The organism is Thioclava sp. DLFJ4-1 (genome assembly GCF_002020145.1).
GTDB classification, from domain to species: domain Bacteria; phylum Pseudomonadota; class Alphaproteobacteria; order Rhodobacterales; family Rhodobacteraceae; genus Thioclava; species Thioclava sediminum.
Genome location: NZ_MPZT01000002.1, coordinates 447,911 through 669,870, shown reverse-complemented (window position 1 = coordinate 669,870; position 221,960 = coordinate 447,911). Strand labels below are relative to the sequence as shown.

Annotated in this window: 222 protein-coding genes, 1 tRNA gene, 1 other RNA gene and 8 pseudogenes; 137 read left to right on the top strand and 95 right to left on the bottom strand. The window is 62.6% G+C overall.

From position 1 onward, the window contains the following. Nucleotides 1–18 precede the first annotated feature (18 nt). From BMI85_RS08385 to BMI85_RS08370, 4 genes are all read right to left on the bottom strand, one after another. Nucleotides 19–993: a TRAP transporter substrate-binding protein gene (locus BMI85_RS08385; protein WP_078571293.1), complete on the bottom strand. Its 975-nt coding sequence runs from the start codon at nt 991–993 to the stop codon at nt 19–21. Between the two features lie 143 nt (nt 994–1,136). Beyond that, entirely contained in the window at nt 1,137–1,892 is a 756-nt protein-coding gene (locus tag BMI85_RS08380) for a glucose 1-dehydrogenase (RefSeq protein ID WP_078600703.1), read from the bottom strand. A 33-nt stretch (nt 1,893–1,925) separates the two neighbouring features. Next, the gene (locus tag BMI85_RS08375; protein WP_078600701.1) at nt 1,926–2,954 is read right to left on the bottom strand and encodes a transketolase family protein; all 1,029 of its coding nucleotides are present in this window, start codon (nt 2,952–2,954) and stop codon (nt 1,926–1,928) included. Then, nucleotides 2,951–3,802, bottom strand: coding sequence for a transketolase (locus tag BMI85_RS08370; RefSeq protein WP_078600699.1), 852 nt, complete (start codon nt 3,800–3,802; stop codon nt 2,951–2,953). The genes BMI85_RS08375 and BMI85_RS08370 overlap by 4 nt, the downstream gene beginning before the upstream one ends. Nucleotides 3,803–4,029: 227 nt before the next feature. Between BMI85_RS08370 and BMI85_RS08365 the strand changes: the two genes are divergently transcribed. Both BMI85_RS08365 and dhaL read left to right on the top strand, forming a co-directional pair. Continuing rightward, nucleotides 4,030–4,848 carry a TIM barrel protein gene (locus tag BMI85_RS08365; protein WP_078521205.1) on the top strand — a complete coding sequence of 273 codons (819 nt, stop codon included), beginning with the start codon at nt 4,030–4,032 and terminating at the stop codon, nt 4,846–4,848. Between the two features lies 1 nt (nt 4,849). Continuing rightward, the gene (gene dhaL, locus BMI85_RS08360; RefSeq protein ID WP_078600697.1) at nt 4,850–6,592 is read left to right on the top strand and encodes a dihydroxyacetone kinase subunit DhaL; all 1,743 of its coding nucleotides are present in this window, start codon (nt 4,850–4,852) and stop codon (nt 6,590–6,592) included. Between the two features lie 698 nt (nt 6,593–7,290). On the opposite strand, the gene BMI85_RS08355 is transcribed toward dhaL, so the two are convergent. Continuing rightward, nucleotides 7,291–7,704, bottom strand: a complete 414-nt coding sequence (locus BMI85_RS08355; RefSeq protein ID WP_078600695.1) for an Rrf2 family transcriptional regulator — start codon at nt 7,702–7,704, stop codon at nt 7,291–7,293. A gap of 296 nt (nt 7,705–8,000) precedes the next feature. On the opposite strand from BMI85_RS08355, the gene BMI85_RS08350 reads away from it, so the two are divergent. The 3 genes from BMI85_RS08350 to BMI85_RS08340 are packed head-to-tail and all read left to right on the top strand — an operon-like array spanning nt 8,001 to nt 10,442. Next, nucleotides 8,001–8,507: an SCP2 sterol-binding domain-containing protein gene (locus BMI85_RS08350; protein WP_078549224.1), complete on the top strand. Its 507-nt coding sequence runs from the start codon at nt 8,001–8,003 to the stop codon at nt 8,505–8,507. 19 nt (nt 8,508–8,526) lie between these two features. Next, a complete protein-coding gene (locus tag BMI85_RS08345) occupies nt 8,527–9,525 on the top strand; it encodes a peptidase U32 family protein (RefSeq protein ID WP_078549222.1) in 999 nt (332 codons plus the stop codon). Then, entirely contained in the window at nt 9,516–10,442 is a 927-nt protein-coding gene (locus BMI85_RS08340) for a U32 family peptidase (protein ID WP_078600693.1), read from the top strand. The genes BMI85_RS08345 and BMI85_RS08340 overlap by 10 nt, the downstream gene beginning before the upstream one ends. A gap of 117 nt (nt 10,443–10,559) precedes the next feature. On the opposite strand, the gene BMI85_RS08335 is transcribed toward BMI85_RS08340, so the two are convergent. After that, the gene (locus BMI85_RS08335) at nt 10,560–11,909 is read right to left on the bottom strand and encodes a hypothetical protein (RefSeq protein WP_078549217.1); all 1,350 of its coding nucleotides are present in this window, start codon (nt 11,907–11,909) and stop codon (nt 10,560–10,562) included. A gap of 1,142 nt (nt 11,910–13,051) precedes the next feature. On the opposite strand from BMI85_RS08335, the gene BMI85_RS08325 reads away from it, so the two are divergent. The 3 genes from BMI85_RS08325 (at nt 13,052) to BMI85_RS08315 (ending at nt 15,287) form a co-directional block, all read left to right on the top strand. Further along, nucleotides 13,052–14,017 (top strand): calcium/sodium antiporter, encoded by a 966-nt coding sequence (locus BMI85_RS08325; protein ID WP_078549208.1) that lies wholly within the window; start codon nt 13,052–13,054, stop codon nt 14,015–14,017. 538 nt (nt 14,018–14,555) lie between these two features. Beyond that, entirely contained in the window at nt 14,556–14,975 is a 420-nt protein-coding gene (locus tag BMI85_RS08320) for an Rrf2 family transcriptional regulator (protein WP_078523320.1), read from the top strand. 12 nt (nt 14,976–14,987) lie between these two features. After that, a complete protein-coding gene (locus tag BMI85_RS08315; protein ID WP_078549204.1) occupies nt 14,988–15,287 on the top strand; it encodes a DUF6522 family protein in 300 nt (99 codons plus the stop codon). Nucleotides 15,288–15,423: 136 nt separating this feature from the next. Here BMI85_RS08315 and hemN read toward each other — a convergent pair whose 3' ends face one another. Then, entirely contained in the window at nt 15,424–16,779 is a 1,356-nt protein-coding gene (gene hemN / locus BMI85_RS08310; protein WP_078549202.1) for an oxygen-independent coproporphyrinogen III oxidase, read from the bottom strand. 250 nt (nt 16,780–17,029) lie between these two features. Here hemN and BMI85_RS08305 point away from each other — a divergent pair, with 250 nt between their 5' ends. The 7 genes from BMI85_RS08305 to BMI85_RS08280 all read left to right on the top strand — a co-directional run bounded on the left by BMI85_RS08305 (nt 17,030) and on the right by BMI85_RS08280 (nt 21,175). Next, nucleotides 17,030–17,584 (top strand): cytochrome c oxidase subunit 3, encoded by a 555-nt coding sequence (locus tag BMI85_RS08305; protein WP_078549200.1) that lies wholly within the window; start codon nt 17,030–17,032, stop codon nt 17,582–17,584. Next, the gene (locus BMI85_RS21540; RefSeq protein ID WP_146684066.1) at nt 17,581–17,850 is read left to right on the top strand and encodes a nitric oxide reductase F protein; all 270 of its coding nucleotides are present in this window, start codon (nt 17,581–17,583) and stop codon (nt 17,848–17,850) included. Before BMI85_RS08305 ends, BMI85_RS21540 begins: the two co-directional genes overlap by 4 nt. Before the next feature lie 591 nt (nt 17,851–18,441). Then, nucleotides 18,442–18,918: a group III truncated hemoglobin gene (locus BMI85_RS08300; RefSeq protein ID WP_240497849.1), complete on the top strand. Its 477-nt coding sequence runs from the start codon at nt 18,442–18,444 to the stop codon at nt 18,916–18,918. A gap of 15 nt (nt 18,919–18,933) precedes the next feature. Next, entirely contained in the window at nt 18,934–19,419 is a 486-nt protein-coding gene (locus BMI85_RS08295; RefSeq protein ID WP_078600691.1) for a hemerythrin domain-containing protein, read from the top strand. After that, nucleotides 19,412–19,756 carry a carboxymuconolactone decarboxylase family protein gene (locus BMI85_RS08290; RefSeq protein WP_078523315.1) on the top strand — a complete coding sequence of 115 codons (345 nt, stop codon included), beginning with the start codon at nt 19,412–19,414 and terminating at the stop codon, nt 19,754–19,756. The genes BMI85_RS08295 and BMI85_RS08290 overlap by 8 nt, the downstream gene beginning before the upstream one ends. Next, nucleotides 19,756–20,145 (top strand): DUF488 family protein, encoded by a 390-nt coding sequence (locus BMI85_RS08285; RefSeq protein WP_078523314.1) that lies wholly within the window; start codon nt 19,756–19,758, stop codon nt 20,143–20,145. The genes BMI85_RS08290 and BMI85_RS08285 overlap by 1 nt, the downstream gene beginning before the upstream one ends. 16 nt (nt 20,146–20,161) lie before the next feature. Then, nucleotides 20,162–21,175, top strand: coding sequence for a nitronate monooxygenase (locus BMI85_RS08280; protein WP_075777504.1), 1,014 nt, complete (start codon nt 20,162–20,164; stop codon nt 21,173–21,175). Between the two features lie 358 nt (nt 21,176–21,533). Here BMI85_RS08280 and BMI85_RS08275 read toward each other — a convergent pair whose 3' ends face one another. Next, nucleotides 21,534–22,376, bottom strand: a complete 843-nt coding sequence (locus BMI85_RS08275) for a LysR family transcriptional regulator (RefSeq protein ID WP_078523313.1) — start codon at nt 22,374–22,376, stop codon at nt 21,534–21,536. A gap of 404 nt (nt 22,377–22,780) precedes the next feature. Between BMI85_RS08275 and BMI85_RS08270 the strand changes: the two genes are divergently transcribed. Beyond that, complete coding sequence (locus BMI85_RS08270; RefSeq protein WP_078571306.1) at nt 22,781–23,056, top strand: hypothetical protein; 276 nt, start codon at nt 22,781–22,783, stop codon at nt 23,054–23,056. Nucleotides 23,057–23,487: 431 nt separating this feature from the next. On the opposite strand, the pseudogene BMI85_RS08260 reads toward BMI85_RS08270, so the two are convergent. Further along, nucleotides 23,488–23,640, bottom strand: a pseudogene (locus tag BMI85_RS08260) (transposase); the annotation flags it as partial. A gap of 168 nt (nt 23,641–23,808) precedes the next feature. Between BMI85_RS08260 and BMI85_RS08255 the strand changes: the two are divergent. The 5 genes and pseudogenes from BMI85_RS08255 to BMI85_RS08235 all read left to right on the top strand — a co-directional run. After that, on the top strand, nt 23,809–24,237 hold the full coding sequence (locus BMI85_RS08255; RefSeq protein ID WP_078549189.1) for a PACE efflux transporter: 429 nt from the start codon (nt 23,809–23,811) through the stop codon (nt 24,235–24,237). 2 nt (nt 24,238–24,239) lie between these two features. Then, nucleotides 24,240–24,887: a 5-formyltetrahydrofolate cyclo-ligase gene (locus tag BMI85_RS08250; protein WP_078523308.1), complete on the top strand. Its 648-nt coding sequence runs from the start codon at nt 24,240–24,242 to the stop codon at nt 24,885–24,887. An 80-nt stretch (nt 24,888–24,967) separates the two neighbouring features. Then, the gene (locus BMI85_RS21120) at nt 24,968–25,351 is read left to right on the top strand and encodes a hypothetical protein (RefSeq protein WP_078542318.1); all 384 of its coding nucleotides are present in this window, start codon (nt 24,968–24,970) and stop codon (nt 25,349–25,351) included. A 557-nt stretch (nt 25,352–25,908) separates the two neighbouring features. Next, nucleotides 25,909–26,934, top strand: coding sequence for a CBS domain-containing protein (locus BMI85_RS08240; RefSeq protein ID WP_078549184.1), 1,026 nt, complete (start codon nt 25,909–25,911; stop codon nt 26,932–26,934). Between the two features lie 212 nt (nt 26,935–27,146). Next, nucleotides 27,147–27,335: pseudogene (locus BMI85_RS08235) on the top strand (IS5/IS1182 family transposase); the annotation flags it as partial. A 73-nt stretch (nt 27,336–27,408) separates the two neighbouring features. Here the strand turns inward: BMI85_RS08235 and BMI85_RS08230 are convergent. The 5 genes and pseudogenes from BMI85_RS08230 to BMI85_RS08215 form a co-directional block, all read right to left on the bottom strand. Beyond that, a pseudogene (locus tag BMI85_RS08230) lies at nt 27,409–28,053 on the bottom strand (DDE-type integrase/transposase/recombinase); the annotation flags it as partial. A gap of 207 nt (nt 28,054–28,260) precedes the next feature. Then, on the bottom strand, nt 28,261–29,940 hold the full coding sequence (locus BMI85_RS08225; RefSeq protein WP_246832518.1) for a serine hydrolase: 1,680 nt from the start codon (nt 29,938–29,940) through the stop codon (nt 28,261–28,263). A gap of 441 nt (nt 29,941–30,381) precedes the next feature. Next, on the bottom strand, nt 30,382–30,567 hold the full coding sequence (locus BMI85_RS21400; protein WP_146684062.1) for a hypothetical protein: 186 nt from the start codon (nt 30,565–30,567) through the stop codon (nt 30,382–30,384). Between the two features lie 158 nt (nt 30,568–30,725). Next, a pseudogene (locus tag BMI85_RS08220) lies at nt 30,726–31,187 on the bottom strand (transposase); the annotation flags it as partial. 301 nt (nt 31,188–31,488) lie between these two features. Next, complete coding sequence (locus tag BMI85_RS08215; protein WP_244176608.1) at nt 31,489–33,696, bottom strand: heavy metal translocating P-type ATPase; 2,208 nt, start codon at nt 33,694–33,696, stop codon at nt 31,489–31,491. Between the two features lie 110 nt (nt 33,697–33,806). Here BMI85_RS08215 and BMI85_RS08210 point away from each other — a divergent pair, with 110 nt between their 5' ends. Beyond that, nucleotides 33,807–34,235 carry a helix-turn-helix domain-containing protein gene (locus BMI85_RS08210; protein ID WP_078549180.1) on the top strand — a complete coding sequence of 143 codons (429 nt, stop codon included), beginning with the start codon at nt 33,807–33,809 and terminating at the stop codon, nt 34,233–34,235. A gap of 20 nt (nt 34,236–34,255) precedes the next feature. On the opposite strand, the gene BMI85_RS08205 is transcribed toward BMI85_RS08210, so the two are convergent. From BMI85_RS08205 to BMI85_RS21660, 4 genes are all read right to left on the bottom strand, one after another. Then, the gene (locus tag BMI85_RS08205; protein ID WP_078523302.1) at nt 34,256–34,876 is read right to left on the bottom strand and encodes a class I SAM-dependent methyltransferase; all 621 of its coding nucleotides are present in this window, start codon (nt 34,874–34,876) and stop codon (nt 34,256–34,258) included. 139 nt (nt 34,877–35,015) lie between these two features. Then, nucleotides 35,016–35,990 (bottom strand): calcium/sodium antiporter, encoded by a 975-nt coding sequence (locus BMI85_RS08200; protein WP_078549176.1) that lies wholly within the window; start codon nt 35,988–35,990, stop codon nt 35,016–35,018. A 306-nt stretch (nt 35,991–36,296) separates the two neighbouring features. Further along, nucleotides 36,297–36,941: a metalloregulator ArsR/SmtB family transcription factor gene (locus tag BMI85_RS08195; protein ID WP_246832517.1), complete on the bottom strand. Its 645-nt coding sequence runs from the start codon at nt 36,939–36,941 to the stop codon at nt 36,297–36,299. Between the two features lie 39 nt (nt 36,942–36,980). Further along, the gene (locus BMI85_RS21660; RefSeq protein WP_246832516.1) at nt 36,981–37,193 is read right to left on the bottom strand and encodes a hypothetical protein; all 213 of its coding nucleotides are present in this window, start codon (nt 37,191–37,193) and stop codon (nt 36,981–36,983) included. Here BMI85_RS21660 and BMI85_RS08190 point away from each other — a divergent pair. The 8 genes and pseudogenes from BMI85_RS08190 to BMI85_RS21655 all read left to right on the top strand — a co-directional run bounded on the left by BMI85_RS08190 (nt 37,192) and on the right by BMI85_RS21655 (nt 43,718). Then, nucleotides 37,192–37,896 carry a sterol desaturase family protein gene (locus tag BMI85_RS08190; protein WP_246832515.1) on the top strand — a complete coding sequence of 235 codons (705 nt, stop codon included), beginning with the start codon at nt 37,192–37,194 and terminating at the stop codon, nt 37,894–37,896. The two genes, BMI85_RS21660 and BMI85_RS08190, sit on opposite strands and share 2 nt — an antisense overlap. After that, nucleotides 37,893–38,045: a hypothetical protein gene (locus BMI85_RS21395; protein WP_168174754.1), complete on the top strand. Its 153-nt coding sequence runs from the start codon at nt 37,893–37,895 to the stop codon at nt 38,043–38,045. Before BMI85_RS08190 ends, BMI85_RS21395 begins: the two co-directional genes overlap by 4 nt. 25 nt (nt 38,046–38,070) lie before the next feature. Beyond that, nucleotides 38,071–38,754, top strand: coding sequence for a DUF1499 domain-containing protein (locus tag BMI85_RS08185; RefSeq protein ID WP_210402327.1), 684 nt, complete (start codon nt 38,071–38,073; stop codon nt 38,752–38,754). Nucleotides 38,755–38,778: 24 nt separating this feature from the next. Continuing rightward, nucleotides 38,779–39,204, top strand: a complete 426-nt coding sequence (locus BMI85_RS08180) for a rhodanese-like domain-containing protein (protein ID WP_078600683.1) — start codon at nt 38,779–38,781, stop codon at nt 39,202–39,204. 515 nt (nt 39,205–39,719) lie between these two features. Then, nucleotides 39,720–40,596: pseudogene (locus BMI85_RS08175) on the top strand (site-specific integrase). Between the two features lie 24 nt (nt 40,597–40,620). Beyond that, nucleotides 40,621–41,819 (top strand): annotated as a pseudogene (locus BMI85_RS08170) (IS91 family transposase). Nucleotides 41,820–42,785: 966 nt separating this feature from the next. Continuing rightward, nucleotides 42,786–43,075 (top strand): annotated as a pseudogene (locus tag BMI85_RS08165) (transposase); the annotation flags it as partial. Between the two features lie 280 nt (nt 43,076–43,355). Next, a complete protein-coding gene (locus BMI85_RS21655; protein ID WP_341853198.1) occupies nt 43,356–43,718 on the top strand; it encodes a 5-formyltetrahydrofolate cyclo-ligase in 363 nt (120 codons plus the stop codon). Nucleotides 43,719–43,745: 27 nt separating this feature from the next. Here the strand turns inward: BMI85_RS21655 and BMI85_RS08155 are convergent, their stop codons facing one another. After that, nucleotides 43,746–44,897, bottom strand: a complete 1,152-nt coding sequence (locus BMI85_RS08155) for an HPP family protein (protein ID WP_078549162.1) — start codon at nt 44,895–44,897, stop codon at nt 43,746–43,748. A gap of 53 nt (nt 44,898–44,950) precedes the next feature. Next, a complete protein-coding gene (locus BMI85_RS08150; protein WP_078600681.1) occupies nt 44,951–45,706 on the bottom strand; it encodes a sulfite exporter TauE/SafE family protein in 756 nt (251 codons plus the stop codon). Nucleotides 45,707–45,782: 76 nt separating this feature from the next. Here BMI85_RS08150 and BMI85_RS08145 point away from each other — a divergent pair, with 76 nt between their 5' ends. The 10 genes and pseudogenes from BMI85_RS08145 to BMI85_RS08100 all read left to right on the top strand — a co-directional run bounded on the left by BMI85_RS08145 (nt 45,783) and on the right by BMI85_RS08100 (nt 54,581). Continuing rightward, on the top strand, nt 45,783–46,478 hold the full coding sequence (locus BMI85_RS08145) for an FCD domain-containing protein (protein WP_078572436.1): 696 nt from the start codon (nt 45,783–45,785) through the stop codon (nt 46,476–46,478). 500 nt (nt 46,479–46,978) lie between these two features. Further along, the gene (locus tag BMI85_RS08140; protein ID WP_348638893.1) at nt 46,979–47,335 is read left to right on the top strand and encodes a metalloregulator ArsR/SmtB family transcription factor; all 357 of its coding nucleotides are present in this window, start codon (nt 46,979–46,981) and stop codon (nt 47,333–47,335) included. After that, a complete protein-coding gene (locus BMI85_RS08135) occupies nt 47,328–47,846 on the top strand; it encodes an SRPBCC family protein (protein WP_078549158.1) in 519 nt (172 codons plus the stop codon). The genes BMI85_RS08140 and BMI85_RS08135 overlap by 8 nt, the downstream gene beginning before the upstream one ends. Before the next feature lie 34 nt (nt 47,847–47,880). Beyond that, nucleotides 47,881–48,273: pseudogene (locus tag BMI85_RS08130) on the top strand (GFA family protein). 291 nt (nt 48,274–48,564) lie between these two features. Then, nucleotides 48,565–48,975: a GFA family protein gene (locus tag BMI85_RS08125; RefSeq protein WP_078549154.1), complete on the top strand. Its 411-nt coding sequence runs from the start codon at nt 48,565–48,567 to the stop codon at nt 48,973–48,975. Between the two features lie 290 nt (nt 48,976–49,265). Next, nucleotides 49,266–49,508, top strand: coding sequence for a hypothetical protein (locus BMI85_RS21650; RefSeq protein ID WP_244176604.1), 243 nt, complete (start codon nt 49,266–49,268; stop codon nt 49,506–49,508). A gap of 368 nt (nt 49,509–49,876) precedes the next feature. Beyond that, entirely contained in the window at nt 49,877–50,203 is a 327-nt protein-coding gene (locus BMI85_RS21645; RefSeq protein WP_244176603.1) for a hypothetical protein, read from the top strand. 613 nt (nt 50,204–50,816) lie between these two features. After that, a complete protein-coding gene (locus tag BMI85_RS08110; protein ID WP_078549150.1) occupies nt 50,817–51,329 on the top strand; it encodes a hypothetical protein in 513 nt (170 codons plus the stop codon). A 100-nt stretch (nt 51,330–51,429) separates the two neighbouring features. Continuing rightward, nucleotides 51,430–53,181 (top strand): tyrosine-type recombinase/integrase, encoded by a 1,752-nt coding sequence (locus BMI85_RS21115; RefSeq protein WP_143595028.1) that lies wholly within the window; start codon nt 51,430–51,432, stop codon nt 53,179–53,181. Continuing rightward, on the top strand, nt 53,178–54,581 hold the full coding sequence (locus BMI85_RS08100; protein WP_133051969.1) for a hypothetical protein: 1,404 nt from the start codon (nt 53,178–53,180) through the stop codon (nt 54,579–54,581). Before BMI85_RS21115 ends, BMI85_RS08100 begins: the two co-directional genes overlap by 4 nt. A gap of 598 nt (nt 54,582–55,179) precedes the next feature. Here BMI85_RS08100 and BMI85_RS08095 read toward each other — a convergent pair. Continuing rightward, nucleotides 55,180–55,890 carry a cyclic nucleotide-binding domain-containing protein gene (locus BMI85_RS08095; RefSeq protein WP_093477004.1) on the bottom strand — a complete coding sequence of 237 codons (711 nt, stop codon included), beginning with the start codon at nt 55,888–55,890 and terminating at the stop codon, nt 55,180–55,182. Nucleotides 55,891–56,130: 240 nt separating this feature from the next. Between BMI85_RS08095 and BMI85_RS08090 the strand changes: the two genes are divergently transcribed. The 15 genes from BMI85_RS08090 (at nt 56,131) to BMI85_RS08020 (ending at nt 73,300) form a co-directional block, all read left to right on the top strand. Further along, on the top strand, nt 56,131–57,453 hold the full coding sequence (locus BMI85_RS08090) for a nitrate/nitrite transporter (protein WP_078522419.1): 1,323 nt from the start codon (nt 56,131–56,133) through the stop codon (nt 57,451–57,453). A gap of 67 nt (nt 57,454–57,520) precedes the next feature. Then, complete coding sequence (locus BMI85_RS08085; RefSeq protein ID WP_078522420.1) at nt 57,521–58,915, top strand: NarK family nitrate/nitrite MFS transporter; 1,395 nt, start codon at nt 57,521–57,523, stop codon at nt 58,913–58,915. Between the two features lie 68 nt (nt 58,916–58,983). Continuing rightward, entirely contained in the window at nt 58,984–62,712 is a 3,729-nt protein-coding gene (locus tag BMI85_RS08080; RefSeq protein ID WP_078522421.1) for a nitrate reductase subunit alpha, read from the top strand. Then, the gene (narH, locus tag BMI85_RS08075) at nt 62,709–64,232 is read left to right on the top strand and encodes a nitrate reductase subunit beta (RefSeq protein WP_078549144.1); all 1,524 of its coding nucleotides are present in this window, start codon (nt 62,709–62,711) and stop codon (nt 64,230–64,232) included. Before BMI85_RS08080 ends, narH begins: the two co-directional genes overlap by 4 nt. Continuing rightward, nucleotides 64,232–64,951, top strand: coding sequence for a nitrate reductase molybdenum cofactor assembly chaperone (narJ, locus tag BMI85_RS08070; RefSeq protein WP_078549142.1), 720 nt, complete (start codon nt 64,232–64,234; stop codon nt 64,949–64,951). Before narH ends, narJ begins: the two co-directional genes overlap by 1 nt. 11 nt (nt 64,952–64,962) lie before the next feature. Further along, a complete protein-coding gene (gene narI / locus BMI85_RS08065; protein ID WP_078522424.1) occupies nt 64,963–65,730 on the top strand; it encodes a respiratory nitrate reductase subunit gamma in 768 nt (255 codons plus the stop codon). Nucleotides 65,731–65,735: 5 nt separating this feature from the next. Further along, nucleotides 65,736–66,530 (top strand): peptidylprolyl isomerase, encoded by a 795-nt coding sequence (locus BMI85_RS08060; protein ID WP_078600676.1) that lies wholly within the window; start codon nt 65,736–65,738, stop codon nt 66,528–66,530. 11 nt (nt 66,531–66,541) lie between these two features. After that, complete coding sequence (locus BMI85_RS08055) at nt 66,542–67,162, top strand: carbonic anhydrase (protein ID WP_078522426.1); 621 nt, start codon at nt 66,542–66,544, stop codon at nt 67,160–67,162. A 10-nt stretch (nt 67,163–67,172) separates the two neighbouring features. After that, nucleotides 67,173–67,715, top strand: coding sequence for a DUF2478 domain-containing protein (locus BMI85_RS08050; RefSeq protein ID WP_078549140.1), 543 nt, complete (start codon nt 67,173–67,175; stop codon nt 67,713–67,715). A 199-nt stretch (nt 67,716–67,914) separates the two neighbouring features. Beyond that, nucleotides 67,915–68,460 carry a TetR family transcriptional regulator gene (locus BMI85_RS08045; RefSeq protein ID WP_246832514.1) on the top strand — a complete coding sequence of 182 codons (546 nt, stop codon included), beginning with the start codon at nt 67,915–67,917 and terminating at the stop codon, nt 68,458–68,460. Nucleotides 68,461–68,463: 3 nt separating this feature from the next. After that, the gene (locus BMI85_RS08040; protein WP_078549136.1) at nt 68,464–69,609 is read left to right on the top strand and encodes an efflux RND transporter periplasmic adaptor subunit; all 1,146 of its coding nucleotides are present in this window, start codon (nt 68,464–68,466) and stop codon (nt 69,607–69,609) included. Continuing rightward, complete coding sequence (locus BMI85_RS08035) at nt 69,606–70,739, top strand: ABC transporter permease (RefSeq protein ID WP_078600674.1); 1,134 nt, start codon at nt 69,606–69,608, stop codon at nt 70,737–70,739. The genes BMI85_RS08040 and BMI85_RS08035 overlap by 4 nt, the downstream gene beginning before the upstream one ends. A 1-nt stretch (nt 70,740) precedes the next feature. After that, nucleotides 70,741–71,433 carry an ABC transporter ATP-binding protein gene (locus tag BMI85_RS08030; RefSeq protein WP_078549132.1) on the top strand — a complete coding sequence of 231 codons (693 nt, stop codon included), beginning with the start codon at nt 70,741–70,743 and terminating at the stop codon, nt 71,431–71,433. 647 nt (nt 71,434–72,080) lie between these two features. Continuing rightward, nucleotides 72,081–72,272 (top strand): hypothetical protein, encoded by a 192-nt coding sequence (locus BMI85_RS08025; RefSeq protein ID WP_078549130.1) that lies wholly within the window; start codon nt 72,081–72,083, stop codon nt 72,270–72,272. Continuing rightward, nucleotides 72,269–73,300: a tyrosine-type recombinase/integrase gene (locus BMI85_RS08020; RefSeq protein WP_078522433.1), complete on the top strand. Its 1,032-nt coding sequence runs from the start codon at nt 72,269–72,271 to the stop codon at nt 73,298–73,300. Before BMI85_RS08025 ends, BMI85_RS08020 begins: the two co-directional genes overlap by 4 nt. Nucleotides 73,301–73,368: 68 nt before the next feature. On the opposite strand, the gene BMI85_RS08015 is transcribed toward BMI85_RS08020, so the two are convergent. Beyond that, nucleotides 73,369–73,442, bottom strand: a tRNA-Cys gene (locus BMI85_RS08015). A 194-nt stretch (nt 73,443–73,636) separates the two neighbouring features. Between BMI85_RS08015 and BMI85_RS08010 the strand changes: the two genes are divergently transcribed. From BMI85_RS08010 to BMI85_RS08000, 3 genes are all read left to right on the top strand, one after another. Further along, nucleotides 73,637–74,287: a protein-L-isoaspartate O-methyltransferase gene (locus BMI85_RS08010; protein ID WP_078549127.1), complete on the top strand. Its 651-nt coding sequence runs from the start codon at nt 73,637–73,639 to the stop codon at nt 74,285–74,287. A gap of 136 nt (nt 74,288–74,423) precedes the next feature. Further along, nucleotides 74,424–75,785: a TolC family outer membrane protein gene (locus BMI85_RS08005; RefSeq protein ID WP_078542289.1), complete on the top strand. Its 1,362-nt coding sequence runs from the start codon at nt 74,424–74,426 to the stop codon at nt 75,783–75,785. Nucleotides 75,786–75,928: 143 nt separating this feature from the next. After that, a complete protein-coding gene (locus BMI85_RS08000) occupies nt 75,929–77,227 on the top strand; it encodes a hypothetical protein (protein WP_078600672.1) in 1,299 nt (432 codons plus the stop codon). 214 nt (nt 77,228–77,441) lie between these two features. Here BMI85_RS08000 and BMI85_RS07995 read toward each other — a convergent pair whose 3' ends face one another. The 3 genes from BMI85_RS07995 to BMI85_RS07985 all read right to left on the bottom strand — a co-directional run bounded on the left by BMI85_RS07995 (nt 77,442) and on the right by BMI85_RS07985 (nt 80,656). Then, a complete protein-coding gene (locus BMI85_RS07995; RefSeq protein WP_075773874.1) occupies nt 77,442–77,774 on the bottom strand; it encodes a DUF6280 family protein in 333 nt (110 codons plus the stop codon). A gap of 399 nt (nt 77,775–78,173) precedes the next feature. Further along, a complete protein-coding gene (locus BMI85_RS07990; protein ID WP_078600671.1) occupies nt 78,174–78,905 on the bottom strand; it encodes a folate-binding protein YgfZ in 732 nt (243 codons plus the stop codon). A 50-nt stretch (nt 78,906–78,955) separates the two neighbouring features. Further along, entirely contained in the window at nt 78,956–80,656 is a 1,701-nt protein-coding gene (locus BMI85_RS07985; protein WP_078600669.1) for an ABC transporter ATP-binding protein, read from the bottom strand. Between the two features lie 196 nt (nt 80,657–80,852). Between BMI85_RS07985 and BMI85_RS07980 the strand changes: the two genes are divergently transcribed. Then, nucleotides 80,853–82,064 (top strand): aminotransferase class V-fold PLP-dependent enzyme, encoded by a 1,212-nt coding sequence (locus BMI85_RS07980; protein ID WP_078600667.1) that lies wholly within the window; start codon nt 80,853–80,855, stop codon nt 82,062–82,064. Here the strand turns inward: BMI85_RS07980 and BMI85_RS07975 are convergent. Both BMI85_RS07975 and BMI85_RS07970 read right to left on the bottom strand, forming a co-directional pair. Beyond that, nucleotides 82,055–82,261: a hypothetical protein gene (locus BMI85_RS07975; protein WP_078522440.1), complete on the bottom strand. Its 207-nt coding sequence runs from the start codon at nt 82,259–82,261 to the stop codon at nt 82,055–82,057. The two genes, BMI85_RS07980 and BMI85_RS07975, sit on opposite strands and share 10 nt — an antisense overlap. A gap of 135 nt (nt 82,262–82,396) precedes the next feature. Beyond that, complete coding sequence (locus BMI85_RS07970; protein ID WP_078600665.1) at nt 82,397–83,506, bottom strand: pyridoxal phosphate-dependent aminotransferase; 1,110 nt, start codon at nt 83,504–83,506, stop codon at nt 82,397–82,399. Between the two features lie 138 nt (nt 83,507–83,644). Here BMI85_RS07970 and BMI85_RS07965 point away from each other — a divergent pair, with 138 nt between their 5' ends. Continuing rightward, nucleotides 83,645–84,940: an MFS transporter gene (locus BMI85_RS07965; RefSeq protein ID WP_078600663.1), complete on the top strand. Its 1,296-nt coding sequence runs from the start codon at nt 83,645–83,647 to the stop codon at nt 84,938–84,940. A gap of 200 nt (nt 84,941–85,140) precedes the next feature. On the opposite strand, the gene BMI85_RS07960 is transcribed toward BMI85_RS07965, so the two are convergent. Beyond that, complete coding sequence (locus BMI85_RS07960; RefSeq protein WP_078600661.1) at nt 85,141–88,260, bottom strand: valine--tRNA ligase; 3,120 nt, start codon at nt 88,258–88,260, stop codon at nt 85,141–85,143. Between the two features lie 190 nt (nt 88,261–88,450). On the opposite strand from BMI85_RS07960, the gene BMI85_RS07955 reads away from it, so the two are divergent. Further along, a complete protein-coding gene (locus tag BMI85_RS07955; protein WP_078549108.1) occupies nt 88,451–89,671 on the top strand; it encodes a DUF2235 domain-containing protein in 1,221 nt (406 codons plus the stop codon). Here the strand turns inward: BMI85_RS07955 and BMI85_RS07950 are convergent. Then, nucleotides 89,573–90,064 carry a PaaI family thioesterase gene (locus tag BMI85_RS07950; protein WP_078600659.1) on the bottom strand — a complete coding sequence of 164 codons (492 nt, stop codon included), beginning with the start codon at nt 90,062–90,064 and terminating at the stop codon, nt 89,573–89,575. The two genes, BMI85_RS07955 and BMI85_RS07950, sit on opposite strands and share 99 nt — an antisense overlap. Before the next feature lie 211 nt (nt 90,065–90,275). Here BMI85_RS07950 and BMI85_RS07945 point away from each other — a divergent pair, with 211 nt between their 5' ends. Next, entirely contained in the window at nt 90,276–91,265 is a 990-nt protein-coding gene (locus BMI85_RS07945; RefSeq protein WP_246832513.1) for a carbon-nitrogen hydrolase family protein, read from the top strand. Between the two features lie 75 nt (nt 91,266–91,340). On the opposite strand, the gene metF is transcribed toward BMI85_RS07945, so the two are convergent. Further along, the gene (gene metF / locus BMI85_RS07940; protein ID WP_078542277.1) at nt 91,341–92,207 is read right to left on the bottom strand and encodes a methylenetetrahydrofolate reductase [NAD(P)H]; all 867 of its coding nucleotides are present in this window, start codon (nt 92,205–92,207) and stop codon (nt 91,341–91,343) included. Nucleotides 92,208–92,300: 93 nt separating this feature from the next. Between metF and BMI85_RS07935 the strand changes: the two genes are divergently transcribed. From BMI85_RS07935 to mscL, 4 genes are all read left to right on the top strand, one after another. Then, the gene (locus BMI85_RS07935) at nt 92,301–93,206 is read left to right on the top strand and encodes a LysR family transcriptional regulator (protein ID WP_075773886.1); all 906 of its coding nucleotides are present in this window, start codon (nt 92,301–92,303) and stop codon (nt 93,204–93,206) included. 211 nt (nt 93,207–93,417) lie between these two features. Continuing rightward, the gene (locus BMI85_RS07930) at nt 93,418–94,209 is read left to right on the top strand and encodes an inositol monophosphatase family protein (RefSeq protein ID WP_078522447.1); all 792 of its coding nucleotides are present in this window, start codon (nt 93,418–93,420) and stop codon (nt 94,207–94,209) included. Nucleotides 94,210–94,313: 104 nt separating this feature from the next. Beyond that, on the top strand, nt 94,314–94,976 hold the full coding sequence (locus BMI85_RS07925; RefSeq protein ID WP_143595027.1) for a hypothetical protein: 663 nt from the start codon (nt 94,314–94,316) through the stop codon (nt 94,974–94,976). Nucleotides 94,977–95,089: 113 nt separating this feature from the next. Further along, entirely contained in the window at nt 95,090–95,518 is a 429-nt protein-coding gene (gene mscL, locus BMI85_RS07920) for a large conductance mechanosensitive channel protein MscL (protein ID WP_078522449.1), read from the top strand. Nucleotides 95,519–95,612: 94 nt separating this feature from the next. Here the strand turns inward: mscL and ald are convergent, their stop codons facing one another. Further along, the gene (gene ald / locus BMI85_RS07915; protein WP_078522450.1) at nt 95,613–96,737 is read right to left on the bottom strand and encodes an alanine dehydrogenase; all 1,125 of its coding nucleotides are present in this window, start codon (nt 96,735–96,737) and stop codon (nt 95,613–95,615) included. 144 nt (nt 96,738–96,881) lie between these two features. Here ald and BMI85_RS07910 point away from each other — a divergent pair, with 144 nt between their 5' ends. After that, nucleotides 96,882–97,346 carry an Lrp/AsnC family transcriptional regulator gene (locus BMI85_RS07910; RefSeq protein WP_078522451.1) on the top strand — a complete coding sequence of 155 codons (465 nt, stop codon included), beginning with the start codon at nt 96,882–96,884 and terminating at the stop codon, nt 97,344–97,346. Here the strand turns inward: BMI85_RS07910 and BMI85_RS07905 are convergent. Together BMI85_RS07905 and rpsU are read right to left on the bottom strand one after the other, a co-directional pair. Then, on the bottom strand, nt 97,343–98,710 hold the full coding sequence (locus BMI85_RS07905; protein ID WP_246832512.1) for a TrkH family potassium uptake protein: 1,368 nt from the start codon (nt 98,708–98,710) through the stop codon (nt 97,343–97,345). The genes BMI85_RS07910 and BMI85_RS07905 overlap by 4 nt on opposite strands. 287 nt (nt 98,711–98,997) lie before the next feature. Beyond that, nucleotides 98,998–99,204: a 30S ribosomal protein S21 gene (rpsU, locus tag BMI85_RS07900; RefSeq protein ID WP_011748553.1), complete on the bottom strand. Its 207-nt coding sequence runs from the start codon at nt 99,202–99,204 to the stop codon at nt 98,998–99,000. A gap of 107 nt (nt 99,205–99,311) precedes the next feature. On the opposite strand from rpsU, the gene BMI85_RS07895 reads away from it, so the two are divergent. The 3 genes from BMI85_RS07895 (at nt 99,312) to BMI85_RS07885 (ending at nt 101,511) form a co-directional block, all read left to right on the top strand. Next, entirely contained in the window at nt 99,312–99,980 is a 669-nt protein-coding gene (locus BMI85_RS07895; RefSeq protein WP_078569777.1) for a COQ9 family protein, read from the top strand. Nucleotides 99,981–99,994: 14 nt separating this feature from the next. Next, the gene (locus tag BMI85_RS07890; RefSeq protein ID WP_078601112.1) at nt 99,995–100,981 is read left to right on the top strand and encodes an NAD(P)H-quinone oxidoreductase; all 987 of its coding nucleotides are present in this window, start codon (nt 99,995–99,997) and stop codon (nt 100,979–100,981) included. A gap of 65 nt (nt 100,982–101,046) precedes the next feature. Continuing rightward, the gene (locus BMI85_RS07885) at nt 101,047–101,511 is read left to right on the top strand and encodes an STAS/SEC14 domain-containing protein (protein ID WP_078600655.1); all 465 of its coding nucleotides are present in this window, start codon (nt 101,047–101,049) and stop codon (nt 101,509–101,511) included. Between the two features lie 4 nt (nt 101,512–101,515). On the opposite strand, the gene BMI85_RS07880 is transcribed toward BMI85_RS07885, so the two are convergent. Then, a complete protein-coding gene (locus BMI85_RS07880; protein WP_078600653.1) occupies nt 101,516–102,166 on the bottom strand; it encodes a ribonuclease T2 in 651 nt (216 codons plus the stop codon). A 132-nt stretch (nt 102,167–102,298) separates the two neighbouring features. On the opposite strand from BMI85_RS07880, the gene BMI85_RS07875 reads away from it, so the two are divergent. Continuing rightward, entirely contained in the window at nt 102,299–103,075 is a 777-nt protein-coding gene (locus BMI85_RS07875; protein WP_078542268.1) for a cell cycle transcriptional regulator TrcR, read from the top strand. A 180-nt stretch (nt 103,076–103,255) separates the two neighbouring features. Here BMI85_RS07875 and BMI85_RS07870 read toward each other — a convergent pair whose 3' ends face one another. Next, nucleotides 103,256–104,317 carry a hypothetical protein gene (locus BMI85_RS07870; RefSeq protein WP_078549089.1) on the bottom strand — a complete coding sequence of 354 codons (1,062 nt, stop codon included), beginning with the start codon at nt 104,315–104,317 and terminating at the stop codon, nt 103,256–103,258. Nucleotides 104,318–104,535: 218 nt separating this feature from the next. Between BMI85_RS07870 and BMI85_RS07865 the strand changes: the two genes are divergently transcribed. Continuing rightward, nucleotides 104,536–105,285: an SDR family oxidoreductase gene (locus BMI85_RS07865; RefSeq protein WP_078549087.1), complete on the top strand. Its 750-nt coding sequence runs from the start codon at nt 104,536–104,538 to the stop codon at nt 105,283–105,285. On the opposite strand, the gene BMI85_RS07860 is transcribed toward BMI85_RS07865, so the two are convergent. Then, nucleotides 105,282–105,698 carry a metalloregulator ArsR/SmtB family transcription factor gene (locus BMI85_RS07860; RefSeq protein ID WP_078600651.1) on the bottom strand — a complete coding sequence of 139 codons (417 nt, stop codon included), beginning with the start codon at nt 105,696–105,698 and terminating at the stop codon, nt 105,282–105,284. The genes BMI85_RS07865 and BMI85_RS07860 overlap by 4 nt on opposite strands. Before the next feature lie 215 nt (nt 105,699–105,913). On the opposite strand from BMI85_RS07860, the gene BMI85_RS07850 reads away from it, so the two are divergent. The 5 genes from BMI85_RS07850 (at nt 105,914) to BMI85_RS07830 (ending at nt 108,551) form a co-directional block, all read left to right on the top strand. After that, on the top strand, nt 105,914–106,270 hold the full coding sequence (locus BMI85_RS07850; protein ID WP_078522460.1) for an AtpZ/AtpI family protein: 357 nt from the start codon (nt 105,914–105,916) through the stop codon (nt 106,268–106,270). Between the two features lie 7 nt (nt 106,271–106,277). Then, entirely contained in the window at nt 106,278–107,033 is a 756-nt protein-coding gene (locus BMI85_RS07845; RefSeq protein WP_246832533.1) for a F0F1 ATP synthase subunit A, read from the top strand. A gap of 64 nt (nt 107,034–107,097) precedes the next feature. Continuing rightward, nucleotides 107,098–107,334 carry a F0F1 ATP synthase subunit C gene (locus tag BMI85_RS07840; protein ID WP_038144344.1) on the top strand — a complete coding sequence of 79 codons (237 nt, stop codon included), beginning with the start codon at nt 107,098–107,100 and terminating at the stop codon, nt 107,332–107,334. Nucleotides 107,335–107,425: 91 nt separating this feature from the next. Continuing rightward, complete coding sequence (locus BMI85_RS07835; RefSeq protein ID WP_078522462.1) at nt 107,426–107,989, top strand: F0F1 ATP synthase subunit B'; 564 nt, start codon at nt 107,426–107,428, stop codon at nt 107,987–107,989. A 4-nt stretch (nt 107,990–107,993) separates the two neighbouring features. After that, complete coding sequence (locus tag BMI85_RS07830; RefSeq protein WP_078522463.1) at nt 107,994–108,551, top strand: F0F1 ATP synthase subunit B; 558 nt, start codon at nt 107,994–107,996, stop codon at nt 108,549–108,551. Nucleotides 108,552–108,633: 82 nt separating this feature from the next. On the opposite strand, the gene BMI85_RS07825 is transcribed toward BMI85_RS07830, so the two are convergent. The 3 genes from BMI85_RS07825 to BMI85_RS07815 form a co-directional block, all read right to left on the bottom strand. Continuing rightward, nucleotides 108,634–109,395 (bottom strand): FCD domain-containing protein, encoded by a 762-nt coding sequence (locus BMI85_RS07825; protein WP_078522464.1) that lies wholly within the window; start codon nt 109,393–109,395, stop codon nt 108,634–108,636. A 98-nt stretch (nt 109,396–109,493) separates the two neighbouring features. Beyond that, nucleotides 109,494–110,174: an OmpA family protein gene (locus BMI85_RS07820; RefSeq protein ID WP_075773903.1), complete on the bottom strand. Its 681-nt coding sequence runs from the start codon at nt 110,172–110,174 to the stop codon at nt 109,494–109,496. 141 nt (nt 110,175–110,315) lie between these two features. Then, nucleotides 110,316–111,170, bottom strand: coding sequence for a methylated-DNA--[protein]-cysteine S-methyltransferase (locus tag BMI85_RS07815; protein ID WP_078600647.1), 855 nt, complete (start codon nt 111,168–111,170; stop codon nt 110,316–110,318). 114 nt (nt 111,171–111,284) lie between these two features. Between BMI85_RS07815 and nth the strand changes: the two genes are divergently transcribed. Both nth and BMI85_RS07805 read left to right on the top strand, forming a co-directional pair. Continuing rightward, a complete protein-coding gene (gene nth / locus BMI85_RS07810; RefSeq protein WP_075773905.1) occupies nt 111,285–111,929 on the top strand; it encodes an endonuclease III in 645 nt (214 codons plus the stop codon). Next, nucleotides 111,926–112,912 (top strand): adenosine kinase, encoded by a 987-nt coding sequence (locus BMI85_RS07805; protein WP_078600645.1) that lies wholly within the window; start codon nt 111,926–111,928, stop codon nt 112,910–112,912. Before nth ends, BMI85_RS07805 begins: the two co-directional genes overlap by 4 nt. Nucleotides 112,913–112,952: 40 nt before the next feature. Here BMI85_RS07805 and BMI85_RS07800 read toward each other — a convergent pair whose 3' ends face one another. Further along, on the bottom strand, nt 112,953–113,333 hold the full coding sequence (locus tag BMI85_RS07800) for an HIT domain-containing protein (RefSeq protein ID WP_075773907.1): 381 nt from the start codon (nt 113,331–113,333) through the stop codon (nt 112,953–112,955). 11 nt (nt 113,334–113,344) lie between these two features. Continuing rightward, entirely contained in the window at nt 113,345–114,919 is a 1,575-nt protein-coding gene (locus tag BMI85_RS07795) for a DUF5928 domain-containing protein (protein ID WP_078600643.1), read from the bottom strand. Nucleotides 114,920–115,069: 150 nt separating this feature from the next. Here BMI85_RS07795 and BMI85_RS07790 point away from each other — a divergent pair, with 150 nt between their 5' ends. After that, on the top strand, nt 115,070–115,888 hold the full coding sequence (locus BMI85_RS07790) for a sulfotransferase family protein (RefSeq protein ID WP_078600640.1): 819 nt from the start codon (nt 115,070–115,072) through the stop codon (nt 115,886–115,888). On the opposite strand, the gene BMI85_RS07785 is transcribed toward BMI85_RS07790, so the two are convergent. From BMI85_RS07785 to BMI85_RS07745, 9 genes are all read right to left on the bottom strand, one after another. After that, nucleotides 115,889–116,329 carry a molybdenum cofactor biosynthesis protein MoaE gene (locus BMI85_RS07785; protein ID WP_078600638.1) on the bottom strand — a complete coding sequence of 147 codons (441 nt, stop codon included), beginning with the start codon at nt 116,327–116,329 and terminating at the stop codon, nt 115,889–115,891. It abuts the gene before it with no gap. Nucleotide 116,330: 1 nt separating this feature from the next. Continuing rightward, the gene (gene moaD, locus BMI85_RS07780; RefSeq protein ID WP_075773911.1) at nt 116,331–116,579 is read right to left on the bottom strand and encodes a molybdopterin converting factor subunit 1; all 249 of its coding nucleotides are present in this window, start codon (nt 116,577–116,579) and stop codon (nt 116,331–116,333) included. Beyond that, nucleotides 116,572–117,201, bottom strand: coding sequence for a CDP-diacylglycerol--glycerol-3-phosphate 3-phosphatidyltransferase (gene pgsA, locus BMI85_RS07775; RefSeq protein ID WP_078542255.1), 630 nt, complete (start codon nt 117,199–117,201; stop codon nt 116,572–116,574). Before pgsA ends, moaD begins: the two co-directional genes overlap by 8 nt. A 45-nt stretch (nt 117,202–117,246) precedes the next feature. After that, nucleotides 117,247–118,305: a lysine-2,3-aminomutase-like protein gene (locus tag BMI85_RS07770; protein ID WP_078600636.1), complete on the bottom strand. Its 1,059-nt coding sequence runs from the start codon at nt 118,303–118,305 to the stop codon at nt 117,247–117,249. 1 nt (nt 118,306) lies between these two features. After that, nucleotides 118,307–120,148 (bottom strand): excinuclease ABC subunit UvrC, encoded by a 1,842-nt coding sequence (gene uvrC, locus BMI85_RS07765; protein ID WP_143595041.1) that lies wholly within the window; start codon nt 120,146–120,148, stop codon nt 118,307–118,309. A 364-nt stretch (nt 120,149–120,512) separates the two neighbouring features. After that, complete coding sequence (locus tag BMI85_RS07760) at nt 120,513–121,289, bottom strand: SDR family oxidoreductase (RefSeq protein WP_078600632.1); 777 nt, start codon at nt 121,287–121,289, stop codon at nt 120,513–120,515. Continuing rightward, entirely contained in the window at nt 121,286–122,266 is a 981-nt protein-coding gene (locus BMI85_RS07755; protein ID WP_078522475.1) for a calcium/sodium antiporter, read from the bottom strand. Before BMI85_RS07755 ends, BMI85_RS07760 begins: the two co-directional genes overlap by 4 nt. Next, a complete protein-coding gene (locus tag BMI85_RS21640) occupies nt 122,263–122,478 on the bottom strand; it encodes a hypothetical protein (RefSeq protein WP_078542250.1) in 216 nt (71 codons plus the stop codon). The genes BMI85_RS07755 and BMI85_RS21640 overlap by 4 nt, the downstream gene beginning before the upstream one ends. A 4-nt stretch (nt 122,479–122,482) precedes the next feature. Continuing rightward, the gene (locus BMI85_RS07745; protein ID WP_348638972.1) at nt 122,483–123,316 is read right to left on the bottom strand and encodes a S49 family peptidase; all 834 of its coding nucleotides are present in this window, start codon (nt 123,314–123,316) and stop codon (nt 122,483–122,485) included. Nucleotides 123,317–123,460: 144 nt separating this feature from the next. Between BMI85_RS07745 and BMI85_RS07740 the strand changes: the two genes are divergently transcribed. From BMI85_RS07740 to BMI85_RS07720, 5 genes are read left to right on the top strand one after another with little or no spacing between them, the layout of a single operon-like run. Then, the gene (locus BMI85_RS07740) at nt 123,461–123,913 is read left to right on the top strand and encodes a formate dehydrogenase subunit gamma (protein WP_078600629.1); all 453 of its coding nucleotides are present in this window, start codon (nt 123,461–123,463) and stop codon (nt 123,911–123,913) included. After that, entirely contained in the window at nt 123,910–125,433 is a 1,524-nt protein-coding gene (locus tag BMI85_RS07735; protein ID WP_078600626.1) for a formate dehydrogenase beta subunit, read from the top strand. Before BMI85_RS07740 ends, BMI85_RS07735 begins: the two co-directional genes overlap by 4 nt. After that, nucleotides 125,430–128,315 carry a formate dehydrogenase subunit alpha gene (fdhF, locus tag BMI85_RS07730; RefSeq protein WP_078600623.1) on the top strand — a complete coding sequence of 962 codons (2,886 nt, stop codon included), beginning with the start codon at nt 125,430–125,432 and terminating at the stop codon, nt 128,313–128,315. The genes BMI85_RS07735 and fdhF overlap by 4 nt, the downstream gene beginning before the upstream one ends. Continuing rightward, entirely contained in the window at nt 128,312–129,082 is a 771-nt protein-coding gene (gene fdhD / locus BMI85_RS07725) for a formate dehydrogenase accessory sulfurtransferase FdhD (RefSeq protein ID WP_078600622.1), read from the top strand. Before fdhF ends, fdhD begins: the two co-directional genes overlap by 4 nt. Continuing rightward, on the top strand, nt 129,079–129,291 hold the full coding sequence (locus BMI85_RS07720; protein WP_078522482.1) for a formate dehydrogenase subunit delta: 213 nt from the start codon (nt 129,079–129,081) through the stop codon (nt 129,289–129,291). Before fdhD ends, BMI85_RS07720 begins: the two co-directional genes overlap by 4 nt. Here the strand turns inward: BMI85_RS07720 and BMI85_RS07715 are convergent. The 4 genes from BMI85_RS07715 to ubiA all read right to left on the bottom strand — a co-directional run bounded on the left by BMI85_RS07715 (nt 129,279) and on the right by ubiA (nt 134,436). Further along, nucleotides 129,279–130,754: a glycosyltransferase family 39 protein gene (locus tag BMI85_RS07715; RefSeq protein WP_078600620.1), complete on the bottom strand. Its 1,476-nt coding sequence runs from the start codon at nt 130,752–130,754 to the stop codon at nt 129,279–129,281. The two genes, BMI85_RS07720 and BMI85_RS07715, sit on opposite strands and share 13 nt — an antisense overlap. A gap of 191 nt (nt 130,755–130,945) precedes the next feature. Next, the gene (locus tag BMI85_RS07710; RefSeq protein WP_078522484.1) at nt 130,946–131,272 is read right to left on the bottom strand and encodes a hypothetical protein; all 327 of its coding nucleotides are present in this window, start codon (nt 131,270–131,272) and stop codon (nt 130,946–130,948) included. Nucleotides 131,273–131,283: 11 nt separating this feature from the next. Next, on the bottom strand, nt 131,284–133,353 hold the full coding sequence (locus tag BMI85_RS07705; protein WP_078600617.1) for an OmpA family protein: 2,070 nt from the start codon (nt 133,351–133,353) through the stop codon (nt 131,284–131,286). Nucleotides 133,354–133,431: 78 nt separating this feature from the next. After that, complete coding sequence (gene ubiA / locus BMI85_RS07700; RefSeq protein WP_078600615.1) at nt 133,432–134,436, bottom strand: 4-hydroxybenzoate octaprenyltransferase; 1,005 nt, start codon at nt 134,434–134,436, stop codon at nt 133,432–133,434. 12 nt (nt 134,437–134,448) lie between these two features. Between ubiA and BMI85_RS07695 the strand changes: the two genes are divergently transcribed. From BMI85_RS07695 to BMI85_RS07685, 3 genes are read left to right on the top strand one after another with little or no spacing between them, the layout of a single operon-like run. Then, nucleotides 134,449–135,174: a 16S rRNA (uracil(1498)-N(3))-methyltransferase gene (locus tag BMI85_RS07695; RefSeq protein WP_078569801.1), complete on the top strand. Its 726-nt coding sequence runs from the start codon at nt 134,449–134,451 to the stop codon at nt 135,172–135,174. Continuing rightward, nucleotides 135,171–135,725 carry a hypothetical protein gene (locus tag BMI85_RS07690; protein WP_078600612.1) on the top strand — a complete coding sequence of 185 codons (555 nt, stop codon included), beginning with the start codon at nt 135,171–135,173 and terminating at the stop codon, nt 135,723–135,725. Before BMI85_RS07695 ends, BMI85_RS07690 begins: the two co-directional genes overlap by 4 nt. Before the next feature lie 51 nt (nt 135,726–135,776). Further along, nucleotides 135,777–137,147, top strand: coding sequence for a glutamate--cysteine ligase (locus BMI85_RS07685; RefSeq protein ID WP_078600610.1), 1,371 nt, complete (start codon nt 135,777–135,779; stop codon nt 137,145–137,147). A 37-nt stretch (nt 137,148–137,184) separates the two neighbouring features. Here the strand turns inward: BMI85_RS07685 and BMI85_RS07680 are convergent, their stop codons facing one another. Beyond that, nucleotides 137,185–137,880, bottom strand: coding sequence for an NAD-dependent deacylase (locus BMI85_RS07680; RefSeq protein ID WP_078600608.1), 696 nt, complete (start codon nt 137,878–137,880; stop codon nt 137,185–137,187). A 29-nt stretch (nt 137,881–137,909) separates the two neighbouring features. Here BMI85_RS07680 and BMI85_RS07675 point away from each other — a divergent pair, with 29 nt between their 5' ends. After that, nucleotides 137,910–138,380, top strand: coding sequence for a low molecular weight protein-tyrosine-phosphatase (locus BMI85_RS07675; protein ID WP_078542237.1), 471 nt, complete (start codon nt 137,910–137,912; stop codon nt 138,378–138,380). Between the two features lie 23 nt (nt 138,381–138,403). On the opposite strand, the gene BMI85_RS07670 is transcribed toward BMI85_RS07675, so the two are convergent. After that, nucleotides 138,404–138,712, bottom strand: coding sequence for a hypothetical protein (locus tag BMI85_RS07670; protein WP_078522492.1), 309 nt, complete (start codon nt 138,710–138,712; stop codon nt 138,404–138,406). A 203-nt stretch (nt 138,713–138,915) separates the two neighbouring features. Then, complete coding sequence (locus BMI85_RS07665; protein ID WP_075773932.1) at nt 138,916–139,107, bottom strand: heavy metal-associated domain-containing protein; 192 nt, start codon at nt 139,105–139,107, stop codon at nt 138,916–138,918. 119 nt (nt 139,108–139,226) lie between these two features. Between BMI85_RS07665 and lepA the strand changes: the two genes are divergently transcribed. Next, a complete protein-coding gene (gene lepA / locus BMI85_RS07660) occupies nt 139,227–141,026 on the top strand; it encodes a translation elongation factor 4 (RefSeq protein WP_078522493.1) in 1,800 nt (599 codons plus the stop codon). Between the two features lie 140 nt (nt 141,027–141,166). Beyond that, nucleotides 141,167–141,646, top strand: coding sequence for a pyridoxamine 5'-phosphate oxidase family protein (locus BMI85_RS07655; RefSeq protein ID WP_078600606.1), 480 nt, complete (start codon nt 141,167–141,169; stop codon nt 141,644–141,646). A 91-nt stretch (nt 141,647–141,737) separates the two neighbouring features. Here BMI85_RS07655 and BMI85_RS21110 read toward each other — a convergent pair whose 3' ends face one another. Continuing rightward, nucleotides 141,738–141,875, bottom strand: coding sequence for an entericidin A/B family lipoprotein (locus BMI85_RS21110; protein ID WP_108722389.1), 138 nt, complete (start codon nt 141,873–141,875; stop codon nt 141,738–141,740). Between the two features lie 115 nt (nt 141,876–141,990). Between BMI85_RS21110 and BMI85_RS07650 the strand changes: the two genes are divergently transcribed. From BMI85_RS07650 to BMI85_RS07635, 4 genes are all read left to right on the top strand, one after another. Further along, a complete protein-coding gene (locus BMI85_RS07650; protein ID WP_078600604.1) occupies nt 141,991–142,203 on the top strand; it encodes a hypothetical protein in 213 nt (70 codons plus the stop codon). 129 nt (nt 142,204–142,332) lie between these two features. Then, nucleotides 142,333–142,650 (top strand): hypothetical protein, encoded by a 318-nt coding sequence (locus BMI85_RS07645; RefSeq protein WP_078600601.1) that lies wholly within the window; start codon nt 142,333–142,335, stop codon nt 142,648–142,650. A 112-nt stretch (nt 142,651–142,762) separates the two neighbouring features. Then, nucleotides 142,763–142,945: a hypothetical protein gene (locus BMI85_RS07640; RefSeq protein ID WP_078522498.1), complete on the top strand. Its 183-nt coding sequence runs from the start codon at nt 142,763–142,765 to the stop codon at nt 142,943–142,945. 119 nt (nt 142,946–143,064) lie between these two features. Continuing rightward, nucleotides 143,065–143,556, top strand: coding sequence for a cytochrome b/b6 domain-containing protein (locus tag BMI85_RS07635; RefSeq protein ID WP_078600599.1), 492 nt, complete (start codon nt 143,065–143,067; stop codon nt 143,554–143,556). Between the two features lie 19 nt (nt 143,557–143,575). On the opposite strand, the gene BMI85_RS07630 is transcribed toward BMI85_RS07635, so the two are convergent. Beyond that, nucleotides 143,576–144,364 carry an alpha/beta fold hydrolase gene (locus tag BMI85_RS07630; protein ID WP_078600597.1) on the bottom strand — a complete coding sequence of 263 codons (789 nt, stop codon included), beginning with the start codon at nt 144,362–144,364 and terminating at the stop codon, nt 143,576–143,578. A 143-nt stretch (nt 144,365–144,507) separates the two neighbouring features. Between BMI85_RS07630 and BMI85_RS07625 the strand changes: the two genes are divergently transcribed. After that, nucleotides 144,508–144,879: a hypothetical protein gene (locus BMI85_RS07625; protein ID WP_078522501.1), complete on the top strand. Its 372-nt coding sequence runs from the start codon at nt 144,508–144,510 to the stop codon at nt 144,877–144,879. A gap of 71 nt (nt 144,880–144,950) precedes the next feature. Here the strand turns inward: BMI85_RS07625 and glyA are convergent, their stop codons facing one another. Next, nucleotides 144,951–146,243, bottom strand: coding sequence for a serine hydroxymethyltransferase (gene glyA, locus BMI85_RS07620; RefSeq protein WP_078542230.1), 1,293 nt, complete (start codon nt 146,241–146,243; stop codon nt 144,951–144,953). 157 nt (nt 146,244–146,400) lie between these two features. On the opposite strand from glyA, the gene BMI85_RS07615 reads away from it, so the two are divergent. Then, entirely contained in the window at nt 146,401–147,165 is a 765-nt protein-coding gene (locus BMI85_RS07615; RefSeq protein ID WP_246832511.1) for an NAD kinase, read from the top strand. 3 nt (nt 147,166–147,168) lie between these two features. On the opposite strand, the gene BMI85_RS07610 is transcribed toward BMI85_RS07615, so the two are convergent. The 4 genes from BMI85_RS07610 to BMI85_RS07595 form a co-directional block, all read right to left on the bottom strand. Next, nucleotides 147,169–148,629 carry a sigma-54 dependent transcriptional regulator gene (locus tag BMI85_RS07610; RefSeq protein ID WP_078600593.1) on the bottom strand — a complete coding sequence of 487 codons (1,461 nt, stop codon included), beginning with the start codon at nt 148,627–148,629 and terminating at the stop codon, nt 147,169–147,171. Further along, complete coding sequence (locus tag BMI85_RS07605) at nt 148,619–150,145, bottom strand: ATP-binding protein (protein ID WP_168174753.1); 1,527 nt, start codon at nt 150,143–150,145, stop codon at nt 148,619–148,621. Before BMI85_RS07605 ends, BMI85_RS07610 begins: the two co-directional genes overlap by 11 nt. A gap of 189 nt (nt 150,146–150,334) precedes the next feature. Continuing rightward, nucleotides 150,335–152,227 (bottom strand): propionyl-CoA synthetase, encoded by a 1,893-nt coding sequence (locus BMI85_RS07600; protein WP_078600589.1) that lies wholly within the window; start codon nt 152,225–152,227, stop codon nt 150,335–150,337. 206 nt (nt 152,228–152,433) lie between these two features. Next, complete coding sequence (locus tag BMI85_RS07595; RefSeq protein ID WP_078600587.1) at nt 152,434–154,710, bottom strand: NADP-dependent malic enzyme; 2,277 nt, start codon at nt 154,708–154,710, stop codon at nt 152,434–152,436. Between the two features lie 241 nt (nt 154,711–154,951). Here BMI85_RS07595 and BMI85_RS07590 point away from each other — a divergent pair, with 241 nt between their 5' ends. From BMI85_RS07590 to BMI85_RS07570, 5 genes are all read left to right on the top strand, one after another. Continuing rightward, nucleotides 154,952–155,344, top strand: a complete 393-nt coding sequence (locus tag BMI85_RS07590; RefSeq protein ID WP_075773944.1) for a cytidine deaminase — start codon at nt 154,952–154,954, stop codon at nt 155,342–155,344. Then, nucleotides 155,344–156,666 (top strand): thymidine phosphorylase, encoded by a 1,323-nt coding sequence (locus tag BMI85_RS07585; protein ID WP_078600585.1) that lies wholly within the window; start codon nt 155,344–155,346, stop codon nt 156,664–156,666. Before BMI85_RS07590 ends, BMI85_RS07585 begins: the two co-directional genes overlap by 1 nt. Continuing rightward, nucleotides 156,663–157,880, top strand: coding sequence for a phosphopentomutase (locus BMI85_RS07580; RefSeq protein WP_078600583.1), 1,218 nt, complete (start codon nt 156,663–156,665; stop codon nt 157,878–157,880). The genes BMI85_RS07585 and BMI85_RS07580 overlap by 4 nt, the downstream gene beginning before the upstream one ends. A gap of 11 nt (nt 157,881–157,891) precedes the next feature. Continuing rightward, the gene (upp, locus tag BMI85_RS07575; RefSeq protein WP_078522510.1) at nt 157,892–158,524 is read left to right on the top strand and encodes a uracil phosphoribosyltransferase; all 633 of its coding nucleotides are present in this window, start codon (nt 157,892–157,894) and stop codon (nt 158,522–158,524) included. 65 nt (nt 158,525–158,589) lie between these two features. Further along, nucleotides 158,590–159,483, top strand: a complete 894-nt coding sequence (locus BMI85_RS07570) for an SPOR domain-containing protein (protein ID WP_078600581.1) — start codon at nt 158,590–158,592, stop codon at nt 159,481–159,483. Nucleotides 159,484–159,532: 49 nt separating this feature from the next. Here the strand turns inward: BMI85_RS07570 and BMI85_RS07565 are convergent, their stop codons facing one another. Further along, nucleotides 159,533–160,552 carry a hypothetical protein gene (locus BMI85_RS07565; protein ID WP_078600579.1) on the bottom strand — a complete coding sequence of 340 codons (1,020 nt, stop codon included), beginning with the start codon at nt 160,550–160,552 and terminating at the stop codon, nt 159,533–159,535. 175 nt (nt 160,553–160,727) lie between these two features. After that, nucleotides 160,728–161,162, bottom strand: coding sequence for a DsrE family protein (locus tag BMI85_RS07560; RefSeq protein ID WP_078600577.1), 435 nt, complete (start codon nt 161,160–161,162; stop codon nt 160,728–160,730). A gap of 198 nt (nt 161,163–161,360) precedes the next feature. Here BMI85_RS07560 and rnpB point away from each other — a divergent pair. The 4 genes from rnpB to rpmG all read left to right on the top strand — a co-directional run bounded on the left by rnpB (nt 161,361) and on the right by rpmG (nt 163,467). Further along, an RNA gene (gene rnpB / locus BMI85_RS07555) (RNase P RNA component class A) lies at nt 161,361–161,774 on the top strand. A gap of 191 nt (nt 161,775–161,965) precedes the next feature. Beyond that, complete coding sequence (locus BMI85_RS07550) at nt 161,966–162,349, top strand: DUF302 domain-containing protein (RefSeq protein ID WP_078600575.1); 384 nt, start codon at nt 161,966–161,968, stop codon at nt 162,347–162,349. A gap of 80 nt (nt 162,350–162,429) precedes the next feature. Then, nucleotides 162,430–163,140 carry a tellurite resistance TerB family protein gene (locus BMI85_RS07545; RefSeq protein ID WP_078600573.1) on the top strand — a complete coding sequence of 237 codons (711 nt, stop codon included), beginning with the start codon at nt 162,430–162,432 and terminating at the stop codon, nt 163,138–163,140. Between the two features lie 159 nt (nt 163,141–163,299). Continuing rightward, complete coding sequence (rpmG, locus tag BMI85_RS07540; RefSeq protein WP_011750518.1) at nt 163,300–163,467, top strand: 50S ribosomal protein L33; 168 nt, start codon at nt 163,300–163,302, stop codon at nt 163,465–163,467. Nucleotides 163,468–163,820: 353 nt separating this feature from the next. Here the strand turns inward: rpmG and BMI85_RS07535 are convergent, their stop codons facing one another. Continuing rightward, nucleotides 163,821–164,153, bottom strand: coding sequence for an AzlD domain-containing protein (locus tag BMI85_RS07535; RefSeq protein ID WP_078548989.1), 333 nt, complete (start codon nt 164,151–164,153; stop codon nt 163,821–163,823). After that, nucleotides 164,150–164,887, bottom strand: coding sequence for an AzlC family ABC transporter permease (locus tag BMI85_RS07530; RefSeq protein ID WP_078601109.1), 738 nt, complete (start codon nt 164,885–164,887; stop codon nt 164,150–164,152). Before BMI85_RS07530 ends, BMI85_RS07535 begins: the two co-directional genes overlap by 4 nt. Nucleotides 164,888–164,984: 97 nt before the next feature. On the opposite strand from BMI85_RS07530, the gene mobA reads away from it, so the two are divergent. Continuing rightward, on the top strand, nt 164,985–165,587 hold the full coding sequence (mobA, locus tag BMI85_RS07525; protein WP_281480554.1) for a molybdenum cofactor guanylyltransferase MobA: 603 nt from the start codon (nt 164,985–164,987) through the stop codon (nt 165,585–165,587). Next, nucleotides 165,584–166,171 (top strand): GNAT family N-acetyltransferase, encoded by a 588-nt coding sequence (locus BMI85_RS07520; protein ID WP_232621655.1) that lies wholly within the window; start codon nt 165,584–165,586, stop codon nt 166,169–166,171. The genes mobA and BMI85_RS07520 overlap by 4 nt, the downstream gene beginning before the upstream one ends. 80 nt (nt 166,172–166,251) lie before the next feature. Here BMI85_RS07520 and BMI85_RS07515 read toward each other — a convergent pair whose 3' ends face one another. Both BMI85_RS07515 and greA read right to left on the bottom strand, forming a co-directional pair. Next, on the bottom strand, nt 166,252–167,298 hold the full coding sequence (locus BMI85_RS07515; protein WP_246832510.1) for a hypothetical protein: 1,047 nt from the start codon (nt 167,296–167,298) through the stop codon (nt 166,252–166,254). A 64-nt stretch (nt 167,299–167,362) separates the two neighbouring features. After that, a complete protein-coding gene (gene greA, locus BMI85_RS07510) occupies nt 167,363–167,833 on the bottom strand; it encodes a transcription elongation factor GreA (RefSeq protein WP_078548983.1) in 471 nt (156 codons plus the stop codon). A 237-nt stretch (nt 167,834–168,070) separates the two neighbouring features. Here greA and BMI85_RS07505 point away from each other — a divergent pair, with 237 nt between their 5' ends. Genes BMI85_RS07505 through BMI85_RS07495 form a run of 3 tightly spaced genes read left to right on the top strand, consistent with a single transcriptional unit; the run spans nt 168,071 to nt 171,375 of the window. After that, nucleotides 168,071–169,717, top strand: a complete 1,647-nt coding sequence (locus tag BMI85_RS07505; RefSeq protein ID WP_078600569.1) for an electron transfer flavoprotein-ubiquinone oxidoreductase — start codon at nt 168,071–168,073, stop codon at nt 169,715–169,717. 54 nt (nt 169,718–169,771) lie between these two features. Continuing rightward, complete coding sequence (locus BMI85_RS07500) at nt 169,772–170,692, top strand: hypothetical protein (protein WP_078600568.1); 921 nt, start codon at nt 169,772–169,774, stop codon at nt 170,690–170,692. 32 nt (nt 170,693–170,724) lie between these two features. Next, nucleotides 170,725–171,375, top strand: a complete 651-nt coding sequence (locus tag BMI85_RS07495; RefSeq protein WP_078600566.1) for an acetyltransferase — start codon at nt 170,725–170,727, stop codon at nt 171,373–171,375. A 2-nt stretch (nt 171,376–171,377) separates the two neighbouring features. On the opposite strand, the gene BMI85_RS07490 is transcribed toward BMI85_RS07495, so the two are convergent. After that, nucleotides 171,378–172,364 (bottom strand): DegT/DnrJ/EryC1/StrS family aminotransferase, encoded by a 987-nt coding sequence (locus BMI85_RS07490; protein WP_210402326.1) that lies wholly within the window; start codon nt 172,362–172,364, stop codon nt 171,378–171,380. Between the two features lie 329 nt (nt 172,365–172,693). Between BMI85_RS07490 and BMI85_RS07485 the strand changes: the two genes are divergently transcribed. Together BMI85_RS07485 and BMI85_RS07480 are read left to right on the top strand one after the other, a co-directional pair. Further along, nucleotides 172,694–174,568 carry a tetratricopeptide repeat protein gene (locus BMI85_RS07485; protein ID WP_143595024.1) on the top strand — a complete coding sequence of 625 codons (1,875 nt, stop codon included), beginning with the start codon at nt 172,694–172,696 and terminating at the stop codon, nt 174,566–174,568. Next, entirely contained in the window at nt 174,555–175,436 is an 882-nt protein-coding gene (locus BMI85_RS07480; RefSeq protein ID WP_078600560.1) for a 4-(cytidine 5'-diphospho)-2-C-methyl-D-erythritol kinase, read from the top strand. Before BMI85_RS07485 ends, BMI85_RS07480 begins: the two co-directional genes overlap by 14 nt. 45 nt (nt 175,437–175,481) lie before the next feature. Here BMI85_RS07480 and BMI85_RS07475 read toward each other — a convergent pair whose 3' ends face one another. Then, nucleotides 175,482–176,516 (bottom strand): polyprenyl synthetase family protein, encoded by a 1,035-nt coding sequence (locus tag BMI85_RS07475; protein ID WP_244176598.1) that lies wholly within the window; start codon nt 176,514–176,516, stop codon nt 175,482–175,484. Between the two features lie 36 nt (nt 176,517–176,552). Here BMI85_RS07475 and BMI85_RS07470 point away from each other — a divergent pair, with 36 nt between their 5' ends. The 3 genes from BMI85_RS07470 (at nt 176,553) to BMI85_RS07460 (ending at nt 177,824) form a co-directional block, all read left to right on the top strand. Next, a complete protein-coding gene (locus BMI85_RS07470) occupies nt 176,553–176,765 on the top strand; it encodes a DUF2007 domain-containing protein (RefSeq protein ID WP_075773958.1) in 213 nt (70 codons plus the stop codon). Beyond that, a complete protein-coding gene (locus BMI85_RS07465) occupies nt 176,765–177,538 on the top strand; it encodes a methyltransferase (RefSeq protein ID WP_143595040.1) in 774 nt (257 codons plus the stop codon). Before BMI85_RS07470 ends, BMI85_RS07465 begins: the two co-directional genes overlap by 1 nt. A 118-nt stretch (nt 177,539–177,656) precedes the next feature. After that, nucleotides 177,657–177,824 (top strand): DUF465 domain-containing protein, encoded by a 168-nt coding sequence (locus BMI85_RS07460; protein ID WP_078548964.1) that lies wholly within the window; start codon nt 177,657–177,659, stop codon nt 177,822–177,824. An 82-nt stretch (nt 177,825–177,906) separates the two neighbouring features. Here the strand turns inward: BMI85_RS07460 and BMI85_RS07455 are convergent, their stop codons facing one another. From BMI85_RS07455 to BMI85_RS07440, 4 genes are all read right to left on the bottom strand, one after another. Beyond that, nucleotides 177,907–178,827, bottom strand: a complete 921-nt coding sequence (locus BMI85_RS07455; protein ID WP_078600558.1) for a DMT family transporter — start codon at nt 178,825–178,827, stop codon at nt 177,907–177,909. Between the two features lie 68 nt (nt 178,828–178,895). Further along, nucleotides 178,896–179,618 carry an acetoacetyl-CoA reductase gene (gene phbB, locus BMI85_RS07450; protein WP_078600556.1) on the bottom strand — a complete coding sequence of 241 codons (723 nt, stop codon included), beginning with the start codon at nt 179,616–179,618 and terminating at the stop codon, nt 178,896–178,898. 105 nt (nt 179,619–179,723) lie between these two features. Then, nucleotides 179,724–180,899: an acetyl-CoA C-acetyltransferase gene (locus tag BMI85_RS07445; protein WP_078600554.1), complete on the bottom strand. Its 1,176-nt coding sequence runs from the start codon at nt 180,897–180,899 to the stop codon at nt 179,724–179,726. Nucleotides 180,900–181,040: 141 nt separating this feature from the next. Beyond that, entirely contained in the window at nt 181,041–181,883 is an 843-nt protein-coding gene (locus BMI85_RS07440) for an EAL domain-containing protein (protein ID WP_246832509.1), read from the bottom strand. A 174-nt stretch (nt 181,884–182,057) separates the two neighbouring features. Here BMI85_RS07440 and BMI85_RS07435 point away from each other — a divergent pair, with 174 nt between their 5' ends. Continuing rightward, entirely contained in the window at nt 182,058–183,290 is a 1,233-nt protein-coding gene (locus BMI85_RS07435; protein WP_246832508.1) for a PAS domain-containing protein, read from the top strand. A 233-nt stretch (nt 183,291–183,523) separates the two neighbouring features. Here BMI85_RS07435 and BMI85_RS07430 read toward each other — a convergent pair whose 3' ends face one another. Then, nucleotides 183,524–184,072, bottom strand: coding sequence for a TlpA disulfide reductase family protein (locus tag BMI85_RS07430; RefSeq protein WP_078548951.1), 549 nt, complete (start codon nt 184,070–184,072; stop codon nt 183,524–183,526). Between the two features lie 27 nt (nt 184,073–184,099). On the opposite strand from BMI85_RS07430, the gene argH reads away from it, so the two are divergent. Genes argH through BMI85_RS07415 form a run of 5 tightly spaced genes read left to right on the top strand, consistent with a single transcriptional unit; the run spans nt 184,100 to nt 189,860 of the window. Further along, nucleotides 184,100–185,506, top strand: a complete 1,407-nt coding sequence (gene argH, locus BMI85_RS07425) for an argininosuccinate lyase (RefSeq protein WP_078548948.1) — start codon at nt 184,100–184,102, stop codon at nt 185,504–185,506. After that, complete coding sequence (locus tag BMI85_RS21390) at nt 185,503–185,661, top strand: hypothetical protein (RefSeq protein WP_158522131.1); 159 nt, start codon at nt 185,503–185,505, stop codon at nt 185,659–185,661. Before argH ends, BMI85_RS21390 begins: the two co-directional genes overlap by 4 nt. After that, nucleotides 185,658–185,783 carry an argininosuccinate lyase gene (locus tag BMI85_RS21105; protein ID WP_143593806.1) on the top strand — a complete coding sequence of 42 codons (126 nt, stop codon included), beginning with the start codon at nt 185,658–185,660 and terminating at the stop codon, nt 185,781–185,783. Before BMI85_RS21390 ends, BMI85_RS21105 begins: the two co-directional genes overlap by 4 nt. Nucleotides 185,784–185,795: 12 nt before the next feature. Beyond that, nucleotides 185,796–187,061: a diaminopimelate decarboxylase gene (lysA, locus tag BMI85_RS07420; RefSeq protein WP_078600548.1), complete on the top strand. Its 1,266-nt coding sequence runs from the start codon at nt 185,796–185,798 to the stop codon at nt 187,059–187,061. 39 nt (nt 187,062–187,100) lie between these two features. Continuing rightward, nucleotides 187,101–189,860, top strand: coding sequence for a DUF4175 domain-containing protein (locus BMI85_RS07415; RefSeq protein ID WP_078600546.1), 2,760 nt, complete (start codon nt 187,101–187,103; stop codon nt 189,858–189,860). Nucleotides 189,861–189,913: 53 nt separating this feature from the next. On the opposite strand, the gene BMI85_RS07410 is transcribed toward BMI85_RS07415, so the two are convergent. Continuing rightward, nucleotides 189,914–191,008 carry a zinc-ribbon domain-containing protein gene (locus BMI85_RS07410; RefSeq protein WP_078600543.1) on the bottom strand — a complete coding sequence of 365 codons (1,095 nt, stop codon included), beginning with the start codon at nt 191,006–191,008 and terminating at the stop codon, nt 189,914–189,916. A 138-nt stretch (nt 191,009–191,146) separates the two neighbouring features. On the opposite strand from BMI85_RS07410, the gene BMI85_RS07405 reads away from it, so the two are divergent. From BMI85_RS07405 to BMI85_RS07395, 3 genes are read left to right on the top strand one after another with little or no spacing between them, the layout of a single operon-like run. Beyond that, complete coding sequence (locus BMI85_RS07405) at nt 191,147–191,818, top strand: ATP-binding cassette domain-containing protein (RefSeq protein WP_078569836.1); 672 nt, start codon at nt 191,147–191,149, stop codon at nt 191,816–191,818. After that, nucleotides 191,815–192,711, top strand: a complete 897-nt coding sequence (locus BMI85_RS07400) for an FtsX-like permease family protein (RefSeq protein ID WP_078600541.1) — start codon at nt 191,815–191,817, stop codon at nt 192,709–192,711. The genes BMI85_RS07405 and BMI85_RS07400 overlap by 4 nt, the downstream gene beginning before the upstream one ends. Then, the gene (locus BMI85_RS07395; RefSeq protein ID WP_078600539.1) at nt 192,711–193,487 is read left to right on the top strand and encodes a 1-acyl-sn-glycerol-3-phosphate acyltransferase; all 777 of its coding nucleotides are present in this window, start codon (nt 192,711–192,713) and stop codon (nt 193,485–193,487) included. Before BMI85_RS07400 ends, BMI85_RS07395 begins: the two co-directional genes overlap by 1 nt. Before the next feature lie 99 nt (nt 193,488–193,586). Here the strand turns inward: BMI85_RS07395 and BMI85_RS07390 are convergent, their stop codons facing one another. Further along, complete coding sequence (locus BMI85_RS07390) at nt 193,587–193,919, bottom strand: helix-turn-helix transcriptional regulator (protein ID WP_078600537.1); 333 nt, start codon at nt 193,917–193,919, stop codon at nt 193,587–193,589. 83 nt (nt 193,920–194,002) lie between these two features. Here BMI85_RS07390 and BMI85_RS07385 point away from each other — a divergent pair, with 83 nt between their 5' ends. Continuing rightward, nucleotides 194,003–195,223: an MFS transporter gene (locus BMI85_RS07385; protein WP_078600535.1), complete on the top strand. Its 1,221-nt coding sequence runs from the start codon at nt 194,003–194,005 to the stop codon at nt 195,221–195,223. Between the two features lie 40 nt (nt 195,224–195,263). On the opposite strand, the gene BMI85_RS07380 is transcribed toward BMI85_RS07385, so the two are convergent. Further along, nucleotides 195,264–196,223, bottom strand: a complete 960-nt coding sequence (locus BMI85_RS07380) for an acetyl-CoA carboxylase carboxyltransferase subunit alpha (RefSeq protein WP_078569841.1) — start codon at nt 196,221–196,223, stop codon at nt 195,264–195,266. Between the two features lie 183 nt (nt 196,224–196,406). Here BMI85_RS07380 and BMI85_RS07375 point away from each other — a divergent pair, with 183 nt between their 5' ends. Then, complete coding sequence (locus BMI85_RS07375) at nt 196,407–196,874, top strand: GyrI-like domain-containing protein (RefSeq protein ID WP_168174752.1); 468 nt, start codon at nt 196,407–196,409, stop codon at nt 196,872–196,874. A gap of 196 nt (nt 196,875–197,070) precedes the next feature. On the opposite strand, the gene BMI85_RS07370 is transcribed toward BMI85_RS07375, so the two are convergent. Then, nucleotides 197,071–198,027 (bottom strand): L-malyl-CoA/beta-methylmalyl-CoA lyase, encoded by a 957-nt coding sequence (locus BMI85_RS07370; protein ID WP_078600531.1) that lies wholly within the window; start codon nt 198,025–198,027, stop codon nt 197,071–197,073. Between the two features lie 289 nt (nt 198,028–198,316). Between BMI85_RS07370 and dgcN the strand changes: the two genes are divergently transcribed. The 3 genes from dgcN to BMI85_RS07355 all read left to right on the top strand — a co-directional run bounded on the left by dgcN (nt 198,317) and on the right by BMI85_RS07355 (nt 201,231). Further along, on the top strand, nt 198,317–199,318 hold the full coding sequence (gene dgcN / locus BMI85_RS07365; protein ID WP_078601103.1) for an N-acetyltransferase DgcN: 1,002 nt from the start codon (nt 198,317–198,319) through the stop codon (nt 199,316–199,318). Nucleotides 199,319–199,388: 70 nt separating this feature from the next. Continuing rightward, nucleotides 199,389–200,351, top strand: a complete 963-nt coding sequence (gene dgcA / locus BMI85_RS07360; protein ID WP_078600529.1) for an N-acetyl-D-Glu racemase DgcA — start codon at nt 199,389–199,391, stop codon at nt 200,349–200,351. 19 nt (nt 200,352–200,370) lie between these two features. After that, nucleotides 200,371–201,231 (top strand): D-amino-acid transaminase, encoded by an 861-nt coding sequence (locus BMI85_RS07355; protein WP_078522545.1) that lies wholly within the window; start codon nt 200,371–200,373, stop codon nt 201,229–201,231. Between the two features lie 91 nt (nt 201,232–201,322). Here BMI85_RS07355 and BMI85_RS07350 read toward each other — a convergent pair whose 3' ends face one another. The 3 genes from BMI85_RS07350 to BMI85_RS07340 form a co-directional block, all read right to left on the bottom strand. Next, entirely contained in the window at nt 201,323–201,832 is a 510-nt protein-coding gene (locus BMI85_RS07350) for a hypothetical protein (RefSeq protein WP_078600527.1), read from the bottom strand. Nucleotides 201,833–202,047: 215 nt separating this feature from the next. Beyond that, nucleotides 202,048–202,986, bottom strand: coding sequence for a calcium-binding protein (locus BMI85_RS07345; RefSeq protein WP_078600525.1), 939 nt, complete (start codon nt 202,984–202,986; stop codon nt 202,048–202,050). Nucleotides 202,987–203,118: 132 nt separating this feature from the next. After that, nucleotides 203,119–203,865, bottom strand: a complete 747-nt coding sequence (locus tag BMI85_RS07340; protein ID WP_078600523.1) for an N-formylglutamate amidohydrolase — start codon at nt 203,863–203,865, stop codon at nt 203,119–203,121. A gap of 136 nt (nt 203,866–204,001) precedes the next feature. On the opposite strand from BMI85_RS07340, the gene pyk reads away from it, so the two are divergent. From pyk to rplT, 4 genes are all read left to right on the top strand, one after another. After that, nucleotides 204,002–205,447 (top strand): pyruvate kinase, encoded by a 1,446-nt coding sequence (gene pyk, locus BMI85_RS07335; protein ID WP_078542186.1) that lies wholly within the window; start codon nt 204,002–204,004, stop codon nt 205,445–205,447. Between the two features lie 36 nt (nt 205,448–205,483). After that, nucleotides 205,484–205,726: a hypothetical protein gene (locus BMI85_RS07330; protein WP_246832507.1), complete on the top strand. Its 243-nt coding sequence runs from the start codon at nt 205,484–205,486 to the stop codon at nt 205,724–205,726. A 143-nt stretch (nt 205,727–205,869) separates the two neighbouring features. Next, nucleotides 205,870–206,070, top strand: a complete 201-nt coding sequence (gene rpmI, locus BMI85_RS07325; RefSeq protein WP_078542184.1) for a 50S ribosomal protein L35 — start codon at nt 205,870–205,872, stop codon at nt 206,068–206,070. Nucleotides 206,071–206,088: 18 nt separating this feature from the next. Then, on the top strand, nt 206,089–206,454 hold the full coding sequence (rplT, locus tag BMI85_RS07320; RefSeq protein WP_078522551.1) for a 50S ribosomal protein L20: 366 nt from the start codon (nt 206,089–206,091) through the stop codon (nt 206,452–206,454). A 244-nt stretch (nt 206,455–206,698) separates the two neighbouring features. On the opposite strand, the gene BMI85_RS07315 is transcribed toward rplT, so the two are convergent. From BMI85_RS07315 to BMI85_RS07295, 4 genes are all read right to left on the bottom strand, one after another. Then, nucleotides 206,699–208,369: a recombinase family protein gene (locus BMI85_RS07315; protein ID WP_078600521.1), complete on the bottom strand. Its 1,671-nt coding sequence runs from the start codon at nt 208,367–208,369 to the stop codon at nt 206,699–206,701. A 478-nt stretch (nt 208,370–208,847) separates the two neighbouring features. Then, entirely contained in the window at nt 208,848–209,279 is a 432-nt protein-coding gene (locus tag BMI85_RS07305; protein ID WP_210402325.1) for a hypothetical protein, read from the bottom strand. Between the two features lie 11 nt (nt 209,280–209,290). Then, nucleotides 209,291–209,731 carry a hypothetical protein gene (locus BMI85_RS07300; RefSeq protein ID WP_078600515.1) on the bottom strand — a complete coding sequence of 147 codons (441 nt, stop codon included), beginning with the start codon at nt 209,729–209,731 and terminating at the stop codon, nt 209,291–209,293. 100 nt (nt 209,732–209,831) lie between these two features. Further along, a complete protein-coding gene (locus BMI85_RS07295; protein ID WP_078600513.1) occupies nt 209,832–210,320 on the bottom strand; it encodes a hypothetical protein in 489 nt (162 codons plus the stop codon). Nucleotides 210,321–210,881: 561 nt separating this feature from the next. Between BMI85_RS07295 and BMI85_RS07290 the strand changes: the two genes are divergently transcribed. Continuing rightward, on the top strand, nt 210,882–212,438 hold the full coding sequence (locus tag BMI85_RS07290) for a hypothetical protein (protein ID WP_078600511.1): 1,557 nt from the start codon (nt 210,882–210,884) through the stop codon (nt 212,436–212,438). 24 nt (nt 212,439–212,462) lie between these two features. Here the strand turns inward: BMI85_RS07290 and BMI85_RS07285 are convergent, their stop codons facing one another. Continuing rightward, nucleotides 212,463–213,083: a DNA-binding protein gene (locus BMI85_RS07285; protein ID WP_078600509.1), complete on the bottom strand. Its 621-nt coding sequence runs from the start codon at nt 213,081–213,083 to the stop codon at nt 212,463–212,465. Here BMI85_RS07285 and BMI85_RS21100 point away from each other — a divergent pair. Together BMI85_RS21100 and BMI85_RS07280 are read left to right on the top strand one after the other, a co-directional pair. Beyond that, the gene (locus BMI85_RS21100) at nt 213,082–213,438 is read left to right on the top strand and encodes a hypothetical protein (RefSeq protein ID WP_143595023.1); all 357 of its coding nucleotides are present in this window, start codon (nt 213,082–213,084) and stop codon (nt 213,436–213,438) included. The genes BMI85_RS07285 and BMI85_RS21100 overlap by 2 nt on opposite strands. Next, nucleotides 213,431–215,545 carry an AIPR family protein gene (locus BMI85_RS07280; protein ID WP_078600507.1) on the top strand — a complete coding sequence of 705 codons (2,115 nt, stop codon included), beginning with the start codon at nt 213,431–213,433 and terminating at the stop codon, nt 215,543–215,545. Before BMI85_RS21100 ends, BMI85_RS07280 begins: the two co-directional genes overlap by 8 nt. A 16-nt stretch (nt 215,546–215,561) precedes the next feature. On the opposite strand, the gene BMI85_RS07275 is transcribed toward BMI85_RS07280, so the two are convergent. Genes BMI85_RS07275 through dcm form a run of 6 tightly spaced genes read right to left on the bottom strand, consistent with a single transcriptional unit; the run spans nt 215,562 to nt 221,843 of the window. Continuing rightward, nucleotides 215,562–215,993, bottom strand: coding sequence for an EcoRII N-terminal effector-binding domain-containing protein (locus BMI85_RS07275; protein WP_078600505.1), 432 nt, complete (start codon nt 215,991–215,993; stop codon nt 215,562–215,564). Beyond that, on the bottom strand, nt 215,990–217,801 hold the full coding sequence (locus BMI85_RS07270) for a DEAD/DEAH box helicase (RefSeq protein ID WP_078600503.1): 1,812 nt from the start codon (nt 217,799–217,801) through the stop codon (nt 215,990–215,992). Before BMI85_RS07270 ends, BMI85_RS07275 begins: the two co-directional genes overlap by 4 nt. Then, nucleotides 217,794–218,621, bottom strand: coding sequence for an HNH endonuclease (locus tag BMI85_RS07265; RefSeq protein ID WP_078600501.1), 828 nt, complete (start codon nt 218,619–218,621; stop codon nt 217,794–217,796). The genes BMI85_RS07270 and BMI85_RS07265 overlap by 8 nt, the downstream gene beginning before the upstream one ends. Then, nucleotides 218,621–220,252 (bottom strand): ATP-binding protein, encoded by a 1,632-nt coding sequence (locus BMI85_RS07260; protein ID WP_168174751.1) that lies wholly within the window; start codon nt 220,250–220,252, stop codon nt 218,621–218,623. Before BMI85_RS07260 ends, BMI85_RS07265 begins: the two co-directional genes overlap by 1 nt. A gap of 48 nt (nt 220,253–220,300) precedes the next feature. Next, nucleotides 220,301–220,759 (bottom strand): DNA mismatch endonuclease Vsr, encoded by a 459-nt coding sequence (gene vsr / locus BMI85_RS07255; RefSeq protein WP_246832506.1) that lies wholly within the window; start codon nt 220,757–220,759, stop codon nt 220,301–220,303. Further along, a complete protein-coding gene (dcm, locus tag BMI85_RS07250) occupies nt 220,752–221,843 on the bottom strand; it encodes a DNA (cytosine-5-)-methyltransferase (RefSeq protein ID WP_273070296.1) in 1,092 nt (363 codons plus the stop codon). The genes vsr and dcm overlap by 8 nt, the downstream gene beginning before the upstream one ends. Nucleotides 221,844–221,960 lie beyond the last annotated feature (117 nt).

Below are 221,960 nucleotides of genomic sequence, written 5' to 3'. Positions count from 1 at the left end.
CGCTGCGGTCAGAGTCGATCATTCCAGCCCCGCAGCCTTTTTGAGTTCGGCGACCGTATCGGGGTAGTCCTTGGCGTATTTGTCATAGACCGACTTGGTTGCCTCGATATAGGCCGCGCGGTCCGCCTCAGCGAACTTGGCGCCGTCTGCCTCCATCTTCGGCATCAGCTCCTTGTCTGCCTTGAGCGACATGTCGCGCTCCATCGCGCCCGCTTCCGAGGTCGCCTTGAGCGCGCAATCCTGCGTCGCCTTATCAAGGCCTTCCCACCACGACAGGCTGGCTACGACCGGGGTGCTTTCATACTTGTGCCCGGTCATCGTGATGTAGGGCGTGATCTCCTGCAGCTTGGCCGAGTTGATGTTGGTCAGCGGGTTTTCCTGACCGTCGAACACGCCCGATTGCAGCGCCGAGGGCAGTTCGGACCACGCCAGCGGCGCGGGCGATGCGCCGAGCGCGTCGAAGATGTCGATCGTCATCTGATCCGGCGGGGTGCGGATCTTCAGGCCTTTGAGGTCGGCAGGCTCTTTGACGAACTTGTTGACCGTGGTGATGTTGCGAATGCCGTTATCCCAGAAGCCAAGGATCTTGAGCCCGGCTTTCTGTGCGTCCGCGTCGAGCGAGTCGCCCACCGGCCCGTCGAGCACTTTCCATGCCGTCGGCAGATCCTTGAACAGGAAGGGCAGGCCCAGCAGGCCGATCTGCGGCACGATCTGCGCCATCGGACCCTGGCTGTTGGCCGTGACCTGAATCACGCCCGCCGCGGTCGAGGTCAGCATCTCAGAGTCGTCGCCCATCGTGGCCGAGGCCGCGACGTTCACCGTATCCTTGCCGTCGGTGCATTGGGTGAAGATTTCAGCCCATTTTTCCGCCGCGATGTAGCGCGGGTTTCCAGGGTTCGCGCCATGCGCGAAGATCACTTCGTCAGCCTGCGCCGTAGAGGCCCCTGCAAGGGCCGTCGCGCCGAGAAGTGCGATGGTCAACATAGATTTCATTGGTCTCTCTCCCGATTGGTTCGGACGGTCTCCTCACCGTCCCGCCGGATTGGCTCCGGCTTCATCCGGCCCACCTCACTGCGGGCCGGAGATTAGTTGCCTTGCGGTCAGGCACAACCGCGAACAGGCGTTATTCGGTCGGCCTAGTGAATGAGCGAGCCGCCATTCACGTCGACTTCGGTGCCGGTGCAGTAGGCCGAAAGGTCAGAGGCAAGGAACAGCGCGCAGCCAGCAACATCCTCGGCCGTGCCCGCGCGTCCCATCGGAATTCCGGCGAGGACTTGCGTGCGCATCTCTTCGGTCAGCTTGCCCGCGGTGATGTCGGTGGCGATGAAGCCCGGGCACAGCGCGTTCACGCGCACGCCGTCGGGGGCAAGCTCGCGCGCCGAGGCCTTGGTCAGCCCCAGCACGCCCGCCTTCGCGGCCGAATAGTGCGGGCCACCGAAGATGCCACCGCCGCGCTGCGCGGAAACCGAGGACAGGTTCACGATCGAACCGCTCTTGCGCTCGCGGAAATGCGGCGTCAGCGCCTGCGTCATGTAGAGCGTGCCACGCAGGCTCACATCGGTCACCGCGTCGTAATTCTCCGGCATGATGTCCATGAGCTTGAGCGGCTGGGTGATGCCCGCGTTGTTCACGAGGATATCCACCGCGCCCCATTTCGCGATCAACTCGTCCGCGGCGGCCTGACAGGCAGCCTTGTCGACGACGTTGCAGGCAAGCCCGACATGCCCCTCGCCGGGCAGATCGGCGGCAGCGGCAGCGGCCTGATCCGCGTCGAGGTCGAGGATCGCCACGGTCGCGCCATGCTGCGCGAAAAGCGTCGCCGTCGCCTTGCCGAGACCGCGAGGGCTGGCCGCCCCGGTCACGATGGCAAATTTACCGTCCAGAAGTCCCATTGTGTTCCTTTCTTCGTGTCGTTGGCGCGGCGCTCAAAGCCAGCCGCGGATCTGTTGGGCGACCTTCGCGGTGCTCAGGCCATAGAGGTCATGAAGCGTGGGCAGCGCGCCCGCTTCGAGAAATTCATCGGGCAGCGCGATCTGGCGGAAAGACGGCGTCACCCCTGCGCGCAGGAGCGAGCGGGCAACCGCTTCGCCCAGCCCGCCGACTTCGGAGTGGTTCTCGGCGGTGACGAGAAGTCGGCCCTTGCCTGCCTCCGCGACGATCGTCTCGGTATCGAGTGGCTTGATCGTCGGACAGTGCAGAACCGCGACGTCGATCCCGTCCTTGGCCAGCAACTCCGCCGCGTCGAGCGCGCGCATGGTCATGATCCCCGAGGAGACCACCAGAACGTCGCGCCCCTCGCGGATCATCTGCGCGCGGCCCAGCTCGAACTGGTAGTCGGGCCGGTAGCGGGTGATCACCTCCGGCACCTTGCCCCGCAGAAGCCGGGCATAGACCGGCCCATCATGGGCGATCATCGCAGGCACCATCTGCGCGACATCGGTCGCGTCACAGGGATCGAGAATGGTCAGGTTCGGCAGCCCGCGGAAGATCGCGAGATCCTCGGTCGCCTGATGGCTCGGGCCGTAGCCCGTGGTCAGGCCCGGCAAGCCGCAGACGATCTTGACCGGCAGGTTCTCCTCCGCGATCGCCATGCAGATGAAGTCATAGGCCCGACGCGAGGCGAAGACCGAGTAGGTCGTCGCGAAAGGAATGAAGCCCTCATGCGCCATCCCTGCCGCTGCCGACATCAGAAGCTGCTCGGCCATGCCCATCTGGTAGAAACGGTCGGGATAGGCCTGCGCGAAGACATGCAGATCGGTATATTTCGCGAGATCCGCAGTCAGGCCAACGATGCGGGCGTCATCCTTCGCGGCCTCGACCAGCGCATGCCCGAAGGGGGCGGCGACGGTGTCATAGCCTTCCGCCGCCAGCGAAGCGATCATCGCGCTTGTCGCGACCTTCGTCTCGGGCACGCGGCGGGGTTCGTATTTGCGGGCGCGGGCTGCGGCGGTCATGCGGGCACCTCTGCGTCTAGAATATCCAGTGCGCGCGTCCACTCATCGGGCTCGACGCGGACGAAATGGGTGATCTCGCGCTCTTCGAGAAAGGGCACGCCCTTGCACATCTTGGTATTGCAGATGATCACGCGGGGCTTTTGCTCGGGGCAGGTGCGGGCAGCGTCAAAGGCCGCGACCAGCGCATCGAGGTCATTGCCGTCGACCTCTTGCGCGTGCCAGCCAAAGGCCTCCCATTTCGGTGCCTCGGCCCCGACGGCGAGCGCGTCACGGGTCGGGCCATCGGCCTGCTGATTGTTGAAATCGACGATGCAGATCAGGTTGCTCAGACGGTGCTGGGTGGCCGACATCACGGCCTCCCAGGTCGAGCCTTCGCCCAGTTCGCCGTCGGACATCAGGTTGTAGACGAACTGATCGCCGCACTTCGCCTTCAGCCCGAGCGCCATGCCGACCGCGATGCCCAGCCCATGCCCGAGGCTGCCGCCGGTAATCTCCATCCCCGGCGTGTAAGAGGCCATGCCCGACATCGGCATCCGCGAGTCGTCCATCCCATAGGTGCCGATCTCGTCCTCGGGCAGGATGCCCGCCTCGATCAACGCGGCATAAAGCGCGATCGCATAGTGGCCGATCGACAGCAGGAAGCGGTCGCGACCTTCCCATTCGGGATCGTCGGCGCGCAGATTCAATGCGTGGAAATAAGAGGTTGCCAGAACGTCCGCCACACCAAGCGCCTGGCCGACATAGCCCTGTCCCTGGACTTCGCCCATCTGGAGCGCTTTGCGACGGATGCCCCAGGCGCGGCGCGCCAACGAGACGTTCGACCGCGGATTTGCGGTAAGTTCTGGCATGGTTCCTCCCCTGCGGCGATCCTCCATCAGCCGCATCCTGCCCAGAACACTGCCGCGAGGAGCGCTCCAAAAAAAGAAAGGAAACTTAAACTCGTTGTTAGTATTTCTTCACAACTTCCCGGCTGGTTTTGATGTCCGAGCGGTGATTTCCCCGCTACTCCTGTTGGGGAAGCTCTGCGCGCCACACTGAGGAGGTCGTGTGCAGAGCATGACTACGGGAGGACATCATGAAACTGGGTTTGGGCAGTTACGCCTATCGCTGGTCCATCGGGATCAAGGATCAGATCCCCTCTAAGCCACTGACGGCATTCGACCTTCTGGATCGTGCGGAAGCGCTCGGACTTGAGGTCGTGCAATATGCGGACAACATGCCGCTGGATCGTTACACTGCGGACGATCATCACAAGCTCTATGAGATCGCCCAACAAAAGGGCCTTCAACTCGAGCTGGGAACGCAATGTTTCGATGCCGATGAAGTCGACCGCTATATCGAGATCGGCCAGCGCCTTCATTCGAAGATCATGCGTGTCGCGCTCGATGCCGAAGACAGCCACATGCCGGTGGCCGAGCTGGCCGAGCAGTTGCGCCCGCGGGTCGATCGTGCGCGTGCCGCAGGCATGAAAATCGCGATCGAGAACCACTTCAACTATCCCAGCCCGCGTATGGTCGAGCTGCTGGAAGCGGTCGGCGACGATCACCTCGGGGTCTGTCTCGACGTGGCTAATTCGATCTGTGCAAACGAGTGGCCCGAAGAGACGATCAGCCTCTTGGCGCCGTGGACGATCAACCTGCACCTGAAGGATTACGAGATCACGCCCGACCCCTATGGCGTCGGCTTCCGCATTCATGGCGTGCCCTTGGGCACGGGCCGCGCGCCGATCGCGTGGACCCTCGACCAGCTGGCGCATTGCCCCGCCGACATGAGCGTGATCCTCGAACATTGGCTGATGCTGGAGAGCGACGGCCTGGAAGCGGCGATCGCCAAGGAACAGCCGTGGATCGAGCAGACGACCGCAGCCGCGAAAACTTTTACCGAGGGGCGCTGAGATGACCGACGATATTCGCACCAAGAAACTGATGAACGCGCCCGAGGACATTATCCCCGAGGCGATCGAAGGAATGCTTTCCGCCCATCCCGACCTGCTAAGTGTCGAGGGCGCCACGCGCCGCGCGATTGTGGCCAAGGACGGCCCGCGCGACGGCAAGGTCGGGATCATCATCGGTGGCGGCTCCGGGCACGAACCGGCCTTCGCGGGCTATGTCGGACGCGGCCTGGCGGATGCGGCGGCGGTCGGCAACGTGTTTGCCTCGCCCTCGCCCGAGCACATCATGGATGCCGCGCGCGCGGTGGAGGGGGGCGCGGGGGTGATGTTCCTCTATGGGAATTACACCGGCGACGTCATGAATTTCGACATGGCCGCCGAGGAATGCGAGGGGATGGGTATTCCCGCCCGCTCGGTTCAGGTCACCGATGACGTGGCCTCGGCGCCCAAGGGCCGGGAGAAAGAAAGACGCGGCATCGCCGGGGATTTCTTCGTCTTCAAGATCGCGGGCGCTGCCGCCGAGGCCGGTCGCGATCTCGAAGCCTGCTATGCCGCAGCACAGCACGCCAATGACAATTGCCGCTCGATGGGCGTCGCGCTGAGCGCGTGCTCCTTGCCCCAGACCGGCAAGCTCAATTTCGACCTTGGCCCGCGCGAGATGGAAATCGGCATGGGTATTCATGGTGAACCGGGCATGCGTCGCGGTCACTTGGAAAGCGCCGATGCGGTCAGCGACGAGCTGATGCAGGCTATCCTGAACGACATGGAACTGGCAAAGGGCGACGAGGTCGCGGTGCTGGTCAACGGGCTGGGCGCAACCGGGCCGCTGGAGCTTTACATCCTGCACCGCCGGATCGCGCAGATTCTTGGCGAGCGCGACGTGAAAATTCACCACAGCTGGGTCGGGGAATACTGCACCTCTCTGGAAATGGCCGGGGCTTCGATCACGCTGCTCAAGCTGGACGACGACCTCAAGACGCTGCTCGATATGCCGTGCCGGACACCTGCGCTCACGGTCGCCGGAAGCCTTGAGCCGGTGGGTAAGCGCACCCGCCGCACTCATGCCGCCGCCTCCAGCACGAGCGGGATCGAGCGGTCTGACCTTGCTATCGACGGCCCCGTCACGCCTGTGCGTTTCCGCCAGATGATGTTGGCGATTGCAGATGCGATCCACGCGAACCGCGACTGGCTGTCGGAGCTCGACGGAGTCATCGGGGATGGCGATCACGGCGTCACTATGGACATCGGCTGGACCGCGGTGCGCAAGGAATTGAAAGACCCGACGGATGAGACCGTGTCCGAGACCTGCGCGCGCATGGCCAAGGCGTTTCTCGACGCGGTCGGGGCGTCTTCCGGACCGCTTTATGCGACGGCTTTCCGTAAGGCGGGCGAGGCTGTGTCCGATCGGCTCAACCTCGATGCCGGTGCGATGGTCGCGTGGATCGAAGGGATCTGCGCAGGCATCCAGTCGCGCGGCGGTGCACAGGTCGGCGATAAGACGATGATCGACGCATGGGTTCCGGCGGTGGCGAAAGCGCGCGAGACCCTGCAATCGGGCGGTGACGTGATCGCCTGCCTCGACGCGGCTTGCGCCGGTGCAAAAAACGGTCGCGACTACACCGCTGAAATCGAAAGCCGCCGGGGCCGGTCGGCCAAACTGGGAGAACGCTCTGTCGGGCACATGGACCCGGGCGCGGCCTCGGCCCATGTCATGCTGGTCGCGATGACCGAGGCCTTGCGCGATTGATCATGACCCGGGGCGCTCTCAAGGGCGCCCCGCCCGTCATTGCGTTGAATGTCCGAAATCCTCGATTTCGGGTAGTCCCGTTTGCGAGGGTCACATCACCACCCCGACGATTTCGTGGGCGAGGTTGTCCCAACCGGCGGCGCGGAGCGCGCTTTCCCGTAAAGACCGTCTGTGATCATGGCGAAGCCATCCGCTATGATCGCGGCGTTTTTCGCCTCATTCCAGTCCGCTGCTGCTGCGGCGCTAGGCTACGATTGGGTATCTGGAATGTCAGCCGGAAAACCCGGAAACCGGGGTTGGTTCTGGAAACCAACCTGCAATGCAGTGCTCCGAATTTCGGCTGAATAGTGGAGGCGAGTACCGGAATCGAACCGGTGTACACGGATTTGCAATCCGGGAAGAAAACGTTGCTTTTCAATGGGTAAGTGTTTCAAAAAGTCACGGACAGATCGTGAACCATTCGTGAAAGTTTCAAACGCAAAATTGGCGCCACTGACGCCTTCAGAGCGGAAGAAGACGCGCCCGTGCCGTGTTCGGAGTAGCCGCATCCAGACACTTTCTATTGCGTGTCTTTAGGCAGGACGTGGTCTTTTGCTTAGCTTCGCTTGGTTTTCTAGAACTTAAATGCTCGAGCTGCGCACAGTGGTTACGAAGACGTTGCGCTTCGCCGTCCTCGCCTTAACGACCCTGACGGCCGATTACACGTTAAGTGGCGGATAGACGCATTCCGCAAGCGAACTGCGGTTGCGATCGGCAATGAAGGCGGTCTCGGCAGCGGCCCGGCTCGCCTTGAGACGGCAGTGCGGCGTCAATGTGCAGGCGGCGCTCCCGGACAGGAAACACTCGACCAGAGCCTGGTCTGCCTCGAGATAGGCGACGACGTCGCCCAGAAGGATCTCTTCAGGCCGCCGCGCGAGCACCGCACCGCCGCCGCCGCCGCGTCGCGTTTCCAGATAGACAGCAGCCGACAGTGACGAGAACACCTTTGCCAGATGATTGCGTGAAATACGGAACTCTTCCGCCAGCTCCGCGGTGGTGAACGGTCGATCAGGGGTGCTGGCCATCCCCGTGAGGACGCGTAGTCCGAAGTCGGTGAAGGAGGTGAGACGCAAATGCAGCTTCGCGATTTGGTATTTGCAATGCGCATTAAGTGAGTGTAATGCGTAATCCAAATACTAATTACCTAGAGAATCCGCAATCTAGAAAGCCTTGCCATGATTTCCGCTCGCGGAAAATCTCGACGAAAGCAGCAGCCTCGAGAACGCGGGGCTCTTTTCACGGGTCGAGGCGGCCATGCACTCGCTGGGACAAGAAACGGCAAGACGATGATCCACTCACTCCTTTCCATCATTTTCGCCCGGCCTTCCCGGCTCGGATCGCCTGCGCGCGCCACTAGAAAGCTCCAGTCATGAGCGCGGGCGACGACACACTCCCGCGCGCTGCCGACCCAGGCACGTCCGTGCTCGCTCGCCTCTCATGCTTGATCGTGCAACCCGTCCTGACCCGCGTGGTCAGGCGCGTCGCCAAACAGCATCCGTCGCTTTTCTCGCGGCTCGGTCCACATCAGGGGACCGATTTCGTAATCGATCCGGTGGAACTGCCCTTTGCCCTGCACCTGCGACCAGATCCGCAAGCGCTGGTGTTCCGGGCCGTCGCGCGCAATGCGGCGCCCGAAGCGGGAGCCACAATTCGGGGGAAGTTCATGCTGCTTCTGGAGTTGGTCGATTCCGAAGAGGATGGAGATGCCGCTTTCTTCTCCCGCGACCTGGAAGTCACGGGCGACACCGAAGCTGTCGTGCGGCTTCGCAATGCACTCGACGATGTCGATGGATCCATCGCCGAGGAAACCGCTGGAATGTTCGGCCCTGCTGGCCGCGCCATTCTGGCAAGGCTACGCCGCGCCTATCCAACGTGAAGAAAGGACCCCTCTTCCCATGAGCCTCGCCGAACTGATCTGCCCGGCCGGCACACCCGCCGCCCTGCGCACCGCCGTCGATGCCGGCGCCGATGCGGTTTACTGCGGCTTTCAGGATGCCACCAACGCACGCAACTTTCCCGGACTGAATTTCACCCCGGACGAACTGGCCGCTTCGGTCGCCTACGCGCATGACAAGGGCACCAAGGTGTTGCTCGCTTTGAACACCTACCCGCCTGCGGGCAAGGTCGATCTGTGGCGACAAGCCGCTGATACAGGCGCGCTGCTTGGGGTCGATGCTTTCATCGTCGCGGATATGGGCGTGGCAGACTATATCGCGCGCACCCATCCCGGTGTTCGTCTACACCTGTCAGTTCAGGCCGCCGCCTCCAGTCCCGAGGCGATCCGGTATTATTGCGAGAATTTCGCGGTGAAACGCGTCGTGCTGCCGCGCATCCTGACGATCCCCGAGATCCGTGAAATCCGCAAGGAAATTCCCTGTGAGATCGAGACCTTCATCTTCGGTAATCACGGGCTGATGGTCGAAGGACGGTGCAGCCTGACCAACTACCTCACCGGGCAATCGACCAACATGGACGGGGTGTGCTCTCCGGCCTCGGACGTGGAATACAAGCGCCACACGGATGGCTCTATGTCCTCGCAACTCGCGGGTTTCACTATCGACTGCTTCGGGGCAGACGAAAAGGCAGGCTACCCGACAATCTGCAAGGGGCGCTATACGGCGCCGCACCGCTCCGAGCCATATTATGCCTTCGAGGAGCCGATCAGCCTGAACCTTTCCCGGCTGCTTCCCGACCTGATCGACGCCGGTGTTCACGCTTTTAAGATCGAAGGTCGCCAGCGATCGAAGAGCTATGTCCGAGGTGTGGTGTCGGCCTTCCGGCAGGCCGTTGATGACATCCGCGCGGGTCGAGAGGCGAATATTGCCGATCTGGTCGCCCTGACCGAGGGCCAGAAACAGACCCAGGGCGCGTTCGAGACAAAGAAATGGCGGTAAACGACATGACGAAACTGACCCTGGGCCCCATCGCCTATCACTGGTCCACCCAGACGCGGCGCGACTTCTACGCTCGTGTCGCCGACGAGGCGCCGATTGACGAGGTCTATCTGGGCGAGGTCATCTGCTCGAAGCGCGCGCCGTTTCACGAGGCCGATCTGCCTGCCACGATCGAACGGCTGGAACGCGGTGGCAAGACGGTGATCCTGTCGTCGCTGGCCGAGGTGATGTTGAAACGCGAACGCAAGGCGACAGCTGATCTGGCCGCCATGGAAGCGCCAGAGATCGAGATCAATAACGCGGCGGGCCTGTTTGCACGAGGCAAGCGCCCGCACCGCATCGGTCCGTTCATGAACGCCTATAATGAGGCGACCATCGCCTGGATGGCGGGCCGGGGTGCGACGCATGTCTGCCTGCCGACCGAAATGCCTGCCCCGGCGATTGCTGCGGCCGCTGCGGCGGCGCGCGAGCTTGGGCTGGGGGTGGAAGTGCAGGTGTTTGGCCGTGCTTCGCTTGCGGTGTCCGCACGATGCTACCATGCGCGCGCCCATGGCCGGACCAAGGATAACTGCCAATTCGTGTGCGAAGAGGACGCGGACGGCATGCCCTTACGCACCACAGACGACCGCCCGATCCTTCGCGTGAACGGTATTCAGACCCAGTCGGAAAGCTACATCGGCCTGTTGCCCGAAGCTGGACAGATGATCGTAAACGGCGTCACCCATTTTCGGCTGATGCCACAGGCGGTGGATATGGTTGCGGTGGCTACGACGTTCCGCAACGTTCTGGATGGCACCCACAGCTTGATCGACGGTGAACAAGCGTTGCGCAAACTTTGCGACGGGATTTCGTTCTCCAACGGGTTCTATCACGGTCAAGCGGGGTATCAGCGCATTGCCGCTGCCGCGGCAAACTAATCGCGACAAGGGCGCGATAGCTAATTTCGGACTTTCGAGATTCAGGGACCTGGCCGTAGACCTTTGCATTTCTAAACTCGCCGCGGCGACGAAGGGAACGCTTTCTTACGCCTTGCTTTACGGTAGTGAACCGGCATCGCCGAGATCAGTTGGTTCGAGTTCTCCCGGGTCCGGCGCAGCGCGCGACTTCACTGGTTTTGGTGGAGGCGCCTGCCATGCTTTTAGATTTGCTCCCACAAGATCGTAAAACTCTGGAACGATACGCTCAATGTCTTCGATAACAGTCCTTCGGCCTCCGAAACGCTTTCCGAGCCCTTCGATCATCAATATCTCAAATCCATGGGGAACGAGGTCCAAATTGTCGGTCTGAATTAGTTCCGGTTCTTCGCGTAGGAGCGAAATGGGCTTCATGGTTGGAGGGCAACGGCCCGGCCAAAGAGCGCGAACAAAAATCCGCTCGTCATTTTGGGGAAGCATCCTCAGCAGCCAATTGAGCCGCGCCTTTGTTGACTTTCGATCAGTCGGCGCTTTGACAGTCATCGAAACTGACACGGTTTTGCGCGCAATATCTGCACAGAGGTCGATATCTGATGCGCAATCTGGAACCCGGAGCTTCGAGGTCAGCATATGCGTTTCGACGATCGAGCTTATTTGCTCCTTCAATCTTGCTGCAGGATCTTCCCGGAGTTTGCGTTCAACGATGCTGTCAACGCGTGTCCCTACATGGCTCGACATGTGTAGGCATAGGTCGCGTTCTTCGGCGATCCAACTCGCGGCAGACGCTTCAACCTCAGAAGACGATTTCTTCAGCTTTTCGTCATTCGCGACCGATTGGACGATGTCTTTCCATTGAGCTGCCATTTGTGTGAAGCGTTCAACGCCCGTAGCTGGATGAGCCAAGAAGTCATTGAGCTGCGCCAAGAGATAGGACTGTTCAGTATCATCGACAGCGTTCTGATAGCCGAGAATTTCGCAGATCGTGGCAAGCCAGGTCCAGGACCAGTGAAAAAGTGAAACCCTGCGCAGAAGTGTCTTCGGGAGATTCACAGGGGAATGATCCGCCCGCGATACAAACTGATTTGAGACAGTAATAACCGCGTCGATCCCTTGGGCCCGAGCAATCTCGACGTAACGTTGCACCTGCTCGACATCGAGATCGTTTTTGCCGATTTTCGCCTCGATCAAAGCAGACCATCGCGTGCGTCCGGTGTCGATTACAATCAATCCGTCGGGCCGGCAGTTCGCAAAATCTTTTTCCCGAAAAACTACTTCCGTGAAGGCTTGGACCTTGGTGCGTTTCCCAACGCGCACGCCGGTTGAAGCTAAGACTTCCTGCGCCAGCGCGGGGATTTGCGTCATCACAGCGAGGAATATCGAGGCCACACGTTTTTCCTTACTCGTTTCGGCAAGGACCGGGAATAAACGTGCCTCATCACCGCTTGAGAGGAAATCAGGTAATTCTTTCATCACTAGCTCTCCGAGAAATGTATTCAAAGGCTAGCAACTCGAAATCGAACCGTCTACTTTCCTGATTTTCAGGCAGTGGGCTGGCGATTGTGGGCTTTCCAAACTGTTCTAGATTAGAATTTCGGATCGAGGAGTGGCCATCCGCTGCACACGGCAGCGATGGCGACTATCTGCTGTGAGCAGCCTCTGGGTCAATAGGGGGCGGAACGCGGTCGTTCGCTGCGCTTTACACCAATGTCTGCTACGCGAAGCAACGACGAAACGGGCTATCGAGGCGAAGATGCGGCGCACCAGCCAACTGAACGACGATATGAGGGCGCATGGCGGTGGTCCTGCAACGAGGGCACCGCCAGTATTTCTAAACGCAGCGCGGCAGCCTGTTTTCAAGCGCGCGCTGCCCTCGTTCGGCGCTGTGCAAAAGTAAAGGCCATTGAGGCTGCGACACACCCAACGGCCTTTTCAACCCAACTCTCGATGAAAGGTTATATAATCAATTTAGAACAAAAACAGTCGGGAATCAATACGTCTCTGCGCTTACCTGTGCGCGGGGGCCAGCTGACCTGCCATGGGGATTTTCCTCCACCATCGATTAGAGTCCGACCCAACTTTGATCCGCTCTCCAGTGCGCTCCCCGCGCTCGAACACATCGGACGCGCCTTCGAGCAGGGCCCGTTTCAATTGATGGGTCATCGTCAGATGCACCCCGAACCGGCTCGCCAGCTCGGCCGCTGTCTCTTCACCCTTCAGGCTTCCAGCGCGACCTTTGCACTGAACTCGGTCGCGTGCTGCGTGCGATTCGACATCTCTGCCCCCCTTCTCGGCGAAGATCAGCAGACCGCAAATCGTAGCTTATTTCAGTGTCCGAATTTCGGGGCGGCTCCGACTTGTATCAACATGTCCGAGTTACGCGTTCCGAGAACCACGATTGTCGGCCCACGTTGGGAGTGTTTTCTGAAAGAGCTGACGAGGAGGCCAAGCTCAGAAATAGTCGAAAGACAGACTGCCGGTTAAAGGCACTTTGGCGGAATACCGACCGGTCCGCGCCTGAGCGTGCGGCCTCCCTATTCTTTTCCTATATCCGGCGCACTAAGTCATGCCGATGCGTCTTCTTAGGCGAGTCCAACTATTGGACAGAAATAGAAATGTTGCATGACCTCCTCCTCGTGGCTGCCGGCCTTGTTCTCCTTTTTGTCGGCGGCGAAGGGCTCGTGCGTGGCTCGGTCGCAATTGCCGAGCGCCTCGGCATATCTAAGCTTCTAATCGGTCTGATCATTGTCGGTTTCGGCACGTCGACACCGGAACTGCTTGTTTCCGTGAACGCAGCCATAGACGGCGCGCCTGAGATTGCTTTGGGTAACGTCGTAGGCTCGAACATCGCGAACATTCTGCTCATTGTCGGCGTGGCAGCAGTTATCACACCGATCCTCGGCTGGGCGCGAACAGCTGTGCGCGAGGCGCTGGTCGCAACACTTGTTTCGCTGGCGACCTACGCTCTTGCTCAGGGTGAAATCATCACTCGGATCGAAGGCATCGCAATGCTTCTCGTCCTCACGGGTTACCTCTCTTCCAGCTACTGGTTGGAAAGACGCAACCGCCGGGCAACGGCATTTCAACATGAAGCTGAGGAGTTCGAAGACATTCCGCTACCGCGACCTTGGCTTGCGCCGCTCTTGGTTATTGCTGGCATTGCCGCTCTGGTGTTCGGAGCGGACTTACTGGTCGAAGGGGCAGTAAACATCGCCCGCGAGTTCGGGGTGCCCGACGCGGTAATCGGTCTATCGCTCGTGGCCATCGGAACGTCGCTGCCCGAACTCGCCACCAGTATCGTCGCGGCGATCCGGCGCCACCCCGATGTGGTGCTCGGCAACGTTATCGGCTCGAATATCTTCAACATCCTCGCGATCCTCGGCGTCACGGTGGTGATCCAGCCGATCGAAATCAGCACGCGCTTCCGCGAGATCGATACCCCAGTCATGCTGGCGTCGTCTCTCATACTGCTGGGCTTGCTGTTCGCTACTAAGAAGATTGGTCGCGTGTGGGGTGCGCTGATGTTGGCCGCCTATGCCGCATATATGGTGCTCTTGTTTTCCAACGGTATTGCCAGCTAGCTTTTCTAACAGCGGGGCGTTCGTTCATCCAAGGCATTGGAACAGAGAGCGCCCGGTCAACGGCCGCGCTTCAAGGCGACGACGACGGTGCTCGACGTGAGCGAGACATTGCGTCTCTTCGTCAGCTTCTAGACGGTCGAGGCGGAGGACGACGTCTGCGATCCAGACCTCGCCAGACTGGCCGCGCGGCTCGCCCTGCTGCATTTCGAGCGCGCCCTCGACACCGGCGTCCCGGCCCCACTCACGGTGCTCGGCGACCGCGAGCGCGCCGTCTGCCTCGCCATCCCCTCTGATCGCAAATCCGAGGCAATCGCGGCCGAGCTCGGCATCGCCCCCTCCAGCGTGATCACCTGCCGCAAGCGCGCCGATGGCAAGCTGGACATCTCCTGCCGCGCAGGCTTGTTCGCAATTCGCGCGGGTTAGAACTACGGAACCGAGGATCGCGCCTCAATATGACCGACCTAACGCGAAGATCATTGCGTGATCGTGGCTAAATCTATAACAAGCATTTCTGATGCTTGTTTGTTGGAGGCACCATATGCGCCTGACCAGTTTCACAGATTTCGGACTCCGAGCGCTGATGCGGATGGCCAGCGCGCCGGAGCGTGCCTTCTCGACAGCCGAGATCGCCGAAGAGTTCGGTATCTCTCGCCACCACCTGAATAAAGTCATTCAGCGCCTGGCCCGGCACGGCTTCGTGACCACGCGGCGCGGGACCGGTGGCGGCGCAATGCTCGGCCGTCCCGCCCACGAGATCGTTCTGGGAGACCTCGTGCGGCTTCTCGAGCAGGACCAGGCCATTGTCGAATGTTTCTCTCCTGACGGCGCGTGCTGCATTACCCCCGTCTGCGGCCTGAAGGGCAGACTCCGCGCCGCAGAGACCGCGTTTTTGGCAGAACTCGATCGTTCGACGCTGGCAGACATCGCCTTGCCGGCCACTGTTCCATCTGCGGTCTGAAAGGAGATAGCGATGCGTAACGTGTCTTTCACCACTGACGGTTTCACGGTCGACGCAGAACTCGTTGGACGCGTCTTCGGCCTCCCACCAGCCGATGTTCTCGCGAAACTCCGCGACGGCGAGGTCACAAGCAGATGCGAGGCCGGTGTCGACGACGACGCCGGCCGATGGCGGCTGACCTTCTACTTTGGCGGTCGCGCTCTACGCCTCGTTGTCGATGAGAACGGCACGATCCTGTCACGCGGCACCTTTCCCTCACACGCACCCGTTGCGGCTCCGCGCGACCTCGAGACGACACATTCGAAGTCCTGACCAGCAATTTCCCGCGGGAAAGAAGCACGACGATCTGCCCCTCCCTCCCCCGCAAGCTCCGCTTCTTGTTGCCGGCGGCGAGTTGTCTAGCGTGACACCTTGCTGAAGGCGCGCTCCGCCATGAGACGCGCCTTGTTCAGGACGCGCGCGAATAGCGTATCCCTTCGGGCACATGCTGATCGAGAACCGAAGCGATCATCCGTGTTAACGGTCGACCTTCCGGTGCAATGCTGATGCGCTTTCCCGTCAGTCTTGCGAATGGCGCGAAGCGCGTGGCCATTTCCGTCAGGCAAGGCAGCAGCTTCTGGGCATTGGTGCCGAACTCCTGGCTCAAATCGTCAAGATCCACTGCGAACCGACACATCAACTCCTCGATCGCCCGAGCGCGCAGCTGGTCTTCGGGGCTTAACTGGTAGCCACGAGCGCCCGGAAAAACACCGGTTGCAATCCGCTGCTGATAAGCTGCGGTCGCGGGCGCATTCTGGACATAACCTTCCGAAAAGCGCGAAATCGACGATGCCCCGAGCCCTATGAGAGTGCTGCATGTGTCGGTCGTGTATCCTTGGAAATTGCGACGCAGCCGTCCGGCCTCGAGCGCCGCCGTCAGAGTGTCGCCGGGGCGCGCGAAATGGTCGATGCCGATAGCTGTGAGCCCGGCTGCAACAAACAGTTCTCCGGCGCGGGTGGCGAGGTGGTAGCGCGCCAAATCGTCCGGCAGCGCCTCTTCGTCGATCAGCTTTTGCCGTTTTGAAACCCAAGGCACATGCGCGTAACCAAAGAGCGCAACGCGGTCCGGCGTAAAGGTGAGAACCTTTTCGATCGTGTCTTCGATGCGCGCGAGGCTCTGGTGCGGGAGGCCATAGACCAGATCGGTGTTGAGAGAGGCGATGCCGGCTGCACGCAAGTCTTCGACGCACGCGCGTGTGGTTTCGAACGGTTGCAGGCGACCGATGGCTTTTTGGACTTCGGGATCGAAATCCTGAATGCCGATCGACGCGCGGTTCATGCCTTCGGAGGCGAGAGCTTCGATCTTCGCGCGATCGACCATGGTCGGGTCGATCTCCACCGAGAACTCGAACTCCTGGGCTGGTGGAAACACACGGCGTATCGATGCCGAGAGACGATGAATCAATTCCGGCGGCAGGATGGTAGGCGTTCCGCCACCCCAGTGAAGGCGGCCCATTTTCAGGCCGTTCGGTATGATGGCGCGCACCATATCGAGCTCTGCCTCGAGCGCCTCGATATAGCTTTCCACCGGGCCAAGGGTTTTCGTGCCTTGTGTGTGACAGGCGCAGAACCAGCATAGCCGCTCGCAAAATGGGATGTGCATGTAGACTGACACAGGCTCGCTCGGGTCCAACCGTTCGAGCGCATGGCGTTGAAAGGACGCGCCTGTGTCGGGCGCAAAGGCCGCCGCAGTTGGGTAGGACGTGTAACGCGGCACGCGCGCATCGAAGAGGCCAAGCGCCCGAAGTGTTTCTGTGTGTTCCATGCCCTCTTATCAGACAGACAGAATCGGGCTTCTTTGCTGTGGCTCAAACTAAATGTGCGACGACGCAGCCGGTGACCGCACAGGTCCCCTCGTTCGACCGTGAAAGTGACAGAAGGGCATCGAGTCGCCTTGTGTGCGCCAATTGGTATTTACAATGCGCATTAAAATAGTGCAGTGAGAGATCATGGCGACGAAGGTTGAAGCCGATTGAGTCGTGACGGGCCGAAGGCTCTTGCAAAGGTCTTGTTGAATGACGGATCAAACCCGAACTGCATTGGACGATTTGCCCGGCGATCTTTTGATGTGGGTTCTCATTATCAGCGAATTGCTGGTTTTCGGTGCGGGGTTGATCGTTTTCTTTTCGGTGCGGATCACTGATCCGACGGGCTTTGCCGAAGCGCAGAATGCGCTGAACCGGACTGCCGCTGCGACGAACACGATCATCTTGCTGACGAGCGGCTTTTTCGCTGCCCTGGCACTGAATCTGAGGCAATCGCGCAGGCGTGGCGGCGCACGCGTTTCTCTTGTGTGTGCCGCTTTGCTCGGCGCGGCATTTCTCGGGATCAAGGGCGCCGAATTCGCGTCCAAGGCCGCGCAAGGCATTGTCTGGGACACGCATCCTTTCTTCAATTTCTATTTCCTGCTGACCGGATTTCACGCCGCGCATGTCGCAGCCGGCGTCATCCTGTTGCTGCTGGTGGCGTGGCGCGATCATGTGGGAAATATCGAGGATGCGACCGCGTTCTGGCACATGGTCGATCTGATCTGGGTGTTGCTCTTTCCAGTGGTCTATCTCCTGCAATGACACGCCGGTCCCTCTATATCGCCCTCGGCACGCTTGTTCTCCTCACCCTTGGCTCGTCCTTGCTTTCATTCTCGGGGGTCTGGGCCAAGTGGCCAGGGGCGGCAGCGGTGGTCGTGATGGCACTTGCCTGGCAAAAGGCGCGGATCATCCTCGGAAAATATCTGGGATTGGTGCAGGCGCCCGCTTGGCAGCGCGGCTTCGATGTGGCGCTGACAGGCGTGTGCCTCCTGTTGCTGGTGCTCTATCTCGCGCCACTGGGGCTATAGGGAACCCGCTGGTCTGTTCGGTAACGACCATCGAACCTGCATTTGCAACGCTCGCCTGATGCGCTCTGCTCCTCGAACAACCTGATGTGAGCCGGTCCGAATGGACAACCCCCGTTGCGCGAATTTCGCGACGAGAGGTGCGGGCATCAGGCCGTCGCTGCCATGGCGATCCGACGATACCCAGCTTCGCCGTGATAGAAGCCGTTACTTAGTCCGACCTCCCCGCATAGGGTGGCAAGGCGCGCAAGTAATTCAAATGTTCATTGTGAGCCGCGACAATTCGCCCCACCTCTTCCGCCGATAACGGCCTGCGCGTGTTGATGCGCCACGCAGGAAGCCCAGACCAAACCTTCGCCAGGGACGAGGTGCTGAAGGGTTTCGTGTCTTCTGGCTACGGTCCGAAAACGTAACCCCTGCACCCTCTTGAGCATCAAGGATTCAGCCGAGGGCGTGCGGTCGGGAAGACCAGATTCGCGGACGCTTGCCATCCGGCTCGAAATGCTCCGCCCGTAATTTGCGAGAATGCGAAGTTCATGGGCATCCTACACTCACCGCAATAGGTATTTACAATGCTTATTTTGTGGAGATAGCATGAGCCTCAAGTTCAAATTCTCGGGGGATCCCATGTCACCTGCTGATCGACAGATCATATCCGCGCGCCCCGAAACGACCGCTGCGATCATGGCGCAAACGGGTTTGGACGAGGATAAACTGACCCAGTTGGTGCATCGTTTCTACGACAAGGTGCGTGCTGATGCGGTTCTCGGGCCGATCTTCGCCTCCAGGATTTCCGACTGGGCGCCGCATTTGCAGCGGATGGTGGAGTTCTGGTCTTCGGTCGCACTCATGACCGGTCGTTTTCACGGCGCCCCGATGCAGGTCCATGCGTCCTTGCCAGTGGAATGGGATCATTTCGAACGGTGGCTGATGCTGTTCCGCGAGACCGCAACCGAGACCTGTCCCCCCGAGGGGGCCGCCCATCTCATCGAACGCGCCGAGCGGATCGCGCGCTCGCTGCATATGGCGGTCGAGAACGCCACGCCCCGAACCGTCCCCTCTTTGCTCTGACCAAAGGATACCAACATGACGAGACCGCTACCCCCGCAAGATTCCGCCAACCTCACCCGCTACATCGAGGCAGAGTATCACGCCAAGCATCGCACTCAATTGCTTGAACTGGCGGCGCTCTCGGAAAAGGTGGAAACCGTCCATGCCGGGCAAGCAGATGTCCCTGCAGGGCTGTCCGCGCTACTGCACCGGATGATCGGCGAGCTCGAAGTCCACATGAAGAAGGAGGAGCTGGTTTTGTTTCCCGCCATTCGCAACGCGGCACCGAGGCTGGACGGGCCGATCGCTGCGATGCGCGCGGATCACGACGACCATGAGGCGGAGGTCGGACAGATCCGGCAATTGACAAACGATCTCACATTGCCGGACGGTGCATGCCAAAGCTGGACGCGGCTCTATGCCGGGGTCGGTGAATTTCTTGAAGACCTGGCAGCCCATATTCGGCTGGAAAACGACGTGTTATTCCCGCAATTCGAAACCCAAGGCGCAGGCCATGTCTGAGATGTATCTTCCCAACCCAACTAAGGATCTCTTCGAGCGGCGTCATGCCTTGGCGCCGAAGACCGAGGACGCCTTCCGCGCATTTTCGAAAGCGGTGTTCACTGAAGGGGCGCTCGATGCGCGCAGCAAGCAGCTTATCGCCGTGGCCGTCGCGCACGTAACGCAGTGCCCATGGTGCATCGAGAGCCATGTCAAAGCCGCCCGGCGTGCGGGCGCCTCGGACGAACAGGTCATGGAAGCGATTTGGGTCGCCGCGGAAATGCGCGCCGGCGCCTCTTGGACCCATGCTCTGAAAGCAGTTGAGATGATCGGCGACACGGACAAGCCGGACAGCTGATGCCGTCAGCAAGCCCCCCCACCTCCGAAGCTCCTGGCGAGCTTATCCGCGTCAAGCGGATCTATCGCGCGGCACGCGTGTCAGATGGCAAGCGGATATTGGTCGATCGTCTCTGGCCGCGCGGCATGGCGAAGGACCGCGCCAGACTGTTTCACTGGTGCAAGGAGATCGCGCCGAGCGACGAATTGCGGCGCTGGTTCCACGAGCACCCTGATAGGTGGCAGGAGTTCACCACGCGTTATGAGGCGGAACTTGCCGCTCATGACGATTTGGTCCGCGAGCTCGCCGGATATGCACGCGAGAACGTCGTTACGCTACTTTATGCTTCAAAGGACGAGGCACATAATAACGCCGTCGTGTTACGCGATTACCTGCGCCAATGGTTATAGAACGGGAGGAGCAAGCATGACGGACCAGCCAATAAACCCGCTGCACACACCGCTTTGCGACCTGCTGGGGTGCGCCCAGCCAGTTCTGCTGGCCGGGATGGGCGGCGTTTCCCGCTGGGAACTGGCCGCCGCCGTGGCCAATGCGGGCGGTTACGGGATTTTGGGCATGGTGCGCGAAGACCCAGCCCTGATCGCCGCAGAGGTTACTGCGCTGCGGGACGCGACTGACCGACCTTTTGCCGTCAACTTGATCCCCGCGGCGACCGAACCAGCGCTGCTCGATGCGCAGATCGCCTGCTGTCTCGATCTTGGCGTGCCGGCCTTCAGCTTTTTCTGGGACGTGATGCCTGACGTGGTGGCCCGCGTGAAACGTGCCGGTTGCCTTGTTCTGCATCAGGTCGGCACGGTCGAGGCCGCGCGGATCGCCGAAGAGGCCGGAGCGGATGTGATCATCGCGCAGGGCGTCGAGGCGGGCGGTCACGTGCATGGACGACACCCGGCTTTCGGGCTGGCCGAGCAAATCCTTGCGCAGACCGACCTGCCGGTCGTCGTCTCCGGAGGGATCGCAACGGGCGAGGGCCTCGCCGCCGCGTTGACCATCGGCGCCGATGGCGTGCAATGCGGCACGGCCTTTCTGGCGACCGAGGAATCCTTCGCTCATCCCTATCACAAATCCCGAATCACGGAGGCCACCGGCGACCACACGGTTCTGACCGATGTTTTCGTTCTGAATTGGCCCAAGGGCGCTGCGGTGCGGGTGATCGCCAATAGCGTGACCGAGAGCTTGGACGGACATTACCTCGGCCACGACCCTGACAGTCTTCCGCGCGAGGCCATCGCCCGCGACGGCGAGCAGCCGCGCCTGCGCTTCAGCACGGATTCGCCGCTGCGAACCACGACCGGCGACTTGGAGGCGATGGCACTCTATGCGGGTCAGGGTGTGGGTGCGCTCAACGATGTCCCCACGGCCGCTGCACGTCTGGACGGCATGGTCGCGCAGGCCCGTCATCTCCTGGAACACCCGTTTTGACGTGCTTTTAAGTCGAAGCCGTGAACGACGAATTCAAGAGCTCAGCTGCCAAGGTTGCTTTTGCTCACCACCTCGCTTTGCGCGCCGGTCAGAGAACTGGCGCGACTGCTTCCCGCGTGGATGGTCGTCTAACGATCAGTTATGGACCCTCGGTCGCGGCATGAAGCCTCTGACAGACATACTCGGTTCGATCGACCAAAGGGCGGACGAAACCTTGCCGGAAGGAGTTTTTTCGATCCCGCGAAAGCACTACGCAGCGAGCCCGAACGCGAGGTGACCGATCGGGAATGTTCCAGCAGGATACCGAACGCGAGCGACAGGCCGCTGGGAAAGGACAAGAGCGGAAATTGATCGCAGATCAAGGCGCCACAAGGCCAACCATCAAACTCTGGACCATCGGATCAACAAGCGCTTTGTTGCGATCCTCGCGGATCACGATCCACGCCGGCAATTCGAACACTGGCGCACCGGGCACCGGGAACAGGGCGCCGCTATCGATCTGGTGTTCGACCAGACGCCGGGGAAAATAGCCGCTGCCGCCATTGAGCTTGAGATATTGAAGGCCGAGCCAGGCGATGTTGGCCGAGAGTGCAGGACCGGGAAACTCCGGAAAGCCAGCGCGGAACTGATTGTCGAATTCCGGGCCCCACTCGACATGGATATAGCCGTCAGGCTGCATGCTAGCGGTCGGTTCGGTAGAGACGAGCACCAGCTGTTCAGTAAGCAATGGCAGGAGCTCGAGCATCGGACGGCGCTGCGGGGTGAACATGACTCCGATATCCATCCGCCCGTCGACCAGCGCCTGCATCAGTTCAGGCTCGAAGCCGATTTCGGAATGAAACGAAACTCGGGGATGGGTCCGCTGGATATTGGCGAACCATTTCATCATCAGCCCTTCCCACAGGCCGAAGCGCGCACCGATGACGACACGCGCGCGGAATTGTCCAGGAAGGCCGACGTCGTGCCGCGCGCGTTCGAGGGCTCGCACCATCTGCGCTGCATGCTTCAGGAACCGGCCACCGCCCGCAGTCAGCGCCGCGCCGGCCTTGTTGCGAGTGAAAAGCCTGGTGCCCAACTGATCTTCGAGTGCTCGGATACGAGCGCTCACGGTTGACTGGGTGACGTGAAGCCTTTCGGCGGCCGCTACGAAGCTGCCGGTATCGGCGACGGCAAGGAAAGTTCGGGCATGTTCGATGTTCATGGATCCCCCATGTATCGCATTTGCGAATATCATATCGCATTTATATTTGCTTTCCCAATATTATGAATCGCGCAATACTTGAAGTCCGCGCTTCCCGCGGACGACCGGAAGATGACCGGCATATGGATTAAACGAGCTTACCGGGCCGCAGGGTTTCCGGCAGTCAACAGCGTCTCTTGGATCGCGTCTGGCCGCAAAGCGTGGCGTGGGAGAAGCTGCCGGGGTCAGAAGCTCCGAAAACCGCGGAGCCTGGAACTCCGCCGCAGGCTCCGACACGCCGCGGGCCGGTGGGCAACCTCGAAGCCGCGCATTGGGCAGAATTCGGCGCCCGCCCGACCCGCGCTATAGATCTATGCGACTGACGTTGCGCTGAAAGAGTATCTCGAAAGGAGGTTCGCAAGGCCATGAGAAACAGCGATTTGAACGGAGCGAACAGCGTGACGGGGAACGATCCCGCCGCGCCGAAGGAGGAGAGCTATGACGAGCGAAGGCCGTGCCCGACCCCGGGAGAATGTCGGCTCATGGCTGGGCTCGGGCTTTCGTTGGCCGGCATCACCCTCATCACCTTCGGCGACACGGGCATTGCGGGGCCATGGGCGCACAGCGTTGGGGTCAGCGCGCTGACCACCGGCCTGCTGCTGTGGGGAGCGGGTGCCATTCGACGCACGCTCGAACTGTGAGGCCGGCTCCCACTCGAGGCACCGCGCACATCGTCCGCTGTGCTGACCGCATCAGCAAACAGCCGTTTGAGAGATCCCAGCGTGATGGAAGACAACGATGGCCGCGGCATCGGGATGCTCTCGTCTCCGCACTCATTCGCGGTGGAGTTCGCAGTGGATTAGCTCGGCCCGCCGATGGTTAGTCGCGAATAGCCGCGTGCGTCGCGGCGCGTCGACCGAAGATCATGACAACGAAACAGTGGACCAGAGGGACATTGAAAATGGAATGAGTTTCGAAATGGTGATCGGTTGGCTTTTCGGCCTTCTTATTCTGGTGTTGGTGGTTTTGACCATAGCAGCGCTGATCAAGTGTCTACAGAAATAGCGAAAGAAGAGGCCAGTAGCCCCCAAATCAGCATCGGCACGGTCTCGGCACAGGGCAGCACGGTCTAGGTCTTGATCCGGCGGCGGAATTCCTCGTTCAGGCGTTTGATGGCGTTTGCGGTCTTGGCCGATTTCCATTGCGACGGGTCGAGCCTGCTGAAGGTGAAGAGGCGCTCGCCAGCTTCCTTGAGGCTGTCCTCCGCTGCCCTGCACTTGAGTTGCACAAGATCGGCGGGCCGCACCGAGAGGTTGGACATCGTGACCGCGCGACGTGCGCCCATGCTTGAAAAGCGGACGCACGGGTCCCACCATAAGGCTTCCCGGGGATGACCTCGCCCAATCACAAGCTCTGCACGCTGGACCGCCTGACCCACGATTGAACATTTTCCATGCGCAGCACCCCAGACCGTATCCGCCAAGCCGTGAGCTTTGAAATCATCGGCCTCCTCATCGTAACGCCGCTTTTCGCCTGGGCTTTCGATCATCCGATGGAGGAAATGGGCGTGCTGGTCGTGCTTGGCGCAACAGCGGCTACTGCCTGGAACTATCTTTTCAACCTGGCCTTCGATCATCTCCTGCTCTGGCGTCGTGGCGATGTCCGTAAGACTATGCCAATTCGGATCTCTCACGCGGTGCTTTTCGAGGTGACGCTGCTTACCCTGCTTCTGCCGGTTTTCGCATGGTGGCTCGACGCTTTCCTGCTGACCATTGTCGTGATGGAACTGTCCTTTGCAGGCTTCTACCTCGTCTACGCCTTCGTTTTCACTTGGGGATACGATACGATCTTTCCGCCTCAGAAACGTAAGCGGATGGCATAGATATGGATGACGATGCTACCGGAGGAGCCCCCGCCTGCTTTGCCCATCTTCTGGTCGATGGGCACCTGGTCGATCCCGAGGCGGCACGCGATGTGGCGCGATTCAGACGGGCGGAGCGCGCTCGGCTTGTGGCCGCGCGGGCCTTGTCCGCAGAAGATCGAGAGCGCGCGACCGTCCGGCTGATTGACGGTCTCGACCGGACAGTTCCTCTCGATGCCCGCCTCACCGTGGCTGTTTATTGGCCGATCCGGGGCGAACCGGATCTGCGGGGCTGGATGGGCAAGGCACATGAGGCCGGGGCCGAAGTCCTGTTGCCCGTCGTCATCGAACGAGATGCGCCGCTCGAATTCCATACGTGGACCCCGGATTGCCGCATGGTGCGCGGCGTCTGGAACATCCCCGTGCCAGCCGCAGGCGAACCTCGCACGCCCGACCTCGTGATCGTCCCCCTTGTCGGTGTCGACACGACGCTTCATCGCCTCGGAAACGGGGGAGGCTATTACGACCGCACGCTCGCCCGTTTTGATAAGAAGCCGCGGATCGTTGGTATCGGCTTTTCAAACTGCGTCTTGCCCACCATCTACCCGATGCCTTGGGATGTGCCGATGGACGAAATTATTCTGTCGGATGGCACCCATTTGACGAGATAGTGCAGAGAGGAACTGTGTCGCTGCCTCGTCACGCTTCTATGTAAAGGTATCCGCCCAAGTTCAGCGCCAATGGTTGGCCGATGTTTTACTTCTTGAACCAGGCGGGGGTGACGAAGGCTCAAGCGATTGAAGCATTGAATGGAACCGTAGCAGTCTACGCGAATAGCAAAGCCAACGCCTTAGAGCGATTGAGAGGCCAACGAAGCGCGCTCAACGCTGCTGGAGGGCAAGCTGTGCCAATCCTCGCAAAGATGATCGACGGGGATTTTGCTGGTCTTTTTGAAGAGGAGGATGATCGCGCGATAGCCAGAGCCATTCAGGCGCTACCGGACGGGTTCGACAATTTTGAACCGGTGTATGACCTTCTTCTCAACCTGTTTGATAGCGCCGGAACTGATAGCGCGAAAAAGGGCGGTGTCTTTAGAGCCTTAGCACCTCTAGACGAGTTGGCGTTTTTGCCGTGAATCGCCGATGAATGAGCCACCTCCCCCGAGAAGGAAAGTTAGCAGGCAGCTGGACGGCTCCCAATAACCACAATCAGACCTGACCCATTCCCGCCGCTTTACGCCCAATCAGCTAACTCCGGCGGGCTTACTGGCAATAAGCTGGCCGGCTGAACTGGCCGCTGTGGGGCCTTCGCCTGCCGGACAATGCTGGACGTCGCCGCCAAATGCTGGTTCGGAGGCATTGCGCGGCAGCAATGGCTGTCGCGCGAATGTCCACAAAAGGCCGAAACCGACGAGCCAGGTTGTTCGGGGCGGGGAGCGGTCATTCGCGGCGCAGGGATCAAGGCCCGCAATGTGCAGAAAGAAAGCTTCTGCATAGCCAGGGCCGTCAGCAATAGGGTAGGGGTGCGGCCGGTCCCTAGCTGTCATTCTTTCTTTTGGATTTAATCAAGCCGTGGCATAAATTACCGCAATGGAATATCGAGGCCTCCGCCTCGTCCTCCACGTATGGGACTGCATAGAAGCGTCCGGGCAATTCACCGCGATCGGAACGGGATGATCGGAGGGGCACCAAATTGAACAAGGAGTTCGAAGAGGTCAAAGCCGACATCGGCGAAGGAAAGGAAGCTTCGACGACGGTCCGAGAGTTGCTTCGCTGGTTCGGTGCCCGCAGGCGCCGCACCGGCGTCGTCAAGAGAATACAAACCGAGTTGGATAATGCGGGTATCATAACCAGCCCAGATTTCACTAAGGTCTGGATTGACGCAGAAATAACGTTCAAGAAAGCGCCGGTTGCAGCGGCTGCTACCAAATCTACCGGTAGCGACCAAGGCGAGGATGGTGCAGCCTATGCCCCAAAAGAGGCAAACTTCCTCATCAGCATGCTCAAGGCGGCCAACTGCGGTGTGGTTTCGGTCAACCCGCAGGATACCGTCGAGAAGGCGATTACCCTGATGCTGGCGCACGATTTCTCGCAGCTGGCGGTCATGTCGAACGAGCACACGCTGAACGGTGCGATTAGCTGGAAGACGATCGGCAAGCGCTTGAGCCACGAGAATAATCTCGTCGAAGTGAGAGACGCCATGGAGACGGCCGTCGCTCTGGAAGAAAGCGAAGCGCTGTTCAAAGCTACGAAATTGATCATCGAGCACGAATTCGTCTTCGTCCGATCCTCAACCGACAAGAAGGTTACTGGCATCGTCACCGCGACAGATCTGAGCGAGCAATTTCAGTTTCTATCAGAGCCATTTCTCCTCATCGGACAGATTGAGAACCAGATCCGAAAACTGATGAATGGAAAGTTCACTACCCAGACTTTGCAGGAGGTCTGTGGCGACACGGACTCGGCGAGAAGGGAGCGAATTCAATCTGTCGTAGACCTAACGTTTGGTGAGTATCTTCGGATAATTCAGAAGCCAGAGAACTGGAAACTGCTCGACCTTCGCGTAGACAGGGGCGTATTTTGCGCTGAGCTGGATAAGGTCCGCGAAATCCGAAACGACGTGATGCACTTCGATCCGGACGGGATCGACGAAGAGCAATACGATCAGTTGAGACGGTTCTCAGGGCTGATGGACGAACTGGATGCCTTAGCGCAATAGATATAGGCATCCACCCGGATGTGCGCGGAACTGACCCATCGCGCGTCGCCAGGGCCGATGGACGATCCGTGATAGCGCTGCGGTGGCCTGCGAGCATCTGGAAAGAGCTGGTCGGGGCCTTCGACGCGCCCTGTTCGAATGGCAGCTTCGGGCCGAGGCTGTGTGGAAACTTAAGCCCATGGTATACTTTCGCAAGGCAGCGGGAGGCACGGATGGCGGGTTTCATCGACGGCATCGACCGGGAGCAAACCACGCTTTTCCCCGAGCGCGTCGACGATTGGATTATTGAGGATCATCTGGTCCGTATCATCGACCTCCTCGTCGATGAGCTTGATCTTCGCGCGCTCGGGTTCGGACGTTGTGTGCCTGCTCGAACCGGTCGCCCGGGCTACCATCCATCCTGTCCGTCGTGAGATGATTTGGGACACGAGGGCCTGATCGAGAACGGAGGGCCTGGCTCGTTGTGGTTTCAGTTTATGCCGCGGTCTGGCGATGCAGCAAGCGGCGCTTCTCGATGGTTTTGGCTTTGATCTCCTTTCGTGTTTTCAGGATGGCTTCGGCCCTGCCGAGATAGACGTCGGCGGGCGCGAGGTTGCCCAGGCTCTCGTGGTAGCGGTGATGGTTGTAGTGGTCGATGAAGTCGCCGATCGCCTATTCCAGAGCGCCGGGCAGGTAATAGTTCTCGAGCAAGATGCGGTTCTTGAGGGTCTGGTGCCAGCGTTCGATCTTGCCCTGGGTCTGAGGGTGGCGGGGAGCACCCCGGACGTGATCCATGCCCTCGTCAGCAAGCCAGTCGGCCAGTTCCCCGGAGATGTAACTGCTGCCATTGTCGCTGAGCAGCCGGGGCCGGTTGGCAACTGTGGCCTGATTGCAGCCGGACGCGACCAGAGCATCTTCCAGTGTCGCGGTCACATCAGACGCCTTCATCGTCGTGCAGAGCCGCCAGGCGATGACGTAGCGGCTGTAGTCGTCGAGGATGGTCGAGAGGTAGAACCAGCCCCAGCCGATGACCTTCAGGTAGGTGAAGTCGGTCTGCCAGAGCTGGTTCGGTCGGACCGTCTTCTCGTGGAACTCCTCTGCCGCCTTGATCACCACGAAGGCCGGGCTGGTGATTAGGTCATCTGTTCGTTTTCTTCCGGCACCCGTTGCACCAGCCATTGGATGCAAGTTGGCATCCGATGTTTCGTGAGGCATTTGCCTATTTTGCGCCGCGTTTGATCGCTGATGACCGCTCGGTCGCGAAACTCACCCGCTGAGAAGGCCGCAAAGGGCGATGACTGAGCACTTTGGGAGGACTGAGGGGCATTTTGCGCACACCCGGCTGTGTTAGTCGGGGCGTCGAAAGATGCCGAGATGTTCTTCGTTCAGGTGTTCGATCTGCATTTCGGTGGCCGGTCCGGGGGAGGCTGCGCGAAAGGTGACGCGCGAGACCGAACCTGCGGGTTGGTTCTCGGTCACCGGATAGACAACGAAGGTGTCACCATCCCAATGGCGCATGGGCAGCGCTCGGTGGTCCGGGCCAAGCGTTAGCACAAGCGATCCGTTGGTCTCAGAGATCGAGGCGGGGCCGAAATAGGGATTGTCATAGGTGCCGACATAGGTTTGCGCGGGCGCTGCCTGGGCAGGGTCAGCGGGGGGCTTTGCACCCACCAGCTGCCCCACAGGGGCCGATAGCGGCGCCATGATCGGGGCATAGGCCGCCAGCCAGTCGCGGGTATCCCTCCCCAGTTCCGCGCGATCGAGGAAGCTCGCGGTGATGGCTTCGGCGGCCCCTGTCGGCGGTGCATTGGTCAAGACGACGATGCCCAGATCGAGCTCGGGCAGCATTGCGACACTTGTCGATGCGCCCAATGCGAAGGCCCCGGAATGGCTTAGCATCACACGGCCTGACCAGCGGGTATCGACATTGAAGCCAAACCCATAGGCGCCCGCGCGCGCAGAGACCGCCATCGGCGCGCCTCGGATCATCTGCGGGGAGGTTGCAGGCAGAAGCGCCTCTTCAGAGATCAGGCGCGTCCCGTCCGCCATACCGCCGCCCAGCACCATCGCCATCCAACGCCCCATGTCGTGCGCGTTGGAGCTGACCCCGCCCGCCGGGCTTTGCGCGTCGGGCTGGCGTTTGTCGGAGATCACATAGCCATCGCCACCCGGCACATGGCTTGCGGCCCGATTGTCCCGCGCCATGTAATCGGCATGGGTCGAGCTGGTCGCGCCCATGCCAAGAGGCGCATAGAGCGCCGTCTCCGACAGGCGCGCCCAATCCTTGCCTGCGGCCGTGGCCACCGCTTGGGCTGCAGCCGTAATGCCGAAATTGGTATAGGTGTATTGCGCCCGGAATGGGCCTTGGGGCAGCAGAGCGAGCCGCTTGAGGATTTCGCTCCGGTCGAACCCGATATCTTCCAGATCGTCTCCGGCATGATCGGGCAGGCCCGAGCGATGCGCATAGAGATCGGCGATGGTGATATGTTCGTTGATCCACGGATCGCCCAAACTGAAGGCGGCCAGAAAATCGTGGATCGGGCTGTCCCATTTGACGCGGCCTGCGGTCACTTGGGTGGCGACAACGGTGGCACCGACGGGCTTTGACAGCGAGGCGAGAAGGAAGACCGTCTCGGGATCGACGCCCTCCGGGCTTCCAACGGCGCGCTTGCCAAAGCCGCGCGCATAGACGGTGCGTCCGTTATGAACCACAGCGACCGCCAGTCCGGGAATGCCGGTTCGCTTGAGGATATCCTGACTGAGATCATCCAATGTCGAGATCGCCGCCGTGATCCGCGCGTCCGGAACGGGAAGCAGCACCGTCATGGGCGGCGCGGGCATCGGCTTGGGCAAGGCCAGCTCGGGCAGCGGCTGGGTCGTCTGTGCCGCCGCAGACAAAGGCCCGGCCATAAGACTGGCCAAGAGCAGCGCGCCGCCCAGCAGCATGTAATGCGCGTGACTACGTCTCGAACGGCCCCGTGCCTGTGGCGCGTCGGAGGGTGCGGGGCGTTCGGCTTGTTGTCTCAAAGGGTTTTGCGGCATGGCTCGGAAATGTTTTTGGACGACCTCACAGCATCTTGACAGAAGTCGCGCGAATTAAAAGGTTTGGATCTTTGTAAAGCTGGCGTGACCCGAGTTCTCGCCTCCGGCCATAGCTCTCTAAGTGCCGATCCGAGCCTTGTCGCGCGCCTCAAAGGCCCACAGGGCCTCTTGCAACTCCAGCGCCTCAATGCCGTCGCGATCCTGGCCAGGCCTCCGTCAGCCGCATCGTATGCCACGCCGCAATTCCGCCCTCGGGTGGATATTGGAACCGGGGAAAGGCAGTCCGCATTTCGCTCGATGTTCGTAGAGCGGGACCGGCGCGTCTGTCGGATTGGCGCAAGTCACGCCGACGGGGCAATAGTGGCGCTGCAGCGCGACCACGCGCTCGAAGAAGGGCAGGCCAAGCAGGGTCGGCTCTCCGCCCGGTCAGGCAAACTGCACCTCGCGCTGCCCCGCCTTGACGCTCGCCGCGATCAGATCGCGCATATAAGTTTCGAGAACTGCATCTGACATGCGGAACTTCTTTTCCTGCGGGTAGAGATGTTCCTTTTCAAGGTAATAGCAATATTTGCAGTCGATATTGCAACGAGGCCGCATTGGCTTGGTCGTCACGGCAAAGGGCCGGGAGGGGCGTCATCGGATCATCCTTGCTTGGGGCGCAGGCGACGCTAGGCCAGCGACAGGTTCGCGCCGCTTGAAGGGTCGAAAACGTGCCACGTGTCGGATTGAACGGTCAAGTCGATCAGATCGCCGATACCGGGCAGGTGGTTGTTCACGTCGGCGGAGATCAGGCTGGCATCGACGGCAAAGCCCTTTTCGGAGACCGGCCCCTCCTTCAGGCACCGCTCCACAGTGGCTTCAAACACCTGTCGCAGCAGGTTGCTTTCGCGGAACTTGGCGTGGCGATGCCGCGAGAAGGTCGAATGATCCGGGACGTTGCCCTCTAGGCCCAACCGGCAGAACCAACGATAGGCCAGGTTCAGGTGAACCTCGTTGCACAGGCGTCCTTCGGATCGGATGCCCATGACGTAGCCGATCACCAGCATCCGAATGATCAGTTCGGGGTCGATGGAGGGGCGGCCAAGGTGGCTGTAGAACGGTCGCAGCGCGTCCCGCAGGCTGTCGCCGTCAAGGAACAGATCGATCTCTCGCAGCATATGATCGGCCGGGACATGACGGTCCAGATTGAAATCATAAAACAGCTGCACTGGAGCGTCCTGCCGACCCATCATCCCGAAATCCTCCCATCCCCTCATCGACGAGTGAATCGAAAGACTTGCCGCACTGCAACAAAGACTTTTTCAATAGAATGGGCGGAAAGCTGTCGTTCGCTACAAAGACAAAGTGGTGCCTCTATCGTTTGGAAGCGGCCATTCAGGGCACGCTATCCCACAAATTACCGCGGCGGTTTCCTTCAAAGAAAGAGTAGGCACTCCAGCTCCGAGTTGCCTCAAACGTTTTCGGCTGCCCGGTTGAACGGCACGGGGTTTGTCGATTTAGGAAATCTCCAGCGCTTGAGCAGAGATTTCAGGCCTACTGCGCCTCCGCCTTGAACCGTAGGAGGCGGAGCGCGTTCATCGTGACCAGCACCGTCGCGCCGGTATCGGCCATTACCGCGATCCAGAGACCGGTGAGACCGAGCAGCGTCGTCACCAGAAACACCCCTTTCAGGCCGAGCGCGATGGCCACGTTCTGACGGATGTTGGCCATCGTCGCGCGCGCCAGCCGGATCTGCTCGACGACATCGGTAACCCGATTGCGTAGCAGCGCGCCATCAGCGGTCTCGAGCGCGACATGGGTGCCCGAGCCCATCGCGATGCCGAGATGGGCGGTGGCGAGCGCCGGGGCGTCGTTGATGCCGTCGCCCACCATCATCACATGCGCATCCCGCGCCAGATCGCGCACCGCCGTAACCTTGTCCTCTGGCAGCAGCCCGGCACGGGCCTCGATACCAAGCCCGTCGGCGATCGCCCGAGCCGTCACCGGGTTGTCGCCGGTCAGCATGACCGACGAGATACCCATTTGCTTGAGCGCGGAGACCGCCTCTGCCGCATCAGCGCGCGGCTCGTCGCGAAGAGCCATCAGGCCCAGAAGGCGCTCAGGCGTGAAGACGGCGACCACGGTCTTACCCGCGCTTTCCAGGCGGTGGGCAGTGGCGCTGTCGGCGGCGCTGAGCACGCCCGTTTCGGTCGCGAGGCGCGGTGCCCCGACATTCCAGATTTCGCCGTCGATCTCGGCGCGCGCACCGCGGCCCGGGATCGCCGTGACGGAGGTGGTCTGCGGCACCGCGATGCCACGTGCCTCCGCCCGGGCGACGATCGCCTGTGCGAGCGGATGGCTGCTGCCCGTCTCGACCGCTGCGGCGGTGGCGAGAAGGTCGGCCTCGCTCCCGTTCAGGGGCAAAAGATCGGTGATCTGCGGCCGGCCCTCGGTCAGCGTGCCGGTCTTGTCGAAGGCGACGAGGCTGGTTCTGGCCGCTGTCTCCATCACCGCGCCGCCCTTCATCAACAGCCCGTGGCGCGCCCCGGTCGAGAGCCCGGCGGCGACGGCGGCAGGCACAGAAATCACCAGCGCGCAGGGGCAGCCGATCAGCAAGAGCGCGAGGCCGCGATAGATCCACGTCTCCCAAGACGCGCCGAAGGCGAGCGGCGGCACGATCGCGGCCAGAAGCGCCACGCCCACCACTGCGGGCATGTAGACGCGGCTGAACCGGTCGATGAACCGCTCTACAGGGGCGCGGGCGCTTTCGGCTTCCTCCACGAGATGCAGGATGCGCGAGATCGTGTTGTCTTCGGCGGCTTTCTCGACGCGGATGCGCAGCTCGCCCTCGGTATTGATCGAGCCGGCGAAGACCGCGTCGCCGGGCTCTTTCAGGACTGGCACGCTCTCGCCGGTCACAGGGCTTTCATCGACACCCGAATTGCCGGAGACGATGACGCCGTCCGTTGGGATGCGGTCGCCCGGGCGGGCCTGCACGATCTGCCCGATGTCGAGGCTGTCCGCCGAAACTTCTCGGATCCGGTCTCCGCTGACGAGCCGCGCAGTCTTCGGCACAAGATCGGCCAGCGCCCGGATCGAGCCGCGGGCGCGCGACGCCGCAAGCCCTTCGAGCATCTCGCCGACAGCGAAGAGGAAGACGACGAGCGCGGCTTCCTCCGCCGCCCCGACGAAAAGCGCGCCGATCGCGGCGATGCTCATCAGCATTTCGATGGTGAAAGGCATCCGCGCCCGTGCCATCAGGGCGGCCCGCCGCGCCACGGGGGCGACGGCGATCACGGTGACGAGCACGAAGACCCAATGCGCGATCGGGCCGCCGACCAGCAGCTCCACCACCCAGGCGGCGGCCAGCAGAAGCCCGGTCGCGATCAGGTAGCGTCCCTTCGGGGTCGCATACCACGCGGGATCGGCAGGCGGCGTTGGCGCGCTCTCGACCGCAGGCGTCTCATTCGTCTCGCTCGCCCCCGGAAGGGCACCCTCGGGAAGAACAAATCCGCCCTTGGGCTTTTCCGGCTCAGCCCCTTTGGCCGAGACGCCATAGCCGAGGCGGCGGATCGCCTTCTCCACGCTTTCGCGCGAGGTGGTCGCGGTATCGAGCCGCAACCGCAGCCGCTCGTTCATCAGCGTTACCTCGACCCCCTCGACACCGGGCAGAGCCTCGACGGCACCTCGCACCTTCGCGGCGCAGGCCCCGCAATCCATACCGGTCACGCGCCACTCCTGAAGGTTTTTCGCCTCGGACATCTGTTACCATCCTCTCACTCTCGATTTCTCGACAGCGAGGAAGATAAGAGCTACAGCAACTATAGGTTCAAGGGGAAAATCCGCCCTCACGCGGCCGTGATGGGAGCGACATGCATACAATCGGAACATTGGCGCGCCGCACCGGCACCAAGGTGCAGACGATCCGCTATTACGAGCAGATAGGCCTGATGCCCGAGCCCGGACGGACCGAGGGCGGCCAGCGGCGCTACGGCGATGTCGATCTCGACCGGCTCGCCTTCATCCGTCATTCGCGCCAGCTTGGCTTCCCGCTCGAAGCGATCCGCGAATTGCTGGACCTGTCAGATCATCCAGCGCGCGATTGCGGAGCTGCGGATTCGATCGCGCGGCGACAGTTGCGCGAGGTCGAGACCCGGATCGCGCGTCTCCAAGCGCTCAGGAGCGAGCTGGAACGGATGATCGGCGAATGTCGGGGTGGGACAGCCTCGGAGTGCCGGGTGCTGGAGGTGCTGCGCGACCACTCGGAATGTCTCGCCGACGATCACGACGCGATAGGCTGACCCCGCTGCACAGGGGCCGATCAGCGGAGCTTCCGGAACAGGCTGAACTGGAAAGACTGCAGGTTGCCTGAGGGCGTCGTGTGTTTCTGGAACCGTTTCGCCACCAACTCAAAATCGGGGCCCAGCACACCGCCAAGGGCCTCCGGACTGTAGCGACGAACGGGAAGGCCGCTGCAGGTCTCCGGCCCGTCAGGAGCGAAGGTCGCGATGATCGCGTGCCCCCCAATGCGCAGAGCACGAGACAGGCGCGTCACATAGGCATCCCGGTCCGATGGGTCGACCAGAAAGTGGAACACGGCGCGATCATGCCAGAGGTCATAGACCCGCTGGGGCGACCAGCGCGTGATATCGGCGACGATCCACTCCACATCCGCGCCGCGCGGCCCAAGCCGGGCACGCTGGGCGTCGAGGGCCGTCTGGGAGAGGTCGAGAACGGAAATGTCGCGCAGGCCACGCGCGATCAAGCCGTCAACGACCCGCGAAGTGCCGGCGCCCACGTCGATCACCCGGGTGTCCGGCGTCACACCGGCGCGTTCGGCAAGTTCGAGCGAGATCTCCGGAGCGTCCTGATGCCAACTGAGGTCACTGTCACTCTTGCTGCCGTAGATCCGGTCCCAGTGATCCTTTCGCGCCTCGTTCATCCAAATCCCCTATTCGCTGGCAATAATCGCATTGCTATCAAGGCGCCTGGTGTTCGTGATCCATATGCTTTTTCAGATTTTGACGCCGCCCCGCCGAGGGTTCGACATTTCAAAGTTTTCACCTTTGGCTCCAACGTTCTCAAGGCCAAAGCTTCCAAAGATAGATACCGTAGCCCGCGATTAGCGCCAGCCCCTCCCATCGGGTGATCCGTAGCCCGGTGGTCGCGAAGACCACCAGAAGGAGTGAGACAAGAACCATCAGCGGGGCGTCAAATCGCGCGATTTCCTCGGGCACGCGCGACGGGGCGATCAGCGCCGTCGTCCCACCGATGCCGAGAATATTGTAGATGTTTGATCCGACTACATTTCCGAAAGCCACCTCGCCCTGACGCTTCAGCGCCGCCACGATCGAGGTGATCAGCTCGGGCATCGAGGTGCCAATCGCCACGATGGTCAGACCGATGACCGTTTCCGAGACGCCAAAAGCCCGCGCGAGCGATACGGCGCCACCAACCAGCAATGAGCCACCGAAAACCACGAGTCCCAATCCGGCGAACGCGAGCAACAGCGGCATGAGAATACCGTGAGGTGCATGCGGTGGCGCGAGGCCGGGATCCGCGTCAGCAAGGGCCACCGTCTTGTCGTAGATCGCGCCGCGGTCAGCGTGCTGGCGTTCCTGATGGATCACAAAGCCCAAATAGCCGACCAGCGCTGCGATCAATCCAACTCCAGCGATCCGCCCCATCGGAGCGAACGGCGCGACCCCAGCGAAGACCACGGCGACGACCAGCATCACCATCGCATCTCGTCGCAGGGCGACGCGCGCCACAACGAGGGGCGCAATAACGGCAGAAACGCCAGCGATCAGAAGGATATTCGCGATGTTTGAGCCCACGACGTTGCCGAAGGCGATGCCTGGCGATCCACTCAGACCGGCCTGAACCGATGTCACCAGTTCCGGTGTCGAGGTGCCGAACCCCACCAGTGTCAATCCGATCACAAGCGGTGAGATACCGATCCGCTCAGCGGTCTGGACCGCCCCGCGGACCAAAAGCTCGCCTCCGACCACCAGCGCGACCAGCCCCGCCAGAATGGGCCCCCAAATCTCGAACATCTCAGTCCATCCCTATGCGGTCATCGCCGCTTACCGCACGCAAAATGGCGGTGGCGCGCGCGGGTATCAAGAGAGTTGCGCGAGGTGTGTCGCGGTGTAGAGCAGCGCTCCGGCATGCGTATCAACGGCAGCAACTGGCCGTCCATGAACGGCGACCCGGTAGCAGACACTAAGCGGAGGTTGCTTCCATCATGAGATCTCATGTGAAGTCTGGGCGAATTGTCATTGCATTTTTGAAGGCCTCGCATGCAGTGCGATCACATAGTCAGGTCGACCCGTAGCGACATCGAATAAGGCCTTTGTCGATCAGGATGTTGCCTGAATGGCTCGACCGTCTTCGCGCCACTCAGGCAGACCGCCGTCAAGACGACGAGCGTTGAAGCCATTCTTGCGCAAGAACGCCACGGCTTGGTGAGCGTAGACACAGTATGGACCACGACAATAGGCCACAATCTCGGTGTTTCGGTCGAGATCCGTCAGGAACTTGCCCAGCTCCGTCACGGCCATGTTGAGCGCGCCCGGGATATGAGCATCGGCGAACTCGTCGGCGGGGCGCACGTCGAGGACGGTCACCGACCCTTCACTCAGTCGAGCGGCAAGCTCGTTGCGGTTGATCGGTTCCGGCGCGTCTTCGCCGTTCGATATTCCGCGCAGAATCTCCCCAACCTGTGCGAGGTTCCTTTCGGCCACATCGCCCAAAACCCCCAACAACGTCAGTGTCCTCGCGTCGGTCAGCCTGTAGATTATCGCCTTGCCGTCGCGCCGACTGGTGACAAGGCCAGCGCGCCGCAATTGCTGCAAATGCTGCGAACAGTTCGCGACAGTGAGCCCGGTTTTTTCCGCAAGCGCCTCTACCCTGCGCTCGTTCTGGGCGAGCTGTTCAAGAAGCATAAGGCGTGCGGGGGCCGACAAGGCCCGCGCGACAAGGGCGTATTCTTCGAGAAGGGCCATCTTCGGGCTAATTGACATGGGCTGCCTCGGAGTATTACATCATTCAATCGAATAATTGAATGATAGCGAATCCAGCCTGCGCCACAAGAGCAAAGCCGAACGCATGACCGAAACGATCCTCTCTGCCGAGCCGACGATCCGACTTGCCGCTTTCTTGGGCGTGTTGGCGGCGATGGCGTTGTGGGAGGTCGCGGCCCCCCGGCGGCGCAGAGAGATACCGCGCTTGATCCGTTGGACGAACAATATTGCCATGGTCTTTATAGATACGGTGATCCTGCGCCTGGCATTCCCGATCCTCGCAGTCGGATTGGCCGTCATGGCCGAGGACCGTGGCTGGGGGCTGTTCAACAATCTGGAGTGGCCGACTTGGGCGGCCATCCTTGTTTCGATGCTGGTGCTCGATTTGGCGATCTACCTTCAGCATGTCATGTTCCACGCGGTTCCCGGACTTTGGCGTCTGCATAGGATGCACCATGCCGATCTCGACTTCGACGCAACGACGGGCCTGCGGTTCCATCCGCTGGAAATCCTGATCTCGATGGGGATCAAACTGGCGGTGGTCGCGGCGCTCGGGCCGCCTGCGGTCGCGGTGCTGCTGTTCGAGGTGATCCTGAATGCGACCGCGCTTTTCAACCACGCTAATATCGATCTGCCGCGTCCGGTTGATAGAGTGCTGCGCCTGATCGTGGTCACGCCCGACATGCATCGCGTCCACCATTCCGTCGACCCGCGTGAGACCAATTCGAACTACGGCTTCAACCTGCCCTGGTGGGATCGGCTATTGGGCACCTATGTCGCGCAACCGGCAAAGGGGCATCAGGACATGGAGATCGGGATCGAACAGTTCCGCAAGCGTCGTGATCTTTGGATCGACAGGATGCTGATCCAGCCGCTGCGCGGCCCAGCTTCGGGTCATGCTCTCGACCCACGCATCGCGGTGGAGGAAGAGGAATGACTTACATCCTCGGCATCCGCGAGAACCCGCGCCCCTTTCCTGAACAGTTCTTGCAGGTGCTCTTTTTCGGCTGTCCGGAGGCCCGTTTATCCCTGGAAACGCACCCGCGCTTGAATCCCGCCCCCGATCAGAAAGATACAGATGCTTGAATTCATAACGCGACGCCTTGGCTATGTGGCGATCTTTCTGGGCCTTGTGTCCCTTGCGCTTCTTGCTTTGTCCGTCTGGGGGTATCGTGCGGGCGGATGGCCTTGGCCCCAAGCCTATAACATCGCCGGTTGGGGTGTCTGGGCGGCGTTAGTGGGGGTCGTCGCAGCGCTCGTGACCTTGGCGGGGGCTATCCGCAAGAGCCGCGGTGCCAGCATCGCGCTGATTGGTCTTATCCTGTCATTGCCCGTTGTAGGCCTCGGAGCGGCTTTCGAAATCGCCGCTTGGACGACACCGCCGATAAACGACATCTCGACCGATACCGAAGACCCGCCGGTCTACTGGTTCACCGCGACCCCAACGGACTACCCGGCGCAAAATGCCGAGCCACAACGCTCCGCCTATCCGGACGTGCGCCCGCTGGACCTTCCGATCCCGGTCGAGGATGCATTCGCAGAGGCGTTGACCCTTGTCGAAACGCGTGGCTGGGAGCTTCTCTCGGCCGACCCTGCGGAAAACCAGATCGAAGCCATCGCCCGAAGCCGCGTCTTCGGCTTCGAGGACGAGGTTGCAGTTCGGGTTACCGACATCGAGACAGGCAGCCGCATCGACATGCGGTCACGCTCGCGCCTTGGGCAGATCGACCGCGGCGCCAATGCCCGACGCATCGAGGCGTTCCTTACGGAGCTGCAAGCGCAAATCACCGAATAAGATCGGAAACCAAGGAGCACCCAGATGAAACTCTCCCACGTCCTTGGCGCGGCCACTGTCGCGCTTTGCCTTCATTCCACTCCCATTTTGGCGCAGGACGCCGCCATCGAGGCGATGCAGGAATACATGATGTTCTCGGAATATGAGGCCGGCATCATACTGCCGCAACAGATCGACCAGGCCGTCTTTGAAACGGCGCTCTTCGTCGACACACGCGACGCAGAACAGTTCGAGGCTGCAACGATCCCCGGTTCCGTCAATATCGAATGGCGCGAAGTGCTGGACCGGATTGACGAGATCCCCAAGGATCGAATGACAGTCCTTTTCTGCAACACCGGCAGCCTGTCCGCCCAAGCGGCATTTGCCCTGCGGGTTGCAGGTCGAACGAACGTCGTAGTTCTGCAAACCGGTTTCGCCGGTTGGGAAAAAGACGCGGCCTACAAGCCTTGATCTAAACCGTTCGTGATGGCTCCGGGCCATGGCGTTGGCCCGAACTGACCGTCGATCGAACTACTTTGAGAGAAGTCTCCGAAGCGGTGGGGTCGACAGTATAGTCGGCTCTGCACAACCTACTATCAGCCGTTCCTTTTCTTGTTCAGTCCTTCATCGATACTGCAGCAAAAATCCAATTCCAGCGCCCTTGCAAAATCCTTCGCCCTTGCGGCACAGATCGAGTGAATGCTGCGATCGGCAGGCTTGTCCCGCAGAGCTTCTATAGGAGCCGGAAAGGTGCTGCGGCGGGCCCAGAAGACCGCTTCGGAGAAGCTGCGCGGCAGCGCCGACGAGGACAACGAATGTCTGGTTAGGACCGTTTCAGTCCTCGCGGACGAAGGGCGGGAGGACTAAGCCGCTCCGCGGCAATGGCGCTCGTGGCTGGCGTTGCCCGTCATTTCCGCGTTTTTCTATGTGGCTGAGCTTTCTGGGCTGACGATGGGGGTTTTCCCACCGTCAGACAGGAGATTCCCATGGAGGAGAAGAACACCACCCCGCTGCGCCAGCGGATGATCGAGGACATGAACATCCGCGGGTTGTGCGAGAAAACGCAGAAGGCGCACATTCGGAATGTGAAGCATTTCGCGTCCTTCCTCGGGAGGCCGCCGGACACCGCCACGCCGGAGGATCTGCGGTCATACCAGCTCAAGATGACCCAAGAGGGGGTGACCGCCAGCACCTTCAACGTGCGCATCATCTCGCTGCGCTTCTTCTTCGGCGTAACGTGCAGTCGCGACGAGATGAAGCGCTTCATGCAGTTCCACCGCAATCCCCGGAAGTTGCCCATTGTCCTGAGCGTCGGGAAAGTGGCCGATCTGATGGCCGCCGTGCCCGGCCCTGGGCTCAAATATCGCGCAGCGCTCGGGATCAGCTACGGAGCGGGGCTCCGCGCATCCGAGGTCTGCAACCTGAAGGTCAAGGATATCGACAGCGACCGGATGCTGATCCATGCCGATGACGGCAAGGGCGGGCGTGACCGCAAAGCCATGCTCTCGCCCAGCCTGCTGGATCTGTTGCCGGACTATTGGCGCGAGTCCCATCCTGAGGGCTGGCTGTTCCCCGGTAAGCCCAAGATCAACCCGCTGTCGCCACGACAATTGAACCGGGCGTTCACCTCGGCCAAGCATATGGCGGGCATCAAGAAGGCCGCGACACTGCATAGTTTGCGACACAGCTTCGCCACCCATCTGCTCGAGGCCAACACTGATGTGCGGGTGATCCAGGTGCTGCTCCGGGCATGCCAAGCTGACGACGACGGCACGATACACCCATGTGGCGACGAAGACGATCCGCGGCACGGTCAGCCCTTTCGAGCAGATGAAGCTGCTTCAGGACGAGACCCTGCGATGAGGACTGGAGTAGCCCCCGGGGTCGGTGTTCCGGCCAAGGCTGGAGATCGCTGACATCTTCCGTGCCCATGGTCCTGCGTGGCGGCAGGCCAATGAAGGGCATGTCAGCCTGACCCAGCTGAAGGTCATGTCAGCGATCGAGGCCTGCCGGACCGAGGCGCTCGGCGGGATGTGGCGGGCTGTGCCAAGTGCGGCCACCACCATGTCGCCTACAACAGCTGCAAGAACCGGCATTGCCCCAAATGTCAGGGACCGGCGGCGCGCGACTGGATGGCGGCGCGGGCCGAAGACCTGCTGCCCGTGGAATATTTCCTCATCGTCTTCACCCTGCCAGCGGAGATCGCCCAGATCGCCTACTGGAACAAGAAGGCGGTCTACGGTCTCCTGTTCCGCGCCTCGGCCAAAACCGTTATGACCATCGCGGCCGACCCCAGGCGCCTCGGCGCCCGGGTTGGAATGACCAGCGTGCTCCACACCTGGGGTTCAGCGCTGACGCATCATCCCCACATCCACATGATCGCTCCGGGCGGCGGCCTGTCGCCCGACGGCACCCGGTGGGTCTCCCACCGCCCGGGCTTCTTCCTGCATGTGCGGGTGCTGTCGCGGCTGTTCCGGCGGCTGTTCATCGAGGACCTTCTCGACCTGCATCGCACGGGCGCGCTCAACTTTTTCGGTGACCTCGCCGGACTGGCTGACGCGGGAGCCTTCGCCGCCTGGCTCGCCCCGTTCCGCAAGAACGAATGGGTGGTCTATTCCAAGCCACCCTTCGGAGGACCCGAGGCTGTGCTGGCCTATCTCAGTCGCTATACCCACCGGGTGGCGATCTCGAACAATCGCCTGGTCAGCGCCGATGCCGATACCGTCGCGTTCCGCTGGAAGGACTACCGGATCAAATCCGGCGACCGGCAAAAGGTCATGCGGCTGGCCACGCCGGAGTTCATCCGCCGCTTCCTGATCCACGTCCTGCCAGACGGCTTCCACCGCATCCGGCACTACGGGCTGCTCTCCAGCTCCGCCCGCAAGGCCAACATCACCAGAATCCGCGCTTTGCTCTGCGTCCAGCGGTCTCAACAGGTCGCCGTGCCGGACCCGCAGACCAAGATCACCCCGCTCACCCTGCGTGAGCCATGCCCCTGCTGCGGCGGACCCATGCGCATCGTCGAAATCTTCCGGCGCGGCCAGAAACCGATGGCACGTGCGCCATCCAAGGAGCAGGCCGCATGAGATATCGCCCCTCATCCGACACGAAGCAGCACCGGCTACAATCCGCTGATCCGGTCCGAATAGCTTGTGCGCTCCCGTTTACAGCGCGGCCAAAGCCGGCAGGCGCTCAGAAACGCACAGCTTTGTCGGGATCACCGGCCGCGTCGTTTGCGACCGTATCAGGCATTTGGCTCGCCATCACTCGCACCCCGGATGCAGCCGCTGCCCCGACCGCCCACGCATTTTCCCCATAGGGTTATCCAAGCCCCCCGCGGCTTCCTCCTTCCGAGGTTTGTCAACGCGGGCCGCCGCCTCCCGGCCGCCCACGTCGCGCCGCGGCCCGCATCGAAAAACCTTCAGGAATGCGGTCGTTCGCTGCACTTTACACCGATGTCTGCTACGCGAAGCAACTTCTTCATATCGACCGCATTTGTGACTCGGTCTTTCCTGGCTTCGCGCGCGCTCCTAACGACGAAACGGGCTATCGAGGCAAAGATGCGCAGAGGCGGCGCACCAGCCAACTGAACGACGATATGAGGGCGCATGGCGGTGGTCCTGCAACGAGGGCACGGCCAGCATCTCTAAACGCAGTGCGGCAGCCTGTTTTCGAGCGCGCGCTGCCCTCGTTCGGCGCCGTGCAAAAGTAAAGGCCATTGAGGCTGCGACACACCCAACGGCCTTTTCAACCCAACTCTCGATGAAAGGTTACGTGATCAATTTAGAACAAAAACAGTCGGGAATCAATAGGCCTCTGCGCTTACCTGTGCGCGGGGGCCGGCTGGCCTATCATACTTAGGACCTTTCGATGAGATTATCGAGCTCCTCATCGGTGCCTTTGCTAAGTGGGCTGTCGTGGGCCACCATCGCTAGGTTGCCATCGCGTATCTACTTGAGGGCATTGGCGACAACCGGCGATACCTCTTTTCCGGTCAGCTGTTCTACCGTTTGGACGATGAAGCTTATGACCGCACGATGTGCTAGTGCCCAATTGAATACAAGCGGGTGCTGAGCGGGATTATCTTCGTCAACCGCAATGGCTTGCGCAGGTGCGACGCTCCTGCTGCTTATGGCCCCAACAAAACGCTCTACAGCCGATGGAGGCGTCGGAGCGAAAAAGGCATCTTCGCGCGGATGATGTCTGGGCTGGCGTCGGAACACGGCGGAGAAAAGGCCGTGATGATCGACGCGACATACCTCAAGGCCCATCGAACGGCGACCAGCATGGCCGCCAAAAAAGGATGCGTGGCCGTCTAATTGGTCGGACCAGAGGCGGCATTGACCTGCCTCCGAGGTCGCCCGGGCTATTTCGATTCGCTGGCCGTCGATCGCGAACAGGCCCGCGACGTGGCCCGTTGGCGAAAGGCCGACCGCGGCCGCACTGCGCGTCTGGCTCTGTCGGTTGCAGAGCGCAAGGAGATCAGCGAGCCGCTGGTCGGCATCTGCGGCAGGTATTGAAAGACCGCTTCGGCGGGGCACCAGGCAAGGTCTTTTCCGCCTACTGGCCGATCAAGAGTAAACCCGACCTGCGCCAACTGATGGCCAAGCGTCACAAGACCGATCACCGTCGCCCTGCTACTGGTCGAAACCAACGCGGACCCGCTCACCTTTCGCCGCTGGACGCCCGATACCCGCATGGCGCGCGGCGACTGGAACATTCCCGTCCCGGCTCCGCACGCTCGGATCGTCACGCACGATATCGCAATTGCGCCGCTCGTCGGCTGGACCACAGAAGGCTATCGCCTCGGATATGGCGGGGGCTATTTCGACCGAACTCGAGCCGCGCTGGAACCGAAACCCTTTGTCGTCGGTATCGGGTTTCAAGAGGCGCGCCTTCAGACGATCTTCCCGCAACCTCGTGACATCCCGCTCGATCTCATCGTGACCGAGAAAGGGATCCAGACCGTGAGAGACGTGGTCTGAGCCGCATCCAGGTCCCAGGCACCCCGGTCAGGCGGAGCCGGCGCGCGCCGCGCTCCGGGACAGCGCTGCCACGAGGTCGGTCCGGGTGACGATGCCGACGATCTTGCCGTATTCAAGGACCGGAACGGCATCTGTATCTCCCTCGGCCATCATCGGCAGCAAGGCCCCGATCGGGGTGTCGCCGGTAGCGCGGGGGCTGGCGACACTCATGATATCAGCGGCGGTCATCGGTCTTTCCCTGTCCCGATCCAACAACCTGCGGAACGCTGCCCGAAAGCCGCGATCAAGGCGCAGGGCATCGTCGCGGGCCTGGCTGATGAGATGCATCTGGAAGATCACGCCCAGAAAGGTTTGATCCACGCCAACGACCGGAAGCGATGTGAAGTGATGCTGCCGGAACAGATCCGCGATCTCGCCCAATGGGGCGTTCGACGTGACGGTGACGAGACTGCGCGACATGATGTCTTGCGCAGTCAACGGGCCCGACGAATGCGCCGCCGCCTGCAGTTCGGCGGCCCCGATCAGTCGGGCTAGGTCTTCGACGCCGAGGTTGAACGACTGACGATAGCGTTCGAGAATCCCGGTCAGCTCCTCTTCCGAAAGCCCAAGTCGCTCGATCGGATTGCGATCTGCGGTTCCATGAATATTGGGATCCTCGAATTGCCGGAAAGGATAGTGGCGTCCCGTCAGTCGCGCATAGAGGGTTGCCAGCAGAACCAGTGCGATGGTGCCGAACGCAATTGGCGTCAGGGCGAACCAAAACCCCAGATGCGCGATGGCGTCCGGGGACATGGCCGCGGTCATGGCGACGGCACCAGCGGGCGGATGGACTGCGCGGCACAGGATGGTTGCGGTGATGGCAAGCCCGACGGCGAGCGCGATGCGCAAGGCGGGGTCCGCTACAAAAAGGCACACCGCAACCCCGACAAAGGCCGCGACGGTATTGCCCACGATCGCCGACCAGGGCTGCGCCAGGGGGCTGTTCGGAACGGCGAAGAGCAGAACCGAGGACGCCCCAAAGGGCGCGACGAGATAAAGACCGAGGTCCAGATCGACGGTCGGCGACAACAGGAACAATCCGGTTAGCGCCAATCCGATCAGCGCGCCAAGCCCCGCGCGCAGCGCCTCCTTGGTTGGAACGCGGGCCACAGCCGGGCCAAGTGACTTCAGAATGTGCAACGCGACGCCTCAACATCAGCTTTCGCCGAAAGTTTCAACGGTTTGACGAAAGATCAACCTGCGGGGCGCATAAAGAAGGCAACGGTCATGATCAAGCCGATTGCGATAATGAACAGACGCAGCACGGCCGTGTTCCGAACCCGCCGCGCCAGAACCGCGCCGATGTATCCGCCCATGGCGCAGGACAGGCCGACGATCAGCAAGTTGCCCCAGTCGATCAGGCTCGCAATGGCATATGTCGCGACCGAGACCACCGATAGGATCACGGACATCAAGTTCTTCAACCCATTCATCCGGTGCAGGTCGGTCATGCCGATGACGCCGAAAGCCGCGAGCAGCATGATGCCGAGGCCACCGTTGAAATAGCCGCCATAGACCGAGACCACGAACACAAGAGCAAGTGCGGTGGGGCTGGGCGTCTCGCGCCCGGACTTCGCGAGATACCGAACGAAGGACGGTCCGGTGGCAAAGGCCAAGGTCGCCATCAACAAGAGCCAGGGCACCACGCCCGAGAACAGCTCTTCCGGCGTGACCAGCAGCAGACTAGCGCCAGCGAGCCCCCCGACGATCGCCGTGCCGAAAAGATGGGCGAGAGGAGGCTTCCCGCCGCGCTCGATATCCGTGCGATAGGCCCAGGCGCTGCCCACATAGCCCGGAAGGGCTGCAAAGGTCGCGGTCGCATTCGCCATGATGGGCGGAACACCGGCCCAGACGAGTGCCGGAAACGTCAGAAAGGTGCCACCACCCGCGATTGCATTGAGCGCACCGGCGCCCAAGCCGGCCAGCACGAGTATTATACCTGTCAGCATGTTCGTTCTCCTTCAAACCGCGCCGCTGTTGCATGATGCCGGATTGGTCTGCAAATTGGTCTGTATGGGGGTGCGAATGACCACGAAGCGAACTCGAAAGGTTGTGGAAGCGCTGCGCGACTATTGCGCGGCGGCCGCCATCGCGCCGGGCGGACAGCTGCCGCCGGAGCGGGATCTGGCGCGTCGGTTGGGGTGCAGCCGTGAGACGCTGCGCAATGCCTTGGCCGAGCTGGAGCTCGCTGGCGACCTCTGGCGGCATGTCGGGCAAGGCACGTTCCTTGGCCCCCGCCCGCGGGGCCACCCTGTGCGCGAGACCATTCTAGTGCAAGGGGCTTCACCGCTTCAGCTGATGCAGGCGCGCCTGACCCTCGAGCCCTCCGTCGCCGCCGAGGCAGCTGCGCTCGCGACCCCTGCCGAGATCGCCTATCTTTCCGATCTGGTCAACCGGGGCCGCCGTGCCGCAACCCGGGCCGACTGCGAACGGCTCGACGCCGCCTTTCACCGTGGTATCGCAGAGGTAACAGGTAATCCCATCCTGCTTGGCCTTCTCGACTATCTCGCGGGCGCGCGCCGCCATGCGGCCTGGCAGCGCGAATGGGAAGTCACTTACCGAAAACTCGGTGTCGCCGAATTCACCGAACGTCACAGCCTACAGCATGAGGAGGTGGTCGCCTGCATTCAACGGGGCGCGGCGGACGCCGCCGCGGATGCCATGCGCGGGCACCTGCAGGCGATCTTCACGGCGATGCGCGAGTCCGGTCTGCCGCCCTGATAGCGGTGCCGCTCCGCCGGAGCCCTGCGCCCTCAGACCACTGCCCCCAATCAATCTCGAAACATCCATAGGCGGGGGAGAGCCGCCGGTTGCGTGGGTAGAGGATAGAAACCGGCGAGAGTGACGGCGGAAAATCGGTCAGAACCTCGACGAACTCGCGGGCGGTCAGAGCCGCCTCGGCATGGTAACGCGGCATCTGGACAAGACCGAAGCCAAGGCGCGGCGACTTTGTCCGCAATGCGGACCTCTGCGGAACCAGTTTGCTGCGCAAGGGACGGAGGAGCGGTTCGGTGACGCTGTGCCGCAGCGGTGCGCCTTGGGATCAAGGGCCGCAATGGGCCGAAGGCCAACGTTTTCTTCCCTGCCTGAACTTCTGATCTCTGTGGACCCGCAAAGCCGCACTGAGCTGAGCATTCCCGTTGCTGTGCGTCGCACCGAAATCGGCTATGCCCCTGCAGGCTTCTCAAGGTTAGGTATTGACCTAACCTTATTGCAGCCACATGCTTAGGCGCATGCCTAACTCAAAACGCCCCATAGAACGGGTCTTCATCGCATTGTCCGATCCTACGCGGCGGGCAGTAGTTCAGAAACTTAGCGAAAGGTCGGCCGCCGTCTCACAATTGGCCCAGCCATTCGACATGGCGCTGCCGTCCTTCACACAGCATCTCGGTGTTCTGGAAGACGCTGGCCTTATCGTGTCGCAACGACAGGGGCGAAGCCGTGTCTGCACGTTGAACCCGATGGCTTTGAAAGCTGCGGAAGATTGGATGGCCTCCCACCGCAAGCAGTGGGAGAGCCGCCTGGATCGCTTTGAGAGTCACCTCGAGAAAATGAAGGAGGAGAAATCCGATGACTGATGGAGCCGCCGATATCGTCTCTGCATGGGCTGAGTGGCCTTTGGAAAAAGAAATTGTCATCTCGCGTGTCGTCGACGCTGACCGAGAAACCGCCTTCGCAGCATGGACCGATCCAGCGCAAATCGTGCAATGGTTTGGGCCTGACGGCTTCCAGATCGAGTCGCATGAAGCCGACATCCGGGCAGGCGGTGTATGGCGGTTCGACATGATTGCCCCGGACGGCACGCCGTTCTCGAACCGTATGGATTTTCTGCGGGTCGAGGCACCAAGCCTGATCGAGGCCGATCACGGTCGCGATGTCGATGATGATCCTGACCGGTTCCGGCTTCTGGTCACTTTCGACAAGCAGGATAATGGAAAGACGGTTGTCACCCTGCGCCAGATGCATCCGACGCCAGCACGCCGCGCAGTGGTTATCGGCTTTGGGGCTGTCGAATTTGGCGCTCAAACGCTTGGCAAACTGGCCGTTCATGTTGCGGGCAAGACCGGCGATGCCGCAGCGCGCGGCTGAATTTTCACAGGTTTGATCGAGGGGAAACACGATCATGAAGCGTTTCACGGGCGGTTGCATGTGCGGCGATGTTCGAATTGTGGCTTCGGGTCGCCCCTATCGGGTCGGCATATGTCACTGCCTCGACTGTCGCTAACATCATGGCGCCCTATTCTACGCGGCCGCCGTTTTCCCTGAAGACGCGGTGAAGATCGACGGCGACACGCGTGACTATGCCGGGAGGAATTTTTGTCCACGCTGCGGATCGTCCGTTTTCGCGCGAAGTGGCGATGAGGTCGAACTGCATCTCGGTTGCCTCGATGCGCCCGACCAATTGAAACCAACCTATGAGAATTGGGTCGTTCGTCGCGAAGCCTGGCTGCCGGAATTTCCGGACATGAAAAGATATGAACGTGATCGCGACGAGACCAACCACCGCAACGATTAAAGTGAGCACCATCTCTTGGCGAAGCATCATTCGTCTACAAGCCGTGAGCGACGGCTGCACGATGCGAAAATGGCGGGTTCGATCAAGCAGCATTTGCGCAGACCCGCCAACTTCAATGTCCAACTCAGGGCCGAGAGCGACGATCTTTGCTCACTGAGAGCGCCCAGCCGTGCCGCGACGCCGCAAGCCCGCTTCGAGCCCCTTTTGACCGTGATCCAACACGCGGATACAAGGAGGAAATGAAAATGCATTCGACTGGCGGCAGGAGCTTGTCTCTCGAGAGGAGTGTGAATGGACGACAATCCGGCCATAGGACAATGCCTGTGCGGCGCTGTGAAATTCCGCATATCGGGAGAGTTCGAGAGCTTTTTCCTGTGCCACTGCGCCCGCTGCCGCAAGGACAGCGGTTCGGCCCATTCGGCAAACCTGTTTTCGTCCACGGCCAAAATTAAATGGATGTCAGGTGAGGAAAACATCAAGACGTTCCGGCTCGCCGGTTCACGCCATGTTAAGGGCTTTTGCTCCGACTGCGGGGCCGCGCTGCCTGTTTCCCAACCGGAGATTGGTTTGCTTGTCGTGCCAGCAGGGTCGCTGGACAGCCGGATCGATATACGACCCAACGCGCATATCTGCTGTTCCAGTCGCGCGACCTGGGACAACGACCTGGTCGCCATCGAAAGAATCGACGGGCTTCCCGGCTGAACGGTCGCGCCGATAACGCATCTCGGGCAACAACCAGACGACGAGGGCGCGACCGTCGGCTTCGTCCGCACAGCAGACCGTCATCCTCCAAAAATGCTGCACGATGAACCAATGGCCGCTCTCGAGACGCTGCACCGCAGCGCTCGGACGCGAAGCGGACGGCAGGTAAGGGTCGGAAGCGACGAGATGCTGCTCTGTTCCTTTTGAGACCTAACGATGCTTCGACAAAGCTTGGAATGCTACCAGTGGACCGGTAAGGCTTGGGCGCTTCCTCGCTTCTGGAATCGAAAATGACAAGCAACCCCAGGTTCGGTATCTTCCTCGCCCTCTTTGGGGCGCTGGCGATCTCACCTGACACTCTGCTCATGCGGTGGTCGGAGATGAGCGGCAGCCAGATGATGGCTTGGCGCGGGCTCCTGATGGGCTCTGCGATGTTGCTGGCTTGGCTGATTTTCCGGCGACGGCAACTTCGCAAAGATTTGCGTGTCACTATCTGCTGGGCCGGTGTGCTCGTCCTGCTTTGTCAATCTTGAAACGCTTCGCTTTTCGCATTTGGCATCGCGGTTGCGCCGGTCTCGGTTGTTTTATTCAGCGTTGCCACCGTGCCGATCTTTGCTGTGCTGTTGTCCTAGATGTTTCTGGGCGAACGGGAACATTGGACGACCTGGGTCACGACCGCAGTCGTGCTGTCCTGAATCGGCATTGCAGTTTTCGGGACGGATCCCGGGCAGACCACCGGTAGTCCACTGCTTGGTGCAGCAATAGGTCTGGGCGTCGCGATGTGTTTGGCGATCAGTTTCGTTACCATCCGAGCCAATGCGCAATTGCCGATCCTGCTCCTGGTAGGTGGTGGGGCCACACTGGCGGGGCTTGCAGGTCTTGCATTGACGGGACCGGGCGCATGACTGAGTGGCACGTTTGGGCAACTGCCCTCGCAGGCGGGCTGGTGCTCCCCGTGTCGTTCTTCTCGCTCTCGCTTTCATCTCGCTACACGCACCCATCGAACGTGAGCCTGCTGATGCTTCGCGAAACCGTTCTCGGCCCAATCTGGATCTGGGCCGGAACCGGCATTCAGCCAACGCCGTCCATGCTGGTCGGCGGCGTGATCGTCATTGTCAGTCTCGCCCTTTATCTCGGGCATACTGGACGTCGTCAGGTCCCGGCGCGCCAAGCAGATCTGGTGAAGCTGCATGGTCGCATCGTCTCTATCGATGGACTTTCCGCTTAGGCTCAGGATCCAATATCCAGAATATTGCTGTCGCGGCGAGAGCAACGATGGAGGGGAAGACTTTCGCGGCAACCCTACGACTGTCCCGGATGCAGCCGGGAACGGTTGAAATCGAACGCGAGCCCCGAGAACTGGTAGGGGGCTGCCGGGAGGCCGCGCGTATGCTCGTCCCGGGCGCGGAGGATGACCGCACGCCCATCTTGCGCACCGCACGGCCACTGGCTTTGATCCTATTGGCTTGAGGAGCACAACGGTCTCCACGCCGACGAGCGCTGCAGTCAAATACAGCGATGAGTCAATTACATCCGATTGCCAGGTTGAGAACCCGTTCCAAGGCAATTGCTTTTGCCTGCCTACTCGTCGGTTTCTTTCGTCTAAAAATCGAAAAAGAAATCGTATCCGTAATGGCAATTTCCTGTGCGAAAAAATATATGTTTTTGCGCAATAGAAGGGTCGATTTCGGCTAAAATTGCGCAATTATCTCCTAATTCGCTTTGAGCCTTCTTGTTCGAGTTCGGAAATGCCTCGTAATCCACAAGTCTTTTGCTGTTTCGTGGCTTTTGACCGTCTTTGGGCGTTCCCGTTTAGAGGTGTGATGTGAAAAAATGATGGCATGAGAAAAATTGCCATCAAATATGCGAGCTATCATCCGATGACGATATCGAGGATCGCAGAGCACCTGAGCGTTACACGCAAGACCGCCACGAAAGTAGTGGGCGAGCTCTCTTGCGAGATGATGCCGGGCGGGCGCGTGAATTTCGTCGACCTGCTCCGCCGATTGTGGCGACTTCATCAGATCCCATCTTCAGAGCTGCCACAGCTCCAGCGGCCACTTCTTTCGGTGAAGCAGCTAGCGGAGATGGCGGGCGTCGAGGAACACACGATCCGCCGGGCTGGCAACGAAAGAGACCCGAAGTGGAGGTTGCCGCATCACGCGGATCTTGGCCCGCGAATTCGTCGCTACTTGCCCGCGCACGTCGATGCGTGGCGCTTGAACGAGCCATTCGAATGGTGGCTTGAGCCGCGATTTGGGAAGGCTGTGCGTCTGGTTGACACTACAGGGGGCGACACGGCGAAGGCGAGCACGATGCTCTACCTGCGTAATAAGGAACAGAGTGGGTGTTAGCGAGAAAACAACGGAACACTCTCTCTTTTTCGGTGTCTCAAAGAAATGGAGTGTTCGGTTCTCCAGTCGGTTATATCGAAGAAAAGTGGAATTAGCGAACATGTCCGGAAAGAAAGAAGATGGCGCAGTTGGCACAATGGTAGATGTGCTTCGGTGGATTGAATGCGAGGCGGGATATACGGATGGAACGAAAAAGATCTACCGAGATGCGATCCGCCGTTGCTTGAAAGTTTATCAAGTCAACAGTCTCGCTAGTATCCCTGCGGATGTGGTGGCGTTTGAGGGGCGTTTCCATCGCAAAAACTATGATCCCGATCTTTTCAAAACATTCAAATCCTACAAAGGTTGGCGCCAGAGGGTCGTTTCCATACTGAAAAAGAGCAGCGGAGCCACGACAGCGAACACCGTCGTCCCCAATGATCTCTGGAGCAAATTACTTTTCGAATGCGAAAGGCTAGTCGATGGAACCTTTGGCCGCAGGCGCCAGGAACTTATACCGATCGTGCAGCTTGCAAAAGAAGCTAGACGTTCTGGACGCCAGCCTCATGAACTTGACGGCGCATGGCTCTCTACCCTCTCTGATGCACTCGATGCAAGACGTCGTCGAACCATTTCTCAGGCGGTGCGCAGGCTGAATGAGTATCGACACCTTTCATCCGAAATCGCGGGGACTCTGCCAACATGCGACCTGGAAGTTCCGGATAGGGTGCGGAGGTCGGCGCCCGATCACATTCCCTTTCATCTGCAACAGCAAGCCCATCAGTTGATCGAAAGCGCTTCGTCCGGCGAGATGGATGAAATTAGTGGGGAAGCGGTCTTTGGGCTTTCCAAAGCTGCGCAAAATGTGCGCCAGGCGGCTCTCAATAAGTATCTTCGGACCGGATTAATGATCGGTGTCATCAGACATGAGATCCTCGCGTTTGAGAAGATTTTCGATCGCCCTGTATTTCTCGAAATTGTTCGGGCTTGGATCCAAGACCAAGATGGAAACATCCGCATTTCGGAGCGCACGATGCGTTCCTATATAACTAACATCGCCATCCTCGCAGAGTGGTTGCACCTTGATACGAGCTTTATGAGAGCATCGCTCAAGATAAACCCTACCTTAAAAAAGGGGCAACGCGACGCGCAAGAGATGTCTGAACCGGCAAAAGCGTTTTGCCAGCATCTTCTTCGAAATCGTCGTGCCGAACTTACTTTTCAAAGTTTACATCTGGCATTCATGAGGGACGCTCAGTCATTACGAGCGGAAGTCTTTAATTCTCCTTACAAGGAGCGAAGAATTATTCAGCTGGGAGTTCTTGCATGCTTTTCCGCGATCGCGTTATGGGGGGTGCCGCTGCGAGTGTCGAATATGCTTCAACTTCGACATAGGGGAGAGGATGCAAATCTCATCCTTCCCGTTGGGGCGCGGAGGCAAGCATACGTATTACTACCAGCGCATTCCGTGAAAAATAAGCGTGATATCAAGGCATCGCTCGTGGACGGTCCAACGCGAGCGCTGGAGGTATTGATCTGGTATCTTGATGAAATTCGGCCAGAGATTCATGGATCGGAAGAGTCGGATTTTCTCTTTCCTGGCTATGGGGGGGGCCAACTTTCTTCAACCGTTTTGCGGGGCTGGCTGCATCGCCACGCACGCAATCATCACCTTCAAATGTTCCCGCATAATTTTCGGCATGGACTCGCTTCTCTTTACTTACGAGCTCAGCCTGGAGACTACGCTGGCGCCGCGCGGCTTTTGTGTAATACCCCGAACGTAGTTCGTAAATATTATGCTTGGATTGATGAAGAGCGAGAGCTTCTCGAAGTTCAGGATAAGATTATTAAGATGGCGGGGTTCTCCAAATGAAGAATGGAAACGCACCGACGTATCGCGTGAAAAGGGCAAGAGAAATTATCGAGCGCGGGCGATTAACACAAATGCTGGATATTGACCAAACTCTGACTCAGATCGTTAGGCGTGAAATTTCGGTTGCACAGATTTCGATTGTAGACGAGTTTTTTTCTGCATTGAAACTGGATGCTGAGGCACACATTGATGCGGGCCTTATATCGAAAGCTACCGAATATTGGACGTGGGGTAAACTGACCTCGCTGCGAGCGGCGCTCAGGAAAATCTTTGAGCGCTCTCCTTTTGAACGTGAATTGGACATCGCCATTGCGCGATGGCACGGCCCCCCAGAAGACAGGCATAGATCTCACAAGCCGCGCGAGAAAAGGTTCTCCCTGGATATTAGTGATCTTCCGCACAGCTGGTTGGAGGCCCTTGCAGCGATGGAAGATGGCTTGCCGGGCGTTGCGGCCAATCCCCCTGCGCCTTCCATGATTGCAACGACGAAAGTGAAGTTGCGGGAGTTTGCCAAAGTCGCACGTGATCGCGGTCTGGCGATGGACCTGACATTGGAGGCAACCCGGGAGTATGAGAAGTCCCTGTTCAACCGAGAGCGCCCACTCTCACCGGTCACTATTCATTCTGCGATGCGGCAAGTGCGCGACTTCGCACGATACATCGGCGCCAAGGAGGAAGTTCTCGATTATCTTCTTGAGCGTGTTCGTTTCCACGAGCGTCGTTCCGCCAAGATTCAGCCAAAGAAGGAGGCAAAGGTCCTCTCATTGCCGACATATTCGGAGATGTTTGCGATAGCTTTCGAGATGCTTGGAGAAGCCGACCGGCTGCCAAATCCACGACATGCTCAGTATCGACGGAATGCCGCGCTTGCGATCACTCTGTTTGCAGCACTACCGTTGCGCGTCGCGGATACACGCATCTCGTTCGGCAAGGAACTTGCCTGGGACGAAGCTGGCTACAAATTCGATTTGAAGGTATCGAAGACTGGTCGTCGGTTTCAGTCCCGCATCCATCCAGTCTTCGCCTTCTTCATTGATCAAGTCGTGCTGCAAGGGTGTGCGCCGATCTACTTGTCGGAAATGCGAGAATCTTGTTTCCAGAAACGACGATTGTTGTTTGTGAACTATGACGACACAGCACCTCACAAGAATTACGTGAGCTTCCTCTGGAGCCAAGTTCTGGGGACAGGATCGCACGCGGCGCGAACGAAGCTCCATGATGAATTCGCCCGTTTCGGTTCCCGCGGCGTCGAGTTAGCCATGAAGGCCTGTGGTCACCGAAGCGAAAGAACCGCTGAGGCATATCGCACAGCTGCGTTTGAACGTCTGGCCTTGGAAAAGGTTCACGACGATCTTTCTTGCAATTTCTCCGACGATGAGTGGCGGGAGTTTTTTCAATGACGATGCTCAAAAGCGCTCCTGACAAGAGAACCGCATGTATTGACCCCGTTCGTGGAATGTCGCCGGAGTGCAGGCCCCATGAGTTCTCTCGGAGGACGGCTCGCCGCTTGTGCGAACCACGGGTGAGGTTTTCTATCGTGCATAGCCGTGAACCCTTGATTTTCTGTCGAACTGCAGGGTCGTTGGAATGACGAGACGTTCCGTCCCCACCAGGAGCGGCCCGCGTCGCTCGGTTCACTTTCGGATTGCCGATATTCGGTTCTTCCCGTCGGACACAGCAAATGACATTGAGACCCGTCTCTCTAAGACACTCTCGGAACTGCGCCGCAAGAATCTAGGGATCGATGAAGACTGGTTTCCGACCTTCCTCATTGCATCTTGGCGAATTCGCGGCCGAGGACGGAGCCCCGAGAAAGGCAACCGTCCGACCTCGCTGCATAGGGTTCCAAAGCTCACTAACGGAAAAGGCAATGATTGCTTGCTTTCCATCTTGGCGCGTAGCGCCAAGATAGGCTCCCTGAGCGCGAAACGACAGACGCGTGAGCGGGGTCAGATGCAACGCTTACTGATCGACGAGGCCGACGGAAGGCGCTGACCTTCAGGAACAGGGATCGTCGATCAGTTCAGAAGGTTTGGCAAAAGCACGAAGATCTTTTGCATCGGTGATCGTAACGCAGCTTCCGTCAACTTGCACGCCGTAGGGTTCCAGCTGACGGATCGCTCGACTCAGGTTTTCTGGTGTCATGCCCAAGTAAGAAGCCAGACGCCGTTTTTCGATCCCAAGATCAAAGACATCTGCCTTATCCTCGCATGTGTGGCGATGAACAAGGTAGTTGGCCAGGCGCTCAAGGGAAGTTCGGAGCTTTAGGTTCTTTGTGTTCCGCACAACCCCACGATATCCCTGAGCGAGCTCTGTTACGACGTTGCGTGCGAATGTCTGGTCGGCATCGAAGATTGCACGAACATCCTCTGATGGCACCAAGATGATGCGCGACTTTTCAAGCGTGCGCGCAGACATCAGGTAGGGCGCTGCTTTGACGGTAGCCGCCACGATGAAGGTTGAGACGGGCTGCAGCGTCTCCATCGTCGTTTCGCGCCCATTCCATGTTGCGAACAATTCCACCGACCCACTGATGACGACGTGAAGGAAATCACTAGTCTCGCCCTCAGTGAACAACTCGATTTGCGGCGGAAAGTTTTGGACATAGGCACCTCGGATCAACGCAGAAAAATTCTCGTCGTCGATCCCGGAAAACAGTCGTAGCGCGCGAATCTCGGAAGATTCATCGTCGCGCAAGCGGATGGCCATGCTTCACCTCTAATCGTGCCTGACGGTGATGCTTGATAAATATCAAGCGGTCAATTGTCACCGATTGGCGAGCGGGTTGATAGGTGTTTTCTGTCGGCGTGATCCTTGCCGAGCGGTGACTTATTTCGATCCTACCAGCTAATCGGTTTGATTTCGATCAACCTTTTCCAGTCTCCCTGCCTGTTGATCTGTCCGCAACCAGACCGGCGGTTCACGTCGGCCCAACTGCGGAGAGAGAACATGCATACACTCGATGGAGTCACTCGTTCGGACCAATACCGGGCATTGGGGCTCAGCACTTTCGCCTTCACCGTCTGCTTCGCGGTCTGGACGATTTTTTCGATCATTGGCGTCCGGATCAAGCAGGAGCTTGGCTTGTCCGATACGCAGTTCGGACTGTTGGTTGCCACCCCGGTTCTGACGGGTTCGATCAGCCGTATCTTCCTTGGCGTCTGGACCGAGCAGTTCGGTGGCCGGATCATGTTTCCGCTGCAGATGCTCATTACGGCAGTTGCTGTCTGGCTGCTGGCAACGGTTCACACCTACGAGGTTTTCCTGATCGCAGCACTTGGCCTTGGCCTGGCGGGGGGGTCCTTCATTGTCGGCGTCGCATACACGTCACGCTGGTTCGAGAAAGAACGTCAGGGCACCGCCTTGGGTATCTTCGGCGCGGGCAACGTCGGCGCTGCGGTGACGAACTTCGCTGCTCCCTTCCTTGTCGTCGCGCTTGGCTGGGAAGGGACTGCGAAGGTCTATGCCGTCGTTCTCGCTGCAACGGCAGTGTTCTTCTACCTGACTGCGAAGACCGATCCGGTGCAACAGGAACGCAAGAAGACTGGCGCCAAACCGGTATCTGCAGGGGACCAACTCGCACCGCTCAAGAATATCCAGGTTTGGCGTTTCGCTACCTATTACTTCTTCGTCTTCGGCGGTTTTGTTGCGCTCGCCTCGTTCTTGCCGCGCTACTATGTCGGGGCTTATGGGCTGCCGCTCACGACGGCCGGAGTCTTTGCTGGCTTCTACTCCCTGCCTGGTTCCGTTTTCCGCGCTCTTGGTGGGTGGATGTCCGACAAATGGGGCGCGCGTTTCGTCATGTATTTGACCTTCATTGTCTCGCTCGTGCTCCTGTTCGTCATGAGCTACCCCGAGACCAGCTACACAGTTGAAGGCATCCACGGCCCGATCTCGTTCACCTTCGGCCTCAACGCGACGATGTTTATGGTGATGACCGTGATCTTGGGCTTCGTGATGAGCCTCGGAAAGGCTGCCGTCTACAAGCATATCCCGGTTTATTACCCGCATCACGTCGGGGCCGTTGGCGGACTCGTCGGCATGATCGGGGGACTGGGTGGTTTCTTCCTGCCCATCAGCTTCGGCTTCTTGCTCGACCAAAGCGGTGTCTGGACTGCTCCCTTCATGTTGCTCTTCGTGCTGGTCCTCGTCTCGACGGTCTGGATGCACATCGCCATCCGCCGCATGGAACATGCACGGCATCCTGGTCTCAAAGGAGAGAAGTATCTTTCCGATGTGCCCGATGAGCCGCTCGCGAAGTCCATGCCTTGATGAATACCCAACGGGCTTCCCGCTGGGTGGCCCGCCCCCCTCGCACATTTCTGAAGGAGCCACTCCAATGGCCACCACAACAGCAACCTCCGGTCAAAGCGGCCACGTGCTGACCGACTGGCGTCCCGAGGATCCGGAGTTCTGGAAAACCCGCGGGCATGCGATCGCCACCCGCAACCTCTGGATATCGATCCCCGCGCTTCTCCTCGCCTTCTCGGTCTGGATGGTGTGGTCCGTCGTGGTCGCCAAGCTTCCCGCAATCGGCTTCGACTACTCTACCGGACAACTGTTCTGGCTGGCGGCACTGCCGGGCCTGTCGGGCGCGACACTGCGCATCTTCTACAGCTTCATGATCCCGATCTTCGGCGGCCGCAAATGGACGGCCTTCTCGACCGCCACGCTGCTTTTGCCCGCGCTCGGTATCGGCTTTGCGGTGCAGAACCCCGAGACCCCCTACGCCATCTTCCTGCTGCTCGCGCTGCTCTGCGGCTTCGGTGGTGGAAACTTCGCCTCCTCGATGGCCAACATCGCTTATTTCTACCCCAAGAAGACCAAGGGGAACGCGCTGGCTCTCAATGCAGGCCTCGGCAACGCGGGCGTCTCGGTGATGCAGTTCCTCGTGCCGATCGTGATCACCACGGGCGTCTTCGGCTCCCTCGGCGGCGCGCCCCAGCAATTGTCGGCAGGGGGTGAGCTCTTCCTGCAGAACGCTGGTTTCGTCTGGGTGCCCTTCATCGTCCTTTCGGCGATCGCCGCATGGTTCGGGATGAATGACATCGCATCGGCCAGCGCTTCGTTCAAACAGCAATCAGTGATTTTCTCGCGCTTCCACAACTGGGTGATGTGCGTCCTCTACACCGGCACGTTCGGAAGCTTCATCGGCTATTCCGCTGGCTTCCCGCTGCTCATGAAGACGCAGTTTCCTGAGGTGGACGTGCTGCAGTTCGCCTTCCTCGGGCCGCTCGTGGGCGCGCTGAGCCGGGCCGGCACGGGTTGGATTTCCGACAAGTTCGGTGGCGGTCGCGTGACCTTCTGGACCTTCGTCGGCATGATCGTCGCCGTCTGGGGGGTGCTGCAGTTTCTGCCCTCGGCCGGTGACGCCGGTAGCTTCTGGGGCTTCTTCGCCTGCTTCATGGCGCTGTTCTTCCTGACCGGCGTGGGCAATGCCTCGACCTTCCAGATGATCCCCTCGATCATGCGTCAGGAAGTGCCGCGTCTGAACCCGCATCTCGACGCGGCCGCCACGCTCAAGCAATCGGAGCTGGAGAGCTCGGCGATCATCGCCTTCACCTCGGCGATCGCGGCCTATGGTGCCTTCTTCATCCCGAAATTCTACGGCACGTCGATCAGCCTGACCGGCGCTCCCAACGCAGCTCTGTGGGGCTTCATGATCTTCTACGCGCTCTGCGTGGTGGTGACGTGGTTCTTCTACAGCCGCAAGGGCGCCTCCGTTCCCTGCTGACGCGACCGGCGCGCGCCGTGGCGTCCCGCGGCGCGCGCTTCCAATCCATTTCCGCAAGGAGACGCGACATGAGCCACTTGCTCGACAGACTTAATTTCCTGCAATCCAAGGAGTTGGAGCAGTTCTCCGACGGCCACGGGCAGGTGACCCGCGAGGACCGTAAATGGGAAGAGACCTATCGGTCCCGCTGGCGTCACGACAAGATCGTCCGCTCGACCCATGGTGTGAACTGCACCGGGTCTTGCAGCTGGAAGATTTACGTGAAGTCGGGGATCGTGACATGGGAGACCCAGCAGACCGATTACCCGCGCACGCGTCCCGGATTGCCCAACCACGAGCCGCGCGGCTGTGCCCGCGGCGCCTCCTATAGCTGGTATCTCTATTCCGCAGCGCGGATGAAGCACCCGATGGTGCGTGGCAAGCTGCTGAAAATGTGGCGCGAGATGCGCAAGACCAAGTCGCCAATCGAAGCATGGACTGCCATCCAGAGCGATCCTCTGCTGCGCGCCGAATACACCAAGGCCCGCGGGAAGGGCGGTTTTGTGCGCGCGAGCTGGGACGAAGCTACCGAGATCGCTGCGACCGCCAATGCCTATACTGCAAAGACCTACGGGCCCGATCGCGTCTTCGGCTTCTCGCCGATCCCGGCCATGTCGATGGTCAGCTACGCTGCAGGTGCGCGTTACCTGTCTCTGCTGGGCGGCACCTGTCTGTCCTTCTATGACTGGTATTGCGATCTTCCGCCTGCCTCGCCGCAGACCTGGGGCGAGCAGACCGACGTCCCGGAATCTGCGGATTGGTATAATGCGGGCTATCTGCTGATTTGGGGCTCGAACGTGCCGCAAACCCGCACGCCGGACGCTCATTTCTATACCGAGGCCCGCTACCGCGGCACCAAATCCGCCGTGATTTGCCCTGATTACTCGGAAGCCTCGAAATTCGGTGACATCTGGCTCAATCCCAAGCAGGGCACCGACTCGGCGCTGGCGATGGCGATGGGGCATGTGGTCCTGCGCGAATATCATCTCGACCGTCAGGCCGAGTATTTCGAGGATTATGCGCGTCGCTATTCGGACATGCCGATGCTCGTGCTGCTCGATGAGGAGGATGGCCGCCACATCCCCGGCAAGATGCTTCGGGCTTCGGACCTCGCAGACGGATTGGGTGAGAGCAACAACCCCGAATGGAAGACCGTTGCCTATGATGAAGCCTCCGGGGCGATGGTCGTGCCGAACGGGTCCATCGGTTTCCGTTGGGGGGAAGAGGGCAAGTGGAACCTCGAGGACCGCGCCAGCACGGGAGAGGCGAAGCTTCGGCTTAGCCAGGTTATGGAAGAGTGCCATGACGATGTCGTCGGTGTCGATTTCCCCTATTTCGGCGGCGCCGCTACGGAGAATTTCGTCAAGTGCCAACACCCTGACGTCCTGACCCGAAACGTGCCGGTTAGAAAGGTCACGCTCGCTGATGGCCGCGAGGCCATGGTCGCGACCGTGTTTGACCTCCTTTGTGCGAATTACGGTCTCGATCGTGGTCTGGGGGGCGACTGGGTCAGCCATGACTTCAATGAGGACCTGCCCTACACGCCGAAATGGGCCGAGAAGATCACCGGGGTCTCCGCCGACAAGATCATCGCGGTCGCACGCGAGTTCGCCAGCAATGCCGAAAAGACTCACGGCAAATCCATGGTGATCCTGGGGGCGGGTCTGAACCACTGGTATCATATGGACATGAACTACCGTGGCATCATCAACTTGCTGGTGATGTGCGGTTGCGTCGGTCAGGAAGGTGGTGGTTGGAGCCACTATGTCGGTCAGGAGAAACTGCGCCCGCAAACGGGTTGGCTTCCGCTCGCCTTCGCTCTGGATTGGGGGCGCCCGCCGCGTCAGATGAACGGCACCTCAGCCTTCTATGCCCATTCCGACCAATGGCGTTACGAAACGCTCGGGGTGGACGAGATCCTGTCTCCGACCGCGCCGAAGGGTGACTGGGACATCTCGCTGATCGACTACAACATACGCGCCGAGCGTATGGGGTGGTTGCCTTCGGCGCCGCAACTCAAGACGAACCCGCTTGAGGTCACCAAGGCTGCCAAGGCAGCGGGCATGGATCCCAAAGACTACGTGGCCGAAAAGCTGAAGTCCGGTGAGCTGCAGATGTCCTGCGAGGACCCTGACGCTCCTGAAAACTGGATGCGCAATCTCTATGTGTGGCGCTCGAACCTCTTGGGTTCGTCGGGCAAGGGGCACGAATATTTCATTCGTCACCTACTCGGCACCGACAGCGGGATTCTCGGAAAGGATCTCGGCGAGGAAGGTCGGGCGAAGCCGAAGGAGGCCGTTTGGCATGACGAGGCACCGGAAGGCAAACTCGACCTGCTCGTTTGCATCGACTTCCGTATGTCGACGACCGCAGTCTATTCCGACGTCGTTCTGCCGACCGCTTCGTGGTATGAGAAGAACGACCTCAACACCTCGGACATGCACCCGTTCATTCACCCGCTTCAAGCGGCTGTAGACCCAGCTTACGAGTCGAAGTCCGACTGGGAGATCTTCAAGGCGATCGCCAAGAAATTCCAAGAGGTTTCGCCGGAGGTTCTTGGTCAGGAAACCGACATTGTCCAGGCGCCGATCCTGCACGACACGGCAGGCGAATTGGCTCAGCCCGAGGTGCGCGATTGGAAGAAGGGTGAATGCGACCTGATCCCGGGTAAAACCGCGCCTAACTACGTCACTGTCGAGCGCGACTACGGTGCGATCTACGATCGGTATGTGGCGCTCGGTCCGCTGATGGACAAGCTGGGCAATGGCGGCAAGGGCATTGGCTGGGATACCAAGCACGAGGTCGAAGCGCTTCGCAAACTCAATGGCGAATGGGAGGATGGTCCCACCAAAGGTTGTCCGAAAATCGATACCGACATCGACGCAACCGAGGTGATCCTAATGCTCGCGCCCGAAACCAACGGCGAGGTTGCGGTCAAGGCTTGGGGGGCGCTCGAGAAGCCCACCGGCCGCGGGCATAAGCACCTTGCCGAAGGGCAGGAGCACACGAAGATCCGCTTCCGTGATATCGCCGCGCAACCGCGCAAGATCATCTCGTCCCCGACCTGGTCGGGTATCGAGAGCGAGGAAGTCTGCTACAACGCCGGCTACACCAACGTGCATGAGCTGATCCCATGGCGCACCCTTTCAGGTCGTCAGCAGCTCTATCAGGACCACCTCTGGATGCGCGCTTTCGGCGAGGGCTTCGTGTCCTATCGTCCGCCGGTCGACCTGAAGACTGTGACGCAAGATGTGCTCGCCGGCGACGACAAGCATGTTGTGCTGAACTTCATCACTCCGCACCAGAAGTGGGGCATCCACTCCACCTATACCGACAACCTGCTGATGCTCACGCTGAACCGCGGCGGGCCGGTGGTCTGGATTTCGGAGACCGACGCGAAGAAAGCGGGAATCGAAGATAACGACTGGGTTGAAGCCTACAACGTTAACGGCGCGCTGACCGCGCGGGCGGTTGTCTCGCAGCGGATGAAGGAAGGCACGATCTTCATGTATCACGCCCAGGAGAAGATCGTGAATACGCCCGGCTCTCAGAAGACCGGCCTGCGTGGAGGCATCCACAATTCGGTGACCCGCGCGACGCTCAAGCCCACGCATATGATCGGTGGCTACGCCCAGCTTTCCTACGGGTTCAACTACTACGGCACCGTGGGTGCGAACCGCGACGAATTCGTCGTGGTGCGCAAGATGAAGAAGATCGACTGGCTCGATGAGCCCGCTACCCAGGAGGCAGCAGAATGAGAGTCCGCGCACAAATCGGCATGGTGCTGAACCTCGACAAATGTATCGGGTGTCACACCTGCTCCGTGACTTGCAAGAACGTCTGGACCAGCCGCGACGGTGTCGAATACGCTTGGTTCAACAACGTCGAGACTAAGCCCGGCACCGGCTACCCGACCGACTGGGAAAATCAGAAACGCTGGAACGGTGGCTGGAAACGCACCCGTTCCGGTAAGCTGATCCCGCGGCAGGGTTCGAAATGGCGGATCGTGGCGAATATCTTCGCCAACCCCGACCTGCCTGCGATCGACGATTATTATGAGCCGTTCGATTTCGACTACGAGCATCTCGCCAACGCGCCCGAGATGAAGGCTTTTCCGACCGCCCGCCCGCGCTCCAAGATCACTGGCGAACGGATCGAGAAAATCGAAAAGGGGCCGAACTGGGAAGAAATCCTTGGCGGCGAATTCTCGAAACGCTCGAAGGACTACAACTTCGAGGGGGTGCAGAAGGAGATCTACGGGGAATACGAGAACACCTTCATGATGTATCTGCCGCGACTGTGCGAGCATTGCCTTAATCCGGCCTGTGCAGCGTCGTGTCCTTCGGGTGCGATCTACAAACGTGAGGAAGACGGCATCGTCCTGATCGACCAGGAAAAATGCCGCGGCTGGCGGATGTGCGTCTCGGGCTGCCCCTACAAGAAGGTCTATTACAACTGGTCGACCGGAAAATCCGAGAAATGCACCCTGTGCTACCCGCGGATCGAGAGCGGCAACCCGACCGTTTGTTCGGAAACCTGCGTGGGCCGGATTCGGTATCTCGGCGTCATGCTCTATGATGCCGACAAGATCGAGCAAGCGGCGAATGCGCCCTCCGAGCAGCAGCTCTATGACGCGCAGCTCGACGTGTTCCTCGATCCCAACGATCCGGTCGTAATCGAGGCCGCACGAGCCGATGGCGTTCCGGAGGAATGGATCAAGTCGGCGCAGCAAAGCCCGATCTGGAAGATGGCGATGGAGTGGAAGGTCGCCTTCCCGCTGCATCCCGAATACCGGACGCTGCCGATGGTCTGGTATATTCCGCCGCTCTCACCGATCCAGAACGCCGCCGAGGCGGGCGCGATCGGCATGGATGGCGCGATGCCGGACGTGAAGAGCCTGCGTATTCCGCTGCGCTACCTCGCCAACATGCTGACAGCCGGTGACGAGGCGCCGATCGCTACCGCGCTTGAGCGGATGCTTGCGATGCGTTCCTACATGCGGGCCAAGACCGTCGACGGGGTTCGCGACGAAGGGATCGCCGCACGTGTCGGTCTCTCGGGTCGTGTGATCGAGGATATGTATAAGATCATGGCGCTCGCCGATTACGAGGACCGCTTCGTGATCCCGACGACCCATCGTGAACAGGTCGAGGATGCCTATGACCTGCGCGCGGGCACCGGGTTCACCGATTGCAACGGCTGCTCGACCGGGATCTCGAAGGGCTCGCTCTTCGGGGGCTCCAAAAGACCGCTCAAGATGCCGCAGGAGGTGCAGTGATGGACCATCAACTCAACGATCGCACGCTCAAGGCCTTCTCGGTCCTGCTGAGCTATCCGACGCAGGAACTGCAACAAGCGATGCCGGAAATCGGGGGCGTTCTCGCCTCCGAGACGCGGCTCACGGCGGCGGCACGGCGGGACTTGCGCCCGCTGATCGAAGAACTCGGTGCCCGTGACATCTACGCGCTCGAAGAGGACTATGTGATGCTCTTCGACCGCTCGCGCAGCCTGTCGCTCAACCTCTTCGAACATGTCCATGGAGAAAGCCGTGATCGTGGCGGTGCCATGGTCGACCTGCTCGAGACCTATCGTGCGGCAGGTTTTGAGCCAGCAACGACCGAACTGCCCGACCATCTTCCCGTGCTGCTCGAGTTCCTTGCGGCTCGTCCGCCCGAGGAAGCGCGCGATATGCTGGCGGATGCAGCCCATATCCTCGCTGCGGTCGGGGAACGGTTGGGCAAGCGCGAGAGCGCCTATGCGGCGATCTTCACGGCGCTCGTGCAAATGTCGGGTGAGATGGCTGACGAGGAGGCTGTGGCCGAGATTCTCGCGCGACCTGATCCGTCCCCCGACGATCTCGAGGAGATCGACAAGATCTGGGAAGAAACCGAGGTTACCTTCGGTCCCGACCCGAATGCAGGCTGTCCGCAGGTGCGCGACATGCTCGCGCAGATGGATCCGCCCAAACTGCGCCACGCGAAAACCGCGGCGGAATGACGGAGGCTCAGATGAATACGTTTCTCTTTGGCATCTACCCCTACATCGCACTTTCCGTGCTCTTCCTGGGATCGATCGCGCGTTACGATCGTGATCCCTTCACTTGGAAAACCTCGTCGAGCCAGTTGCTGCGACAGCGTCATTTCGCGATCGCATCGATCCTGTTCCATGTCGGGGTTCTTGTGATCTTCGTGGGCCATGTCGTCGGCCTTCTGACGCCGATCTGGGTATTCGACATGCTCCATGTCAGCCACGGCGCCAAACAAATCCTCGCAATCGTGGCAGGCGGGATCGCGGGCGTGATGGCGACGATCGGCGGCGGGATGCTGCTCTATCGCCGCTGGACCGACCAACGTATCCGGTTGACGTCGAGCTTTGCCGATATCGCGATCCTCGTGCTCCTGCTGGCTCAGCTTCTGCTCGGTCTCGGGACGGTTCCGGTGAGCTGGCAACACTCCGACGGTCACGAGATGGTCAAGTTCATGACATGGGCGCAGATGATCTGGACGTTCCAGCCGGGTGCTGCGGACTATGTCGCGGGCGCGGCGCTTGTGTTCAAGCTGCACATCGCGCTCGGACTGACCATTTTCCTGTTGGTCCCCTTCACCCGCCTCGTTCACATAGCTTCGGGGATCTTCGCGCCGCTACGTTATTTGCTGCTGCGCCCCGGTTATCAGATCGTGCGGTCTCGCCGGAGCTCCAAGTTGCCTGAGCGCAGTGCTGCCGACATCAATAAGAGGCGTATCGCTGCGGCGAAGCGACCTTCGGCTGCGGAGTGAGAGCAATGACCAAACCGCTCTTTCCCGATGTGGTCGTGAATGGCCAGACTATCCCTTCCGCGGCGATTGCTGCGGAAGCCCAGCATCATAACGGCCCGAGTGACAAACCCGGCATTGCCTGGCGCAAGGCGGCCAATGCGCTCGCGGTTCGCGCGCTTCTTCTGCAAGAAGCGGAGCAACGTGCGATTGACGTCGACCCTCAGGAGGTCGCTCCGGGACAGATCGAGACCGAGGACGAGGCTCTGATCCGTGCGCTTCTCGAGGATGCCGTCGAGGTGACGCCTCCCTCCGAGGAGGATTTACAAGTCGAATGGAGCCGTGATCCCACGCGGTTCCGCGCCCCGCCGCTTTGGGAAGCCGCGCATATACTGATCGCCTGCGATCCGCGCAACGAGGCGCAACGCGAGACAGCTGAGGCCCGCGCGCGCGCCTTGGCGACAGAGGCGATCGAAAAACCCAAAAGCTTTGCGCGTCTAGCCAAGGAGAATAGCGACTGCTCGTCGCGCGGCGAGGGCGGCTTCCTCGGCCAGCTCGGCCCGGGCGACACCGTTCCTGAGTTCGAGAAAGCGCTGCGTGCGCTTGGCGAAGGAGAGCTTACCGCGGAGCCCGTGCTCAGTCGCTTCGGCTGGCATGTGATCCGGCTTGATGCGGTCGCCGAAGGCGCTCCACTGCCATACGAGACCGTGCGTCCGCGTATTGCCGAAGCGATGGAGAAGGCAGCCTGGACACGCGCAGTGCGCGCCTTCGTGGCGGAGCTCGCCGCACGAGCAGATATCTCTGGGGTCGATCTGGCGGCATAGGGACGAAAGCGATGCTGAGCGATCTTTTCACCCGCAACCGCACTTGGTCGGAACGCCGCAAGGCGGAGGAGCCTGGCTATTTCTCACGTCTTGCGACGCGGCAAAACCCGGAGTTCTTCTGGGTTGGTTGCGCCGATAGCCGCGTGCCTGCGAATGTTGTTGCGGGGCTTGATCCCGGCGAGGTCTTCGTCCACCGGAACGTCGCCAACGTCGTGCATTCTTCAGACATGAACTTGCTGAGTGCGCTTGAATTTGCCGTCGAAAGCCTTGGTATTCGCGAGATTATCGTTTGTGGTCATTACGGCTGCGGCGGTGTCAAAGCTGCGACCGAGGAGATGCTCGGCGGTCTCACGGACCATTGGCTTGAACCAATTCGTCGTCTTGCGCGCGCCTATGCGATTGATCTGGGGCAGCTGGCCAATATCGAGGCCCGGCGCGACCGTTTGGCCGAGCTCAACGTGATCGAGGGTGTGCGACGCATAGCTGAGACACCAATTCTTCAGCAAGCTTGGACCGCAGGAGAGCCCGTCAAGGTTCACGGATTGATCTATGGGCTCAAGGACGGGGTTCTCGCTGACCTCGACTGCACCATCACGCGCGCGAGCGTTTTCGGTGAGGATGTGCAGCGCTGAATCTTGGCGAATGATTGATTGGAAAGGACATGAAATGTTTCCTATCGCAGCTATTCAAAGCCCTGGCCGGGGCGACGTGGACTTTCTGATGGCGCGCTTTGCCCGACAGGTGATTGCGCGAGGGCATCGCGTGTGCGGCGTTGTTCAGGTCAATATTGATCGGCCCAAAAGCCATGCCTGCGATATGGATATTAAGGTTTTGCCCGACGGGCCGGTGTTATCGATCTCGCAATCACTTGGCGAGGGATCTCGCGGCTGCCGCCTTGATCCTGCAGCGCTTGAGGCTTCTGTCGCAGCGGTTTCACATAGCCTTGCATGTGGAGCCGATCTGCTTGTCGTGAATAAGTTCGGTAAGATGGAGTCCGAGGGGCGCGGGTTTCGCCCGGTGATTGCTGAAGCTATACTGCAGGGAATTCCCGTCCTCGTTGGTATCAACGGCCTGAACGAACTTGCTTATGATGAGTTTACGGGCGGATATGGTTGTCGCCTTCCTTTCTCACTCGAGGCGCTCAACGACTGGTTCGACGATGCGCGCGGTCTTGTGGGCGCCTGACGGGCCACCGAGGGTGCTTTCGATTTCGCAAATTCCGAGAGCAATGGTCGCTGGCAATGCGGGATTGGTTTCAGTTCTAAGAGCCAGTTGACGTTTCGAAAGCCACCCATTAGTAAGTAATCAATAACTTACTAATGGGCATGTGATGCGAAAATCCGCAGATCTACGAAAAGCAGAAATCGTTTCGACCGTCCTCGAGATGGCCGACCAGATCGGCCCTGATCGCGTGACTACGAATGCGGTCGCGAAACAGATCGGGCTGACACAGGCGGCTCTGTTCCGGCACTTCCCGTCCAAGGCGGAGCTTTGGGGTGCGGTCGCCGAGCATGTCACCGACACCCTGGCGGCAGCCTGGGAGGCAGCGCTCGAGGGTGTGTCAGATCCGCTGGACCGGGTGCGCGCATTGGTGGCGGCACAGCTTGGGGTGATCGCGCGCACTCCGGCGATCCCAATGCTCCTGTTCTCGCGAGAATTGACGACCGAGAACGAAGTTCTGCGCGGGGCTTTTCGGGAGCGCCTAAGCGTATTCCATGAAACGCTTGAGGCGGACATCGCCGCCGCACAAGCACAGGGGCGGGTATCGGTCGATCTCACGCCGCGTGATGCTGCTTATCTGCTGAGCTCGCTTGTCCAGGGCGCCGCGATCCGATGGGCGCTCGGGCCGCGCACGTCGTCAATGGAAGAGACCGGGCTGGCGCTGCTGGATGTGCAACTGCGCTTGCTCGAATGCAGGAAGGATGGCTGAGAGATGCGTAAGAGCTGGTTTGTCGTCGGTGTAGCCGCAGTCGCGCTGGCGGTTGGGATTTGGGTGCTGCGCCACCGTCCGCTGCCGGTAACGGTGCTTTCGCCAGAGACGGATGTCACGCTCCGGATTTATGGTTTGGGAACAGTTGAGGCACGTGTGCTGAGCGCCGTTGGCTTCGAACTGGGGGGCGCCGTGCAGAGCCTGTCAGCAGATGCTGGTGATCGTGTTATGGCTGGGCAGGAATTGGCGCGTTTGCATCCCGAAGAACAACAGGCGCGCGTTGCCCAGGCTGATGCGGGGGTGGAAGCGGCACGTGCAGCGCTCGCCAAGGCGGAAGCTGCCCTGCCACGCGCTCAGGCGGTTTTGTCACAGCGCGAGGCGGCCAATACGCGCCAGCAGGAACTTGCACGAACGGATCGCGCCTCAAAGCAGAGCGCGGAGGAAACCCAGCGCGATCTCGATGTGGCGCGCGCCGATCTCGCGGTGGCCGAAACCGAGCTGATGGTGCTGCGGGCTCAGGCGGCGGAAGCGGATGCTAATCTGCAATCGGCCCGCACGCTTCTGGAAAAACACGTTCTGGCGGCGCCCTATGATGCCTTGATCATTGCGCGCAAGGCCGAGGCCGGCACGGTGGTCAAGGCGGGTGACACGATCTTCAGCCTGATTGATCCGCAGACGATCTGGATTCAGGCCTATATCGACGAGGGGCGCGCGGGTCAGCTTGCGCTGGGGCAGGTGGGCGCCATCCGTCTTCGTTCGCGCCCGCAACAAGAGTTTCATGGCGAAATCGTGCGGATCGGGCTGGAAAGCGACCGCGTCAACGAGGAGCGCAAGGTCTGGCTCGCCTGCGCGGATTGCCCCGCCGAAATGTATCTGGGCGAACAGGCTGAGACTCTGGTCACGACGGGTCATCGCGATCGGGCGTTGATGGTGCCCGAGGTCGATATCACGGGCTTCGACGGTGCTTCGGGAACGGTCTGGATAGCGCAGGATGGTGCGCTCGCGCAGGCGACCCTGGAATTCGGTGCGCGCGACGATCTCGGCCGCGCAGAGGTGACGGACGGTCTGCCGGAAGGCGCAGAGGTTGTTTCGCCGGTTCCCAAAGGCGCTGTCGAAGGCCGAAAGGTGAGAGTCGAGGTAGACGAATGAATCTTGCGCTCAAGGATATCCGGCATAGCCTGTTTCGCTTTGTCCTGACCTGCTTCGGGTTGGGGTTGCTGATGACTGTCGTGCTGGCGATGATCGGGATTTATAACGGTCTTGTTTCGGATGCACTTGCGGCAGTCAAAGCACCGCGCGCAGATCTCTGGGTCGTTGAGGCGAATACTCAGGGGCCCTTTGCCGAGGCGTCTTCGCTACCTTCCGCGACGCGCGATGCGGTGGCGCGTCTTCCGGGGATCTCTGACGCGGGCGCGATCACTTACCAGACGATCGAGGCACAGCACGGGACGCAGACGCTTCGGCTATATGTTATAGGTTACGAGCACGGTCGTCCCGGAGGTCCCTCCACCATCACTGATGGGCGTGGGCTTGGGCGCAGCCACTACGAACTGGTGGCCGACCGAAAGTCGGCGCTTCAGGTCGGCGACACGATCCGTATCGGACGAAACCGGTTTACCGTCGTCGGGCTGACAGAAAATGCGATGAACTCCGGCGGTGACCCCGCGGTCTTCATGACGCTTTCCGACGCGATGGCCCTTCAAAGCGAACTCGATCCCGCAGCCGAGAGGGTCCGCGCGGCGCGTGGCGCAACATCGCCAGACGCCAGCAATGTCGCCGCAGTAATTGCACGGATCGAGCCCGATGCCGATGTTGAGCGGGTGGCTGCGACGATCAGGCAATGGAAACATCTGGGCGCCCTGACCCAGGCACAGCAAGAAGAACTGTTGCTCGCATCGGTCGTCGATCGCGCACGCCGCCAGATCGGTCTATTCTTGGGCATCCTGCTCACCGTCTCGGCAGTGGTGATCGCGCTGATCATCTACACGATGACGATGGAGAAGCTGAAACAGATCGCGACGCTCAAGCTGATCGGGGCACCAGATCGCACGATCCTCGGTCTCATAGTTCAGCAGGCTCTGATCCTGGGAATTTCCGGCTGGGCGATCGGGCTGTCTTTGATTTTGCTGGTGAAAGACAGTTTTCCTCGCCGTGTTGTGCTGGAGCCCACCAACGCATTGGTGCTTGCCGGGATCATCGTTGGTGTCTGCATCGTGGCCTCCGGGCTCGGTATCCGTGCCGCGCTCAAGGTTGACCCTGCGACGGCGATTGGAGGCTGATATGGCAATTGGTGACCTTCTCGTCGATGTGTCAGGCGTAGCCAAGCATTATGGCGAGGGTGAAACACGCGTCGATGCATTGCGCGTGGTCGATTTGCAGATCCATGCGGGCGAGGTGGTGGCGATGCTCGGCCCTTCGGGTTCGGGAAAGACCACACTGCTCAACATTATCGGATGCATTGTTGACCCCTCGGCAGGCCGTCTCTTGCTCGATGGCGAGACGGTGTTTGACGGCCGATGGCTGCGTGGCAACCTGCGTCAACTTCGTCTCGACAAAATCGGCTTCATCTTTCAGGCGCATAACTTGCTTCCGTTCCTCACAGCCGAAGAGAATGTCTCGGTGGTGCTGAATCTCGCGGGCTGGAAGCCTGCGGCGGCGAAAGCACGGGCACGCGAATTGCTGGATTATCTCGAGGTCGGACATCGCGCCGAGGTCAAGCCCGCGCATCTGTCAGGTGGGGAAGCGCAGCGCGTTGCCATCGCGCGCGCATTAGCGAACCGACCACGGATCATTCTTGCCGACGAGCCAACGGCTGCTCTCGATTCCGTGCGGGCTCAGCTTGTGATGGATTTGCTGCGAAAGCTCGCCGTCGAGCAGGAAGCCTGTATTCTCACCGTGACGCACGACGAGAAAATCTTCGACCGCTTCGATCGGCTGATCCATCTCCGCGACGGGGCACTGATCGAAGCGTGAGGTGTTTCCGCGAAGAAGGCGTTGCTTCGCTTGTCTTCCGAATATTGGAGCCGCGCGGCAAAGGTTCATCTTCTTCACAAACAGGAGGTGCTATTCGCTTTCGTGAAAGACGCCTCGGGGGCAGTGTCATGAAGGTGCGCTTTCTCCCGAGAATTTAGCGTTGGTCGCGCGTTTCAGCTTGTTTGCAGACGCAGAGTGATTGCGTGGCACACCAGTCGGAGTGGGGAGCGTTTCTGATGCAGCCCGACAAAGGCCGCTCGTGGCGTGATCAAGGTCGTGAAATCTTCTTTAGCAGGGGCGTTCGAATTGGATGCCGTCTGACGTCTCCATCGAGTTCCGAACACGTGATTGAAGAACGCTTCATGTGCTCGATCCGCGAAGTTTATTCAGACGAGAATGGCTGCCGATCTAGGTCGAGAGCAAAGAAAATCGAAGCTCCAGATCAATCAGGCTAATCCTCACGCCGAAGCAGAAGAGCCGCGCCCGGGCCCATGTGGCGTAGGCAACGGCTACATCCTGTCCACGATTTCCTGTGGATTGAGGAACGAAACCTCTTCGGTATTTCACCCCAAAGCACCACAATAGGGAATGCGGGGCCAAAACCTCGGAAATTCAGGCCCCAAGAGGGAATATCGCTAGGAAAGAAGATGGCCACAAGCCCCCAGGCACACTCGAAAAGACTTGTCGCCACACTTGTGCGCGAATTGTCCGACGCTGGATTGGCCGGCGCGCGGATCGAGATTAAGCCAGATGGCTGTGTCATCCTCCACATGACGAAGATTGAACAAGAACACCCTGATGACTTCCTCAGCGGTGATCTGAGGATGGGGAAGAAATGACGAGGAGAGCGCTCCCTAAATATGTCTACGAAGATCGTGAGTATGTTCGGTTTATTCGCCGGGCTCGCGGCCAGTCAGAGATGATGCACGAGGAGCCGGGGTCGCCAGAATTTTGGGATCATTATAATCGGCTTCTTAAGGCAGAAAAGTCAGCTCCTTCCAAGAGGAACTTTGAGGCCCTTATTCTAAGCTATTATGAAAGCGAGGCTTTTCAGAAACTCGCTCCCCGCACGAAAAGCGACTACCACAAGTATATTAGCCATATTCGAGATATTTGGGGCGACTATGAGCCGGCTAAGATCGAAACAACGCACATCTACGAGTTACAGCAAGCGAACAGGCATCATTGGCGCCAAGCGAACTATCTCGTTCAGGTTATGGTGGTGCTCCTCAACCATGCAAGACTGAAAGGCTTTATTAAAGGAACCGGTGACAAAACCGCGGCGCATGGCGTTCCTCTCCTGAAGCAAAAAAGTGACGGCTGGGAGCCGTGGCCGCAGGATGTGCGCGAAGAGTTCGAAGAAGTTGCAACAGCTAGAGCAAGGCTTGTTTACGAACTTTGTATCGGGACCGGCCAGCGCATTGGCGATGTGGTGAAGATCCGTTGGGGCGACCTTTCGGAGGGCGTCTATCGGGTTAAGCAAGGCAAAACTGACAAGGAGTTGTGGATCCCGCTCACCGAACGCTTGGCGGAGTATCTATCTGCGGTTCCGAAGAAGGGACTTAACGTGATCACAGATGCAAAGGGGCGGCCAGTAAGCTACCGCATGATCGCCGAGGAGATGCGTAAGGTGAAGGCAAGCATGAAGCATCCGCAAGCTAAGAAATATGTCACGCACGGTCTGCGCAAGAATGCGACGATCGAGCTCTACTTAGCTGGATGCGACGACGAAATGGTGAAGGCCGTCACAGGTCACTCGGGCGTAGAAATGCTGAAAAAATATGGTGGTGAGGTCCGACAGCGACTTTTTGCACAGCAGGCCCAAGAAGCCCGGAATCGAATGGAACAGAACAAGAAGGGAACGTGAAAGTTTCAACGCTTGTTTCAAAATCCGATTTCTGAACGAGAAAGCGCGACGTAAGTCATTGAAAAATTTGGAGGCGAGTACCGGAATCGAACCGGTGTACACGGATTTGCAATCCGCTGCGTCACCACTCCGCCAACTCGCCGCCGTGGTGTTGGCGTCAGATACGGTATCGCAAGCGCCCGCGCAAGAGGCGAGTTGTGCCTTTGGCGCATTGTGCGCAGGCGACGTCGGCTCTGAGCGCAAGGGCAGGTCCGAAGGCCCTCTCGCATAACTTGCTCAGACCCTGCTTCTGTGGCAAAACCGGGCACAAGGGTTTGCTACCGAAGAGTTCTCGACATGCAAGATTTCGCTACGCGCCGCACCATGATGGTCGACACGCAGGTCCGTCCCAGCGATGTGACCAAATTCCCGATCATCGCGGCGATGCTGCATGTGCCGCGCGAGCAATTCGTGCCCGCGGCCAAGCGCGAAGCCGCCTATATCGGGGAAAACCTCGAACTGGCGCAGGGCCGCGTGCTGCTGGAACCGCGCAATTTCGCGAAGATGCTCGATGCGCTCGACATCCAGCCCGATGATCTGGTCCTCGATGTGGGCGCGGGGCTCGGCTACTCCTCCGCCGTGATCGCTCGGATGGCCGAGGCGGTCGTCGCGCTCGAAGACGAAGAGATGGCATCGCAGGCAGAGGCTGCGCTGGCAGAGGCGGGGGCCGACAATGTCGCCGTCGTCACCGGCGCGCTGACCGAGGGCGCAGCACAGCACGGCCCCTATGACGCGATCCTCATCGAAGGGGCGGTCGAAACCGTTCCCGCGGCGCTGATCGAGCAACTCAAAGAAGGGGGCCGGATCACCGCAATTTTCATGGAAGGCGCCCTCGGGGTCGCCCGGATCGGTTACAAGATCGACGGTGCGATGAGCTGGCGCGATCTTTTCAATGGCACCGCACCTGTCCTCCAGGGGTTCGTGAAGCCGCGTGAATTCGTGCTCTGAGGAGCACATCGAATAGGCTAGCTGTTTTGCAGGATATGCAATCGGGCGCTGAGCCGATAGAATTTGAAGTAATCGCGCCCGGCGGCAGAGGGACAACACCTGCATCTGCGGCGATACAGGAAACGAGGGACATTCGATGCTGCGCAAGACTCTGACTATGACCGCTTTGGTCGCGGCTACCGCATTTGGGCCGGTCGCGGCAGGGGCGGAGACGCTCGCCGATGCGCTGGTCTCTGCATATCGCAATTCGAACCTGCTGGAGCAGAACCGGGCCGCGCTGCGGGCCGCAGATGAAGACGTCGCTCAGGCGGTCGCGAATCTGCGCCCGGTCCTGCAATGGACCGCGAGCTACGATTACCTGAATTCCGACGCCACGGGGGCGATCTCGCAGAGCGCCTCGACCTCGCTCGGTGCGTCGATGACGCTGTTCGATTTCGGTCGCAACAAGATCAATGTCTCGATGAAGAAAGAGACCGTGCTGGCCACCCGTGAGGGTCTGCGCTCGGTCGAGCAAAACGTGCTGTTGTCGGCGATCCAAGCCTATTCGGACGTGAAATCGGCCTCCGAGCAGGTTGCGATCAACCAGAATTCGGCGCGCGTCCTCAACGAAGAGCTCAAGGCTTCGAACGACCGTTTCGAAGTGGGCGAAGTCACCAAGACCGACGTGTCGCTCGCTCAGGCGCAGCTCGCGTCCGCCCGCGCCTCGCTCGCTGCGGCACAGGGCAACCTGCGCTCCGCACGCGAGGCCTACAAGGCGGCCACTGGCCACTATCCGAGCAACCTCGCGGCTTTCCCGAAGCGTCCGTCTCTGCCGGGCTCGCTCGACGCTGCACGTGACATCGCGCTGCGCACCCATCCGAGCATCAAGCAGCTGCAGCACACCGTCGCGGTCTATGACCTCGGTGTGGATTACGCCCGCGCCAATCGCCTGCCGAAAATCACCGGTTCGCTTGGCCTGCGCCAGCAAGAGCAGGGCGTGCAGACGCAATCCGCCGGGATCGAGCTGAACCAGACGCTCTATTCGGGTGGCGCGCTTCTTTCGGCGCAGCGTCAGGCCGTGGCGAACGATCAATCGGCCCGCGCGCAGCTGAGCCAGGCCGGTGTGACGGTCTCGCAAAACGTGGCCAACGCCTGGGCGGCGATCGACATCGCGAAGGCGCAGATTTCGGCTTACGACCAGCAGATCACCGCAGCCCGGACCGCCTATCAGGGCGTCAAGGAAGAGGCGCTTCTGGGCGCGCGCACCACGCTCGACGTGCTCTCGGCTGAACAGGACCTGCTGGATGCGCAGGCGGGCCGGATCGACGCGGCGGCCACTCTGCAGGTAGCTTATTATCAACTTTTGTCCGCTATGGGTCTGTTGACGGTAGAAAACCTGAAGCTTGGAATTCCGACCTATGATCCCGCGGCCTATTACAACTCGGTCCGCACCGCGCCCCTCACGCTCAGCCCGCAGGGCAAGCGTCTGGATCGTGTGCTCAAGGCCATCGGCCAGTAACGACCGAACGGTGTTTCGGCGGGCTTTCGGGCCCGCCTGCCGCGCCGCTGTGGCGCAGGCATCGCAGCCTCCGGGTGTCCCTTGCAGTTTCGGATCCGTCACGGCTGGACAGGCGCGCGTGCGCGCGGCAGGATGGAGTGATCATGGCTGATACCCGACCCAGACCTGAAATCGAAGATGTGCTGGCATCGATCCGGCGACTGGTGTCGCAGGACAGCCCGCGTGTGGCCGAGAGCTATCCGACCTCGAGAGGGGAGGGCTCGACGCCCGATCCTCTGGTTTTGACGCCTGCGCATCTCGTGTCGGACACTCAGGCGGGGTCGAAAGGCGATATCCACGATCTCGAATGGTCCGCGCCGGGTGTTTCGCCGGAAGAGGAAGCCGCAGAGGCGCAGGATGACGCCGCCGACCTGTCGGAGGCGCCCGCCGGGTCGGCGGAGCCCGCACCGCTTTCCGAGGCGCGTCGCAAGCCGCAGAATTTCGAACCCGAATTCGATGATGCAGAGGCCGAGCCCTGGCCGTCGGAGGCGGAATTGCCGCAGGGCAGCTTTGACGATGAGCTCAAGCGGCTGGAGGGCTCGCTCGCCCAGCTTGAGGCGGAAGTGGCGCGCGATGGTGCCGATTACGAATCCGAGACGGGCGACGCGTTCGAACCGGCAGGCACCGCGCCGCTGACCGAATTGCCCGAAAGTTTTACGCCGGTTTGGGATCAGGGCTCCGATCCGGAGCAGACCTTCACCAGCGCAGAGTGGGAGGACGTGGCCGGCTTTGTCGCGCCCCAAGCGCCGGAAGCCGACGCGGCGGAAGACGACACGGATATCGCCAGCGAGACGCTTGAAAGCGCCGAGGATGATCCTCTTGCGGGGCTCGATTTCGATGACGCCTCTCCTGCAGAGGCCGAGCCGGAAGACATCAGCGCGGAGGAAGAGGCCTTTGGGACCGAGGCCGTGATCGGCTTCGACGTGCCGCCGGGGGCCGAGGCAGAGCCTGACCCGCTGCAGGACGCCACCGCAGCGCAGGATTGGGAAGATCTCACGCCGGAGATGGACGGCGCTGATAGTGCTCCCGAGTTCGTGCAGGCTAGCGAGCATGCGGCTGACACACCGCCGCGTCGCCTGCATCTCAGCGATGCCGGGGCGCGTGCCCCGGAGCCGGAGCCGCGGACGTCCAGCTATGCGGAGTTGCGTGCGTCGCTCGAGGAGGATTTCGAGGCGGATGAGATCGCCGCGCTCGAGGCCGAGCTTGCGTCCACCTCGGACCAGCCCGATGCTGCCTTGCATCCGCTGGCGCAATCGATGACCGAGACCCAGCTTCGGCACCTCGTGTCGTCGCTGCTGCGCGAAGAGCTTCAAGGCGCGCTCGGTGCGAAGATCACGCGCAACCTGCGCAAGATGGTGCGTCGCGAAGTGCAGCGCGCTCTGATGAGCCGCGATCTGGACTGAGTGGAGATGCTCGGGCAGGGACGCCCGAGAGCGACTTAGCCCTGCTCTGCGCGGCCAGCAAAGCGTGCATCGACCGGGAAGCTCATGCCACCGACAAGGCACGCAAGACGTCCCCTTAGATCATCGCGAAAACACACCCAAGAAATTCAAAACGGCGCGCCCTGTGGGGCGCGCCGTTTTGTGTATCCAACTGTCGCCGTGGCGCCTGACAGGATCAGGCGGCTTCGGCCTCGTGCTCGTCCGAAATCGCGGCGAGGCGGCGTTCGCTTTCTTCGCGCGACAGAGCGACCGACGTGCGGACACCTTTGCCGACGAATTCCATCAAACCCCGGACGACGCGCTCGTTCGGATCGATGCCGGCGCAGGACAGAACTTCACGACCATCGCGCGAGCGTGCCCAGCGGGCGATCTGCTCGGGACCGTTGCCGTATTTCTTGTCGTCTGCAATCGCATCATCCAGCGCCGCGAGAACCACAGCGGCGAACAGTTTGCGGGCTCGTTGGCCCTGCTCGTAATTGAAGGCCGAGCCGTCAACGAAATCGCGCATTCTTCCGTCCTTTGTTATTGCTCTTGCGTTTCCTGGCGTGAGGGCCATCTAGGCCGTTCGGCCCCCGATTCGATATGCCTTGGGTCACATGGCAGGTATGCGCCTGGCGCATATCACCTTTGCCGTTCACCAAAAGCTAGGCCCCTCACAAGGGATCGCAATGCACGCGAAGTAAGCGTGTGCCGCTGGAATTCAAGGCCGGCTATTTGCGAAGCGCGAACGCACAAAGGCCTAGATGGTCTCCTAAGTGATTGAAATTGCGCTCTATTGATGGTCTTCAGATTACGCGAATTCGTTCGTATTACGAAGGAATTCTTGCGGTCGTTTCCTCCGCGTCACGATGTTCCGTAAAACGCATGGATGGGGCTTGCGCTTTCCGAAACATTTGATCCTTGCTGGTCATAAATAAGTGACCACCGCGTCACCCGCCGACATCTCGCCCGATGCGCGTCCGAGGCGCAGATAGGCGATCGCGCGATCGCCCGAACGGGTGAAAAGACGCCCGACGCTGCGCCCGTCCGAGGTGATCTCGGTTCCCGGCTCGGCGGGGCCTTTGACATCGACCGTGACGAAGCCTTTGCGCAGCTCGGTCTTGTGCTTCATCCGTGCGGTGACTTCCTGGCCGACATAGCAGCCTTTGCGGAAATCCACGCCGGCCAACCGATCGAACCCGGCCTCGAGGATGAACGTGTCGGGGGTCAGCTCGACACCGGTCTCAGGGATGCAATGCGCAACGCGGATCGCGTCCCAATCGGTGCCGTCATCGCCCGCTTCGTCCCCGTAGAGCCGCCAGCCCATGTCGGGATGGCGCGGATCGGTCAGCGCGCCCTCGGGCGCGGGCCCGGTGCCGCGATAGACCTTCAGATCGGAGGGGGCGATCGCGACATCCGCGCGCAGCTTGTACATGCTCAGCCGCTTGATTGTCGCCTCGGCGATGCTGGCGTCGATATCGAGTACGATCACCTCGCCCCGCGCCAGCAGGAAGAAATCGGCAAGGTATTTGCCCTGCGGCGTCAGCAAGGCGGTATAGACCAGCCCGTCTTTCACGTGGCTCACATCGTTCGTCACCAGCCCTTGCAGGAAGTGCTCGCGATCCGCACCGGTGATCTCGTAGAGAATGCGCTCGGCCATAGAGGTCTCCTTTCCCCGCCCATGTAGGCAGCCGGGACGGGAATGCCAACTCAATCGAGAAGCTGCATCCGGCACAGCCCCGCATAGGGTCCGTCCTTGGCCAGCAACTCGTCATGCGTGCCCTGTTCCACGACCTGACCCTCGACCACCACGACGATCTTGTCGGCGTTGCGCACGGTCGACAGGCGGTGGGCGATGACCAGCGTCGTGCGACCCTCGCTCAGGTCGGACAGTGCCTGCGCGACCTTGGCCTCGGAGACGGTGTCGAGCGCGGAGGTCGCCTCGTCGAGCAGCAGGATCGGCGCATCGCGCAGCACGGCGCGCGCGATGGCGACCCGCTGTCGTTGCCCGCCGGACAGCGCCGAACCACGCGGGCCCGCGCCGGTATTGATGCCGTTTTGCAGAAGGTCGGTGAATTCCGTCACATGGGCGGCTTCGAGCGCGGTCTGGATATGGTCGGGGTCGACCTCCTGCTGCCCGAGCAGGACATTCTCGCGGATCGTCTCGTCGAACAGCGCGGAATCCTGCGACACGGTCGAGAAATGCTGGCGCAGTTCGGCAAGGCCGAGATCGTTCAGCGGCGTGCCGCCCAGCGTGATGCGCCCGCTATCGGGATCGACGAGCCGGGTCAGCAGGTTGAACACGGTGGTCTTGCCCGCACCCGACGGGCCGACAAGCGCGGTGGTCTGGCCGGGCTCCGCCACGAAACTGAGGCCGCGCAGAACGTGCTTGTCGCCGTAATGCAGATGCACGTCGTCGAATTCGATACGCGTGGTCTCGGGCAGGGCGGCAGGCTGCGCAGGCGAGGTGATCGCGGGTTGGGTGTCGAACAGGCGATAGATCCGCTCAAGGCTCGCGGCCGCCGTTTGCCACGCACCTGCCGAATTCGCGAGACGGCGCAGCGGCTGGAAGGCCAGCGCCATCGCGGTGAAGAAGGACATGAAATCGCCGACAGAGCGCTCGCCCTCCAGAATCTGCTGGCCGCCGAGGATCAGCACCACGAAGAAGCCGAGACCGGTGATGATGTCGATCATCGCGGGCACGAGGCCCGAGATGAAGGTGGTCTTGATCTGGGCGATGCGGACTTCGTTCACGAGTCGGGCGAAGCGCCCCGCCTGATATTCCTCGATCCCGTTGAGCTTCACGGCGGCGATGCCGTGGAAAACCTCGTCGAGCCGGGTCGCGCGTTCGGAAGAGCTTTCGCGCATCTGGCGTGTCTTGCGGCGGATATAGCGTTGCGCCATCGCGACCGGCAGGATCAGGAGCGGTGCGCCGATCACGGCCCCCAGCGTCCAGCCGGGATCGATGGCAACCGCGACGCCGAACAGCGAAATCAGAGAGACCGCGTCGCGCCCGGTGCTGGAGATGAAGATCTTCCACACGTTCTGCACGGCGGAGGTGTCGCCCTGTACGCGTTCGATCAGCGCGCCGGGCGGGTTGGCCTGATAGAAATGCTGGTCGAGCCGCAGCATGTGCCGGAACAGGTCGATCTGCATATCGCTAGAGGTGCGCAGCGAGACGCTCGTCATCACCGTGCGCGAGGCCACCGAGGTCACGGCGCGGATCAGGAACAGCCCGAAGATCGCGGCGCCGACCCACCAGATCAGATCGCTTTCGCCTTGCACGAAGACCTTGTCGAAGAGCGGCTTGAGCATCCAGCTCAGCGCGCCCAGCGTCGAGCCTTCGATCATAAGAAGGACCATCGACACACCGATCATCGGCCAGTGCTTGAGCAGATAATCGCGCCACATACGGCCCGCGAGGTGTTTCGACGTGTAAGGATTTGCAGTCTTGGCCACGAGGCACCATGCGATAGGCGCGCCATTCGGCACGCGGTTAAGCCCGTGAATTACCGCGAGACGGGGGGCACGTGCAAGCCGGGCGCGAGATTGACGCGGCGGGCGGGCGGGATTACCGATTGTCCGTTGTGCCAGACGGAGATACCCGATGAGCCTTGCCCAAGGTCGCCCCTACCTCGCCATTCCCGGCCCCTCGACGATGCCTGACCGTGTTCTGGCCGCGATGCATCGTCCCGCGCCCAATATCTATGAAGGCGAGATCGAGGAGATCGCGGCGCGGGTCGCGGCGAACCTGCGTCGGGTGGCGATGTCCTCGTCCCATGTCGCGATCTATATCGCCAACGGGCACGGCGCTTGGGAGGCGTCGATCTCCAACGTGTTCTCGCGCGGCGACAAGGCGCTGAGCCTCGTGACCGGGCGCTTCGGCAATATCTGGGCGCGCAACGCGGCCACGATGGGCGTGGACGTTCAGCGGCTGGAATTCGGCATCAAGGCCCCCGCCGATCCTGCAAAGGTCGAAGAGGCGCTGCGGGCCGACAAGACCCACGAAATCAAGGCCGTGCTGCTCACCCATGTCGATACCGCGACCTCGGTGGTCAACGACGTGCCGGCGATCCGCGCGGCGATCGACGCGGCGGGTCACCCGGCGCTCTTGATGGTCGATTGCATCGCCTCTCTGGGATGCGACGAGTTCCGGATGGACGATTGGGGCGTCGACGTGATGGTCGCCGCCAGCCAGAAGGGCCTGATGGTGCCGCCCGGTCTGGGCTTCGTCTGGTTCTCCGACAAGGCGCTGGCCGCCAGCCGCGAGGCCGATATGGTCACCCCCTATTGGGACTGGCAGCCGCGCGCCTTCCCCGAAATGGTCTATCAGTATTTCGGGGGCACCTCGCCGACCCATCACCTCTTTGGCCTCGATGAATCGCTTAAGATGATCCTCGAGGAAGAGGGGCTGACCCATATCTGGGCGCGTCACGCGACGCTCGCCTCCGCCGTCTGGGCGGCTTTCGAGACCTGGGGGCAGGAGGGCGACATCGCGCTCAACATCGCGAACCCGGCCCATCGCGCCCATTCGGTGACGGCGGCGCGGATCGGGGCGGGCAACGCCCAGCGGCTGCGCAGCTGGCTCGAACGCGAGGCGGGGGTGACGCTGGGCATCGGGCTCGGGATGGCCGAACCCGGTACTCCCGAGGCCAACGATTTCCTGCGTGTCGCCCATATGGGCCACGTGAACGCCCATATGACGCTGGGTGCGCTGGCGACGATGGAGGCCGGGATGCAGGCGCTGAAAATCCCGCACAACCCCGGCGGCATCGCCGCGGCGGCTGGCGCGATTGCGAAAGGCGCCGGTCAGGCCTGACCGTGACGCTCCAGCCAGTCTGTGAGCTGTTCGACCTCTTCCGAAGCTTCGCGCGAGATTTGCGGGGCTTCGGTGCGCGACGTCGAGAGCTTCATCTCGCGGCTGGATTGGGTCATGCCTGCATAAGCGCCGAAGGCCAAGGCAAAGGCCAGCGGGCTAAGCATTGCGATACGGGCGTTGCGAGTCTTGCGGCTCATGGGTCTGCTCCTGTTGTTGAGCAAAACATGGGCGCGCCCCCGAGTCGGCGCAACTCACCTTGCGGCGAGACGCGCCGACGCCGGTGCTTTTTTGCCGATTTGATCGGCGGAATTGTGTCCGAGAGGGCGCGCAGCTCAGCGCGCGCGGGCGGCTTTCAGCGCGTCGGGCAGAGCCGCGGCGAAGGCGTCGAGCTCGGCCTCCGGCCCGACTGAAACCCGGATGCAGCGATTTTGCGGGGCGACGAAAGGCATCCGCACGAACACCGCGCGCGCATCCAGTTCCTGCAGTACAGCCCGCGCGAACTCACCGTCCTGCCCGCAGTCGACGGCGACGAAATTCGTGGCCGAGGGCAGAGTGCTCAGCCCGTTCGCCCGCGCGATGGTGTCGATCCTGTCGCGCGCGCCTGCCACCAGAAGGCGCATATAGGCGGCCCACGTTTTGTCCTGCAGCGCGGCCAGCGCGCCTGCCTGAGAGATGCGGCACATGCCGAAATGATTGCGGATCTTGTCGAAGGCCGCGATCAGCTCGGGCGCGGCCAAGGCATAGCCCACACGCGCGCCCGCCATCCCATGCGCCTTCGAGAAGGTGCGCATCCGGATCACGCGGGGATCGTCGGCTTTGATGCGCGCCTCGGTCCCGTCTTCGGCGAATTCCACATAGGCCTCGTCCAGCACCATCAGCGTGCCCTCGGGCACCGCCTCGATCATCGCCTCGATCATCTCGCGCGGGTGATGGGTGCCCATCGGATTGTCGGGATTGGCGATATAGACGAGCTTCGCGCCCACCTCCGCCGCCTTCGCGATCAGCGCCTGCGGGTCTTCGTGGTCATCGGCATAGGGCACCTTGTGCAGCACCCCGCCAAAGCCCGCGACGTGGTAGTTGAAGGTCGGGTAGGCGCCTTCCGAGGTGACGACCGGGTCGCCGGGTTCGATCACCAGACGGCATAGATAACCCAGAAGCCCGTCGATCCCTTCGCCGACCAGCACATTCTCGACCGCGACACCGTGATGCTCGGCAATCGCCGTGCGCAGCTCGAAACTGGTCGAGTCGCCGTATTTCCAGATATCGCCTGCCGCCGCCGCCATCGCGGCAATCGCGCGCGGCGAGGGGCCGAAGCCGTTTTCATTCGCACCCAGTCGCGCGGTGAAGCGGCGGCCGGCAATGCGCTCGTGTTCCTCGGGCCCGACGAAGGGCACGGTGGCGGGAAGGCTGTCGATCAGGCGGGTATATCGGGGTCCGGTCATGGCTACAGGCGTAAGCGCAAAGCGCGGGTGCGGCAAGAGGGCGCGTCGGTTGGCGCGATCGCGGCGGAACCGGGGACTGGGCCAAACGCTTTTCCCCGCGTAATATCGTGAAATGACATAAGTTCGGGAAGCCAGCCGATGAGCGCCAGCGACACCTCTTTCTCCACCTCCCTGTTCGAGACCCTGACCGGAGATGCGCCGGGGAACGTAAAAGAGCTCAGCGACAGCGCGGCGAAGCACGAACCCGGCAGTTTCCTGCGTCATGTCGGCTCGCTGTCGATGACGAAGCTCGCCGACGGGCTGATCGATCCGAAACTGGTGCTGAGCTGGCTGATGCAGGCCGTCGGTGCGCCCGCCGCGCTTGTCAGCTGGCTGGTGCCGGTGCGCGAGGCGGGCTCTCTGCTGCCGCAGCTGTTCACCGCGCCGCATGTGCGCCAGATGCCGCAGCGCAAATGGGCCTGGGCGGCGGGGAGCTTGATCCAGGGGCTGGCTGCGGCGGCGATCGTGGTGATCGCGCTGACGATGCAGGGGATGGCCGCGGGACTTGCGATGCTAGTGGCGCTGGGCGTGCTGGCCATTGCGCGCTCGCTGTCCTCGGTGAGCTACAAGGATGTGCTGGGCAAGACGGTCGACCGGACGCGGCGCGGCACGACGACCGGGATCGCGACGAGCGTCTCTGCCGCCGGGGTGATCCTGTTCGCGATCATTCTGATGAGCGGCGTGGTGGAGCGGATGAGCCTCGTGATCGGGGCGATCTCGCTGGCGGCCGTGCTGTGGATCGCGTCGGCGGCGCTGTTCTCCACGCTGACGGAAGAAGACCAGCCGGGCGAGGATAAGGCCAGCATCGGCCTGTCCGAGCTGAGCCTGCTGTGGAAGGACGCCGATCTGGGCAAGTTCGTGATCGCGCGGGTGCTGCTGCTGCCGACCGCGCTGGCGCCGCCCTATATCGTGCTGCTCGCGGCGCAGGCGGGCGATAACCGGTTCGGCGCGCTGGGGGCGATGGTGCTGGCCTCGGCGCTGGCCTCGCTGGTGAGCTCCTATATCTGGGGGCGGCTGGCGGATCGGTCCTCACGCAAGGTGCTGATCTTCACCGGGCTGGTCGCGGCCGCGTTTCTGGCGCTGGCGGTGGTACTGGGCTGGTCGGGGCTGATGGGCACGATCTGGGCCTCTCCGGTGGCGCTGTTCGGGCTGATGATCGGCTATCAGGGGGTGCGGCTGGGCCGCTCGACCTATCTGGTGGACATGTCGCCCAGGGATGACCGCGCGGCCTATACGGCGGTGTCGAACACGACCGTGGGGGTGATGCTGCTGGCCTTCGGGGCGGCAAGTTCGGCGCTGGCGATGGCGGGGCCGGAAATGGTGCTGATCGTCTATGCGGGGATCTGCGTGGTCGCCTCGGGCGTGGCCTTCACGATGAAGGAAGTGTCGGAGTAAGGTCTCCGCTCAGCTCATGGCGCGGGGCGACCAGCCCCGGGCCGCGCCCGACCCTCCCCCCGGGAGGGCGCATTGGCGATGCCAGCGCGGGCACGGGTGACTTGCGGGCTTTCGAGATAAAGCGATGACCACATATGTCCTGAAGCGCCCACCCAAGGGTCGGGCGCGGCCCTAAACACTGTTTGGGCCGCGCCGGTTCTTCAGCCCATCTCGGCCAGACGCGCCACGGCCTGACGGACCTTCTCGGCCTCTTCCTCGGCGCGGGCGAGGTTCTCGCGGGTTTCCACGACCACCTCGGGATCGGCATTGGCGATGAATTTCGGATTGTTCAGACGGCCCTTCATGCCGCCGATTTCCTTCTCCATCTTGCCCAGAGCCTTTTCCAGACGCGCCTTCTCCTTGGCGATGTCGATCACGCCTTCCAGCGGTAGCCCGAACAGCGCGCCCTGCGCCGGGATCGAGATCGCGCCTTTCGGGATCGGTGCCTCGGTGATGCTCTCGATGCGCGCCAGCTTGAAGATCAGCGCCTCGTTATTGGCGAGGGCTGCGCGCGCGGAGTCATCGGCTTCGGCCAGAACCATCGGCAGTTTCAGACCCACCGGTACGCCCATCTGGGTGCGCGAGGAGCGGATCGCCTCGATCAGTTCGATCACCCAGTTCATCTCGCGGTCGGCGGCCTCGTCCACCAGATCGGCGGCTTTGTAATCCGGCCAGTCGGCATGGACGAGCATCTTCGCGCGATCGCCCTGCGGTGCGGTCAGCTCCCAGAGCTCTTCGGTGATGAAGGGCATGATCGGGTGCAGCAGCGTGTAGCACTGGTCGAGCACCCAGCGCATCGTGGCGCGGGTTTCCTCCGCATGCTCGCCATCGAACAGAGGCTTGGCGAATTCGACATACCAGTCGCAGACCTTGCCCCAGACGAAGCCGTAAAGCCCCAGTGCCGCGTCGTTGAAGCGATAGGCGGCGAAGGCCTCGTCCACCTGCTCGCGGATCTTCGCGGTCTCGCCGATGATCCAGCGGTTCACCGTGTGTGTGGGCTGCGGGATCTCGGTCACGACCGGCCCTTCGAACACGCCGTTCATCTCGGCGAAGCGCGTCGCGTTCCAGATCTTCGTGCCGAAGTTCCGGTAACCCTTGATGCGCTCCTCGGACAGCTTCAGCACGCCGCCCATCGCCGCCATCGCGGTATTGGTGAAGCGCAGCGCATCCGCGCCGTAAGCGTCGATGATCTCGAGCGGGTCGATCACGTTGCCCGTCGTCTTCGACATCTTCTTGCCCTTCTCGTCGCGGACGAGCTGGTGCAGGTAGACGGTGTGGAAGGGCACCTGATCCATGACGGCCAGCTGCATCATCATCATCCGCGCCACCCAGAAGAACAGGATGTCGAAGCCGGTCACGAGGACATCGGTCGGGAAATACTTGCGCATCTCCTCGGTATCCTCGGGCCAGCCGAGCGTGCCGATCGGCCAGAGGCCCGACGAGAACCAGGTGTCGAGCACATCCGCATCGCGCCAGACCGGGTAGACGAGCTGCGTCGGGTCCTCGGTCATCTCGTATTGCGCGAGGCTCGCGGCGAGCACTTCGATCGCCTTGTGGCGGTCTTCGACCTCGACGATGCGCGCCACGTTCAGCGGCGTCGGCAGTTCGGCGTTCTGCGCCTTGAACCAGCCGATGACGCTCTCGAAATCGGAGGCGCAGTGATAGCGGTCGTCGCGATGCACCATCTTGGTCTCGACGAGCAGGCGGCCCATCTCCACGAGGTCGATCGTGCCGTCGCCCTCGTCATCGCGGAAGTCGGGCGCTTCCATGTCCAGACCGTACCAGACGGGGATCTGGTGGCCCCACCAGAGCTGGCGCGAGATGCACCACGGCTCGATGTTTTCCAGCCAGTGGAAATAGGTCTTCTCGCCGGCTTCCGGCATGATGACGGTGTCGCCGTTGCGCACCGCATCCAGCGCCTTACCCACGATCTTCTCGGCATCGACGAACCACTGATCGGTCAGCATCGGCTCGATCACCACTTTCGAGCGATCGCCGAAGGGCTGCATGATCGGCTTGTCTTCGACATACGGAACGGTGGTCTCCGTCTCGTTGCCGTCTTCGTCGGTGACTGTCTTCGTAGTCGTCACCGCGAGGCCTTCTTCGGTGATCTGACGGATCACGGCTTCACGCGCCTCGAACCGGTCGAGCCCGCGCAGTTCCTCGGGCACGAGGTTGAGTGCGTCGATCTCGGCCTCGGTGAACTCGGCCCCTTTCGAGATGTCCATCGCACGGGCCGCGCATTCCTCGTAGGACAGCCCGTCGGCGCGCATCGCGCCCTTGGTGTCCATCAGGCGATACATCGGAATGCCGCCGCGCTTGGCGACCATGTAGTCGTTGAAATCATGCGCGCCGGTGATCTTCACCGCGCCCGAGCCGAAGTCCGGGTCCGGATATTGATCGGTGATGATCGGGATCAGGCGGCGATGCTCTTTCGGGCCCACCGGAATCTCGCAAAGCTTGCCGACGATCGGCGCGTAACGCTCATCCGAGGGATGAACCGCAACCGCACCGTCGCCCAGCATCGTTTCGGGACGGGTGGTCGCGATCGAGATGTAATCGCGCTCTTCGGTGAAGAGGACATTCCCGTCCTCGTCCTTCTCGACATAGGTGTAGGTTTCACCGCCTGCGAGCGGGTATTTGAAGTGCCACATGTGACCGGCGACTTCGATATTCTCCACTTCCAGATCGGAGATCGCGGTCTCGAAATGGGGATCCCAGTTCACCAGGCGCTTGCCGCGATAGATCAGGCCCTTCTCGTACATGTCGACGAAGACCTTGATCACGGCGTCATGGAAGTTGCCCTCGTTGCCTTCCGGCGCACCGGGCGCACCCGACATGGTGAAGGCGTTGCGCGACCAGTCGCAGGATGACCCCAGACGCTTGAGCTGGTTGATGATGGTCGAGCCGTATTCGCCCTTCCACTCCCAGACCTTCTCGAGGAATTTCTCGCGGCCCAGCTCCACACGCTTGGGCTGCTGGGTCTTTGCCAGTTCCTTCTCGACCATCAGCTGGGTCGCGATGCCCGCATGGTCCTGACCCGGCTGCCAGAGCGTGTCGAAACCGCGCATCCGGTGCCAGCGCACGAGGATATCCTGCACGGTGTTGTTGAAGGCGTGGCCCACATGCAGCGCGCCCGTCACGTTGGGCGGCGGGATCATCACGCAGAAGGTCTCGTCACGCGATGCGTTGGCCCCGGCCTTGAAGGCTCCGGCCTCTTCCCATTTCGCGTAGATCCGCGGCTCGGCGCTCGCGGCATCGAAAGTCTTGTCCATCGTCATGTCAGGCATCCTTGGCTCGGCTTGAGGGCTGTTTAGCCCGCGCAGGCGACAAGGAAAACCCCGTGCGCGCCGGTCCAAAAAGCGCGGCGGGCACGATCGGGTCAACAAACTGCCGCGATTGCCCCTGAAGATAAGAGAAACTTATCCTACATTGGATAGTATAAGCCCAACTTATCTGAGGAGCGCTGATATGCGCGGTCTCTTCGAGCGTGTGATCTCTGCCTTGCGTCGCCGCAGCCCGGAACGGGCCGAGGCGCGCGCGGCAGCTGGTGCGGGCCGTGGGCCGGTGGATCATGTTGTGCTGCTCGACGGGACGCTCGGCTCGTTGCGCGCTGACCGCCTCACCTCGATCGGGCTGATCTATCGCTTCCTGCGCCGCGCCGCGCCGAAAGTGTCGGTCTATTACGGGCGCGGGCTGCGCTGGCGCGACTGGCACGACATGTCGGACGTCTGGTTCGGCTGGGGCGTGAACCAGCAGATCTCACGCGCCTATGGCTGGCTCGCGATGCGCTACCGTCCGGGCGACCGGATTTTCCTGATCGGCTATTCACGGGGCGCTTTCGCGGCGCGCTCACTGGCGGGGATGATCGGGCGGATCGGTCTCTTGCGTCCCGAACATGCGATCGAGCGGAACACCCGCCTCGCCTGGCGCCATTACGAGGAAGAGACCCCCGCCGACATTCTGCAAAGCTTCCGCAACAGCCTATGCCACGAGAATGTCGAGATCGAGATGGTCGGCGCGTTCGACACGGTGCAGGCGCTGGGCATCCGCGTCCCGTTCTTCTGGATCGTCAGCGAAGAGCGCGTGCGGTTTCACGATCACCACCTGAGCGATCACGTGCGCCACGGATTTCAGGCGCTCGCGCTCGACGAGCGGCGCTCGGTGCTGGAGCCGTTGGTTTGGGAAAGCGACGAGGGGGCTTCGGAGGTAGCGCCTCCCGCGACCCGGATCGAGCAGCGCTGGTTTCGCGGGGCGCATGGCGATATCGGCGGGATGCTGGGCCATTTTGGCGATGCCCGACCGCTCGCCAATATTCCGCTCGTGTGGATGCTGGAACGCGCCGAGTCGCTGGGCCTGAGCCTGCCGCCCGGCTGGCAGGCGGAGTTTCCGCGCGATCCGAATGCGCCATCCGTCGGCACATGGACTGGCTGGAGCAAGCTGTTCTGGCTGCGCGCGCCGCGTGTCGTGGGCCGTGACCCCTCCGAGGGGCTGCATGAGAGCGTCGTGTTGCCCGAAGGCTCCCGCGCGATTTTCCGACCGCGCATTCTGCGCCCCGAAATCCGCCGCCTCGCGCGCGGCTCCGCGCCGGCCTCAGAGCTCGGGCGTCATGACGAAACAGGTGGCGGTGCCGGTCGCGTAGAGGCGTCCATCCTCGGCGCCCCGGATCTCACCCCGCGCGACGCCAGTTGACCGCCCGATATGATCAAGCTGGCCCACGCCGATCACCTCGGTGCCGGGCTTGATCGCGCGGATCAGGTTCACCTTGAATTCGAGCGTGGTCTGCGTCTGACCCTTCTTCAGCCCGGTGATCACCGAACAGGTCATCACCGTATCGAGCATCATCGCATACCAGCCGCCGTGAATGCCGCCATAGCCGTTGGTCTGCGGATGCCCCGGCGTGCCGCGACAGGTGACGCGGCCTTCCTCGGCCTCGGTGATCCGGTAGGCCATCAGCTTCTGCACGGTGGGGGAGGGGACGTCGCCGGTGACCATCTTCCTGACGTAGTCTAGCCCCGACATCGAAAGCACTTCCTCCAGCGGGAGGAAATCTTCCGGGCCTTCGGCGAAATATTGATTGGGCATGTCTGGCTCCTGTTGGGTCGGGCGACAAGCTATCGCGATGGGCCGGAAAGGGAAGGGGGGGAGCGTTTGCGATCCGCATCGCAAAGGGCAGCATTGCCCTCGGGGTCAGCATCGCGAGGCGCGGCGCTCCAAGGGTGCTTGTGGGGTTTCCCCGGTGGATGGGCGTCTTGTGCTATTCTCGAACATCACTCCGCGGACGGAGTGGGGCGTCTTGACCGTCTTCCGTTTTGATGGCCGCGCGCCGAACAGCCATTGGGAGGACGATCTCATGCAAATTGCTATCGTACAGCAACCGCCGGTCTACATGAACAAGACGGCGTCTCTGGAGCGAGCGGTCGAACTGGTCGCCGAGGCGGCTTCTCAGGCGTGCCGACTGATCGTGTTTCCCGAGACATGGTTGCCGGGCTACCCCACTTTCGTCTGGCGGCTCCCACCGGGGGCAGGGATGAAGAAGACCGACGATCTCTTCGCGCTTTCGCAGGCCAATTCGATCGATCTCAGCAAAGACGAGCTTGCGCCGATAAAGGAAGCGGCAAAAGAGCATTCGATGGTGGTCGTGATGGGCCATCAGGAGGTGGATGGGGCGGTCAGCGGCAGCACGCTTTTCAACAGCGCAGCGATCATCGACGCCGACGGGACCCTTCTGAACAACCATCGAAAGCTGATGCCGACAAACCCCGAGCGTATGGTCTGGGGGTTCGGAGACGGCTCGACCCTCAAGGTCGTTGAGACCGCAGTCGGGCGTGTGGGCGCCCTGATATGCTGGGAAAACTACATGCCGCTGGCGCGGTTCGCGCTCTATGCCCAGAATATCGACATCTATTGTGCACCGACCTGGGACAGCGGCGATACCTGGCTGGCGACAATGCAGCATATCGCGCGCGAAGGCGGATGTTGGGTTCTCGGCTGCGCCACGTCGCTCGAGGCAAGCGACGTGCCCGCGGATCTCCCCTATCGTGACGAGCTTTTCCCTGACGACAACGAGTGGATCAATCCCGGGGATGCGGTGGTCTACAAACCCTTCGGCAGTTTGCACGCGGGCCCGATGAGGAAGGAAAGGGGGCTGCTGGTCGCGACGGTGGACGTGGATGCCGCCAGGGCTTCACGCCGCAAATTCGATGTCAGTGGTCATTACGCCCGGCCGGATGTTTTCACCCTGAACGTCAACCGAGCCAAGCAGTCGCCCATTTCCTTCGACTGACACGGTGAGGCCGCCCGCCGCCAAAGAAAAAGGGGCCCAGCCGGGCCCCTCCGTTCAATCCATTTGGGTGCCCTTTCAGGCCACTTTCTCCAGCACCGTATCGGGCGTCACACCCAGCGCGTGGCAGACGTCGCGGGTCAGGCCGGGGCGGTTGAGCGTGTAGAAATGCAGGTCTTCCACGCCGCCCTCGATCAGTTTGTCGCACAGCTCGGTGCACAGCGCGGTCGCCAGAAGATGCTCGCGCCCGTCGCGGATCGCGGCCTCGAAGGCTTCCTCGACCCATGCGGGGATGGAGGTGCCGCAGCTTTGCGCGAATTTCTTGGCACCTTTCCACGACTGGATCGGCAGGATGCCGGGGATGATCTTCGCGTCGATCCCTTCCTTCTCGCAGGCGTCGCGGAAGCGGAAGAAGGTCTCGGGCTCGAAGAAGAACTGGGTGATCGCCGAGGTCGCGCCCGCCTCGACCTTGCGCTTGAGCCAGCGCACGTCGGCCATCGCGTCGGCAGCGTCGGGGTGCGGCTCGGGATAGGCGCCCGCGCGGATCGTGAAGCGGCCATCCTCGGCCAGCGCCTCGATCAGCTCGACCGACGAGGCGAAGCCTTCGGGATGCGGCGTGAAATGCTTGGCGCCCTGCGGCGGATCGCCCCGCAGCGCCACGATCTCGGTGACGCCGACCTCGGCATAGGCGTCCACGATCTCCATCGTCTCGGCCTTGGTCGCTTCCACGCAGGTCAGGTGGGCGGCGACATTGAGGCCGTAATTCTTGTGGATCGTGCCGACCGCCTCATGGGTCAGCTTGCGCGTCGTGCCACCCGCCCCGTAGGTCACGGAGGTGAACTCGGGTTTCAGCGGTGCCAGAACCTGCGCGGTTTCCCACAGCCGGAACGACGCATCGAGCGTCTTCGGCGGGAAAAATTCGAAGCTGACCTTGGGCGTCGTCATGGGAATCTGTCCTTTCGTTCGCTCTCTTGTGCCAGATCGGGCTTTGTGAGACAAACTCATAATCTTCAAAATCGTTATGAGTGTAACAACAAGATGCATCTCGAGTTCCGTCACCTGCGCACAATCAAGGCGATTCACGATGCCGGGGGGCTCGCGAAGGCAGCGGACGTGCTGCACATAACACAATCGGCGCTGTCGCACCAAATCAAAGGGCTGGAAGATCAGACCGGGGTGGAGTTGTTCGTGCGCCGCTCGAAGCCGCTGAAGCTGTCGGCGGCGGGGCAGAAGCTGCTGCGGCTGGCCGAACGCATCCTGCCCGAGATCGCCGCGACAGAGGCCGAGTTCGACGCGCTGCGGTCAGGTCGCGCGGGGCGCCTGCATATCGCGATCGAGTGCCATGCCTGTTTCGACTGGCTGTTCCCGGTGCTGGAACGCTTCCGCCATGCCTGGCCCGATATCGACGTGGATATCCGGCCCGGTCTGGCCTTCAATGCGCTGCCCGCGCTGAGCCGCGAGGAGGTCGATCTGGTGATCTCGTCGGATCCCGAGAAGATCGACGGCGTCACCTTCAATCCGCTTTTCGACTATGCGCCGACCTTCATCGCCGCCGCGAATTCTCCGCTGGCCGCGAAGCCCTATATCGAGGCGCAGGATTTCGCGGATCAGACGCTGATCACCTATCCGATCGACCGCGGCCGCTCGGACATCTTCACGCAGTTGCTCACCCCCGCCCGGGTCGAGCCGAAAGCCGTGCGACAGGTGGAGCTGACCGCGGTGATCCTGATGCTGGTCGCCTCGAATCGCGGCGTGGCGGTGCTGCCCGACTGGGTGCTGCGCGAGGTGAAATACCAGCCCGACTACATCACCAAGCCGGTGACCGAACACGGGCTGACCAAGCGGCTCTATGCCGCGACGCGGTCCGAGGACGCGACGCAGCCCTTCATGGCGCATTTCCTGCGGCTTGCGCGCACCGAGCCGGTGAAGTTGCAACGCGCCTGAGCCTTCTTCTCGACCGAAATTTCTCGGGGGGTGAGGCGGAAAATGGCGGCCTTCCAGTGGAAGGACGCCCCGCCGAACGCCCGGAGCGCAAGCAAAGGGCTGGCAGCGAGCGGGGCAGAGCCGCTCCTCAGTTTGCCTGACGCGCCAAAGGTCTTGGATTTTCCACGCAACCCCTGTAAGGCGACCGCTTGAAACGCGAAGGAGCCCAGAGATGCAAGGCAGCGCAAACCTCAACCTGATGATCAAGGCCGCCCGCAAGGCAGGCCGCTCGCTGGTCAAGGATTTCCGCGAGGTCGAGAACCTTCAGGTCTCCTCGAAGGGCCCGGGCGATTTCGTCTCGAAGGCCGATCGCGAATCCGAGAAGATCATCAAGGACGAGCTGCGCGGCGCGCGCCCCTCCTATGGCTGGATCGGCGAGGAAACCGGCGAAGAGGCGGGCGACGACCCGACCCGCCGCTGGATCGTCGACCCGCTCGACGGCACCACGAACTTCCTGCACGGCCTGCCGCATTGGGCGATCTCGATCGCGCTGGAGCATAAGGGCGAAATCATCGCAGCCGTGGTCTTCGACGCGGCGAAAGACGAGATGTATTTCGCCGAGAAGGGCCTTGGCGCTTTCATGAACGATACGCGCCTGCGGGTTTCGGGCCGTCACAAGATGATCGAATCGGTCTTCGCGACCGGCGTGCCCTTCGGTGGCAAATCGACCCTTCCGGCGACACTGAAGGACCTTGCCAAGCTGATGCCGCAATGCGCGGGCGTCCGGCGCTGGGGTGCGGCTTCGCTCGATCTGGCCTATGTCGCGGCGGGCCGCTACGAGGGCTATTGGGAGCGCGGGCTGAACGCGTGGGACGTGGCTGCGGGCATGCTCCTCGTGAAGGAAGCGGGCGGTTTCGTGGAAGCCGTGCGCGAAGGTCGCGGCGTCCTCGAATCGGGCTCGGTGATCGCGTCGAATGCCGAAATGTTCCCGGCCCTCACGAAAGCGCTTCGGTCAAACGACTGAGAAATCTCTGAAATTTAGATGTGGTGGCGAAAGGCGGGCGAATGTTCACCTTTCGTTCATTCCGTTGTGCCAGCCTGATGCGGTTACCAGAAAGGGATGCCGCCATGGTTGGACAGGAATACGGAGCTACGTCGATAGCGCTTGAACAGCGTGCGTTGACTGCGCTGCACGGGCCGGGCGATTGCGCCGTCGACCGCGCGTTGGAAGAGTTGCGGCAGGCGGTCTCCGATCTCGCCTTCGCCGAGGCGGCCGACCTGATCGCACGTCACCGGGTCGCCGTCTTGGACGAGATGATTTCGGGTTGCTTGGAGGATGCGGAGGCGGCCGAGCCGGACACGGCAGCGGCCCTGCACGCAGCGGCCGAAGGGCTGCAGGAAGAGCGGGTGACTCTGGCAGAGACATTGCCGCTCGAGCTTTCCCTGCGCGCCGATCAGCGCGACGCGGCCTGCGAGCGCATCCGCGCAGCACAACGCCGCCTGCGCAACATTTCCCAGATGCCCGATCATTTTGGCTGTGCCTGGGCGTGTAGCCGCGCCGGGGCTGGGCCGTGCGAGGACGCGGCGGACCAGATCCAGCAGGCGCTGCGTTTCGATGCGGAAGCCATCGCCGATATCGCCCGGCAGGAGGCGCGTGCACGTCTCAGCGACGGCTTCGCGGCCTTGCCGGTCGCATCGCCGCTCTCGCCTCGCCGCGGCGGTGATACGGGGACCACGGCGGCGCAGGTCGCCCGCCGCCTTGTAGAGGATGCGCGCCGGAGACTTTGCTGAGCCGCGATGCCGTCTTGATACGGCCCGCTATGCCCTGCGTTGGAGGCTATGCAGACCCGAAGATCGTGCTAGCCTGTTGCGGCGCAAAAGGCGCATCGGAAAGAGGGTCTGAAATGATTCAGGAATTCAAGGATTTCATCGCCAAGGGCAATGTCATGGACATGGCGGTTGGTATCATCATCGGCGCGGCCTTCACCGCGATCGTCACGTCGCTCGTCGGCGACATCATCAACCCGATCATCGGCCTGTTCACGGGCGGGGTCGATTTCACCAATAATTATGCCGTGCTCTCCGGCGAGGTTCCCGCGGGGGCAAGCCTTGACGAGGCGCGCAAATCGGGGGCGTCGGTCTTCGCCTATGGTGCCTTCGTGATGGCAGTGATCAACTTCCTCATCATCGCGTTCGTCGTCTTCATGCTGGTGAAGATGGTCAATCGCGTGAAGGCCGCGGCGGAGAAGCCCGACGATGTCGCGCCCGCGGTGGAAACCGGGCCGAGCCAGCTCGACGTGCTGCTCGAGATCCGCGACGCGCTTCGGAAGTGACGGCGCGGGGCGTCTCAGGCAGACGTCGCCGGCAGATATGAGAACGGCCCGGGGCAAAGCTCCGGGCCGTTTCGTTCGTGGGGCAGGGCGACCCTTATTCGGCTGCGTGCTTCACCGCGTCCGGCGCATCGAGCGGCAGGTCGAGCGCTTCTGCCACAGCCTTGTAGGTCACCTTGCCCGCATGGACGTTGAGGCCCGCGGCCAGGTGGGGATCCTCGGCGCAGGCGCGTTCCCATCCCTTGTCGGCCAGCGCCAGCAGGAACGGCTGCGTCGCGTTCGACAGGGCGAGGGTCGCGGTGCGCGCGACCGCGCCGGGCATGTTGGCTACGCAGTAATGCATCACGCCCTCGACCTCGTAGATCGGGTCGTCATGGGTCGTGGGATGCGAGGTCTCGACGCAGCCGCCCTGATCGATCGCGACATCGACGATCGCCGCGCCGGGCTTCATCGTCTTCAGCATCTCGCGGGTGACCAGCTTCGGCGCTGCGGCCCCGGGGATCAGCACCGCGCCAATCACCAGATCGGAGGCTGCGACTAGCGCCTCTGTCTCGGCTTTCGAGGCATAGGCGGTGCGGAAAGTGCCGCCGAACGTGTCATCGAGATAGCGCAAACGCGGCAGCGACTTGTCGAGCACGGTCACATCCGCGCCCATCCCGGCAGCAACGCGCGCGGCGTTGGTGCCCACGACGCCGCCGCCGATCACGACGACCTTCGCGGGCGAAACGCCCGGCACGCCGCCCATCAGCACACCGCGCCCGCCATTGGCTTTCTGCAGGGTCCATGCGCCCATCTGCGGGGCGAGGCGACCCGCCACTTCGGACATCGGCGCGAGCAGCGGCAGGGTGCCGTCCTTCGCAGTGACCGTCTCGTAGGCGATGCAGGTCGCGCCCGATTTCATCAGGTCATGGGTCTGCGCCGGGTCGGCGGCCAGATGCAGATAGGTGAAGAGAAGCTGGCCCTCGCGCAGCATCGCGCGCTCGGAGGCCTGCGGCTCTTTCACTTTCACGATCATCTCGGCTTGGGCGAACACATCCGCCGCATCGCCGAGGATTTTCGCGCCGGCCGCCTCGTAATCGCTGTCGGTGAAGCCCGCGCCCTGACCTGCCCCGGTTTCGACCAGCACCTCGTGGCCATGGGCGACCGCCTCTTGTGCCGCAGCCGGGGTCAGCCCGACGCGGAATTCCTGCGCCTTGATCTCGCGCACCGTACCGATCTTCATCGCGTGTCCTCCTCCAAAAAATGGAAACGTCCTGCCCCCAGTATGCGCTCCGTCACAAGCAAGTGCTTTGCCAATTTGCCGGTTGTGGATGGGGTGGGTCGCTCGTATCTTCGATGAAATGCGCAAAGATCGGCAGGATATTGCATGAGCGACAAGCTGGACGCGACAGATCGTCGGCTGCTGGAGGTTTTGCAGCGGCAGGGGCGAATCTCCAATGCCGAGCTGAGCGAGCGGGTGAACCTGTCGGCTTCGGCCTGCCATCGCCGGGTGCAGCGGCTGGAGGAAGAGGGCTACATCCGGGATTACGTTGCCCTGCTGAACCCGCGCAAGCTGGGGCGGACCACGACGGTCTATGTCGAGATCAAGCTGTCGAGCCAGGCGGACGAGGTTCTCGACGCGTTCGAGAAGGGCGTGAAGCAGGTGCCGGAAGTGCTCGAATGTCACCTGATGGCGGGGGCTGCGGATTACCTGCTGAAGGTGGTGGCCGCCGATGCCGAGGATTTCGCGCGGCTGCACCGGGCGAAGCTCGCCAATATCCCGGGCGTGGCGCAGATCCAGTCGAGCTTTTCGCTCAAATGCGTGGTCTCGACCACGGCGATGCCGGTTTAAGCGCGCCAGAAGCGCGGCAGGAACACGACGAGAATCGCGAGCATCCCGATCCGGCCCAGCAGCATTGCGAGGGTCAGCAGCCAGGTCGCGGCATCGCTGAAGTCGATCATCGTACCGGTGCGATCGGTCAGCGGGCCGACCCCGTAGCCGATATTGCCAAGTGCGCCCCATGTCGCGAAGAGCGCCGAGACGAAATCCGCGCCGGTCATCGAGATCCCGACCGAGATCAGCCCGAGCGTCAGCATATAGCCGGTGAAGTAGAGGATCAGGGAGGAGAGCACGTCCTCCTCCAGCAGCTTGTCGCCGAGGCGCGGTTGCAGGACACGGTGCGGCATCTGAAGGCGGCGCACGGCGGCGCGGATCACCGCGCCGAGCGCCTGCCAGCGAAAGACCGACAGCGCGCCCGAGCTGGACCCGGTGCAGCCGCCGATCAGCCCGACCCAATAGGCCAGCACCATCGCGAAGCTTCCCCAATTCGCGACATTGGCGGTGCCGAAGCCGGTGCCGGTCATGATCGAGGACAGGTTGAAGGCGGCGGAGCGGAAGGTGGGTTCGATCCCGTCGGGCGCGTGGGTGTAGAGCCAGATCAGGAGCGCCGCGAGCGCGAGGGCGAACCAGCGCAGGAAGGCGTGGATTTGCGGGTCGTCCCAGAACGGGCGCAGATCGCCGCGGCCAAGCTGGACATAGCGGATGAAGGGCAGGGCCGAGCCCAGCATGAAGATGACACCGGCATATTGCGCACCCGGCGAGAAGCTCGCGAAGGAGCTGTCATGCGTGCCGAAGCCGCCCGTCGCGATTGTCGCCATCGCGTAGCAGATCGCGTCGAACGAGCTCATGCCCGCGGCGGCATAGCTGATCGCGCAGGCCAGCGTCAGCGAGACATAGACCCAAAGCAGGGAGCGCGCGATATTATGGGCGCGCGGCATGACCTTGCCCAGCGTGTCGAATCCTTCGGCCTGAAAATAGCGCATCCCGCCGATGCGCAGCACCGGCAGGAAGATCATCGCGACGAAGGCAATCCCCAGCCCGCCGAACCAGTTCAGCATCCCGCGCCACAGCACCACCCCGCGCGGCAGGGTGTCGAGATGTTCGAAGACGGTGTAGCCGGTGGTGGTGATGCCCGAGGCGGCCTCGAAATAGGCGTTGGTCCATGTCGCGTGCGGCGCGCCCTCGATGAACGGCAGGGCCGCGAAGATCGGCAAGCCGAGCCAGATCGCCGCCGTGAGCAGATAAGCTTGCCGCGTGTTGAGCCCGTTCGCGCTTTTGGTTCGGGTCGCGAGCGAGAGAACCATCCCGATCAGCGCGGTCTCGACCGCTGCCTCGAGGAATTCCTGCCAGTTCGGATTGAGATCGCTGAAGTCCATGGCTGCCGGGACCAGCATGGTTGTCCCGAGGACTGTAAGGATCAGGCCGAAAAGATGCAGGACTGGCCGGATATCGGACATGTGAAAGCGGTTCCCGCCAGAACGAAGTGCTGGCGCTAGGGTAGGGGGCGCGGCGCTTTAGGCAAGATCAAAGCGGCGTCGGCTGCGCTTTCTCGTGGAGGTGTCTTCCAGAAACCAAAAACCCCCGCGGCCAAGCCTCGGGGGTCATCGGTGCGGGCAAGCCCGCCAGCATTTTCAGGCGCCTTTTCAGACGCGGAGCGGTGCGCTTAGAGCGCGCCTTCGCGCTGAGCCTTCTTACGTGCCAGTTTACGGGCACGGCGGACGGCTTCGGCTTTCTCGCGCGCTTTTTTGACCGAGGGTTTCTCGAAATGCTGCTTGAGCTTCATTTCGCGGAACACACCCTCGCGCTGAAGCTTTTTCTTCAGAGCACGGAGCGCCTGTTCGACGTTGTTGTCGCGAACGCTGACCTGCATGTGGTGTCACCACCTTCCTAAGTTAGAGTTGCAGTTGCTTGCAGGAGCGCTCCATATAGTCACCAAAAGGCGGTTTGTCTACCGCCAAAGCTGAGAGAGGAAACGCGATGAAAAACGACCATCTCGATATGGACCGAACGCGATCCGAGCTGTTGGCGGCGATCAAGCCGCATGTGCCTTTCGACGGCTGGTCCGAGCCTGCCTTCAAGCTCGCAGTCTCCGATCTGGGGCTCGATCCGGGGCTGGCGCGGGTCGTGTGTCCGCGCGGCGCCGTCGATCTGGCGGTGGCCTATCACCGTGAGGGCGATGCCGCGATGCTCAAGCGTCTGGAGGAGGCCGATCTGTCGGGGATGAAGTTCCGCGACCGGATCGCGACGGCGGTGCGTTTCCGTCTGGAAGAGGCCGATCCGGAACTGGTGCGCCGTGGCGCCGCGATCTTCGCGCTGCCGCAGAATGCCACGACTGGCTCGAAGCTGATCTGGGAGACCTCGGACAAGATCTGGCGCGCGCTCGGCGATGTCAGCGAGGATTACAACTGGTACACGAAGCGGATGACGCTTTCCGGGGTCTACAGCTCGACCGTGCTTTACTGGATGGGCGATGAGAGCGAGGGCAAGGGCGACACCTGGGCCTTCCTCGACCGCCGCATCGAGGATGTGATGCAGTTCGAAAAGGTGAAGGGTGCTGCGATGAAGCTGCCTTTCCTGCCGAAGCTTCTTGGCGGCATCCGTGCGCCGAAAGGCACTGACGACATGCCGGGCCGGGAGGCGCATTGATGAAACCTGTCGAGATGCCGACCGAGATGCGCTGCGTCGAGATTTCCGAACATGGCAAGCCGGAGGTTCTGAAGGAAGTCACCCGCGCCGTGCCGGTTGCAGGCCATGGGGAGATCCTAATCGAGGTGGCCTATGCCGGGGTGAACCGCCCCGATGCGCTGCAACGCGCGGGCGCCTATAATCCGCCGCCCGGCGCGTCGGACCTGCCGGGGCTGGAATGCTCGGGACGGGTCGCGGCGATCGGGCCGGGCGTCACCGATTGGGACGTGGGCGACGCGGTCTGCGCGCTGCTGCCCGGTGGCGGTTACGCCGAGTATGTGACCTGTCCGGCCGAACATGCGCTGCCCGTGCCTGCGGGGCTCGATCTGAAATCGGCGGCCTGCCTGCCCGAGACCTGCTTCACCGTCTGGTCGACCATGGTAATGCGCGGCGGCTTGCAGGCGGGCGAGCGGTTCTTGGTGCATGGCGGTTCTTCCGGGATCGGCACGACCGCGATCCAGATCGCGACGGCGCTGGGCGCGCGGGTCTTCACCACTGCCGGTAGCCCCGAGAAATGCGCGGTCTGCGAAGAGCTTGGCGCGACGGCGATCAACTACAAGACGGGCGATTTCGTCGAGGTTCTGAAGGCCGAAGGCGGCGCGAACCTCGTGCTCGACATGGTGGGCGGCGACTATATCGCGCGCAACATCAAGGCGATGGCCAATGATGCGCGCCTCGTCTTCATCGCCTTCCTTGGCGGGCCCAAAGCCGAGATCAACTTCGCGCAGGTCATGGTGAAGCGTCTCACGATCACCGGGGCCACGCTGCGCCCGCAATCGGATGCGGCCAAGGCCGAGATTGCGCGGCAGTTGCGCGCCAATGTCTGGCCGATGATCAATTCGGGCAAGCTGCGCGTGATCCATGACAGCAGCTTCTCGCTGGCCGAGGCCGCAAAAGCCCATGAGCGGATGGAGACGAGCCAGCATATTGGCAAGATCGTGTTGGAAGTTGCGGGCGGCTGAACTTTCGTCACGCGTGCGCCGGGTGTATCATTGCGGCGCGCGCGAACCAACGAGGGGAGGCGGTCATGAGCGAAGGACGCTTTGAATTTCTGGATGGGTATCCGGCCGATGTGCTGGCATTCGAGGCCAAGGGCACGATCGGCGCGGAGGCTTACGAGCAGCATCTGATCCCGGCGGTGGAGGCCAAGATCGCCGCCGAGGGCAAGGTGAAGCTGCTCTATATCATCGGCGACGCATTCGACGGTTACACCGCGAAAGCGGCATGGGACGACACCAAGCTGGGCCTGTCGCATCTGGGCGATTTCGCCGCGGTGGCGCTGGTCAGCGATGTCGACTGGATCCGCTGGGGCGTGCAGGCCTTCGCGCCGATGATCCCCGGCACGGTCAAGCTGTTCCGCTTGAGCGAACTGGATCAGGCCAAGGCGTGGATTTGTGCCGCGGGCAAGGCTGAGGAAGACCACAGCCACGACGTTGCGGCGACGCATAAGCTGCCGACGCTGGAAGATCGCCAGCCGCCGCTCGAGGACTGATCCCTCAGCGCACCTTTTCCATCAGGGCATCCCGCAGGCTGCAATCGCGGATCGTATCGGAGCCGCATTTGCGCGGCTCGAGATCCTTGGTCAGGCAGATGCGGGCCTCCTGAATGCGGCCCGACTTGCAGGTGATGGTGATCTCGTCGGCATCGAGGCCGGGATTGGCCTCCAGAAACGCCTGCTCCACCACCTTCGCGGGCAGTTTCACGTCGCGGTCGAGATTGGCCAACACCTCCGGGATTTCGATGCTCGCATAGGCTTCGCGTTCCAGCGCGAAATAGTCCGTGGCCGACAGGCCCGAGCAGCGCCCGTGCTTCTTCCACTCGTACCAGGCCAGCCCCGGCGCGCCGGTCAGATCCTCCATCGCGGCGGTCTGCTGGCGCGAGGGATCGCGATGCGGCGTGCGGCAAAAGCTGGGCCAGCCGCGCTCGTATTGCGGCCAAAGCCCGTGCAGCACGAAAGAATGATCGTGCTTCGGATCGCATTGCGGAGAGTTGCGCGCATCGCCGGTCAGGGCGCACCAGGTGGGCGACCAGCTGAGCGAGAGGACGTAATAGTCGAAATCGCCCGCGCGCTCGCCTTCGGCATGGGCGGGCGGGGCGGCGGTCGAAAGCGCAAGCAGGGCTGCGGCCAGAAGGCTCAAACGAGTCATTTTCTCTTTTCTCCTGACGCGCGATTGACTATATGAGGCGGCAATTCCCCTTCCAGAAATGGACCGCGGCAGGGAATTCCCGCGCCGCAGCCGATTTCTCGGCCCGGGAGAGATATGTAAAGGATGGCTGCAATGACGAACAAGCCCCTGATGGCAAAGGCCACCGCCGTGTGGCTGGTGGACAATACGACGCTCAGCTTCAAGCAGATCGCGGATTTCTGTGGCCTGCACGAACTGGAAGTGCAGGGCATCGCCGATGGTGACGTCGCAACCGGCGTGAAGGGCTTCGATCCGGTCGCCTCGAGCCAGCTCGATCAGGAAGAGATCGACAAGGCCGAGAAAGACCCGATGCACAAGCTCAAGCTGAAGTTCAACAAAGCTGCCGTTGGCGAGGACAAGCGTCGCGGCCCGCGCTACACGCCGCTGTCGAAGCGTCAGGACCGTCCGAACGCGATCCTGTGGCTGGTGAAGTTCCACCCGGAACTGGCCGATGCGCAGATCGCGCGTCTCGTCGGCACCACCAAGCCCACGATCCAGTCGATCCGCGAGCGCACGCACTGGAACATCCAGAACATGACCCCGATCGATCCGGTCGCGCTGGGTCTGTGCCGCCAGTCGGAACTGGATATCGAAGTTCAGAAGGCCGCGAAGAAAGCCGCTGCCGAAGGCGTGATGAGCGATGATGAGCGTCGCAAGCTGGTCTCGACCGAGCAGTCGCTGGGCATGCCCGACGAGCCGCGGCTGCCCTCCGGCATCGCCGGTCTGGAGAACTTCTCCTCTTCCGATCTCAAGCAGGAGAACGAGGAAGAGGACGACGCCGCGGATAACGCCGATTACTCGGACGCGGACAGCTTCTTCAACCTGCCCGAGGATGATGACGACGAGGATGAGGACGACAACCGCAAGTAAGCTGTCGTCGTCGCGAAAGATCAGGGCCGCTCCATCGGGGGCGGCCTTTTTCATTGCGGTGCCACGCGTCGCGTCGTTGAGGCTGAAATAGGAACACGGGCGACGGATGAACCGCCGCCCGTGTCTCAAAGGTTGGTGTGAGCTGCCGGAGAACCGACGAACTCCCGCGACAGGCGCGGCTTACTGCTTCAGCACCACGGGTTGGAACGAGAACACACCTTCGGATTTCGGATCGACCGTCATCTCCACCCAGCTGTTGTCGCTGCTGCCGAACACCTCGACGCGGGTGAAATTCGCGGTGCTGCGGCCATCGGGCTGGAGCATGGGCTTGTCGACCTTGAAGTAATGCGAGTCGCCGTGGACCAGCAGGACCTGACCGTCGAAGTTGTGGGTCTCGTCGACGAGGGTCTTGTAGAAATCGGTGAAGCCGTTCTTGTCGTCGAGGGTCGGCAGGAAATCGTCTTCGTAGCCGCCGTCGCTCAGCTCGAACGGGAAGAAGATGTCAGCCTGAATGTCGATCAGGATGCCCGCGTCGCTATTCTCGCGCGCCTTCGCGAAGGACTCCTTGAGCCATTCCACGTTCTTCGGGTTGCGCGCTTCGTATTCCGCGGTCGCGGCACCGCAGTCGGCCTGCGTGCGGTCGGACTTCTTGGTGCATTGCTTGTCGGTCGCGACGAGGTTGTTGTTGCTGCCCGGCACGTTGAGGGCGACGAACATCACTTTGTTTCGCTCGAAACGGCTGTTCTCGCTGTAGGCTTCGCCCGGAGCGCCCTGACGTTCGACGTCGATCGGGTTCGAGCCCTGCGACTTCGCCGCATCGAAGAAGGTCTTGCGCAGGTAAGAGAGTCGATCGACCGGGTCGTAGCTGCCGTTGTTGGTGCGGTGGCAGTCGACCCATTCATTGTCGCCGAGGGCGTAGAGCGTCGGCATGTCGAGGCGGTTGAAGATCGCCTGCACGTCCGCCCCGATCGCCTGATCGGTGCATTCGCTGCTGCCGCTCTTGGTGTCGCCGGCGAAGATCGTGAAGTCGAGATCGTGATCGTTCATCGAGGCGACGGTCTGGTCGATCCAGTTCGCCTTCTCCTCGGGATCCTTGCTGTAGAACTCGTCACCCCAGAGCGCGACCTTCAGAACGCCCGCGCCTGACGTGGATTGTGCGTAGGCCGGAGCCACCAGTGCGGTCGAGAGAAGGGCAGCGGTGAGCGCTGCGGACAGCGTGAACGAACGGGAAAGGCGTGGCATATATACCCCCAAAGGTGACTTGATATGATGAAGGCCCTGAGGGCGAGGTGCCGCGTCGGGCGGCAGGTCGTCGGCTCGGGGCTTCGGGCGTCATAATACCCCGGGCTGTGACAGCCCGCTGACGCCGGGGCGAAGGATTTGTGACGTAGGCCCTGTCGTCGCCGTCTGGACAGTCGTGGCGTCGGGCGCGATGCTCTCCGCGAAAAGAGGAGGAGCAGATGCCGGAATTCGCGAACTATCCAAGCCTGAAGGGCAAATCCGTGATCGTGACCGGGGGCGCCTCGGGGATCGGGGCGCTGATCGTCGAAGGCTTCGCCGCGCAAGGGGCGAAGGTCGGGTTTCTCGACCGCGATGCGGAGGGGAGCGCGGCGATCGCGAAACGGTTCGGCGTCGATTACGAGCTGTGCGACCTGCGCGACATCGCTGCGATGAAAGAGGCGCTGGGCCGCCTCCGCGAAAAGATCGGCCCGGCGGATGTGCTGGTGAACAATGCCGCGCGCGACGACCGCCACGACTGGCGCGAGATCGATGCCGAGTATTGGGACGAGCGCCAGCACACGAACCTGCGCCACATGTTCTTCGCGATCCAGACGGTTGCGCCGGACATGATCTCGAAAGGGGCGGGGTCGATCATCAATATGGGGTCGAATTCGTGGTGGGAGGCCGGCAGCGGCTTCCCGGCCTATGCGACGGCGAAAGCGGCGGTGCATGGGCTGACCCGCACGATGGCACGCGAGTTGGGCGGGCATCGCATCCGGGTCAACACGGTCGTGCCGGGCTGGATCATGACGGACCGGCAGAAAACTCTCTGGGCCACGCCCGAGGCGCTGGAGGATCATCGTCGCAACCAATGTCTGCCCGATCTGATCCAGCCGGAATATGTCGCGCGGATGGTGCTATTCCTCGCCTCGGATGACGCGGCGATGTGCACGGCGAATAACTACATGGTCGAGGCGGGCTCGATCTAATCGTGTTGCGGCGCGCTGCCGGGCGGCGCGTCGCTTTGCCCATTCTCCACCGGCCCGGTTTCCTCCGGTTTGATCTCGATCTGCGCCAGTTCAGCTTCGAGGAATTTCTCGAACGCATCGAAATCCAGCGGTTCGAACTGACCGAATCCCTGGATCCATGTCGTGGCGGCGGACATCGCGAGCGGCTCCAGCTTGCACCATTTCACCCGGCCGCGTTTCTCCTGAGAGATCAGCCCGGCATTGGTCAGGATCGCAAGGTGCTTGGAGACGGCCGCCAGCGACATCTCGAAGGGCTCGGCCACGTCGGTCACCGCCATGTCGTCTTCGAGCAGCATCGTCAGGATCGTCCGCCGGGTGGGATCGGCGAGCGCGGCGAAGATCGCATCGAGAGAAGGGGTGGGCGGCGGTAGCATCGCTCCTTGATGGGGCGGCGCGCGATAAACGTCAACCGATCGGTTGAATATGCGATTGCTCGCATTCGCGTGAGCTTGGCGCGGCGCGAATTTGAGGCCTATTTTCAAAATCGTTACGGATCAATGGGTTGCGAGGTGCTTTCCGAGGCCTATACGGAATTGACTCAGGCGGGGGCCACGGCTATCACGGCTGAGACCTGAGTGGGGGCCGAACCATGCCTGATCACCGCTCCGACGAGCCCGATCCCGAGCGCCTCGCAGCGCTTGAGAAGAAGCTTGCGGCAGTGAGAAAGACGCAAGAACCGCCTCCGCAACGTGCCGATCATCATCTGTCCCAGGCGAATATGGCCTGGCGTATGGTGATCGAAATGGTTTCGGGGCTGGGGATCGGCTTCGGCATCGGATACGGGCTGGATGTGCTTATGGGCACGATGCCTTGGATGATGGTGCTGTTCACGCTTCTCGGGCTCGCGGCCGGTGTGAAGGTGATGCTTCGCTCGGCCAAGGAAATGAACGAAGAGCGTGCGGCCGACATGGCCGATGAAGAGGAAGACGACCGTGGCAACTCTTGAACAGGAAATGCGCAGTGAACTGACCTTCCACCCGATGGATCAGTTCATCGTTAAACCCCTCTTCGGCGAGGGCCCGGTCCACTGGTACACGCCGACCAATGCGACGCTGTGGATGGCGATCGCCGTTCTGGCGATCTTCTTCATGCTCGTGATCGGCACCCGCGGCCGCGCCGTGGTGCCCTCGCGCGCCCAGTCGATCGCGGAGCTGTCCTACGGCTTCATTCACAAGATGGTCGAAGACGTGGCGGGCAAGGACGCGCTGAAGTTCTTCCCCTATATCTTCACGGTCTTCCTGTTCATCGTCTTCTCGAACTTCCTCGGCCTGCTGCCGCGCGGCTTCACCACGACCTCGCATATCGCTGTGACCGGTCTGCTGGCGATCGCCGTGTTCGTTGCGGTGACCGTGATCGGTTTCGTCAAGAACGGCGCGGGCTTCCTGAGCCTGTTCTGGGTGGCCTCGGCGCCGCTGGCGCTGCGCCCGATCCTCGCGATCATCGAGATCATCTCCTACTTCGTGCGCCCCGTCAGCCACTCCATTCGTCTTGCGGGCAACATGATGGCTGGCCACGCGGTTATGAAAGTGTTCGCCGCCTTCGCGCCGCTGATCCTGTTCTCGGGCGTCGGCATCGCCGTCACCCCGCTGTCGATCCTCGCGATCACCGCGATGTACGGGCTCGAAGTTCTCGTGGCCTTCATCCAGGCCTATGTCTTCACGATCCTGACCTGCGTCTATCTGCGCGACGCGCTTCACCCGGCACACTGACCGGATAACGGATCGAACCAGTTCACCAAATTTCTGCCACTTCCAACCTCAAGGAGTTACGACAATGGAAGGCAATATCGTTCAAATGGGTGCTTACATCGGCGCTGGTCTGGCCTGCATGGGCATGGGCGGCTCGGCTATCGGTGTGGGCAACGTTGCCGGCAACTTCCTGTCGGGCGCACTGCGCAACCCCTCGGCGGCCGCTGGCCAGACCGCGACCCTCTTCATCGGCATCGCCTTCGCAGAAGCGCTCGGGATCTTCTCGTTCCTCGTCGCGCTGCTGCTGATGTTCGCCGTCTGATCCAGCACGCTTTTCCTTGAGGGCGGGTGGGCTCATTCGGAGCCCATCCCGTGACCCGCAAGGGGATTTGTGATCAGGGTCGAGGGACGACATGGCAAGCGAAACGCAAAATACAGCGCACGCAGCCGCTGATGCGGCCCAAGGCGCGGCACATACCGCGCAAAAGGCCGGTATGCCGCAGCTCGACTTCTCGAGCTACCCGAACCAGATCTTCTGGCTCGTGGTCGCTCTGGTCGCGATCTACTGGCTGCTGACGCGCATCGCACTGCCCCGGATCGAGGCAGTTCTCGCCGATCGTCAGGGCACGATCGCGGGTGACATCGCCGCGGCCGAAGACTTCAAGCGCAAGGCCGAAGAGGCCGAAGCCGCTTACGAGAAGGCTCTGGCCGAAGCACGCGCTCAGGCGCAGAAGATCGCAGGCGAAACCAAGGCCGAGATCCAAAAGGACCTCGACGCGGCTATCGCCAAGGCAGATGCCGAGATCGCCGCACGCTCCGCGGAATCGGAAGCTCGCATCGCGGAAATCCGCGACGGCGCGCTTGCAGCGGTCGATCAGGTCGCCAAGGACACCGCCGGCGAGATCGTCGCGGCTCTGGGTGGCAATTCGGACGCATCGGCTGTCAACGCGGCTGTCGAACAACGGCTGAAAGGGTAAGACGATGAAGAAACTCTCGCTTCTCCTTCCGTTCGTGGCGGCACAGCCCGCCTTCGCAGCGACGGGCCCGTTCTTCTCGCTTTGGAACACGAACTTCATCGTGACCATCGCCTTCATCATCTTCGTGGGCATCGTGCTCTACGCGAAGGTGCCGGGCATGCTGGGCAAGATGCTCGACAAGCGCGCGACGAACATCCGCTCGGATCTCGACGAAGCGCGCAAGCTTCGTGACGAGGCGCAGGCGGTTCTGGCCAGCTACGAGCGCAAGTCGCGCGAAGTGCAGGGGCAGGCCGACCAGATCGTCGCCGCCGCCAAGCGCGACGCCGAAGCTGCTGCCGAGAAGGCCAAGGAAGACCTGAAGGTCTCGATCGAGCGCCGCCTGAAGGCCGCTGACGAGCAGATCGCCTCGGCCGAGGCGCAGGCTCTGAAAGAGGTCAAGGACCGTGCCGTGTCGGTCGCCGTGGCCGCCGCTGGCGACGTGCTCGCCAAGCAGCTGAGCGCGTCGGACCGTGCCGCGATGATCGACAGCTCGCTTTCGGAAGTCGAACAGCGCCTGAACTGATCTCCCCTAACGGGTGACATTGAAAACCCCGGTCCGATGGGCCGGGGTTTTCCTTTGTCTTGGTGGCAGAGGTGATGTGGTCTCAGCGGTTATGTTCGAGACGTAAGCGCGCGGTGGCCTCGTTACGCTCGGCGCGGCGCATCGCGGCCATCTCGACCTCGACGAATTCCATATGGGCCGCGATGGCCTTGCGTGCGGCAGAGGCATCGCGGCGCTGGATCGCCTCGTTGATCGCCCGGTGCTGGTCGAGCAGCTTGCTGCGCGTGCCGCGGTTCCTAAACATCATGGAGCGGTTGTAGAACACGCCCTCGGCGAGCAGGTCGAACATCGCGCGCATCATGTGGATCATAATGACGTTATGGCTCGCCTCGATGATCGCCATGTGGAACTGCGCATCGAGCTGGGCTTCCTGCGTGGGATTGCGCTTGGAATGGGCCGCTTCCATCTGCGAGAACAGCGTCTGGATCACCGCGAGATCGGTGTCCGAGCCGCATTGCGCGGCGCGCTCGGCGGCGAGCCCCTCCATGTCGCGGCGGAACGAGATGTAGTCGAACAGCGCCTGATCGTTGCGCGCAAACAGCCGGATCAGGGCAGGCGAGAAGGCGGAATCGAGCACTTCGGCGACATAGATCCCGGCCCCGGCGCGGGTGGTCAGGAGACCCGACTCCTGCAGCTCCGCGACCGCTTCGCGCAGGCTCGGACGCGAGACGCCAAGGCGTTCGGACAGCTCTCGCTCGGAGGGGAGGCGCTCGCCGGGGCGCAGAATGCCCTGCAGGATGAGCTGCTCGATCTGGCGCACGACAGCATTCGCGAGCTTCTCGGATTCGATCTTCTGAAATGGCATGCACCCCTCCATGTGGTAAAGATGTATGACCAGATCGGGTCGTCGGCAATGAAAAAAGGCCGGGTTTCCCCGGCCCTTTTCCCACTCTGACGAGCGATTTAGTTGTTCGGACGAATGATGAATTCGACCCGGCGGTTGGCCTGACGACCCTCGGGGGTCAGGTTGCTCGCGATAGGTTGATCCTCGCCGCGACCGGTCGGGATCACGCGGTAGCTCGGGACGCCGCCATTGATCAGGACATTGGCCACCGACTGCGCGCGCTGACGCGACAGGCGCATGTTGTAGGCCGCATCGCCGGTGTTGTCGGTATGGCCGACGACTTCGACGGTGGTGTCCGGATAGCGGTTGAGGCTGCCTGCGAGCGTGTACAGATCGCGCTGCAGATCGGGGCGCACGGCCGCGCTGTCGGTCGCGAAGAGCACGTCTTGCGGCATCGTCACGATCAGCTGGTTGCCCTGACGCACGACGCTGACGCCGTTGGTGGTCAGGTCGCGACGCAGTTCCTGCGCCTGACGGTCGAGCTGCGAACCGATCGCGCCGCCGATCACGCCGCCGACGATCGCGCCGGCTGCGGCTTTGGTCAGCTTTTCGTCGCCTTTGCTCTTGGCGCCGAGGGCGCCGCCGATCAGCGCACCGGTGATCGCACCGGCATTGCGGTTTGCGTTCGGGCTTTGGTCGGGGTTGTTCGCCCCGGTGTAGCCGCCCGGCACACAAGCGGTAAGCGCCATCGCAGCGGCGGCGCTCAGAAGAATGGTTTTGGTCTTGAGAACGGTGGTCATGTTCTGTCTCTGCCTTCTCTGGTCGCCCCATGTCTCGAGGCTTGCCGGAAGATACGCGTAAAATTCGCGCAGGTTCCATGCCCTTTTCGTGAAGCGCGGAAATCCGCGCATCATCTGGCGGTAGAAGCGGCGGAGGGACGCTCAATCGGCCTCTGCGCGGGCGCCTTCCCAGCCCAGAATCGCGCGTTTGACGCCCAGACCCCAGTGATAGCCGCCCAATCCGCCCGATTTGCGCAGGGCGCGGTGGCAGGGAATCAGGAAGGAGATCGGGTTGCGGCCCACGGCGGTGCCCACGGCGCGCACGGCCTTGGGGTTGCCGATCGCCTCGGCGATGTCGGAATAGGTGGTGACCTGCCCCGAAGGAATCGAGAGCAGCGCCTCCCAGACCTTGATCTGGAACGGCGCGCCGATCAGCGTCAGCTTCGCCTCGCCGTGGCGGCTGAAGGCGGCGTCGACCCAAGGACGCAGCGGCTCGGGGTCTTCGGTAAAGCGGGCCTCGGGCCAGCGGCGGGCGAGGTCGTCAAAGGTCTCGCGTTCGCCCATCTCGGCGGTGAAGCCCATGCCGCAGAGCCCCTGATCGGTGCCCATCGCGATCACCGGGCCGAAGGGGCTGTCGAACCGCCCCCAGCGGATCGCGACGCCGTCGCCGCCGCGGGCAAACGCGCCGGGCGTCATCGCCTCCCAGCGCAGCACCAGATCGTGCAGCCGCCCCGTGCCGGACAGTCCCGCACGGTCGGCCACCTCGTCGAGCGGCAGGCGCTGGCTCAGCAATTCACGCACGAAGTCGAGCGTCAGATATTGCTGGTAGCGTTTCGGAGAGACCCCGACCCAGGCCGAGAACAGCCGCTGAAAATGCGCGGGGCTCATCGAGAGCCGCGCCGAGATCGCTTCCAGCGTCAGCAATTCACCCGCCGCTTGTGCTGCGTCGATCTCGGCCAGCGCGCGGGCGATGACCTGATAGTGGTAGCTCTCGGCAATGTCGCTGTGGTCGTTCATCACGCACCTCTTGGTTCTCGTCGATCCTAGGGCGCGGGCGTCAGGCGCGCGACCCGAAAGCTGCGGTTTGCGCGCGGCCTTGCCCTTCGCGCGCGTGGCGGGCATTAGGAAAGCATGGCCAAGCAATTCGATTATGCCACGATGAAAGAGGTCTTCGCGCGGTTCGAAGCCTCGGAACCCCATCCCAAGGGGGAGCTCGAGCACGTCAACGCCTATACGCTGGTGGTGGCCGTGGCGCTTTCCGCACAGGCGACCGATGCGGGCGTGAACAAGGCGACGCGGAAGCTTTTCGCTGTGGCCGACACGCCCGAGAAAATGCTGGAGCTGGGCCTCGAGGGCGTGACCGAGCATATCAAGACGATCGGTCTGTTCCGGCAGAAGGCGAAGAACGTCATCAAGCTGAGCCAGATCCTCGTCGATCAGTATAACGGTGAGGTTCCGTCCTCGCGCGCGGCGCTGCAATCGCTGCCGGGCGTGGGGCGCAAGACCGCGAACGTGGTGCTGAACATGTGGTTCGGCCATCCCGCGCAGGCGGTCGATACGCATATCTTCCGCGTCGGCAATCGCAGCGGCATCTGTCCGGGCAAGGATGTCGACGCCGTCGAGCGCGCCATCGAAGACAACGTGCCCGTCGAATACCAGCGCCACGCCCATCACTGGCTGATCCTGCACGGTCGTTATATCTGCGTGGCGCGCAAACCCAAATGTCAGGCCTGTCCGATCAAGGATCTGTGCCAGTTTGAGGAGAAAAACCTTTGAAACAGTATCAGGTCGTCGGCATCGGCAATGCCGTCGTGGACGTGATCGCGCAATGCGACGACAGCTTTCTCGAGCATATGGGCATCGAGAAAGGCATCATGCAGCTGATCGAGCGTGAACGCGGCGAGACGCTCTACGGTGCCATGAAAGAGCGCACGCAGGCGCCGGGCGGTTCGGTCGGCAACACGATCGCGGGGCTGGGCAATCTCGGCCTGACTACCGCCTTTATCGGCCGGGTGCGCGACGACACGCTGGGGCGCTTCTACGAGGCGGCTCTGCATGGCGAGGGCACGGATTTCCCGAACCCGCCGGTGAAGGATGGCGAGCTGCCGACCTCGCGCTCGATGATCTTCGTGACGCCGGACGGTGAGCGGTCGATGAACACTTACCTCGGGATCTCGGCGGAGGTCTCGACCGAGGATGTGAGCCTCGAGGTGGTGGAGAACACGCAGATCCTGTTCCTCGAAGGCTATCTCTTCGACAAGGATCACGGGAAGGCTGCGTTCCTGAAGGCCGCGCAGGGCTGTCACCGGGGCGGCGGCAAGGCGGGGATCGCGCTGTCGGACCCGTTCTGCGTCGATCGTCACCGCGACGATTTCCGGCGTCTGGTACGCGACCAGATGGATTACGTGATCGGCAACCAGCACGAATGGGAATCGCTTTATCAGACCGATCTGGATGCGGCGCTGAAACAGGCCGCTAAGGAATGCGAGCTGGTGGTCTGCACCCGCTCGGGCGACGACGTGATCCTGATCCGTGGCGAGGAACGCGCAACGGTTCCGGTCAAGCGCGTGGTGCCGGTCGATGCGACGGGCGCGGGCGATCAGTTCGCGGCGGGCTTCCTCTACGGCTACGCGACGGGGCAGAGCCTAGAGACTGCGGGCAAGATGGGCTGTGCTGCGGCGGCCGAGGTGATCGGCCATTACGGCGCACGGCCTGAGATCGATGTTAAGGCGCTATTTGCAGAGCGCGGGCTCATCTGAGCCTCTTGAGGCGCGCCCGGTTAAGGGCGCGCCGCCAGCCTTAACGCATCAGCAGCATCGGCCCGAGCGGGCGACCTGCGAGGATATGCAGGTGGTAATGCGGCACTTCCTGCACGCCGTTCTCGCCCGCATTGGTGATGCCGCGATAACCCTCGCCGCCTTCGCCCGGGCTCGCGCCGGTCATCTTGCAGACCTCGGCCACGGTGCGGTGGAAATCGACGATCTCGGCATCGCTGGCTTCAGCGCAGAAATGATCGAGTGCGACATAGGCGCCTTTCGGGATCACGAGGACATGCTCGGGCGCTTTCGGGGCGATGTCGCGGAAGGCAAGCGTATGCTCGGTCTCCAGAACGGTGTCGTTCGGGATCTCGCCGCGCAGGATCTTGGCGAAGATGTTCTGATCGTCATAAGTATAGGCCATGGCCTCTCTCCTCAGTCGCGGAAGATGTAGTCGAGTTCGGCCAATTCCTGCGCCATATCGGAAGGGATGTCGAGCGCATGGGCCAGCGCGCGGGCGTTGTCCTCGATCTCGCCGCCCTCGCGCATGAGCGCGTAATTCTCGAACTCGGCATCGCGGAGCCGTTCGGATTCATGGTGCAGATCGGCGCGGATCGTCGGCAGCATCTGCTCGACCACCTGCGGCGGCGTATGCTGCCCCGCGAGGCCGACGCGCTGCGCGTGACCCTTGAGATAGTCGTCGGAGAACTGGCACTCGATCTCGAGGATGCGGGTCTGGCATTTGTCGCGTGTGAAATCCTCGATCACGTCCAGCTCGGCGGGATCGACGCAGATCACCATGCGGTCGGCATTCTCGTGGTCGAAGACCATCCGCATCAGCGCGCGGCGGTGACGGTTGCGCTTTTCCGGGCTGGTCTCGATGCCGCCGAGATCGGGCAGGGGGCCCATCTCGTTGAAGACGTAATCGAGCGCCGGGATCGAGGAGCGTTTGCGGAACTCGGCCACCAGACGTTTCGCGACATGCCATTTCTTGCACAGGATCAGGGTCAGCGTGCGCTCGCGGCCCAAGGTCGCCTCCGCCTCCCAGAAGCGCGGCGCGAAGCGGCGGCCAATGCGGCCTCGCCCGGTGAGGAAGCGATGCAGCGCGCGACCCTCGTTCGAGACGGCGAACTCGACGCCCTCGCGCGTCCACAGCTCGCCCAGACGCTGCTTCAGGTCGCGCGCTTCGGGGCTGATCTTGCGCGCGAAGAGGTAATCCTGCGCCAGAAGCAGATCGTAGTGGTCGTTGTAGAAATTCGCGGGCATCCCGTAATCGGTGAACATCAGGAAGGTCAGCGTCCGGGTACGGATCTCGGTCTCGGGGATCAGGTGATGGACGATGGTCTGAAAGAAGGTCTCGTCCGGGATCCATGTCGTGCGGAAGAACCGCATCACATCGGGCCGCGCCTTGATGAAATCGAGCACCTGCTCCATCGTGCGCCGCCGCAGACACCACCATTGCGAGCCGATCATCATCTGCAGATCGCTCGGCACCTCGCGCGACAGCTTCAGCTGTTTTTGCAGGTTATAAGCGAGATAGAACCGCTTGGGCTGATTGCGCTCGTTGAACCAGTGGCGATAGACCAGCCGGTCTTCTTTCATCCCCGTCTTGATCCAGCCCGAGGAGAAGAAGTCGAAGCTTTCGATGTAATCGACCTCTTCCGCGTCTAAGAAATTATGCGCGTATTCGGCCGATTTGATCTGCATGCAATCGCCCGAGAGCATGTAGAAATGCGTGGCGCGCGGGAAATCGGCGACCGCGGCTTTTACTGCTTCCAGAGTCGCGGCGACGAGGCTCCATTCGCCCCAGCCGCATTTGACGCGCTTTTTCGCGAAGGTGACATTGGGATTGGCATCGAGCGCGCTGCGCAGCTTGCGGTAATGTTCGGGCTTGGCGCGCGCGTCGAAATGGATCGCCACATAATCGCCCGTCTGCGTCAGCCGTTCCGCCTGCGCGATGATCCCGTCAGGATCCTTATGGGTCAGAAGAATAAAGGCGATTCGGGCCATACGGGAAACGATGCGATGTCACTTGCTGGTATTATCCGACTTGTTAGCCGGAATGAGCGTTGAAAAGACAGGACTTCTTTGCTCTTTACTCGATATTTATTATGTCTGCGTTACCCGGTCACGGGTATGCGACCTTCTGGAGGGCTTTGAATGGGATTTCCCGGAACCTGGATGACCGAGAGCGAAAGCATGGTGTATCGCGTCGTGCCGAAATGCGCCTGCTCCTCCATCGGGCAGATCATGTTCTATTCCGATCACGGGAAATTCTTCGACGGCGACATCCACGATTCCAAGGCCGGGCTGCATAAGTGGTCGCAGGACGAAAGCCAGACGCCGATCACCGAAAACGTGCTGGCGCACAAAAGCTACGCCTTCACCTGCGTGCGCAATCCCTATCAGCGCATCCTGTCGTCCTTCTTCGACAAGATCGCGGGCATCCAGCGCAACGGCAAACGCTATCGCGGCAAGCTGGTGCCACAGCTGATCCAGAAATACGGGATCGAGGTCGGCTCGCCCGAAGACAATTTCGATTTCGATCAGGTCGCCTCGTTCCGCCGCTTCCTGCTGTTTGCGCGCGACACGATCCGCTGGCGCCGCCCGATGGAGCCGGACATTCACTGGTCGGCCATGTCGGGCCATATCTCGACCTTCATCGTCAATGGCGGGCGCTACGACAACATCTTCTTCACCGAGAAGTTCAACGAGGGGATGCAGTCGGTGCTCGACGCGGTCGAGACGCCGGTGAAAGTTGATCTGGCCAAGGTGCCGCGGTTCAACGAATCCGAAGGGCACGGGCCGAAGCGCGCGCATAAGGTGAGCGATTATTTCGACGACCTGTCGCGTCACCTGATCTGGGAAATCTACAAGAAGGATTTCCAGCTGTTCCAATATGATTTCGACGATCCGGACAACAAGCTGCCGGTGGGCGAGGTCGATCTGGACGAGGTGCACGCCAAGCTGGGCGACTGATCACCAGCGTTTCAGCGCGTCCTCGTCTTCATCCTTCGCGGCGACCCAGGAGGTGCCCTCGGGCCCATGTTCCTTCTTCCAGAAGGGCGCGCGGGATTTCAGGTAATCCATCAGGAATTCGGCCGCCTCGAACGCCGCGACGCGGTGGCGCGCGGCGGTGGCGACCATCATGATCTGCTCGCCCACGCCCAGCCGTCCATGGCGGTGGATGACGGTCACGTCCGACAGGTTCCAACGCTCAACCGCCTGATCGACGATCCCCGCGATCGCGCGTTCGGTCATGCCGGGGTAATGTTCGAGCTCCAGCGCCTCCATCGCGCCGGTGTCGTCGCGCACGATGCCGGTGAAGCTGACGACGGCGCCGACATCCGCGCGGCCCGTGCCGAAATTGGCAAGCTCTGCGCCCAGATCGAAGGGCTCGGCCTGAACGGAGACTTTCATCTCAGCCCCCCGTCATCGGCGGGAAGAAAGCCACCTCGCGCACGCCTTCGAGCGGCGCGTCGAACTCCGCGAGATCCTGATCGAGCGCCACGCGCAGCGCGGAAATATCGGCAAAAGCCGCCTCGTAGCGCGGCTCGCGTGCCTTCAGCTCTTCGACGAGGTCGGCCACAGTCTTGGCCTCAGTCTCGACCTTTTCGCGTGGCAGGCCGATCCGCTCGCGGACCCAAGCGAAATAGAGAACGTCAATCATGGCTCGGCTCCTTCAGATAGGGCAGGGCCTTGCGAAAATAATCCCAGCCGGTGATCGCGGTCAGCACGGCGGCGATCCAGATCAGCGCGAGGCCGACATGGGTCGCGAAATCGGCAGGCGTGGCGCCCAAGCGGATATCGCCTTCACCGGCGCGCGGGGCCTGACCCTGTTCGAGATAGGCGAGCCCGGTGCCGAGGAACAGCACGGCGATCGCCACCATCTGCGCGGTGGTCTTCCATTTGGCGAGCTTCGTGACCCGCAGCCGCCCGGCATCTGCGCCGAGGAATTCGCGCAGCCCCGAGACGAAGACTTCGCGGAACAGGATCACGGTGGCGGGCAGGATCAGCCACGGGTTCATGCCCGAGTAGCCGGTCAACACCACCAGCGCGATCACCACCATCGCCTTGTCGGCAATCGGGTCGAGCATCGCGCCGAAGCGGCTCTCCTGTTTCCACGCCCGGGCGAGGTAGCCATCGAACCAGTCGGTGACCGCCGCGCTGATGAACAGCGCAAGCGCCAGCCAGTCGGCCCAGGGGCGAGAAAAATAAAGGAACAAGACCGCCACACCGGGGGCAGCCAAGAGCCTGAGCACGGTCAGGATATTGGGAAGGGTCCATTTCATGGGAGGCAACCTAGCTGCGTGGTTCGCAAAGCGGAAGAGGGCGCGTTAACGGGTCGCGGGATCGCGATATGCATGCACCGTCCCATTACGGTCGGTAACGCGCCAGTCTCCGGGGCTGTCGCCCGGTGTGAAGTGGTCCGAGGTGATCGGCACCTTGCCGTGGCCGCCAGGGATATCGAGCACGTAGCTGGGCAGCATCGTGCCCGAGCAACGGCGGCGCAGCTCGGCCATCAGCGCGCGCCCTTCCGCGATTGTGGTGCGGAAATGCGAGGTGCCGCGGGCGAGGTCGCAATGGTGCAGGTAATAGGGTTTGACGCGCAGCTTGGTGAGGGCGCGGAACAGTGCCTCCAGCGCGTCGGCACTCGCGTTGACGCCGCGCAGTAGCACCGTTTGCGATAGCATCGGGATGCCGCGATCCACCAGCCGCGCGATGGCATCGCGGGCAGCGGGCGTGAGTTCCTGCGCGTGATTGGTGTGCAGCACGATCCATGCGGTCGGCGCGGCGCGCAGGATGGTGCAAAGCTGTTCGGTGATCCGCTCGGGGGCGACGACCGGCACGCGCGTATGCAGCCGGATCTGGTCGAGATGCGCGATTGCGGAGAGGCGGTCCAGCACCGCGCTAAGCCTCCGCGTCGAGAGCGTCAGGGGATCGCCTCCGGTCAGGATCACTTCGCGAATGGCCGGGGTCGCCGCGATATAATCGAGCGCCTGCGTCAACTGGTCTTCCGGCAGCGGCCCGGTTTCGCCCACCGTCTCGCGGCGGAAGCAGAAGCGGCAATAGACGTCGCAGGTCTTGGTGATGTGCAGGATCACCCGGTCGGGATAGCGATGCGTCAGCCCCGGAGCGGGGGAATGGGCGTTGTCACCTATCGGGTCTTCCAGTTCTTCGGGGCGCGTGACCAGCTCGGCCGCGGAGGGCACGAATTGCGCGGCCACCGGGTCGGTCGGATCGGCAATCGCCCCGCGCATCTCGGGTGTCACGCGGATGCGGAACTCATCGGCCACGCGCTCCAGATCGGCGCGGGTGTCCGAGGCGGTCAGCCCGTCGCGTTCGAGATCGGCCACGCGGGTCAGCGCGCGGGGATGGCGGCTGTGATCGGTCATCTCAGCCCTTCTCGTTGAAGAAATTGTGGATCGTCTCGGCCATCGCCTCGGAGATGCCGTCGACCTCCATAAGATCGATCGGCGCCGCACGGCTGACCGCCTTGGCGGACCCGAAATGCGCGAGCAGCGCGCGCTTGCGGGCCGCGCCGATGCCCGGCACTTCATCCAGCGGGTTCGCCATCTGCGCCTTGGCGCGTTTCGCGCGGTGGGTGCCGATGGCCCAGCGGTGCGCCTCGTCGCGCAGGCGCTGGATGTAGTAGAGGACCGGCGATTGCCGGGGCAGGGCGATGGGGCGCTGGCCGGTGCGGTGGAATTCTTCCTTGCCGTGGTCGCGGTCCACGCCTTTCGCGACGCCGACCATCGCGACATCGCTCACGCCCATCTCGTCCATGATCTCGCGCACCGCCGAGACCTGCCCGGCGCCACCGTCGATCAGCAGAAGATCGGGCCAGGCCTCGGATTTCCGCTCCGGGTCTTCCTTCAGCAAACGGGTGAAGCGGCGCGTCAGCACCTCTTTCATCATCCCGAAGTCGTCGCCCGGCGTCAGGTCTGCGTTCTTGATGTTGAACTTGCGATACTGGCTCTTGATGAAGCCCTCAGGCCCTGCGACGATCATCCCGCCCACGGCATGTGCGCCCTGAATGTGCGAGTTGTCGTAGACCTCGATCCGCTGTGGCGGCTTCTCCAGCCCGAAGGCTTCTGCCACGCCCGCCAGCAGTTTCGCCTGCGCAGCACTTTCGGACATCTTTCGACCGAGGCTCTCGCGGGCGTTGCGCGCGGCATTCTCGACCAGCTCGGCCTTTTCGCCCCGCTGCGGGACCGTGATCTCGACGCGGCGCTCGGCGCGTTCCGAGAGGAATTCGCTTACCAGTTCCTCATCCTCGACCGGGTGCGACAGCAGGATCAGCTTCGGCGGCGGGCGGTTGGTGTAGAACTGCGCGATGAAGGCCTGCAGGATTTCGGGCGCTTCGGCGCCGGAGCCGGTCTTGGGGTAGAAGTCGTGATTGCCCCAGCTCTGGTTCGCGCGGATGAAGAAGACCTGCACACAGGCCTGCCCGCCCTCCTGATGGAGCGCGATCACATCGGCCTCGGCGGTGCTGCGCGGGTTGATCCCCTGGCTCTGCTGCACATTGGTCAGCGCCTTGATCCGGTCACGGAGCGCAGCGGCGCGCTCGAATTCCATATCGTCGGAGGCTTGCTGCATCTGTTCGGCCAGTTCGCGCTGGATCGTGGTGGACTTGCCTTGCAGGAACCGCTTCGCGTCGTCGACAAGCGCTGCGTAATCCTCCTCGGAGATTTTGCCCACGCAGGGCCCGGAGCACCGCTTGATCTGATATTGCAGGCAGGGGCGCGTGCGGGTCTCGAACATCGAGTCCGAGCAGTTGCGCAGCAGGAAGACCCGCTCCAGCTGGTTCAGCGTGCGGTTCACCGCGCTCGCGCTCGCGAAGGGGCCGAAGTAATGGCCCTTCTCTTTGCGCGCGCCGCGATGCTTCTTGATCATCGGATAGGGGTGGTCCGTCGCGATCAGGATATTGGGGAAGCTTTTGTCGTCCCGCGCGAGCACGTTGTAGCGCGGCTTGAGCTGCTTGATCAGGTTCTGTTCAAGCAGCAGCGCCTCGGTCTCGGTCCGCGTCGTGAGAAACATCATCGAGGCGGTCTCATGGATCATCCGGGCGATCCGCGCCGAGTGTCCCGAGGGGCGTGCATAGTTCGAAACGCGCGCCTTCAGGTTGCGCGCCTTGCCGACATAGAGAACCTCGCCCTTCGCGTTCAGCATCCGATAGACGCCCGGCGAGCCGTCGAGGCGCTTGAGATAATCCGCGATCAGCGCATGGCCCGTCATCCCGTGTTGCGGGCGCGTGGCCGCCGGGGGATCGAGGGCGTCGTTGCTGTTTACGTCGTCATTCATGAGCAGGCTTCGATTCTCCCCTGTGGCTGCAACCTCGCGAAGACGTTTTCAAGGAAAAACATGTCCACGAAATTTGGGGATAACTCTGTTGGCAAACATGTGGGACCGTGGGTTCCGACCTTAATATAAGGGTTGATAGAGTGTTTGCTCATTTTTTGAGCAAGTTACGAGTGCGTTGATTTCATTGAGAAATTTTTCGCACACTCGCCAAGCTATTGAAAGGATTACTACTTTTGTGACGGTACTGTTACAAGCCGCCGCGCAGTGCACAACTTTGGCCTGCGATTCGTTTTCAGGCTCATTCCGGACCTAATACATCGGGGGTCCGCCAGCCCAAATGTTGGCCTCCATCGACGCAGAGCAACTGCCCTGTGACGGCCGGTGCGTCCATGAAATATCCCAGCGCCGCGACGATATCTGCGGGGTCTGCGCCGCGTTCCAGGATCGTCGCCGCGCGCTGCCGGTTGAAGTGCTCTTCAGACTGGCGGGCGCCTTGCAGGGTCGGGCCGGGGCCGATCGCGTTCACACGTATAGCGGGAGCCAGCGCCTGCGCACTCGTCTGCGTGAGTGTCCACAGACCCATCTTCGCGAGCGTGTAGGTCATGAACTCCGGCGTCAGCTTGCGCATCCGCTGGTCGACCATGTTGATCACCAGCGCGCGGGCCTTGGGCTCCGCGCCCGAGCGGTCGGCTTCCGGGGCCTGCGCCGCGAAATGCTGGATCAGCACGAAGGGTGCGCGCAGGTTCGACCCGATATGCCGGTCCCAGCTTTCGCGCGTGGCGGAGCGGATCGTGTCGTATTCGAAAATCGAGGCGTTGTTGATCAGCAGATCGAGCGGCCCATCGAGCAGTTGCGCCGCGCGCGGCACCAGTTCCGCCGTCGCGGCCTCGTCCAGCAGATCGGCCTGCATGATCTCGGCGCGCACGCCTTTCGCACGGACCTCTGCCGCCGTTGCCTCCGCGTCCTCTGCGGATCCGTGATAATGGATTGCGACGTCTACGCCGCGCTCGGCCAGATAAAGCGCCATCGCGCGCCCCAGCCGTTTCGCGCCACCTGTCACCAATGCTCGTTTCATGCGCTGCCTCCAATGAAGAGGGCCACCATATAGGCCAGGTACGCGGCGGTGAAAGCGATGCCGATGCCTCGGGTGATCACGCGGTTGCCGAAGATGAACGGGGCCAGCGCGATCGAGGCCGCCGCCATCACCCAAAGGTCGACATGCAGCATCTGGCTCGGCACCGGAATGTCGCCGAACAGGCCCGCGACGCCGATGATGCAGAGCAAGTTGAAGATGTTCGAGCCCACGACATTGCCGAGCGCGAGGTCCGAACGGCCCTTCATCGCCGCGGTGATCGAGGTCGCCAGTTCGGGCAGCGAGGTGCCGAGCGCGACCAGCGTCAGGCCGATCACCGCATCCGAGACGCCCATCGCGCTCGCGATTTCCGACGCGCCGCTGACCAGCCAGCTCGCCCCCAGAGGCAGCCCCACGAGGCCTGCGAGAACGTAGAGCCCGATGCGCCAGAGCGGCATTTTCGGATCGACGCTCTCGACCTCTTCATCGGCTTCGGTCTCGGGACCGGAGCCCGCGCCGCGATTGGCACGATGGGCGCGCGCCTCGCGGATTTGCCGAAACAGGATGATGCCGAGCGCGAAGAGCAGGAGCAGCGCCTGCGCCCAGCCGATCGGCCCCATGAAACAGACGAGGATGAAGAGGATCGTCGCCCCCATCATCAGCACAAAGCTCTCGCGCGTGTCGTGCAGATCGGTGCGGATCGCGGAGATCATCGCAGGCAGGCCCAGCACCAGCAGGATATTGGCGATATTCGAGCCCACGACATTGCCGAGCGCCATGCTGGGCGCCTTGTCGAGGACGGCGGCGACCGAGACCATCAGCTCGGGCGCGGAGGTGCCGAAGGCCACCACGGTCAGGCCGACGATCAGCGCAGGAATGCCAAGGCGCAGCGACATCGCCACCGCGCCTTTCACCAGCAGATCGCCCGCCACGACCAGCAGTACCAGCCCGGCAATGATCTCGCCGAAATCCCAGATCATTTACGGCGCTCCGTCTTCTTCGCAGTTTTGCTATTGGAGGTCGTCTTGCAGGGGCAGGGGCCCCGGCCGATTTTCGGACGTCCGCAGTCGGGACAACGCGCCGATAGCCTGCCGGGTCCGCGCGGGCCCTTGAGTTTCGGCATCCGCAGTTTGCCGAACATGGCGAGCACCGCCATGACGACGAGGAAGAGTGTCATGCCCTTGATGAGCATCGGGTTACAGCCCGTAGCGCGCCCAGAGCGCGCGTTCCTCGGCGGTATCGATCAAAGCGCCTGCCGTGGCCGCTGCCATCTCGCCGCCGATCTGCGCGCCGAAGCGCCGGAAGATCGAGCGTTTGGGCGCGTAAGGCACGATGCGGGTCTTCTCGCCGTAGATCTCTTTCAGCTTCGGCACCGCATGGCCGAGCCCGTCGATCAGCCCGGTGTTTTCGGCCAGCGCCTGCCGCCCGGTCCAGATATCGCCGGTGAAGAGGTCGCGATCCTCGGGCAGTTTCGCGCCGCGCCGGGACTGCACGTGCTCCTTGAACGAGACATGCATGTCGTCGAGCAGCTTGTTGAGCCGCGCGACGTCTTCGTCCTTCTCGGGGCGGAAGGGGTCCATGAAACTTTTCGAGCCGCCTGCGGTATGAACGCGGCGCTGGATGCCGTGGCGGTTGATGAACTCGTCGAGGCCGAACCCTGCCGAGATCACCCCGATCGAGCCCACGACCGAGGTCGGATCGGCCCAGATCTGGTCTGCGGCGCAGGCGAGCCAGTAGCCGCCCGAAGCCGCGACGTCTTCGACGAAGGCATGGACGGGAATGCCTTTTTCATCCGCAAGCCTGCGGATGCGTCCCGCGATCAGCGCCGATTGCACGGGCGATCCGCCGGGCGAATTGATCAGCAGAGCGACCGCGGCCGGTTTGCCGCGCGCGAAGGCGCGCTCGATGATCGGGGCCATGGCGGCATCCGACAGGCCGGGCGCACCGGGGCGCGAGACGCCGATGGCGCCGTGCAAACGGATAACCGCGACGAAGGGCGATTTCTTGACGAAAGGGAGGCGTTGGATCAGGCTCATGTGAGGGATGTAGAGGCTCACCCCTGCCCGCGCAAGCGCAGCGATGACGGTTCCTGTCCGCGCCTGTTCGCGATTGAACCAGTCGTGACTTGCTGGCCGGGGCATGCTCGCCCCATCATCGGGGCCGGGAGGATGGATATGACCGAAGACGACAGGCTCGCCGTGATTCTGGCGGATCATGCGGGGCGCGAAGGTGCGCTGCTGCCCATTCTTCACGATGTGCAGGCCGCTTACGACTGCGTGCCCGCCGATTGCTACCAGCCGATCGCCGATGCTTTGCGGCTGAGCCGGGCCGAGGTGGCGGGCGTCGTCTCCTTCTATCACGACTTCCGCGATGCGCCCGCGGGCAAGCATGTGATCAAGCTGTGCCGAGCCGAGGCCTGCCAGTCGATGGGCGGGACCGAGATGATCGCGCGGCTGGAGCGGGCGCTGGGAATGAAAGTCGGGGAAACGAAGGGCGATGTGACCCTCGAGGCGGTCTATTGCCTCGGGCTGTGTGCCTGCGCGCCCGCCGCGATGGTGGGCGATCAACTGGTCGGGCGGGCGACGCCCGAGCGGATCGAGGCTCTGGTCGCGGAGGTCTCGGCATGAAGATCTGGGTTCCCTGCGATGCCGCCGCCGTAGCCTGTGGGGCCGATGAGGTCGCTGCCGCGATCGCGTCGGCGGCCGGGCTGCGCGGCGAGACGATTGAGATCATCCGCAATGGCACGCGCGGGATGATCTGGCTGGAGCCTCTGGTCGAGATCGAGCGCGACGGCGTGCGCCACGGCTTCGGCCCGATGGCGCCCGAGGACGTGCCGGCGCTGTTCGAAGACGGCGATCACCCGAAGGCGCTCGGCCCGGTCGAGGAGATCCCCTTTTACGCAAAACAGACCCGTCTGACCTTCGCGCGCTGCGGGCGGACCGATCCGCTCTCGCTTGCCGATTACGAGGCGGACGAGGGCTGGCAGGGTCTCAAACGCGCGCTGGAACTGGGCGGTGCGCAGACCATCGAAGAGGTCACGACCTCGGGTCTGCGCGGTCGAGGCGGTGCGGGCTTCCCGACGGGTATCAAGTGGAAGACCGTCGCCGGGGCAGACGCCCCGCAGAAATACATCGTCTGCAACGCGGATGAGGGCGATAGCGGCTCCTTCGCCGACCGGATGCTGATGGAGGGCGATCCCTTTTGCCTGATCGAGGGCATGGCGATTGCCGGTCTCGCGGTTGGCGCGACCAAGGGCTTCATCTATATCCGCTCGGAATATCCGCACGCGATCCGCACGCTGAACGCGGCGATCAAGGCGGCATGCGCTGCCGGGATCATCGGCGACAGCCTGATGGGGCAGGGACCGGCCTTCGATCTCGAAGTCCGCGTCGGCGCGGGCGCCTATATCTGCGGCGAGGAAACGTCGCTCCTGAATTCGCTCGAAGGCAAGCGCGGGATGGTTCGCGCCAAGCCGCCGTTGCCTGCGCTGGAAGGCGCGTTCGGCAGGCCTACGGTCGTGAACAACGTGCTCTCGCTCGCGGCTGTGCCGTGGATTCTGGTCCATGGTGGTGCTGCCTATGCGGAGTTCGGGCTGGGCCGCTCGCGCGGGACGATTCCGATCCAGATCGCGGGCAACGTGAGACATGGCGGGCTGTTCGAGACCGGTTTCGGGATGTCGCTCGGTACGCTGGTCAACGAGATCGGCGGCGGCACGGCTTCGGGGCGTCCGTTCAAGGCGGTGCAGGTCGGCGGACCGCTGGGCGCCTATCACGGCCCCGACGATTTCGATCTGCCGGTCTGCTACGAGGCCTTTGCCGATCAGGGCGGGCTGGTGGGCCATGCCGGCTTCGTAGTGCATGACGACAGCGCCGACATGCTCGCGCTCGCCCGCTACGCGATGGAGTTCTGCGCCATCGAGAGCTGCGGGAAATGCACGCCCTGCCGGATCGGCGCGGTGCGCGGCATCGAGACGCTCGACCGCGTGGCGGCGGGCGACCCGGCGGCGATCGAGCTGCTGCACGAGCTATGCGAAGTGATGGAGAAGGGCTCGCTCTGCGCGATGGGGGGCTTCACGCCTTACCCGGTGCGCTCGGCGATCCGGCTCTTCCCGCAAGAATTCTCGCTCTCACAGGAGGCTGCGGAATGAAGGATTTCATCATCCCCGACGGAGTGCACGGGCCGAAACTCTCCGATATGGGCACACCTGAAAAATCGGGCCCGCCTGTGACGCTGGTGATCGACGGCATGGATGTGAGCGTTCCCGAGGGCACTTCCGTGATGCGCGCCGCCGCCGAGGCCGGGATCACTGTGCCGAAGCTGTGTGCGACCGATATGCTGGATGCTTACGGCTCGTGTCGCCTGTGCGTGGTCGAGATCGAAGGGATGCGCGGCACGCCTGCCTCCTGCACCACGCCCGTGCGCGAGGGTATGGTCGTGAAAACCCAGACCGATCAGCTCGCGCGGCTGCGGCGCGGGGTGATGGAGCTCTATATCTCCGATCACCCGCTGGATTGTCTGACCTGCGCGGCGAATGGCGATTGCGAATTGCAGGACATGGCGGGGGCCGTTGGTCTGCGTGACGTGCGCTATGCGCCGGGCGAGAACCATGTCGAGACGCGCGCGGCGGAGGGGGCCAATCCGCTCTATATCCCGCGCGACGATTCCAATCCGTATTTCTTCTACGATCCGTCGAAATGCATCGTCTGCATGCGCTGCGTGCGCGCCTGCGAAGAGGTGCAGGGCACTTTCGCGCTGACCGTGGACGGGCGCGGCTTCGACGCCCGCATCTCGACCGGAACGGAAGATTTCCTGAACTCGGATTGCGTGAGCTGCGGCGCCTGCGTGCAGGCCTGCCCGACCGCGACCCTGCAGGAGAAGACCGTCGACGAGATCGGCGTGCCGGAGCGTTCGGTGGTCACGACCTGCGCCTATTGCGGCGTGGGCTGCTCTTTCGAGGCGCAGATGCGTGGCGACCAACTGGTGCGCATGGTGCCGTGGAAAGAGGGCAAGGCGAACCGCGGCCATAGCTGCGTGAAGGGCCGTTTCGCCTGGGGCTATGCGAACCACGGCGACCGCATCCTGAACCCGATGATCCGCGACAGCATCACCGATGCGTGGCGCGAAGTGTCGTGGGAAGAGGCGCTGGAGTTTGCCGCGAACGGCATCAAGCGTGCGCAGGCCAAACACGGCAAGGATTCCGTCGGTGTCATCACCTCCTCGCGCTGCACCAATGAGGAAACCTTCCTCGTGCAGAAACTTGCCCGCGCGGTGATGGGCACGAACAACACCGACACTTGCGCCCGCGTCTGCCATTCGCCCACGGGCTACGGGCTGAAGCAGACCTTCGGGACCTCTGCGGGCACGCAGGATTTCGACAGCGTCGAGCAGGTGGATTGCGCCGTGGTGATCGGGGCGAACCCGACCGACGGCCACCCGGTCTTCGGCTCGCGGCTGCGCAAGCGGCTGCGGCAGGGGGCGAAGCTGATCGTGGTCGACCCGCGCCGGATCGACCTGCTGGAGACCCCGCATATGGGCGAAGGGCATCACCTGCCGCTGCGTCCGGGCACCAATGTCGCGGTACTGACCGCGATGGCCCATGTGATCGTGACGGAAGGGCTGTTCGACGAGGCCTTCATCCGCGAGCGCTGCGATTGGGACGAATGGTCGGATTATGCCGAATTCGCCGCCGATCCGGCCCATTCGCCGGAAGCCGTCGAAGAGCTGACCGGCGTGCCGGCCGAGGCGCTGCGCCAAGCCGCGCGCACCTATGCCGCCGCGCCCAACGGGGCGATCTATTACGGGCTGGGCGTGACCGAGCATAGCCAGGGCTCGACCACCGTGATCGCGATCGCCAACCTCGCGATGATGACCGGCAATATCGGCCGTCCCGGTGTGGGCGTGAATCCGCTGCGCGGCCAGAACAACGTGCAGGGCTCGTGCGACATGGGCTCGTTCCCGCACGAACTCCCGGGCTATCGCCATGTCTCAGACGATACCGCGCGCCATGGGTTCGAGGTGGAATGGGGCGTCACGCTCGACCCCGAGCCGGGGCTGCGCATCCCGAACATGCTCGACGCGGCCGTCGCCGGGGATTTCAAGGCGATCTACATTCAGGGCGAAGACATCCTGCAATCCGATCCCGATACCCATCACGTGGCCGCGGGCCTCGCGGCGATGGACTGCGTGATCGTGCATGACCTCTTCCTGAACGAGACCGCGCGCTACGCCCATGTGTTCCTGCCGGGCTCGACCTTCCTCGAGAAGGACGGGACCTTCACCAATGCCGAGCGCCGCATCAATCCGGTGCGCAAGGTCATGGCGCCGAAGGCGGGGCTGGCCGATTGGGAGGCGACGCAGGCGCTGGCCAATGCACTGGGCGCAGGGTGGAGCTATACCCACCCCTCCGAGATCATGGACGAGATCGCGCGCACGACACCCGCCTTCGCGGGAGTCACCTACGATCTGATCGACCAGATGGGCTCGGTGCAGTGGCCCTGCAACGATGCGCATCCGCAAGGCTCGCCGGTGATGCATGAGGAAGGCTTCGTTCGCGGCTCCGGGCGGTTCATCCGCACGGCCTATGTCGCGACCGAGGAACGGACCGGGCCGCGCTTCCCGCTGCTGCTGACGACCGGGCGCATCCTGTCGCAATATAACGTGGGAGCGCAGACGCGGCGGACCGAGAACTCTGTCTGGCATGCCGAGGACCGGTTGGAAATCCACCCGCATGACGCGGAGACGCGCGGTATTCGCGACGGCGATTGGGTGCGTCTGGCGAGCCGGGCGGGCGAGACGTCCTTGCGTGCGACGATCACGGATCGAGTCTCGCCCGGCGTCGTCTACACGACCTTCCACCACCCTGACACGCAGGCCAATGTGGTCACCACCGACAATTCCGACTGGGCGACGAACTGCCCGGAATACAAGGTGACGGCGGTGCAGGTGGGGCTGTCGAACGGGCCCTCGGACTGGCAGGAGCTTTACACGGCGCAGACCAAGCTGACCCGGCGCGTCGAGGCGGCTGAATGACGGCAACCGATTGGGACATGCCCAGCGGCGCGGTGCAGCGGCTCGCCGAGGAAGTGCCGGTCGCGCTGTCTTTCGACGGGGTGACGCAGGCGGTGATGATGGCAAGCCCCGCCGATCTGGAGGATTTCGCACTGGGCTTCGCGCTCTCCGAAGGGCTGATCGAGGACGCGTCCGAGATCACCCGGCAGGAGCTGGAAGTGACCGAGGCCGGGATCGAGGCGCGCAACTGGCTGGCCGCACCTGCTGGCGCACGCTTTGCCGAACGCCGCCGCGCCACGATGGGCCCGGTGGGTTGCGGGCTGTGTGGCATCGAACAGCTGGAAGAAGCACGCCGTAAGCTTCCGCCGGTCGCACCGCCGCGATTCACCATGTCGCCGGAGCAGGCTTCGGAGGCGCTCGAGACCCTGCGCGACCACCAGCCGCTGCAGGACGAGACCCGCGCCGCCCATGCGTCGAGCTTCTGGCAGCCGGGCAAGGGGATCGTGCTGACGCGCGAGGATGTCGGGCGACACAACGCGCTCGACAAGCTGATCGGGGCGCTGATCCGGGGTGGGATAGACCCGGCGAGCGGCGCGCTTGTAATGACCTCGCGGCTCTCGGTCGATCTGATCCAGAAAGTGGCGACGCTACGTATCCCGGTGATCGTCGGCCCCTCCGCCCCGACCGCGCTTGCGGTGAGCGAGGCACGGGACGCGGGCCTTACCGTTATCGCGCGCGCAGGCCGGGGCCTCGCGCTTTATACCGCGCCGCAGGAGGCCACCGCATGAAGCCTGAGAAACTCGCCGGGATGGCCAATCAGATCGCACAGTTCTTCGAGAGCCAGCCCGGCGATCAGGCGCATGCCGTCGCCGATCACATCAATGCCAACTGGGCGCCCACAATGCGCGACACGTTCCTCGCGGCGGCCGACAAGCTGGACCTGCATCCGCTGGTGAAAGCGGCCTTGCCGCAGATTCGTCCCCCTCAGCGGGGCTGATCTCCGGGCCTCACGACCGGCGCGAAGGAGAGGGTGAAGTTTTTCCCGTCTGCGAAGGGGTAGGGCGCCGCGAGCTGTTGCACCTCGCCGGTCGTCCAGTCGGGATGATCCGGATAAGTCGCGCGCAGAAGGCCCGTGCCGGTTGCCGCATTCGTGCCGTCCCAGATCACGAAGGCCGGGCCGTCGGGCAGGGGTTTCGTAAAGTCCGAACTGGCATTCAGAACCGTCATCCGGGGCGCGCGATAGAGGATATTCGCGCCTTCCCATTGCGGCGCGATCAGGGTCGCATCCGCGCCAACGGCGGCCACCAGCTGCGGCACCAGCGTCTCAAAGGGGGCGGCATTGCGGCTCTTGCCTTGGAAGAAATGCACTGGCAGCGCGATCGTCACCAGTACGAGCAGCACCGCGTAGACCTGCTGCAGCCGCCGCAGCCCGGTCGCGCTGAGCCGGGGCAAAAGCCACAGGCCAAGCGCGGGGCCCGCGAGGAACAGCAGCGGTTGGAGCCAGCGATCCTTAATCTGCCCCGCACCGACCGCAAGCGCACCGATCAGCAGCAGCAAGAGCCCGATCACCATCACGCGCAGCATCAGCCGCAGCAGCGGTTGCGGCGCTTCGGGTTTTCTCTCCCGGTAGCGCCAGTAGAGCAGCCTGCCGACCAGCAGCGGCAAAGCGAGGAAATTCAGAACACCCTGACCGGTTGCAAGAACCGGACCGACAAGTCGCGCGCCCAGTGAGACGTCTTCGGCGGCGTCGAATTTCTTTGCCGAGGCGAAGGCGATCTCGGGATGGTTCAGGATCCAGACATAGGGCGGCAGCGCGATTGCGGCGGCGATCAGCAGCGACAGAAACAGGCGGCGATCACGGAAGGACGCGCGGAACTCGGGAAAACCGATCAGCGCAAAGGTCGTCGAGATCGGTAGCAGCACGAAGTTGTATTTCGACAGCAGCCCCATGCCCAGCACCAGCCCGAGCGTCACGAAGCCCGCAAGGCTGGGGCGGCGCGCGATCCACCAGATCGTGGCAAAGCACAGCGCCGCCGAAAAGGTCGCAAGCACCGAATGGGTCAGAGCGCGCTGGCTTTCCCAAGCGATTTGCGGCAGCAGCACGAGGCCCAGCGTCGCGACCCATGCCCGGCGCGGATCGAGCCGCGTACGCATCAGCCCGTAGCAGGTCAGGACGGTACCGCAGAGCAGGGTGTTTTTCAGAACCGCGAGGCCGAACATCGTCGGCCCGGTCACCATGAAGACCAGATGCTGCAGCCACGCGAAAAGCGGCAGTTGCGGGCCGTAGCCCCACGCGAAGCTGCGCGCATCGAATATCATCTGCGCATCGTCGAGCCCGAGCGCGCCGCCCAAGGCGGTGCGGTAGAGGGTCTGGAAGGCGAAATAGGCGACGATGCTCAGGGGCCAGATCGCATCGGGTAGGGAGCGGCCCGCGGCGCGGGGCATCGGGTCGGCGCTCATGCGGGTGTGCCTGTGGGGACGCGCATCACGGGAAGGGTCTGGAGCATGGCGCACCTATTGGCTGGCGGGACTGCCGCGCGGGGCGGACAGAGAGGGCGATACCACTTTCGACAGGCGGGCCAAAGCGCGAGATGTCCGAGTTTCGCCGGGCGTGGCCACGATGCCGCGCCCTCGGCGAGCGCGGCGATGGCTCAGGCCTCTTTCGAGCGCTCGATATAGGCGCGCAGTTCCTCGGCCTCGTGCCGGGCGTCTCGCAGACCATCCATCGCCGCGCGCAGTTCCGCCTCGGTCTGGCTGAGCTGATTGGCCAGTTCCGCCTCGCGCTGCTCGACATAGACGAGCGCCTGATCGCGGGTCTCTTCGGCTTCATGCAACGCCTGCGCCATCTGCTCCAGCTCGCCCATATCGGCTTGGCTCACGCGGGTGAGGCGGTGGATCAACCAGCTCGCGAACCAGCCGAGAGCGAAAGCCACGAAAAGGATGATCGCTGTGGCGATGATGAATTCGGTTCTGTTCATATGACGTCCCTTCAGCCCTTCGACAGGTCCTCCGGCCGGGATTGCGGGCGCGGCGTTTGATCGCCGGGCGTCTCGACCGGAATTTCTTCTTCTTGCGGGGTGTTTTCCCCCGGTTCTGCGGCGGTGTCCCCATCGCCGTTTTCGGTTTGCGCGCCGTCCTCGGTGGCGGGCGCGCCGTCGTCGGTCACTGCGCCGTTCCAATGCGGCTCGCCGTCTTCTGCGGCGCCTGTCGCATCTGCGGTAGCATCGGGCAGTGCATCGTCGCCCACCGGTGCCTCATCCAGCAGGACGAATTCGATCCGACGGTTCTTCTCGCGGCCTGCCTCGGTGTCGTTCGAGGCGATCGGCTGCGCTTCGCCATAGCCCTTCGCTTCGAGATTGCCGATCAGCACGCCACGATCCAGCAGCCCGCGGATCACCGCCTGCGCCCGCTGCTGCGAGAGCTGCAGGTTCATTTCCTCGCGGCCCTGATTGTCGGTGTAACCGGCCACTTCCATCTTGAAATCGGTGCAGTTCTTCATCGACTTCGCCAAAGCGTCGAGCGCGTCCAGGCTTTCCGAGGCGACCTGCGCCGAACCCGGATCGAAATCGACCTTCTTCTTCTGCAGCGTCTCGTTGAGGCGCGCGACGCATTCTTTGCCGGTCGGCAGGGCCAGCTGCTCATCCAGGCGCTTGTCGTATTTCACGCTCAGGTCGATCTGCGCGTCTTCGCCGAGCTGGCTCGTCAGGATGCGCGAGATCGTGTCGGAAGCCTGCGGATCGCCCGAGATGCCGTTGACCGAGATGCCGTCGCGGGTGACCGTGACCTTGCCGTCATGGAGCACCGACAGCGCATCGAGCGCGGCCAGCGTGCGCACCGGCCAACCGGCGGGAAGCTCCTTGTCGACGCGGGTCGCGCCATGGACATTGTCATGGCCGAGCTTGGCGCGGGCGTAGCTTTCGATGGTCTGGCGTTCGCGCGCATCGGTCACGCGGCCCTTGAGCTCGACATGGCCGTCGCCATCGCGGGTCGCGGTGAAGCTGGCCTCGGCGGCTTTCGCATCGGGGGCCGGTTCGCGCTTGGCCTTGAGCGAGAACACTCCGGGCAGGTTCGATTCCAACTCGCCTACGACATCGTCGAACTTCTGCTGATCGACGGTCGAGGGGGCATCGAGTGCGATATCGGCATCGGAGAAGGTCACCGAACCCGCGCCGAGATCGCCGACCGCCTTGATCGCCATCTGCGCGGCCTTGGACCAATCAGGCGACGGGGTGCCCATGCCGATGGTGCAGGTCAGCGTGCCTTTCGCGCCTGTCGCGCGGGCGGCGGTCAGGATGCGGTCGCGTGCGCGCTCGTTATCGGCGGAGCAGGCGTCGAAATGCGGGCCTTCCTCCTCGTCGATGAGGAAGCGCAGGGTGAAGGGGGTGATCACGGGGCGCGGCGCGGAGATGTCGAAGCTGAGCTTGAGATCGGTCGGGCGGCGGCGTGCGAGCGACGTCTCCACCCGGCCTTTCTCGGAGGGGCTGTCGGTGATCGCCTGAACCGAGACCTTGCCGGCGGTGACGGACACTTTCGAGCGCGGCAGCGTCTCGATCGTGGTCATCGCGAACTGCATCGCCTGGTCCCAGCCGCCGGGCACCGGGTAATCGGCGCTCTCCAGCATGTCGGTAACGCCATCCTCGCCCGCGACTTTCGAGAGTTTCTCGACGATCGCATCGCGGTCGACCGAAGAGGGCACCAGCCCGATCAGCGAGATGCCGTTCTCGTTGCGCAGCATTTCCAGCGAGAAGGCGGGGGGCGTGATCGGCTTGGTGATCTGCGTGTCGGTATTGTCGACGACCCGCGAGCTATCGACGTATTTGTCGACCTCCGAGACGGCGCGGAAGCGCTCGGCCTCGGTCGGGGCGGTGCCGGAGAGGAGGACTTGCAGCCCGTCGGTATGGATCCGCATCCAGCCGTAGCCTTGCGCCTCCATCGCGACGCGTACTTCTTGTTTCGTGGATTTCTCGACAACGGTCGCAGCGCCGCCCGCAATGACTGCGGACACGACGAGTGCGAGGACAAAGGCGGCGATCGTCAACAAGGTGGCGCGGCTGCGCATCGGTCTCAGGCCCTCCCCCGGGGAATCTTTATCCCGTTTCCTTAAGGCGCAGGGGCGCGGGGATCAATCGAAACGCCGTTACACGATTGCGCCAACGGCGAGAAACAGCGCAGCGATGAGGCCCGTGTCGCGGTTCGCGCGGAACAGTTTCAGGCAGGTGTCCGGGTCGTCGATATCGAGCTGGCGCATCTGCCAGAGCATGTGCCACCCCATCGCCCAGGGCGCGAGCAGGGAGAGCGCGAGACGCAGCGGCGGCGCGCCGGGCATGAGCGCGCCCATCACAGCGATGGTCATCAGCGCAACAGAAGTCATCAGGAAGCCGCCGAGCCATTTTGCGCTGTCGTCGCCAAAGAGCCGCGCGGTGGATTTCACGCCGATCAGCGCGTCGTCTTCCTTGTCCTGATGCGCATAGATCGTGTCGTAGAACAGCGTCCAGGCCATGCCCGCGAAGTAAAGCACGACGGGCGGCCAGCTCAGGCTGCCGGTATGCGCGACCCACAAAAGCAGCGCGCCCCAATTGAACGCGATCCCGAGGAAGATCTGCGGCCACCAGGTGAAGCGCTTGGCGAAAGGATAGATCGCGACCGGACCGAGCGAGACGATTCCGAGGATGATCGCGGGCGTGTTGAAGGTCAGCAGGATCGCAAAGGAGATCAGCGACTGGATCACCGCCCAGGCCAGCGCCTGTTTCGTCGAGACCTCCCCCGAGGGGATCGGCCGCGAGCGGGTGCGCGCCACGCCTGCGTCGATGTCGCGGTCGGTGATGTCGTTCCATGTGCAGCCCGCGCCGCGCATCAGGAAAGCCCCGATGGAAGCGCCGATGGCAAGCCACAGGTCCCACCAGATGAAGCCGCCCGTCGAGGATGCCGCCAGCGCGATCGACCAGTAGCAGGGCAGCAGCAGCAGCCACGTCCCGATCGGACGGTCGGCACGGCTCAGCCGCAGGTAGGGCCGCGTCCATGCCGGGGCCAGCCGGTCGACCCAGTTGCCGCGATAGGCATCCGCGACCGTGCCGTTTGCATCATTCGGGGGCTCGCCCGTGCTCGCGTTTGCCGCCTCTGGCGTTTCGGTTTTTCCGCTCATACAGTCCGCCTCATGGAACGTGCCAAGATCAGGCTCTGTGTAGAGCACCCGCTGGGCGCGGGGCAAGCCGTGCCTCTGACTCAGGACGAAGCGCATTACCTCTTTGCGGTGATGCGGCTGGCTGTGGGCGCTCGTGTCGCACTGTTCAACGGGCGCGATGGCGAGTGGACGGCGGAGGTCGTCGAGGCCCACAAGAAGCGCGGTATTCTGGCCTGTGTCGAACAGGCCGCGCCGCAGCTCGCGCCGCCCGATCTCTGGCTGATCTTCGCGCCGATCAAGAAAGAGCGCACCGATTTCATCGTCGAGAAGGCGACCGAGCTGGGCTGCGCCAAGGTCTTGCCGGTGCAGACCGAGTTCACCAATTCCGCGCGCATCCGTCAGGACCGCTTGCAGGCCCATGCCAAGGAAGCGGCGGAGCAATGTCTGGGCACCTATGTGCCCCCGGTCGAGGATTTGCAGGGGCTCAAGAAGCTGCTGGATGGCTGGGATCCGAGCCGCCGCATCCTCTGGGCGGATGAGGCTCTGGTTGGCCCCGCAGAGACGCTCGCGGGGCTGCAGCCCGGCCCTTGGGCGATCCTGATCGGGCCCGAAGGCGGGTTCTCGGAGGCCGAGCGCGAGATGCTCCGTGCCCGCGATTTCGTGACCCCCGTCAGTCTCGGCCCGCGCATCCTGCGCGCCGATACGGCGGTCTGCGCGGCGATCACATTGTGGCAATCGGCGCTGGGAGACTGGCGGTGATCCGTCCCGAGGTCGCAGAAGGTTTCAAACGCTGGAGCGAGGTGATCGCGGCGGGCGTCGTGGTGGCGTTCGGTGCGTGGCTGATCTGGCTCGGCGGATTGATCCTGATGCCGCTGGGACTGGTCGCCGTGGCGCTCGGGCTCGGCTGGGCGCTGATCGGCTGGCGTCGGTTGCGCTTTGCGCGTGAAACAAATGCGCCGGGTCTGGTCGAGATCGACGAGGGCCGTATCTCCTACTTCGCGGCCAGCCGGGCGCGCGCCATTGCGGGGCCGGGCAGCAATGTCTCGGCCCTCGGGATGGGCGGCGAATTGCCGCTGCGCGAACTGGCGGAAATCAGACTGCTGACGCTTCAGGGCCAGCAATATTGGCGGCTGCGCAGCCTCTCGGGCGAGGCGCTTCTGATCCCGCTCGACGCGGCGGGGGCGGATGCGCTCTACGACGCTTTCGCGAGCCTGCCGGGGATCGATATGGGGAAGATCTCCGCCGCGCTTGACCAAACGACTGCCGCACAGAGCCTCTGGACCCGCAAACAGGTTTCACGCTTGACTTGAGCCAACCCCCGCGCCACCTGTGGCGCTCCATAAAGCGACGCGAGAAAAGACATGTCCATTCCGCAGCAGGGCGGTGGCCCGATCGAGCGCTTCGAGCAACTGGCTGAATATCTGGCCGAAGGTGAGAAGCCGCGCGACGACTGGCGCATCGGCACCGAGCATGAAAAATTCGGCTATTGCGCGGACAAGCAGTTGCCGCTGCCCTATGACGGCCCGCGGTCGATCAAGGCGATGCTGGAAGGTCTGCGCGACCGCTTCGGCTGGAAGCCGGTGGAAGAGCAGGGCAAGATCATCGGGCTGGAACTGAACGGCGCGAATGTCAGCCTCGAGCCGGGCGGTCAGCTGGAACTGTCGGGCGCGCCGCTCGAGACGATCCACCAGACCTGCGACGAGGTGAACGAACACCTGCGCGAAGTGCAGTCGGTCGCCGACGATATCGGTGTGAAGTTCATCGGTCTGGGCGCGGCCCCGATCTGGACGCAAGACCAGATGCACATGATGCCCAAGGGGCGCTATCGGCTGATGACCGATTACATGGGGCGCGTCGGCGAGCTGGGCACGCAGATGATGTATCGCACCTGCACCGTGCAGGTGAATCTCGACTTCGGTTCGGAAGCCGACATGGTGCAGAAGATGCGCGTGGCGCTGGCGTTGCAGCCGGTCGCGACCGCGCTCTTCGCCAATTCGCCCTTCCTCGATGGTAAGCCCAACGGCATGAAGTCCTGGCGCAGCCATATCTGGCAGAACCTCGACGATGCGCGCACCGGCATGCTGCCCTTCATGTTCGAAGAGAGCGCGGGCTACGAGGCTTACGTGAACTACGTCCTCGATGTGCCGATGTATTTCGTCTATCGCGACGGCAAATATATCGACGCTTTGGGGCAGTCCTTCCGCGACTTCCTGAAGGGCGAGCTGCCCGCGCTGCCCGGCGAGAAGCCGACGCTGAGCGATTGGGCCGATCACCTGACGACCGTCTTCCCCGAAGCGCGCGCGAAGAAATTCATCGAGATGCGCGGTGCCGATGGCGGACCGTGGCGGCGTCTGTGTGCGCTCCCGGCGCTCTGGGTCGGTCTGCTTTACGACCAGACCGCTCTGGATGCGGCATGGGATCTGGTGAAGGGCTTCGATCACGAGACCCGCGAAGGTCTGCGCCGCGCGGCGGCGGTCGATGCGCTGCAGGGCGAGTTCAACGGCGTGAAGCTGCACGACCTCGCACGCGAGACGGTGGCGATCGCGAAATCCGGTCTGGCGGCGCGGGCGAAGCCCGGCGCGGGCGGGATGATCCCCGACGAGACCCATTTCCTCAACGCGCTGGAAGAGAGCGTCGAGACGGGCCGCGTGCCTGCCGACGAGCTTCTCGAGAAATATCACGGCGAGTGGAATGGCGATCTGAGCAAGATCTACGCCGAATACAGCTACTGAGCAGAGGGCAGGGCGGTCTGCCGCCCGGCCGTTCCTCTCACCGCGACCCCAGCCGCTCGCGCACCCATTGAGGGACCAGCACGCTCGCCGGGCCTTGGCGCGATGTGTCGAACATCGTGCTGCCCGCCGAGGGGTCGAGGTTCAGCTCCAGCGTCTCTACCCCGCACATCGCGGCGTCCTGCACGAAGCCTGCCGCGGGGTAGACGTTGCCGCTGGTGCCGATCGAGACGAACAGATCCGCCGCCTCCAGCTCGCGGATGATCCGATCCATCTGATAGGGCATCTCGTTGAACCACACGATGTCGGGTCGCGTGGCTTTGCGCCCGCACTCGGGGCAGGTGTCTTGCGGCTGCATCGACTCGGGCGCGGGCCAGCGATGGTCGCACGCGTGACACAGCGCGCCGAAGAGCGAGCCGTGCATGTGGATCACGTTCTGAGAGCCGGCGCGCTCGTGCAGATCATCGACATTCTGCGTCACTACCAGAACCTCGTGGCCCGGGTCGGCCTCCAGTTCGGCCAGCGCGATATGGGCCGGGTTCGGCTGGGCCGCCCGCGCCGCCGCCCGGCGCGCATTGTAGAAACGGTGCACCAGCGCGGGGTCGCGCGCGAAACCCTCGGGCGTCGCCACGTCCATGATGCGGTGTTCCTCCCAGAGGCCGTCGCTTGCGCGAAACGTGCGGATGCCGCTTTCGGCAGAAATTCCCGCGCCCGTCAGAATCACGACCTTGGCCATCGCTGCGCCCTCCGTTATCACTTCACCCTATGCGTATCCTCTTTCTCTGCCTTGGCAACATCTGCCGCTCGCCCGCCGCCGAAGCGGTGACCCGTCACAAGGCCGCCGCAGCCGGGCTCGATATCGAGTTCGACAGTGCGGGCACCGGCACCTGGCATCTCGGAGAGCCGCCCTACGATCCTATGATCGCGGCGGCGGAAGCGCGCGGCTACGACATGCGCAGCCTGCGCGCACGGCAGATCCAGCCCGCCGACTACGACGGGTTCGATGTGATCCTCGCGATGGATGAGAATAACCTGCGCGATGCGCTTGACGGGGCGCCGCGCGAGATGCGCGCTCAGGTGCAGATGTTCATCGACGGGCCGGAGGGGCCGCGCGATGTGCCCGATCCCTATTTCACCCGCAATTTCGACGGAGCCCTCGATCTGATCGAGGCGGGCGCGGATCAACTGATCGCCGACCTGCTGGCCGACGAAGAAGAAAAGCGGCGCGGGCAGTAGACCGCGCGCCGCCGATCAGGCGCTTACTTGCAGAAGCCTTCCGCCGTCGCGGCGAAATTCTTGTAGCGGTCCCAGAAGTCCGAATCCGACTGGCGGTCGGACATGCGCACTTCCTGCGCGCGGTCGGGATCGTGGAAGAAGCTGGCGGCGCGGCGCTGGTCGCGATGGCTCAACGTCATGTCAGCGACTTGCTGGATGCAGCCGCAGGTGCCGGGATTGCTGGCGCGGCCCGCTTTCTGACACGCGTTGTCGATCGGCCCGGCCGAAGCCATCGAAGCAAGCGCCATGGCGCCCGAGAATGCACAGAGTCCGAGTGTGGTCTTGAAAATCATCTACTGCCCCTTTGTCGTTGCGGCCGGCATGTGTTTGCCGATCCTGCCTGCTCATTTGTCCGCGATTCTAACTCAAATTCAAAAAGCGGGCAACAAAACAGGCAGGATTCCGCCGGTTCGGGGCAGGGGAGGGAACCCGTTTTCTAGTCGTCGCGTTGCGCGCGCACGGGCCCACTACATCTGGATGGCGTTCGCCCTCCAGATCACTCTTCGACCGGGGTGGCCTCGTAGCCTGCGCCTTTCAGGGCGCTGATCACGGTGGATTCGGGCAGCCCTTCCACTTCGACCTCGCGATCTTCCAGATAGACATCGGCCTTGCCGCCGACCTCTTCGATCGCAGCCTCGACCGAGGCTTTGCAGTGGCCGCAGGTCATGTTCGGAACGGAATAGATCATCTTGCGTCTCCCGTGTTTCGTGTCTCAGGGATATGTCGGACGCGACCGGGCCGAGGTCAATGGCAGATGGCGTTCAATCCCTCTTCCCGGCCCGCTTTTTCCCCTGTATACGCGCGCCCATGACTGATCTTGATCGCATCCGCAATTTCTCCATCGTGGCGCATATCGACCACGGTAAATCCACGCTCGCCGACCGGCTGATCCAGCTGACCGGTACCGTGGCCGAACGCGATATGAAGGACCAGCTCCTCGACGCGATGGATATCGAGCGAGAGCGCGGCATCACGATCAAGGCCAACTCGGTGCGGATCGACTATCCCGCCAAGGACGGCAAAACCTATGTGCTGAACCTGATCGACACCCCCGGCCACGTCGACTTCGCCTATGAAGTCTCGCGCTCGATGCAGGCGGTCGAAGGCTCGCTGCTGGTCGTCGATGCCTCGCAAGGCGTCGAGGCGCAGACGCTGGCCAACGTCTATCAGGCGATCGATGCGGATCACGAGATCGTTCCGGTCCTGAACAAGATCGACCTGCCCGCGGCAGAGCCCGAGCGCGTGAAAGAGCAAATCGAGGACGTGATCGGGATCGACGCCTCCGACGCCGTCGAGATTTCCGCGAAGACCGGTCTGGGCATCCCGGACGTTCTGGAAGCCATCGTCCAACGACTGCCCGCCCCGCAGGGCGACCGCGACGCGCCGCTGAAAGCGATGCTGGTCGATTCGTGGTATGACCCCTACCTGGGCGTCGTGGTTCTGATCCGCGTCATGGATGGCGTGATCAAGAAGGGCGACCAGATCAAGATGATGAAGACGGGGGCGACCTACAAGCTCGACCGTCTTGCCGTTTTGAAACCCGCAATGGTCAATATCGACGAGCTGGGCCCCGGCGAAATCGGCGTCTTCACCGCTTCGATCAAGCAAGTGCGCGACACGAAGGTTGGCGACACGATCACCCACGAGAAGAAGCCCTGCGCCAAGGCGCTGCCGGGCTTCAAACCCTCGATCCCGGTGGTGTTCTGCGGTCTCTTCCCGGTCGATGCGAACGATTTCGAGGCGCTGCGCGACGCGATCGAGAAACTGCAGCTGAACGATGCGAGCTTCTCGGCGGAGATGGAAACCTCGGCGGCGCTCGGCTTCGGCTTCCGCTGCGGCTTCCTCGGGCTGTTGCACCTCGAAGTGGTGCGCGACCGTCTGGAGCGGGAATACGATCTGGACCTGATCACCACCGCGCCCTCGGTCGTGTTCAAGATCCACATGAAGGACGGGGAGGTGATCGAGCTTCACAACCCCGCCGACATGCCCGACCTGACCTACGTCGACCATATCGAGGAACCGCGCATCAAGGCGACGATCCTCGTGCCGGACGAATATCTGGGCGATGTGCTCAAGCTCTGTCAGGACCGCCGCGGCATCCAGCAGGACCTGACCTATGTCGGTGGCCGCGCGATGGTGGTCTATGACCTGCCGCTCGCCGAGGTCGTGTTCGACTTCTACGACCGCCTGAAATCGGTCACCAAGGGCTATGCCAGCTTCGATTACCAGATCACCGAATATCGCGAGGATTACCTCGTGAAGATGTCGATTCTGGTGAATGACGAGCCGGTCGACGCGCTCTCGATCATGGTCCACCGCGACCGGGCCGAGGCCCGGGGCCGCGCGATGTGCGAAAAGCTCAAGGACCTGATCCCGCGTCACATGTTCAAGATCCCGATCCAGGCCGCCATCGGTGGCCGCGTGATCGCGCGCGAGACCCTGTCGGCGATGCGCAAGGACGTGACCGCGAAATGCTACGGCGGCGACGCGAGCCGGAAGAAGAAGCTTTTGGAAAAGCAGAAGGCCGGTAAGAAAAAGATGCGCCAGTTCGGGAAGGTCGAAATCCCGCAAAGCGCGTTTATCGCGGCGCTGAAGATGGATGAGTGATCCTCTTCGAATTTGACGAATAGAGGCCCGGCGATTGCGCCGGGCCTTTTCATTTCGGGCGGGTCAGTCACGGCCTTTCTGAGGAACATGGCGCGCCACCCCCACGTTCTCCACCCAGACCTATTTCAGGAGGAAACGATATGACCGACCAAGCCAAGATCGAGAAAGATTTCTGGGATGCGCTCGCATCGGATCGCACCGTGATGCTGGCGCGCGCGGGCGTCGAGACGGCAGCGCCGCGCCCGATGACGGCGATCGTCGAGGAGAAGCCCGGCCCCGTCTGGTTCTTCACCGCGCGCGACACGGAATTGATGGAAGGGCTGGCCCCCGGGGCAGGGGCGATGTTCACCTTCTCGGACAAGGGCCACAAGGTCTTCGCGACCGTCACGGGGCGTCTGACCGAACATACCGACCCCGAGACCGTGGAGCGGCTGTGGAACCCCTTCATCGGCGCCTGGTATGAGGGCAAGGACGACCCCAAACTGGTGCTGCTGCGCTTCGATCCGGATCAGGCCGAGATCTGGGACAGCGGCAACGCGCTGGTCGCGGGCGCGAAGATCCTTCTCTCGTCGGACCCGGGCGAGTCGATGAAGGACCGTGTCGCTCATGTGAATTACTGAGCCGGGCGCGTCCCTGACGTCAGAGGTAAGAAAAAGGCCCCGGAAATCTCCGGGGCCTTTGACTTTTTCGCTTAGCTATCAGGCTTGGAATTTAGCGCGCCTGACGCGCTTCGCCCGCGATCGTGTTGCCTGCAACGGACAGGTCCTGACCTGCGCCTTGCACGGTGTTGCAGGCCGCGAGGCCCAGAAGGATCACGGTCATTGCCGCCATTTGAACCGATTTCGTCATCTCTTTCGCTCTCCTATTAAGCCATCACCGGCCAACGTACGAAAAAATTTACGGTTCCGTGGAACTGGAGGCAAGGAGCGGCGTTTTGCCCTCGAACACATAAGGGAGAGCCCGAATGAAGAAGCCTCTGCGCTTATTCGTCGCCGCCCTCTCGGCCCTCGTCGTGACCGGGGTCGTGGTGATCGCAGCTCTGACTTTCGGCTTTGTCGGATGGCAGGAATTCGCGTTCGCCGTGATCGTCGGGATTGTCTTAGGAATTCCCGCAGGTCTTTGGACCGAGCGGCGCATAAAAAGGAATGACCCGTTCTGGCCGCCCCGCCAGGCATGATCCCTGTCAGAACGGTCTTGCGGCCCCTGCTTTGTCCCTCGCGGGGGCCGCACACTCCGCCCGAGCTGGTTAACTTCTTGTTAATTAAGCTCTGAAAGGCTCCGGGTTGTCCCTCCCCGGAGCCTTTCAATGTCTAAAGCCCCGTTTTTCCTTATCCTTTGCCTCCTCGCAGCCTGCGCCTCCCCAGCGCCGCAGTTTCTCGGCGCGTCGCGGCATGACCTCACGCTCGACGGCATCGACTTCGTCGTCTTCCTCAAGGGAGACCGGGCGGAGGTGGTGCGCATGGGCTATCTGCGCCGGGCAGAGCGGGGGCGCGTGCCGCCCCTGATGATCCGCGCGGCAGAGCAGGTGTCGGGTTGCGAGGTCGCGGGACCGGCGGGCGGGCTCTACCGATCGCCCTCGCTGCCCGGCGATACGGGGGAGGCGCGCTTCCAGCTCGATTGCTGATGCGACGCCCTGCCGCAGCGGCGACCGCGCGGACTTGATGCGGATCAAGGTCACATCCGCGTGATCGGAGTCAGTCTGACCACCGAAATGCGCCGCTCAATGGAGATCAGACATGCGCCTCTTCGGTATCATCTACGCCCTCGTCGGACCGACCCTCGCGGGTATCCTCATCACTGCCGCGCTGACGATGAATATGTTCACCACCAACGCGATGATCGTCTCCGCGGTAATCGGGTTCCTCGTCGCCGTGCCAGTTGCGTGGTATATCGCCAAAATGATCCGCGAAAACGCCTGACGGCGCGGCGCGGCACAGGCGTCGGGAAAATCCCAACTTCGTGAAGGGCGGAACCTCTGCGCCTTCGCCGCGCTAGTCCGGCGAGGCGCGGCGGCGTTTCGTGAATTCAAAGAGGTAATATGTCCTACGCTCCCGGCTATTCGAAAACCCAGATTTGGCTCCACTGGGCCGTCGTTCTGCTGCTCATCGTCCAATATCTGTTCAATGACGCGATGGGCCACACCTTCCACGACCTCATGGAGAGCGGATCGGCGAGCGCCGGGGTGCTGACCTATGGTCACATCGTCCTCGGTATCGCGGTGCTCGTGCTTGCGATCTGGCGTCTGATACTGCGCGCGAGCCACGGCGCACCCGAGCCGCCGGAGAACGATCCCGTCATTTTCCGGCGCGGCGCGGCCGCAGTCCACTGGCTGCTCTACGCGCTGCTGTTCCTGATCCCGATTGCGGGGCTAGTGGCCTATTACGGGCAGCTGGAATGGGCGGCCGAGACTCACTCGATCCTGACCACGGTGTTGCTGTGGCTTGCCGGGCTGCATGTGGCAGCCGCGCTCTATCACCAATACGTCAAGCGCGATCACCTGATCCGCCGGATGATGAAGCCGGGGGCGTGAGCGCAGCGGCGCGGTTTCCTCAGCTCGTGGAGTCGAGGAAACGCGCCACGTCGGCTTCGAACTCGCGGGGCTTCTCGGCATGCAGCCAGTGCCCCGCATTGTCGATTTCCTCGAAACGCGCCTGCGGGAAGAAACCGCGGATACGGTCGTGCATTTCGGGCCGCACGTAATGCGAGTCCGCGCCCGACAGGAATAGCGTCGGGCCGTCGAACTGCTTGCCCTTAAGCGCCTCGGGCCAGCCGAGGATGTCGTCCATATTCGCCTTCAGCGCGGCTAGGTTGAACTTCCAGCGTGGCGGGCCGTCGCGCAGCACCAGCGATTGCAGCAGGAAGGCGCGGGTGCCCGGATCGAAGACCTGCTCGCCCAGTCGCTCATCCGCGGCGGAGCGCGAGGTGAGATCGGCGATATCCATACCTTGCATCGCCTCGATCAGCGCACTGTGGTTGTCGCCGTGATCGTAGTTCTCGGGCGCGATATCCGCGACGATGAGATGCGCGACGAGTTGCGGCTGCGTCAGGGCGAGGGTCATCGCCGCCTTGCCGCCCATCGAATGGCCCAGCACATCCGCGACCCCGCCATTCGCCTCGATCACCTCGGCGATATCGCCTGCCATCGCCTGATAGCTGTGATCGTCGTCCCAGAAGCTGTCGCCGTGATTGCGCATATCGAGCGCGATGACGGGGCGGTCCGCGCTCAGCCGCTTGGCAATCGCGTTCCAGTTCCGGGCCGATCCGAAAAGACCGGGCGCGATGATCAGCGGTCGCGCGCCGGGATTGCTGTCGGAGGTGTAGGGGGTCGTGTTCAACATGGCGCCTAAGCTAGATCGCCTCCCGGGGCGCTTCCAGAGCGGATGCGAAAAAATCTGCGTCCATGCGCGCAGTTGCGCTGATCTCGCGCGGCGGGTAGCGTCCGGTGCGGAATTGCTGAACGCTGCGTAAGGGAGAGGGCCGGATGGGGCCGGAGAAGATCAATCAGATGGTGGGGCAGGTCTCGAGGCTTCTGGCGCAGCGGCTGGGGGCGAAGGGGCCGACACTCGAGGCGCGGGTCGCCTCGCGGGCCCGGGCGCTGCCGCGCAAGGTGCGCAAGGCGGCGCTGGTGCTGGTAGATGCCGAGCGCAAAGCGCATGCGCCCAAAATCGCCCGGCAATTGGATGCCCGCAGGGTGGAGGGCGCCTTCGCGACCTGTCGCGATTACCTCGAACCGCTGGGCGCGGCGGAGCGGCTGCGCGCCGCGGCGCTTGGCCTTGCCAGTTCGATCGCCGTGATTGTGGTGATTGTGGGCGGCGCCTTGCTGGCCGCGATGGTCTGGACCGGAGCGATCTGATCGGGCCACGCCCCCAGACATGAAAAAGGCCCCCGGATCGCGGGGGCCTTCAACTCAATCTCGGAACCGGATCACAGCTCGGGGTAGATCGGGAAGCCGCTGAGCAGCGTCGCGACCTTGGCTTTCACGGCCTCTTCGACCTCGCCATTGCCCTCTTCGCCATTCGCGGCGAGCCCGTCGACCACTTCGACGATCAGGCGCGCGATCTCGCGGAACTCTTCCTCGCCGAAGCCACGGGTGGTGCCCGCCGGGGTGCCCAGACGGATGCCCGAGGTGACCATCGGTTTCTCCGGGTCGAACGGGATGCCGTTCTTGTTGCAGGTGATATGCGCGCGGCCCAGAGCCTTCTCGGTCGCGTTGCCCTTCACGCCTTTCGGACGCAGGTCGACCAGCATCACGTGGGTGTCCGTGCCGCCGGTGACGATGTCGAGGCCACCCTTCATCAGCTCGTCAGCCAGCGCCTGAGCGTTCTTCACGACCTGAGCGGCGTAGTCCTTGAACCCGGGGCGCAGCGCCTCGCCGAAGGCCACGGCCTTGCCTGCGATGACATGCATCAGCGGACCGCCCTGGATGCCCGGGAAGATCGCCGAGTTCACCTTCTTCGCAATCTCCTCGTTGTTGGTGAGGATCATGCCGCCACGCGGACCGCGCAGGGTCTTGTGCGTCGTGGTGGTCGCGACATCCGCATAGGGGAAGGGCGACGGGTGCTGACCACCGGCCACGAGGCCGGCGAAGTGCGCCATGTCGACCATCAGCCAAGCGCCGACCTCATCCGCGATCTCGCGGAACTTGGCGAAGTCGATCTGGCGCGGGATGGCCGAGCCACCGGCGATGATCAGCTTCGGCTTGTGCTCGAGCGCCAGTTCGCGGACCTGCTCGTAGTCCAGCAGGCTGTCTTGCTTGCGCACGCCGTATTGGATCGCGTTGAACCACTTGCCCGACTGGTTCGGCTTGGCGCCGTGGGTCAGGTGGCCGCCCGCATCGAGGCTCATGCCGAGGATCGTGTCGCCCGGCTTCAGCAGCGCGGTGAACACGCCCTGGTTCGCTTGGCTCCCCGAGTTCGGCTGCACGTTGGCGAATTCGCAGCCGAACAGCTCCTTGGCGCGGTCGATCGCGAGGTTCTCCGCGACGTCGACATATTGGCAGCCGCCATAGTAGCGCTTGCCCGGGTACCCTTCGGCGTATTTGTTCGTCATCACCGAACCCTGCGCCTCCATCACCGCCTTCGAGACGATGTTTTCCGAGGCGATCAGTTCGATCTCGTCGCGCTGGCGACCGAGTTCATCGGTGATCGACTTGAAGAGTTCGGGGTCACGGCTGGAGAGGCTTTCGGTGAAGAAGCCCGCATCGCGTTGGTCTTTCATGGCCATTCCTCGCAAAGATCCGGTCGCCGACCGTTTAGCGCAGATTTCACAGGGCTGAAAGCAGACAAACGACCAAATCGGTCATTTCCGCGCCGGATTGACGCTTGTCTTTCGCCCAAGCCCTTGCAACACCTTGGACAAGCAGGAGGACCGCGCGGTGGCGAACCAGTATACCCATATCCATTTCGCGGCCTCCCACGCCGAGACGGCGCAGGCGGCGCAGGCCGATCTGGTCGCGCGCTACGGGCAGGTGCCGCGCTATGCGGCCGATGTGATCGTAGCGCTTGGCGGGGACGGGTTCATGCTGCAATGCCTGCACGAGGGCACGGGGCTGCCGGTCTACGGGATGAACCGCGGCTCGGTCGGCTTCCTGATGAACGACTATGTCGCCGACGATCTGCCCGCGCGACTCGAGGCGGCGGAGCAGGCGGTGATCAATCCGCTGTCGATGAAGGCCGAGACGCAGGACGGGATGCTGCATGAGGCGCTCGCCATCAACGAGGTCTCGCTGCTGCGCGCAGGCCCGCAGGCGGCGAAGCTGAAAATCTCGATCAACGACAAAGTGCGGCTGCAGGAGCTGGTCTGTGACGGCGCGATCGTCTCCACCCCGGCCGGATCGACCGCCTATAACTTCTCCGCCCACGGGCCGATCCTGCCGATCGGCTCGGACGTGCTGGCGCTGACCGGGATCGCGAGCTTTCGGCCGCGGCGGTGGCAGGGCGCGATCCTGCCATCCTCCGCGCTGGTGCGCTTCGACATTCTCGAACCCGACAAGCGCCCGGTCATGGCCGATGCGGACAGCCGCTCGGTCAAGCCGGTCAAATGGGTCGAGGTGCGCTCCGAGCCGGAGATCGAGCATTGCATCCTCTTCGACCCCGGTCACGGGCTCGAAGAGCGGTTGATGCGCGAACAGTTCGCCTGAGGCTCAGCCCTTTGACAGCCACGCGTCGCGCTTGCGATAGATCGTAGAGGGCGCGACCCCCAGTTCCAGCGCAGCGCGCGGGATCGATCCGTCATGCCGGGTGATCGCAGCCTCTATCGCGGCGCGCTCGATCTCGGCCAGGGTGCGATCCACGAAAGGATCGACCGCCGGGGCGGTGGTGGGCGCGGCACGGCTCGTCGTCGGATCGAATTCCGGCAGCATATGAGCGCGCAGCACCGGACCGTCATGCATCACGATCGCCGCGCGGATGACGTTCATCAGTTGGCGGACGTTGCCGGGCCACGGCCGGTCCTCCAGGCGGGTGATGGCCTCAGGTTCGATCTCGCTGAAGTCGCGCTGCTCCTCGGAGGCGAACCGCTCCAGCGCCATCCTTGCCAGAGGGCCGATATCCTCGCGGTGCATCCGCAGCGGCGGCATCTCGATCGTGAGCACCATCAGCCGGTAATAGAGGTCCTCACGGAGCACAGCGTTTTGCAGCATGACGCTAGGCGAGCTCTTGGCCGCGCAGACGATCCGCACATTGACGTCGACCGGTTGGCTGGCGCCGAGCGGTTTGACTTGGCCGCTCTGCAGGAACCGCAGCAGCTTGATCTGTGCGGTGGGGGCAAGTTCGCAGATATTGTCGAGCAGAAGCGTGCCGCCATCGGCGGCGAGGAGCGCACCGTCCTTGTCCTCCAAAGCGCCCGGGAAGGCCCCGCGGTTATGGCCGAAGAGTTCGCTGTCGACGCGGTCGGCGGCCAGGGCGCCGCAATCGAGCGCAATGAAGGGACCATCGGCGCGGGGGCTCGTGGCGTGAACCGCCTGGGCGCAAAGCTCCTTCCCGGTACCGCTTTCGCCCCAGATATAGACCGGCGCGGTCGAGCGGGCGGCAGCACGGGTCCGGGCGTAGAGCGCCCGCATCTGCGGCGCGTTGCCGACGAAGTCCCCGACCGTCTCCTCGCTGGCGCTCGCGTCGTCGACATCCGAACGCAGCGACAGGCTGCGCGCGCTCTCAATGGCGCTTCTGAAGCGAGGTTCGTCGATCGGTTTGACGAGGAAGTCGATTGCGCCCTCCTGCATCGCCCGCACCGCGCGGTCGATCGAGCGGTCGGCAGTGACCGCGATGATCGCCGCATAGGGGCGCAGGGCCAGCATTTCGGCGATCAGCGTGTCGCCGTCGCGATCGGGCAGCATCAGGTCCAACAGCACCATACGGATCGGGTTGTCGCGGAAGATTCGCATCCCTTCCTCGGCGCTTGCCGCGAGATGGGTGACGAAGCCGGCGTTGCGCAGATAGGCGTCATAGATCGCCCGGAGCGATCCCACATCTTCGATCAATAGAAAATGTTCGGTCTCGGTGTCGACGCTGTTCCGCCCGTTTCGACTGAGGCCGTGTTGCGGACTATCCGTCTTGGAGCTTGTATCGCTGTCCGGGGTGGTCGTATCGGAGTCACTAGTTCTCATGCTGTAAATCAGTCTTCGCGTTCAAATTATTTCGGGTGGTGGCTATCAGCCGGTCGATGAAAATGAGGGCGACCCGGCCAAGATCTTGAATATCTTCATAAGTCCCATGTCGGGTTGCACTGTCAAGCGCGCGTGCATGCCGCGAGAGGGGGTGATCACCCGCCACTCCGGCTACCGCACTGAGCTTATGGCTCAGCAATTGCAGGGCGCAGAGGTCGAAAGGGGGCAGTGCGAGCGACAGCCCGTGACGTACCGTCTCGAGATCGGCGATCAGTTCCTGCCCGAGCCCCGCTGGCAATGCCTTCTCGGCCAGACGCAGATGGGCGAGCAAACCGCGCGGCGGCGTAGTTACGCGTGGCACGGTCGTCATGCAACCAGCCTCTTCCAAGGCGCGCAGGATCGGCTGCAGGCCCAGCACCGGCTTGATCAGGCAGGCATCGGCCGCGCCTTTCTCCACGTCGCGATAGCCGCTGCACTGGATGATCGGCAGGTCCGCCCAAGGCAGACCGGAGCGGCGAATGCTGGCGATCACCTCGGGGCCGCGGCAGCCGGGCATCTCGACATCCAGCACCGCGAGATCGAAGCGTTCGGCCCGCAGTTGCGCGGCCGCACTGTCGCCACGACGCAGCCCGGTCACCTGCGCGCCCATCGCGCTCAGGAATTGTTCGAGCACGGCGCGGCTCATCTCGCTGTCATCGGCGACGAGCACGTTCCACCCGCTCAGATCGGGCAGGGGGGCATCGCGCATCGTGGAACTGATATCGACGGGACGGGCCGGGAGCGACACGCGGATTTCGGCCCCGCCTTGCGGCGCGTTGGCGAGGTCGATCTTGCCGCCGGCCTCTGCCACCAGCGCGTGACAGATCGCGAGGCCCAGACCTTGCCCCTCGGGGTTGCGGAACGTGGCGGGCTCGCTGCGCTGCCCTGCGCAGGCTGGCGCGCGCAGACGTTCCTCTGGGAAGCCATCGCCCTCGTCGCGCACGGTCAGCAGCAGCCCCTTGGCCGGGTCGAAGTCGAGCGACAGGTGGATCGTGCCGCGCTGGGCATAGCACAGCGCGTTGCGCATCAGATTGGCGAAGATGCGGGTGAGCGGCACGCGATCGATCGCCAGCACCGGCGGCAGATCAGGGGCCATGTGGATCGCGAGCGACATGCCCCGAACATGTGCCGCGCTTGTCCAGCGGCGGCGTACCCGTTCAAGCGCATCGGCAATGACCAGATGCGGGGGAGCGGGGCTTGCCTCGGACGCGTCGGAAAGCTCGCTTGCCGCTTCATGGCTCGACGCGGCGGGCGCAGTTTTCTTCGCTCCGTCCAGATCGAGAAGCTGTGCCAGATCGCTCGCCGCTTCGCGCGCGCGCTCCAATTGTCCATGCGTGCTTTGACCGCCCGGATCGGCGAGCGCCGCATCCAGACCGCACATCACATCTGCAAGCGCGGCGCGCAGATCGTGCTGCCATAAAGGGCCGAGATCGCATCGCAACGATGCGAATGGCTCCTGCGCAGCGGGATCGGGCAACTTTCGGTTCGTCAAAATAACCCCTCGATGGATGGTTCCGGGGTACGGTTCTCAAATTAACCTTCGATAACATAAACAATAGCATAAAGCCGCACCCATTGTGGATGCGGCTTCTTAACTCTCGCGTAAACTTTTGATGTGGTGCCTATCTGCGTCGCTCAAAATGAGTGCGCTTATGATAAGCTCGGCTTATTTCTTCGGGTAGCCAAGCCCCTTCAGCGCCTCGGTGATTTCGTCGAGGATCGCGGGGTCGTCGATCGTCGCGGGCATTTTCCACTCCTGCCCATCCGCGATCTTCACCATCGTGGCCCGCAGGATCTTGCCCGAGCGGGTCTTCGGCAGACGGTCCACCACGGTGGCGAGCTTGAAGGCCGCGACCGGGCCGATCTGTTCGCGCACGCGGCTCACGCATTCCTTGACCACCTCGCCATGCGGGCGGTTGCAGCCCGAATTGAGGCACAGGAAGCCCATCGGCGTCTGCCCCTTCAGGTCGTCAGCCACACCGATCACCGCGCATTCGGCGACGTCGCTATGCCCGGCAAGGACCTCTTCCATCGCCCCGGTCGAGAGGCGGTGACCCGCGACGTTGATGACGTCATCGGTGCGCGCCATGATGTAGAGATAGCCGTCCTCGTCGACATAGCCCGCGTCGCCCGTCTCGTAATAGCCGGGGAATTGCTCGAGGTAGCTTTTCTTGAAGCGCGCCTCGGCTTTCCACAGCGTCGGCAGCGTGCCCGGAGGCAGCGGCAGTTTGATCGCGATGGCGCCAAGCTGGCCCGTCTCGACCGGGTGGCCGCCCTCGTCGAGCACCTGAATGTCGTAGCCCGGCATCGGCACCGAGGGGCTGCCTACCTTGGTCGGCAGCTCTTCGATCCCGATCGGGTTCGCGGCGATGGCCCAGCCGGTCTCGGTCTGCCACCAGTGGTCGACCACCGGCACGCCGAGATGTTTCTGCGCCCATTCGACGGTCGCGGGATCGGCCCGCTCGCCTGCGAGGAACAGCGCCTGCAGATCGTGCAGCGCGTAGCGCTTGATCCATTCACCGTTCGGATCCTCGCGCTTGATCGCGCGCAGCGCCGTGGGGGCGGTGAAGAAGCTCTTGATGCGGTTGTTCTGGATGATCCGCCAGAACACGCCCGGATGCGGGGTGCCGATCGGCTTGCCCTCGAACACCACCGTGGTCGCACCCGCGATCAGCGGGCCGTAGCAGATGTAGGAGTGGCCCACGACCCAGCCGACATCCGAGGCCGCCCAGAAGCGGTCGCCCGCCTCGATATTGTAGATGTTCTTCATCGACCATTGCAGCGCGACGAGATGGCCGCCGGTATGACGCACGACGCCCTTGGGCTGGCCGGTCGTGCCGGAGGTGTAGAGGATGTAGACCGGGTGGTTGCCCTCGACCGGAACGCAGTCCGCGGGCTTCACGCCATATTGGAAGCCATGCCACGAGAAGTCGCGCCCTTCGATCAGCTTCGCCACTTCCTGTTCGCGCTGGAAGATGACGCAGAATTCCGGCTTGTGCTCGGCCTGTTCGATCGCCTCGTCCAGAAGCGGTTTGTAATGCACGGTGCGCCCGGGCTCGAGGCCGCAGCTGGCCGCGATGATCGCCTTGGGGGTGCAGTCGTCGATCCGCACCGCGAGCTCGTGCGCCGCGAAGCCGCCGAACACGACCGAATGGACCGCGCCGATCCGGGCGCAGGCGAGCATCGCTTCCAGCGCCTCGGGGATCATCGGCATGTAGATGATGACGCGGTCGCCCTTTTCGACGCCGCGCATCTTCAGCGCACCGGCGAGCGAGGCCACACGGGTCTGCAATTCCTTGTAGGTGATGCCCTTGGTCGAATGGGTGATCGGGCTTTCATGCATGATCGCGATCTGATCGCCGCGCCCCTGCTCGACATGGCGGTCGACCGCGTTCCAGCAGGTGTTGACCATCCCGTCCGAGAACCATTCGTAGAGCGGCGCGTTTCCATCAAACAGGGCCTTCGAGGGCTTCTCGTCCCAGTCGATCTTCTCGGCGGCGTCCATCCAGAATTTCTCGGGATCGGCCTGCCAGGCGGAATAGACCTCTTTGTAGCCCATGCGAACATCTCCTCCTCAGGAATTTGGAGATGTGTTACGGAGCGCAACGCGTTGACGCAAGAATGTTACCGCGCACAATAGGGTGCGACGCCAAAAAATTTGCAGAAAGCGCGACAAATCGCCCGCAAACTTTTGCAAACTGCGGGCGAGTATTCAGCTTCTTTGCAGCCCGCGAGGGGTTTGCAAATTTCGCAGGTGGGCGCGACTCAGCTGTAGTGAGCGACCGGCGTGCCCGCGATGGCCGACATGTTCAGCAACCCGCGCGAGGTAATCGACGGCGTCACGATATGCGCCTTGTTGCCCATCCCCATCAGGATCGGCCCGACTTCGAGGCCGCCTGCTTTCATCTTGAGGATGTTGCGCACGCCAGAGGCCGCGTCGGTATTGGCGAAGACCAGCACGTTTGCCGCCCCTTCGAAGCGCGAATTCGGCATCAGCCGGGCGCGGGTCTCGGGATCGAGGGCCGCATCGACATGCATCTCGCCCTCGAAGTCGAAATTCACCTCACGCCGGATCAGCAGGTTCATTGCGGCGCGCATCCGCTCGCCCGAGTCGCTGTCGAGATTGCCGAACTGGCTATGCGAGCACAGCGCGATCTTCGGCTTCAGGCCGAAGCGCGAGACGTGGCGCGCGGCGCCGCAGACCGTTTCCATGATCTGCTCGGGGGTGGGTGCGTGATGGACATGGGTGTCGGCCACGAAAAGCGGGCCATCCTCGAGGATCATCAGGCTCAGCGCGCCCTGGGCATGCAGCCCGTCGCGGGCGAGGATTTCGCGCACGTATTTCAGGTGCCAGAGATATTGCCCGAACGTGCCGCAGATCATCGAATCCGCTTCCTCGCGATGGACCATGATTCCGGCAATCGCGGTGGAGTTGGTGCGCATGATCGCACGCGCCAGATCGGGGGTGACGCCGCGCCGGGCCATCAACTCGTGATAGGTGCCCCAGTAGTCGCGATAGCGGGGGTCGTTCTCCGGGTTCACGATCTCGACCGCGCCTAGATCGAGCGGCAGACCCGCCCGTTCGCAGCGCATCTCGATTACGTCGGGACGACCGATCAGGATCGGCGTGTCGGTGGTCTCTTCGATCATCGCGTTGGCGGCGCGCAGCACGCGCTCATCCTCGCCCTCGGCGAAGACGATACGACGTCGTGCGGTCGCGGCGGCATCGAAGACCGGGCGCATCAGCAGCGCGGATTTGAACACTGAGCCGTCGAGCTGAACCTTGTAGGCATCCAGATTTTCCAGCGGGCGGGCCGCCACGCCAGTCTCCATCGCGGCTTTCGCCACGGCAGAGGCGACGATGCCGATCAGCCGCGGATCGAAGGGTTTCGGGATCAGGTAATCCGCGCCGAAGGTGAGCTTTTCGCCGCGATAGGCGGCAGCGGCCTCGGCGGAGGTCGTTTGCCGTGCGAGCTTCGCGATCCCCTCGACACAGGCGATCTGCATCTCGTCGTTGATCGTGGTCGCACCCACGTCCAGTGCGCCCCGGAAGATGAAGGGGAAGCACAGCACGTTGTTGACCTGGTTCGGGAAATCGCTGCGCCCGGTGGCGATGATCGCATCGGGCGCGACCTCGCGGGCCACGTCGGGCAGGATTTCAGGGTTCGGGTTCGCCAGCGCGAAGATGATCGGCTGCTTGGCCATCTTCTGCACCATCTCGGGCTTCAGCACGCCGGGGCCGGAGAGGCCGAGGAACATATCCGCGCCTTCGATCACCTCGTCGAGCGTGCGCAGATCGCTGTCCTGCGCATAATCCGCCTTTTGCGGCGTCATGTCAGCTTCACGGCCCTTGTATACCAGCCCTTCGATGTCGCAGAGCCAGACATTCTCGCGCTTCACGCCCAGCTTCAGCAGCATGTTGAGACAGGCGATGCCGGCCGCGCCGCCGCCGGTCGAGACGATCTTGATGTCCTCGAAGTTTTTCTTCGCGATGCGCAGCGCGTTGGTCGCAGCCGCGCCCACCACGATCGCGGTGCCGTGCTGGTCGTCGTGAAAGACCGGGATGTTCATCTTCTCGCGGCAGATTTTCTCCACGATGAAGCAGTCGGGGGCCTTGATGTCTTCGAGGTTGATCGCGCCGAAAGAGGGCTCGAGCGCGCAGACGATCTCAGCGAGCTTCTCGGGGTCGTTCTCGGCGACTTCGATATCGAAACAGTCGATATCGGCGAATTTCTTGAACAGAACCGCCTTGCCTTCCATCACCGGCTTCGCGGCAAGCGGGCCGATATTGCCCAGACCCAGCACGGCCGAGCCGTTGGTGACGACGGCGACCAGATTGCCCCGCGCGGTGTAGTCGCGTGCGGTGTCGGGATCTTCCTTGATGGCAAGGCTGGCCTCCGCCACGCCGGGCGAATAGGCGCGGGCCAGATCGCGCCCGTTGGCGAGCGGCTTCGTCGCGCGGATTTCCAGTTTTCCGGGTTTCGGCTTGGCGTGATAGTCCAGTGCCGACTGACGCAGGTTGTCCTGACGCAGCTCTTCCATGAGATCCTCCCGAAACTGGTTTAGCGCTAAACTAATTTTTCGCGCGCGACTCTCCCGTCGTTCTAGATAGCACGAAGGGGGTGATTGCAACCCCATGAAATTACGCTGCGGCATGAACTCCGCGCGAGGCGGCGGATGGCGCGAGGTGAGCGCTTGCATCCGGCGCAGGTGCGGCGCAGGATCGGGAGAACTCAACCGGCTGGACAAATTTTACGCTCCGGCCATGGCCCGGAGACCGCCGATGTCGCTGCTCGATTCTGCCCGTCAGGTGCGTGAAAACGCCTATGCGCCCTATTCGAAATTCAAGGTCGGTGCGGCGGTGCGCGGGGCGTCCGGCACCATCTATAGCGGCGTGAATGTCGAGAACGTGGCCTATCCCGAAGGCACCTGTGCCGAGGCTGGCGCGATCGCCGCGATGGTGGCGGCCGGCGAGACCGAGATCACCGAGGTCGCCGTGATCGCCGACAGCCCGACGCCCGTGCCGCCCTGTGGCGGCTGCCGTCAGAAGTTGGCGGAATTCGCGCGCCACGACACGCCGGTGACGCTGGCCACCACCGAAGGTGAGCGGCTCGACACGACGGTGGGCGATCTGCTGCCCGGTCGCTTCGACATGAGCCATATGGAAAACACCTGATGGACGCCCGCAGCATTATCCAATCGGTGCGCGACGGCAAAAGCCTGAGCGCAGATCAAGCCCAATGGTTCGCGCGCGGTCTTGCCGATGGCTCGGTCTCGGATGCGCAGGCGGGGGCCTTCGCGATGGCCGTTCTGTTGAAAGGCATCGGCACCGAGGGGCGCGTCGCGCTGACGCAAGCGATGCGCGATTCCGGCGAGGTTTTGCGCTGGGACATGCCCGGCCCGGTGATCGACAAGCACTCGACCGGCGGGGTGGGGGATTCCGTCTCGCTGCTGCTGGCGCCCGCGCTGGCGGCCTGTGGCTGCTACGTTCCGATGATCTCGGGGCGGGGCTTGGGCCATACCGGCGGCACGCTCGACAAGATGGAAGCGATCCCCGGCTATGACGCGACGCCCGGCATCGGCGCTTTGCGCAAGGTCGTGGGCGAAGTCGGCTGCGCCATCGTCGGCGCCACGGGCGAAATCGCCCCCGCCGACAAGCGGCTCTACGGGATCCGCGACATCTCCGGCACGGTCGAGAGCATCGACCTGATCACCGCCTCCATCCTGTCGAAGAAGCTGGCCGCCGGGCTGGAAGGGCTGATCCTCGACGTGAAGGTCGGCTCAGGCGCGTTCATGGCGCGGCCCGAGGATGCGAAGGCGCTGGCGCAAAGCCTTGTCGCCACGGCGAACGGCGCAGGCTGCAAGACCTCGGCGCTGATCACCGACATGGACCAGCCGCTGGGCCATTCGGCGGGCAATGCGCTGGAAGTGATCGAGGTGATGGAGACGCTGACCGGCACCGGCGTGAACGAGGCGCTGTGGGACGTGACCGCGGCGCTGGGCGGCGAGGCGCTGGTGCTCGCGGGGTTGGCGAAGGACGCGGTCGAGGGCACGGTGCGGATCGACGAAGTGCTCAGCAACGGGCGCGCGGTCGAGGTCTTCGGCAAGATGGTCGCGGCATTGGGTGGCCCGAGCGATTTCGTCGAGCGCTTCCCCGACCGTCTGCCCTCGGCCCCGGTGATCCGGGCCGTCGAGGCCCCGCGCGCAGGCTTCGTCAGCCGCATCGACACCCGCGCGGTGGGCGAGGCGGTGGTGCATCTGGGCGGTGGACGTCTGGTCGGCACCGACAAGATTAACCCGTCGGTCGGTCTGTGGGAGATCGTGGCTCTGGGCGAGGACATGGCCGCGGGCGAGCCGCTGGTGACGATCCATGCCGCGAATGACCGCGATGCCGATGCCGCCGAAGCCGCCCTTCTGGCCGCGATCGAATTGAGTGACGAGGCCCCCGAAGAACCGCCCCTGATCCATGAACGGATCGGCCCGGAGGATGTTCAATGAGCCGTGCCTTTCTGATCGTGATGGACAGCGTCGGGATCGGCGGCGCGCCCGATGCGGATCGTTTCTTCAACGACGGCGCGCCGGATACGGGCGCGAATACCGTGGGCCATATCGCGCAGGCCTGTGCGGATGGGCGCGCTGAGGAAGGCCGTTCGGGTCCGCTGAATATGCCCACGCTGGCAGGGCTTGGTCTGGGCGCGGGCGTGAAGCTCGCCTCGGGCGAGGAGGCGCCGGGGCTGATGGTCGAACCTGTCGGGCTCTGGGGCGCGGCCACCGAGATCTCTCCCGGCAAGGACACGCCCTCGGGGCACTGGGAGCTGGCGGGCGTGCCGGTGCCGTGGGAATGGCATTATTTCCCGGATCAGACCAACAGCTTCCCGCCCGATCTGGTAGCCAAAGCCTGCGAGATCGCAGGCACGGACGGCATCTTGGGTAATTGCCACGCCTCGGGCACGAACATCATCGAAAGCCTCGGAGACGAGCATATCCGCACCGGCTGGCCGATCTGCTACACCTCCGCCGATAGCGTCTTCCAGATCGCAGCCCATGAGGAGCATTTCGGCCTCGACCGCCTTTTGAAGCTCTGCGAGGGGCTCGCGCCGACGCTCCACGCGATGAAGGTGGGGCGCGTGATCGCGCGGCCGTTCATCGGCGAGAACGGGCAGTTCACCCGCACGCCGAACCGCCGCGACTATGCAATCCCGGCACCGTCGCCGACGCTGCTGGACTGGGCCTATGATGCGGGCCGCGTGACCCATGCGATCGGCAAGATCGGGGATATCTTCTCGCATCGCGGCATCACGCATTTACACAAGGGCAAGGGCGATGCCGATCTGGCCGATCACCTGATCCGGCTGGCGGATGAGGCCGAGGACGGCTCGCTCACCTTCGCCAATTTCGTCGAGTTCGACAGCCTCTACGGCCATCGCCGCGACATCTCGGGCTATGCCCGCGCGCTGGAATGGTTCGATACGGTGGCGGCCAAATTCCTCGACCGCCTGCAACCGGGCGATCTGGCGATCTTCACCGCCGATCACGGCAACGATCCAAGTTGGCGCGGCACCGATCACACCCGCGAACGCGTGCCGGTTCTGGGCGCGGGCCCCGGTATCGGGTCGCGCAGCGTGGGCAATGTGGGCTATGTGGATCTCGCGGCTTCGCTCGCCACGCATCTGAACATTCCGGCGCAAGGGCCGGGAAAAAGCTTTCTGTGAGGGACAACACAATGAGTGACCATCTGACCGTCGTCAAACATCCGCTGGTGCAGCACAAACTGACCCTGATGCGCGAGAAGGACACGTCGACCGCGTCCTTCCGTCGTCTGCTGCGCGAGATCAGCCTGCTGCTGGCCTATGAGATCACCTCGGAGCTGGAACTGACCTCGAAGAATATCGAGACGCCGCTTCAGGAGATGGACGCGCCGATCCTCGCAGGCAAGAAACTCGCGCTGGTGTCGATTCTGCGGGCGGGCAACGGTCTGCTGGATGGCGTGCTGGAGCTGATCCCGGCGGCGCGCGTGGGCTTTGTCGGCCTCTACCGCGACCCCGAGACGCTGAAGCCGGTCGAATACTATTGCAAGCTGCCGAGCGAGCTCGAAGATCGTCTGACCATCGTGGTCGATCCGATGCTGGCCACCGGAAACTCCTCGGTCGCGGCGATCGACCTGATCAAGGAAAAGGGTGCGAAGAACATTCGCTTCATGTGCCTGCTGGCCGCCCCTGAGGGCGTCGCGCGCATGAAAGAGGCGCATCCGGATGTGCCGATCGTGACCGCCGCGCTTGATGAGAGGCTCGACGATCACGCCTATATCGTGCCGGGTCTGGGCGATGCGGGCGACCGGATGTTCGGGACGAAGTAAGGCCAACACCCTTTACTCAAAGGCAAACCCGGCTATCCTCCCCTTGAAAACATCAGGGGGTGGATATGCGACTGAAAGCAGGGGCGGCGGCTGGTCTGTGCGCGATTCTCACGCTGGGGCTGGGAGGCTTCGCATCGGAGTCGAAGGCGCAGCAATATGCGCCCGCCGAAATGCCCCCGGCGAGCTATACCGATCCGCAATATGTCGACAGTCAGGGCTGCGTGTTCGTGCGCGCGGATTATGGCGGCGCCGTGCGCTGGGTGCCGCAGATGAATAGCGACCGCGGCATCGTCTGCGGCCATACGCCCAGCGTGGCGCCCACCGTGCCGGTTGCGTCGGTAACCGTGGCTGCGAACCCTGCGGCCCGCGCCACTGCCGCGATGCGCGCGCCCTATTCGCCGACCCCGACCTCTCCGCCTGTGCTGCGCGATCCGTCGCGCGTGTCTCACAGCGTGAGCGTCGGTGGGCTCGCCCCGGTGATGACCCACGCGCCCAAGCCGCAGAATGGCTGGACGAATGCCTTCGACGATGGGCGGCTGAACCCCTATCGCGGCCCGCGCACCGTCCACGGCAACACACAGATGCGCGCGCGCTGGACCGAAGAGACGCCGATGCAGCTTCGCCCCACCGCGACGCCGGATCAGGTCTATGTCGAGGGCTCTTATCCGCCGGTGCCGAAGCCCCGGGTCGTGGTGGTTCCAACCGTCACCGCGTCGAGCAAATCGGTCGCGCCGGTCGGTTCGAACGGCAAGCAATATGTGCAGGTCGGCAGCTTCGGCAATGTCGCGAATGTGGCCGCTGCAACGAAGCGTCTGCAGGCGCTGGGACTGCCGGTCGCGACCTCTAAGACGCAGGAGCTGACGGTGGTCTATGCCGGGCCGTTCTACGACAGTGCGAAGCTGAACTCGGCGCTGAGCCGCGCCCGGCGGGCGGGCTTCCCGGATGCGCTCGTGCGCTGAAGAGGCGTGAAGGCGCAAGACGGATCAAGCGGTCCTTCGGGGCCGTTTTTCATTGCGCCGAGCAGATGTCCTGCAGCGCCACCCATTGCGCATCTTCCAGAACCGGCTTCGGCGCGGGCTGGCCCTTGAACGGGTCGGCCTCGATCAGGCCGAGCACCGACTCTCCGGTCGGGTCGAGTGCGTAGGCATAGGGCGTCGCGCTGACCCCGGCATCGCGGAAGGCGCGCAGCAGCGTGTCGCCATCGGCCCGCGCCGGGGGGTGCTGCAGCAGGTCCTGCGCATATTCAGCCAGCCCGCTCTCGGGAAGATCGCCCGTCGTCAGCAGCCGCAGCGCTGCCGCGGGGCCGAGGCGGTCGAGCATCCGGTGCAGCGGGCGCCCTCCGGCGGTGCTGTTCTGCGCGGCGATGATGTAGCCCGCGACGACCTCGGGCGTATCCGGCCCGTCGATCGTGTCGCGTCCGACCACGGTCATCCCGCCCGGCAGCAGCCGCGCCCCTTCGAGCGCCTGCGGCAGGACCGCGATCACCGATTGTCCGGGCAGCCGTTCTGCCAGTGCGGAGAGGGCACGATCGCCGCCGGGGCTGTGACAGGCCGAGCCAGTCATCTTCACCATCTCGGAGAGCAGCTTGCGGCCGATCTCGACGCGTTTGGCCTGGGGGGCGACGCGCGCGGCATGATCGACCAGCGCTGAGGGCAGCCAGAACAGCGCCACGGCGCCGACTGCCAGCAGCACCGCTCCGATGAGCACACCGCGCAGCCGCCCCGGATGCGGGCGCTTTGCCGCGATCATCGCATGGACCTTCTCGATCGCGGCGATCATCGTCTCGTCTTCGATCTCGAGCTCTTCGCCCGGCTCCTCGGAGGGGGCGAAGATCGCGGGGCGTTTGCCGGGATTGCGGCGATGCATGGCAGGCAGCGACCAATGCGCGAGCGCCGTGCCGGAGCGCGCCTCCGACAGCACAAGCGTCGCGTCGCCCAGCGAGAGGATCACCTCGCGGCGCTGCGCGTCCGCTTCGGGACGCCATATACCGATCGCCTCGAGGCGTTCATATTCGGAAAGGGCGGTCATGCGGGCCCGTTACTGCTCTTGTTTGTCAAGAGGATAGCCGATCCTGCCGGGGGGTCAATCAAACAGCCCTGCCTGTAACGTAAACCGCCCCGCGCGGAAAGCCGAGCGGGGCGAGATGGGTCGCAATTCAGATTGGAGCGCGCGGAAAGCGAAGGGCCGCCCGCGCGGTCGTCCGTCAGGGCCGCAGATAGGCGTAGCCATCGCGTTGCAGATCGACGAGATAGGCCGCGCCGGAGGGAACGATTTCCGCCTCTTCGACCATAGGAGGCTCCTTCCCGAGCTTCTTGGTCATCCCGGCGAGCGTGTTGGCGCAGGCGCGGAAATGGATCGGCTCGCCCAGCATCGCCATTTCCTCGATGCGGGCTTTCACCGGCGAGGTGTCGGCGCGCAGCATGTTGAGCCCCGGCCCGTAGGTGACCATTTCGATCTGGACCTCTTCGCCTTTGTCTTTGTAATATTTGATCATGTTGAGCGCGTTGTTCAGCGCCATGTTCATCACTTGCGGATCGGCGCTGTTGACCTGAATGGCGATTTTCTCATTCGCCATAGCGGGCAATGCCCAAACCATCGCCGCGAGCGCAAGCCCGAGGCGGAGTCCTCCCTTTACCATCGTGATCTCCCTTTCACTTCATGGACGGCCAGCGTCAACGTGCCGCACCTGAAAAGCAAGTGGTTGCACGGACTGCTCCCGAAATTTCACGGCCTCGTGATGCGGGGGGGGGCGTTTCTTGGCTGAAGAAAAGACGCCCGTGATGCGTGCGCAGGGGCAATTGACCGCGCGGGGGCGAGTGTCTATCTGCTGCCTTGCGCGGATGGCTGGATGGCCGCGAGTTCCCGTAGCCCCGTGAATGCGGGTAGCCGGGGGCCCGAGGAAAGTCCGGACTCCATGAAGCAACGGTGCCGGGTAACGCCCGGGCGGGGAAACCCGACGGAAAGCGCCACAGAAAACAAACCGCCTCGGTTTCGGCCGGGGTCAGGGTGAAACGGTGGGGTAAGAGCCCACCGCGGGACTGGTAACAGGACCGGCACGGCAAGCCCCACCGGGAGCAACGCCGAATAGGGATCGCGTGCTGCGCCGCTTGCGGTGACGGCAGGGGAGCTTCGCCCCGAGCGATCCGGGTTGGCAGCTAGACCCTGTGAGCAATCGCAGGGCGAGAGGAATGGTCATCCATGGGGGTGCAAGCCCCCGGGACAAAATCCGGCTTACAGGCCATCCGCGCAAATTCTTCTTTCGCTTCAAGATCGAGGGCAAGGAACAAGCCCCCGCCCGCACGGGTTCCCGCCACTGCGGCACAGTGAGCGCGCATTGAAGCACAGGCCTCTCCATGATCGTGACTTGCGTTTCGCATCGAATTGGCCACGCTCGACGCAAAGGCGCGAACAGCCAAGACCAACTAGGGGAGAGAGATTGCCATGGGCTATACGATCGACAAGGTGATGACCGGGGCATTCGACGAGGTCGAGGCGAAAGTGCGTGAGGCGCTGGCCGAGGCGGGCTTCGGCGTGCTGACCGAGATCAACGTGTCCGCCACGATGAAGGCCAAGCTCGACAAGGACATGCCGCGCTACAAGATCCTCGGCGCCTGCAACCCCAAGCTTGCCTATGAGGCGATCGGCGTTGCGCCGCGGATCGGGGCGATGCTGCCGTGCAACGTAGTGCTGCGCGAGGTGGAGGACGGGATCGAGGTTAGCGCCGTCGACCCCGTGGCCTCGATGCTCGCGGTCGAGAATGACGACCTCATCGAAGTCGCGAGCCAGGTACGCCAGATGCTCGCCGACGTGGTTGCCAAGCTGTAAATCGCGTGAGTTTTTTCTAGCCAAGCGCGTCCCTGCGCGCGAAGCTGTCTCAACAGGAAACCGCATTTCGGGGGAATGATATGAGCTTCGTGAAGACATTGGCCACGCTCGCGGTGGGCTTCGCCGCCGCCAAGGGCGTGGAGCGTTTCAACAAGATGGGCGGTCTCGACGGCATGAAGGACGCGCTCGGCAAAGCGGGCGAGCCCGGCGGTATGGGCGACCAGATGGGCGAGTGGGCCGAGAAGATGGGCATGCCCGGCGGCAAGGAGACCGTGCGCGGTCTCTTCGGCCAGTTCGGCTCTCAGGCGGCCTCCGCGACGGCGGCGACCGAGGCAGGGCTTGGCGCGCTGATCGGGGCCATGACCGGCGCTGCGAAAACGGGCGCAGGCAATATCTCGGAGATGCTCGGCGCCGTGACCTCCGGCACGCCGGTCAACGCGATGATGGAGGATCAGGCCAAGCTGATGATCCGCGCGATGATTCAGGCCGCGAAAGCCGATGGCGAGATCGACGAGACCGAGCGCCAGACCATCCTCGATCACCTGTCCGACGCGTCCGACGAGGAGATCGCCTTCGTGAAATCCGAGCTCGACCGCCCGATCGACATCACCGCTCTGGCCAATGCCACCTCGGACCACATGAAGTCGCAGGTTTATTCCGCAGCGCTTCTGCCGATCACCGTCGATACCGAGGCGGAGAAGCAATATCTGGCGAATCTCGCCGCGGCGTTGGGCCTTGAGACGGAGAAAGTCGCCCAGATTCACGAGACGATGGGCAAGCCGCTGATCTGAGCGGAAAAGGGCGTCACCGCTTTATGAGCCGTGGGCGAAGAATTTTCAGCCTGCGGCCCGGTTTGCCGGTTGACTCCGCATCGCGCATCGCTAAAAGGCGGGCTTCAAGGATTCCGCGGGTGCGTAGTTTTTTCGATGCCCGGAGCTAGGAGATAAACAATGGCGAAGCCGACGACGATCAAGATCCGTCTGAACTCGACGGCGGGCACCGGGCACTTCTATGTGACCAAGAAGAACGCCCGCACCATGACCGAAAAAATGACCGTGAACAAATACGATCCGGTCGTGCGCAAGCACGTCGAATACAAGGAAGGCAAGATCAAGTAAGATCGCCTGACCTTGACGGTTAGAAGGCCGTGCCTCCGGGCACGGTCTTTTTCTTTTTGGATTGGAAACTCGCTGCCCGGATCAGCCGCGAAGCGGCCCGGGCCGCGCCCGACCTCCCCCGGGGAGGGCGCATTGGCGATGTCAGTGCAGGCACGTGCGTCTTTCGGGCTTGCGAGATAAAGCACCCAGCCACCGAGCGTTGCAAAGCGCCCAGCCGAGGTCGGGCGCGGCCCTCTGGAGGCCTAAGGCGGAGTTAGTGGGGCGTCCCCGGCGCATTGCTCGCGCAATCCGCGTTCGCCGCTTCGGTGGCTTCGCTGGAGCCCCCGATCCGCGCCTTCAGCGCAGACCGCGGCTCACCCCACCAGCCACAGAGACAGGTAAAGCGCGGCGAGGCCGCTGAGAATCGCCCACAGCGTGTTGCGCGTGGCGATGCCGACGCCCAGCGTCGCGAAGGCGGCGATCATCCGTGCAGGGTCGGTCTCACCGCCCGTGGCCGCAGGCCACAGCACCAGCGGCGCCACCAGCCCTGGGAGAACCGCGACCGGCGTATAGCGCAGGTAGCGCAGCGCCCATTCCGGCAATTGCCTGTCGCCGAGGAAGCCCATGAAAGAGAAACGCAGGAAGAACGTGCCGATCCCCAGCGCAATGATGATTCCCCAGATCAGGGCGTCCGAATACCCGTTCATTCCCGCACCGCCTTTCTGCGCGCGACCCAAAGCTCGACCTGCGCACCCGTCACCATCGCGGCGACCGCGGCGATCATCAGTCCCACGCCGGAGGGCAGGAAGCTCAGCGCCAGCGCGCCGACGACCGAGACCGCCGCCGCCGCGACATGGGCGAGCGTGCGCAGCGCCGGCCCGATCATCGCGAGGAAGGTGATCGGCACCGCGAAATCGAGCGCGAATTCCGGCGGGATTTTCGCGCCCACCAGCGCGCCGAGCAGCGTCGCCACATACCAGTTCGGGCAGATCGGGCTGCAGACGCCTGCGTAATAGGCCAGCTTCTCGGCGCGGCTCATCTCCGGCTCGGCCTCGTATTCATTGGCCGCCATCGCATAGGACTGATCGACCATGAAATAGGCCACCAGCGCCTTCTGCCATGTCTTCGCCTTGCCGAAATGCGGCGTCAGCGCTGCCGAATACATGGCCATGCGAAGATTGACCGCGAGCGAGGCCGCGAGGATCAGCAGGACCGGCGCGTGATCGCCCATCAGCTGCAGCGCTGTGAATTGCGCAGCGCCCGCGATGACCATCACCGAGAAGCCCATGACCTGCGCCAGATCGAGCCCCGCACTGGTTGCCGCCACCCCGAACAGCAGCCCGAAGGGCATGATTACCAGAAGGAACGGCAGGCCATGCCGAAATCCGCGCCAATAGGCGGCTCGGATCGTGCCTTTCGGGGTCGTCCCGTTCGCGGTCATGTCCGACATGATGCTTGTCTCCCGTTCTCAGTTGCGGGACAGATAGGGAAGGATGCGGGCAAAGGCAAAGCGCGCGATTGTATTGGAGGCAATCATCTTGACCGCTGGCGAAGATGTCGGGCCGCGCGTGGTCGCGGTGATCCTTGCGGGCGGGCAGGGGCGGCGCATGGGCGGCGTCGACAAGGCGATGGTGACGCTCGCCGGGCGACCGCTATTCGCCCATGTCGCAGCCCGGATCGGCCCGCAGGTGGCCAAGCTCGCGATCTCCGCCAATGGCGCGGCGCTACGATTCGCCCCGATCCCCGTGCTGCCCGATCCGCCCCAGCGGCGCGGTGAGGGGCCTCTGGCGGGGCTCCTGAGCGCGCTCGACTGGGCGGCAAAGCAGGGCGCGCAGAGGCTGCTCTACGTGCCTGTCGATACGCCCTTCCTGCCGCGCGATCTCGTGGCCCGGCTAAGCGCCCCCGGCGGCGCGGCCTATGCCGCCTCGAATGGCCGCGACCATCCGAGCGTGGCGCTATGCCCGGTCGACGACCGGGCGCGCATCGCACAGCTGTTCGCCTCCGGAGAGCGGCGCTTGCGCGCGGCCTTCCCGGACGCGGCGCGGGTGGAATTCAAAGGCAGCCCCGACCCGTTCACCAATCTCAACACGCCCGAGGATCTCGCCGCGGCGGCCGCGCATCTGGCGGAGGCGACACGGTGACTCAGGTGTCGATCCGGCACGGGCTCGCACGCGAGCATCGCACGGCGGCTGCAGGGCTCTACTGGCAGGCTTTCGGCGGCAAGCTGGGGCGGGTGATGGGCCCCGAGCCGCGCGCCCTGGGCTTCATCGCCGACGTGATCGATCCCAGCCACGCGCTCTCGGCGCTCGATGGCAACGGCACTCTTGTCGGGGTGGTCGGGTTTCGCACCCATCGCGGCTCTTTCGTCGGCGGAAGCTGGTCCGATCTGCGCAGCCATTACGGGCGCAGCGGCGGGCTCTGGCGCGGGGCCTGCCTGCATCTTCTCGCGCATGACCTGCCCGCGGGCGGGATGATGGTCGACGGCATCGCGGTGCGGCCCGAGTTGCGCGGGGCGGGCATCGGGCGCGCGCTGATCGAGGCTCTGTCCCATGAGGCGCGCAGGCGCGGCTATCAAGCGCTCTGCCTCGACGTGATCGACGAGAACCTGCGCGCACGCGCCCTGTATCAGCGGCTGGGCTTCGAGGTCACGGGGCGGCGCACGTCACGGCTGACGCGGCTCGTCTTCGATTTCCGCTCGGTGCAATTGATGCGCCGCGCGCTGTGAAGGCTCTGCCTCCGCCGCGCCCTTTCGTATTGGCCAAAATATCCCGGGGGTGAGGGCGAAGCCCGAGGGGGTTGACCCCCTCAGTCGAAACTTCCGGTGACGCGCCCCAGCAGCATGAAGGCGCGCGCGGTGCGGGTCTCGGCCATCTCGGCGATGTCCTGATCCGACGCGTTCTTCTCGAATTCCGCGAAGGTGCGGTCGAACTGGCGCAGGAAATGATGCGCCACGTCGCGGAAGATCGTGTCGCCGCGCATCCGGCCCGCGCTGAGCGCCAGAGACGAGCGGTCGCGGATGCCGCCCAGGCTGGTGATCTCGCGACCGCGCTCGCCTTGGGCGAAGCGACGCCACAGCTCGGGCCGGGCGCGGTCGGGTTTGAGGTCGTCCATGTAAATGCCGTCCTGTGCGAGCAGGTTCAGCACGTCTTGCGCCGAGCGCAGCAGCTTCGCCGTCGAACGGTCTTCGAGGGCACGGCGCAACGCGCGGAAGCCTTCGGTATCGTCGGGCGAATCCGGGAAGTTCATGGCGCGGACGAAATCCGCGACCGATAGCGGCGCGCGCAGCTCCTCGGCAGGGGTGCCGAGCGCCAGCATCGGTTCGCTGTCATCGGGCCGCGGCGGGGGCGGAGCCACCAGCGCCGCCTTGCGATCGGCCGAGGGCTGGCTCGCCTGCACGTCGCGGCGCGAGGCGAAGGTCGCGATCGTGGTCTCCGCCTGCCGGGCCACGGCGGCGATCTCGTCGAGCTTCTTCTCGACATTCTGATCGGTGCGCAGCGCCTGCTGATTGAGCCAGGCTGTGCGCATCGCCTCGATGGATTGCTTGAGAGCGGCGGTCTCGGCGCGCATCTCGCGGGTGGCGCGGGCGGTGACGGCGGCGACCCAGATCATCACGATCGGCACTGCCATCCCGACGACGAGGCTGACGGTGGCGAACAGCGATGCGGCGCGCGCGATCCCCGGGGCGAAGAACCAGAAGGCCACGACCATGAAAACCCACAGGAGGCTCAGCCCCAGCGCGATCCATTCCGGCGCGCCGGGATATCGCGTCTTGAGGCGTGGACGACCGGCAGGCGATTGCGGTCCGCCGGGCATGGCGAACCGGTCCTTGTCCTGCTCTGCGGGTCCTTCCATTCAGGCTCTCCGTCAGTGGTGCGCGGTCAAATGCTCAGGGGCAACCGCGCAGGGGACGACCGCGTCAGGCGAAAACGATCTTGAGGATTTCGTAAGCCTTGTCGCCACCCGGCGTGCGAACCTCGACCGAGTCGCCCTCGTCCTTGCCGATCAGCGCACGCGCCAGCGGCGATTTCATGTTGAGCTTGCCCTTCTCCAGATCGGCCTCGGGCTCGCCGACGATCTGGTAGGTCTTCTCTTCGTCGGTGTCCTCGTCGACGATGGTGACAGTCGCGCCGAATTTCACGGCGCCCGTCATCTTCGACGGGTCGATCACCTCGGCCCGGCCCAGAAGCCCTTCGAGCTCCTTGATCCGGCCTTCGATAAAGCCCTGCTTCTCGCGTGCCGAATGGTATTCGGCATTCTCCGAGAGGTCGCCCAATTCCCGCGCTTCCGCGATCGCAGCAATGATCGCAGGCCGCTCTTCGGACTTGAGCTTTTTCAATTCTGTATTGAGCGCGTCGAAACCCGCGCGCGTCATCGGTTGTTTGTCCATGGAAGGCTCCCGAATTCGGAACTGTCCCCAATTCAGGGCATCTAAATCTGCTCTGACCCCCGGAAGTCAAGTGGACAGCGCGATTTTCGCGGCGAATTGCCGATCTCCTCAGTCTGGGAAGGGATTGTAATTTGGCGCAAGATTGTTGCGCGGCATCGCAGCGTAACAATTGCCTCGTTACGCTAGGTAGGCTAGGCAGGACGCCAGCTAGGACGACCAGCAAGGGGTTCGACAGACATGACCGACGTGACGCGCGAGTCGATGGAATATGATGTGGTGATCGTGGGCGCGGGGCCTGCAGGGCTTTCGGCGGCGATCCGTCTCAAGCAGATCGACCCGGAGCTCGAGGTCGTCGTGCTCGAGAAGGGCTCGGAAGTGGGCGCGCATATCCTGTCGGGCGCGGTGCTCGACACCAGCGGGTTGGATCAGCTGATCCCCGACTGGAAGGACAAGGGCGCACCGATCACCGTGCCGGTCAAGAAGGACAATTTCTACATGCTGGGCGAGGCCGGGGCGATGCGCATCCCGAACTGGCCGATGCCGCCCTTGATGTCGAACCACGGCAAATACATCGTCTCGATGGGCAATGTCTGCCGCTGGATGGCCGAGCAGGCCGAAGGTCTGGGCGTCGAGATTTTCCCGGGCATGGCCGCGTCGGAAATCGTCTGGGACGGCGACCGGGTGGCCGGTGTCGTCGCGGGCGAGTTCGGCAAGAACCCCGATGGCACGGAAGGCCCGGGCTACGAGCCGGGCATGGAGCTGCGCGGCAAATACGTGATGATCGCCGAGGGCGTGCGCGGCTCGCTCGCCAAGGTGATGATGGAGAAGCACAACCTCTCCGACGGTCACTGCCCGCAGAAATTCGGCCTCGGCATGAAGGAAATCTGGGAGATCGACCCGGAGAAGCACCGCGAAGGCACCGTGACCCACACGATGGGCTGGCCGCTGGGCGGCAATGCGGGCGGCGGGTCTTTCATCTATCACCTCGAGAACAATCAGGTCTATGTCGGCTTCGTGGTGCACCTGAACTACGAGAACCCGCATCTGTATCCCTACATGGAGTTCCAGCGCTTCAAGCATCACCCGATGGTCGCGGAACTGCTCGAAGGCGGCAAGCGCGTGGCTTACGGCGCGCGGGCGATCTCGGAAGGCGGCTGGCAGTCGATCCCGAAACTGACCGTGCCGGGCGCGGTGCTACTGGGCTGCTCGGCGGGGCTCGTGAACGTGCCGCGCATCAAGGGCAACCATAACGCGATGCTGTCGGGCATCGCGGCGGCGGAAGCTGCGGCAGAGGCGATCAAAGGTGGTCGCGCGGGCGATGAACTGACCGAATACGAGGCCGATCTGCGCTCGGGTCCGATCGCAAACGACCTCAAGAAGGTCCGCAACGTGAAGCCGATGTGGTCGAAATGGGGGATGGTCCCCTCGCTGATCTTCGGTGGGCTCGACATGTGGACCAACGATGTCTTCGGCTTCTCGCTGTTCGGCACGCTCAAGCATGGCAAGTCGGATGCGAAAGCGACCGGCGAGGCGAGCAAGTTCAAGCCGATCGACTACCCCAAACCCGATGGCAAGCTGAGCTTCGACCGCCTGACCAATGTCAGCTTCTCGAACACCAACCATGAAGAGAGCCAGCCCTGCCACCTGAAGCTGAAGGATCCGTCGATCCCGATCTCGGTGAACCTGCCGAAATATGACGAGCCCGCGCAGCGCTACTGCCCGGCGGGCGTCTACGAGGTGGTCGGCGAGGGCGACGACGCGAAGTTCCAGATCAACTTCCAGAACTGCGTCCACTGCAAGACCTGCGACATCAAGGACCCGAGCCAGAACATCAACTGGACCACCCCTCAGGGCGGCGACGGGCCGAACTACCCGAACATGTGATCGCGAAGGGGGCCTGAGGGCCCCTTTTTGCACCGGACTCTGGGAAGGCCGAATATGCCGACGCAAACACCGACTGGCTCGTTTCCGACCCGGCCGATCGTCGTGGTCTGTCGCCCCTTCGACGAAAACAGCGGGGGGCAGATCGTGCTTCACGCGTTGATTGACCGCATGCGGAGCCTTCGCGTCGACGCCTATGCAAGTCAGCCCTGCAAGACCTACCGATCCCTGCGCCCTGCATGGCTTGGCGCGTTGAAGCGCTGGAACTATCGCCGGAAGCTGCCGGAATTTTCCGCGCATGAGAGCATGGATGTGCCCATGGCCTCCGATGCGGTCCTTGACGATGCGATCATTGTCTATCCGGAGACGGTCAGGGGTAACCCGCTGGAAGCCGAGCGCGTGGTCCGCTGGCTGCTGAACCGCCCCGGCCTGTTGGGCGGCAATGAAACCCTCGATCCGAGCGAGGAAGTCTTCTTCTATCAGGAAGCCTTCGCCGAAGGTGTGGCCTCCGTTTCACCCGATCGTCTGCTGCGGGTGCGGTGGCTGCGCGAGGACGTCTATCGGGATGAAAACCGTTCGCGCTCCGGCAGTTGCCGGATGATCCGGAAGGGAACGGATACGATTTCGCAAATCCCGGAAGGCGACCGCGCTATTCCGCTCGACGGTCTCAGTCACCAAGAAATCGCCGAGGTCTTCAATAAGACCGAAGTTTTCTACTGCCACGACCTCTACACGATGTACGCCTATTACGCGGCGCTGTCGGGCTGTGTGCCGGTGGTCGTCCCACGTCCGGGCTTGAGTGCGGAGGATTGGCGGGACGGCTTCGAGTTGAAGCACGGGGTCGCTTATGGTGAGGAGGAAATCGACTGGGCGCGCGCGACGCGCGATCAGTTGATTGCCGACATGGCAGCGGCCAGAGAGCAGGAAACCGAGAATGTCTTGCGCTTTCTCGCTATTCTGAAAGAGCGTTTCGGCTGATCGCACCCGGCTTCGAGGAGGAATTTGTGCCCATGCGAAACATCGTGATCTATGGCTGCGGCGGGTTCGGGCGCGAAGTGCTTCAGGTGATCCACGCGATCAATGCGGAGGCTCCGACCTGGAACGTGCTCGGTTTCGCGGTCGATCCCGGCATTGAGCACCCGGAGACGGTCCACGGGCTGCCGGTCACCTCCGATCTGTCCACCTTCGGAGACGATCCGCTGCCGGATGTCGTCATCGCGATTGGCTCTCCGGCGGGGCGCAAGGGCATTGCGACCCGTTTGGGCGCGCGCGGACACGCTTTTCCGGTGCTGGTGCATCCGAGGGCGTGGCTCGGTGAGAATGTCCGGCTGAGCGATGGTGTCATCATTTGCGCAGGCGCCTGCCTGACGACCGATATCGAGCTGTCCGATCATGTTCACATCAATCTCAGCGCGACAGTTGGGCATGATGTGGAAATCGGATCCTTCTCGACGATCAGCCCGGGGGCGAATATCTCGGGCAATGTCCACTTGGCGGAGGAAGTCGAGATCGGCACCGGGGCGAGTATTATTCAACGCATCCCCGTCGGCCGGGCTTCGGTGATCGGCGCGGGGGCTGCTGTGGTCCGGGAAATTCCCGAAAACAGTGTCGCGGTGGGAGTCCCCGCGAAGGTTATCCAGACCAAGAGTGATCCCGCCTGAGTTCAGAGCAGGCGCTCGATCGCCTCCCGCAAATCCCGGTCGCTCAGCAGGGCGACATCGGGATGCGTCGGGATGTTGACGAGATTGCGATACAGCTCCGTCGTCTTCGGCAGGTCAGCCAGCGGTTTGTAATATTTTCCGAAGGTCAGCTGTTTGCTGTCCAAGATCGTTTCCAAAGGGATTTCCGTCTCGGCAAGATAACCCCAGCTCATGGCGGGCGCGCCGATGTTGAATGGCGTCAAAGGGCGCAGGCCAAGCTCGCGCGCGATGTCATGCACGCGCTCGGCCTGCTCGAAATACTCTTTCTCCCAAGTGTCGACCCGCTCGAGGCGGTCGATGAGGAAGGCGCAGGAAATATCGGAAATCTTGCCGTTGTTCACCCAGCAAGACGGTTCCGCTGGAACCGCCCCGTAATTGATCAGGCTGTAGAACTCTTCGGATAGCTCCGCGGGCGTAATCGCAAGACCACCTTCGCCCATGCCATAAGGCTTGGTGTGGTGCAGGCTGAGCGCCTGCCACGGCCAATCGGGCAAATCGCGACTGATCCCCGCCGCGTTATCCAGAAGCAGGAGTTTCCCGGTGGCCTTGGCGTATTCGATATAGGCGGAGAAGTCGCGATGAAGGCCGAACGGATTCACGACGACGAGCCCGTCGAAACTGTCTTCGGGAAGCGCCTTCAACTGCTCCAGGTCGAGAAGCCCCTGATCGTCGCAATCGACGAAGTGCATAGCGGCGAAGTGGCCGCGTCCCAGGTTCTGAAAGCTGAACGCGGAGCCGACCCATTGTAGTGCGCGCCCCTCGCGCAGCGCCAGAAGCTTCGCCATCGCCTCCAATGCAATTCCGGCGTTCGCGCAGGGCGTGACGGATGTTTGCGGTCCGAAGCTGAAATGCGCAGCGAATGATTCTACGAGCTTTCGATACAGAGGGCCGCGATTTGCCCAGCTGTTTTCGCCACTGCAGAGATCGAGCAGCGTGGTCACTCGAGTCATATCGGGAGATTTGGCGTTGATGAACTTGACTTGGGTATCAGTCACAAGGTGATCGTCTTTCAACTCGAAGAAGAATTTACAGGCAGACTGCTAACCTTAAAGATGTGCAATCTGCAAATACTCGTTATGCGTAGCCTTCGAGCCTGGCGAATTCTCGTCGTCTCGCCTGAAGCTGTGATTGAGTATCCGCGCGCGACGACTTTACGTCAATTCCCTCATCACAACGCCGTGTCTGCGCAGGCGGCTTCCCGCGTGCGGTGGTTCGGCTCATTGTAATGCCCGCAGCGCGCCGTTACGCTCGATTTCAACCCGAATGAGAGGACCGTTTCGTGTCGAGTTTGAAGACCCCGCTGCGCCTTGCGCTCTTCGCCCTCTTGATGGGCTCCACCGCGCCGATGCCGCTGCTGGCTCAGGATGCGCCGAAGGCTGGCAGCGCCGAAGATGCGGCGCAGGCTGCCGATGACGCCGAGGCCAAAGGCGATGCCGGCGACACCGCGAATGACCCGAGCCCCGCAGAGGCGGGGGCTTATCTCGCCGCGCGCATCGCGTCGCAGCAATTCGATTTCGCCGAGGCCGCGCATTACTACCGCCAATTGATGACCAGCGGCGATACCAGCGGCGCGACCGCGGAAGCGACGCTCGTCTCCGAGATTGCGATCGCCGATTTCGACCGCGCCACGCCGCTTGCGCAGCAGATGGTGGAGGCCGGGACCGGCAGCCAGATCGCGGCGCTCACCGCGTTGGCGGCCGATGCGCATGACAAGAACTGGACCGGGGCGCTCGCGCTTCTCGACAGCGGCGCCGATCCCGGGCCGCTCGTGGGCGGTCTGACCAAGGCCTGGGCGCTGGCGGGCGACGGCAAGATGTCCGACGCCTCCGCGGCCTTCGACGAAGTCGGCAAGCAGCAGGGCCTTGCGGCCTTCGCGGGCTTCCACAAGGCGCTCGCGTTGGCGCTGGTCGGCGATTACGAAGGCGCCGATGCGATCCTGAGCGGCGAACACGGCGAGAAAATCACCTCGACCCGGCGCGGTGTGCTGGCCCATGTCGAAGTGCTCTCGCAGCTCGAGAAGAACAAAGAGGCGCTGAAGCTGATCGAGGATCGCTTCGGCAAGGATCTCGATCCGCAGCTGAAGGACATTCGCACCAAGCTGGAGGCGGGCGACACGCTGCCCTTCGACGTCGTGCGCAACGCGTCCGACGGCGTGGCGGAGGTCTATTACTCGGTCGCACAGGCGCTGATCGGGGATGCGCCCGACACGTTCACGCTGGTGCATTCGCGGCTGGCGAACATGATCCGGCCCGACATGGATGATGCGACGCTGCTGACCGCATCGATGCTCGACCAGCAGGGCCAATACGATCTTGCTATCGAAGCCTATGCCGACATCAAGCCCGACAGCCCGATCTACCACGCCGCCGAAATCGGACGCGCGGAATCGATGGTGCGCGCGGGCCGCAACGATGCGGCGATCGAAGTGCTCGAGAACCTGTCGCGCAGCCGTCCCAAGCTCGTGGGCGTCTGGACCGCTCTGGGCGACACGCTGCGCCGCGAGAGCCGCTTTGCCGAGGCTGCAAAGGCCTATGACAAGGCGATCGACCTGCTTGGCCAGCCCGAGCCGAAGGACTGGTTCGTCTGGTATTCGCGCGCCATCGCGCAGGAACGCTCGGGCAATTGGGACGAGGCCGAGAAGGGCTTCCGCGAGGCGCTGCGTCTCTCGCCCGATCAGCCCTCGGTGCTCAACTATCTGGGCTATTCCTATGTCGACAAGGGCGAGAATCTCGACGAGGCGCTCGACATGATCCGCAAGGCCGCCGCCGAGCGTCCCGATGCGGGCTTCATCATCGACAGCCTCGGCTGGGCGCTGTTCAAGCTTGGCCATTATCAGGAGGCGGCCGAGAAGATGGAGCGCGCCGTGGAGCTCGAGCCGCGCGATCCGCTGCTCAACGACCACCTCGGCGATGTGCTCTGGGCCGTGGGCCGCCAGCGCGAGGCGAAATTCCAGTGGCGCCGCGCGTTGTCCTTCGCGACCGACGATGCGGAGACCACCGAGGAGCTCGATCCCGATGCGATCCGCCGCAAGATCGAGGTGGGTTTGGACCAGCTGCGCAAGGAGCAGGGTCTGCCGCCGCTCGAGGACAAGGGCCCGAGCAAGGATACCGCTCAGGCTGCCCCCGAAACTCCCGCGAGCGATGCGAATAATTGACGCCTTCGCGCCGGCGAAGATCAACCTGACGCTCCATGTCACCGGCCAGCGGGCCGATGGCTACCACCTGCTCGACAGCCTCGTGGCCTTCGGGCCGATGGGCGACCGGCTGGTGCTGCGTGAGAGCGATGTGCTGTCGCTCAGCGTCGCGGGGCCCGAGGCGGCGGGCGTGCCCGCCGACCCGTCGAACCTCGTGCTGAAAGCCGCGGCCCTCCTGTCGCGCCCGGCAGGGCAGGGGGCCGAGATCCATCTCGACAAATATCTGCCGCCCGCCTCGGGCATCGGCGGTGGATCGTCAGACGCGGCGGCTGCGCTGCGGGGGCTGGCTGCGCTTTGGGACCAGCCGCTTCCGGCAGAGACCGCACAGCTTGGGGCAGACGTGCCGATGTGCCTGACGCCGCAGCCCCAGCGCGTGCGGGGCATCGGCGAGACGCTGGACCCCGTGGCCCTGCCGCCGCTACCCGCGCTTCTGGTCAATCCGCGCGTGGAAGTGCCGACGCCTGCGATCTTCAAAGGGCTCGATTCGAAGGACAATCCCCCGATGCCGGAGGCGCTTCCGACCTTTGCCGGCGCGCACGATTGCATCGACTGGCTCGCGACCCAGCGTAATGACCTGCAAGCCCCCGCCATCGCCTCCGCCCCGGTGATCGGGGAGGTTCTGGACGGTCTCATGATGCTGCCCGGCTGCCGCCTCGCGCGCATGTCGGGCTCGGGTGCCACCTGTTTCGCGCTGTTCGAGACGCTGGACGGGGCGCAGGCCGCCGAGGCGATGCTGGCCCAACGTCGCCCCGACTGGTGGCGCGCCTCCGGCATGCTCGGCGATCAGACGCAAAAGGCGCAGCCCCAAAGCCGCGCCTCTTCCTCTTGACCCAAATATCCCGGGGGGAGCCCGCAGGGCGGGGGCAGAGCCCCCTCAGCGCAGCCGCGCCACCACGTAATCCGCCAGATCGTCCAGCATCTGCCGCAGCTCGCTCTCGGGCAGGACCTTGAGCCGCTCGCGCCCGCGATCGGCCCATTCGAGGGCTGCCGCGCGGGTCTCTTCCAGCGCGCCGGTCGCGTGCAGCAGCTCCATCGCATGCTCCAGATCGCCCTCGCGCTGGTCACCCTTGTCGATGGTGCGGGTCCAGAAGGCGCGGGCGTCCGCGTCGGCTTTCGCCAGCGCCTTGATCAGCGGCAGGGTCAGCTTGCGCTCGCGGAAATCGTCGCCCACGTTCTTGCCCATCGTCTCGGCATCGCTGAGATAGTCCAGCAGATCGTCAACCACCTGGAACGCGATCCCGAGGCTCTCGCCGTAATCGTGCAGCGCCGCGATCTGGTCCTCCGGCGCACCGGCCAGAACCGCGCCCGCCTCGGTCGCCGCCGAGAACAGCGCCGCCGTCTTGCCGCGCACCACCTTGTAATAGGTGTCCTCGGTCGTGTTCAGGTCTTCCGCGGCCGAGAGCTGCAGAACCTCGCCCTCGGTGATGACGGCGGAGGCGTTCGACAGGATCGACAGAACCCGCAGGTTGTCGGTGTCGGTCATCAACTGGAACGACCGCGCAAACAGGTAATCACCAACGAGCACGCTCGACTTGTTGTCCCAGAGCAGGTTCGCGGTCGGGCGGCCCCGGCGCTGCTTGCTCTCGTCGACCACGTCGTCATGCAGCAGCGTCGCGGTATGGATGAACTCGACCGCTGCCGCGAGGTTGTGATGCAGGCTGCCCTCGTAGCCGCACAGCCGCGCCGCCGCGACGGTCAGCATCGGCCGCAGCCGCTTGCCGCCCGCGCCGACCAGATGGGCGGTCACTTCGGGGATACGCGGCGCGTTTTCCGAAGCCATGCGCTCGGCGATCAGCGCATCCACCGCCGCCATGTCGCTGGCCAAGGCTTCCGCGAGCCGGTCATGCGGTTTCGCCGTGTTGTCGGGCTTGTCGTCGAGGCTCATGTTCATCCCTTCGATCTGCCTCATCTCGACAGCCCTCGCAAGGGGCCGTAAGTGAGGGATATGAAAGAGCTACTGCGCAGCACGGACCCGGTGAAACTGGCCATGGCGACCGCCCTTCTCGAGGGCGAGGGTATAAGCACGTTTCAACTCGACGTCCATACGAGCGTGCTGGAAGGCTCGCTCGGAATCCTTCCGCGCCGCCTGATGGTGCGCGACAGCGACATGTTCATGGCGCAGGCGGTTCTGCGCGATAACGAGATCAAATCGGATTGATGCCCATGGATCGGTTCGGGCCCGATGAATTGACAGTCGATGGCTTTCTCGGCGGGCGGTTGCGCATCGCCCAGCCGCGCGCGGGCTACCGCGCGGCGATGGACCCGGTCCTGCTGGCGGCGGCCTGTCCGGCGCAGGCGGGCCAGTCGGTTCTGGAGCTCGGCTGCGGGGCAGGGGTGGCGAGCCTGTGCCTTGGCTGGCGGGTGTCGGGGCTTGCGCAAAGCGGGGTGGAACTGCAGCCCGCCTATGCCGATCTGGCCCGGCGCAACGCGGCGGAGAACGGGATCGCGCTCGAGGTGATCGAAGGCGATCTGGCGCAGATGCCGGCCGATCTCCGGGCGCGCAGCTTCGATCATGTCATCGCCAATCCGCCCTATTTCGGGCCCGAGGACGGCACGCCCGCCGCCGATCCCGGACGCGAGCGCGCACAGCGCGAGGCGACGCCGATCAGCGCATGGCTCGACGCGGGGCTACGGCGGCTCAAGCCCGAGGGGCGGATCACGCTGATCCAGCAGGCCGACCGTCTGGCGGACCTATTGGCGGGGTTGCACGGGCGGACCGGCGCGATCACCGTTCTGCCGATCGCCCCTCGCACAGGGCGCGCGGCGCGGCGGGTGATCGTCACGGCCCGCAAAGGCGCGCGGACGCCGCTGCAGCTTCTGGCGCCGCTGATCCTGCATTCGGCGCCGGTGCATTCACGCGACGCAGAGGATTTGACGGATATTGCGCGCGAAATCCTGCGCGAAGGTCAAAAATTGCCGATTCCGCGTTAACGCTTTCGCAAGATTTCGCGAAAATGCTGGGGATAACCCGTCGCTATACGACATTTCCGTGACACGACTCAAAACCTGTGCTGCAATCGATGGGCTGACAACTGGAGAGGAGACTGCCATGTCGCTTGGTTCGCATATCACCGAACTTCGCAAAAAACATGAGGCTCTGTCGATGGAGGTCGAGCGCGCATCGCGCAGACCCGGCATCGACGATCTCGAAATCGCTCAGATGAAAAGGCAAAAACTTAGGCTGAAAGAGGAAATCCGCCGCCTCGAAACGGCCTGAGGGCCCTCCCACGAGTTTAACCGGGCCGTCCTTCGGGGCGGCCCGTCTCTTTTGAAAAAGGGCCGTTAGAGCGGATGCCGACTCAGGCCGAACCTTTCCGCGGTATCTCCTGCCCGGTCATATCTGGCGGCGGAGGCGCGGCGCGCCGACGCCGACCGCCAAGCGCCGCCAGCCCGGCGCCCCCGGCGATCATCGCCGCCGCGATCAGCAGGGTAGGCCGCGCGTCCGCAATCCCGACTGCGACCAGCACCAGCGTCGAGACCAGCGGGGCCGCGTAGGAGGCCGTGCCCAGCAGCTGAATATCGCCCCGCTTCACGCCAAGATCCCACGTGTAGAAGGCGAGCCCGACCGGCCCCAACCCCAAGCCGATCACCGAGGCCCAGCCGATCGCGTCCGCAGGCCAGATCGTCGGCTCCAGCGCAAGATGGGCGACGGCCGACAGGGCCGCGCTCGCGAGGCAATAGACCGCGACCGCCGCCGTCGGCACCGCGCCGAAGCGCCGCGACAGCAGCGAATAGCTCGACCATGTCAGTGCGCAGATCAGCGCCAGCCCATAGCCGGGAAGCGCCGCGGGATCGGCGGAAATCCCGCCCCCGAGGATCAGCGCCGCGCCCCCGAAGGCGAGCACCGCCCCCGCGACATGCCAAAGCGTCAGCCGCTCGCCGGGCAGCAACCCGGAAAAGAGCACGATCAGCAGGGGCCAGAGATAAGCGATCAGCCCGGCCTCGGCCGGGGGCGCGAGGCGCAGCGCCGAGAAATAGAGGAAATGATAACCAAACAGCCCCGCGGTCCCGGCGAGATAGACCTTCCACGACACATGCCGCAGCTGCCCCAGCGCACCGGTCGCCACCAGCCAGATCACGCCCACCGCGCCGCCCAAAGCGAAACAGAGCGCGTTCAGCATCAGGGGCGGCACCGGGGCCGACCCCACGGTGAACAGCGCCAGAAGCGCCCACAGCAATACCGCTGTGAACCCGATCGAAGTGGCCTTGCCGCGTGTCATGCTGTCCCCGCCAAAACTAAAGAGGCCCGCAAAATGCGGGCCTCCGTCGAGAATGCCAAGAGGCGAAATCAGATGAAGTACTGACCGCCATTCGCGGTGATGGTCGAGCCGGTGATGAAGCCCGCATCGTCGGATGCGAGGAACACCACGCAGCGCGCGATTTCTTCGGGCTCGCCCAGACGACCGACCGGGATCTGGCCGATGATCGACTCGCGCACCTTCTCCGGCACCGCCATGACCATCTCGGTCGCGATATAGCCGGGGCAGATCGCGTTCACCGTGATGCCCGCGCGCGCGCCTTCCTGCGCCAGCGCCTTGGTGAAGCCCAGATCGCCCGCCTTCGCCGCCGAGTAATTCGCCTGAGCGAACTGACCCTTCTGGCCGTTGATCGAGGAGATGTTCACGACCCGGCCGAACTTGCGCTCGCGCATCTTCGTCCAGAGCGGGTGGGTCATGTTGAAGATGCCGCTGAGATTGGTGTCGATCACCTGGTTCCACTGCTCGCGGGTCATCTTGTGGAAGGGCGCGTCGCGGGTAATGCCCGCGTTGTTCACCAGAACGTCGATCGGGCCGACCTCGGATTCGATCTGCTCGATCCCCGCCGCGCAGGCGCCGTAATCGGCGACCGACCATTTGTAGGTCTTGATCCCCGTCTCCTCGGTGAACTTGGCCGCAGCCTCGTCATTGCCGGCATAGTTCGCGACGACCGTGTAGCCCGCCGCCTGCAGCGCCTTCGAGATCGCCGCGCCAATGCCGCGCGATCCGCCGGTGACCAATGCAACTCTCGCCATGATTCCTCCTCCAAATGGAATGCCCTTGAAATGCTGTTACCGAAAATGACAAGAGCGCGCAACAAAGTTGCGCGCTCTTTTTGCAGATGCAGCATTTTTTTGCCGTTAGAGGCCTTCAATGCACATTGCGACGCCCATACCGCCACCGATGCAGAGCGTGGCGAGGCCTTTTTTCGAGCCCTGACGCTTCATCTCGAACAGAAGGGTGTTGAGGATTCGCGCGCCGCTGGCGCCGATCGGGTGGCCGATGGCGATGGCGCCGCCATTGACGTTCACCTTGCTGACATCCCAACCCATGTCCTTGTTCACCGCGCAGGCTTGCGCCGCGAAGGCCTCGTTGGCTTCGATCAAGTCGAGATCGGAAGCTTTCCAGCCCGCCTTCTCCAGCGCTTTGCGCGAGGACGGGATCGGGCCGCAGCCCATGATCGACGGGTCGAGCCCGGCGGTCGCATAGGAGGCAATGCGGGCCAGCGGCGTGAGCCCGCGCTTCTCGGCCTCTTCCTCCGACATCAGCAGCACCGCGGCCGCACCGTCATTGATGCCGCTCGCGTTGCCCGCGGTCACCGAGCCGTCCTTGGCGAAGGCCGGGCGCAGCTTCTGCATGTTCTCGATCGTCGCGCCGTGGCGGATATATTCGTCCTGATCCACGACCGTGTCGCCCTTGCGCGTCTTCACTGTGAAGGCCGCGATCTCGTCGGCAAACTTGCCGGCCTTCTGCGCAGCCTCGGCCTTGTTCTGCGAAGCCAGCGCGAATTCGTCCTGCATCTCGCGCGAAATCTGCCACTGGGTCGCGACATTTTCAGCGGTCTGGCCCATGTGGTAGCCGTTGAACGCGTCCCACAGGCCGTCCTTGATCATCGAGTCGATCATCTTCATGTCGCCCATCTTCTGACCCGCGCGCAGATGCGCGACATGGGGGCTGAGCGACATGCTTTCCTGACCGCCCGCGACGACGATTTCGGCATCGCCGCACATGATGTGCTGGGCGCCGAGCGCGACCGTGCGCAGACCCGAACCGCAGACCTGGTTGATCGACCAAGCGGCGCTTTCGATCGGCAGACCCGCGTTGATATGGGCTTGGCGGGCGGGGTTCTGGCCTTGGCCCGCGGTCAGTACCTGACCGAGGATCGTCTCGGACACATCGGACTTCTCGATCCCGGCGCGGGCGACGACGGCCTCGATCACGGCGGCGCCGAGGTCATGTGCGGGCGTATTGGCAAACGCGCCCAAAAACGAGCCGACGGGCGTGCGCGCGGCCGAGACGATGACGACATTGGTCATGGGATCCTCCTCATCACTTAAGCGGGCGCGACAGCGCGTCCGTTCTGCTGCTGCGCAGCATGGCGGAAGGGAACGAGAGGTCAAGCTTAATCCCGTCGCTCGGGAAATTGTCAGCGCAAGTTTATTGCGCTCTGGCTGGGGTCATGCACGTCTCCGTTGCGGTTCGTGAGACTGGCTCCACGGGGGGTGGATCGTCGGCGCGCCGAAGTAATAGCCCTGCATGCAATCGACGCCGAGGCTTGCCACATATTCGGCATCCTCCAGCGACTCGACCGCTTCGGCGATTGTGAACATCTCGAAATGGCGCGCCACGTCGAGCAGCGATTTCGTCAGCGCCTGATTGTCCGGATCGTGCGAGATGCCGCGGATGAACTGCCCGTCGACCTTGATGATGTCGAAGTAGAAATCTCGCAGGTAGCGGAAAGACGTGTAGCCCGCCCCGAAATCGTCGAGCGCGAAACTGACGCCGCGCGCCTGCAAATCCTCCATGAAGACGCTGACGAGCTCGGGAATTTCCATCGCCGAGCTTTCGGTAATCTCCAGGATGAGACGCTCGCCGAGGGTTTCATCGACCGCGAGGCCGCGATTGAGAACCTTGGTCCAGGGCGCGTAGCCGATCGAGCGCGCCGACATATTGATCGCCAGGCGCAGATCCGGCTGCCCAAGAAGCGTTTTCAGACCCAGTTCGAGCGAGAGGCAATCGAGTTTCCGCCCGACCTCTGTACGTTCGATCGCGTTGATGAACTCCTTCGCGGGGATGATGCGCCCGCTATCGTCGAGAACCCGGATCAGGCCCTCGTAAAACGCGGGTCGGTCGGGGCGACAGGTCTGGATCACGGGCTGATAGGCCAGCATGACATCATGGCGGTCGATCGCCGCGCGCACCATGGTCAAGGTCTGTCGGCTTTGCTCGGCAGCCGCAAAGCTCAGCGGGCTATCTTCATCACGATGCACCGGCATGGCCCTCGCGTCTCGATTCTTCATCTGCCCCTCCTTCGCCTTCGAGCCAAGTATCCGCGCAAGCGCCTAAGAAGGGGTAAAGACCGGGAAATACGCCGGACTCGTGGTTAACGGGAAATTCGCATCCGGCGTTAAGTCGATGGTAACCGGCAGGTGCCTAGGGTGGACCTCAATGGAACAGAATGGGCGATGACGAAAATGGGGCAGCCGGCACTGCGCAGCACCAACGAGGTGCCTTTCGCGCTGGAAGAATTGTTCTACTCGCGCACCGATACGCGCGGGGTGATCCAATCGGGCAACGAGATTTTTCGGCGCACCGCGGGTTTTGAATGGTCCGAGATGATCGGGGCGCCGCATAAGATCGTGCGTCATCCCGATACGCCGCGGGCGGTGTTCAGGGTGCTTTGGGATGCGCTGAAAAAAGGCTATCCCATGGGCGCCTATGTGAAAAACAAGGCGAAAGGCGGCGGGTGGTATTGGGTCTTCGCGGTCGTCATGCCGATCGAGGGAGGCTACCTCTCGGTCCGGCTGAAGCCGACGAGCGAACTGTCCGATGAAATCCACCAGCTCTACCGTGATCTCTCTGCGCGCGAGCGGGCGGAGTCGCTCGACCCGGAGGAGAGTGCGACGCTTCTGCGTGATTTCGCGGAGCGTGGCGGCTATTCCAGCTACACCGCCTTCATGGCCTATGCGCTGGCGCTTGAGCTTACCGAACGGGATCGCCGCCTCAATCGAAATGCCGACGAGAATACGCGGATGCTGGCCGAATTGAACACCGCGATGGGACGGCTCACGAAGGAGCAATTCGGACTTCTACGCAGTTTCGAAGCGCTGCAATCCGTGCCGAACAACATGCGGATCGTCGCCTCGCGGCTCGAGCCGTCCGGGGGGCCGGTGTCTGCGATCTCGGAGAATTACAAAGCTTCGTCTGCTGTCATCTCGGAGCGGCTGCGCAAATTCGTTGCAGGTCGCGGCAATCTCTGCGGTCAGATGGCCTTTCAGGTCGCGCGCGCCGTGTTCCAACTGGGCTGCGCGCGTGTCCTCAACGAAATGAGCACCAATTTTATGGGCGAAGAGGCGCAGAATGATCAGCCCCGAGAGGAAGAACGTGCATTGCTTCAGTCGCTCGTCACCAAAGGCACCGCCGATGCAAATGCCGCGATGCGTCAAGCGGCCGAACTCGCCGACGATATGATGAACCAAAGCCGAGACATTCGTCGCCAGTTGCTCGGGCTCGACACGATCCGCGTCCTTGGGCGCGTCGAGTGCGGGCGCATGCGGGATGCGAATGGCGGGCTCGCGGCTACGATCGACCAGCTCGACAGTTTCCATGACGATATCAAAGGGCGGCTGGAGGCCATCCTGGCCCTGTCGGAAGAGATTGAACATTGGCTAGGGCGCTATCTGCGCGCGGGGAGAAGCGCGGCGTGAGTCTCGGCAGGCGCAAGCGCCAAGGGAAACATTCTGCGTAGAAATGCGTAGAAACTAGAAAATGGTTCGCGCGGGCAGAGGCGTGGCGGGCAGTTCAGATGCAGCCCAGACGCCGGGCTCTGCAGAATGTTGCGACACGCGGACCGGGTTGCGCGGGATGCGATCGAAGATCGGGCCGCAACGGAAGACCGGTCCGGCGGCAAAGTGCCTGCTGCCGCTACATCACCCTGCGCTTACTTCTCGTCGATCAGCGCCTCGATGACCTTTTTCGCCTCGGGCGAATCCCATTCCGCGCCGCCGATCATCCGGCCGACCTCATGGCCGTTCTTGTCGACCAGCACCGAGACCGGCAGTCCGAGAACGCCCATCGCGCGGGCGGCGAAATTGGCGTCGTCGTGGAAGCGGGGCAGGGCGTCGATGCCCTCCTTGTCGAAGAAGGCGGCGACTTTCTCGGGCGAGTTCGAACCGCCCGTGGCAATCGTCATCACCTGAAACCCATTCTCGCCGTAGGCTTTTTGCAGCGCATTCAGCGAGGGCATTTCCTCGCGGCAGGGCGGGCACCACGTCGCCCAGAAGTTGATCAGGACCACCTTGCCTTCGAAATCTTTCATCGAATGCTCGTCGCCGCTTTCATCGGTCACCGTGAAGGGCGGCAGCGGCAGCGGTTCGTCATAGGTGACGAGGGATTCCATCTGTCCCGATTTCACCGCATCTAGATCCGCGGCCTGCGCAACATTTGCACCCAGCGCCAGCGCCGTATAAAGGACGAGAAACCGTAACATATAGCCTCCTAGCAAGGGCCTCAGACCATGACCGATCAGACCGACGAGAACAAGTCCTCCAACGCGATGTGGGGCGGGCGTTTCGCCGCGGGACCTGACGCGATCATGGAGGCGATCAACGCCTCGATCGGGTATGACCAGCGGCTCTACGCGCAGGATATCCGCGGCAGCCGGGCCCACGCCGCGATGCTCGCCGCGCAAGGCATCATTAGTGATAAGGACGCCGAGGCGATCGGAGAAGGTTTGCTCACGGTTTTGTCAGAAATCGAAGCGGGCGGTTTCCCCTTCTCGACCGCGCTCGAGGACATCCACATGAATGTCGAGGCGCGGCTGAAGGAGGTCATCGGCGAACCGGCGGGGCGGCTGCACACGGCGCGGTCGCGCAATGATCAGGTCGCGACCGATTTTCGCCTCTGGGTGCGCGAGCAATGCGACGCCGCGATCACCGGGCTCGACACGCTGATCCGCGCTGCGCTGACCCGGGCCGAGGAGGGCACCGATTGGGTGATGCCCGGCTTCACCCATCTGCAGACCGCGCAGCCGGTGACCTTCGGCCATCACATGATGGCATATGTCGAGATGTTCGCGCGCGACAAATCCCGATTCATTGATGCGCGCAAACGGATGAACGAATGCCCGCTGGGGGCGGCGGCGCTTGCCGGCACCGGCTTCCCGATCGACCGCCATGCGACGGCCGAGGCGCTGGGCTTCGACCGGCCGATGGCGAACTCGCTCGACGCGGTGTCGGATCGCGATTTCGCGCTGGAGTTCCTGTCGGCCTCGTCGATCTGCGCGGTTCACATGTCGCGCCTCGCCGAAGAGCTGGTGATCTGGTCCTCGGCGCAGTTCCGCTTCGTCGCGATGTCGGACAAGTGGTCGACGGGCTCTTCGATCATGCCGCAGAAGCGCAACCCGGACGCGGCCGAGCTGATCCGCGCCAAGATCGGGCGCATCCTCGGGGCCTCGGTCGCGCTGTTCACGGTGATGAAGGGGCTGCCGCTCGCCTATTCCAAGGATATGCAGGAAGACAAGGAACAGGTCTTCGACGCCGCCGACAACCTGATGCTCGCGCTTGCCGCGATGGCGGGGATGATCGGCGACATGACGGTGAACGCGGACAAGCTGGAGGCCGCGGCCTCGGGTGGGTTCTCCACCGCGACCGATCTGGCCGACTGGCTGGTGCGCGAGGCGGGGCTGCCCTTCCGCGACGCCCACCACGTCACCGGCTCGCTGGTGGCCATGGCTGAGGAAAAAGGCTGCGATCTACCCGATCTGAGCCTCGAACAGATGCAGTCGATCAACCCGGCGATCACCGAGAGCGTCTTCGACGTCCTCGGGGTTCACAACTCGGTCGCCTCGCGCCAGTCTTACGGCGGAACCGCGCCCGATCAGGTGCGCGCGCAGATCGCTCGCTGGAAGGAACGGCTTGGATGAAATTCGCGGCTCCGTTCGTGCTGATCGGTCTGCTTGGCGCCTGTGCCGCCGATCCGGAGCTGCACACACATGTCGGCATCAACCGTGACGGCATCAAAGTTTATCCCGCCGCGACGGCGCGCGTTGGCATCATGACCCTTTCGGTGACCCCATGACCAAGACCCTGACCCTCGCCCTGACGCTTCTTCTTTCGCTCGCCGCCTGCGGTGTCGACGGTCCGCCCGTCCCGCCGTCCGAGGCGGACAGCACGCAATCCCAGCAGGCTTCGGCCCAGTAATCGAGACCTCTCATGGATCATTTCCTCTATCGCGACGGCGTCCTTCATGCAGAGGATGTGCCGATCCCCGAGATCGCGGCCGCTGTCGGCACGCCTTTCTACGTCTATTCGACCGCCACGCTGGAGCGCCATTTCAAGCTGTTCGAAGAGGCGCTCGGCTGGACGGATCACCTGATCTGCTTCGCGATCAAATCGAACTCGAACCTCGCGGTGCTGAAGGTTCTGGGCGATCTGGGCGCGGGCATGGACGTAGTCTCGGGCGGCGAATATCGCCGGGCGCGGGCGGCTGGTGTGCCGGGCGACCGGGTGGTTTTCTCAGGCGTCGGCAAGACCCGCGAGGAGATCGCTTACGTCCTCGAGAACGGCATTCGCCAGTTCAATGTCGAGTCCGAGCCGGAACTGCTGGCGATCTCTGAAATCGCCGCGTCGATGGGCGTCACCGCGCCGATAGCTCTGCGGGTGAACCCGGATGTCGACGCGAAGACCCATGAGAAAATCGCGACCGGCAAATCCGAGAACAAGTTCGGCATCCCGATTGCCAAGTCCCGCGCGGTCTATGCCGAAGCGGCCAAGCTGCCCGGCATCGATGTCGTGGGCATCGACGTGCATATCGGCTCGCAGCTGACCGATCTGGAGCCCTTCGAGGCCGCCTTCCTCAAGGTTCGCGAACTGACCGAGGCGCTGCGCGCAGATGGCCACGATATCCGCCGTCTCGACCTTGGCGGTGGTCTGGGCATTCCCTATGAGCGGTCGAATTCCGCGCCGCCGCTGCCCATCGAATACGGGCAGGTGATCCAGCGCACCGTCGGCGATCTGGGCTGCGAGATCGAGATCGAACCGGGCCGCCTGATTTCGGGCAATGCCGGGCTTCTGGTCACCTCGGTGATCTGGCTGAAAGAGGGCGAGGGGCGCGATTTCCTCATTCTCGACGCGGCGATGAACGACCTCGTGCGGCCCTCGATGTATGGCGCCTATCACGACATCGTCCCGGTGATCGAAGCCGATCCGGGCACCGAATCCGCGCCTTTCGACATCGTGGGCCCGGTTTGCGAGACCGGCGACACTTTCGCCAAGGCGCGCAATCTGACGCCGCTCGGCCCGGGCGATCTGGTCGCCTTCCGCTCGGCGGGGGCTTACGGCGCGGTCATGTCGTCGGAATACAATTCGCGTCCGCTGATCCCCGAGGTTCTGGTCCGCGGCGGCGAATTCGCTCTCATTCGGGCAAGACCGAGCTTTGAGGAAATGCTCTCCCGCGATACGATCCCGGAGTGGCTCTGATCCGTAGGAAGGGAATCGGGGCCGACGGATAGGGAGAGTATGCCGGTCAGGAACTGGTTCAGCAAAGCTTCGCGCGATACCGCGACGAAGGAGGACGGGCAGGCCGCTCTGGCCCCGCTCGCCCGGCCTATTGCGCTCACCCATGCCGGGATGATCGTCGAGCGGGGGCTGCGCGCGTTCTGGCCGCTTCTTTCGGTTCTTGCGTTGATCGCCACCGCGATCGCCTTCGCGCTGCCCGCCTATCTGGGGCCGGGCGGGCGCTGGTTCTGGCTGGTCGCGCTGATCGCGTCGCTCGCCGCGCTGGCATGGGGCGCGTGGCGGATGCGCTGGCCGCGCCGGGTAGATGCGATTGCGCGCCTCGATGCGACGCTGCCGGGCCGCCCGCTTTCCGCGCTGACCGACGAGATGGCGCTTGGGCAGGACGATCCCGCCGCCCGCGCGCTTTGGATGGCGCATCTGCGGCGCATGGCCAAGGCCGCGCAGGCCGCCCGTGCGCCGCGCCCGAAACCCGATCTTGCCTGCCGCGATCCCTATGCGCTGCGTCTGACCGCGCTGACGGCCTTGGTCGTCGCGGTGATCTTCGGCGTGCCGCAGCGGCTTTTGCATCCGACCGAGGGGCTGCCGACGCCTGCGGGCTCTGCCGAGGCCGCGATGGGGCCAAGCTGGGAAGGCTGGGCCGCGCCGCCGCGCTATACCGGCAAGCCGGGGCTCTATCTGAACAAGGTCGAGGGCGACGAGCTGATCGTGCCCGAAGGCACCCGCTTCTCGATCCGGCTGTATGGCGCGTCCGGCGCGATTGGCTTTTCCGAGAGCGTCTCGAACCCGGCCGCGCTGCCCGAACAGGGGGCGGCGCAAACCGCGAGCGGCATCGAGACTCACGAATTCGAAGCGGTCCGCGACGGGCTTCTGGAGTTCAAAGGCCCCGCCGCGCGCCGCTTCAACGTGGTGGTGCGCCCCGACGAGGCACCCTCGGTCGCGCTGGCCGGCACGCCGGATCGCCGCGCCGATGGCAAGCTGAGCCTGCCCTTCACCGCGCAGGACGACTACGCCGTGACCAAGGGCCATGCGGTGATCTCGCTCGATCTGGCGAAGGTCGATCGCCGCTACGGTCTGCAAATTCCGCCCGAGCCGCGCGACGATCTGATCTATGATCTGCCGCTGCCGATTTCCGGCTCGCGGGCCGATTTCACCGAGAGCCTCGTCGAGGATGCCGCGAAGCACCCTTGGGCGAACCTGCCGGTGAAACTGACGCTCGATGTCGAGGACGGGCGCGGCCAGACCGGCACCTCCGGCACGCAGGAGATCATCCTGCCCGGCAAGCGTTTCTTCGACCCGCTCGCCTCCGCCTTGATCGAAGTGCGCCGCGATCTGCTGTGGTCGCGCGACAACCGCGGCTATGCCGATCAGCTTCTGCGCGCGATCTCGAACCGGCACGAGGGCTTCATCAAGCGCGAGGAGGTGTATCTGATGATCCGCCTCGTGGTCGGGCGGCTCGACGATCCAGACCTGTCCCCCGAGGCCCGCGACGAGATCGCCGAGGCGCTGTGGAAGATGGCGGAGCTGGTCGAGGATGGCGGGCTCGCCGATGCGCTGGCTGCGATGCAGAAGGCGCAGGAAAAGCTCTCCGAGGCGATCCGCAACGGCGCCTCCAAGGACGAGATCGCCAAGCTCATGCAGGAGCTGAAAGAGGCGACCGACAATTACATCCGCATGCTTGCCGAGCGCTCGCAGCAGCAGGAACAAGGCCCGCAATTCGGTCAGCAGCAACAGCAGGGCCAACAGATCACCGGCGACCAGATCCAGCAGATGATGGACCAGATCCAGAAGCTGATGGAGGAGGGCCGGATGGCCGAGGCGCAGGAACTGCTCGACCAGCTCGCGCGGATGATGGAGAACCTCAAGGTCCAGCAGGGCCAGAACGGTCAGGGCGACATGCCCGGCGGTCAGGCGATGCGCGACATGCAGGATACGCTGCGCAAGCAGCAGGAGCTCTCGGACGATGCATTCCGCGACCTGCAGGACCAGTTCATGACCCCGGAGGAGCGCCAGCAGCAGGCCGAGAACGGTCAGCAGGGCCAGCAAGGGCAGCAGCAAGGCCAGCAGGGTCAACAAGGCCAGCAGGGCGAGCAAGGCCAACAAGGTCAGGGCCAGCAGCCCGGCGACCAGCCCGGTCAGGGCCAAGGCCAGGACGGGCAAGCGCAGCGCGACGGTCAGGGGCAGGGCGATCAGCCCGGCATGAACGGCGGGCAGGGCGGTGTCGATGGTCAAAGCCTCGCGGATCGCCAACGCGCATTGCGCCGCGAACTCGACCGCCAGCGCGGGCTGCTGCCGGGCTTCGGCAACGAGGCGGGCCAGCAGGCCGAGAAGCGTTTCGACGATGCCGGGCGCGCGATGGATCAGGCCGAGGAGGCCCTGCGCGAGGGCGACAATTCGGCGGCGATCGACCGTCAGGCCGACGCGATCGAGGCGCTGCGCGAAGGAATGCGCGCGCTTGGCGAGGCGATGCGCAACGAACAGGCGCGCCGCGACGGCCAGCAGCCCGGCCAGCAGGACAATCAGCAGGCGGGTCAGCCCGGACAGCAGGGTGGGCGCGAGATGCCGCGCGATCCGCTCGGCCGCGCGCAGGGCGAGGGCAACCAGCTTGGCACGGATCGTCAGATGCTCAACGGCGAGGATGTCTATCGCCGGGCGCAGGATCTGCTCGACGAGATCCGCCGCCGCTCGGCCGATCGTTTGCGCCCCGAGGAAGAGCTGGACTACCTCAAGCGGCTGCTCGACCAGTTCTCGAATGCGGGCTGACGCCGCGCGCCCATAAGTTCAACTTATGCGCGGCGGCAGATTATTAGGAAAACTTATTCGGTGAAGCCGTCCGAGGTCGCCTCGGGCGAGAGGCGATGCGTCAGGCTTTGCAACTGGTCGTCGAGCCAGATGCGCCCCTCGTCCACCGCTACGACATATTGCGTCAGCGGCGATTTCAGCGCCGGGACCTTCGCGGCGATGTCCGGCGCGAAGGCATAGAGCAACGCCAAGATCGCGGTGAGCGCCATCACGAAGATGAAGCCGCGGCTGAAGCCCGAGCGGCGGCGGCGCGCCATCTCCGGCGAGAATTCGGCCACGCTGTCGCCCTCGCGATCCGAGGTCGCGGTGAGGGTCGAATTGATCTCGTCGATGTCGGGCAGCCGTTCGCGTCCGCGGATCGCGCGCATGTCTTCGTCGTCCTCGCCGAGCAGGTCGGCCACGCGATCCCCTTCGGACTCGTTGAGATCGGAGAAGTCCTGCGCGCTTTTGCGGCGGCGCGCCAGATCTGCGGCGGCGGCCTCGGCGGCGCGTTCCGCGTCTTCGCTGGTCTCGCGCTCTTCGAGGTTCAATTCGTCTTGCGTCTCAAGCTCGCTCGAGCCTTCGGCGCGGCGCTGCGCGGCTTCGCGCTCGGCTTCTTCGCGCAGGATCGACAGCAGCCCGTCATCGAGCGGTTTGCGCGGGGTGGCGCCGACACGCGGGGCGGGGCCGAGGCCCGGCTCTTCCTCGTCGTCCTCCTGATCCTCGGGCTCCGGCGTCGAGACCATCGCCGCAATGGCGGCATCCGTATCGTCCGTGCTTTGCGTCGTCACGACTGGCTCGGGTTCGGGCAGGGGCGTTGCGACCTCGGGCTCGGGTTGTTGCTCGGGTTCGGGAAGCGGCTCGGGCTCGAAAACTTGTTCGGGTTCGGAAACGGGCTCGGATTCGGTGGGCGTCTCCACCGTCACCTCTGCCTCCGTCTCGGCGTCGAGATCCCAACCTTCGGGCGGGGGCGCTGCGGTTGTGGTGTCGGGTTCGACGGAGAGCATATCCTTGCTCGGCTGGAACCAGCCGTGCCCGCAATTGGAGCATTGCACATCCCGTCCGCCATCTGGGATGACAGCGTCATCCACTTCGTATTGCGCACCGCAATTGGGGCAAACCAACCGCATATTGTCCCATCCCTGCCCGTGTTGGCGTTTTGCCGTTCTGGCCAACCACTTTCTTATGTTGTAGCAAGCGCGGGCGGAATGTCCAAATGATTTGGGCCACTTAATTCGCGAAACGCGCACCAAATAAAGGGGCTGGCAGTGATCGAGCTGCAAAATGTGGCGATGAGCTATAGCGGGGCGGAGCTGTTAAGCGATATGTCCCTGACGCTTGCCCCTGGGTCATTCCATTTTCTGACCGGACCGTCGGGGGCCGGGAAGACCACATTTCTCAAATTATGCTACGCGGAATTGCTGCCGACGGCAGGGCATTTGTCCTTGTTCGGCAAGGATGTGCGCGGGATGGACCGGGACGAAATCGCCGGGCTGCGTCAGCGCATCGGCGTCGTGCATCAGGACTGCCAGTTCCTCGATCACCTCTCGGTGGAGGAGAACGTGGCGCTGCCGATGACGGTCAATCGCCGCACGCCGGACATGACCCAGCTGCGCGAATTGCTGGCCTGGGTCGGGCTGAAACGGCAGGCGAATGCGCTGCCGCCGCAACTGTCGGGCGGGGAGCGGCAACGCGTCGCTCTGGCCCGCGCGGTCATCATGTCGCCCGATGTGATCCTCGCCGACGAGCCGACCGGGAACCTCGATTGGGAGATGTCGCTGCGGCTTCTGTCGCTGCTGGTCGAGCTGAACAAGATGGGCAAGACGGTGGTGATCGCGACCCACGATCTGAACCTGATCCGGCAGGCGAAGCCGCAGGTCTCGGCGCGGGTTCTGCGCATCGCGAAGCGCCATCTGCATACGGCGGGGGCCGATCTGTGAAGCTGACCTTGCTGACATTCGCCTCCGAAACCACCGGGCCGGATCGGGTCGTGCCGCCGACCGGGTTCACCGCGCGGCTGACGCTGTTCACCGCCGCTGCGATGGCGTTTCTTGCGGTTTTCGCGCTGGCGCTGTCGCTGGCGACGGGGCGGCTTGCGGATCGCTGGGCGGATAGTCTCGCGCGCTCGGCCACGATCCGCATCTCCGCCCCGCCCGAGCAGATGGATGCGCAGGTCGCCGCCGTGCAGGACGTGCTGAAGACGACGCCGGGGGTCGCCTCGTCGCGGGTGATGGGCGATGACGAGATGAAGGGGCTGCTGAAGCCGTGGTTCGGTCCCGATCTTCCGGTGGATGCGTTGCCGCTGCCGAAGCTGATCGCGGTGACCGAGGCCGGCGCGGGCGTCGATGCCGAGGGGCTGCGGCTGCGGCTGCAGGCCGAAGCGCCCGGCGCGATCTTTGACGATCATACCCGCTGGCGGCGTCCGCTGGTGGCGGCGGCGGAGCGTATCCGCACGCTGGGCTTGCTGTCGCTGCTGCTGATCTTCGGCGCGATGGCGGGGATGATCACGCTGGCCGCGCAGGCTGCGTTGGCCGCGAACGGTCAGGTGATCGCGACGCTGCGTTTGGTGGGCGCGAAAGACGCTTTCATCGCGCGGGCTTTCGTGCGCCGCTTCACCACGCGCGGCCTGATTGGCGCGGTGGCGGGCACGGTCTTGGGGATGCTGGCGGTGGCGCTGCTGCCTTCGACCGAGGCGGCGGGCGGCTTCCTCACCGGCTTGGGCTTTTCCGGTGCCGCATGGCTCTGGCCATTGATCATTCCGCCGATCGCCGCGATCGTGGCCTTTGCCGCCACCCGCTTCGCCGCGCTGCGTATGCTCAGGAGACTTCGCTGATGTCCGACCCTTCGCGCCGCCCCGGAAAAGTCACGCCGCTGACCCATGTGATGACCGGGCTGTACTACGTTCACATCGCGCTCGCGACGGTGCTGATCGGGGCCTGGGGACTTGTGTTTCAGGTGCTGCCCAAGGGGCGGGCCGGCGTGCATCGCACCGCAGGGATCTGGACGCAGCATCTGCTGGATATGGCGCGGGTCTATCTTGGGCTGCGCTATGAGCTGCGCGGCACGCCGCCCGAGGGCGACTGTATCGTCGCGGCCAAGCATCAGAGCTTTTTCGACATTCTGATCCTCGCCAATCACCTGCCGCGCCGGGCTTTCGTGATGAAAAAGGCGCTGCTGAACGTGCCGGTCATGGGCTGGTTCGCGCATAAGGCGGGCTGCATTCCGATCGACCGCTCGAAGGGGTCGGAGGCGATGAAGGTGATGCTGGGCGCGGTCGAAGAGGCGCGCGCGACGCATGGGCTGGGGCAGCTGATCATCTATCCCGAGGGCACGCGCGTGCCGCCGGGCGAGAGGCGCCGCTACAAGCAGGGCGTGGGCGTGGTGGCGGAGGCCACGAAGCTGCCGGTGGTGCCCGCCGCGACCAATGCGGGCCTGTTCTGGAGCAAGCGTGGCTGGCCGATCCGGTCGGGCGTGGCGGTGACCGAGTTCCTGCCGGCGATCGAGGCGGCGGGCTCTGCGCCGCAGACGCTGGCGGCGGTCGAGGCGGTGGTCGAGCCGCGCTCGGATGCGCTGATGCTGGAGGCCGGGTTCGCGCTGCCGAAGCCCTGAGCGGGTGGCGGCGGAGGGAGCCTCCGGCGGGGATATTTCTGCCAAGAGGAAGAGGTTCCGCGGCGCTGCGGGTGGCATGCGCTGAACACGTTGGCGTGATCAGCTGTGGCGAAGATCGGCGTCGAGGATTGGGTCGATCAGGCCGGGGAAGCGCGCCTCAAGGTCGTCCCGGCGCAGGGTGAGCAGGCGGCCGCGCCCGTTCGGGTTCGGCTCGTTCCGGATCACGCCGGATTCCCGCAAGACCTTGAGAATATGGGATTTCGTCGACTTCGGGACATCCGCTGCCACGGCGCTGCAGGCCGCCGCTTCGAGCGGGCCGTCGCGCAGATTGCGGGCGATTTCGCGCCGCGCCGGGTCGCTGAGCGCGAAGAGCACCTGCGACAGTGACAGCGAGTCAGCGGGGGGATGCGGGAGTTCGGGGGGCGTGCTCATGGTTCGATAATACTTGAACCATGCGTCCTGTCGAGTATGTGGAGGTTCGACAATTTTCGAACCAATAGCATCAGGAGACAGCGATGACCGACGAGACGGATTCTGGCCCGAACGGCGCCTCTCCAAGTCTGCCGACGCGGAGCCGCGCAGGCTTCGCGCTGGCAATCACGGGGCTCGTTCTGATGTTGGCCGGTGCGAGCGCACCGTCGCCCTTCTACCCGGTCCTGCAGGCGCAGATCGGCTTTTCCTCGGCGATGATGACGGGGATCTTCGCGATCTATGCTGGGGCGCTTCTGGTGACCCTGCTGGTCTTCGGTCGGCTCTCCGATCATCTCGGGCGGCGGCCCATCCTGTCGGTGGGCTTCGTGCTGCTTGCGCTTGGAATGCTCGAATTCCTCTGGGCGGATACGGCGATGGCGCTGCTGCTGGCGCGGGTGTTGCAGGGGATGGCGAGCGGTCTGCTGATTTCGACGCTGAGTGCGAGTTCGACTGATCATGAGCCGTCTGCGCGGCCCGGTCTCGCGGCGGTCTGGAACGCGGTGGCGCCCTTGGCGGGGCTGGCGGCCGGGGCACTGGCGGGCGGGGCGTTGCTGGCCTATGCGCCTGCGCCGCGTCTGGTGACCTTCCTCGGGCTCGCGCTGGTCTATGGCGTGCTGGCGGTGCTGGTCTGGCTGCCGCCGGAGACCGCGCCGCGCCATGGCGGGACGCTGGCCTCGCTGTACCCGCAGGTCTCTGTGCCGCCCCATATCCGTGCGGCTTTCCGGCGCGGTGCGCCCGCGGTGCTGGCGGGGTGGGGGACCGGCTCGCTATTCCTTTCGCTGGGGGCGCCGATCGTGGCGCAGGTCTTCGAGGTTCACACGGCGCTGGCGCAGGGCGCGATCGTGGCGCTGCTTTCGGGGACCGGAGCGGCCTCGTGCTACGCCACGCGCAATCTGGCGCCGCGCCGTATCGCGCTTCTGGGGACGGACGGGCTGGTGCTGGGCACGGTGCTGTCGCTCGCGGCGCTCACGACGGGGAGTTTCGCGCTCTATCTTGCGAGCGTCTTCATCGCGGGGATCGGCTTCGGCACCTGCTTTGCGGGGGTGTTGCGCTCGCTCGCGCCGCTGGCCGCACCGGATGAGCGTGGCGGGCTGTTCGCGGCGCTGTTCACTCTGGCTTACTCGGCCTTCGGGGTGCCCGCGGTGCTGGCAGGTCTGGCGGTGCCGGAGCTGGGGCTGCGGCTGACGACCGAGATCTACGGCACGGTTATCATTGCGCTTGCACTGGGGGCGGGGTTGATGCGCAGGCAGGCGGAGCCGGCGTGAGGCCGGGACCGGTTATCGCGTTTCGGGAAGGAGCTTCGGTTTAGGCCGAAAGCCCCTTCGTGCCCATGTCGAGGAACTTCTTGCGGCGTGCTTTGATCAGATCGGCGGGCTTCTTGCCCTCCAGTTCTGCCAGCATCAGCGAGATTTCCGAACCGACCGAGGCGATGGTCGCCGTGGCGTCGCGCTGTGCGCCGCCCATCGGTTCGGAGATGATGCGGTCGATCACGCCGAGCTTCTTGAGGTCCTGCGCGGTCAGGCGCAGCGCCTCAGCGGCTTCGCGCATCTTCTCGGAATCCTTCCACAGGATCGAGGCGCAGCCTTCGGGCGAGATCACCGAATAGACGGAATGTTCCAGCATCGCGACGCGGTCGCCAGTGGCGAAGGCCACTGCACCGCCCGAGCCGCCTTCGCCGATGATGACCGAGATTAGCGGCACACCGATCTGCAGGCATTTCTCGGTCGAGCGGGCGATGGCTTCGGACTGGCCGCGCTCTTCCGCGCCCTTGCCGGGATAGGCGCCGGGGGTGTCGATCAGGGCGACGACCGGCAGGCCGAAGCGGGCGGCCATGTCCATCAGGCGGATCGCCTTGCGGTAGCCCTCGGGGCGGGCCATGCCGAAGTTGCGCTCGATGCGGCTTGCGGTGTCGTTGCCCTTCTCATGGCCGATCACCATCACCGGTTTGTCGCCAAGGCGCGCGAGGCCGCCCATCACCGCGTGATCGTCGGCGAAGTTGCGATCGCCTGCGAGCGGTGTGTACTCGGTGAAGAGCTGGTCGATATAGTCCTTGCAATGCGGACGGTCGGGATGGCGTGCGACCTGACATTTGCGCCAGGGCGACAGGTCTTTGTAGAGGTCGCGCAGCATCGCCTCGGCCTTCTTGTCGAGGGCTGACGCTTCCTTGTCGACATCCATCTCTTCGTTTTGCCGGGCCAGCGCGCGCAGCTCTTCGGCTTTGCCTTCGATCTCTGCCAGCGGCTTTTCGAATTCGAGATAGGTCATGGATCACTCCGCATCCGGAAACTCGCGCCCTTAATGTCTTCAACGCTCGGGAATTGCAACTGGGTGGCGCATGGCGGGCGCGTCCCGATTGCGGGAGCGGCGGCGCGTTGCCTCATAGGCGCGGCGAATGGGAGGTGATAGGGTGATCGAGGAAACGCGCGCTTTAACCGGATGAGGGTTAATTTGGCGTATGAAGTCGAGATCAAAGAGATGCCAGCGGTACGGCTTGCCGGGCTGGCACATAAAGGGCCTTACCCCTCGGTCGGCCCGGTCTTTCAGAAACTTGTTTCGCTGATCCCGGAGCCGTCCTGGGCGGAAGTCGAGCACGCGGCGATGATCGGCCATGACAATCCGCGCAAAGTGCCGGCGGAGGAGCTGCGCTCGCATGCCTGTTTCGCGGTGGGCGAGGGGTTCGTGATCTTCCCGCCGCTTGCGGAGATTCGCTATCCGGCCGGGAAATATGCGGTGGTGACGGTGAAGGGGCCCTATGAGCAACTGCCCGAAGCGTATCGCTGGCTGGACGAGGACTGGTTCCCGGCCTCGGGCATGGAGCACCGCGATCTGGTGGCCTATGAGGTCTATCTCAACGATCCGATGAACACGAAGCCGGAAGATTTGCTGACGGAGATCCGCTTGCCGCTGCAGGGCTGAGGCGCCGCAATTTGCGGAACTGTCATGGGGCCGTCGCACAGCGCGGCTAGATGGCGTTTGCGTGGGATGCCCGGCGCTGAAAAACGGAAACGCCCCGGCCGTAAGCCAGGGCGCTCCTTTTCCCTCATGCGGCCGGGCCTCCCCTCCCAACCGCTCCGGGATTCGATAACTATATCGCGATTCGTTCGCGCGCGGCTTAATCTTTAATCATTTCGGCTTGTCTTACAATCACTTCGGCTTGTTTGATTGACGCAATGTCGACGAGACGGCCTTTGTAGACGGTCGCACCTTCGCCGCGTGCCTTGGCCTCTTCCATCGCCGCGAGGATTTCACGGGCCTCGGTCACGGCCTCATCAGAGGGCGTAAAGACTTCATTTGCAAGGGAAATCTGCTTGGGGTGGATGGCCCATTTGCCCACCATGCCGAGCGTCGCCGAGCGCAGTGCCTGCGCGCGGAAGCCGTCATCGTCGGAGAAATCGCCGAACGGGCCATCGACCGGCAAAATGCCGTGAGTGCGGCAGGCGGCGACGATCGCGGCCTGCGCCCAGTGCCACGGGTCGGACCAATGCTTCTCGCCGTTGCGCAGCATGTAGTAGTTTTCCTGCGTCCCGCCGATGCCGGTGGTCTGCATGCCCATCGAGGCGGCGAAGTCGGCGGCACCGAGGCTCATCGCCTGCAGACGCGGAGAAGATGCTGCGATTTCCTCGACATGCGCGATACCGGCGGCGCTTTCGATGATGACTTCGAGCGAGATTTTCTTCGTGCGGCCCTTCGCGGTTTCGATCGCCGTGACCAGCGCGTCGACGGCATAGACATCCGCCGCGCAACCGACTTTCGGGATCATGATCTGGTCGATGCGCTCGGAGCCTTCTTCGAGCAGTTCGACCACGTCGCGATACCAATAGGGCGTGTCGAGGCCGTTGATGCGGACCGAGAGGTATTTATTGCCCCAGTCGATCTCGTGGCTGGCCTGAATGATGTTGCGCCGCGCCTGCGCCTTATCGTTGGGCGCGACCGAATCTTCGAGGTCGAGATTGATCACATCGGCGGCGGAGGCAGCCATCTTCGGGAAGAGCTTGGTGTTCGAGCCGGGGCCGAAAAGCTGGCAGCGGTTCGGACGGGCAGGGGGCGTGGGTTGAACGCGGAAGCTCATGAAGCGGCCTTTCGCAAGGAAGTTACGTTTTGGGTTGCGGATTGGGTATATTGTTGCGCGACCTCTTGCAAGGCGATTTTGCAGGCGCAGAATCAGGGCCGCGCTGCAGCATTGCTGGCATCCGAAAGTCCGGGTGATGCACGAAATTGCGGCGATTTGGTGCTTTTGCCGAAGGATCTTCCGTTTTGCCGGAAATGTTGCACGGAAATCCCCAAGAAATTTTTGCGCCGCGCCCTAATATCATCAACAAACAAGACAAAACACAGACCACAGGGAGACACGCATGTCGCTGATCGACACCCCTTATCTACTGTTTCTGGGCGATGCCCCCGATCCCTTGTCCGCGAAAGTCGCGCAGGGGATCAAGGACTGGCGGCCCGAATATGCCGTCGGCCAGTACCGGATGGAGGGATGCCAGGCCGACATGGGCATCCCCGATCTCGATATCAAAGAAGCCATCGCGAAGGGCTGCAAGACGCTGGTGATCGGCGTCGCAAACCGTGGCGGCCTGATCTCGCAGGGCTGGAAGAAAGTGCTGATCGAAGCGCTGGAAGAAGGTCTCGACCTCGCGTCGGGCCTGCACAACCTGCTGCGCGACGAGCCCGATCTGGTCGCGGTGGCGAAGGCCTGCGGGCGTCAGCTGCATGACGTGCGCATCCCGTCGGTGAAATATCCGATCGCGAATGGCGAGAAGCGCACCGGCAAGCGCTGCCTTGCCGTGGGCACCGATTGCTCGGCGGGCAAGATGTATACCGCGCTTTGCATGGAGCGTGAGATGCGCGAGCGCGACATGAAGGCCACGTTCCGCGCGACCGGCCAGACCGGCATCCTGATCACCGGCGACGGCGTGCCGCTCGATGCGGTGATCGCGGATTTCATGGCCGGCTCGATCGAATACCTCACGCCCGATAACGATCCCGACCATTGGGACCTGATCGAGGGGCAGGGCAGCCTGTTCCACGTCTCCTATTCGGGCGTGACGATGGCGCTGATCCATGGCGGTCAGCCCGATGCGCTGATCCTCGCGCATGAGCCGACGCGCACCCATATGCGCGGGCTGCCGGGCTACAAGCTGCCCTCGCTGCAAGAGCTGAGCGATATGGCGCTGGCGCTGGCGAAGGTCGCCAATCCCGCTTGTCAGGTGGTCGGCATCTCGGTGAACACCCAGAAGATGGGTGAGGACGAGGCGAAGGCCTATCTGGCGAAAGTCGAGGAAGAAATGGGCCTGCCCACGACCGATCCGTTCCGCTTTGGTGCGGGCAAGCTGGTGGACGCGCTCGCCGCGATCTGATTGTCTCGCTTGTGACCCCTGCCGGATGCCTCCGGCGGGGATATTTGCACCAAGTCGAAGGGGGGCGCGGATGATCCGGGTGAGCCATGATACGTTCAAGCTGGCGCAGGTCTTTACCATCGCGCGCGGCTCGCGCACCGAGGCGCATGTGCTGAGCGTGACGCTGGAGCGCGAGGGCGTGACGGGGCGGGGCGAATGCGTGCCCTATGCGCGGTACGGCGAAAGCCTCGACAGCGTTACCGCGCAGATCGAAAGCCTGCCGCAAGGAATTTCCCGCGCGGAGCTGCAAGAGGCGCTGCCCGCCGGGGCTGCGCGCAACGCGGTCGATTGTGCTTTGTGGGATTGGGAAGCGAAGAAGAAGGGCGTTCCGGTCTGGGAACTGGCCGGGTTGGACAAGCCGGTGAGTCAGACCACAGCCTATACGCTGTCGCTCGACGAGCCGGAGAAGATGCGCGCGGCCGCCGCCGAGCATGCGCATCGGCCGCTTCTGAAGATCAAGCTCGGCACGCCCGAAGACATGCCGCGTCTGCGCGCGGTGCGCGAGGGCGCGCCGGAGTCGAAGATCATCGTCGACGCGAATGAAGGCTGGGAGATCGAGACCTTCCTCGACATTCAGGCCGAGCTGAAGAAGCTGGGCGTCGCGCTGGTCGAGCAGCCCTTGCCTGCGGCAGGGGACGAGGCGCTGTCGGATATCCAGCGGCTGGTGCCGATCTGCGCCGATGAGAGCTGCCATACGCGCGACGGGCTTACCGATCTGCGCGGCAAATACGACGTCATCAACATCAAGCTGGACAAGACCGGCGGGCTGACCGAGGCCCTGCGGCTGCGAGATCTCGCGCGCGCCGAGGGGTTCGGTGTGATGGTCGGCTGCATGGTGGGATCGAGCCTTGCGATGGCGCCGGCGATGCTGGTCGCGCAGGGGGCTGATTACGTCGATCTTGACGGCCCGCTGCTTCTGGCCGAAGACCGCGATGTGCCGCTGCGTTACAAGGGCAGCGTGGTGGAGCCGCCGGAGCCGGAGCTCTGGGGCTGAGTTTTCAAGGAGCAAGAATATGAGCCGGATCGTCTATCTCAACGGAGAGTATATTCCCGAGGAAGAGGCCAAGGTCTCCGTCTTCGACCGTGGTTTCGTGATGGGCGATGCGGTCTATGAGGTGACTTCCGTTCTGGGCGGCAAGATCCTCGAATTCGAAGGGCACATGAACCGGCTCGGTCGCTCGCTGGCGGAGCTGGAGATGACCTGCGATCTGACCCGAGACGAATGGATCGAGATTCACCGCGAACTGGTCAAGCGTAACGATCTCGACGAAGGGATGATCTACCTTCAGGTCTCGCGCGGGAATGCGGGCGATCGAGATTTTCACTACCCGCCGGAGGGCACGCCCCCGACCGTGGTGCTGTATACCCAGTCGAAGCCGAACCTCGCCGACGATCCGAAGGCGAAGCAAGGCATCAAGGTGATCTCGCTGCCCGACCTGCGTTGGCATCGCCGCGACATCAAGACGGTGCAGCTGCTCTATCCGTCGATGGCCAAGATGGCGGCCGAGAAGGCGGGCAAGAACGATGCGTGGTTCGTGGAAGATGGCTTTGTGACGGAAGGCTCGTCGAACAACGTCTATATCGTGAAGGGCAACAAGATCATCACGCGGCATCTGAGCCACGACATCCTGCACGGGATCACCCGCGCCTCGCTGCTGAAATATGCCGCCGAGAGCCAGATGGAGATCGAGGAGCGTCCCTTCACCATCGAAGAGGCGCAGGGTGCGGATGAAGCCTTCTTCACGTCGGCCTCGGCTTTCGTGATGCCGGTGGTGGAGATCGACGGAGAGGCGGTGGGCGAGGGCGCAGTTGGCCCGGTGGCTATGCGTCTGCGCGAGATCTATCTCGACGAGAGCCGCAAGGCCGCGATCTGATCCGCGCCGAGGCGCAACATCCGAAATTTAAAAAAGAAAAGACCCCGGCCAGCCCAACCGGGGTCTTTTCCTGTCATGCGGGCGGTGTCTCTCAGGCCGCCGCATGAGCGCGGAATTGGAAGGCATCTGGCGCGATTTGCTCGGGCGCGATGCCTGTGATGACCAGTTCGGCCTGACCTTCAATCACGACGAGCGTGCCTTCGGCGCAGGTGCGGAAGGTGATGTCGTCGCGGCGGGGCGCAGAGCCGGTGAAATCGAGGGCGATGGCGTCGCCCGGTTCGAACCCGTTTATGCGGGGCAGCGGCTCGGGGCCTGCGGCGGGTGCAGGTGCCGGGGTGTGTGCGCGGGTCTCGGCCTGTTGGTTCGGATGCGCCAGCAGCGCTTCGATGCGCATCATCACGGCGGCATCGAGGTCGTTCGCGTCCTCGGCCGAAGCGCCGAGCGCCTCTTTCGGCGAAGAGACCTGCGCGGGCGCAGCGGTCATCGTGGCGGCCGCCGCTCCGATGTCGGCGGCGGCGCGAACCTGGCGCTGGCGCGGCAAGCCCTCGGCCCAGCCGAGAAGGCATAACGCGATGGTGGTGGCGATGAACAAGGCGAGCATGGTTTCTCCTGATCTTGCCTTGATCGTCGCGACATTTTGTCGGCTGCGCAAAAGCTTTGTGAGGCCGAAACTGCCCCATTGTTCAGGGGTCGTTAACCATCAGAGAGAATGACGAGGATTAGTATCGCGATCGGATATGGTCGCGTTTTTGGGGCTTTACCGAAACGGAAGGAGGCCGCGCGATCGGCGGCCTCTCGGCACGATTCGAGAACGGGTCAGGCGTAGACTGGCTGACCATAGTTGAGTCCGTCGGTGGCATAGATCGCGCCGCCCGCCGCCTTGAGCGCGGCATATTCGACATCCTTGAGCGTCGCGACCTGCTGGCCATTGATCGACACGATGGAGTCGCTGCCGCTTTGCGAGACGGTGAAATCGGACAGGTTGTCGAGGTCGTCCACCTCGATGCCGAGATATTCGCCGGACGCGTTCGGGTCCGGGTTCGGGCCGAGCTGTCCGAAATCGGTCACGGTTACCGGCGCATCGCCCTCGTTCCAGTTGACCCCGAACCAGTCCGACCCGGTGCCGCCGGTCATCGTGTCGCCGTCATCGCCGTGGAGGTCGTCGTTATTCGCGCCGCCATCGAGCAGGTCGGGCGCGCCGTCCAGATCGCTGGCATGGAGCTCGTCGTCGCCATAGCCGCCATAGAGGGCGTTCGACCCTTCGGCATCGAACAGGTAATCCGCGCCGAGATTGCCGCGCAGCGTGTCATCGCCCTGGCTTCCGGTGATCGAGTCGTTGCCCGCGCCCGCGTCTATATAGTCGTCGCCCGAGCCGCCGACCGCGCCGAAGACGCCTGAGGCCTCATAAAGATCGAGGAATTCGCCGAGGCTCGTCGCCTGATCCATCGCCTGCTGGTCCTCGGGGGAGAGGTCGCCGCCGTCATTGCCATCGCCGAGATAGATGTCGTCGTTGCCTGCGAGCCCCATCACCGTGTCGGTCCCATCGGTGCCACGGATCGTGTCGTCGCCCGACGTGCCTTCGGTCAGCTGATCGGGCTCGGAGATGTCGATCTCCTCGCCTGCACCAGTGCCTTCTTCATCAGGACGAGCGGCCTCCTCGTCCTCATGGTCATCTTTATGGTCACTGCCACCGTCGAGGCTGGCCCCGACAAGGAGCGCCATCGGCAGGAAGGCGAGAAGAAGAGTCGCGAGCATCGGTGGTATCCCCCTGAAATCAAGGAAAATATCCGCGACACTCACGAAAGCGTCAATAGAATGTGATCAAAATGTGGCAGGAGTAACGTCGTTTGGAAACAATCCCTCGCGCCGCGCGATTACTGTCGCCAATCAGAGGCCGCTCTGCTCCAGAACCCGCGTCAGAATCGGTGCGAGGCGGTCGGCCCATGCCGCTTGCTGCTCGGGTGTCGCGATCAGATCGTTGCGCAGTTCGATCAGCACGTTCGGGCGGCGATGCGCCAGCGCGTGGCGGTCGATCGAGTCGCCTTCCAGATGGCCCAGATAGGGTTGGTTGTCGCCGACGCAGAGATCGCCCTCAGCCTCGAGCGCCGCGATCATCTCATAGGCGAGGCGCGGATCGGCGGGAGCGTGCAGGATGCCGACATCCCACGGCCGGGGCGGTCGCCCGCGTAGGCGCGGTGTAAAGGAGTGAACCGCGCAGATCACCGTGTCGTCGCGCCGCGCCGCGAGCCGGGCATATTCCGCATGATAAGGGCGATAGAGCCGGTCCAGCCGCCGCTCGACCTCTGCCGCGTCGGCATGGCGGTTCGCGGGGATGATCGTGCCATCATAAAGCTTCATCACCAGCGTCGGATCGTCTTCGCCCCGGTTCGGGTCGATCACGAGGCGCGAGAAATCGCTCGCGATCATCGGCGAGTCGAGCCGCTCCGCCAGTGCCTCGGACAGCCCCAGCGCGCCCACGTCATAGGCGATGTGGCGCGCCATATCCTCGGCGTCGATGCCCAGATCGCCATCACCCACCCAATCGGGCACGGTGTTGCGCGCATGATCGCACGTGACCAGCCAGCGTCCGGGCCGTGCCTCTCCAGTGATCGAAAGGGGCTGTTTTTCGTTCATAGTCTCTTCACGCTTGCTCGATATGGCTCAGATAACGGGAAAGATTGCGCCACGCCAGTTGCGGCCCGCGACAAATTGCGCCATACGCTTACTTGGCCCACGAAATGACATCAATTTGAACGGAAAACGAGGACGCATGAGACGCCTTCGCAACGTGAAGATCGTGGCTACGCTGGGCCCTTCTTCCTCGGACTATGACAGCATCAAAGCTCTGTTCGTCGCAGGCGCGGACGTGTTCCGCCTGAACATGAGCCATGGCAGCCACGAAGAGCATCGCGCTCGGCACGCCATCATTCGCCAACTCGAAGCCGAATTCGGTCGCCCGATCGCGATCCTCGCGGATCTTCAGGGCCCGAAACTGCGCGTCGGGACTTTCGCCGCGCATGGGGCGGAGCTGGAAGATGGCGACAAGTTCCGCTTCGATCTCGACGAGACGCCCGGCGCCACGCATCGTGTGTGCCTGCCGCATCCCGAGATCTTCCAGGCGCTCGAGCCGGGCTCGGAGCTGCTGGTCAATGACGGCAAGATCCGTCTGGTGGTCGATGACTGCGGCGACGATTTCGCGAATTGCACCGTCACCGTGGGTGGCACGATCTCGGACCGCAAGGGCGTGAACGTCCCGGACGTGGTGCTGCCGCTGGCCGCGCTGTCGGAGAAGGACCGCAAGGATCTGGAATTCGCCTGCGAGATGGGTGTCGACTGGCTCGCGCTGAGCTTCGTGCAGCGTCCCGAAGACGTGGAAGAGGCGCGCGATCTGGCCAAGGGCCGCGCGGCGATCCTGTCGAAGATCGAGAAACCCTCGGCGGTGCGCAGCTTCGACGAGATTCTTCAGGCTTCGGACGGGATCATGGTCGCCCGTGGCGATCTGGGCGTGGAGCTGCCTGTTCAGGCCGTCCCGCCGATCCAGAAGCAGCTGATCCGCAAATGCCGCACCTGGGCGAAGCCCGTGATCGTGGCGACGCAGATGCTGGAATCGATGATCGAAAGCCCGATGCCGACCCGTGCAGAGGTCTCCGACGTCGCGACCGCGATCTACGAGGGCGCCGATGCGGTCATGCTCTCCGCGGAATCCGCGGCTGGCAACTACCCGGTCGAAGCGGTCGAGACGATGAACAACGTCGCGATCTCGGTCGAGAAGGATCCGACCTATCGCGAGGTGATCGAAGCCTCGCGCCATGCGGCCCGTCAGACCGTCGCCGACGGGATCGTGGCCGCCGCGCGCGAGATCGCCGAGACGACCGATATCGCGGCGATCTGCGCCTATACGCAATCGGGCAAGACGATCGCGCTCATCGCGCGGGAGCGTCCGCGGGTGCCGATCATCGCGCTTTCGCCGATCGAGGCGACGCTGCGCCGGGTCTCGCTGACCTGGGGCGTGCATGCGGTTCCGTGCGGCGAGCTGGAGCGGTTCAAGCAGGCCGTCGTCAACGCCGCCCGCGCGGCGCGCGATTTCGGCTTTGCCGACGAGACGCAGCAGATCGTCGTCACCGCAGGCGTGCCGTTCAACGTGCAGGGCACCACGAACATCCTGCGCGTCGCGCCCTGTGATGAGCGATTGATTTACCGCACTGACCCTGAGTAACCTTTCCCGAGAGGGTTGGTGACAAGGGCGCAGGCGATGGATCTTTCTTCGATAGATGCCGATCTCCTGCTGACGATCGGGCTGGCGATCGCGATCATCGCGATCCCGGCTGCGATCTCCGCCTTCTCCGACAGCCGCCCGCCGCGGGCGGCGACGGTCGGGATCCTGGTGGCGGGGGCGTTGATCCTGCTGGCTTTCTATGCCCGGCCGGGGGGCTACACGCTCAAGACGGTGCCAGACGCGGTGGCGCGCGTGTTGGCTCGCTTGGTCAATTACTAGCGTCGCCATCCGGGGGTGGGGCAGTTCCGGATTTTTCCCTTGCCAAACGGACCTGCGGCGTCTAACAGGCCCACTCTGAACCCGCGCGGCCGGCCTAAGTGGCATGCCGAGTCGCGCTTCCACACCCTGCAAAGGAGCTGTAAATGCCCAAGATGAAGACGAAATCCGCTGCCAAGAAGCGGTTCAAGTTCACCGCGACCGGCAAGGTCAAGGTCGGTCCGGCCGGCAAGCGTCACGGCATGATCAAACGCTCGACGAAATTCATCCGCGAAACCTCGGGCACCATGGTGCTCTGCGAGGCGGATACGAAGATCGTCAAGAAATACATGCCCTACAACCGCTGAACTCGGGAGACTTGAACAATGGCACGCGTCAAATCCGGTAAGGTCACCCACGCCGCGCACAAGAAAGTGCTCAAGAAGGCGAAAGGGTATTATTCCTCGCGCTCGCGCAACTTCCGCACTGCGACCCAGGCGGTCGACAAGGCGAACCAATACGCGACCCGCGACCGTAAAGCCCGTAAGCGTAATTTCCGCGCACTCTGGATCCAGCGTATCAACGCCGCCGTGCGCGCCGTCGATGCCGATCTGAGCTACTCGAAGTTCATCTTCGGCCTCAACCAGGCTGGCATCGAAGTGGACCGCAAGGTTCTCGCCGATCTCGCCGTGCACGAGCCCGAAGCCTTCGGCGCGATCGTCGAGCAGGCGAAAGCCGCCGCCGCCGCGTAATCGGCTTACGACAGAATTCGGGAAGGGCCGCTCCGTTTGGGGCGGCCTTTTTCGTTTCGCGTGGGAGGCTGGCCGGGGAGGGGGCTCTGCCCCCACTCCTTCGGAGCCCCCCGGGATATTTCCACCAAGAGGAAGAAAAAACGCCCGGCTCGGGCCCATCGTCGGGCAGGTGGCCGGGCGCTTCTCCTCGAGCGGTCATCGGCGTCCCCGCCTGTACCGCGTCTCCGAGACAATCCGATTCTGGTTAAGGATCTGTTGCGCTTCTTCTCGAGGGAAATATCCCGGGGGTGAATGGCGAAGCCAGAGGGGGCAGCGCCCTCAGTTTGACCGTTATTTGTCGTTTGTCACGGAATACATCGGCGAGCACTCTCGGCTGGGCCGCGGCGGAAAGCAAATCGCCGAGATCGATTTCGATCTCGGCGTTCAAATGACCTTCGCTATTCGGGTCGGGTAGCAGCATCACCTTCGCTATGAGCGCTGATAGGTGCTCGTTTGCGAGATGCACCCAGTCTGGATCACCAAGTATCTCTTCGAGGCCACAGAGAACCTGCTCAAGGGCGCGAGGTGCGCTCTCGAAGAGGGGCGCACTTGGCGCTGCAGCACTCAGACGCGATATCTCTTCAGTCAACGTCAGCTGCTGTGCCTCCAGTTCATTCATGCGCCCCTTAATCTGAGCAAAAGGCGCACCGTCTTCGAGGGACTTCACAAGCGTGCGCAGCTTCCTCTCTGTTCGCGCCAGTGCCGCGCGTTTAGCGGGTAGCTGCGCATCTGGCGGGTTCTTGCGAAGCTCCTTGATCTCTTGCCTCAGTGCGGCATCGAACGTCTTTGAAAGGCTTTCCGAGGCGAGCGGCGCGCGGAGCGCCGCGAAGACCCGCGCTTCGATCTCTTCGCGCTTGATGTAAGAGCGGTTCGGGCACGCCCCTTTGATGTTCTCGGCGCAGCCGTAATGGTCCCGGGAACGCATGACGAAACTCCGGCCACAGCAGCCGCATTTGAGTAGCCCGCTCAGAAGGTATTTCTTCCTTCTTGCGTCCTCGGGGTTGTCGCGAGCGGTGACTTTACGCCGAGTCTTCGCGGCGCGCGCCTGAACCGTTTCCCAGAGATCATCGGGGATAATCCTGAGAGTTGGAATCTCAATCTCTTCGACCCGATCGGGCGTTGCTTCGGTGATGCGGGCTTCTGTTTCGGGATGTATACGCTTCGTCGTGCGGAACATTAGCACACGTCCGGTGTAGATCGGATTGTGGAGGATACCCTCCTGTCTCGAGAGATTGCCGCGGATCGTCCGGGGCTCCCAGGTGCCGCCACGCGGCGCAGGAACGCCCTCGGCATTCAGTCTTCGCGCGATAGCAAGCGCCGAGTGTCCGTCTGCGAAGGCGTGGAATATCCGGCGCACAACAGCTGCCTGCTCCGGATCGACCTCTCGATTTTGGCCACCAGCCCCCTCGCATTTGCGATAGCCGTAAGGGCGCATATGGAACGTCCCGCGCTTGAGCGCCGCTTGCATGCCGCGTTTCGTATGGATGCTTACGTTGTTCGAATATTCGCGCGCCCCCCAAGCCGTCAGCATGACCGACATGAAGTTCTGGGGGCCTTCTGCAAGCGAGAGCAGTTCGACATTCGCGAAGCTCATCAAATCGAAGACCTGGAGCGCGTGCGTCACGTTTCTCGTCAGTCGATCAATGGCTTCGACGAGGACAACATCAACTGCGCCACGCCGGATTGCTTCGTGCAGCTCAAGAAGGCCCGGTCGCTGACCGAGGCGCCCCGAAATTTCGGAGTCGGAGAAGCGCTGTGTCACGGTCCAACCCTGTGCCTGCGCAAACCGCTCTGCCATGTCGAACTGATCGTCGATCGAGGTCGGTTTTTGAAGTTTCGAGCTGTAGCGTGCATAGACTGCGACCCGTTTAGTCATCGTCGTTTACTCCTGAATTTGGCCCGGACCCGGAACTGTATTCTCATTTGCCGCGTGCAGACGATGCGCTTCGACGCGTGCGAGGAAGCGGACGAATAGCTCCGCCGATATGATCTGCGAGAGATCAACTGATGCGGGGGTGTCACCGTTGTCGTTTGCTGCGAAGCGGGTGGTGAAATCGCGGGGGTGAAAGGACATTTTTCGCTCCAGAAAATTTATTCTGGATTCAATATTCGTTCGACCAGTTGGAGCGACTCCATCAAAGTCGAAGAAAATTGTGAGTCCCTTGTTTTTATTAGGCTTTCAGATTTCATATGAAATCATCTTCCAGCCTCCGCTTCAGATTGGCTGGTATTGAGGGAAAGTCGGGCGCGCTGGTTCCGTTTGGTTTGTGGAGCAAGTGCGGAAAGGTTTCTGTGGCGCGCCCGGGCGGGTTCACACCGCCATTGAGTAGACGCCGCTCGGCGTCATACTTTGATTATGCTGCTCGCTCGATACTGGTCGCGCATGCGGCGCCGAGATCCACAGAAACGCGATAAGAGCTATTGATTACGTCCCGAAGTTGACGCATCGCGTTGTCGAGTTCGCGCGCAAATCTTTCCTCGGACTCGATCCGCGCGAGATGACGCAGGATCGCCGCGCCTGCCGCCCGGAAATCCTCTCCGATCACCTCGCCGTTGATCACAAGTCGCTCGCAAAAATCGCAATCGCGCTCTGCGCCCCGAAGAGCGTCAGCCGGCAGCGCATGGAGAGCGTCGATTGCCACGCGTGCCATCGCTTTCTCATTGTCGATCCGGTTCGGTTGTTGAAACATCGGACATCCTTCCAAAGCTGAACTGCGGGCGCTGCGGCCCTCATCGAGGGGCCGCAGCGATTGCGGTTCAGCCGATCCCGTCAGGATCACTTCCAACCATCAGGAAATCAGGCATCGCAGTGCATCTCTCCAAGCGCATCGAGCGCTTTTTGCGCCCAGAATGCCTGTCCATCGAGTTGCGTGCGGATCCCTCTCAGATCGGTCGCGACGGCGCGCATCGCGAGATGCGGCGGGGCCTCTTCGACGGAAAACCGCGGTCCGAGCCGCATGTATCCGTCTTCGAGAAATGCCCAGTCGAGCTCTTCATCGAGCGCGATGAGAGCCCGTGTGATCAGCGTTCGGGTGCGGCCGTTTGCTTCCGTCAATCGTCCGATCAGCGAGATGTCTTCGAAGCCGGTGAAAAGCAACCAGTCGTCGAGAAGCGGCGCATTCTCGAGATCTTTCGGCGACGGCTTCGCGGTCGCTCCGTGAACGACGTTTGCGAGCACAACGCGTTCTTTGCGAAGCTCTTCGGGGGTGAGTTCAGACGGGTGTTTATCGTGAGTCATGTATTACCTTTCGAAGAAATTGGGGACAGGCAGGGCTGCAAGATCCGTCCGCCTCGACAGGCAGGCGGACGGACGCTGCAGCCCCGATCGGCGGCGCGCGTTACGGTTGGATGAGTGGTTTCGGGCGGTAGATCGCGACCCGCGGCCTCAGCCGGGAGCGAACCTCGCGCGGTGCGGTTGCGAGCAGCTTCTCGACCGCCTCGAATTGTTCGCGCTGCGCCGGGCCGAGGCGCCCGATGCGAGCATTGCGCTCGAACAAGTCGGACCCGGTTGCGATGAAGAGCCGATGCGATGCGCGAAACATCGTCGGACGATAGAGTCCGCAAGCGGCGGCTTGATCGTCATCGGCGATGACGATGTCATCTTCCCGCAGGAGCCGGCCTTCGGGGCTCACGCGTGGAGCGACAATGTTCATGGGAGTATCGCCGATGAGACCGCGAGAGAGCAGCAAGCACGGACGCGTGCCTGGCGGGATATCGAACTCGCCATCACGTTTACGGTCGGAGCCGTAAGGAAAGCGCATCAGGAAGATATCGCCCGGTCTGAGTTCGCCGCCCGGAAGTAGTCGGAGGTATCGGTCGTGGAGCATGAGAGCCTCGTTTTTTGAGTAGAGAAAACGACGCACAACACCTTGCCACTTTACCGATACGCGGCGTCGGAGCGTGGCTTGATTGCGTGCGTCAAAGACGCAGCACGCAAGCAAGACATGCTTCGATGCTTTCTTCGCGACCGCGATCGATCGCCTAACCAGTCAAGCGATCCGGATGCGCATTAGGGAGAGCGTCGAGAGGCCCTCCTCTCGACCCGCCGGAGGCGCCGGAAGGTCCAGGAAGAGCGGCGAGCGGCCCTTGGGCTGGGGGTTCGAAGGGGGATGCGCGGCTTCTCCATCGTCTCGCTGAAAGCGCCAGGGGGTACGGGGGATGTGGAGCTTCCCCCATGCGCCGCGAAGCGGCGCCGGGGGGTGTCCAGAGGGGGGCTACGCCCCACTTTGGCCGACACGTTTTCGAAGCGGAGCCGCGAATACGTATAGTCGGTCCCTATGGCCTGTTGTCACAGCGCCTGAAGCACGCGGCGGCGCGCGCATTTTTTGATCGTTCTCAGTTGTCCTTAGTTCTCCCGCATCCATCAAACCGGACGCGAGGCAAATTGGATGCGGGGCCATCAATTCGGGCATGTCGAAACGTGGTCGCAACAGGGAGCGACTAAGTCGGGTGGTAAGGTCGGCCGCGCGCGCAAAAATGGTCAGCGCGCATGGCGTGCGCAGCAGGTTCTCGATGAAGCCGAGCGTGCGGAGGGTAGTTGTGATCATGTGCTCCGCCCGGACTGGACACCGCAGATCATTCCGGGATCGTGTGGGTCTTTCGACGAGCTTCGCGCTGCACATGAGCAAGCCACGAATGTCATTCAAAGCTTTCCGTATACGGATCCGAAAACCGGCTCGAAGACGACGCGCAAGCGCAAGCTCCGGAAAGATGCGCACACGCTTTATTCGAGTGTGTTCTCGCTTCCGATCACGAGCGCGGAAGCGCGCGCTGATCCGGCTTTGATGAGCGAGTGCCGCGCCGTCTTCGACGCGTTCGTCGCATTCGAGAAGGATCGGATCGAAGCTGCGGGTGGGGAGTTTGCGCTCGCTGTTATTCACACTGATGAAGCGCAGATGCACATTCATCTCTTCGCGCTCGATCGCGAGCGAGGATCGGTCATTGATTTGCATCCGGGACGCGCGGCTTTTGAAGACAGCAGACGGCATCTGCGAGCCTGCGGGCGCGAGCGGTCGTTATCGAAAGAAGCGGGCGACAAGCTCTACAAAGAAGCGATGAGAGAGTGGCAGGACGATCTCTATGAGGCGGTCTCGCGTCATGCAGGATTGCTGAGGTTCGGTCCCCAGCGCGAGCGTTTGTCCCGTGCGGAATACCGTCTTCGTATGGCCAGCCGTGAACAGAACGCAATGGATGAGAGTCGGGCTGTGGAAGCCCGGAAAACACGAAAAGCGGCGGAAGGCCTCAAGCGTGCCGCTGATGACCTTTTCGAGCTCGGCAACGAACATCTCGCGGAGATTGCAGAGGCGCGCGCCGCGGTCAACGAAGAGAAGGAGCGCGACGAAACTTTGCGCCGGGAAAACGCGTATCAGGCGGAAGCGAATGCGGCGCGCGCGCGCGAACTCGATGCTCAGGAAGAGAGGCTGCGGGAAGCGCGCGAAGATTTCGTCGCTCAGAAAAAAGAGATAGCGGAGAAAGAGAAGATGGCGAATCGAAAATATCGATCTGCGGATGCCGTTCTCGCGACGGTGGAGCTACTCGGGCAAGCCGAAACTTCACCAGAGCAGGTGCCTGAATTACTGAAGGCCACGCCAGTGCGGGCGAACGAAAACGTTCGTACGAAACTGGCGCGTATGAGACGCGCACCGCACGCGGCGGTGCGCGTGGCAGAGGTGTTCGGCGCAGCGCTGACGAGTCTGAGAACGACCGCCCGGGACGAGGCCGAGGCCTCCGTCGAGTGCGAGCGCCGTGAGCTCGCTGATGGCCTCGACGCCGTGGCCCGCGTGACCGAATTTGCGGCGCAACTGATCGCGCGTTTCGTGCCGCCAGCGAGCCGTGAAAACGAACACGGCAAACTCAGAAAACTGCTCATGACCGTCGCGCGCGCAAAGACACGAAACGAGCGAAGAAAGCGGGACGACAAGGGCCGGGGCGGCGATGAGCGGTGAGTGCCGCACCGGCCGTCGAGATCATCAAGCTTCGGGAGCGTCGTGGCGGTCAGAACCAGGATTGTTCTCGCGCTTTGAGCCTCGCGCCGCGACCGGCTGCGCGATCTCTGCACGCAGGCTTTCGAGCAATCCGGCACGTTCGGCGAGGCGGCCGTTGAGCGCGGAGATCTCGCGATCTGCCTTCTCGAGCTTACACTCGAGGACGCGAATTTGCTTCTCGGCGGCGTCTGCACGATGGTGCTCGATATCACGGGCTTCCTCAAGGTCGTCGATTACGTCTTCAAGATCTGCGAGTTCCGCGCGTTGGCTCGCTTCGCGTTTACATTGCAGTGTGCGGAGTGCCTCGATGTCGTTGTTCGCGATTTCACATGCGGCTTTCCAGACAGCATGTGCCAGGCGATCGTTCACTTCCCGAACTGCATCCGGCATTTCGGGGAGCGCCGCAAAAGCGGTCTGTTCTTCTCGAATGCGTTCGATCACTCGCTTTGCGACCGGGTTGAGGTCGCGAAGCGATCCACCGAGAGTTGCGAGCAAATTACGGCGGCTTGGGAAATGCCCATCATGCGCGGACATGTAATGCCGAACAGCGCGTTCGACGTCGATCTCGAAATCGGGCTTCAGGTCGGCGGGGGCGACAGTCTTCATGCTTCATCTCCTGGTAACAGGTAACAGTGGTAACGCCGTTACCGAGCGTTCCCGGCCCGACGCGAAAGCAAAAATTGGCCTCGGCGGAAAAGCACGAAGGATTCTTTTTGTGGTTAGACCCGACCCCGGAAAATCGTCTAACTCGATTTGCGCAGATCGGTGTTTCCAAGGCTATGTGGGGAGGTGGTCGCCTTCTTGGTTGATGTTGGATCAGGCGCTTGACCTTCTCAAATTTGAGGCCGACGATATTTTAGTGAGGCTGCAAGAACTTGGGTATGGACACTTGTATCCGGTGCGCAATGAAACCGGTGCGCCGAACTTCGACGGTTATTGGGAGATGAAACGAATTGGATGAACTGGTCGAATTCAATAATTCATTGATTGAGGAAGTCGCCGCAGAAGCATCAGCAAGCGGCATTTCTCAGGCTGACGCCTTTTTCGAGCGGATGGCGAACCTCTTGGAAGCAGAAGGTGAAATTGCGACCGCTGACCGTGTTACGTTTCTCGCCAGCAGTCAGGGTAAGACCGTAAGGCTCGACGGGATTGGCGGAGACCCCCGTGAGTCTGAGGGCATCCTTAGCGTCATCGTCAGCGATTTTTACGATGGAGACGCGGCGCACAAGATCAATGCAAGCGATGCCAAGAAGGCCTTCGGCCACCTTATCAACTTTGTCGCTGCCGCGCGTCGAGCAGCCTTCCGGGAGGACCTGATCGAAGGGAGCGCAGAAGCAGGTGCCGCCTCAGTTATTACATCGGCATGGTCATCTATCACGAAGATCAAACTCATTCTCATGACGAACGCGACCTATAGTGCCAGGACAGACGCGGTCCTGGCAGGCAAGATTGATGGCATTCCAGTCACCTACAACGTCTGGGATCTTACACGCTTCCATCGTTACGAGACGTCGGGGCACGCTCGGGAAAAGATTATTGTCAATTTCAGGGACGATTTCGGCGCAAGCATCCCGGCACTGGCTGCTTCGAGCAGCGGGGAACACCTTGACAGTTATCTTGTTGTAATTAGCGGCCATCAATTGGCTGAAATTTATGACAAATGGGGGGCGCGGCTTTTGGAGTCGAACGTTCGAAGCTTCCTTCAGGCGCGCGGTGCTGTGAACCGGGGTATTCGAGACACCATCAAGGATGAACCGGCAATGTTCTTCAGCTATAATAACGGGCTGTCGGCAACGGCCGACAGTGTCGAGGTAGAGAAGACATCGGACGGTCTAAGGATCGTGTCCGCGACGAACCTGCAGGTAGTAAATGGTGGCCAAACCACAGCTTCTCTCCACGCGGCTCGGAAAACCTCGCCACAAACGCTCGAACAAGTCCACGTACAGATGAAGTTGACAGTTGTTCCGTCGGATGCTTCTGAAGAGATCGTTCCGTTCATCTCAAAATACGCCAACAGTCAGAACAAGGTCAGCGCGGCGGATTTCTTCTCGAACCACCCTTTCCATATGAGGATGGAAGAATACTCGAGACGAGTTTTGGCTCCGGCCGCCGAAGGTACAAACCGCGAGACAAAATGGTTCTACGAGCGCGCAAGGGGCCAGTACCTTGTCGAACGCGCCAAGAAATCCCAAGCTGAACGTCGGCGTTTTGATCTCGAAAACCCGAAACCGCAATACTTCGTCAAAACCGACCTTGCGAAGGTCGAGATGAGTTTCCGCATGCGGCCTGATACGGTCAGCAAGGGCGCGCAGAAAAACTTCGGCGAGTTTGCCCAGATGATCGGGGCGGAATGGAACCGGAGTGACAAGAAGTTCGATGAGACATGGTATCGGCGCCTGGTCTCAAAGCTGATAATCTTCCGGTATCTCGAAAAGACAATTCCGAAACAGCCGTGGTATCCCGGTGGATATCGCGCAAACATTGTTACTTATTCTATCTCCAAATTGGTCTCGGACGCAGATGAAAGGGATCATGTTATTGATCTTGATGCCGTATGGCGGCGCCAATCGGTATCTCGGGATCTAGGTGACGCATTATTGATCGCGGCCGAAGCGGCAGTGGAAGTAATCACCCACCCCGAAGCGGGCGTGAACAATATAACGGAATGGGGAAAGAAACAGGCGTGTTGGGCGACCTTGCAGCGGGCTGAAATCGACTATGGGCCTGAGTTTATGAATTGCCTCGTTGAGCCAGAGCAGGCGCGCGCCGTTCAGAGAGATGGTCGTCGCGAAGAAGCTGTAATTTCTGGCATCGAGGCCCAGACTTCGGTGATTGAGGCCGGAGGTGAATTCTGGAATCGGCTTAGGGAATGGGGCGGGGGAAAGAGGATATTCAGTCCAAAAGAGGATGGCATTCTGAAGGCTTGTGGCCTGTTCCCGTCCAAGCTGCCGTCGGAAAAACAATCGGTCATCGCACTCGACCTTTTGGAGCGGGCTCGAGAGGAAGGCTACGTGGATGAGTATGAATCTCCGAGGATCCGGATATCCTCCTTGTCACGACAGCATTAGGGGCGGCCAATCAACCTTAATGGACCCGCCGCCAGCCCGTCAAACGGATGCGGATGCCTTGATCATCGTCAACCTCGTCAGCGTCTTTCGGTCTGATCCCGATCGCATATTGGTTGCCGACGCCAGCAAGTGAGATTTCGAACTCGTCACCTTCCCGAGCGCCGACGTCGCGAAACCAGCTTGTCATGTGAGTAATCCGGTATTCATTCCTTGTGCCGCCCGGATCGTGAAGGCGGTTGTTGTAGTAGACGAAACGGAATTTCAACCTGTGTCCAGTGTCATCGACGCACTCGATCCATGCGTCAGGATTCTTCACATCCGGGTCAAGCGTCGGCAGCATTGCGAGAAGTTCCCTCTCACCTTTGGGGATCAAGACGCCGCTTTGGTGTCCGCCAGTTGTTCCGACATCATTGGCACTCAGTCGTTTTCGGAATTTTTCGCTGCTCATGACTTCACTGGCATTATTTCGAGGGCACGCTTGAGATCATCGGCGTCACGGGTCGACACTGGCACGGTCTCGTTAGCAAGGTCGTTTTTCCATGTGGACCGATCGATCATCACTTCCTCTACGGTATCTACATAGAATAGCCGATAGACAGTAACTGGTTCGGTCTGCCCTCTTCGGTGTGCCCGTGCACTCGCTTGGGCTTCAAGCGCGGGATTCCACACCGGAGTGAAATGGATAACAACGGTTGCCGCAGTAATATTCAAACCCGCCCCCGCCGCTTTCGGGTTGAGGACCAAGCAGGCCGGTCCTTCGTGAGCTGCGAATACATCGATAATGGTTTGCCTATCCTCCTGAGGGGTTGAGCCGTTTATAGCCCCCCAATGGGTATCGGGCATATGGGAACACGCTTGCTTAATGAGGTCGCCGATCCGATTGAAAAGAGAGAAAACAATGACCTTTCGACCATTAGCAAACGCCTCACGAAGAAGGTCGACTGCTCGCTCCATCTTGGGTGTAACAAGCGGCATGCCTGAAGTTGGGACAATGGCCGCATCCTCCTCGTTTTCCTCCGAGTTGCGCAACCACGGATGAGCGCATACGAGCTGCAACTGGAGAGTAGCAACAAGAGCGCCCGCGACGGGATACTTCGCCATAGTGACCTCACGCACATCGCGATAGTGGTCGATCAGTCGATCGTCGAGTTCGAGCGGAACATCCACGTCAATCCTCTCCGGCAGATCGCTCGCCACATCCGCCACCCGGCGTTTCAGGATGATTGGGTCGGTGAAGAGCTTCAACTGTTGACCTGACTCGAGACTATCAGGAAAATTGCTCTCGAACTCCGATAGGCTGCCCAAAAGCCCTGGAATGGCGAAGTCTGTCAGAGACCATAGGTCGACCAAGCTATTTTCGACCGGTGTCCCGGTCATTGGAATGGCCCGCTTTCGCGGGATGGTTACGAGTGCTTGGCGACGGTTCGAGTGCGGGTTCTTGATGGCCTGTGCCTCATCACAAATCACCCAAGACCATTCGAGGCTCGAAAAAATGGCGATATCATTTACCATGGTATCATAAGTTGTGATCAGCACTTGGGACGTTTGCAGCCCTGAAGCCACCCCAGTCCTGTGCGGGCCTCTATGAACCACTACCCCCAAGGTCGGTGCGAACCGAGCGATCTCGCGGACCCAGTTAGCAATGAGGCTGGTAGGGCAGACAATCAGTGCCGGTGCCCGAGAGATGGGCGGATTGATCATGAGCAGCGCGATGATTTGGAGCGTCTTGCCGAGGCCCATCTCGTCGGCGAGTATTAGTCCGCCGGTTCGGGAGACCGTGTCCCACATCCATTGGACGCCTCTCGCTTGGTAGGGAAAAAGCTCCGCTTCCAAGCCAGCGATACGGATCGTATCGCTTTTCAGTTCCGCAGCTTCTTTGCCCGGCTTCATGATCGTTTCCGATGGCGTGGCAGCGATGCCATCACCATCGGATCTCATGAGACGGATTGCTGTGCTGAATGGAATATCGGTTGGGTCAGCATCGCCAATTTTTTGCAGGAGCACCTGCACTGCATCACGCGGAAGCGGCCGAAATATCGTGCCGTCAACCACCCAGCAATGACGGTTGGTTGGAGCCAAGTATTCATGCCGCTCTCCTCGTACCATCCTGACGCCACCCAGACGCGCGACGATGCGGTTCTCCTCACGCTCGAGGCGGACGATTGGTTCGAGAAGTCTATCTGAGATAGAATGGCCGGCAGGCGGAGCTTCTTTCAGCTTAGCGAACGACTCGGGAAGTTTCGTGTAGTCAACCACCGTGTTCCTCCAACATGCGCCTGATGTCTTCGACTTCCCAAGGTACAGGTCGGCGGGTATGGGCCGCCCGATGACAAGATGGACAAAGAGGCAGGAGATCGGTTGCCGGGTCGTAGGGTCTGGGATTGGCGATACTGGCCAATGGCTCCAGATGGTGAACTTCAATGATACCGCCAGCATTGTCGCCGTAGCGTCGACGTGGTTCGAGACCACAAGCTGCGCAAGTCTCACCGTGCAAGCGGATGCAAAGGAGCCGGTTGCGAGGGTTGCGCTCACGGCGATTGACGAGAGAAGGCTTTATCGCGCCTTCGATCGCCGGCTCATCGCAGATCGTTTCATCTTCGACTACGTCGTACCCGATGAGTTCGGCCATCGCCGCCATCATGGGCACGATCACTTCGCGGCAGGTATGGGAAACTGCTTCATCCGAGTCGGGGCGAACGTCGTGCCGTATCGTTGCAGCCATGCGGAAGGAACCATCGTTGACGGTCCAATCATCGAGCGCCTGGGTCGCGATGGAAAGACCCGCGGCTTGGTCAATGGATGCGACAAGTGCCATGGCCAGCTGCCGATCCTCGGCCGATGCCTGACGAATCTGGCGAATAACGGCGCCGGAGAAATTTCCGAATGCCAGATTGACGCGATGTGCTTTGAGTCCGTGGGGTCTAATTTCCGCAACGGGACCGTGCTGCTGGTCAAGGTCATCGAACCAAATTTTCATGCCAGACCGCAGCCCGCCATTGTCTATGGCGACCGCAATGACAGCACCCGTGCCTTCCTCCAGTTCACGAACGATGAGTTCCTGCTTCGATGCCAACATCAGTCGTCATCATCTTCTGCCAGTTCGCCGGGTTCAGGATCCGGCAAGTTCCGCAGAAGTTTACGGAGGTTGTTTGATATCTCGGTGCGGATGTCTTCGAAAATGGGTTCTAGTTCGTCATTTGTATTGTTCTGTTCGGCCGCTGCGAATGCCCAAAGCAAAAGGTCCATTCCTTCTACCGCATATCCGTTTGCCGCGGCTCGCTGATAAATTTTCTGGTAAAAGTCGTGGTGTTTATTCAAAAGAACGGAGGGTACATGCCCGTCGTTTCCGGTGCTCCGGAAAGCTGGCTGCCAGAGTTCCCCGCTATTGATCGATTCAACCGCTTCAACGTGCACATAATCGGGGCTGACATTGTTCTGGATCGGTGACTTGATCCGGATCTTCGGTCCCATGTTGTTTGATATCTCGGCAGACTGGCCTTCTGGATCCACCGAAGTTACCTGTGCCTTCGCGGCATTCGTCGTCGCAGCGATGTTCTTATTGGAACTACCGTGATCCACATTGTTCTTCGCATTGGCCTGCGCGCGGCTCTGCCGTCGATAGCGGTTCCCTGCCTCGCGGTATATCGGCTGGAGAAGCGTTCGCAGCCCGTCTTCGAGATCAGGGTGGAAAAGAATGCGGGACTTCTTCACATCTATTCTGAAAGCGTCGTCCAGCTCATGCCCAAAATCGAACTCGATTCTCAAAAGGGAAGTGTGAGGTTCGGGTGCACCGAAGACATCCATCCAGCCGCCATCTTGGATTAACCGCCCCTCGCGGAAAACGTAGAAGCCCTGAGCCCGGTTCGAGATGCGCGCGTATTCACGTTCCTCATCCTTCGTCATATCGCGACGGTGTGGAAGGATCCAAGCGCGGATCGTGGCACGTTCTTCCGATCCATCCGGCATCTCGACTAAAAGCGTCTGCTTTTTTTCCGGAAGAACCTGTTCGGACCTTTTCGGGTAGAAAGGATTCCACGGCACGACCGGACTGCTGTTAATGAATATTTCTATATCCCGCTCGCGCTTATCGGATTTGTCGGTAAAGCGGTGGTAGACTAGTGAGAGGTGTTTGCTGAGGGTGTCAGCCAGCCGCTTGATTGCAGCTTGTTCCTTGGTCCCCCCAGCTTCGTATTCCTTGGACAGGATCCGGTCGCACTTTTCCCAAATTACGAGGGTCCCCGTTTCTCCGCAGAGCTCTTCGAACATTTCTTCTTCATCGGTCGACACCGGCTCGCGCAGCATTTCCCACCTGCCGCGCTCTTTCACATGGTCTAAATCCCATGCAAGTTTTGCCAAGGGCTGCTCTGCGGCAGCCCGCGAAACGATCGTGAATTTTAGGCAGACCGAACTCGAAGCCGTCTTGAGTCCGAGCCCGAATTTCCCCAAGCTTTCAGGGTTTTCGCGTACAGGCGCGCCATAGCGCATGGCGCGATGGATGGTTTCTTTATCCATCCCGGTACCGTTGTCGCCAAAATAGACCAGTTTCCTACCGTCTTCGTGAAGAACAATCTCGACATTGATGTGGTCAGCTTTGGCAGCAATCGAATTGTCAATGATGTCGGCAGCGGCGGTCTTTACATTGTAACCAGTGTCGCGCAGCCCAAATATCAGGCGCGGGGCATCCGGTTCATTTATCAGATCATCCATCCCGCTCTTCCTCTCTCTAGCGTCGTTCCGGCAACCCGGGTTTATCAATTAAACAATTTCTCGCCTGCTTGGTATCTCGCCAGAAATTTCTTGTCCGCGCAACCATGCGGCGATCTCGCCAAAAAGATCTTCCAAGGAAAAGCGCTTTGTCGCACATTCCCAAACTGTCAGTACTCGCCACCCTGATGCGATGAGCGCCTGTGCAATCTTCTGATCGCGTTCGACGTTTTTTGCCAACTTCTCCCGCCAGAATTCAGTCCGGGTTTTCGGCAATCTGAAATAGGAACAACCTTTGTGGGCGTGCCAGAAGCAACCGTTAACGAAAATTGCTGCCCGGTATTTCGGCAACACGAGATCGGGCTTTCCTACAAGATGGCCGCTGTGGAGACGGAACCTGAACCCAAGACGATGCAATCCCTTGCGGACAATCATCTCGGGTTTTGTATCTTTTGGTCCAATCCCAGCCATCATTTCCGATCGGGACATCGGGGATCGTTTCTCAGGCACTCTGGTTTCTCCGCGGCCTCAATGCGACAGTATTCTCGATCCACGGAGCCATAGCTTCAGCGATGGCTATCGCGACCGGCGCTGCAACCGCATTACCGAATTGACGGTAAGCCTGTGCGTCGGAAACCGGGATGATCCATGGACGATTGGAGCCGGGACGATCGAAGCCCATGAGGCGGGCGCATTCGCGTGGCGTCAGTCGCCGAGGGTTCTTTCCTGGCTGCGCGATCAGAATTTCGGATCCGTCCTTGTAGTATCTAGCGCTGAGGGTCCGGGCGACGCTTTCAGGAGTGCAAAGGCCAAAGCCGAAGCCGTTGCCGGCTGCTTTATGTTTTGCGGCGTAGTTCTGGAGGTAGGTCCAAAGCTTGTCAGACAGCGTGTACTTGTCCGCAACCCGTCCGAGCCGACCTTCGGTGTAGGGAGGTTCGGCGGTCTCGGAACCATCCTCGGGATGAAGGATGTCCGAAAGCCGCGGGTTAGGTCTTGGAGGGATCACCACATCGTCGAGGCAGAAACGCGTAGGGACATCCCGCCGGAAGCCTGAGATAAAAATTCGCTCACGGTGTTGTGGCACCCAAGAGCGTGCGTCGATCACTTTGTGATCGACATCGTAACCGAGTTCGTCAAGCGCATGTAGGATGACCCTCATGGTGTTGCCCTTGTCGTGGGACAGGAGGTTCTTGACGTTTTCAAGGAGGAAAGCACGCGGGCGATGGTGGGCGATTATTCTCACTACATCAAAAAACAGCGTTCCTTGGGTCTCATCCAGAAAGCCATGAGCGCGGCCCAGTGAGTTCTTTTTGCTTACCCCGGCGATACTGAAAGGCTGACATGGGAAGCCAGCAAGCAAGACATCGTGAGCAGGAATTTCCGCTTCGCGTATCACCGTGATGTCACCAGTAAGCGGGTGCTCGTCGTTGAAATTCGCGGAGTAGGTTTCTTGCGAGAAGCGGTTCCACTCGCTAGTGAATACGCAGGTGCCGCCGGCAGCTTCGAAACCAACGCGCAAACCTCCGATGCCGGCAAACAGGTCGATAAAGCTAAAACTATTCGGCGATTTCTGCATGTGCTGACCCTCTTTCATGGCACCATATCTAGCTTTGGATCTAGATGGAATAACAAGAGTGGCGAAATAAAACATGAACATCTGTGTGTTCCAAGAATCCGTTCCTCAACGGTCAGTCTCGAAAGTAGTCGTTCT

Bases quoted from the DNA above. Each gene is read 5' to 3' on its own strand.
- BMI85_RS07675 (WP_078542237.1), top strand. From the start codon at position 137,910: ATGCGTATCCTCTTTCTCTGCCTTGGCAACATCTGCCGCTCGCCCGCC.
- pyk (WP_078542186.1), top strand. From the start codon at position 204,002: ATGAGACGCCTTCGCAACGTGAAGATCGTGGCTACGCTGGGCCCTTCT.
- narI (WP_078522424.1), top strand. From the start codon at position 64,963: ATGAATACGTTTCTCTTTGGCATCTACCCCTACATCGCACTTTCCGTG.
- ald (WP_078522450.1), bottom strand. From the start codon at position 96,737: ATGAAGATCGGTACGGTGCGCGAGATCAAGGCGCAGGAATTCCGCGTC.
- BMI85_RS08000 (WP_078600672.1), top strand. From the start codon at position 75,929: ATGGCTGATACCCGACCCAGACCTGAAATCGAAGATGTGCTGGCATCG.
- BMI85_RS08325 (WP_078549208.1), top strand. From the start codon at position 13,052: ATGTTGCATGACCTCCTCCTCGTGGCTGCCGGCCTTGTTCTCCTTTTT.
- BMI85_RS07505 (WP_078600569.1), top strand. From the start codon at position 168,071: ATGACCGACGTGACGCGCGAGTCGATGGAATATGATGTGGTGATCGTG.
- BMI85_RS07445 (WP_078600554.1), bottom strand. From the start codon at position 180,899: ATGACCAATGTCGTCATCGTCTCGGCCGCGCGCACGCCCGTCGGCTCG.
- BMI85_RS21640 (WP_078542250.1), bottom strand. From the start codon at position 122,478: ATGCTCATCAAGGGCATGACACTCTTCCTCGTCGTCATGGCGGTGCTC.
- BMI85_RS21110 (WP_108722389.1), bottom strand. From the start codon at position 141,875: ATGACGAAATCGGTTCAAATGGCGGCAATGACCGTGATCCTTCTGGGC.
- BMI85_RS08100 (WP_133051969.1), top strand. From the start codon at position 53,178: ATGAAGAATGGAAACGCACCGACGTATCGCGTGAAAAGGGCAAGAGAA.
- BMI85_RS08010 (WP_078549127.1), top strand. From the start codon at position 73,637: ATGCAAGATTTCGCTACGCGCCGCACCATGATGGTCGACACGCAGGTC.
- BMI85_RS08060 (WP_078600676.1), top strand. From the start codon at position 65,736: ATGACCAAACCGCTCTTTCCCGATGTGGTCGTGAATGGCCAGACTATC.
- BMI85_RS21390 (WP_158522131.1), top strand. From the start codon at position 185,503: ATGAAATTCGCGGCTCCGTTCGTGCTGATCGGTCTGCTTGGCGCCTGT.
- BMI85_RS07390 (WP_078600537.1), bottom strand. From the start codon at position 193,919: ATGAGCACGCCCCCCGAACTCCCGCATCCCCCCGCTGACTCGCTGTCA.
- lepA (WP_078522493.1), top strand. From the start codon at position 139,227: ATGACTGATCTTGATCGCATCCGCAATTTCTCCATCGTGGCGCATATC.
- BMI85_RS08300 (WP_240497849.1), top strand. From the start codon at position 18,442: ATGAGCCTCAAGTTCAAATTCTCGGGGGATCCCATGTCACCTGCTGAT.
- rpmG (WP_011750518.1), top strand. From the start codon at position 163,300: ATGGCGAAGCCGACGACGATCAAGATCCGTCTGAACTCGACGGCGGGC.
- fdhF (WP_078600623.1), top strand. From the start codon at position 125,430: ATGAAGGATTTCATCATCCCCGACGGAGTGCACGGGCCGAAACTCTCC.
- BMI85_RS07705 (WP_078600617.1), bottom strand. From the start codon at position 133,353: ATGCGCAGCCGCGCCACCTTGTTGACGATCGCCGCCTTTGTCCTCGCA.
- BMI85_RS07275 (WP_078600505.1), bottom strand. From the start codon at position 215,993: ATGAGCAGCGAAAAATTCCGAAAACGACTGAGTGCCAATGATGTCGGA.
- BMI85_RS08050 (WP_078549140.1), top strand. From the start codon at position 67,173: ATGATTGATTGGAAAGGACATGAAATGTTTCCTATCGCAGCTATTCAA.
- BMI85_RS07475 (WP_244176598.1), bottom strand. From the start codon at position 176,516: ATGAGGCAGATCGAAGGGATGAACATGAGCCTCGACGACAAGCCCGAC.
- nth (WP_075773905.1), top strand. From the start codon at position 111,285: ATGGCCAAGCAATTCGATTATGCCACGATGAAAGAGGTCTTCGCGCGG.
- BMI85_RS07665 (WP_075773932.1), bottom strand. From the start codon at position 139,107: ATGATCTATTCCGTTCCGAACATGACCTGCGGCCACTGCAAAGCCTCG.
- narH (WP_078549144.1), top strand. From the start codon at position 62,709: ATGAGAGTCCGCGCACAAATCGGCATGGTGCTGAACCTCGACAAATGT.
- BMI85_RS07965 (WP_078600663.1), top strand. From the start codon at position 83,645: ATGAGCGCCAGCGACACCTCTTTCTCCACCTCCCTGTTCGAGACCCTG.
- BMI85_RS07825 (WP_078522464.1), bottom strand. From the start codon at position 109,395: ATGCCATTTCAGAAGATCGAATCCGAGAAGCTCGCGAATGCTGTCGTG.
- BMI85_RS07295 (WP_078600513.1), bottom strand. From the start codon at position 210,320: ATGCTCCACGACCGATACCTCCGACTACTTCCGGGCGGCGAACTCAGA.
- argH (WP_078548948.1), top strand. From the start codon at position 184,100: ATGACCGATCAGACCGACGAGAACAAGTCCTCCAACGCGATGTGGGGC.
- BMI85_RS07330 (WP_246832507.1), top strand. From the start codon at position 205,484: ATGGATCTTTCTTCGATAGATGCCGATCTCCTGCTGACGATCGGGCTG.
- BMI85_RS07860 (WP_078600651.1), bottom strand. From the start codon at position 105,698: ATGCTACCGCCGCCCACCCCTTCTCTCGATGCGATCTTCGCCGCGCTC.
- BMI85_RS07355 (WP_078522545.1), top strand. From the start codon at position 200,371: ATGAGCCGGATCGTCTATCTCAACGGAGAGTATATTCCCGAGGAAGAG.
- greA (WP_078548983.1), bottom strand. From the start codon at position 167,833: ATGGACAAACAACCGATGACGCGCGCGGGTTTCGACGCGCTCAATACA.
- BMI85_RS07545 (WP_078600573.1), top strand. From the start codon at position 162,430: ATGAGCTTCGTGAAGACATTGGCCACGCTCGCGGTGGGCTTCGCCGCC.
- BMI85_RS07370 (WP_078600531.1), bottom strand. From the start codon at position 198,027: ATGAGCTTCCGCGTTCAACCCACGCCCCCTGCCCGTCCGAACCGCTGC.
- BMI85_RS07840 (WP_038144344.1), top strand. From the start codon at position 107,098: ATGGAAGGCAATATCGTTCAAATGGGTGCTTACATCGGCGCTGGTCTG.
- BMI85_RS08205 (WP_078523302.1), bottom strand. From the start codon at position 34,876: ATGAACGAGGCGCGAAAGGATCACTGGGACCGGATCTACGGCAGCAAG.
- BMI85_RS08380 (WP_078600703.1), bottom strand. From the start codon at position 1,892: ATGGGACTTCTGGACGGTAAATTTGCCATCGTGACCGGGGCGGCCAGC.
- metF (WP_078542277.1), bottom strand. From the start codon at position 92,207: ATGACGACGCCCAAGGTCAGCTTCGAATTTTTCCCGCCGAAGACGCTC.
- BMI85_RS07470 (WP_075773958.1), top strand. From the start codon at position 176,553: ATGAAAGAGCTACTGCGCAGCACGGACCCGGTGAAACTGGCCATGGCG.
- BMI85_RS07380 (WP_078569841.1), bottom strand. From the start codon at position 196,223: ATGACCTATCTCGAATTCGAAAAGCCGCTGGCAGAGATCGAAGGCAAA.
- BMI85_RS08345 (WP_078549222.1), top strand. From the start codon at position 8,527: ATGAGCCTCGCCGAACTGATCTGCCCGGCCGGCACACCCGCCGCCCTG.
- BMI85_RS08255 (WP_078549189.1), top strand. From the start codon at position 23,809: ATGCGCAGCACCCCAGACCGTATCCGCCAAGCCGTGAGCTTTGAAATC.
- BMI85_RS21645 (WP_244176603.1), top strand. From the start codon at position 49,877: ATGACTGAGTGGCACGTTTGGGCAACTGCCCTCGCAGGCGGGCTGGTG.
- BMI85_RS07910 (WP_078522451.1), top strand. From the start codon at position 96,882: ATGAGCGACAAGCTGGACGCGACAGATCGTCGGCTGCTGGAGGTTTTG.
- BMI85_RS08385 (WP_078571293.1), bottom strand. From the start codon at position 993: ATGAAATCTATGTTGACCATCGCACTTCTCGGCGCGACGGCCCTTGCA.
- BMI85_RS21650 (WP_244176604.1), top strand. From the start codon at position 49,266: ATGACAAGCAACCCCAGGTTCGGTATCTTCCTCGCCCTCTTTGGGGCG.
- BMI85_RS08080 (WP_078522421.1), top strand. From the start codon at position 58,984: ATGAGCCACTTGCTCGACAGACTTAATTTCCTGCAATCCAAGGAGTTG.
- BMI85_RS08110 (WP_078549150.1), top strand. From the start codon at position 50,817: ATGAGAAAAATTGCCATCAAATATGCGAGCTATCATCCGATGACGATA.
- BMI85_RS07410 (WP_078600543.1), bottom strand. From the start codon at position 191,008: ATGCGGTTGGTTTGCCCCAATTGCGGTGCGCAATACGAAGTGGATGAC.
- BMI85_RS21105 (WP_143593806.1), top strand. From the start codon at position 185,658: ATGACCAAGACCCTGACCCTCGCCCTGACGCTTCTTCTTTCGCTCGCC.
- BMI85_RS07645 (WP_078600601.1), top strand. From the start codon at position 142,333: ATGTCTAAAGCCCCGTTTTTCCTTATCCTTTGCCTCCTCGCAGCCTGC.
- BMI85_RS08045 (WP_246832514.1), top strand. From the start codon at position 67,915: ATGGCCGACCAGATCGGCCCTGATCGCGTGACTACGAATGCGGTCGCG.
- BMI85_RS07315 (WP_078600521.1), bottom strand. From the start codon at position 208,369: ATGACTAAACGGGTCGCAGTCTATGCACGCTACAGCTCGAAACTTCAA.
- BMI85_RS07340 (WP_078600523.1), bottom strand. From the start codon at position 203,865: ATGAACGAAAAACAGCCCCTTTCGATCACTGGAGAGGCACGGCCCGGA.
- BMI85_RS08275 (WP_078523313.1), bottom strand. From the start codon at position 22,376: ATGAACATCGAACATGCCCGAACTTTCCTTGCCGTCGCCGATACCGGC.
- BMI85_RS07565 (WP_078600579.1), bottom strand. From the start codon at position 160,552: ATGACCGCCCTTTCCGAATATGAACGCCTCGAGGCGATCGGTATATGG.
- BMI85_RS08210 (WP_078549180.1), top strand. From the start codon at position 33,807: ATGCATACAATCGGAACATTGGCGCGCCGCACCGGCACCAAGGTGCAG.
- BMI85_RS07710 (WP_078522484.1), bottom strand. From the start codon at position 131,272: ATGAACAGAACCGAATTCATCATCGCCACAGCGATCATCCTTTTCGTG.
- BMI85_RS08055 (WP_078522426.1), top strand. From the start codon at position 66,542: ATGCTGAGCGATCTTTTCACCCGCAACCGCACTTGGTCGGAACGCCGC.
- BMI85_RS08340 (WP_078600693.1), top strand. From the start codon at position 9,516: ATGGCGGTAAACGACATGACGAAACTGACCCTGGGCCCCATCGCCTAT.
- BMI85_RS07875 (WP_078542268.1), top strand. From the start codon at position 102,299: ATGACGAACAAGCCCCTGATGGCAAAGGCCACCGCCGTGTGGCTGGTG.
- BMI85_RS07440 (WP_246832509.1), bottom strand. From the start codon at position 181,883: ATGAAGAATCGAGACGCGAGGGCCATGCCGGTGCATCGTGATGAAGAT.
- BMI85_RS08090 (WP_078522419.1), top strand. From the start codon at position 56,131: ATGCATACACTCGATGGAGTCACTCGTTCGGACCAATACCGGGCATTG.
- BMI85_RS07925 (WP_143595027.1), top strand. From the start codon at position 94,314: ATGGTTGGACAGGAATACGGAGCTACGTCGATAGCGCTTGAACAGCGT.
- BMI85_RS07885 (WP_078600655.1), top strand. From the start codon at position 101,047: ATGAGCGAAGGACGCTTTGAATTTCTGGATGGGTATCCGGCCGATGTG.
- BMI85_RS08250 (WP_078523308.1), top strand. From the start codon at position 24,240: ATGGATGACGATGCTACCGGAGGAGCCCCCGCCTGCTTTGCCCATCTT.
- BMI85_RS07835 (WP_078522462.1), top strand. From the start codon at position 107,426: ATGGCAAGCGAAACGCAAAATACAGCGCACGCAGCCGCTGATGCGGCC.
- BMI85_RS07950 (WP_078600659.1), bottom strand. From the start codon at position 90,064: ATGCCCAATCAATATTTCGCCGAAGGCCCGGAAGATTTCCTCCCGCTG.
- BMI85_RS07680 (WP_078600608.1), bottom strand. From the start codon at position 137,880: ATGGCCAAGGTCGTGATTCTGACGGGCGCGGGAATTTCTGCCGAAAGC.
- pgsA (WP_078542255.1), bottom strand. From the start codon at position 117,201: ATGAAATGGACCCTTCCCAATATCCTGACCGTGCTCAGGCTCTTGGCT.
- dcm (WP_273070296.1), bottom strand. From the start codon at position 221,843: ATGAAAGAGGGTCAGCACATGCAGAAATCGCCGAATAGTTTTAGCTTT.
- moaD (WP_075773911.1), bottom strand. From the start codon at position 116,579: ATGATTGACGTTCTCTATTTCGCTTGGGTCCGCGAGCGGATCGGCCTG.
- BMI85_RS08190 (WP_246832515.1), top strand. From the start codon at position 37,192: ATGGTCTTTATAGATACGGTGATCCTGCGCCTGGCATTCCCGATCCTC.
- BMI85_RS08020 (WP_078522433.1), top strand. From the start codon at position 72,269: ATGACGAGGAGAGCGCTCCCTAAATATGTCTACGAAGATCGTGAGTAT.
- BMI85_RS08180 (WP_078600683.1), top strand. From the start codon at position 38,779: ATGAAACTCTCCCACGTCCTTGGCGCGGCCACTGTCGCGCTTTGCCTT.
- BMI85_RS21540 (WP_146684066.1), top strand. From the start codon at position 17,581: ATGACACGCCGGTCCCTCTATATCGCCCTCGGCACGCTTGTTCTCCTC.
- BMI85_RS08285 (WP_078523314.1), top strand. From the start codon at position 19,756: ATGCCGTCAGCAAGCCCCCCCACCTCCGAAGCTCCTGGCGAGCTTATC.
- BMI85_RS07695 (WP_078569801.1), top strand. From the start codon at position 134,449: ATGGAACGTGCCAAGATCAGGCTCTGTGTAGAGCACCCGCTGGGCGCG.
- fdhD (WP_078600622.1), top strand. From the start codon at position 128,312: ATGACGGCAACCGATTGGGACATGCCCAGCGGCGCGGTGCAGCGGCTC.
- BMI85_RS08370 (WP_078600699.1), bottom strand. From the start codon at position 3,802: ATGCCAGAACTTACCGCAAATCCGCGGTCGAACGTCTCGTTGGCGCGC.
- BMI85_RS07590 (WP_075773944.1), top strand. From the start codon at position 154,952: ATGTCGCTGCTCGATTCTGCCCGTCAGGTGCGTGAAAACGCCTATGCG.
- BMI85_RS08005 (WP_078542289.1), top strand. From the start codon at position 74,424: ATGCTGCGCAAGACTCTGACTATGACCGCTTTGGTCGCGGCTACCGCA.
- BMI85_RS08150 (WP_078600681.1), bottom strand. From the start codon at position 45,706: ATGCTGACAGGTATAATACTCGTGCTGGCCGGCTTGGGCGCCGGTGCG.
- BMI85_RS08135 (WP_078549158.1), top strand. From the start codon at position 47,328: ATGACTGATGGAGCCGCCGATATCGTCTCTGCATGGGCTGAGTGGCCT.
- BMI85_RS07960 (WP_078600661.1), bottom strand. From the start codon at position 88,260: ATGACGATGGACAAGACTTTCGATGCCGCGAGCGCCGAGCCGCGGATC.
- BMI85_RS07650 (WP_078600604.1), top strand. From the start codon at position 141,991: ATGAAGAAGCCTCTGCGCTTATTCGTCGCCGCCCTCTCGGCCCTCGTC.
- BMI85_RS07985 (WP_078600669.1), bottom strand. From the start codon at position 80,656: ATGTGGCGCGATTATCTGCTCAAGCACTGGCCGATGATCGGTGTGTCG.
- BMI85_RS07990 (WP_078600671.1), bottom strand. From the start codon at position 78,905: ATGGCCGAGCGCATTCTCTACGAGATCACCGGTGCGGATCGCGAGCAC.
- BMI85_RS21120 (WP_078542318.1), top strand. From the start codon at position 24,968: ATGTTTTACTTCTTGAACCAGGCGGGGGTGACGAAGGCTCAAGCGATT.
- BMI85_RS07530 (WP_078601109.1), bottom strand. From the start codon at position 164,887: ATGACCGCGAACGGGACGACCCCGAAAGGCACGATCCGAGCCGCCTAT.
- BMI85_RS07625 (WP_078522501.1), top strand. From the start codon at position 144,508: ATGGGGCCGGAGAAGATCAATCAGATGGTGGGGCAGGTCTCGAGGCTT.
- BMI85_RS08365 (WP_078521205.1), top strand. From the start codon at position 4,030: ATGAAACTGGGTTTGGGCAGTTACGCCTATCGCTGGTCCATCGGGATC.
- BMI85_RS21395 (WP_168174754.1), top strand. From the start codon at position 37,893: ATGACTTACATCCTCGGCATCCGCGAGAACCCGCGCCCCTTTCCTGAA.
- BMI85_RS08095 (WP_093477004.1), bottom strand. From the start codon at position 55,890: ATGGCCATCCGCTTGCGCGACGATGAATCTTCCGAGATTCGCGCGCTA.
- BMI85_RS07435 (WP_246832508.1), top strand. From the start codon at position 182,058: ATGGGGCAGCCGGCACTGCGCAGCACCAACGAGGTGCCTTTCGCGCTG.
- BMI85_RS07735 (WP_078600626.1), top strand. From the start codon at position 123,910: ATGAAGATCTGGGTTCCCTGCGATGCCGCCGCCGTAGCCTGTGGGGCC.
- BMI85_RS08270 (WP_078571306.1), top strand. From the start codon at position 22,781: ATGAGAAACAGCGATTTGAACGGAGCGAACAGCGTGACGGGGAACGAT.
- BMI85_RS08030 (WP_078549132.1), top strand. From the start codon at position 70,741: ATGGCAATTGGTGACCTTCTCGTCGATGTGTCAGGCGTAGCCAAGCAT.
- BMI85_RS07610 (WP_078600593.1), bottom strand. From the start codon at position 148,629: ATGAGAACTAGTGACTCCGATACGACCACCCCGGACAGCGATACAAGC.
- BMI85_RS07260 (WP_168174751.1), bottom strand. From the start codon at position 220,252: ATGGATGATCTGATAAATGAACCGGATGCCCCGCGCCTGATATTTGGG.
- BMI85_RS08195 (WP_246832517.1), bottom strand. From the start codon at position 36,941: ATGGCCCTTCTCGAAGAATACGCCCTTGTCGCGCGGGCCTTGTCGGCC.
- BMI85_RS07415 (WP_078600546.1), top strand. From the start codon at position 187,101: ATGCCGGTCAGGAACTGGTTCAGCAAAGCTTCGCGCGATACCGCGACG.
- dgcA (WP_078600529.1), top strand. From the start codon at position 199,389: ATGATCCGGGTGAGCCATGATACGTTCAAGCTGGCGCAGGTCTTTACC.
- BMI85_RS07815 (WP_078600647.1), bottom strand. From the start codon at position 111,170: ATGAACGACCACAGCGACATTGCCGAGAGCTACCACTATCAGGTCATC.
- BMI85_RS07685 (WP_078600610.1), top strand. From the start codon at position 135,777: ATGTCCATTCCGCAGCAGGGCGGTGGCCCGATCGAGCGCTTCGAGCAA.
- BMI85_RS07285 (WP_078600509.1), bottom strand. From the start codon at position 213,083: ATGAAGACTGTCGCCCCCGCCGACCTGAAGCCCGATTTCGAGATCGAC.
- BMI85_RS08125 (WP_078549154.1), top strand. From the start codon at position 48,565: ATGGACGACAATCCGGCCATAGGACAATGCCTGTGCGGCGCTGTGAAA.
- narJ (WP_078549142.1), top strand. From the start codon at position 64,232: ATGGACCATCAACTCAACGATCGCACGCTCAAGGCCTTCTCGGTCCTG.
- BMI85_RS07535 (WP_078548989.1), bottom strand. From the start codon at position 164,153: ATGAACGGGTATTCGGACGCCCTGATCTGGGGAATCATCATTGCGCTG.
- BMI85_RS07995 (WP_075773874.1), bottom strand. From the start codon at position 77,774: ATGCGCGATTTCGTTGACGGCTCGGCCTTCAATTACGAGCAGGGCCAA.
- dhaL (WP_078600697.1), top strand. From the start codon at position 4,850: ATGACCGACGATATTCGCACCAAGAAACTGATGAACGCGCCCGAGGAC.
- BMI85_RS08145 (WP_078572436.1), top strand. From the start codon at position 45,783: ATGACCACGAAGCGAACTCGAAAGGTTGTGGAAGCGCTGCGCGACTAT.
- rplT (WP_078522551.1), top strand. From the start codon at position 206,089: ATGGCACGCGTCAAATCCGGTAAGGTCACCCACGCCGCGCACAAGAAA.
- BMI85_RS07585 (WP_078600585.1), top strand. From the start codon at position 155,344: ATGGACGCCCGCAGCATTATCCAATCGGTGCGCGACGGCAAAAGCCTG.
- BMI85_RS08040 (WP_078549136.1), top strand. From the start codon at position 68,464: ATGCGTAAGAGCTGGTTTGTCGTCGGTGTAGCCGCAGTCGCGCTGGCG.
- BMI85_RS07500 (WP_078600568.1), top strand. From the start codon at position 169,772: ATGCCGACGCAAACACCGACTGGCTCGTTTCCGACCCGGCCGATCGTC.
- BMI85_RS07350 (WP_078600527.1), bottom strand. From the start codon at position 201,832: ATGCTCGCCTTGTTCATCGCCACCACCATCGCGTTATGCCTTCTCGGC.
- BMI85_RS07935 (WP_075773886.1), top strand. From the start codon at position 92,301: ATGCATCTCGAGTTCCGTCACCTGCGCACAATCAAGGCGATTCACGAT.
- BMI85_RS08375 (WP_078600701.1), bottom strand. From the start codon at position 2,954: ATGACCGCCGCAGCCCGCGCCCGCAAATACGAACCCCGCCGCGTGCCC.
- rpmI (WP_078542184.1), top strand. From the start codon at position 205,870: ATGCCCAAGATGAAGACGAAATCCGCTGCCAAGAAGCGGTTCAAGTTC.
- BMI85_RS07345 (WP_078600525.1), bottom strand. From the start codon at position 202,986: ATGCTCGCGACTCTTCTTCTCGCCTTCCTGCCGATGGCGCTCCTTGTC.
- hemN (WP_078549202.1), bottom strand. From the start codon at position 16,779: ATGGAACACACAGAAACACTTCGGGCGCTTGGCCTCTTCGATGCGCGC.
- BMI85_RS08140 (WP_348638893.1), top strand. From the start codon at position 46,979: ATGCTTAGGCGCATGCCTAACTCAAAACGCCCCATAGAACGGGTCTTC.
- BMI85_RS07975 (WP_078522440.1), bottom strand. From the start codon at position 82,261: ATGAGCCGCAAGACTCGCAACGCCCGTATCGCAATGCTTAGCCCGCTG.
- glyA (WP_078542230.1), bottom strand. From the start codon at position 146,243: ATGAAAGACCAACGCGATGCGGGCTTCTTCACCGAAAGCCTCTCCAGC.
- BMI85_RS21115 (WP_143595028.1), top strand. From the start codon at position 51,430: ATGTCCGGAAAGAAAGAAGATGGCGCAGTTGGCACAATGGTAGATGTG.
- BMI85_RS21100 (WP_143595023.1), top strand. From the start codon at position 213,082: ATGCTTCATCTCCTGGTAACAGGTAACAGTGGTAACGCCGTTACCGAG.
- BMI85_RS07290 (WP_078600511.1), top strand. From the start codon at position 210,882: ATGCGGGGCCATCAATTCGGGCATGTCGAAACGTGGTCGCAACAGGGA.
- BMI85_RS07895 (WP_078569777.1), top strand. From the start codon at position 99,312: ATGAAAAACGACCATCTCGATATGGACCGAACGCGATCCGAGCTGTTG.
- BMI85_RS07670 (WP_078522492.1), bottom strand. From the start codon at position 138,712: ATGATTTTCAAGACCACACTCGGACTCTGTGCATTCTCGGGCGCCATG.
- BMI85_RS07465 (WP_143595040.1), top strand. From the start codon at position 176,765: ATGCCCATGGATCGGTTCGGGCCCGATGAATTGACAGTCGATGGCTTT.
- BMI85_RS07515 (WP_246832510.1), bottom strand. From the start codon at position 167,298: ATGGAAGGACCCGCAGAGCAGGACAAGGACCGGTTCGCCATGCCCGGC.
- BMI85_RS08350 (WP_078549224.1), top strand. From the start codon at position 8,001: ATGAGCGCGGGCGACGACACACTCCCGCGCGCTGCCGACCCAGGCACG.
- BMI85_RS07715 (WP_078600620.1), bottom strand. From the start codon at position 130,754: ATGAGCGCCGACCCGATGCCCCGCGCCGCGGGCCGCTCCCTACCCGAT.
- BMI85_RS07820 (WP_075773903.1), bottom strand. From the start codon at position 110,174: ATGACCACCGTTCTCAAGACCAAAACCATTCTTCTGAGCGCCGCCGCT.
- BMI85_RS07755 (WP_078522475.1), bottom strand. From the start codon at position 122,266: ATGATCTGGGATTTCGGCGAGATCATTGCCGGGCTGGTACTGCTGGTC.
- BMI85_RS07560 (WP_078600577.1), bottom strand. From the start codon at position 161,162: ATGGTAAAGGGAGGACTCCGCCTCGGGCTTGCGCTCGCGGCGATGGTT.
- BMI85_RS07870 (WP_078549089.1), bottom strand. From the start codon at position 104,317: ATGCCACGCCTTTCCCGTTCGTTCACGCTGTCCGCAGCGCTCACCGCT.
- BMI85_RS07580 (WP_078600583.1), top strand. From the start codon at position 156,663: ATGAGCCGTGCCTTTCTGATCGTGATGGACAGCGTCGGGATCGGCGGC.
- rpsU (WP_011748553.1), bottom strand. From the start codon at position 99,204: ATGCAGGTCAGCGTTCGCGACAACAACGTCGAACAGGCGCTCCGTGCT.
- BMI85_RS07630 (WP_078600597.1), bottom strand. From the start codon at position 144,364: ATGTTGAACACGACCCCCTACACCTCCGACAGCAATCCCGGCGCGCGA.
- BMI85_RS07480 (WP_078600560.1), top strand. From the start codon at position 174,555: ATGCGAATAATTGACGCCTTCGCGCCGGCGAAGATCAACCTGACGCTC.
- BMI85_RS08335 (WP_078549217.1), bottom strand. From the start codon at position 11,909: ATGAAAGAATTACCTGATTTCCTCTCAAGCGGTGATGAGGCACGTTTA.
- BMI85_RS07800 (WP_075773907.1), bottom strand. From the start codon at position 113,333: ATGGCCTATACTTATGACGATCAGAACATCTTCGCCAAGATCCTGCGC.
- BMI85_RS07490 (WP_210402326.1), bottom strand. From the start codon at position 172,364: ATGACTCGAGTGACCACGCTGCTCGATCTCTGCAGTGGCGAAAACAGC.
- BMI85_RS07955 (WP_078549108.1), top strand. From the start codon at position 88,451: ATGCGCGGTCTCTTCGAGCGTGTGATCTCTGCCTTGCGTCGCCGCAGC.
- BMI85_RS07830 (WP_078522463.1), top strand. From the start codon at position 107,994: ATGAAGAAACTCTCGCTTCTCCTTCCGTTCGTGGCGGCACAGCCCGCC.
- BMI85_RS08290 (WP_078523315.1), top strand. From the start codon at position 19,412: ATGTCTGAGATGTATCTTCCCAACCCAACTAAGGATCTCTTCGAGCGG.
- BMI85_RS07495 (WP_078600566.1), top strand. From the start codon at position 170,725: ATGCGAAACATCGTGATCTATGGCTGCGGCGGGTTCGGGCGCGAAGTG.
- BMI85_RS07655 (WP_078600606.1), top strand. From the start codon at position 141,167: ATGACCGACCAAGCCAAGATCGAGAAAGATTTCTGGGATGCGCTCGCA.
- mscL (WP_078522449.1), top strand. From the start codon at position 95,090: ATGATTCAGGAATTCAAGGATTTCATCGCCAAGGGCAATGTCATGGAC.
- upp (WP_078522510.1), top strand. From the start codon at position 157,892: ATGAGTGACCATCTGACCGTCGTCAAACATCCGCTGGTGCAGCACAAA.
- BMI85_RS07850 (WP_078522460.1), top strand. From the start codon at position 105,914: ATGCCTGATCACCGCTCCGACGAGCCCGATCCCGAGCGCCTCGCAGCG.
- BMI85_RS07595 (WP_078600587.1), bottom strand. From the start codon at position 154,710: ATGGAAGAGCTGCGTCAGGACAACCTGCGTCAGTCGGCACTGGACTAT.
- BMI85_RS08035 (WP_078600674.1), top strand. From the start codon at position 69,606: ATGAATCTTGCGCTCAAGGATATCCGGCATAGCCTGTTTCGCTTTGTC.
- BMI85_RS07640 (WP_078522498.1), top strand. From the start codon at position 142,763: ATGCGCCTCTTCGGTATCATCTACGCCCTCGTCGGACCGACCCTCGCG.
- phbB (WP_078600556.1), bottom strand. From the start codon at position 179,618: ATGGCGAGAGTTGCATTGGTCACCGGCGGATCGCGCGGCATTGGCGCG.
- BMI85_RS08320 (WP_078523320.1), top strand. From the start codon at position 14,556: ATGCGCCTGACCAGTTTCACAGATTTCGGACTCCGAGCGCTGATGCGG.
- BMI85_RS07600 (WP_078600589.1), bottom strand. From the start codon at position 152,227: ATGGGCTACAAAGAGGTCTATTCCGCCTGGCAGGCCGATCCCGAGAAA.
- BMI85_RS07790 (WP_078600640.1), top strand. From the start codon at position 115,070: ATGGGATTTCCCGGAACCTGGATGACCGAGAGCGAAAGCATGGTGTAT.
- BMI85_RS08295 (WP_078600691.1), top strand. From the start codon at position 18,934: ATGACGAGACCGCTACCCCCGCAAGATTCCGCCAACCTCACCCGCTAC.
- BMI85_RS07395 (WP_078600539.1), top strand. From the start codon at position 192,711: ATGTCCGACCCTTCGCGCCGCCCCGGAAAAGTCACGCCGCTGACCCAT.
- BMI85_RS07720 (WP_078522482.1), top strand. From the start codon at position 129,079: ATGAAGCCTGAGAAACTCGCCGGGATGGCCAATCAGATCGCACAGTTC.
- BMI85_RS07795 (WP_078600643.1), bottom strand. From the start codon at position 114,919: ATGGCCCGAATCGCCTTTATTCTTCTGACCCATAAGGATCCTGACGGG.
- uvrC (WP_143595041.1), bottom strand. From the start codon at position 120,148: ATGACGGGCCATGCGCTGATCGCGGATTATCTCAAGCGCCTCGACGGC.
- BMI85_RS08200 (WP_078549176.1), bottom strand. From the start codon at position 35,990: ATGTTCGAGATTTGGGGGCCCATTCTGGCGGGGCTGGTCGCGCTGGTG.
- BMI85_RS07770 (WP_078600636.1), bottom strand. From the start codon at position 118,305: ATGACCGATCACAGCCGCCATCCCCGCGCGCTGACCCGCGTGGCCGAT.
- BMI85_RS07845 (WP_246832533.1), top strand. From the start codon at position 106,278: ATGCGCAGTGAACTGACCTTCCACCCGATGGATCAGTTCATCGTTAAA.
- BMI85_RS21660 (WP_246832516.1), bottom strand. From the start codon at position 37,193: ATGGCAATATTGTTCGTCCAACGGATCAAGCGCGGTATCTCTCTGCGC.
- BMI85_RS07265 (WP_078600501.1), bottom strand. From the start codon at position 218,621: ATGTTGGCATCGAAGCAGGAACTCATCGTTCGTGAACTGGAGGAAGGC.
- BMI85_RS07635 (WP_078600599.1), top strand. From the start codon at position 143,065: ATGTCCTACGCTCCCGGCTATTCGAAAACCCAGATTTGGCTCCACTGG.
- BMI85_RS07430 (WP_078548951.1), bottom strand. From the start codon at position 184,072: ATGTTACGGTTTCTCGTCCTTTATACGGCGCTGGCGCTGGGTGCAAAT.
- BMI85_RS07970 (WP_078600665.1), bottom strand. From the start codon at position 83,506: ATGACCGGACCCCGATATACCCGCCTGATCGACAGCCTTCCCGCCACC.
- BMI85_RS07460 (WP_078548964.1), top strand. From the start codon at position 177,657: ATGTCGCTTGGTTCGCATATCACCGAACTTCGCAAAAAACATGAGGCT.
- BMI85_RS07980 (WP_078600667.1), top strand. From the start codon at position 80,853: ATGAGCCTTGCCCAAGGTCGCCCCTACCTCGCCATTCCCGGCCCCTCG.
- BMI85_RS08280 (WP_075777504.1), top strand. From the start codon at position 20,162: ATGACGGACCAGCCAATAAACCCGCTGCACACACCGCTTTGCGACCTG.
- BMI85_RS07865 (WP_078549087.1), top strand. From the start codon at position 104,536: ATGCCGGAATTCGCGAACTATCCAAGCCTGAAGGGCAAATCCGTGATC.
- BMI85_RS08085 (WP_078522420.1), top strand. From the start codon at position 57,521: ATGGCCACCACAACAGCAACCTCCGGTCAAAGCGGCCACGTGCTGACC.
- BMI85_RS07385 (WP_078600535.1), top strand. From the start codon at position 194,003: ATGACCGACGAGACGGATTCTGGCCCGAACGGCGCCTCTCCAAGTCTG.
- BMI85_RS07785 (WP_078600638.1), bottom strand. From the start codon at position 116,329: ATGAAAGTCTCCGTTCAGGCCGAGCCCTTCGATCTGGGCGCAGAGCTT.
- ubiA (WP_078600615.1), bottom strand. From the start codon at position 134,436: ATGAGCGGAAAAACCGAAACGCCAGAGGCGGCAAACGCGAGCACGGGC.
- BMI85_RS08215 (WP_244176608.1), bottom strand. From the start codon at position 33,696: ATGTCCGAGGCGAAAAACCTTCAGGAGTGGCGCGTGACCGGTATGGAT.
- BMI85_RS07905 (WP_246832512.1), bottom strand. From the start codon at position 98,710: ATGGACTTCAGCGATCTCAATCCGAACTGGCAGGAATTCCTCGAGGCA.
- BMI85_RS07570 (WP_078600581.1), top strand. From the start codon at position 158,590: ATGCGACTGAAAGCAGGGGCGGCGGCTGGTCTGTGCGCGATTCTCACG.
- BMI85_RS08315 (WP_078549204.1), top strand. From the start codon at position 14,988: ATGCGTAACGTGTCTTTCACCACTGACGGTTTCACGGTCGACGCAGAA.
- BMI85_RS07300 (WP_078600515.1), bottom strand. From the start codon at position 209,731: ATGACTCACGATAAACACCCGTCTGAACTCACCCCCGAAGAGCTTCGC.
- BMI85_RS07930 (WP_078522447.1), top strand. From the start codon at position 93,418: ATGCAAGGCAGCGCAAACCTCAACCTGATGATCAAGGCCGCCCGCAAG.
- BMI85_RS07550 (WP_078600575.1), top strand. From the start codon at position 161,966: ATGGGCTATACGATCGACAAGGTGATGACCGGGGCATTCGACGAGGTC.
- BMI85_RS07880 (WP_078600653.1), bottom strand. From the start codon at position 102,166: ATGACTCGTTTGAGCCTTCTGGCCGCAGCCCTGCTTGCGCTTTCGACC.
- lysA (WP_078600548.1), top strand. From the start codon at position 185,796: ATGGATCATTTCCTCTATCGCGACGGCGTCCTTCATGCAGAGGATGTG.
- BMI85_RS07760 (WP_078600632.1), bottom strand. From the start codon at position 121,289: ATGAAACGAGCATTGGTGACAGGTGGCGCGAAACGGCTGGGGCGCGCG.
- BMI85_RS07890 (WP_078601112.1), top strand. From the start codon at position 99,995: ATGCCGACCGAGATGCGCTGCGTCGAGATTTCCGAACATGGCAAGCCG.
- BMI85_RS08305 (WP_078549200.1), top strand. From the start codon at position 17,030: ATGACGGATCAAACCCGAACTGCATTGGACGATTTGCCCGGCGATCTT.
- BMI85_RS07740 (WP_078600629.1), top strand. From the start codon at position 123,461: ATGACCGAAGACGACAGGCTCGCCGTGATTCTGGCGGATCATGCGGGG.
- BMI85_RS07455 (WP_078600558.1), bottom strand. From the start codon at position 178,827: ATGACACGCGGCAAGGCCACTTCGATCGGGTTCACAGCGGTATTGCTG.
- BMI85_RS08025 (WP_078549130.1), top strand. From the start codon at position 72,081: ATGGCCACAAGCCCCCAGGCACACTCGAAAAGACTTGTCGCCACACTT.